The sequence below is a fragment of the Clostridioides sp. ZZV15-6388 genome, assembly GCF_020657755.1.
Taxonomy (GTDB): Bacteria; Bacillota; Clostridia; order Peptostreptococcales; family Peptostreptococcaceae; genus Clostridioides.
The window spans coordinates 1-180,286 of record NZ_JAGWCU010000006.1; the positions used below are offsets into that span (position 1 = coordinate 1).

The 180,286-nt window shown below is 28.5% G+C and carries 170 protein-coding genes, 2 tRNA genes, 2 rRNA genes, 1 other RNA gene and 1 riboswitch; of the genes, 159 read left to right on the forward strand and 16 right to left on the reverse strand.

The window, feature by feature from the left end; all coding sequences use genetic code 11:
* The 16 genes from KGF48_RS05355 to KGF48_RS05430 all read left to right on the forward strand — a co-directional run.
* Positions 1-173: ribosomal RNA gene (locus KGF48_RS05355) — 23S ribosomal RNA — on the forward strand; the annotation flags it as partial.
* Positions 174-265: 92 nt separating this feature from the next.
* A tRNA-Gly gene (locus tag KGF48_RS05360) sits at positions 266-339 on the forward strand.
* Between the two features lie 8 nt (positions 340-347).
* Positions 348-464, forward strand: a 5S ribosomal RNA gene (gene rrf, locus KGF48_RS05365).
* 268 nt (positions 465-732) lie between these two features.
* A complete protein-coding gene (locus tag KGF48_RS05370) occupies positions 733-2,754 on the forward strand; it encodes an N-acetylmuramoyl-L-alanine amidase (RefSeq protein ID WP_227839113.1) in 2,022 nt (673 codons plus the stop codon).
* Positions 2,755-3,272: 518 nt separating this feature from the next.
* Positions 3,273-5,297 carry an N-acetylmuramoyl-L-alanine amidase gene (locus tag KGF48_RS05375; RefSeq protein ID WP_227867812.1) on the forward strand — a complete coding sequence of 675 codons (2,025 nt, stop codon included), beginning with the start codon at positions 3,273-3,275 and terminating at the stop codon, positions 5,295-5,297.
* A 246-nt stretch (positions 5,298-5,543) separates the two neighbouring features.
* Positions 5,544-7,460, forward strand: a complete 1,917-nt coding sequence (locus KGF48_RS05380) for a hypothetical protein (protein ID WP_227839111.1) — start codon at positions 5,544-5,546, stop codon at positions 7,458-7,460.
* Positions 7,453-9,672: an ATP-dependent helicase gene (locus tag KGF48_RS05385; protein ID WP_227867813.1), complete on the forward strand. Its 2,220-nt coding sequence runs from the start codon at positions 7,453-7,455 to the stop codon at positions 9,670-9,672. The genes KGF48_RS05380 and KGF48_RS05385 overlap by 8 nt, the downstream gene beginning before the upstream one ends.
* Positions 9,673-9,722: 50 nt before the next feature.
* The gene (locus tag KGF48_RS05390) at positions 9,723-10,553 is read left to right on the forward strand and encodes a PD-(D/E)XK nuclease family protein (RefSeq protein WP_227867814.1); all 831 of its coding nucleotides are present in this window, start codon (positions 9,723-9,725) and stop codon (positions 10,551-10,553) included.
* Positions 10,543-14,010: a helicase-exonuclease AddAB subunit AddB gene (addB, locus tag KGF48_RS05395; RefSeq protein ID WP_227867815.1), complete on the forward strand. Its 3,468-nt coding sequence runs from the start codon at positions 10,543-10,545 to the stop codon at positions 14,008-14,010. The genes KGF48_RS05390 and addB overlap by 11 nt, the downstream gene beginning before the upstream one ends.
* The gene (addA, locus tag KGF48_RS05400; protein ID WP_227839108.1) at positions 14,010-17,837 is read left to right on the forward strand and encodes a helicase-exonuclease AddAB subunit AddA; all 3,828 of its coding nucleotides are present in this window, start codon (positions 14,010-14,012) and stop codon (positions 17,835-17,837) included. Before addB ends, addA begins: the two co-directional genes overlap by 1 nt.
* 45 nt (positions 17,838-17,882) lie before the next feature.
* Positions 17,883-19,094, forward strand: a complete 1,212-nt coding sequence (locus KGF48_RS05405; protein ID WP_227839107.1) for an exonuclease SbcCD subunit D — start codon at positions 17,883-17,885, stop codon at positions 19,092-19,094.
* Positions 19,081-22,608 (forward strand): AAA family ATPase, encoded by a 3,528-nt coding sequence (locus KGF48_RS05410; protein ID WP_227839106.1) that lies wholly within the window; start codon positions 19,081-19,083, stop codon positions 22,606-22,608. Before KGF48_RS05405 ends, KGF48_RS05410 begins: the two co-directional genes overlap by 14 nt.
* 132 nt (positions 22,609-22,740) lie before the next feature.
* Complete coding sequence (locus KGF48_RS05415) at positions 22,741-23,994, forward strand: hemolysin family protein (protein ID WP_227839105.1); 1,254 nt, start codon at positions 22,741-22,743, stop codon at positions 23,992-23,994.
* A 150-nt stretch (positions 23,995-24,144) separates the two neighbouring features.
* Positions 24,145-25,197 carry a sporulation integral membrane protein YtvI gene (gene ytvI, locus KGF48_RS05420; protein ID WP_227839104.1) on the forward strand — a complete coding sequence of 351 codons (1,053 nt, stop codon included), beginning with the start codon at positions 24,145-24,147 and terminating at the stop codon, positions 25,195-25,197.
* Between the two features lie 88 nt (positions 25,198-25,285).
* Positions 25,286-26,512 (forward strand): peptidase T, encoded by a 1,227-nt coding sequence (pepT, locus tag KGF48_RS05425; RefSeq protein ID WP_227839103.1) that lies wholly within the window; start codon positions 25,286-25,288, stop codon positions 26,510-26,512.
* A 210-nt stretch (positions 26,513-26,722) separates the two neighbouring features.
* Positions 26,723-27,775: a cell wall-binding repeat-containing protein gene (locus tag KGF48_RS05430; RefSeq protein WP_227839102.1), complete on the forward strand. Its 1,053-nt coding sequence runs from the start codon at positions 26,723-26,725 to the stop codon at positions 27,773-27,775.
* Between the two features lie 319 nt (positions 27,776-28,094).
* On the opposite strand, the gene yfcE is transcribed toward KGF48_RS05430, so the two are convergent.
* Positions 28,095-28,661 carry a phosphodiesterase gene (yfcE, locus tag KGF48_RS05435; RefSeq protein ID WP_227434011.1) on the reverse strand — a complete coding sequence of 189 codons (567 nt, stop codon included), beginning with the start codon at positions 28,659-28,661 and terminating at the stop codon, positions 28,095-28,097.
* A 23-nt stretch (positions 28,662-28,684) separates the two neighbouring features.
* Positions 28,685-29,485 carry an NAD(+)/NADH kinase gene (locus KGF48_RS05440; RefSeq protein ID WP_227434012.1) on the reverse strand — a complete coding sequence of 267 codons (801 nt, stop codon included), beginning with the start codon at positions 29,483-29,485 and terminating at the stop codon, positions 28,685-28,687.
* Positions 29,486-29,621: 136 nt separating this feature from the next.
* Here KGF48_RS05440 and KGF48_RS05445 point away from each other — a divergent pair, with 136 nt between their 5' ends.
* The 12 genes from KGF48_RS05445 to KGF48_RS05500 all read left to right on the forward strand — a co-directional run bounded on the left by KGF48_RS05445 (position 29,622) and on the right by KGF48_RS05500 (position 41,136).
* A complete protein-coding gene (locus KGF48_RS05445) occupies positions 29,622-30,482 on the forward strand; it encodes an ABC transporter ATP-binding protein (protein WP_227839101.1) in 861 nt (286 codons plus the stop codon).
* On the forward strand, positions 30,482-31,177 hold the full coding sequence (locus tag KGF48_RS05450; protein ID WP_227839100.1) for an ABC-2 transporter permease: 696 nt from the start codon (positions 30,482-30,484) through the stop codon (positions 31,175-31,177). The genes KGF48_RS05445 and KGF48_RS05450 overlap by 1 nt, the downstream gene beginning before the upstream one ends.
* A gap of 35 nt (positions 31,178-31,212) precedes the next feature.
* Complete coding sequence (locus tag KGF48_RS05455; protein WP_227827014.1) at positions 31,213-31,755, forward strand: hypothetical protein; 543 nt, start codon at positions 31,213-31,215, stop codon at positions 31,753-31,755.
* Positions 31,756-31,840: 85 nt separating this feature from the next.
* Positions 31,841-32,308, forward strand: a complete 468-nt coding sequence (locus tag KGF48_RS05460; protein ID WP_227827015.1) for a YbaK/EbsC family protein — start codon at positions 31,841-31,843, stop codon at positions 32,306-32,308.
* 694 nt (positions 32,309-33,002) lie between these two features.
* On the forward strand, positions 33,003-34,139 hold the full coding sequence (locus KGF48_RS05465) for an acyl-CoA dehydrogenase (RefSeq protein WP_227827016.1): 1,137 nt from the start codon (positions 33,003-33,005) through the stop codon (positions 34,137-34,139).
* Between the two features lie 56 nt (positions 34,140-34,195).
* Positions 34,196-34,978 (forward strand): electron transfer flavoprotein subunit beta/FixA family protein, encoded by a 783-nt coding sequence (locus KGF48_RS05470; protein ID WP_227827017.1) that lies wholly within the window; start codon positions 34,196-34,198, stop codon positions 34,976-34,978.
* 18 nt (positions 34,979-34,996) lie between these two features.
* Positions 34,997-36,007 carry an electron transfer flavoprotein subunit alpha/FixB family protein gene (locus KGF48_RS05475; protein ID WP_227827018.1) on the forward strand — a complete coding sequence of 337 codons (1,011 nt, stop codon included), beginning with the start codon at positions 34,997-34,999 and terminating at the stop codon, positions 36,005-36,007.
* Positions 36,008-36,025: 18 nt separating this feature from the next.
* The gene (locus tag KGF48_RS05480) at positions 36,026-36,823 is read left to right on the forward strand and encodes an enoyl-CoA hydratase-related protein (protein ID WP_227839098.1); all 798 of its coding nucleotides are present in this window, start codon (positions 36,026-36,028) and stop codon (positions 36,821-36,823) included.
* 100 nt (positions 36,824-36,923) lie between these two features.
* On the forward strand, positions 36,924-37,769 hold the full coding sequence (locus KGF48_RS05485; RefSeq protein WP_227827020.1) for a 3-hydroxybutyryl-CoA dehydrogenase: 846 nt from the start codon (positions 36,924-36,926) through the stop codon (positions 37,767-37,769).
* 91 nt (positions 37,770-37,860) lie between these two features.
* Entirely contained in the window at positions 37,861-39,036 is a 1,176-nt protein-coding gene (locus KGF48_RS05490) for an acetyl-CoA C-acetyltransferase (RefSeq protein WP_227839097.1), read from the forward strand.
* Between the two features lie 178 nt (positions 39,037-39,214).
* Positions 39,215-40,117: an RluA family pseudouridine synthase gene (locus KGF48_RS05495; protein WP_227839096.1), complete on the forward strand. Its 903-nt coding sequence runs from the start codon at positions 39,215-39,217 to the stop codon at positions 40,115-40,117.
* Between the two features lie 14 nt (positions 40,118-40,131).
* On the forward strand, positions 40,132-41,136 hold the full coding sequence (locus tag KGF48_RS05500; RefSeq protein ID WP_227827023.1) for a nucleoid-associated protein: 1,005 nt from the start codon (positions 40,132-40,134) through the stop codon (positions 41,134-41,136).
* A gap of 160 nt (positions 41,137-41,296) precedes the next feature.
* Here the strand turns inward: KGF48_RS05500 and acpP (KGF48_RS05505) are convergent, their stop codons facing one another.
* The gene (acpP, locus tag KGF48_RS05505) at positions 41,297-41,524 is read right to left on the reverse strand and encodes an acyl carrier protein (RefSeq protein WP_227434025.1); all 228 of its coding nucleotides are present in this window, start codon (positions 41,522-41,524) and stop codon (positions 41,297-41,299) included.
* A gap of 171 nt (positions 41,525-41,695) precedes the next feature.
* On the opposite strand from acpP (KGF48_RS05505), the gene KGF48_RS05510 reads away from it, so the two are divergent.
* From KGF48_RS05510 to ccpA, 5 genes are all read left to right on the forward strand, one after another.
* Entirely contained in the window at positions 41,696-42,121 is a 426-nt protein-coding gene (locus KGF48_RS05510; RefSeq protein WP_227839095.1) for a hypothetical protein, read from the forward strand.
* 47 nt (positions 42,122-42,168) lie between these two features.
* Positions 42,169-42,375 carry a hypothetical protein gene (locus KGF48_RS05515; RefSeq protein ID WP_009888870.1) on the forward strand — a complete coding sequence of 69 codons (207 nt, stop codon included), beginning with the start codon at positions 42,169-42,171 and terminating at the stop codon, positions 42,373-42,375.
* A 180-nt stretch (positions 42,376-42,555) separates the two neighbouring features.
* Complete coding sequence (locus KGF48_RS05520; RefSeq protein WP_227827025.1) at positions 42,556-42,735, forward strand: hypothetical protein; 180 nt, start codon at positions 42,556-42,558, stop codon at positions 42,733-42,735.
* Between the two features lie 33 nt (positions 42,736-42,768).
* Positions 42,769-42,969, forward strand: coding sequence for a hypothetical protein (locus tag KGF48_RS05525; RefSeq protein WP_227839094.1), 201 nt, complete (start codon positions 42,769-42,771; stop codon positions 42,967-42,969).
* 248 nt (positions 42,970-43,217) lie between these two features.
* Positions 43,218-44,240 carry a LacI family transcriptional regulator CcpA gene (gene ccpA / locus KGF48_RS05530; protein WP_413894785.1) on the forward strand — a complete coding sequence of 341 codons (1,023 nt, stop codon included), beginning with the start codon at positions 43,218-43,220 and terminating at the stop codon, positions 44,238-44,240.
* A 123-nt stretch (positions 44,241-44,363) separates the two neighbouring features.
* Here ccpA and KGF48_RS05535 read toward each other — a convergent pair whose 3' ends face one another.
* Entirely contained in the window at positions 44,364-44,774 is a 411-nt protein-coding gene (locus tag KGF48_RS05535) for a hypothetical protein (RefSeq protein WP_227827028.1), read from the reverse strand.
* Positions 44,775-44,985: 211 nt separating this feature from the next.
* Here KGF48_RS05535 and KGF48_RS05540 point away from each other — a divergent pair, with 211 nt between their 5' ends.
* The 3 genes from KGF48_RS05540 to KGF48_RS05550 all read left to right on the forward strand — a co-directional run bounded on the left by KGF48_RS05540 (position 44,986) and on the right by KGF48_RS05550 (position 47,589).
* Entirely contained in the window at positions 44,986-45,888 is a 903-nt protein-coding gene (locus KGF48_RS05540; protein ID WP_227839092.1) for a hypothetical protein, read from the forward strand.
* Positions 45,889-46,005: 117 nt separating this feature from the next.
* Positions 46,006-46,186: non-coding RNA, 6S RNA (gene ssrS / locus KGF48_RS05545), on the forward strand.
* A 185-nt stretch (positions 46,187-46,371) separates the two neighbouring features.
* Entirely contained in the window at positions 46,372-47,589 is a 1,218-nt protein-coding gene (locus tag KGF48_RS05550) for a hypothetical protein (protein ID WP_227839091.1), read from the forward strand.
* A 101-nt stretch (positions 47,590-47,690) separates the two neighbouring features.
* Here the strand turns inward: KGF48_RS05550 and KGF48_RS05555 are convergent, their stop codons facing one another.
* Together KGF48_RS05555 and KGF48_RS05560 are read right to left on the reverse strand one after the other, a co-directional pair.
* A complete protein-coding gene (locus tag KGF48_RS05555; protein ID WP_227839090.1) occupies positions 47,691-49,013 on the reverse strand; it encodes a polysaccharide biosynthesis protein in 1,323 nt (440 codons plus the stop codon).
* A 50-nt stretch (positions 49,014-49,063) separates the two neighbouring features.
* Positions 49,064-49,858, reverse strand: a complete 795-nt coding sequence (locus KGF48_RS05560) for a histidinol-phosphatase HisJ family protein (protein ID WP_227827032.1) — start codon at positions 49,856-49,858, stop codon at positions 49,064-49,066.
* A gap of 109 nt (positions 49,859-49,967) precedes the next feature.
* Between KGF48_RS05560 and KGF48_RS05565 the strand changes: the two genes are divergently transcribed.
* The 3 genes from KGF48_RS05565 to KGF48_RS05575 are packed head-to-tail and all read left to right on the forward strand — an operon-like array spanning position 49,968 to position 53,064.
* Positions 49,968-51,413, forward strand: coding sequence for a PLP-dependent aminotransferase family protein (locus KGF48_RS05565; protein ID WP_227839089.1), 1,446 nt, complete (start codon positions 49,968-49,970; stop codon positions 51,411-51,413).
* 27 nt (positions 51,414-51,440) lie between these two features.
* Positions 51,441-51,650: a DUF896 domain-containing protein gene (locus tag KGF48_RS05570; protein ID WP_227827034.1), complete on the forward strand. Its 210-nt coding sequence runs from the start codon at positions 51,441-51,443 to the stop codon at positions 51,648-51,650.
* A 19-nt stretch (positions 51,651-51,669) separates the two neighbouring features.
* Positions 51,670-53,064, forward strand: a complete 1,395-nt coding sequence (locus tag KGF48_RS05575) for an aminopeptidase (protein ID WP_227827035.1) — start codon at positions 51,670-51,672, stop codon at positions 53,062-53,064.
* Between the two features lie 170 nt (positions 53,065-53,234).
* Here the strand turns inward: KGF48_RS05575 and KGF48_RS05580 are convergent, their stop codons facing one another.
* Positions 53,235-54,140 (reverse strand): selenium metabolism-associated LysR family transcriptional regulator, encoded by a 906-nt coding sequence (locus KGF48_RS05580; protein ID WP_227839088.1) that lies wholly within the window; start codon positions 54,138-54,140, stop codon positions 53,235-53,237.
* Between the two features lie 362 nt (positions 54,141-54,502).
* On the opposite strand from KGF48_RS05580, the gene KGF48_RS05585 reads away from it, so the two are divergent.
* The 19 genes from KGF48_RS05585 to KGF48_RS05675 all read left to right on the forward strand — a co-directional run bounded on the left by KGF48_RS05585 (position 54,503) and on the right by KGF48_RS05675 (position 74,256).
* Positions 54,503-55,237 carry a hypothetical protein gene (locus KGF48_RS05585; protein WP_227839087.1) on the forward strand — a complete coding sequence of 245 codons (735 nt, stop codon included), beginning with the start codon at positions 54,503-54,505 and terminating at the stop codon, positions 55,235-55,237.
* Between the two features lie 209 nt (positions 55,238-55,446).
* The gene (locus KGF48_RS05590) at positions 55,447-56,628 is read left to right on the forward strand and encodes a molybdopterin molybdotransferase MoeA (protein WP_227839086.1); all 1,182 of its coding nucleotides are present in this window, start codon (positions 55,447-55,449) and stop codon (positions 56,626-56,628) included.
* Between the two features lie 23 nt (positions 56,629-56,651).
* A complete protein-coding gene (gene mobB / locus KGF48_RS05595; RefSeq protein WP_227839085.1) occupies positions 56,652-57,185 on the forward strand; it encodes a molybdopterin-guanine dinucleotide biosynthesis protein B in 534 nt (177 codons plus the stop codon).
* Between the two features lie 128 nt (positions 57,186-57,313).
* Positions 57,314-57,589, forward strand: a complete 276-nt coding sequence (locus tag KGF48_RS05600; protein WP_227434042.1) for a PTS sugar transporter subunit IIB — start codon at positions 57,314-57,316, stop codon at positions 57,587-57,589.
* 249 nt (positions 57,590-57,838) lie between these two features.
* Entirely contained in the window at positions 57,839-59,539 is a 1,701-nt protein-coding gene (locus tag KGF48_RS05605; RefSeq protein ID WP_227839084.1) for an ABC transporter ATP-binding protein, read from the forward strand.
* 336 nt (positions 59,540-59,875) lie between these two features.
* Positions 59,876-61,063: a hypothetical protein gene (locus tag KGF48_RS05610; RefSeq protein ID WP_227839083.1), complete on the forward strand. Its 1,188-nt coding sequence runs from the start codon at positions 59,876-59,878 to the stop codon at positions 61,061-61,063.
* A gap of 63 nt (positions 61,064-61,126) precedes the next feature.
* On the forward strand, positions 61,127-62,290 hold the full coding sequence (locus KGF48_RS05615) for a M20 family metallopeptidase (RefSeq protein ID WP_227839082.1): 1,164 nt from the start codon (positions 61,127-61,129) through the stop codon (positions 62,288-62,290).
* 162 nt (positions 62,291-62,452) lie between these two features.
* Positions 62,453-63,244 (forward strand): zinc transporter ZupT, encoded by a 792-nt coding sequence (gene zupT, locus KGF48_RS05620; protein ID WP_413894786.1) that lies wholly within the window; start codon positions 62,453-62,455, stop codon positions 63,242-63,244.
* A gap of 101 nt (positions 63,245-63,345) precedes the next feature.
* Positions 63,346-63,900 carry a DUF2812 domain-containing protein gene (locus KGF48_RS05625; protein WP_227839080.1) on the forward strand — a complete coding sequence of 185 codons (555 nt, stop codon included), beginning with the start codon at positions 63,346-63,348 and terminating at the stop codon, positions 63,898-63,900.
* 211 nt (positions 63,901-64,111) lie between these two features.
* A complete protein-coding gene (locus KGF48_RS05630) occupies positions 64,112-66,484 on the forward strand; it encodes a formate C-acetyltransferase/glycerol dehydratase family glycyl radical enzyme (protein ID WP_227867816.1) in 2,373 nt (790 codons plus the stop codon).
* 14 nt (positions 66,485-66,498) lie between these two features.
* Positions 66,499-67,401, forward strand: a complete 903-nt coding sequence (locus KGF48_RS05635) for a glycyl-radical enzyme activating protein (protein WP_227827049.1) — start codon at positions 66,499-66,501, stop codon at positions 67,399-67,401.
* Between the two features lie 20 nt (positions 67,402-67,421).
* The gene (locus tag KGF48_RS05640; RefSeq protein WP_227434053.1) at positions 67,422-67,973 is read left to right on the forward strand and encodes a helix-turn-helix domain-containing protein; all 552 of its coding nucleotides are present in this window, start codon (positions 67,422-67,424) and stop codon (positions 67,971-67,973) included.
* Positions 67,974-68,136: 163 nt separating this feature from the next.
* A complete protein-coding gene (locus KGF48_RS05645; RefSeq protein WP_227839078.1) occupies positions 68,137-69,009 on the forward strand; it encodes a metallophosphoesterase in 873 nt (290 codons plus the stop codon).
* A gap of 163 nt (positions 69,010-69,172) precedes the next feature.
* Entirely contained in the window at positions 69,173-70,153 is a 981-nt protein-coding gene (locus tag KGF48_RS05650) for an SPASM domain-containing protein (protein WP_227839077.1), read from the forward strand.
* 506 nt (positions 70,154-70,659) lie between these two features.
* Positions 70,660-70,881: a hypothetical protein gene (locus tag KGF48_RS05655; RefSeq protein WP_227827053.1), complete on the forward strand. Its 222-nt coding sequence runs from the start codon at positions 70,660-70,662 to the stop codon at positions 70,879-70,881.
* Positions 70,882-71,386: 505 nt separating this feature from the next.
* Positions 71,387-72,256: a nitroreductase family protein gene (locus tag KGF48_RS05660; protein ID WP_227839076.1), complete on the forward strand. Its 870-nt coding sequence runs from the start codon at positions 71,387-71,389 to the stop codon at positions 72,254-72,256.
* A 333-nt stretch (positions 72,257-72,589) separates the two neighbouring features.
* Positions 72,590-73,462 carry an AraC family transcriptional regulator gene (locus KGF48_RS05665; protein WP_227839075.1) on the forward strand — a complete coding sequence of 291 codons (873 nt, stop codon included), beginning with the start codon at positions 72,590-72,592 and terminating at the stop codon, positions 73,460-73,462.
* Between the two features lie 150 nt (positions 73,463-73,612).
* Entirely contained in the window at positions 73,613-73,810 is a 198-nt protein-coding gene (locus tag KGF48_RS05670) for a helix-turn-helix transcriptional regulator (protein ID WP_227839074.1), read from the forward strand.
* 2 nt (positions 73,811-73,812) lie between these two features.
* Positions 73,813-74,256: a hypothetical protein gene (locus KGF48_RS05675; RefSeq protein ID WP_227827056.1), complete on the forward strand. Its 444-nt coding sequence runs from the start codon at positions 73,813-73,815 to the stop codon at positions 74,254-74,256.
* A 220-nt stretch (positions 74,257-74,476) separates the two neighbouring features.
* On the opposite strand, the gene KGF48_RS05680 is transcribed toward KGF48_RS05675, so the two are convergent.
* Complete coding sequence (locus KGF48_RS05680) at positions 74,477-74,824, reverse strand: cupin domain-containing protein (RefSeq protein WP_227827057.1); 348 nt, start codon at positions 74,822-74,824, stop codon at positions 74,477-74,479.
* 136 nt (positions 74,825-74,960) lie between these two features.
* Between KGF48_RS05680 and KGF48_RS05685 the strand changes: the two genes are divergently transcribed.
* Entirely contained in the window at positions 74,961-75,836 is an 876-nt protein-coding gene (locus KGF48_RS05685) for a LysR family transcriptional regulator (RefSeq protein WP_227839073.1), read from the forward strand.
* Positions 75,837-76,067: 231 nt separating this feature from the next.
* On the opposite strand, the gene KGF48_RS05690 is transcribed toward KGF48_RS05685, so the two are convergent.
* Positions 76,068-76,150 (reverse strand) — tRNA-Leu (locus KGF48_RS05690).
* A gap of 339 nt (positions 76,151-76,489) precedes the next feature.
* Between KGF48_RS05690 and polA the strand changes: the two genes are divergently transcribed.
* The 26 genes from polA (at position 76,490) to KGF48_RS05820 (ending at position 102,096) form a co-directional block, all read left to right on the forward strand.
* Positions 76,490-79,138 carry a DNA polymerase I gene (polA, locus tag KGF48_RS05695; protein ID WP_227827059.1) on the forward strand — a complete coding sequence of 883 codons (2,649 nt, stop codon included), beginning with the start codon at positions 76,490-76,492 and terminating at the stop codon, positions 79,136-79,138.
* Positions 79,139-79,146: 8 nt separating this feature from the next.
* Positions 79,147-79,749, forward strand: a complete 603-nt coding sequence (gene coaE / locus KGF48_RS05700) for a dephospho-CoA kinase (protein WP_227839855.1) — start codon at positions 79,147-79,149, stop codon at positions 79,747-79,749.
* Positions 79,742-80,296 carry a lytic transglycosylase domain-containing protein gene (locus tag KGF48_RS05705; protein ID WP_227867817.1) on the forward strand — a complete coding sequence of 185 codons (555 nt, stop codon included), beginning with the start codon at positions 79,742-79,744 and terminating at the stop codon, positions 80,294-80,296. The genes coaE and KGF48_RS05705 overlap by 8 nt, the downstream gene beginning before the upstream one ends.
* Positions 80,296-82,014 (forward strand): ABC transporter substrate-binding protein, encoded by a 1,719-nt coding sequence (locus KGF48_RS05710; RefSeq protein WP_227839864.1) that lies wholly within the window; start codon positions 80,296-80,298, stop codon positions 82,012-82,014. Before KGF48_RS05705 ends, KGF48_RS05710 begins: the two co-directional genes overlap by 1 nt.
* A 78-nt stretch (positions 82,015-82,092) precedes the next feature.
* On the forward strand, positions 82,093-82,305 hold the full coding sequence (locus KGF48_RS05715) for a cation transporter (RefSeq protein WP_227839866.1): 213 nt from the start codon (positions 82,093-82,095) through the stop codon (positions 82,303-82,305).
* 201 nt (positions 82,306-82,506) lie between these two features.
* Entirely contained in the window at positions 82,507-83,106 is a 600-nt protein-coding gene (locus KGF48_RS05720) for a hypothetical protein (protein WP_227827063.1), read from the forward strand.
* Between the two features lie 233 nt (positions 83,107-83,339).
* Positions 83,340-83,711 (forward strand): VOC family protein, encoded by a 372-nt coding sequence (locus KGF48_RS05725; RefSeq protein ID WP_227434067.1) that lies wholly within the window; start codon positions 83,340-83,342, stop codon positions 83,709-83,711.
* A gap of 131 nt (positions 83,712-83,842) precedes the next feature.
* Positions 83,843-85,126 carry a C40 family peptidase gene (locus tag KGF48_RS05730; RefSeq protein WP_227827065.1) on the forward strand — a complete coding sequence of 428 codons (1,284 nt, stop codon included), beginning with the start codon at positions 83,843-83,845 and terminating at the stop codon, positions 85,124-85,126.
* A gap of 109 nt (positions 85,127-85,235) precedes the next feature.
* Positions 85,236-86,180: a hypothetical protein gene (locus tag KGF48_RS05735; protein WP_227867818.1), complete on the forward strand. Its 945-nt coding sequence runs from the start codon at positions 85,236-85,238 to the stop codon at positions 86,178-86,180.
* Positions 86,181-86,395: 215 nt separating this feature from the next.
* On the forward strand, positions 86,396-87,733 hold the full coding sequence (gene rsxC, locus KGF48_RS05740) for an electron transport complex subunit RsxC (RefSeq protein ID WP_227827067.1): 1,338 nt from the start codon (positions 86,396-86,398) through the stop codon (positions 87,731-87,733).
* Between the two features lie 22 nt (positions 87,734-87,755).
* Positions 87,756-88,733, forward strand: coding sequence for an RnfABCDGE type electron transport complex subunit D (locus KGF48_RS05745; RefSeq protein WP_227434071.1), 978 nt, complete (start codon positions 87,756-87,758; stop codon positions 88,731-88,733).
* Positions 88,733-89,302 (forward strand): RnfABCDGE type electron transport complex subunit G, encoded by a 570-nt coding sequence (locus tag KGF48_RS05750; protein WP_227839875.1) that lies wholly within the window; start codon positions 88,733-88,735, stop codon positions 89,300-89,302. The genes KGF48_RS05745 and KGF48_RS05750 overlap by 1 nt, the downstream gene beginning before the upstream one ends.
* Positions 89,303-89,314: 12 nt before the next feature.
* Entirely contained in the window at positions 89,315-89,908 is a 594-nt protein-coding gene (gene rsxE / locus KGF48_RS05755; protein ID WP_227827069.1) for an electron transport complex subunit RsxE, read from the forward strand.
* Between the two features lie 14 nt (positions 89,909-89,922).
* Complete coding sequence (gene rsxA / locus KGF48_RS05760; protein WP_054269663.1) at positions 89,923-90,498, forward strand: electron transport complex subunit RsxA; 576 nt, start codon at positions 89,923-89,925, stop codon at positions 90,496-90,498.
* A gap of 15 nt (positions 90,499-90,513) precedes the next feature.
* Positions 90,514-91,485: an RnfABCDGE type electron transport complex subunit B gene (locus tag KGF48_RS05765; RefSeq protein ID WP_227827469.1), complete on the forward strand. Its 972-nt coding sequence runs from the start codon at positions 90,514-90,516 to the stop codon at positions 91,483-91,485.
* Between the two features lie 219 nt (positions 91,486-91,704).
* Positions 91,705-92,289, forward strand: a complete 585-nt coding sequence (locus tag KGF48_RS05770; protein ID WP_227839877.1) for a Maf family protein — start codon at positions 91,705-91,707, stop codon at positions 92,287-92,289.
* A gap of 44 nt (positions 92,290-92,333) precedes the next feature.
* Positions 92,334-92,993: a RadC family protein gene (gene radC, locus KGF48_RS05775; RefSeq protein ID WP_227827470.1), complete on the forward strand. Its 660-nt coding sequence runs from the start codon at positions 92,334-92,336 to the stop codon at positions 92,991-92,993.
* Between the two features lie 70 nt (positions 92,994-93,063).
* Complete coding sequence (locus KGF48_RS05780) at positions 93,064-94,125, forward strand: rod shape-determining protein (protein ID WP_285891643.1); 1,062 nt, start codon at positions 93,064-93,066, stop codon at positions 94,123-94,125.
* A gap of 9 nt (positions 94,126-94,134) precedes the next feature.
* Positions 94,135-95,028, forward strand: a complete 894-nt coding sequence (mreC, locus tag KGF48_RS05785; protein ID WP_227827071.1) for a rod shape-determining protein MreC — start codon at positions 94,135-94,137, stop codon at positions 95,026-95,028.
* A 15-nt stretch (positions 95,029-95,043) separates the two neighbouring features.
* Positions 95,044-95,532: a rod shape-determining protein MreD gene (gene mreD / locus KGF48_RS05790; RefSeq protein ID WP_227434076.1), complete on the forward strand. Its 489-nt coding sequence runs from the start codon at positions 95,044-95,046 to the stop codon at positions 95,530-95,532.
* Positions 95,533-95,543: 11 nt separating this feature from the next.
* Positions 95,544-98,522, forward strand: coding sequence for a penicillin-binding transpeptidase domain-containing protein (locus tag KGF48_RS05795; protein ID WP_227827072.1), 2,979 nt, complete (start codon positions 95,544-95,546; stop codon positions 98,520-98,522).
* A gap of 98 nt (positions 98,523-98,620) precedes the next feature.
* Positions 98,621-99,304 (forward strand): septum site-determining protein MinC, encoded by a 684-nt coding sequence (gene minC / locus KGF48_RS05800; RefSeq protein ID WP_227434078.1) that lies wholly within the window; start codon positions 98,621-98,623, stop codon positions 99,302-99,304.
* 23 nt (positions 99,305-99,327) lie between these two features.
* Entirely contained in the window at positions 99,328-100,125 is a 798-nt protein-coding gene (gene minD / locus KGF48_RS05805; RefSeq protein WP_227434079.1) for a septum site-determining protein MinD, read from the forward strand.
* A gap of 17 nt (positions 100,126-100,142) precedes the next feature.
* Positions 100,143-100,427: a cell division topological specificity factor MinE gene (gene minE / locus KGF48_RS05810; protein ID WP_054273171.1), complete on the forward strand. Its 285-nt coding sequence runs from the start codon at positions 100,143-100,145 to the stop codon at positions 100,425-100,427.
* A gap of 84 nt (positions 100,428-100,511) precedes the next feature.
* The gene (gene rodA, locus KGF48_RS05815; protein ID WP_227839879.1) at positions 100,512-101,642 is read left to right on the forward strand and encodes a rod shape-determining protein RodA; all 1,131 of its coding nucleotides are present in this window, start codon (positions 100,512-100,514) and stop codon (positions 101,640-101,642) included.
* 40 nt (positions 101,643-101,682) lie between these two features.
* Positions 101,683-102,096: a methylglyoxal synthase gene (locus tag KGF48_RS05820; RefSeq protein ID WP_227827075.1), complete on the forward strand. Its 414-nt coding sequence runs from the start codon at positions 101,683-101,685 to the stop codon at positions 102,094-102,096.
* A gap of 143 nt (positions 102,097-102,239) precedes the next feature.
* On the opposite strand, the gene KGF48_RS05825 is transcribed toward KGF48_RS05820, so the two are convergent.
* The gene (locus tag KGF48_RS05825) at positions 102,240-103,433 is read right to left on the reverse strand and encodes an FprA family A-type flavoprotein (RefSeq protein ID WP_227839886.1); all 1,194 of its coding nucleotides are present in this window, start codon (positions 103,431-103,433) and stop codon (positions 102,240-102,242) included.
* Between the two features lie 317 nt (positions 103,434-103,750).
* Between KGF48_RS05825 and KGF48_RS05830 the strand changes: the two genes are divergently transcribed.
* From KGF48_RS05830 to KGF48_RS05870, 9 genes are all read left to right on the forward strand, one after another.
* The gene (locus KGF48_RS05830; RefSeq protein ID WP_227839888.1) at positions 103,751-105,595 is read left to right on the forward strand and encodes a TIGR03960 family B12-binding radical SAM protein; all 1,845 of its coding nucleotides are present in this window, start codon (positions 103,751-103,753) and stop codon (positions 105,593-105,595) included.
* 1 nt (position 105,596) lies between these two features.
* Positions 105,597-106,295, forward strand: coding sequence for a TIGR03936 family radical SAM-associated protein (locus tag KGF48_RS05835; RefSeq protein ID WP_227839890.1), 699 nt, complete (start codon positions 105,597-105,599; stop codon positions 106,293-106,295).
* A 19-nt stretch (positions 106,296-106,314) separates the two neighbouring features.
* Positions 106,315-107,736, forward strand: coding sequence for an Rne/Rng family ribonuclease (locus KGF48_RS05840; RefSeq protein WP_227839892.1), 1,422 nt, complete (start codon positions 106,315-106,317; stop codon positions 107,734-107,736).
* Positions 107,737-107,836: 100 nt separating this feature from the next.
* On the forward strand, positions 107,837-108,148 hold the full coding sequence (rplU, locus tag KGF48_RS05845; RefSeq protein ID WP_003419082.1) for a 50S ribosomal protein L21: 312 nt from the start codon (positions 107,837-107,839) through the stop codon (positions 108,146-108,148).
* Positions 108,149-108,162: 14 nt separating this feature from the next.
* Entirely contained in the window at positions 108,163-108,480 is a 318-nt protein-coding gene (locus KGF48_RS05850; RefSeq protein ID WP_227839894.1) for a ribosomal-processing cysteine protease Prp, read from the forward strand.
* Positions 108,481-108,493: 13 nt separating this feature from the next.
* Entirely contained in the window at positions 108,494-108,784 is a 291-nt protein-coding gene (gene rpmA / locus KGF48_RS05855; RefSeq protein ID WP_003419086.1) for a 50S ribosomal protein L27, read from the forward strand.
* A gap of 110 nt (positions 108,785-108,894) precedes the next feature.
* Positions 108,895-110,172 (forward strand): GTPase ObgE, encoded by a 1,278-nt coding sequence (gene obgE / locus KGF48_RS05860; RefSeq protein WP_227839896.1) that lies wholly within the window; start codon positions 108,895-108,897, stop codon positions 110,170-110,172.
* Positions 110,173-110,201: 29 nt separating this feature from the next.
* A complete protein-coding gene (locus tag KGF48_RS05865; protein ID WP_227434088.1) occupies positions 110,202-110,570 on the forward strand; it encodes a YhbY family RNA-binding protein in 369 nt (122 codons plus the stop codon).
* Between the two features lie 93 nt (positions 110,571-110,663).
* A riboswitch (SAM riboswitch) is annotated at positions 110,664-110,770 on the forward strand.
* Positions 110,771-110,873: 103 nt separating this feature from the next.
* Positions 110,874-112,076 (forward strand): homoserine dehydrogenase, encoded by a 1,203-nt coding sequence (locus KGF48_RS05870; RefSeq protein ID WP_227839898.1) that lies wholly within the window; start codon positions 110,874-110,876, stop codon positions 112,074-112,076.
* 130 nt (positions 112,077-112,206) lie between these two features.
* On the opposite strand, the gene KGF48_RS05875 is transcribed toward KGF48_RS05870, so the two are convergent.
* Positions 112,207-112,773, reverse strand: coding sequence for a tyrosine-type recombinase/integrase (locus KGF48_RS05875; RefSeq protein ID WP_227434090.1), 567 nt, complete (start codon positions 112,771-112,773; stop codon positions 112,207-112,209).
* 267 nt (positions 112,774-113,040) lie between these two features.
* Positions 113,041-114,300: a nucleoside recognition domain-containing protein gene (locus KGF48_RS05880; RefSeq protein ID WP_227839900.1), complete on the reverse strand. Its 1,260-nt coding sequence runs from the start codon at positions 114,298-114,300 to the stop codon at positions 113,041-113,043.
* Between the two features lie 121 nt (positions 114,301-114,421).
* Between KGF48_RS05880 and KGF48_RS05885 the strand changes: the two genes are divergently transcribed.
* The 5 genes from KGF48_RS05885 (at position 114,422) to KGF48_RS05905 (ending at position 119,968) form a co-directional block, all read left to right on the forward strand.
* Complete coding sequence (locus tag KGF48_RS05885) at positions 114,422-115,135, forward strand: FadR/GntR family transcriptional regulator (RefSeq protein ID WP_227839901.1); 714 nt, start codon at positions 114,422-114,424, stop codon at positions 115,133-115,135.
* A 117-nt stretch (positions 115,136-115,252) separates the two neighbouring features.
* Entirely contained in the window at positions 115,253-116,527 is a 1,275-nt protein-coding gene (gene larA, locus KGF48_RS05890) for a nickel-dependent lactate racemase (RefSeq protein WP_227839902.1), read from the forward strand.
* A gap of 16 nt (positions 116,528-116,543) precedes the next feature.
* Complete coding sequence (locus KGF48_RS05895) at positions 116,544-117,332, forward strand: electron transfer flavoprotein subunit beta/FixA family protein (protein ID WP_227839903.1); 789 nt, start codon at positions 116,544-116,546, stop codon at positions 117,330-117,332.
* Between the two features lie 13 nt (positions 117,333-117,345).
* Entirely contained in the window at positions 117,346-118,566 is a 1,221-nt protein-coding gene (locus tag KGF48_RS05900) for an FAD-binding protein (RefSeq protein WP_227839904.1), read from the forward strand.
* A gap of 10 nt (positions 118,567-118,576) precedes the next feature.
* Positions 118,577-119,968: an FAD-binding oxidoreductase gene (locus KGF48_RS05905; protein WP_227841984.1), complete on the forward strand. Its 1,392-nt coding sequence runs from the start codon at positions 118,577-118,579 to the stop codon at positions 119,966-119,968.
* Between the two features lie 304 nt (positions 119,969-120,272).
* Here KGF48_RS05905 and KGF48_RS05910 read toward each other — a convergent pair whose 3' ends face one another.
* Positions 120,273-121,553 (reverse strand): nucleotidyltransferase, encoded by a 1,281-nt coding sequence (locus tag KGF48_RS05910; protein ID WP_227841505.1) that lies wholly within the window; start codon positions 121,551-121,553, stop codon positions 120,273-120,275.
* A gap of 454 nt (positions 121,554-122,007) precedes the next feature.
* Here KGF48_RS05910 and KGF48_RS05915 point away from each other — a divergent pair, with 454 nt between their 5' ends.
* The 37 genes from KGF48_RS05915 to KGF48_RS06095 all read left to right on the forward strand — a co-directional run bounded on the left by KGF48_RS05915 (position 122,008) and on the right by KGF48_RS06095 (position 156,630).
* A complete protein-coding gene (locus KGF48_RS05915; protein WP_227841231.1) occupies positions 122,008-123,204 on the forward strand; it encodes an acetate kinase in 1,197 nt (398 codons plus the stop codon).
* Between the two features lie 92 nt (positions 123,205-123,296).
* The gene (locus tag KGF48_RS05920) at positions 123,297-123,821 is read left to right on the forward strand and encodes a YceD family protein (RefSeq protein ID WP_227482193.1); all 525 of its coding nucleotides are present in this window, start codon (positions 123,297-123,299) and stop codon (positions 123,819-123,821) included.
* Between the two features lie 24 nt (positions 123,822-123,845).
* Complete coding sequence (rpmF, locus tag KGF48_RS05925; RefSeq protein WP_003419113.1) at positions 123,846-124,022, forward strand: 50S ribosomal protein L32; 177 nt, start codon at positions 123,846-123,848, stop codon at positions 124,020-124,022.
* Positions 124,023-124,224: 202 nt separating this feature from the next.
* Positions 124,225-124,782, forward strand: a complete 558-nt coding sequence (fapR, locus tag KGF48_RS05930) for a transcription factor FapR (protein WP_227434100.1) — start codon at positions 124,225-124,227, stop codon at positions 124,780-124,782.
* Between the two features lie 10 nt (positions 124,783-124,792).
* A complete protein-coding gene (plsX, locus tag KGF48_RS05935) occupies positions 124,793-125,815 on the forward strand; it encodes a phosphate acyltransferase PlsX (RefSeq protein ID WP_227841230.1) in 1,023 nt (340 codons plus the stop codon).
* Positions 125,816-125,840: 25 nt separating this feature from the next.
* Positions 125,841-126,827 (forward strand): beta-ketoacyl-ACP synthase III, encoded by a 987-nt coding sequence (locus KGF48_RS05940; protein ID WP_227841229.1) that lies wholly within the window; start codon positions 125,841-125,843, stop codon positions 126,825-126,827.
* Between the two features lie 108 nt (positions 126,828-126,935).
* Positions 126,936-127,865, forward strand: coding sequence for an enoyl-[acyl-carrier-protein] reductase FabK (fabK, locus tag KGF48_RS05945; protein WP_227827093.1), 930 nt, complete (start codon positions 126,936-126,938; stop codon positions 127,863-127,865).
* 15 nt (positions 127,866-127,880) lie between these two features.
* Complete coding sequence (gene fabD / locus KGF48_RS05950) at positions 127,881-128,831, forward strand: ACP S-malonyltransferase (RefSeq protein ID WP_227827094.1); 951 nt, start codon at positions 127,881-127,883, stop codon at positions 128,829-128,831.
* Positions 128,831-129,580 carry a 3-oxoacyl-[acyl-carrier-protein] reductase gene (fabG, locus tag KGF48_RS05955; protein WP_227841228.1) on the forward strand — a complete coding sequence of 250 codons (750 nt, stop codon included), beginning with the start codon at positions 128,831-128,833 and terminating at the stop codon, positions 129,578-129,580. Before fabD ends, fabG begins: the two co-directional genes overlap by 1 nt.
* A 76-nt stretch (positions 129,581-129,656) precedes the next feature.
* Positions 129,657-129,881 (forward strand): acyl carrier protein, encoded by a 225-nt coding sequence (gene acpP, locus KGF48_RS05960; RefSeq protein ID WP_227827096.1) that lies wholly within the window; start codon positions 129,657-129,659, stop codon positions 129,879-129,881.
* A gap of 28 nt (positions 129,882-129,909) precedes the next feature.
* A complete protein-coding gene (gene fabF, locus KGF48_RS05965; RefSeq protein WP_227867819.1) occupies positions 129,910-131,148 on the forward strand; it encodes a beta-ketoacyl-ACP synthase II in 1,239 nt (412 codons plus the stop codon).
* Positions 131,149-131,391: 243 nt separating this feature from the next.
* The gene (locus KGF48_RS05970) at positions 131,392-133,110 is read left to right on the forward strand and encodes a diguanylate cyclase (RefSeq protein WP_227840550.1); all 1,719 of its coding nucleotides are present in this window, start codon (positions 131,392-131,394) and stop codon (positions 133,108-133,110) included.
* Between the two features lie 30 nt (positions 133,111-133,140).
* Entirely contained in the window at positions 133,141-135,141 is a 2,001-nt protein-coding gene (locus KGF48_RS05975; protein WP_227827099.1) for a sigma 54-interacting transcriptional regulator, read from the forward strand.
* A 230-nt stretch (positions 135,142-135,371) separates the two neighbouring features.
* Complete coding sequence (locus tag KGF48_RS05980; protein WP_227827100.1) at positions 135,372-135,617, forward strand: TIGR03905 family TSCPD domain-containing protein; 246 nt, start codon at positions 135,372-135,374, stop codon at positions 135,615-135,617.
* 35 nt (positions 135,618-135,652) lie between these two features.
* Positions 135,653-136,378: a gamma-glutamyl-gamma-aminobutyrate hydrolase family protein gene (locus tag KGF48_RS05985; RefSeq protein ID WP_227840551.1), complete on the forward strand. Its 726-nt coding sequence runs from the start codon at positions 135,653-135,655 to the stop codon at positions 136,376-136,378.
* 21 nt (positions 136,379-136,399) lie between these two features.
* Complete coding sequence (locus KGF48_RS05990) at positions 136,400-137,713, forward strand: APC family permease (protein WP_227827102.1); 1,314 nt, start codon at positions 136,400-136,402, stop codon at positions 137,711-137,713.
* A gap of 207 nt (positions 137,714-137,920) precedes the next feature.
* Positions 137,921-138,460, forward strand: a complete 540-nt coding sequence (locus KGF48_RS05995; protein ID WP_227827103.1) for a GNAT family N-acetyltransferase — start codon at positions 137,921-137,923, stop codon at positions 138,458-138,460.
* A gap of 89 nt (positions 138,461-138,549) precedes the next feature.
* Entirely contained in the window at positions 138,550-140,535 is a 1,986-nt protein-coding gene (locus tag KGF48_RS06000) for a fructose-1,6-bisphosphatase (RefSeq protein WP_227827104.1), read from the forward strand.
* 199 nt (positions 140,536-140,734) lie between these two features.
* Positions 140,735-141,703: a stage III sporulation protein AA gene (spoIIIAA, locus tag KGF48_RS06005; RefSeq protein WP_227840553.1), complete on the forward strand. Its 969-nt coding sequence runs from the start codon at positions 140,735-140,737 to the stop codon at positions 141,701-141,703.
* Entirely contained in the window at positions 141,693-142,214 is a 522-nt protein-coding gene (locus KGF48_RS06010; protein WP_227840554.1) for a stage III sporulation protein AB, read from the forward strand. Before spoIIIAA ends, KGF48_RS06010 begins: the two co-directional genes overlap by 11 nt.
* Positions 142,215-142,230: 16 nt before the next feature.
* The gene (gene spoIIIAC / locus KGF48_RS06015) at positions 142,231-142,428 is read left to right on the forward strand and encodes a stage III sporulation protein AC (RefSeq protein ID WP_009888937.1); all 198 of its coding nucleotides are present in this window, start codon (positions 142,231-142,233) and stop codon (positions 142,426-142,428) included.
* 24 nt (positions 142,429-142,452) lie between these two features.
* Positions 142,453-142,830 (forward strand): stage III sporulation protein AD, encoded by a 378-nt coding sequence (gene spoIIIAD / locus KGF48_RS06020; protein WP_227434329.1) that lies wholly within the window; start codon positions 142,453-142,455, stop codon positions 142,828-142,830.
* Between the two features lie 100 nt (positions 142,831-142,930).
* Complete coding sequence (gene spoIIIAE, locus KGF48_RS06025; RefSeq protein ID WP_227434117.1) at positions 142,931-144,136, forward strand: stage III sporulation protein AE; 1,206 nt, start codon at positions 142,931-142,933, stop codon at positions 144,134-144,136.
* 59 nt (positions 144,137-144,195) lie between these two features.
* Positions 144,196-144,807, forward strand: coding sequence for a stage III sporulation protein AF (locus KGF48_RS06030; protein WP_227840555.1), 612 nt, complete (start codon positions 144,196-144,198; stop codon positions 144,805-144,807).
* An 11-nt stretch (positions 144,808-144,818) separates the two neighbouring features.
* Positions 144,819-145,373, forward strand: coding sequence for a stage III sporulation protein AG (locus tag KGF48_RS06035; RefSeq protein WP_227840556.1), 555 nt, complete (start codon positions 144,819-144,821; stop codon positions 145,371-145,373).
* A gap of 26 nt (positions 145,374-145,399) precedes the next feature.
* Positions 145,400-146,089 carry a SpoIIIAH-like family protein gene (locus tag KGF48_RS06040; protein ID WP_227827110.1) on the forward strand — a complete coding sequence of 230 codons (690 nt, stop codon included), beginning with the start codon at positions 145,400-145,402 and terminating at the stop codon, positions 146,087-146,089.
* A gap of 109 nt (positions 146,090-146,198) precedes the next feature.
* Positions 146,199-146,561, forward strand: coding sequence for an Asp23/Gls24 family envelope stress response protein (locus KGF48_RS06045; protein WP_227434121.1), 363 nt, complete (start codon positions 146,199-146,201; stop codon positions 146,559-146,561).
* Positions 146,562-146,645: 84 nt separating this feature from the next.
* Positions 146,646-147,152: a transcription antitermination factor NusB gene (nusB, locus tag KGF48_RS06050; RefSeq protein WP_227827111.1), complete on the forward strand. Its 507-nt coding sequence runs from the start codon at positions 146,646-146,648 to the stop codon at positions 147,150-147,152.
* Entirely contained in the window at positions 147,136-148,248 is a 1,113-nt protein-coding gene (locus KGF48_RS06055) for an O-sialoglycoprotein endopeptidase (RefSeq protein ID WP_227840557.1), read from the forward strand. The genes nusB and KGF48_RS06055 overlap by 17 nt, the downstream gene beginning before the upstream one ends.
* A complete protein-coding gene (gene xseA / locus KGF48_RS06060) occupies positions 148,245-149,450 on the forward strand; it encodes an exodeoxyribonuclease VII large subunit (RefSeq protein ID WP_227840558.1) in 1,206 nt (401 codons plus the stop codon). The genes KGF48_RS06055 and xseA overlap by 4 nt, the downstream gene beginning before the upstream one ends.
* A 1-nt stretch (position 149,451) precedes the next feature.
* Positions 149,452-149,667 carry an exodeoxyribonuclease VII small subunit gene (gene xseB / locus KGF48_RS06065; protein ID WP_227434125.1) on the forward strand — a complete coding sequence of 72 codons (216 nt, stop codon included), beginning with the start codon at positions 149,452-149,454 and terminating at the stop codon, positions 149,665-149,667.
* 2 nt (positions 149,668-149,669) lie between these two features.
* The gene (locus KGF48_RS06070) at positions 149,670-150,557 is read left to right on the forward strand and encodes a polyprenyl synthetase family protein (protein ID WP_227840559.1); all 888 of its coding nucleotides are present in this window, start codon (positions 149,670-149,672) and stop codon (positions 150,555-150,557) included.
* Between the two features lie 29 nt (positions 150,558-150,586).
* Complete coding sequence (locus KGF48_RS06075; RefSeq protein WP_227840560.1) at positions 150,587-151,024, forward strand: divergent PAP2 family protein; 438 nt, start codon at positions 150,587-150,589, stop codon at positions 151,022-151,024.
* Between the two features lie 34 nt (positions 151,025-151,058).
* On the forward strand, positions 151,059-152,918 hold the full coding sequence (dxs, locus tag KGF48_RS06080) for a 1-deoxy-D-xylulose-5-phosphate synthase (protein ID WP_227867820.1): 1,860 nt from the start codon (positions 151,059-151,061) through the stop codon (positions 152,916-152,918).
* A gap of 119 nt (positions 152,919-153,037) precedes the next feature.
* Positions 153,038-153,850, forward strand: coding sequence for a TlyA family RNA methyltransferase (locus tag KGF48_RS06085; protein WP_227840562.1), 813 nt, complete (start codon positions 153,038-153,040; stop codon positions 153,848-153,850).
* 19 nt (positions 153,851-153,869) lie between these two features.
* A complete protein-coding gene (gene recN / locus KGF48_RS06090) occupies positions 153,870-155,549 on the forward strand; it encodes a DNA repair protein RecN (RefSeq protein ID WP_227840563.1) in 1,680 nt (559 codons plus the stop codon).
* Positions 155,550-155,763: 214 nt separating this feature from the next.
* Positions 155,764-156,630 (forward strand): hypothetical protein, encoded by an 867-nt coding sequence (locus KGF48_RS06095; protein WP_227867821.1) that lies wholly within the window; start codon positions 155,764-155,766, stop codon positions 156,628-156,630.
* A 79-nt stretch (positions 156,631-156,709) separates the two neighbouring features.
* On the opposite strand, the gene KGF48_RS06100 is transcribed toward KGF48_RS06095, so the two are convergent.
* Both KGF48_RS06100 and KGF48_RS06105 read right to left on the reverse strand, forming a co-directional pair.
* Positions 156,710-157,189 carry a GNAT family N-acetyltransferase gene (locus KGF48_RS06100; RefSeq protein ID WP_227840283.1) on the reverse strand — a complete coding sequence of 160 codons (480 nt, stop codon included), beginning with the start codon at positions 157,187-157,189 and terminating at the stop codon, positions 156,710-156,712.
* 72 nt (positions 157,190-157,261) lie between these two features.
* Positions 157,262-157,702 (reverse strand): GNAT family N-acetyltransferase, encoded by a 441-nt coding sequence (locus KGF48_RS06105; protein ID WP_227840282.1) that lies wholly within the window; start codon positions 157,700-157,702, stop codon positions 157,262-157,264.
* Between the two features lie 160 nt (positions 157,703-157,862).
* Between KGF48_RS06105 and KGF48_RS06110 the strand changes: the two genes are divergently transcribed.
* From KGF48_RS06110 to KGF48_RS06190, 17 genes are all read left to right on the forward strand, one after another.
* A complete protein-coding gene (locus tag KGF48_RS06110) occupies positions 157,863-158,924 on the forward strand; it encodes a SpoIVB peptidase S55 domain-containing protein (RefSeq protein ID WP_227840281.1) in 1,062 nt (353 codons plus the stop codon).
* A 142-nt stretch (positions 158,925-159,066) separates the two neighbouring features.
* Positions 159,067-159,891, forward strand: a complete 825-nt coding sequence (spo0A, locus tag KGF48_RS06115; RefSeq protein ID WP_227827123.1) for a sporulation transcription factor Spo0A — start codon at positions 159,067-159,069, stop codon at positions 159,889-159,891.
* Positions 159,892-160,299: 408 nt separating this feature from the next.
* Entirely contained in the window at positions 160,300-161,421 is a 1,122-nt protein-coding gene (gene steA, locus KGF48_RS06120) for a putative cytokinetic ring protein SteA (protein ID WP_227827124.1), read from the forward strand.
* A 17-nt stretch (positions 161,422-161,438) separates the two neighbouring features.
* Positions 161,439-162,314, forward strand: a complete 876-nt coding sequence (locus KGF48_RS06125; RefSeq protein WP_227827125.1) for a copper transporter — start codon at positions 161,439-161,441, stop codon at positions 162,312-162,314.
* A 23-nt stretch (positions 162,315-162,337) separates the two neighbouring features.
* Entirely contained in the window at positions 162,338-163,030 is a 693-nt protein-coding gene (locus KGF48_RS06130; RefSeq protein WP_227827126.1) for a glycosyltransferase family 2 protein, read from the forward strand.
* Positions 163,031-163,037: 7 nt separating this feature from the next.
* Positions 163,038-163,862: a glycosyl transferase gene (locus KGF48_RS06135; RefSeq protein WP_227840280.1), complete on the forward strand. Its 825-nt coding sequence runs from the start codon at positions 163,038-163,040 to the stop codon at positions 163,860-163,862.
* 4 nt (positions 163,863-163,866) lie between these two features.
* Positions 163,867-164,934, forward strand: coding sequence for a DUF3866 family protein (locus KGF48_RS06140; protein WP_227840279.1), 1,068 nt, complete (start codon positions 163,867-163,869; stop codon positions 164,932-164,934).
* Position 164,935: 1 nt separating this feature from the next.
* Positions 164,936-165,472 carry an NUDIX hydrolase gene (locus KGF48_RS06145; RefSeq protein WP_227434140.1) on the forward strand — a complete coding sequence of 179 codons (537 nt, stop codon included), beginning with the start codon at positions 164,936-164,938 and terminating at the stop codon, positions 165,470-165,472.
* Positions 165,473-165,540: 68 nt separating this feature from the next.
* On the forward strand, positions 165,541-166,146 hold the full coding sequence (locus KGF48_RS06150) for a stage II sporulation protein M (RefSeq protein WP_227840278.1): 606 nt from the start codon (positions 165,541-165,543) through the stop codon (positions 166,144-166,146).
* 11 nt (positions 166,147-166,157) lie between these two features.
* Positions 166,158-167,072 (forward strand): tyrosine-type recombinase/integrase, encoded by a 915-nt coding sequence (locus KGF48_RS06155; protein WP_227827130.1) that lies wholly within the window; start codon positions 166,158-166,160, stop codon positions 167,070-167,072.
* 41 nt (positions 167,073-167,113) lie between these two features.
* On the forward strand, positions 167,114-168,286 hold the full coding sequence (locus tag KGF48_RS06160) for a phosphopentomutase (protein ID WP_227867822.1): 1,173 nt from the start codon (positions 167,114-167,116) through the stop codon (positions 168,284-168,286).
* A 69-nt stretch (positions 168,287-168,355) separates the two neighbouring features.
* Positions 168,356-169,168, forward strand: a complete 813-nt coding sequence (locus KGF48_RS06165; protein ID WP_227840276.1) for a purine-nucleoside phosphorylase — start codon at positions 168,356-168,358, stop codon at positions 169,166-169,168.
* Positions 169,169-169,354: 186 nt separating this feature from the next.
* Complete coding sequence (locus tag KGF48_RS06170) at positions 169,355-170,680, forward strand: pyrimidine-nucleoside phosphorylase (RefSeq protein WP_227867823.1); 1,326 nt, start codon at positions 169,355-169,357, stop codon at positions 170,678-170,680.
* Between the two features lie 226 nt (positions 170,681-170,906).
* Positions 170,907-171,986: an endolytic transglycosylase MltG gene (gene mltG, locus KGF48_RS06175; RefSeq protein ID WP_227840274.1), complete on the forward strand. Its 1,080-nt coding sequence runs from the start codon at positions 170,907-170,909 to the stop codon at positions 171,984-171,986.
* A 171-nt stretch (positions 171,987-172,157) separates the two neighbouring features.
* Positions 172,158-172,832 carry an O-methyltransferase gene (locus tag KGF48_RS06180; RefSeq protein WP_227867824.1) on the forward strand — a complete coding sequence of 225 codons (675 nt, stop codon included), beginning with the start codon at positions 172,158-172,160 and terminating at the stop codon, positions 172,830-172,832.
* A complete protein-coding gene (locus KGF48_RS06185; protein WP_227840273.1) occupies positions 172,819-174,066 on the forward strand; it encodes a peptidase U32 family protein in 1,248 nt (415 codons plus the stop codon). The genes KGF48_RS06180 and KGF48_RS06185 overlap by 14 nt, the downstream gene beginning before the upstream one ends.
* Positions 174,067-174,137: 71 nt before the next feature.
* Positions 174,138-175,802 carry a peptidoglycan D,D-transpeptidase FtsI family protein gene (locus KGF48_RS06190; protein WP_227867825.1) on the forward strand — a complete coding sequence of 555 codons (1,665 nt, stop codon included), beginning with the start codon at positions 174,138-174,140 and terminating at the stop codon, positions 175,800-175,802.
* A gap of 99 nt (positions 175,803-175,901) precedes the next feature.
* Here the strand turns inward: KGF48_RS06190 and sigK are convergent, their stop codons facing one another.
* Positions 175,902-176,543 (reverse strand): RNA polymerase sporulation sigma factor SigK, encoded by a 642-nt coding sequence (gene sigK, locus KGF48_RS06195; RefSeq protein ID WP_227827138.1) that lies wholly within the window; start codon positions 176,541-176,543, stop codon positions 175,902-175,904.
* 258 nt (positions 176,544-176,801) lie between these two features.
* Between sigK and aroE the strand changes: the two genes are divergently transcribed.
* The 6 genes from aroE to tnpA all read left to right on the forward strand — a co-directional run bounded on the left by aroE (position 176,802) and on the right by tnpA (position 180,255).
* A complete protein-coding gene (aroE, locus tag KGF48_RS06200) occupies positions 176,802-177,653 on the forward strand; it encodes a shikimate dehydrogenase (RefSeq protein ID WP_227840264.1) in 852 nt (283 codons plus the stop codon).
* A gap of 57 nt (positions 177,654-177,710) precedes the next feature.
* The gene (locus KGF48_RS06205; protein ID WP_227827140.1) at positions 177,711-178,070 is read left to right on the forward strand and encodes a hypothetical protein; all 360 of its coding nucleotides are present in this window, start codon (positions 177,711-177,713) and stop codon (positions 178,068-178,070) included.
* Positions 178,057-178,752, forward strand: coding sequence for a hypothetical protein (locus KGF48_RS06210; RefSeq protein WP_227840263.1), 696 nt, complete (start codon positions 178,057-178,059; stop codon positions 178,750-178,752). Before KGF48_RS06205 ends, KGF48_RS06210 begins: the two co-directional genes overlap by 14 nt.
* A gap of 19 nt (positions 178,753-178,771) precedes the next feature.
* Positions 178,772-179,191: a hypothetical protein gene (locus tag KGF48_RS06215; RefSeq protein WP_227827142.1), complete on the forward strand. Its 420-nt coding sequence runs from the start codon at positions 178,772-178,774 to the stop codon at positions 179,189-179,191.
* Positions 179,181-179,711: a hypothetical protein gene (locus KGF48_RS06220; protein ID WP_227840262.1), complete on the forward strand. Its 531-nt coding sequence runs from the start codon at positions 179,181-179,183 to the stop codon at positions 179,709-179,711. Before KGF48_RS06215 ends, KGF48_RS06220 begins: the two co-directional genes overlap by 11 nt.
* Positions 179,712-179,859: 148 nt before the next feature.
* A complete protein-coding gene (tnpA, locus tag KGF48_RS06225; RefSeq protein WP_227867826.1) occupies positions 179,860-180,255 on the forward strand; it encodes an IS200/IS605 family transposase in 396 nt (131 codons plus the stop codon).
* Positions 180,256-180,286 lie beyond the last annotated feature (31 nt).

Consider the following 180,286-nt stretch of genomic DNA (forward strand, 5'->3'; position numbering starts at 1 on the left):
CTATGTACGGAATGGATAAGCGCTGAAAGCATCTAAGCGCGAAGCCAACTTCAAGATAAGATTTCCCACCGCAAGGGTAAGACCCCAGAAAGACTATCTGGTTGATAGGTCGAAGGTGTAAGTGCAGCAATGTATTTAGCTTATCGATACTAATAGGTCGAGGACTTGACCAATATTTATTTGATGTTCATTAATTAAAATATATATGTAGTTTTTAGAGTGTTAACTTTAAAGAAACTGGTTTTACTAGTTATAAAAATCTAATGCGGGTGTAGCTCAATGGTAGAGTTCTGGCCTTCCAAGCCAGCTGTGAGGGTTCGATCCCCTTCACCCGCTCCAAAAGATTATGTGGTTACAATAGCAGAGAGGATACACCTGTTCCCATTCCGAACACAGAAGTTAAGCTCTCTAGCGCTGATGGTACTTGGTGGGAAACTGCCTGGGAGAGTAGGACGTAGCCACGTAATCTTTTTTTGTATAAAATTTTATAAAAATGTAATTATTATATGTTTTTATTTGTCTTTTATAGATTTTTTTGGTAATAAATGATATAGTGAATATAATTAAATATTTAAATATTTAATTTTTTTTGTTTTTTTGTAAGTTTATTTTTATAAATTTCTTTAAAATTTTTGGGAGATACACTTTGACATACGTTTTAAAAGCAATTCTAACAGTAAGTAGGACAAAAAATAAATAAAATAGAAATTTGTGTTAAATAAGGAGATTAATATGAAAAAAAATGCAAGATTAATAACAACAGGAATTCTTTCAATGGCAATTGTTGCACCTACAATGGCATTTGCTACTGAATCTAATGCTATGGAAAATAATGATAATTTAAATATAAATTTGGAGAAAAAAAGTATAGTTTTAGGAAGTACATCAAAAGTAAGTGTAAAATTTAAAGAAAAGCCAGATGCTGATAGCATTACATTAAAATATAAATGCTATGACATGCCACTAGATACAACTCTGAACTACAATCAATCAACTGGATTATATGAAGGAACAATCAACTATAATAAAGACCCAGAATATTTAAATGTGTGGGAATTACAGGGTATAACAATAAATAGTGCAACTAATCCTAAGACTTTAGACAGACAAGAATTAGAAGCTATGGGATTAAATTTAAAAGACTACAATGTAACACAGGAGTGTATAATTGAAGACATAACTTCAAGAAAAGATGTAAGCAAATATATGAGAAAAACTTCTGCACCTATTACAGAACTTACAGGAAGTGATAGATATGAAACAGCAGTAAAGATAAGTAAAGAAGGCTGGAAAAATGGTTCAGATAAAGTAATTATAATAAGTGGAGATGTAAGTATTGATGGTATTATATCAACTCCACTAGCTACTACATATAATGCACCAATACTTTTAGTTGAAAAAAACAATGTACCAGCCAGTGTAAAAGCAGAATTAAAGCGTCTAAATCCTAAAGATGTAATAATAATAGGAGATGAGAATTCTATTTCTAAAACTACTGCTAATCAAATAAAATCAACTGTAAGTGCTAGTCAAACACGTTTGAATGGTTCTAATAGATATGAGACATCTTTATTGATAGCAAAAGAAATAGATAAAAATCATGATGTAGATAAAGTATATATAACAAATGCAAATGGTGGAGAAGTAGATGCACTTACTATAGCAGCAAAAGCAGGTCAAGATAAGCAGCCAATTATATTAAGTGATAAAGACAGTCTTACAAATGATACATACAAGTGGCTACAAAGTGAGGATTTACAAAGTGCCTACTTTATAGGTGGTCCTCAAATGTTATCAACAAATGTTATCAATAAAATAAATGATATAACTAAAGATAGTGTTACTAAAAATAGAGTATATGGAGCAGACAGACACGAAACAAATGCAAATGTAATAAAAACATTCTATACAGAGGATGAATTAGAAGCTGTTTTAGTAGCTAAGTCAGATGTACTTGTTGATGCTTTAGCAGCAGGGCCATTGGCTGCTAGTTTAAAATCTCCAATACTTATAACACCAAAGACATATGTATCTGCATATCACAAGGATAATTTAGAAGCAAAATCTGCTAATAAGGTGTATAAGATAGGAGGCGGATTGACTTCTAAGGTAATGAATTCTATAGCAGCGTCATTGTCTAAGCACAATACAACACCAACAGACCCAGGAACTAATAATGGAGCAAAGACAGTTATGATTGACCCAGGTCATGGTGGTTCAGATACTGGAACTACAGGTAAACCATTAGGTGGAATTAAAGAAAAAGATTATACTTTAAATACTTCACTTGCAACAACTGAGTATTTACGTTCAAAAGGAATAAATGTAATTATGACAAGAGATACAGATAAGACTTTATCTCTTGGAAATAGAACTGCCTTATCCAATTCTTTAAGACCAGATTTATTTACAAGTATACACTATAATGCATCTGATACAACTGGAAATGGAGTAGAAGTATTTTATAAACTTGCAGATAAAAATGGTGGAACTACTAAAACTGTAGCCACAAACATATTAAATAGAATTTTAGAGAAATTCAATCTTAAAAATAGAGGAATAAAAACAAGAACACTATCAACTGACCCTACAAAAGATTATTTATATGTTTTAAGAACTAATGATATGCCAGCTGTACTTGTAGAATGTGCATTTTTAGATAATGAAAAGGACATGAGTTTATTAAATACATCATCAAAAGTAAAAGACATGGGTACACAAATAGGTAAAGGTATAGAAGAGTCATTAAAATAGTATATAATGAAAATACTTAAAAACTCAGCATAAATTAATTTATGACTTTAGATTTAGTTTAAATTCATAAAATAAAAATATAATTCTATTATTAATAAAGACTATGTATAGATTTTTGCATATATAAGTGCAAATAGCATATACATATTCTGTTTTGTAGTTAAGTTCTGCTTGATAGGATTAAGGTACGAGTATAGCAATGTATTTAACTTCTCGATATTAATAGGTCGAGGACTTGAACAATATTTATTGACTTACAAAAAATTGGTATAAAATTCTACAAAATATAATCATTATATGTTTTTATTTGTCTTTTATAGATTTTTTTGGTAATAAATGATATAGTAGAAATGATTAAATATATTTAATTGTGTTTATTTTTTGTAATTGTTTATTTTTTGTAATTTAATTTTTAATAAATTTTTGCAAATTTGGGGCATACACACTTTGATGTGTTTTAAAAAATTAAAAAGACTAAAAAAGCAAGGTAGAAATCTATGTTAAGTAAGGAGATTAATATGAAAAAAAATACGAGATTATTAACAACAGGAATTCTTTCAATGGCAATTGTTGCACCTACAATGGCATTTGTTAATGAGTCTAATGCTATGGAAAATAATGATAATTTAAATATAAATTTGGAGAAAAAAAGTATAGTTTTAGGAAGTACATCAAAAGTAAGTGTGAAATTTAAAGAAAAGCCAGATGCTGATAGCATTACATTAAAATATAAATGCTATGACATGCCACTAGATACAACTCTAAATTACAATCAATCAACTGGGTCATATGAAGGAACTATCAATTATAATCAAGATCCAGAATATCAAAATGTGTGGGAGTTACAAGGAATAAGAATAAACAGTGCAAATAATCCTAAAACCTTAAACAAACAAGATTTAGAAAATATGGGATTAAATTTAAAAGACTACAATGTAACACAGGAATGTATAATTGAAGATATAACTTCAAGAAAAGATGTAAATAAATATTTGAGAAAGACTTCTGCACCTATTACAGAACTTACAGGAAGTGATAGATATGAAACAGCAGTTAAAATAAGTAAAGATGGCTGGAAAAATGGTTCAGATAAGGTAGTTATAATAAATGGAGATGTAAGTATCGACGGTATTATATCAACTCCACTAGCAACTACATATAATGCACCAATACTTTTGGTTGAAAAAAATAATGTGCCTGATAGTGTAAAATCAGAATTAAAACGTCTAAATCCTAAAGATATAATTATAATTGGAGATGAGAATTCTATTTCTAAAACTAGTGCTAATCAGATAAAATCAGCTGTAGATTCTAATCAAACACGTATAAATGGCTCAAATAGATATGAGACATCTCTATTGATAGCAAAAGAAATAGATAAAAATCACGATGTAGATAAAGTGTATATAACAAATGGTAAGGATGGAGGAGAACTAGATGCACTTACTATAGCAGCAAAAGCAGGTCAGGATAAGCAACCGATTATAGTGACTGATAAAGATAGCATTACAAATATTACATATAAATGGCTGGAGAGTGAGGACTTACAAAGTGCCTACTTTATAGGTGGTTCTCAAATGATATCAACAAATGTTATCAATAAGGTAAATGATATAACTAAGGATAATGTTGCTAATAATAGAGTATCTGGAGCAGATAGACATGAAACAAATGCAAATGTAATAAAAAAATTCTATACAGAAGATGAATTAGAAGCTGTTTTAGTAGCTAAATCAGATGTACTTGTTGATGCTTTAGCAGCAGGGCCATTAGCTGCTAGTTTAAAATCTCCAATACTTATAACACCAAAGACATATGTATCTGCATATCATAAGGATAATTTAGAAGCTAAGTCTGCTAATAAAGTGTATAAGATAGGAGGCGGATTGACTTCTAAGGTGATGAATTCTATAGCTTCATCATTATCTAAGCATAATACAACACCAACAGACCCAGAAACTAATAGTGGAGCAAAGACAGTTATGATTGACCCAGGACATGGTGGTTCAGCACCTGGAGTAAGTGGAGCATTTGGAGGAGCCCTTGAAAAAGATTATGCTTTAAATACTTCACTTGCAACAACTGAATATTTACGTTCAAAAGGTATAAATGTAATTATGACTAGAGATACAGATAAGACTTTATCACTTGGAGGTAGAACTGCTCTATCTAATTCATTGAAACCAGATTTATTTACAAGTATACATTATAATGGTTCTACTAATAAACAAGGTCGTGGAGTAGAAGTATTTTATAAGCTTAAAGATAAAAATGGTGGAACCACTAAAACTGTAGCTACAAACATATTAAATAGAATTTTAGAGAAGTTTAATCTTAAAAATAGAGGGATAAAAACAAAAGTACTTAAAGATGACCCTACAAAAGATTATTTATACGTTTTAAGAACTAATAATATGCCAGCAGTACTTGTAGAATGTGCATTTTTGGATAATGCAAGTGATATGAAGTTAGTAAATTCACCTGCAAAAGTAAAAGAAATGGGCACACAAATAGCTAAAGGAATAGAAGAATCATTAAAGTAATTACAAATAGAGTGCTTAAAATTTAATATAAATTTATGATTGTGAGTTTATATTAAAGCTATAATTTGAAATATGGGTGTGTAAATATATAAAGACTATATATACATTGTTGCATATACGAATGCATAACAGTGTATATATGGTCTTTTTTGTAGTTAAATGCAATAATTTGATTGTATTTTGAGAAATGCACAATATGATATAATTAGATAATATACACTTAATTTAATTAAGGAAGGTGATTATGTGGAGTATTTATTTAAAAAAAGCAGTCTAAAAAAAGATGAAAATGAATCCTTAGGTAAATATAAGGAATTGTTAGATAGAACTGAAAATAACTCAAGAAGTATTATTTTATTAGTACCAAATAACAATACTAGAATAAGATATGAGAGGTCATTAGAATTAGATTATAGTGAAGAATTAAAAATAACAACATATATAGGATTTGTAAAAAAAGAATTATTAAAATACTGGGCACTTATAATAGAAAAATGTGAAGGAATAAATAAAAAATCTATATCTCCAACATTTATATCAAATAGTTTAAGTGAATATTTAATAATTAAAAAAGTTAAGGAAAAAAGAGTGAAAGAAGGATATTTTGAAGATATCACAGGAACAAATAAATCAATCGCAAAAAGTATAATTACAAATATAAATAAGTCAGCATTTAATTTAATTGACTTTGATTTTATTGGAGAAAAAATATATTCATCAAAGAAAAATAGAAATAGTATCTATAGATTTTCATATACTCAGATGGATGAAATTATATCATATTACATAAATACATTACTTTCAAATTCAATGTTAGATAATGCATTGAGTGTGTATCTATATAATAATTACCTTCTTAATGATGAATTTTATTTAAAAATTTTACTTAAAGAATTGAGATATATAATAGTTGATAGTCTTGAAAATTCAAGTAATGCAGAAGTAGATTTTATTGAAAAGGTATCAAGTAATGTATTAGAAAGCTATATATTCTTTGATTTTAGTAAAGATTATTCTGTGTTTAACAATATTGACATGGATTATATAAATGAAAAGATAATATCTAAAATTAAATTTAAAGAAGAAGTTAACTTTAAAAAAAGTAATATAAAAATAGAAGATTTATATTTATTACCTTCAAGTATAGAATTAAATCAATCAAGTCAACTGTATAATGAAATGTTAGATTTAGTGAGTGAAAAGGTTATAACTCTTATAGAAAGTGGGATATCTCCAAAAGATATAGCAATTATATCACCTATAAACAATACAATATTGGAGTATCAAATTAAGGATTCTTTGAGAGAAAGAAATATAGATGTTTTTAACACTAAAAAAGATAAAAAAGCTATAGATTATCCATATGGAAATGCTCTAGTGGTTGCTACTTGCATATTTTATGGATATTTAGACTTTATAAAAGATGAAGAATATATAAGTTTTTTAGAGACCATTTTAGACATAAACAGAATAAAAGCATTTAAGATTTTTAAAGAGACAAGGCATTTAGAAGTTGATAAAATAGAAGGATATAATCAATATCGTGATATTTTACAGTATATTGAAGAAAAGAAGAAAAGTGACATAAAAATACATGAATTTTTAATTCAGTTTTATATAGATAAAATGTTAAATTTAAAAGATGGTAAAAAGAATGTTGGCCTATGTAAACAAATAATAGCTGAAAGTGAATCATTTAGTGAAAGTGCAGACCTACTTGGATTGAAAGAGGAAAAGATTTTTATAGAAGCTTTAAAGACGACAATAAATGATTATTATTCTGTTATTGATATAGAAGAGTTAAAAAGCAAAGATAAAATAGTAATAGCGACTCCTTATTCATATATATCATCAAATATAGATAGAAGTATTCAAATATGGGTAGATATAGGAAGTAATTCTTGGAATATGAAAATAGAAAAAGATATAAGTAATTTAATTGTACTTAGAAAATCTTTTGAAGAGAAAAAAATTTATACAAATGAAATCGAAGAGTACTACAAGAAATACTATCTATATAATACAATATATAATTTATTGTTAAGTGCAAATAAAGTTTATGCATATAAGAGTGAATACACAATTAATGGTTATATTCAAGAAAGTATGCTATATGGTATACTTTTGAAACTCTCACATAAAGGGGATAAAATTTATGATTAATATAAATTATAGAGAAGACCAAATACCAATAATAAATTATGAGGATGGAACTATGGCAGTTCCAGCAGTTCCTGGGGCTGGAAAGACATTTATAATAACAAATTTAGTAGCTAAACTACTACTTGAACAGAAACATAAAGGTGGGAAAGTATTAGTTCTTACATATATGAATAGTGCTGTAAATAATTTTAAAGGTAGAATAAAAAAAATACTTGAAGAAAACGAAATAAACGATATTAACTCATATGAAGTAATGACTATACATAGTCTAGCTGTAAAAATAATAAAAGAAAAACCCGAAATAGTAATGTTGAGTGAGGATTTTAATATAGCTGATGATTTACAAAAAAGTATTATATTAAATGAATGTATAAATAAATTTAGATTTGATGGAGGAGAAAGAGCATTTAGATGGTTTCTAAAAGAGCAAAAAGATGAGAGATGGAAAGAGATAACTCTCGAAGCTTGGGAGAGAGGTTTTTTTGAATTTGCAGGAAATGCTATAAGTGAACTTAAATACAAGGGAATTTCTCCAGATAAGCTTGAAGAGATACTATCAAGAGGACACAAAGGCATGCTTAAAGTGATTTTGCCAATATACAAATTATATGATAGAAAATTAAAGCAAAATGGCTTGCTAGATTATGATGATATATTAATTTTAGCAGAAAAAACTTTAAGCTTAGATGAAGGACTTAGAAAAAAATTCCAAACTAGATATAAATATATTTTTGAAGATGAATGTCAAGATTCAAATGAAATACAAGGGAATATAATAAAAATTATATCGAGTGAAAACAATAATTTAGTTAGAGTGGGAGATATAAATCAGAGTATAACAGGTACATTTTCATCATCAGACCCTAAGTTTTTTAAAGCATTTATAAAAAATGCAAAGTGTTGTTATAGGATGGATATGTCAAATAGAAGTTCAAAAGATATACTAGATTTAGCAAATACACTTGTAGAATATGTCACAAAAGAATTTAAACAAGAAGAATGTAGATATGCTCTTGAGGATATGCAAATAAAAACTGTTCCAACTGGAGTGGGATATAAAGAAAACCCTAATCCAGAGCATTATAATATAAATGTAAAATGGTATGATAGTTGGAAAAATGAAATAGAACAAACTGCTAAATATGTTAAAGGTATAAAAAAGAAATATCCAGATAAGAGTATAGGGATACTAGTTCCATTTAATGAACAAGTTACACAAGTTGCTAAGGAACTTAGAGAGTATAATCTACCATTTGAAGAATTGGGTCCAAATTCTTTAAGTAAAAGGATGGTTATAAGTAACATAGCTTCTATTATAGATTTTATGCTAAACTGCGATGATATAGAAAAGTTAATAACCGTACTTGATAAGGTTTTTATAAATACAGATAATGAAATAGAAGAAAAGAATTTTTTAGATGGATTAAAAAACTATACAACAGAAGAAATTATATATGATTTTAAATTTAATAAAGATAAATTTGAACCACTAGAAATTAATGAGGAAAGCAATATATATACAAGTTTTAAAGATGGTATAGATATTATAAAACAGATATTAGAATACCCAATAATAAGGTTAGACCTGCTGATACTATTTATTGGTAAAAAGCTTAACTTAGAAAAAGAGGATAAAGCAGTATTAGATTATATATCTTTTTATATAAAGTATTTAGTTTCGGAAAATATATATATGGACTTAGAGGATGTTTACAATGTTCTATTTGATGTTAAAAATAAGGTGTTTAATCACATAATAGATGTAGTTTATGAGATAAATGGATATGAGCCAGAACCTGGCAGCATAACACTATGTAATTATCATAAATCAAAGGGCATGGAATGGGATTGTGTGTTTTTATTAGGTCTTGTTGAATATAATTTTCCTGACAATATTACTCAGAAATTTCAGAGTGATAAATGGTACTTAAAAGAAAAATACAAAAACCCAATGGCTATTATTAAGTCAGAAATTGAAGCTATACTAAAAGGGAGTATTTCAACTGATTACGCTTATCAAACTAAAATTGATTCTATAAATGAGAAGATTAGACTTTTATATGTAGGAATCACTAGGGCAAAGGAGATGTTAGTACTTTCAGGGAGTGCTTATAGAGATGAAAATGATATAGGAAATAAAAGAAAAGAACAGAAACCATGTGTCTATTTAAGAAGGCTGAATCGACATATTATTGAGAAAAGGTCAAATTAATATATAATAAATAGTTATTAAAAAATAAAGTTAAGAAAGAAGTGATATGATTGAATGATAAATTAAAATATTTTTCTTATAGTCAAAATTCAATTAACACATATAAGTCATGCCCACTAAAATTTAAGTATAAGTATATTGATAAAATAAATTGGAAAAATGATGATATAGGTAGTAGAGAGTATTATGATAGTTTAAAAACTGGAAGAGACTTTCATTTAATTTGTGAAAGATACTTTAGTAATATACCACTTGGAATCTATTTTAATGAAGATGACAAAAATAGTAAAAGATTTTTAAAATGGATTGATAATATAAAAAAAATTGTTCCCATCAAAAAAGAAAAAATATATTTACCAGAATATGAAGTAAGGATGAATTTAAATGGGGACATATTACAAGCAAAGTATGATTTAATTGTAATTGGAAAAGGAAATATAGAGGTATGGGACTGGAAAACTGAATCTAAAAAGATTAACCATAAAAATGTAGAAAGTAGGATTCAAACAATAGTTTATATGTTTTTGGCAAAAGAAGTTATTCCGAAAGTTTTAAAAATAGAAGTAAATGTTAAAGATATAAGTATGAAATATTACCAACCTGAATTTGATGATTTGCCAATTAATATCTCATATAATGAAGAAAAACATGAGACAAATAGAAATAAAATTCAAAGCTATATAAACATGATAAAAAGTACTAATTATGAAGAACATACATACGAACACAATCTATACAATAATATAGAAAAGGTATATAATAAAGAAGAACGTATGTGCTATAGAAATAAAAGTCATTGTAAGTATTGTGAATTTAATAAATTATGCAATGGCAAAGAAATAGATTATAGTATTTTGGAGGCGGAAATTTATGGGACTTAGGTTTATATTAGGTAGATGTGGAAGTGGAAAATCTACATATATATTAGATGAAATTAAAAAAGAATCTCAAAAAAATGAAATGACATCTGTTATACTTTTAGTTCCAGAACAGTATACATTTGAAGCTGAAAATAGAGTAAGCAAGCTATTTTTAGGAGGAGAAAAGGACAAGTATTTAAGAGTTAGAGTACTTAGTTTTAAAACACTGAGTAACATAGTTTTTTCTCAAACAGGAGGATTAACAGATGTAAATATAAATTCTAGTGGAAAAGCAATGATGGTGTATCGAGCGATAGAAGATGTAAGTGAAGAGTTAAATGTATTTTCAAAATCAAAGTCAAAATCTGGTTTTGTAAGTTCAATTACAGATATGATATCAGAAATGAAACAGTACAATATAAGCCCTGAAATGTTAGAAAACATATCTGGAGAATTAGAAAATGAGACATTAAGTTTAAAATTAAAAGACATAAGTAAGATATATAATTCTTTTGAAGGAAAATTACATGAAAATTATATAGATGCTCAAGATATGTTGACTTCATTATCAGGCAAAATAGAATTGAGTAACTATTTAGAAGGAGCTTATGTTTATATAGATGAGTTTACAGGTTTTACACCAAATCAATACAATGTTATAAAAAGTATATTAAATAAAGCTAAAGATGTTAGCATATCTTTGACTGTAGATAATGTTAATTATATTGGATATAGTAAAACAGATGTATTTTCTAGAACTAAGTTTACTTATTCAAAATTAACTCAATTATGTAATGAAGAAGGAATAAAAATATTACCACAAGTAAATTTGAATACAGGCGTTATAAAAAGGTTTGAAGAAATTCAAGAGTTACAACATTTAGAAAAATTTTATAATGCTTATCCATATAAAACATATATAAATCCAACTAAAAATATAAAAATAAAAGAATTTAATAATCTATATTCAGAGGTAGAAGAAATAGCTAAAGAAATTGTACATTTGGTTAGAGACAAGAATGTTAGGTATAGAGATATAACTCTTGCTACAAGAGACTTAAATAGATATGATTTTTTGGTACATTCTATATTTAATGAGTATAATATACCTAACTTTATAGATAAAAAGAGAGAGGCAAAAAGTAATCCAATAGTCATATTAATTATTTCAGCTTTAGAAATGAAAAACAGACGATATGGATATGAAACTATGTTTAGGTATTTAAAGAGTGGTCTTATAGGCATTGATAATGATGATATAAATTTGCTGGAAAATTATGTACTAGCCAATGGAATTAAAGGTAAGAAATGGTTTGATGAAAAATGGGATTATAGAATAACACAAAGTCTTTCTAATGAAGAAAGTGAGTTCGAGTTAGAATTAAAAGATAAAATAAATGAGATAAAAAATAGAGTATTAGAGCCAATAATAAATTTACAAGAAAAACTAAAAGGAAAAAATAGAGTAAAAGAAATTTGTAAGTATATATATGAGTTTTTACTAGATATAAGTATGCCAGAAACGATAGAGAGTTTAATAGTAAATTTTAAGGATAAAGGAGAACTTGACGTTGCTAATCAGTATTCACAAGTTTGGGATATAGTAGTGGATGTTTTAGACCAAATGGTGGAACTTATGGGTGAAGAAATAATATCCTTAGAAAAATTTATAAAATTAATAACTCTTGGATTTGATGAGTATGAGTTAGGGCTAGTTCCTCCTAGTATAGACCAAGTACTTGTAAGTAGTGTGGATAGAATGAAAAATCCAAATACAAAATACTTATACTTAATAGGAACTACTGATGGTGTATTTCCTTTAATTACAAAAGATAGTGGAATATTAAGTGATAATGATAGGGAAAGTCTTGGAAATAAAGGTATTGAAGTTGATATAGATAGTAAAACTAAAAGTTTTGAAGAACAATTTTTAGTATATAAAGCTCTTACTTCAACATCTGAAAATTTAATTATAACATATCCTATATCTGACCATGAAGGTAAGACACTTAGACCTTCAATAATTATATCAAGATTAAAGAAGATATTCCCAAATATAGAAAATAAAAGTTATTTAATAGAAGAAGATAAAAGAACTAATGAAGATATACTTAAAAAAATAACTGTAAAATCACCTACATTTAATGAGCTTATAAGTGTAATAAAAAACTACGATAATGATGAGTACAGCAAAGAAGAAATTAATAGTATCTGGTTAGATATATATAGATACTATCTAAAGGATGAACTGTATAGTTCTATAACAAAAAAAGTTATAAAAGGTCTTAGTTATACTAATCAAGTTCATAGAATTGAAGAGAAAAAAATAAGGTCATTATATAAAAGTAATTCTCTTAGTGTGTCTAGGCTTGAAAAATATGCAGAGTGTCCATTTGCTTATTTTATACAATACGGTCTTAAAGCTAGGAAGCGTAAAGAATATTCATTTACACCACCAGATTTAGGAACCTTTGTTCATAATATTTTAGATAGATTTTCAAAAGAGCTATCACAAGATAATTTATTGTGGAAAGATATTGATGAGGAATATATAGAACTAAAGGTAGGTATTATAGTTGATGAAATAATCTCAAAGATACCAGGGTATATATTAAATAGTTCTGAAAGATATAAATATCTTGCATATAGATTAAAGAATATGCTTACAACAGCTATAAATATAATTAGCCAACAGATAAAACAAGGTTCATTTGAACCTGTAGATTATGAAGTTAAATTTGGTAAAGATGGTAAATACCCTCCTATAAAAATAGTTTTGAATAATGGAGAAGAAGTAAATTTAATTGGTCAAATAGATAGAGTAGATGAATTTGAAGAAGGTGAAAACAAATATATAAGAATAGTAGATTATAAATCAGGTAATAAAACTATAAATTTAACAGAGATATACTATGGTCTACAATTACAATTACTTGTGTATCTTGATGCAATACTTGAAAGTGTAAAAGAAGAAGATATAAATTTAAATCCAGCAGCAATATTATATTGTAGAATAAATAATCCAATAGCAAAGTTTAATGAAGATAAAGATGATACTGAAATTCAAGAAGCTATACTAAAAGAACTTAGAATGAAGGGGCTTGTGGTAAAGGATTCTCATATAATAAAAGAGATGGATAAATCATTAATAGATGGAGAAAGAAAAAATTCCTTAGTAATACCAGTAGGTCTTACAAAGGATGGAAATGTAGGTAAAAGTACATCTACAGTAAGTTATGAAGATTTTAGGTTACTTAGAAAATATGTAAAACATGCGATAAAGGATTTATGTGAAGAAATGTTAAGTGGTGAAATAAAGATATCTCCATATAAACATAAAGAGGGAACATCATGTGATTTTTGTGATTATTCAGCTATATGTCAATTTGATTCAACTATGAAAGATAATAAATATAAAATTTTAAATAATAAGAGCAATGAAGAGATAATAAAAATGATGGAAGGAGATGTTGATTGATGAGTTCTCCTAAATGGACAAAAGAGCAAACAGAAGTTATAGAAAGTAGAGACTGTAATTTACTTGTTGCAGCTGCTGCGGGGTCGGGAAAAACAGCAGTACTGGTTGAACGTATAATTCAAATGATAACAAGTAGAGAAAATCCAATTGATATAGATAAATTATTAGTAGTTACATTTACTAATGCAGCTGCATCAGAAATGAGAGAGAGAATAGGTGATGCTATAGGAAAAGCATTAGATGAAAATCCAGAAAATAAGCATTTACAAAATCAACTTGTTTTATTAAATAAATCAAGTATTACAACAATACACTCATTTTGTTTAGATGTTATAAAATCGAACTTTCATAGAATAAACTTAGACCCTAATTTTAGAATAGGAGACCAAACTGAATGTGCTATTTTGAAACAAGAGGCAATCGAAGAAGTATTTGAAAAATTATATGAAGAAAGAGATGAGGGTTTCTTAAATTTAGTTGAAAGTTATGCAGAAAGAGGAGGAGACAAAGAAGTTCAGGATATTATTCTAGGAATATATTCATTTGCAATGGCTTCTCCTGAGCCTAAAAAATGGCTTATTGATTCAGCAGAGAGATTTAACATTGATGAGGATTTTGATTTTTCAGAATCTATTTGGGCTAGAGCTATATTAGATACTGTAAAAATAGAAATTGATGGAATTTGCTCAAATATGGAAAAGGCCTTAAAAGAAGTTAAGTCAATAGATGAACTAGAAACTTTTACAGAGAAGCTGTCGATTGAATATAAGAGAATGGTCGATATTTCAGAAGCATGTAATAAATCATGGAATGAGGCATATAAGAAGATGTCAAGTATGTCTTTTGAAAACTATGTCAAAGGTATAAAAAGGATACCAAAAGATGCTCCTTCATATATAAAAGAGTCAAAAGAAAAAGCAAAAGCAATAAGAGACAAAATTAAAAAATCTTTAGAAAGTATAATAAATTCTACGTTTAATAAAGATAATGAATCTATTAAAGATGAAATTAAATATCTTTATAATATAGTTAAACCAATCTCTAATATTGTTCTGAGATTTGAAGAAGAATACAGCAATAAGAAAAATGAAAAAGGAATAATAGATTTTAATGATATAGAGCATTTTGCCTTAAATATACTTACGAATATAGATGAGAACGGAAATATCATACCTTCTGATATAGCTATGGGGTATAGAGATAATTTCTATGAAATATTTATAGATGAATATCAAGATAGCAATCTTGTACAAGAAGTACTTCTTAAAACTGTGGCAAACATAGAGACTCCAAATAGATTTATGGTTGGCGATGTAAAGCAAAGTATATATAGATTTAGACAAGCAAAACCAGAGTTGTTTTTACAAAAGTACAATAACTATAAAGATGAAAAAGGAAGTTCTCACAGAAAGATAATGCTTTATAAAAACTTTAGAAGTAGGGAAGAAGTTGTAGACTCTGTAAATTATATATTTGAAAATATAATGAATGAGAATATAGGGGAGATTGAATATACAGAAAAAGAAAGACTTAATTTGGGTGCAGATTTTAAATCAGATTTAGAGGAGAACTCTATTGTTGGTGGAGCAACAGAAATACACCTTATACAAAAAAATACTAAACCTAGTAATGATATTATAAACAATAAAGATAATAATGCTAATAATGAAGAAAATGAAGTAGAAGAAGATGAAGAACTAGACAACATACAACTTGAAGCTAGAATGGTTGGAAAGATTATTAAGGATTTAATGAAAGCCAATGAAGATGGAAAGATTCAAAAAGTTTATGATAAAGGAATTGATGCCTATAGACCTGTGGAATTTAAGGATATAGTGATTCTTTTAAGAGCTACATCTGCATGGGCACCTGTGTTTGCAGATGAGTTGATGAATATGGATATACCTACTTATGCTGATGTTGGAGTGGGATATTTTGATACAATTGAAATAAAAACAATACTATCATTACTTCAGATAATAGATAATCCAATGCAAGATATACCTCTTATAGCTGTGTTAAAGTCACCTATATTTGGATTTACACCAGAGGATTTAATTGACATTAGAATTCAAAATAAAGATAAAACTTTTTATGAAGTTTTAGAGAGTACATCAGAGTATGATGAATTTACAGATTCACAGAATGAAAGTAAGTCGGATTTTGTACCAAGTGAAGAATGTATAAATAAAAGTAAAGACTTTCTGATTAAACTAAAGGAATTTAAAGAGAAATCAATGTACATGAGTACAGATGAATTTATATGGTATTTATATACAAAAACTGGATATTATGCTTATGTTGGAGCATTACCAGGTGGAAGTCAAAGACAAGCTAACTTGAAAGTACTTTTTGAGAGAGCAAAACAATTTGAAGAGACTAGCTTTAAGGGAATATTCAACTTTGTAAACTTTATAGAAAAATTAAAAAAATCTAGCTCTGATATGGGGGGTGCAAAAACACTTGGAGAAAATGCAAATGTTGTTAGAATAATGAGTATCCATAAGAGTAAAGGTCTAGAATTTCCAATAGTTATATGTTCTGCTATGGGAAAAAATTTCAATACTCAAGATTTTAAAAAGAGTATTTTATATCATCATAACTTAGGATATGGACCTCAGTTTGTGGACTATGAGAGACGAATTTCTTTTCCAAGTATAGCTAAAGAAGCACTAAAAAGTAAAATAAATATAGAAAATTTATCAGAAGAGATGAGAGTCTTATATGTTGCATTTACAAGAGCAAAAGAGAAACTGATTATAACAGGCTCTACTAGAAATGTACAAGATAGCATGAAAAAATGGTGTAGTGGAATTGAAAATTTAGATACAATATCACAATATGAAATACTAAAAAGTAAGAATTTCTTAGATTGGATAATGCCTTGTGTATTAAAACATAAAGATTTATCTAATTTATTGGAAGATATGGGATTAGATGTACCATTTAATGTTGAACATAATTCAAAATGGTATGGAAAGTTATGGAATAAGGATGATATTTTAATACAAAAGAAAAATGATGAAGAAAAAGAAAGTATTGAAGAAATTCTTGAAAAAATAGATGTAGATGAGCCTGATAGCGATTATTATACTGAAATAGAAGAAAAGTTAAACTATATATACCCATATGAATTTAGTACAAAAAAACCTGCTAGTATATCGGTTACAGAAATAAAAAAGATACAAAATAATTATGAAGAAGAGTTGATAAATACTATATTTGAACAAAAAATAACCTTAAAAAAACCTCTATTTATTCAAAATGATGAAGAAAAAGAAAAAATAAATGGAGCAGAAAGAGGTACAATAATTCACTTAGTTATGGAAGTTTTAGATTTAAAGAAGGTAAACAACATAAATGATATAAAGATGCAAATAAAAAGTTTTATTTCAAAGGGTATAATAACAGAAAAGCAAGCTAGTATAGTAAATCCTTATAAAATATATAAATTTTTTACATCTAACATAGGAAAAAGGATGTTAAATGCTGAACTTATAAATAGAGAAAAAGCAATTTATGCACAAGTAAATATGAAAGATATATATATTTATGAAGAATTGATAAAAAATGATGATAAGAAAATTTATGACAAAGAAAGTGTCATGTTAAGAGGTATAGTTGATGCTTATTTTGAAGAAGATAATCAGATAGTTTTAGTAGATTATAAAACAGATTTTGTAAATGAGGAAAATATAAATCAGATAATAGAGAAATATAAAAAACAATTAGACTTATATGCAGATGTTATTGAAACTTTAACTGGAAAATCAGTAAAAGAAAAATGTATATATTTATTTGGAGTTGATGAGGCTGTTTGTTATTAATTATTTTGATATAAATTAGACATAAAGATAAAGGGGAGGGGAAAAATGAGATTCATTCATACATCAGATTGGCATCTAGGGAAATCCCTAGAAGGTCATTCTAGAATTGAAGAGCAGGCAAAATTTTGTGAAGACTTCATAAAAATAGTAGAATCAAGTGAAGTTGATATGGTAATAATTGCTGGGGATATATATGATAATTCTAATCCACCAGCACAAGCTGAAAAACTGTTTTATAAAACAGTTTCAAGACTTGCTAATAATGGACAAAGATGTGTAATAATAATTTCTGGGAATCATGACAATCCAGAGAGACTTTCTGCAATAACACCTTTAGCACATGAACAGGGTATACTTATATTTGGTTATCCATCAAGTTCTACAGAAAAAGCTAAGTATGAAAAATTTGAGATAACAGAGGCTATACAAGGATGTACAACATTAAATATAAATGGAGAAAGTGTTGTAATTGCTACATTGCCTTATCCAAGTGAAAAAAGATTAAATGAGGTTTTTTCAAGTGAAGATGATTTGGAAAAGCAAAAGACTTACTCTGAAAAAGTAGGAGACATATTTAGAAGTTTAGGAGAAAATTTTAGAAGTGATACTATAAATATAGCAGTATCACATATATTTGTAATAGGTGGAGAGAGTACTGAATCAGAAAGACCTATACAACTAGGAGGAAGCTTTTTGGTTGAAAAAAAAGACTTACCAGAAAAAGCTCAATATACTGCACTAGGACATTTGCACAAACAACAAAAAGCTTCTGAACGATTAAATGCATATTATTCTGGCTCTCCACTTCAATATAGCAAAGACGAAAGAGCATATACTAAAGGTGCGTATATAGTGGATATAAAAGCAGGAGAAAAACCAAATATTGAGGAAGTTTATTTTAACAATTACAAACCAATAGAAGTATTTAAATGTAATGGTATAGATGAAGCTTTAGATATATGTGAGCAAAATCAAGATAGAGATATCTGGTCATACTTTGAAATAAATACTGATGAGATAATATCTCAGGGTGAAATTAAAAAAATGAAAGAATTATTAAAAGACATAATAGAGATAAAACCAATAATAACATCTTGTTATGAACAAGAAAGTGTAGATATAAAAGAAAAGTCTATGGCAGAATTATTCAAAGAATTTTATTCCTTTAGTAGAGGTGTAGAACCAAAAGGAGAACTTATGGATTTATTTCTAGATATAATAAGTGAAGAAGGTGAATCAACAGATGAGACCAATTAGATTAGAACTGACTGGACTTAATAGTTATATTGATAAACAAGTTATAGATTTTGAAAAACTAATTGAAAGAGGTTTGTTTGGAATATTTGGGACTACTGGAAGTGGGAAATCTACAATTTTAGATGCTATAACTATTGCTATGTATGGAAATATATCTAGAAATACAAAAGAATATATAAACAGTGTATGTGATAAAGCAATTATATCGTATGAATTTGAGATAGGAAGCAAAAATACAAGAAGAAGATACATTGTAGATAGAACTATTGTAAGAAGTAAAACAGGAACAAAGACTTCTGGTGCTAGATTAGTAGAGGTGTTAAATGATAATACAAAAAATGTTTTGGCTGATAAAGTTGTTGAAGTAAATGAAAAGGTGGCTCAAGTTGTAGGACTAACATCAAACGATTTTACGAGGTCAGTAGTTTTGCCACAAGATAAATTTAATGAGTTTTTGAGATTATCACGTGCAGATAGAAGAGATATGTTAGAGAGAATTTTCAATCTTGAAAAGTATGGAAGAAGTCTTGGAGATAAGGTAAAAAAGAGAAAAATTTTACATTTGCAAAAGTTAAAAGACTTGAAATCAAAATTAAGTCAATACGATGGAATTACAGAAGAAGTGTATAATGATATCAATCAAGAACTAATAGAGTTAAAAAAACTAGAAAAAGAGAAAAATAAAACTTTGGATTTAGCTCAAAAATCTTATGAAGAGAGTAAAGTAATATATGAGGAACAATTGAAACTAGAGAAAAATGAGCTTAGAAAAAATGAACTCAACCTAAAAAGCAATGAGATAAAGGAAAAGACTAATCTTGTAGAAAATGATAATAATGCAAGAAAAGTGGACCCATACATAGGAACAGTTCAAAATTTAGAAAAAAGAATAGAAGAAGATAGTTTTACAGTAGATAGATTAGATAAAAAATTAGTAATTTTAAATCAAGAACTTGAAATTACAAAACATAGATATGAAAAAATAAGTAAAATTAAAAATGAAGAAGTTCCTAAGTTAAGTGAGGAAAAAATAAAGTTACAACAAGCAATAAAATTAGAAGAAGAATTAGTTTTACTAGATAAGGAATTAAAAGAATTAAAAGAAAACGGTCTTGATTTAAGTAAGAACAAAATGGAGTTAGAAAAACTAAAAAAAGATTCTGAATCTAGAAAAGAAGCAGTTATTAAGTCTGTAAAAGAAATTGAAGGGAAAATAGATAAAGTAAATATAAGTGCAGAATTAAAACAAAAAATATTTTTAGCATATGAATATGAGAAAGATTATAATAAAGTATTAGAAGAGAAAACTCAAAAAATAAATAAACTAGAAGAAATATCTAAGGATACAGAAGATATAAATTTAAAGGTCAGATATATTGATAGAGACAAAAATGACATCAACCGTAACCTAGAAAGTTTGTCTCTTCATTTAGATGTTCTTCTTAAAAAATGTCCTGGCAAAAGTGAAGATTTGCTTTTAAAATCTGAATATGTAACTGAATTAAGGAATAAGGCAAATAATACCAAAGAAAATGAAATTAAGAAAAATAATATACAAGATGAATTAAAAGTAGTTTTAGAAAATAAATTTAATATTGAGAGAGAGTTAAATCTAGTAAATGAAAAGCTTGAGAACAATAGAAAAAATAGAGAAGACCTTGAAAAAGAGTTAGAAGAACTAAAATACTTGAATTTGGCTTCTGAGCTTAGACGTGAATTAAAAGAAAATGTGCCATGCCCAGTTTGTGGCTCAAAGCACCATGAAAATCATAATATAACTAATTATGATGAAAATATAGTTTTTGTTAAAGATAAATTAGATAAATTGGAAAAAGAAAAAGTAAGCATAAGACATAATATTGAAGAATTAAATGCTAAAGTAAGTGGTTATGTGTCTGTAGAAAAAATGAAAACTAAAGAATTGGAAGATGTAAAAGGAAAACTTGGGGAAATTCCATCTAGCCAATTATTTAAAAGACTTGATGACGAACAAAGAAAATTAGCTGTACTTAAGTCTAATATTCAAGAGTGGGAAAAAGAGAAAGAAAGCACCGAAAATAAAATAATATTGGCAAAAGAAGAAAAAAATAGAATTGAAAAAGAAGAATTAAAGATAAACGAAAGTTTGAATAACTATAAGAAATTAATAAAAGATTTAAATATCGAAATTGAAAGTCTGGAACATAAATGTAAGAAATTAAAACAAGAGTATTTAGGATTAAAAACAATCACTAAAGTTTCAAATCTATCATCAAAAGTAGAAGAATTAAGAGAAAATGAAAAAAAATTAGAATTATTAAATACTGGATATTCAAACTTATTAAAAAACAGAGATTTATTAGATATTAAAATAAGAGAACAAGAAAGTAAATTACATGAAATAGAGCTAGAGTTAATAAAAGCTAGAGAGTTATATGTAGAAAAAAAAGTGCATAGAGAAAGTAAATATAAAGAAGTAATTAATATAACAAAAGGTGATTTAGCTAAAAATCTTTTACATAATGTTGAAGAACGTATATGCAAGATACTAGAACAAGAGGAGTCTAGTAAAGTAAAGCTAGAAGAACAGAGGTTAGAATATGAAAAAAATCTTGCTGAGAAGCACAATATAGATGGAAGACTTAAAACTGCTAAAGAACAATATAAAGAGCAAAAAATAATATTAAATAAACTGCTATCAGAAAATAAGTTTGAAAGTATATATGCAGTAAAAAGAGCTTTATTAGAAGGTGAAGAAGTAAAAAAATTGATTGAAGAAATATTGGAATATGAAGAAGAACAAAAGTTATTATCGTTTAAAATAAAATCATCAAAAGAAAAGTTAAATGGAAGAATTATTAAAAAAGAATACTTTGAACAATTAAAAGATAATATTTATAATATGAAAGTAGAAATAGGAAATATATCCAAAGATATTGGAGCTAATCAAAATAAGTTGTTAACATTAAAAGATTCTTTAGATAAGATAAATGATTTTAATAAGGAACTTAGATTAGTTGAACATAAAGTAGATTTGTTAGAAGAATTAGATAAATGTATACAAGGAAATAAATTTGTAGAATACGTCTCTACAAATCAGCTAAAGTATATAGCTTTAGAAGCATCAAAAAGATTAGAAGGAATAACTAAAGGAAGATATGCACTTGAAATTGACTCAACACTCAATTTTGTAATGAGAGATAATTTTAATGGTGGAGAAAGAAGAAGTATTGATACTCTATCTGGAGGAGAGACATTTTTAACTTCACTATCATTAGCACTTGCTCTTTCATCTCAAATACAATTAAAAGGAAGTGCACCGCTGGAATTCTTCTTCTTAGATGAAGGATTTGGTTCATTGGATAGTGAACTTTTGGAGATTGTTATAGAATCATTGGAAAGATTGCATAGTAATAATCTAAGTGTGGGTATAATAAGTCATGTCGAAGAACTTAAAAATAGAGTTCCTGTTAAGTTATTGGTTTCATCTAGTGAAGCTGGAGTAGGTTCAAAAGTAAAAATTGAATACAGTTAGAAACAATATGTTAATTGAATATATTATCTAACATTTCCAAAAAATATATAATTGTGATATAATTAAAACTAATATTAAATTTATTTATAATTAATATCAATATAAAAAAACAAGTAAGTAGGAGTGTGGTAAGTGTTGGAATCGCCCAATAGTTTGGTCCAGATTATAATTTTAGTAGTATTACTTATGGGGTCTGCATTTTTCTCAGCATCAGAGACAGCTTTAATGTCTTTAAGTAAAATCAGAATTAGATATATGCAAGATGAAGGAGTCAAAGGAGCTAAGTTAGTAAGTTCATTAATAGAAAGCCCAAATAAACTTTTAAGTTCTATATTAGTTGGAAATAACGTTGTAAATATAGCAGCAACATCCATATCAACGTCACTGTTTATAGGGTTGATGGGAGAAAAAGGAGTAGCACTTGCTACAGCTGTTATGACAGTACTAGTGTTAATATTTGGTGAAATTACTCCAAAGACAATAGCAGCAAGTAACTCAGAAAAGGTTTCGCTTTTGGTATCTAAGCCTATAAGAGTAATTATATTTGTATTAAGACCAGTAGTATGGGTATTTAATATAATTACGAACGTTATATTTAAATTGTTTGGTATAACACATAAAGGAGCCAAGTCATTTATAACTGAAGAAGAATTAAAAACTATGGTAAATGTAAGCCATGAAGAAGGCGTCCTTGAAATGGAAGAAAGAGAAATCATAAATAATGTATTTGAATTTGGAGATATGCAAGCCAAAAACGCAATGATACAGAGAATAGATATGGTAGCTATAGATATGGAAGATAGTTACGATGAAATCATACAAGTATTTAAAGAAGAAAAACTAAGTAGAATGCCTGTATATGAAGAAACTATAGATGATATTGTAGGAATACTTAATATAAAAGATATTATATTTTTATCAGATGAGCAAATAGAGTCATTTGATATTAAAAATTATATGAGAGAACCATTTTTCACATATGAGTTTAAAAAGATAACACAGCTTCTTGAAGAGATGAAACTTGAAAAAAGTCAAATGGCTATAGTTGTAGATGAGTATGGTGGGACATCTGGGCTTTTGACTATAGAAGATTTAGTAGAAGTAATTGTTGGTGATATAGAAGATGAATATGATGAAGAAGATGATGAAATACAAGTTATAAAAGAAGATGAGTATATTGTAGATGGAAGTACTAAAATTGGTGATGTTAATGAACTTATAGGTGTAAACTTAGAATCTGAAGAATTTGATTCTATAGGTGGGTTTATAATTGGACACTTAAGCAGATTGCCAGAAGAAAATGAAGTAATTGAAGTTGATAATATAAGATTTTGTATAGAAAGTATAGAAAAAAATAGAATCAAAAAAATAAGAATATATACATAATGTAATAATGTTCTTAAATTTATTATAAGTGCATTGAATGTAGAATTTAAATTCTATATTTAATGCACTTATTTTTATTTTATATTCAAATAAAACTAGTATGAAATGGACAAAATAGAAATATAAATTAGAAGGAAGGAGATTTTTAAGATGAACATATTAGAAAATGATTTTTTATACAAATTAAAAAATAACACTATCTTTTTTTGTATATACACATTGTTGTTTATTTTTATTTATAAAGCATTTCCATACATAGCTCCATTTTTTTTAGGTGGAATAATAGCTCTTATGATTAATCCTATATCACAAAAATTAGAAAATAAGTTTAACATTAATAAGGGTGTGTCTACATTAGTTTTGAGTTTTCTTGCAGTAGCAGTAGTAAGTACAGTTACTACAATAATCGTAATAAATTCAGTGAAAGAATTAATGGGATTTCTAAATAATATATCTACCAACCCTGAAGATATAAGCAATACAATTATGTATTTTTTAAATAAAGTAAATACCTATATGAAATCATTTCAAGAAATAGCTAATTTTGATATAGAACAATTAGTAAGTAAGTTTAGTAATGAAGTAATGCATATTACAAAAAATCTCCTTACAAGTATACTTGGACTGGCTACTTCTATTCCATATATTATAATATTTATAATTACTTTGTTTATTGCTACATATTTTATAGCAAAAGATTTAGATAAAATTGAAAATAATTTCTATAATATGTTTACTGTTGATGTCAGAAAAAAGGTAAAGAATGTAAAGAAGGAAGCAGGTCTTTCTCTTGTAGGATATATAAGAGCTTATACAATACTTATGGCTATAACTTTTTTTGCGATATGGGGAAGTTTCGCTATATTTAGATTAAAATATGGTCTGATAGTAGCTTTTGTAGGAGCTTTAATGGACTTAATTCCATTTTTAGGAATAATAACAATATATCTTCCAATAATCGTGTACTATTTTCTTATAAAAAATTATTTTATAGCTGTAAGCATGACTATAATATTTTTTGTTTTATCTCTAATAAGAGAAATACTTGAACCAAAATTAGTATCAGTAAATGTTGGGTTAAGTCCATTAGCAACATTGGCTGCAATTTTTATTGGAATTCAGGTAAAGGGAATAATAGGAGTAATTTTTTGTTTGGGTTTGGTATGTATGCATGATATACTTAAGAAGGTGGATATCTTTTAGCTATAAATAATTAAGATATTTTTGTAGTAAAATTTTATTCACTAATAAATAAAAATTCCATTAATATTGTAAGAAAGAAGGTATATGCATGAAACAAAAAGTAGTAGAAAGATTTTTAAAATATGTATCATTTGATACAACATCGAATTCTCAATGTGAAAATTGTCCATCTTCAGAAGGTCAAAGAGTTTTAGCTGAGTATATAGTTGAAGAGTTAAAATCAATTGGCATTGATGAAGTAAGTTTAGATGAAAACAGTTATGTAATGGCTACTTTAAAAGGAAATGTTGAAGGTGTAGATACTATAGGATTTATATCACACTTGGATACAATTGAAGATATAAGTGGAAAAGATATTAAACCAAGAATAATAAAAAATTATGATGGAAAAGATATAGTTTTAAATGAAGAATTAAATGTTGTTACATATGTAAAAGATTCTCCAGAATTAGTAGAATTTAAAGGAGATGATTTAATAGTTACTGATGGAACAACTTTACTTGGTTCTGATGATAAAGCTGGAATAGCTGAGATAGTAACTGCAATAGAATATTTAATCAATCACCCCGAAATTAAGCATGGAGATATAAAAATAGGATTTACACCTGATGAGGAAATTGGAAGAGGTGCAAATCTATTTGATGTTGAAAAATTTGGAGCAAAATATGCATATACTTTAGATGGAGGAGTAGTTGGAGAACTTGAATGTGAAAACTTTAATGCAGCAAATGCAACTATTACTATACATGGTAGAAACGTTCATCCAGGTTCAGCTAAGAATAAAATGGTCAATGCTATACATATAGCATCTGAAATCTCAGAAATGTTCCCAGCAGATGAAAGACCAGAAACAACAGAAGGTTATGAAGGTTTTTGGCATCTAAATACTATAAATGGAAATGTTGAAACTGTAAGCATGGCTTATATTATTAGAGACCATTGTAGAGAAAAATTTGAACAAAGAAAATCTATAATGATAGAAAATATAGAGAAAATAAATAAGAAATATGATAATAGAGTGGAATTAGACTTAAAAGATTCTTATTATAATATGAAAGAAAAGATTGAGCCAGTTATGTTCATCGTTGATATAGCCAAAGAGGCAATGGAAGAGGTAGGTATAAAGCCACGTTTAGTTCCTGTAAGAGGTGGTACTGATGGTGCAAGACTATCATTTGAAGGATTACCTTGTCCAAATATATTTACTGGAGGATTAAACTTCCATGGTAAAAATGAATGTATTCCAGTTAGTTCTATGGAGAAAGCTACTAAATTAGTTATAAGAATAGCTGAAAAATATGCTGAAAGAGTTTAGTTAAAAAGTATTCAAAAATTAAGAGTTTAAAGTTATAATAGCTATATCATTCTTTATAAAACAAACTGATTGTAAGCTTGTTTTGTATTTAAGATGATGTAGCTATTTTTATAATTATTTTGATAAAAGGTAATTATATTCACTTTGGGGTATAAATAAGTATTGCAGAGTAACAATAAGTATTAATATTTTAAATAAGGGGGAATTATATTGAAAATTAAATCTAAAAAAATAATGGTATTTGCACTTGTATTAGGGCTTGTAATGCATAGCTGTGTATATGCAGATACAACTAGCAAGAATCAAAATTCGCAGGAAAATATGAATAGCTATATTCAAAATAGAAAATCTCCAAAGGGAGAAAAGTTAATTGGGGAAGATAGATTTGATACAGCTATAAAAATATCTCAAAGTGGATGGAATAATGGTTCAGAAAGGGTTTTTCTAGTAAATTCAAATTCATTACCAGATGCACTAGCTTCAACTCCTTTAGCAAGTAAATTGGATGCTCCAATACTACTTACTAATAAAAATAATGTACCAGAAAATGTAGAAGATGAGATAACAAGACTTAATCCTGAAGAAATTATTTTAATTGGAAGTGAAGGAGCAATCTCATCAAGTGTAAAAAAATATCTTGAAGATACAGGTATTTTAGTAAGTAGAATTGGAGGAGCAGACAGAGAAGAAACTTCTTTGCTTCTTACTAAACAATTGGATGATACAGGAGATTTAGGCGTTTCAAAAATAGCAGTAGTTAATGGATATAATGGTCTAGCAGATGCAACTTCTATATCAAGTCCAGCTGCAAGTGATAATATGGCTATAATATATGCAAGTAAAGATAGTATAAGAAGTGAGGCTAAAAGTTTTATAACACAAAATTCAAATGAGACATACATAATAGGTGGAGAATATAATATAAGCAAAAAACTTGAGGGACAACTAGTAAATTCAGAAAGACTAGCTGGAACAGATAGAAAAGATACAAATGCTAAAGTTTTAGAAAAATTTTATGGAAAATTAAGTAAGGTTAGTAATATGTATTTTGCAAAGGATGGAAGTGGTAGAGAAGCTGATTTAGTTGATGGGCTTGCTGCTGGAGTATTGGCGGCAAAAACAAAGTCACCTGTCATTCTTGCAAGTGGAAGTCTAAGTAATGGACAACAAAGTTTTATAAAGAAAGTAAAAGCAGATAAATTTGTACAAGTTGGTGGAGGAAAAAATAGTAATCCTTACACAGAAGCATTAGGATTACAGTAGTTTTATCAATTAGTAATATTATGTTCAATAATTAGTAATATTATATAATAAAGATAAGTAAACTAAGTTATGTTTAATTAGAAGTTTGAATTGATGTATTTGAAATTCTAATTAAGTTGCAAATAGCTTAGTTTACTTGTTTTTGTGCTAATAGATACTTTACAATACAGTAGGTTATACAGTTTTCTAATGATATAGAAAAGACACCTCAATGTGAAGTGTCTATCTATAATATATTTTTCTTTTCAATTAAATTTACTATATATGTTTTAAGTATTAACCTTTAATGTTTTTCATACATTCTTATGGAATACTACATTTAGTTAATATTGATTATATTTCCAGTATTAATATCGATTAAATTGATATCAAGTTCAAGCTCATCTTCATCATCAGTTTTTATAATATCTATAATTGCTACAGAATGGCTTCCATCTTTGGGGATAGAAGTACTTCCTGGATTTATAACTATTAAATTATCATCCATATATAGTTTCTTTACATGAGTATGTCCTAAAACTAATATGTCAGCACCCATTTTCTTTGATTTATCAATAATTTCTTCTTCTGTTTCTGTATAACCATGATTTAATATAATCCTAATTTCTCCAAATTGGCTCATGACATAAGGACTTTGGATAGGATGTTCTATTACCATCTGGTCGACATCTGCATCACAGTTACCTTTAACAATTATAATATTTTCTAATTTGTTTAACACTTCTATAAATTTTTTAGGATTATATCCTTCTGGAATATCATTTCTAGGACCATGATATAAGACATCTCCTCCATGTAAGAGAATATCACAATCAGATAATACATTTAATGCTTTTTCAAAGTAAAGTAAACTACCATGAGTATCACTCATTATTCCTATTTTCATATTAAAATCCTCCTAAGTGCAGTCTATAAAAATTTTTCAGATACTCTATGCCAAAACTCGTAATTTGACATCCTAAGTAATTTTATTTTTGCATCAGACATGCTAACTTTTATATTTTCGATTTGTCTAAATCTGTGCTCAACACCATCAACAACAATCAACAATGAATCTTCAAATCTGTATTCTGGTGCAATCTTTATAACAGATTCATTTGAACATATTATACTTGATGTAAAACATCTATATGCATTAGTGTTTATTGGATGTAAAGGTGTAATCTGCATAAGTTCAAGTTTTATATCAACAATACTACCGCCAGCAGAATAGTTGTAGGCGGTTGAACCTGTGGAAGTAGAAATAATCATACCATCTCCACTAAAATTTTGTATATGTTTATCATCAAGGCTTAGATTAAGATGTATAGTTCTAGACTTGTCTCCTCTTATAACAACTTCATTTACAGCAAGCATGTTAGAACCGCTAGTAGTTGTATATACTTCAGCATTAAGAAGTGACATTTCTTGAATAATATAATCCTTTTTTATATAAGCTTCAATAAAGCTATCAATCTTATCTGGTAAAATATCAGGAAAAAATCCCAGATGTCCTGTATTTATACCCATTATGGGAATTTCAGGAAAATCGAAATCTCTAACTGTTCTTAAAAAAGAGCCATCACCGCCAATTGATATAATAAGTTCTGTATCTGGATAAATATCTGAATACACCTCAAAGCCAGCATTGACAAGTTTTCTAGTTAAGAGTTCTTTAGTCTCAAGGGACTTATTTAATTGGTTTGCATTTATAGTTATAATTCTTTTCATATATTCACCTCTTCATACTTTGTATTATAACATAGTTTTATAATTCTTAATTTATAAATTTATAAATGACCTAGCTTGTTGTGAATGTGTTAAAATATGTATAGGGGGTATAAAAAATTATATAAGAGGTGAAGACGTGTTTAAGGTAAAGAATATCACAAAAAAATTAGGTAAATTTAAATTAAATAATATAAACTTGGAATTAAAAGAAGGAGATATTATTGGAGTTATAGGACCAAATGGTTCTGGAAAGACAACTTTAATAAAAATTATAATGGGCATTATTGATGCTGATGAGGGTGAAATTGAACTTTGTAATGAAACAATTAACAATTCTCCAGTAAGTTTTAAAAACAATATTGGTTTTGTATATGATTCTTTACAATTTTATCCGCATTTGAAGGTGAAAGAGTTTAGAAGAATAGTATCTTTATTTTATAGTAATTTTGATAGAGAAAGATTTGATGAATATCTTGAAAAATTTGAGATAGAAGAAAATATACATATTAAGAATTTATCCAAAGGACAATCTGAGAAGCTTATGCTAGCAAATGCACTTAGCCATAATGCAAAACTACTTATTCTGGATGAACCAACTGCTGGAATAGACCCAATTGTAAGAAAAGAAATAATGCAGTATCTAAAAGATTTTGTGAAAAATGGAAATAGTAGTGTAATAATTTCAACTCACAATACTGATAATTTAATTAGGATTGCGGATTATCTTATTTTTATAAATAAAGGAAATCAGATTTTTACAATAAAGAAAGATATGTTAGAGCAGGAGTATAAAATAATTAGGGCAAATAAAGCAGAATTAGAAGAAATTAAAGAAAATATAGTTGGTGTAAAAGAGTATAAATATTATAGTGAAGCACTACTGAAAGTTGGAGATAACTTAAAAGTAAAAAGCTTATTGATAGAAATTGATAAGCATAAAGTTAAAAATCCTACTATAGAAGAACTAATGTATTATTATATAAATGAGGTGAAATAATGTTCAATTTGATAAAAAAAGATTTAATAATAGGAATTAGTTCAGATGGTGTTCGTAATTTAAAGTACATATTGCTGTTTTTTGTTTTTTATTTTTTCCTTAACTCAATTTCGTATTATACAGTAAGTGTTGTCATAGGTTATTTAATTTTTGTAAATACATTTGAATGTGATTATGAAAGTGATTCGAGAATATTTATAAGAAGTATGCCAGTTAGTATCGAAGATATAGTGTATTCAAAGTACTTATTAGGTGTGGGATTAATAATTTTTATAACAACAATTGTATCTTTAATAAGTAAATTGACATCATTAGTGTTTTTTAGAAGCATGGTTTTAAATGATGTATTCTTTTCTATAAATATATTTTTAGCAATTTTATCAATAGTACTTCCTTTGTTTTTTAAATTTGGATATGGGAAAATGAAAATTTGTGGATTAATAATAAGTATTTTAATTTATTTTGTATATGGGAGTCTTTTAAGAATGGTTAGTATGATAGTATATCAAGTAAAGCATGTTAATTATAGTAAGGTAGGAGGCGTATACCTTTCAAATTATATTACTGATATGACTAATACTAGATATATAAATCTATACAGTGTGACGTTTTTGACTATAATAATTTTTATAATATCTATGTATTTCTCTATTAAGATTTCAAAAAAAAATAAGTTTAATTATAAAAGTTTTTAATTAATATTATAGCGTAAAATATAAGGAGATTAGAAATGAATAAGTTCATAAAAGTTTCAATTTTTATTTTGGGAGTTTTTACACTATTCATAGCTATAAATAAATTAGCATATAGAGATATGGTAAGTGTCAAAGATTATGAAATAAATCATTTAGAGGAAATTGTTTTTGATTTTGATAGCAGAAGAAGTGAAGAAATTGGTACTGTAATAAGATTCAAAATAAGTAATAACAGTAAATACAGTTATAGGTTAAACAGTGCAAAAATGAGATTTGAGAATTGTATAGAGAGTAAAAAAGGAGAGAATAAATGCTCTTATTATGTAAATATAGATTTGTTTAATGAAAAAAATTCTATAACTGAAAAAACCTTAAACTATGGGATAAAGTCGAATAATCAAGGCTATGTCGATTTTGTGATTCCAAAGGGGTTAAACTTTGATTATAGGTATTTTAATGACTCTGGTATGAGTGTAGAATATAAGGGCGAATTTACTGTGGAAATACCTATCGCAAAAGGTTTATATCTAGTAGTTGGAAAAAATAATGATGTATGGAATTCTAATGTTATGGAGTAATTTGAAAAAATTGAAAAATAAAGTTATTACATATATAATTAAAATAGTATGAAATTTATAAATATTCAGATTGGGAGGGTGTTCAATGTCAATAAGCAATGTAAGAGAGTACTTTAAAGAATTTGGAAGGGAAGATAGCATACTAGAGTTTGAACAATCCAGTGCTACTGTAGAACTTGCGGCAGAAGCGGCGGGAGTTATTCCAGCTAGAATCGCTAAGACTCTTTCATTTAAAATAGGAGAGGATGCAATTTTAATTGTTACAGCTGGAGATGCTAAGATTGATAATAAAAAATACAAGGATGAGTTTAGTTGTAAAGCTAAAATGTTAGCACCAGAAGAAGTTCTAGACTTTACTGGACATGCTATTGGTGGTGTTTGTCCATTTGGTTTAAAAAAGCCTTTAAAAGTATATCTAGATGATTCAATGAAGAGATTTGATACAGTATTTCCTGCATGTGGGAGCAGTAATTCAGCAATAGAACTTACATGTGATGAAATGGAGAAGTTTTCTAAGTGTGAGAAATGGGTAGATGTTTGTAAAAATTGGTAAAAAATATAGTGAAAATTAGTAAAAAAATATCCCTGTATACAATCTGTGTGGGGATATTTTTATGTGGAAAATATTTATAAATCTAAGAGGAAAATCTAATTTAAACTAATAATCCAAAATAAAGTTAAAAAATTCTGATTTTTCTTCAAAATAATAAAAAAATGACAAAAATATGGAAAAAATGTAGTAAATATTGTTAAAAAAATAATTAGAAATTATTGAAAAATTATCCTTTGAGTGATACTATTATAGATGTAAGATATTTAAAAAACAAAAATAATCACAAAAAATATGATTATTTAGCTCTATTAAAATAATTTTGATATGATAGAAAAAATTTATATATGGGTTGAAATACTAATATACAGAACATTTACTATTGATATACCCTAGAATTAATATCATAAACAAATTATTTTATCTATAGCCATTGTGAGAGAAGTCTTATTATAGCTTGAAATTTCACAAAATTCCAAAAAGCGAGATTTTTTTTAAGCGAAGTTGATTTTAAATTAACAATTTATAATTAAATTAATATCATAATCGGTTAATATAATTGCATATAAATATAGGGCGGACTTTAATTAAGGTTATAAATTTCTCGACGTATACTCAAATACTTTATTATAGATGTTGCCGAGATTTTAATTAATAAATGAAAATAAAATATTTATAAAATACTGAGGAGGCTATTATGGATTTAAATTCTAAAAAATATCAGATGCTTAAAGAGTTATATGTAAGCTTCGCTGAAAATGAAGTTAAACCTTTAGCAACAGAACTTGATGAAGAAGAAAGATTTCCTTATGAAACAGTGGAAAAAATGGCAAAAGCAGGAATGATGGGTATACCATATCCAAAAGAATATGGCGGAGAAGGTGGAGACACTGTAGGTTATATAATGGCAGTTGAAGAATTGTCTAGAGTTTGTGGTACTACAGGAGTTATATTATCAGCTCATACATCTCTTGGTTCATGGCCTATATATCAATATGGTAATGAAGAACAAAAACAAAAATTCTTAAGACCATTAGCAAGTGGGGAAAAATTAGGAGCATTTGGTCTTACTGAACCTAATGCTGGTACAGATGCGTCTGGACAACAAACTACTGCTGTTTTAGATGGAGATGAATACATACTTAATGGCTCAAAAATATTTATAACAAATGCAATCGCTGGAGATATATACGTAGTAATGGCAATGACTGATAAAGCTAAAGGTAATAGAGGAATTTCAGCATTTATAGTTGAAAAAGGAACTCCTGGATTTAGCTTTGGTGTTAAAGAAAAGAAAATGGGTATAAGAGGTTCAGCTACTAGTGAATTAATATTTGAAGACTGTAGAATACCTAAAGAAAATTTACTTGGAAAAGAAGGCCAAGGATTTAAGATAGCAATGTCTACTCTTGATGGTGGTAGAATTGGTATCGCAGCACAAGCTTTAGGTTTAGCACAAGGTGCTCTTGATGAAACAGTTAAATATGTAAAAGAAAGAGTACAATTTGGTAGACCATTATCAAAATTCCAAAATACACAATTCCAATTAGCTGATATGGAAGTTAGAATACAAGCGGCTAGACATCTTGTATATCAAGCAGCTATAAATAAAGACTTAGGAAAACCTTATGGAGTAGAAGCAGCAATGGCAAAATTATTTGCAGCAGAAACAGCTATGGAAGTTACTACAAAAGCTGTACAACTTCATGGTGGATATGGATACACTCGTGATTATCCAGTAGAAAGAATGATGAGAGATGCTAAGATAACTGAAATATATGAAGGAACTAGTGAAGTTCAAAGAATGGTTATTTCAGGAAAATTATTAAAATAGAGATATTAAAATATACACAATAGGTCGATATTAAAATAGATATGGAGGAAGGATTTATGAAGATAGTCGTTTGTATAAAACAAGTTCCAGATACAACAGAAGTTAAACTAGATCCTAATACAGGTACTTTAATTAGAGATGGAGTACCAAGTATAATAAACCCTGATGATAAAGCAGGTTTAGAAGAAGCTATAAGATTAAAAGAAGAAATGGGAGCTCATGTAACTGTAATAACAATGGGACCTCCTCAAGCAGATATGGCTTTAAAAGAAGCTTTAGCAATGGGTGCAGATAGAGGAATATTATTAACAGACAGAGCTTTTGCAGGTGCTGATACTTGGGCAACTTCATCAGCATTAGCAGGAGCATTAAAAAATATAGATTTTGATATTATAATAGCTGGAAGACAAGCTATAGATGGTGATACTGCACAAGTTGGACCTCAAATAGCTGAACATTTAAAACTTCCATCAATAACATATGCTGAAGAAATAAAAACTGAAGGCGAATATGTGTTAGTAAAAAGACAATTTGAAGATTGTTGTCATGACTTAAAAGTTAAAATGCCATGCCTTATAACAACTCTTAAAGATATGAACACACCAAGATACATGAAAGTTGGAAGAATATATGATGCTTTCGAAAATGATGTAGTAGAAACATGGACTGTAAAAGATATAGAAGTTGACCCTTCTAACTTAGGTCTTAAAGGTTCTCCAACTAGTGTATTTAAATCATTTACAAAATCAGTTAAACCAGCTGGAACAATATACAATGAAGATGCAAAAACATCAGCTGGAATTGTAATAGATAAATTAAAAGAGAAGTATATCATATAATTTAAGGGGGGATAAAGAATGGGTAACGTTTTAGTAGTAATAGAACAAAGAGAAAATGTAATTCAAACTGTTTCTTTAGAATTATTAGGAAAGGCAACAGAAATAGCCAAAGATTATGATACAAAAGTTTCTGCATTACTTTTAGGTAGTAAGGTAGAAGATTTAATAGATACATTAGCACATTATGGAGCTGATGAAGTAATAGTAGTAGATGATGAAGCTTTAGCAGTGTATACAACTGAACCATATACAAAAGCTGCATATGAAGCAATAAAAGCAGCTGACCCAATAGTTGTATTATTTGGTGCAACTTCAATAGGTAGAGACTTAGCACCTAGAGTATCTGCTAGAGTACATACAGGACTTACTGCTGACTGCACAGGACTTGCAGTAGCTGAAGATACAAAATTATTATTAATGACAAGACCTGCTTTTGGTGGAAATATAATGGCAACAATAGTTTGTAAAGATTTCAGACCTCAAATGTCTACAGTTAGACCAGGAGTTATGAAGAAAAATGAAGTTGATGAAACTAGAGAAGCTGTAATTAATCGTTTTAAAGTAGAATTTACTGAAGCTGATAAATTAGTTCAAGTTGTAGAAATAATAAAAGAAGCTAAAAAACAAGTTAAAATAGAAGATGCTAAAATATTAGTTTCTGCTGGACGTGGAATGGGCGGAAAAGAAAATTTAGACATACTTTATGAATTAGCTGAAATTATAGGTGGAGAAGTTTCTGGTTCTCGTGCAACTATAGATGCAGGATGGTTAGATAAAGCAAGACAAGTAGGTCAAACTGGTAAAACTGTAAGACCAGACCTTTATATAGCATGTGGTATATCTGGAGCAATACAACATATAGCTGGTATGGAAGATGCTGAGTTTATAGTTGCTATAAACAAAAACCCAGAAGCTCCAATATTTAAATATGCTGATGTTGGTATAGTTGGAGATGTTCACAAAGTACTTCCAGAACTTATAAGTCAATTAAGTGTTGCAAAAGAAAAAGGTGAAGTTTTAGCTAACTAATTTCTTGGGGAGGGTATTATGAGTACAAGCGATGTTAAAGTTTATGAGAATATAGCTGTTGAAGTAAATGAAAATATATGTACAGTGAAAATGAATAGACCTAAAGCCCTTAATGCAATCAATTCAAAAACTTTAGAAGAACTTTATGAAGTATTTGCAGATATTAACAATGATGAAACTATCGATGTAGTAATATTGACAGGGGAAGGAAAAGCATTTGTAGCTGGAGCAGATATTGCATATATGAAAGATTTAGATGCTGTAGCTGCTAAAGACTTTAGCCTTCTAGGAGCTAAAGCTTTTAGAGAAATAGAAGATAGTAAAAAAGTAATAATAGCAGCTGTAAATGGATTTGCTTTAGGTGGAGGATGCGAACTAGCAATGACTTGTGATATAAGAATTGCATCTGCTAAAGCTAAATTTGGGCAACCAGAAGTAACTCTTGGAATAACTCCAGGATATGGAGGAACTCAAAGACTTACAAGACTGGTTGGACTGGCAAAAGCAAAAGAATTAATTTTTACAGGTCAAGTTATAAAAGCTGATGAAGCTGAAAAAATAGGGCTAGTAAATAGAGTTGTCGAGCCAGAAGTTTTAATGGAAGAAGTTGAAAAACTAGCTAAAACAATAGCCAAAAATGCTCAACTTGCAGTTAGATACTCTAAAGAAGCTATACAACTTGGTGCTCAAACTGATATAGATACTGGAATAGATATAGAATCTAATTTCTTTGGACTTTGTTTTTCAACTAAAGACCAGAAAGAAGGAATGTCAGCTTTTGTTGAAAAAAGAGAAGCTAACTTTATAAAAGGGTAAACAAATCTAATTAAAAATATATTTTCTGTTAACTAGATTGAATAAATACTTTAATCTAGTTAACAGAATATAAATACTAAAATAACAGGAGGTTATAACTATGAAATTAGCTGTAATAGGTAGTGGAACTATGGGAAGTGGTATTGTACAAACTTTTGCAAGTTGTGGTCATGATGTATGTTTAAAGAGTAGAACTCAAGGTGCTATAGATAAATGCTTAGGATTATTAGATAAAAATTTAACTAAATTAGTTACTAAGGGAAAAATGGATGAAGCTACAAAATCAGAAATATTAAGTCATGTTAGTTCAACTACTAACTATGAAGATTTAAAAGACATGGACTTAATAATAGAAGCATCTGTAGAAGATATGAACATAAAGAAAGATGTTTTTAAATTATTAGATGAGTTATGTAAAGACGATACTATTTTAGCAACAAATACTTCATCATTATCTATAACAGAAATAGCTTCTTCTACTAATAGAGCAGATAAAGTTATAGGAATGCATTTCTTCAATCCAGTTCCTATGATGAAATTAGTTGAAGTTATAAGCGGTCAATTAACATCAAAAGTTACTTTTGATACAGTATTTGAATTATCTAAGAGTATCAATAAAGTACCAGTAGATGTATCTGAATCTCCTGGATTTGTAGTAAATAGAATACTTATACCTATGATAAATGAAGCTGTTGGTATATATGCAGATGGTGTTGCAAGTAAAGAAGAAATAGATGAAGCTATGAAACTAGGTGCAAACCATCCAATGGGACCTTTAGCATTAGGGGATTTAATAGGATTAGATGTTGTTTTAGCTATAATGAACGTTCTATATACTGAATTTGGAGATACTAAATATAGACCTCATCCACTTTTAGCTAAAATGGTTAGAGCTAATCAATTAGGAAGAAAAACTAAAATAGGATTCTATGATTATAATAAATAAGAACTTAAATCTAAAAAATTTAACTGATATTGTCTAAAAAAAAACAATCTCAAAAATCTGATAAAAATCTAATTTAATGGGGGTAATGAATATGAGAGAAGTAGTAATTGCCAGTGCAGCTAGAACAGCAGTAGGAAGTTTTGGAGGAGCATTTAAATCAGTTTCAGCAGTAGAATTAGGGGTAACAGCAGCTAAAGAAGCTATAAAAAGAGCTAATATAACTCCAGATATGATAGATGAATCACTTCTAGGAGGAGTACTTACAGCAGGTCTTGGTCAAAATGTAGCAAGACAAATAGCATTAGGTGCAGGAATACCAGTAGAGAAACCAGCTATGACTATAAATATAGTTTGTGGTTCTGGATTAAGATCTGTTTCAATGGCATCTCAACTTATAGCATTAGGGGACGCTGATATAATGCTAGTTGGTGGAGCTGAAAACATGAGTATGTCTCCTTATTTAGTACCAAGTGCTAGATATGGTGCAAGAATGGGTGATACTGCTTTTGTTGATTCAATGATAAAAGATGGATTATCAGATATATTTAATAACTATCACATGGGTATAACTGCTGAAAATATAGCAGAACAATGGAATATAACTAGAGAAGAACAAGATGCATTAGCTCTTGCAAGTCAAAATAAAGCTGAAAAAGCTCAAGCTGAAGGAAAATTTGACGAAGAAATAGTTCCAGTGGTTATAAAAGGAAGAAAAGGTGACACTGTAGTAGACAAAGATGAATATATTAAAGCTGGTACTACAATAGAAAAACTTGCTAAATTAAGACCTGCATTTAAAAAAGATGGAACAGTTACTGCTGGTAATGCATCAGGAATTAATGATGGTGCTGCTATGTTAGTAGTAATGGCTAAAGAAAAAGCTGAAGAACTAGGAATAGAACCTCTTGCAACTATAGTTTCTTATGGAACAGCTGGTGTTGACCCTACAATAATGGGATATGGACCAGTTCCAGCAACGAAAAAAGCTTTAGCAGCTGCTAATATGACTATTGAAGATATAGATTTAGTTGAGGCTAATGAAGCATTTGCTGCTCAATCTATAGCGGTAGTAAAAGATTTAAACATAGATATGGCTAAAGTTAATGTCAATGGTGGAGCAATAGCTATAGGACATCCAATAGGATGCTCAGGAGCAAGAATACTTACTACACTTTTATATGAAATGAAGAGAAGAGATGCTAAAACTGGTTTAGCTACACTTTGTATAGGTGGTGGAATGGGAACTACTTTAATAGTTAAAAGATAGTTTTAGATTATAATTTTTAAAAATTAAACATTTAACCAGGAATTTAACCTGTAAGAGTAACTATTTGTTATTCTTACAGGTTTTTATGGTTAAAAAATAACTATTATCTATTAAACAAAAATAGTGTAAAATATATAATATCATGATTTTGAAGATATAAAAGAAAGTAGGTAAAAGTTTGTTTAAAAAAGAAAATCAAAAATATAATCTTATATCATATACAAATGAAGAAGAAATGACTCTAAAAGAAGTTTTGCTGGACAAGCTAAATTTTTCGGTGAGGTCATTGTCAAAGATGAAAAGAGAAAAAAGTGTATTAGTAAATGGTGTATATAAAAAACCAAGTTTAAAAGTGTCGTGTGGTGATTTAATAGAGGTAAAAATAGAAGAAGAAAAAGCAAATTTTGAGCCACAAGATTTAAATTTACAAATAATATATGATGATTTTGATATAATTATGGTAAATAAGCCACCATTTATGGTAGTTCATCCAACTAAAAGTCACTATGATAATACAATAGCAAATGGTATTAGTTATTATATAGAGAAGCATAAAGAAAATGTAAAAATACGATTTGTGAATAGACTTGATATGAACACTTCAGGGCTTGTTATAGTAGCAAAAAATGCTTATGCACATCATACTTTGTCTACATCAATGAGTGAAAATAAAGTTGAAAAAACATATATAACAGTAGTGAATGGGATTATAGATGAAGATGAGGGAACTATAAATGAACCAATTTATAGACCTGAAGAGGATTCAATAAAGAGAGTAATAGATGAAAGAGGACAAGCATCTGTTACCCATTATAAAGTAGTAGAAAGATTAAAAAATGCAACCATGCTAGAAGTAAAGCTAGAAACTGGTAGAACACACCAAATAAGGGTGCATATGGCTTATATAGGTCATGGAATAATAGGTGATGAGTTATATGGTTATATAGATGAAAACCTTATAAATAGGCAAGCTCTTCATGCATATAGCTTAGAGTTTGAACAACCAAGAACAAAAGAAATTTTAAAATTTAAAACAGATATACCGAAGGATATGCAAGAGTTAATATCGAAATTAAGATAGATGGGGTGATATATATGATAATACATAAATTTATAATACATGTTTTGGATAAAAATAGTGATGTTCCAATATTAAATGATTTTGAAGGTAAAGTTAATCAAGAAGTAGATGGATTTTTTCAAAAAGCAATAAAGAGAATTTCAAAGGATGAAGATTTAAGAAAAGGTATCTTTAAAGATTATAATGACAATTTAATCAAAAATTGTTGTGAACAAATAATATACGATGAGAGTTCATTTTTAAAAAATTCTAAAGAAATAGCATCTTATCTGTTTGAGGTCATGAAGATTAATGCGGCATTAGAATCTTGTGATTTGGCAGTTTGCTTGTATACTGTAAAAGATGAGAAGAGTGTTGCTATATTGAAATTAGATTATAAAAAACTGTATACTCATTCAATTGAGTTTGTAGATGATAAATTTAATATTCAAATGGTATCAAATGAAATTGGAATTCCAGAAACTATAAGACAAAAGCAAGGGGCTTTAATTGGATTAAGTGGAATGAATGATGAGTTTCATCTAAGACTCTTAGACAAAGATGCAGAAAAAGAGGGTTCAGAATCAAAGTTTGTAACAGAATTTTTGAATGCTAAAAAAATAGATGATGATAAGTATAAGACAAAAGTATTTAAAAATACAGCCGAAAATTGGATAACTAATGCTCTTAGCAATGATATAAAGCAAGCAGAAGATGTAAGAAGTATATTAAATTATACATTAAAAGAAAAACATGAAATTGATATAAATGATTTTGTTGATAATTCAATTAAGGATGAAGAATTAAAAGGTAGTTTTAAAGAGCACATGGAAGAAAAAGGTCTTGATGAAGGTTTTAGCATAGATAAAAAATGGGTTGAGAAAAAGCTCAAAAAGAGAAGTATAAAAACTGATAATGGCTTTGATATAAAAGGTAACCTAACTGATTTTGAGGACCCAATGAAATATACTGTAAAGCAAAATCAAGATGGAACTATAGATATAGTAATAAAGAATGTAACATTTTATGAAGAAAAGTAATCTTAATTTGAGTAATTTATATAATTAGATATAAATTAAATTAGAATAAATGTATAGTTAATATAATTATAAATAAATGTAGACTAGTCTGTGTAAACTTCTAATAGAAATATTAAATAGAAGTAGACACAGACTATTTATATTTGTAGAAAAGATGATATTATTTATTTTCTTCGATATATTTACATATATCACCAATACATTTAAAGTTTTCAGCTTCCTCATCTGGTATTTCTATACCAAATTCATCTTCAAGAGCCATTATAATCTCAACAGCATCTAATGAATCAGCTTCTAAATCTTCCATTAAAGATGCTTCCATAGTTATTTCATCTAAATTATCTAACCCTAATTGTTCTGCTATTATTTCTTTTATTTTTTCAAACATTTTAAGCCTCCTACAGCAGTTTTAATTAATTTTAATGTTAGTTTAATATAATATCAAAAATTTTTCAATATGGAATTAGTAAAAAGTAATAAAATTTTATAAAGGTAGTAATAAAGTCTTATCTGATGAATAAACTTTATTGATAACAAATATAACTTAGGAGGAAATGCTATGAAATATGTAGGCTTATTACTAACATCTGTAGGAATATTTTTACTTATAGCAGTAAATTTTTATTATAATTCAATAACTTTAGATATGCAACGAATAGAGGACTATGTAATGGAAACAAATTTAATTCTTGAAGATGTAGCAGAGAAGGAAGGCTATGTATCTAATGAAAAGGACGATTATATATCAAGATTAATGCATGTAAAGAAAGGGATAGAAAATTCAAAAACATCCTTCTTGATAGAAAGATATAAAGAATACAAAGTAAAATCAATAGAAAGTTTAATTTACACTATATCAGAAGAAAAAAAGGATTATTTAGATGAAGTTGATAGATACAATAAATTGGGAGAAAAAGAAATAAATAAATTAATTAATAAAAACTTTTTAGAAGTAACTTATCTGTCTATTACTACATATATTTAATTAAAGAGACAAAAGTTAGTCTCTTAATGATTCAAGGAGGATTAGTTATGACAAAATTAGAAGACAATATGGAACGTTTCTTTGGAGGATGCGAAGGATTTTTTGGTAATAAAATGTTGATAATAATAGTTATAGTATTCTTATTATTATGTACAGACATTTTAGAAGACTTATTATGCGATGACAATATATGGATATGGGTTATATTGATAGTATTGTTGTTATTTAACTTCGATGATGGTTGTTGTTGCTAAAAAATATTGATTATTAAATAGGCAGAACCAGTAACTTATACAAGTTATGGTTTTGCCTTTTTTAGTTAAGATAAAAAAATTAAAAAAATAATAAAAATACATTAGCAAAATGGAAACCAAATGCATAGTATATGTTAGGAGCGAAAAGCTCAACAAAATATCAACAGGAGGTAACGTGGAATGTTAGATAGATTCTTTGGAGAAGATGGATGTTTTGGTGGAGGAGGATGGTGGATAATCGTACTATTCTTCCTATTCTTAGCTTTTGGAGATAGCTGGGCAGAATTTGACATAATGGCATGGATTCCATTCTTAATAGTTTTATTAATACTTTGCTGCTGTAGTGGATGCTTAGATTAAGGGTAACAGTTATTAAAAAAGGAGGGTTTTATTATGTTAGATAGATTTTTTGGAAACGATGGATGTTTTGGTGGGGGAGGATGGTGGATAATCGTATTATTCTTCCTATTCTTAGCTTTTGAAGATTGTTGGAGAGATATCGATATAATGTCATGGATACCATTCTTAATACTATTATTAATAACTTGTTCATGTGGTGGATTCTTTGATGGTGATGACGGTTGTGGCTGCTAAAACTAAACCGTTAAAGTGAAAAAATGCTGGTATATTTTATACCAGCATTTTTTTTATTTTATTTTTTAATATAATTTAAATTAAGAATGAATATTATTAAAATTGTTGAATATAGGGTATAATATAAAATATAATGTATTTAAATGTACTTGCTTTTATGGTAAAATAAGAACTTATATAAATATAGTTAAAATAAGAACCTGTATAAATTTGGTTCAGATTTAGATAAATTTAGCAAAATTAGGAGGATGAAAATGAAAAGTAATATAACGATAAAAGATGTTGCTAAACAAGCAGGCGTGTCAATATCTACAGTATCTAGAGTTATAAATGATTCAAAACCTGTGACTGATGAAGTCAAACAAAAAGTTTTAGATGTTATAAAAGAAACTGGATATATACCAAATCCACTTGCAAGAAGCTTAGTAACTAAGAAGAGTCAATTAATAGGGGTAATAGTTCCAGAAGTTTCAGATTCTTTTGTTAATGAGGTATTGAATGGAATAGAAGAAGTTGCTAAAATGTATGATTATGATATTCTTTTAGCTAATACATACTCTGATAAAGAACAAGAATTAAAGAGTATAAATCTATTAAGAGCAAAACAAGTTGAAGGTATAGTTATGATTTCATGGGTAGTTGAACAAGAACATATCAACTATATACAAAATTGTGGTATACCAGCAACGTATATAAGTAAAACTGCTAGAAATTATGATATATACACAGTAAGCACTAGTAATAAAGAAGCTACTTTTGATATGACAGAACATCTTATAAAGAAAGGTCATGAAAAGATAGCTTTTATAATGACAAGTAAAGATGATACTGTTTTAGAGATGGAAAGACTTTCAGGCTACGAAAAAGCACTTTCAAGTAATAATATAGAGTTGGACAAGAGTTTAATCAAATATGGTGGAACTGATTATGAAAGTGGATACAATAGTATGAAAGAATTATTGGATGAAGGAATAATACCTCATGCAGCTTTTGTTACGGGTGATGAGGCTGCTATAGGAGCTATAAACGCTATCTGTGATGCTGGATATAAGGTTCCAGAAGACATATCAGTTGCAGGATTTAATGATGTTAAGATAGCTAAAATGTATAGGCCTAAACTTACTACAGTTTATCAGCCTTTATATGATATGGGAGCAGTGGCGATAAGAATGGTTATTAAATTAATAAATAAAGAATTAATTGAAAATAAGAAAATAGAATTACCTTATCAAATTATTGATAGAGAAAGTGTTATAGAGAGAAAGAAATAAAGTTATTAAAGTTAATCAGGTAGTGTTTAAAACACTACCTGATTTTTAATTTAAATAATATGAAATTTAAAATATTTTAATTAAAAATAATAGTTTTAAGTCTTAAAAGTAGTTTATTTTTGTTTATTCGTGAGGATTGGATTTTTTAGTTTTCTTAAATATACTTTTAGATTTTTTCTGTTGATTATTTGGTGTATTTTTTGGTGCAGGTGTATTTGATTTACCTTTAGTAGGTTGTTTAGTCTTTTTAGTTTTAGTAGTTTTAGCAGGTTTAGTATCTCTTTGAGTCTCTGCATCTGATATTTTATCCATTATAGTATCTAATTTTTTACGTTGATTGTCATCTAAAAATGCTTTGAATTTTGATACTACTTCCTCTCTTCCATCTAGGTTTTTACCTATTTTTATAAGTTCCTCCATAAGTTCACTTTCTGATTTTCCTTTGTAATTATCAGCAATCTTTTCTATCTTATCCTTGTCAATATTTTTTTGCTTAGCCATCTTTTCTAATGAATCTGTATCTATTTTTTTCATAAAAAAACCCCTTTCTATAAATATATATTGAATTATATTCATACTATTTATATATAGAAATAATATTGAAGTGGTGAATTGTGAGTGATATATAATATAAATAAAAATTCTTATAGATAATATATATGCACTGAGCTTTAAAAATGGAACATTAAAATATGAAAAACATACTTTAATATAGGGCAATTATATAATATAAGGGGGAATTGTCTTGAATAATTTACTATTTTTGATTGGAGTGATTGCATTGAGTAATGGTAATATCTCTATATTTGATGATAAAGATAAATCAAAGAAAAATAATAGAGTTAGAAAAAACAAAAAAAATTCAAATGAGAAATTATCAAAAGCTATACATGAAACTTTAAGGTTTGATGCAAATGATATAAAAAGAGGTCTAAGACTTATGGATTTGAGTGAAGAAGACCTAGAAATGGGAATGGAAATAATAACAAGAACTAAAAAATACATGTCAAGAGATGAAAGGAAAATACTAGTAAAAATAGAAAGTGTTTTAGACCTAGTTAGAGGCATAAAGAAACTCAACAATATAGATGTGGTAGATGTTGAAGAGGAAACAGATTTTTTTAGAAAAATGGATAGTGAAGACAAAAAAAATATGATGATAAAAGAAATTATAGATGTATTTCCAGAAAAGAGAAAAAATTCTGTTGAAAAGGCTATAGGAATGAAAAAAAAGATAGATTTATTTGCAGAATTGTTTTTACCTGATGATTTTGGAGAAGGTGGATTTAGTTTAAGTTCTTTGGCAAATATAAATAATCTAGGTAGTATGAATAATCTTAAATTGCTAGGAACTCTTTTAAGAGGTGATGATAGCAATAATGATGATGAGGATGAATATGAAGATAATGAAGATAATAATGAAGAATTTGAAGATGAAGAGTCAACATATGAAGATAATGAATTAGATTATGAAGATGAGATAGATGATAATGAAGAAGAATTAATGGAAGATGAAGAAACAGACTATGAAGATGAAGATAATGATGAAAATATAGTGTATGATGAAGAATTGTATGATGTTAATGAACACAAGCATGAACATAATCATAATGAAAAAAATACTAGAAGTAAAGCTAAGAGAAAGTGATAATTAACTAAATACATAAAGAGAAAAGGCAGAAAAAGTAATATTAGAATAAGATTATCTCAATTACTATATAAAACCACTTTAAAAAATTCGAAATTTATTATATAATAATAATATGAAATCCTGAAACATACGATAAGGCTTTTTTAAATTCAACCTACAAATGAAATACGGGAGACCGTGTCTAGTAAATTATAACATGCCTGTTTAGTTTGGACGTTAAAGGTTACTGGCAAGTCACCCACCTGGGAGTGCCTAGGGTGTGAATTTACTTAGCCACCGGTGTTTCGGGACAAAAAAAGTGCTACTATTTTAAATAGTAGTACTTTTTTTTATTAAAATGCATTTTTCTACCAAATATACTTAATTATATATAAACTTAAAAAGCAAAAGTAACAAATGATATTATAAGTGCATAGTATTAATTAGGCTATAAAAAGCCGAAGACTTAATAAGAATCGCTTACAGGGAGGGCAATGAAAAATGCAAGATTACAAAAAAAATAAAAAAAGAATGCTAAATCAGCCAATGTCTACAATGAATGAAGAAGAAGTGTATACAGATGAGATAAATTCAGATGATATGAGAGGATTCAAAAAATCACATCATCATAATGGATGTAACAATGATAATAATTGTGATTGTCATGATGATTGTAAACCATGCAATCCATGTAAACCTAATCCATGTGATCCATGTAATCCATGTAAACCTAATCCATGTGATGACAATTGTGGATGCCATGATAATTGCAAATGTGATTGTGAACCATGTCAAATGGATTCAGATGAATGTTTTGAAAACAAATGTGGACCAAACTGCTGTAATCCTATATCTCCAAGAAACTTTTCTATAGCAAATGCAGTTCCATTTGCAATAGAAGCTAATAGAATTTTTGATACTATGCAATTCCAAACATTTACAGATGCAACTGGACCAAATGGAGAACCATTAACTTTTGAAACAGAAGTAGTAGAAGTATTTGGTTCAGTTCCAAGTGCAGGCAGAGCAAGTGTAACTATAGACAAAATATGCTTAAGTAATGATGGAATAGTTATTGACACAGGAATGACAACTTTAGAAGATTTTGAATTGGAACCATTAGGAGATATAATAGGAAGAAACTGTGAAACAACTTTTGAATATGCAGTATGTGGAGAAAGAAACGCTGAATGTTGTAGACAAGGAAAAGGCAAATCAGTAGCTTATAAACAAAGAGGATTAACTGTAGCAGTTCGTAATCTAGTATTAGAACTAAGAGGTAGATGTGGATGTACAGAATTCGTTGCATTAGCTTTCCCAGCAGTCAGAGCAGGAGGTGGATGTAAGAGAAGAGTTGATTTTGTAGAATTTACTTTTAACACACTTTCAGCACCAATATGCTTGCCAGCTGATGGAAGAGCTGTCACTTTAAGACAAGAGTTCCAAACTAATTTAACAGTTGATTGTATAGGAAAATCTATATTAAAATTAGAATGTAGAGAAGGTTGTGATCCTTTCTTTGAATTAATCATACCAAATGATATAGATTTAGTACTTTGCTTACAAGAAACAGTTAGCACATTAATAAGTGAACAAATAGTAGTTTTAGCATCACCAAACCCAATCCAACCAAGACTTGTTGATACTTTCTCTAAAGTATGTGATTTTTCGCAATGTGGACCTAATCAAGGAAATGAAAATTCAGGTTGCCACAGATAGATAGGTAGATATATAGACAGTTTAAATTATAAATAAAAATCATTTAAGGAAGGCTACCAATAGTAGACGATTTACATTGGTAGCCTTCACGTTATTTATAACTAATGTATAGATTTTATAGATTTAAAAAGTACTATAGTATGTAATAAACAAGTAAATATTGATACTATTGTCATTGTGTATATGTATGCATAAATATTAAGCCCTGGAATAGGAAGAAATACATATAGAGCTACTAGCTGAATTAACATACCAGTGATAGTATTTATACTTGAAGCTAATTCTTTTCTTATTGAATGTAAAATACCAGATAGCGTTTGATTTAGTGACATAAATAGTGGTACTAAAAACATAGCTTTTAAATATTCTCCAGCAAGTTTATTTTTAAATACTAATATACATAAATCTTTTCCAAAGAAATAAAAAAACACTGATGATAGCATACCTACAAATAAAGTTAGGAGTATAGAATACTTTATTTTTTTTAGGACACTTTTACGTTTTCTTAAAGCAATTTCTTGTGATATAGTAGGTATCAAATTTACAATAAGTGCTGAGCCAACAGTAAATGGTAAAAATATAAATGGCATTACCATTCCACTGACGACACCGTACATACTTAATGATTGTTGATAAGTCATTCCTGATAATGCTAATCTTGATGGTATCATCATAGAACTAATAGATTGTAAAAGTATGTTTGACATTCTATTGCAAGTTATGGGTATAGACATTTTTAATGTTTCCATAGAAGAATTATAAAAATCCTTTATACTTATAATATATTTATTGTCAAATGAAGAATCTCGACATAGACATATGAGCATAAATATGATATTACTCAATTCACCAATAGATATACCTAAAAGAGCAATATAACAGTTCATAGACTTATCATTTACATACATAACGAGTAAAAAAACAAATAGAATTTTACCCATCTGTTCAATAATTTGTCCAATAGCAGGGACTTTTACGTTCTTTATGCCATAGTAATACCCCCTAAGTACATTTGAAAGTGTTATTATAACTATAGCAGGACAAACTGCGAGTATAAATAAATTCAATTTAGGGTCTTTTAGAAACTTAAGTGATAAAAAAGAACTATTGAAAGATGCAATTATAGATATAATTAATGCTACAAAAAATGATATGTATAAAGTTGATATAAATAAAGCATTAGTATTGTGTTTATCGTTTAAAGCTTTTCTTTTTGCAACTAGGCAACTAAGTGCAGTAGGTATTCCAGTTGTTGTAACAGCTAAGCAAATCATTAAAAAGTTAAAAATCATATGATAAATACCTAAACCTGTTTCGCCCAAAGCTCTTGATAAGAATATTTTATATAAAAATCCAAATATTCTTACGACAAAGTTAGACATAAATAAAATAACTGTTGATAGTACTAAATAAGGTACTTTCAAAAAAATCACCTCCTTATCTTTTAAATATATTCATAAGGAGGTGTAAAAATTTATAATTTTATAAATTCTGGCTTCATTTTATTAAATTTAGATACATACTTAAATCCCATCTTTTTTAGCAATGAATATATGTAATCAAACTCGTATGCAATTTGACTTACATGATGTGAATCTGAGCCTGTAGTTATGATTTCTCCTCCTAAATCTTTATACATCTGAAGGATATATCTAGATGGAGTTAAATCTGGAAGGTTGTATCTGTAGCAAGATGTGTTTATTTCAATACCTTTACCATCATAGATGGCTTGTTTAAGAGTTTCTTCAATTATATCTGAAAATAGTCTATCATCTAAGATAGTATCATAAGGTGCATATCTTTTAATTAAATCTAAATGCCCTAAAACAGAGTAATCCTTATAGTTTTTAACAATATTATACAAATAAAGGTAGTAATTCTCATAGACCTCATGTTGAGTCTTACCTTCAAAATAGCTACCAAGGTATAAATCCATTGTATCTATAGCATGAATAGAACATATTATAAAATCTAATGGATATTGATGAGCTTCTTTTCTATATGTATCTATTAATTGAGTTTGAACTCCAAATTCAATCCCTTTTTTTATTGATATTTTATCTTTATATCTATTTTTAAGAGTTTCTAGACTTTTAAAATAATCTTCGTAGACAATTGAAAAAGAATCATCAGCATAAACATCATAATCGACATGGTCTGTGAAACAAATTTCATTTATACCAAGGTCTATAGATTTTTTTATCATTTCTTCCATTGTAGATTTTCCATCAGTAGAGAAACTTGAGTGCATGTGATAGTCGTAAAACATAAATATTTCCCCTTTTTATAAAAATTTTGGTATTATATATACATACTAAATAATATCAAATATATACTAAAGCATCAACAAAATATAAAAACAATAAGCGGTGATAAATGTGGAAAAATACAAAATAGATTTAAGTGAAAGGAAGTCAACTAAATATATACAAATATTTAATCATATAAAGCAGTTAATAATAAACAAAGAACTAGTTGAGCATGAAAAACTTCCACCAATAAGAAAGTTATCAGATTATTTACATGTAAATAATACTACTATAGTCAAAGTATATGAGCTTTTAGAAAATGAAGGATATGTATATAAAATTATAGGAAGTGGAACTTTTGTATCAAATTCAAATTCTTATAAAAATGGTATAGATAAAGGGAAAAACAAGAATATTAGACAAAGAGATGATTTAATTCATTTCGATAATGGAAATCCATCTAATGATATGTTTCCTATAGATTCATTTAAAAATGCTGTAAATATGGCACTATCTAAAGATGGAAGTTCAATATTTGATTATGATGAAGGTCTAGGCTCTGAGGAATTAAGAGAAAAGATGGTAGAGTATTTAAGTGATGAAAATATAAATACTACTAAAGAAAATATTCAAATAATCTCAGGAGCACAGCAAGGTATAGATATAGTTTGTAAAGGTCTTATAAGTTATTCTGATGTTGTTTTTATGGAAGAGCCCTCTTATAATGGGGCAATTGAAGTATTTAAAAGTAGAGGTGCAAAAATAATATCTATACCTATGTTAGATGATGGAATTGATATAGGTATTTTAAAATTAAAATTGGAAAAAATAAAACCAAGGCTTATATATATTATGCCTAATTTTCAAAACCCAACAGGTATATCTTATTCAACATATAAAAAAAAGAAGCTAATAGAATTGGCAGAAGAACATGATTTTTATATAATTGAAGATGATTTTATAAGTGATTTTATATTTGACTCAAAAGACAATAGAACAGTCAGAAGTTATGATGATAAAAATAGAGTAGTATATATAAAGAGTTTTTCAAAAATACTTATGCCAGGTTTAAGAATAGGGATTGTAGAAATGCCAAACGAATTATTAAAAAAAGTTTTATGGGCTAAATATTCATCAGACATATCAACCCCAGGTCTTATTCAAAAATCAATGTACTACTACATGGAGAATTTTAATTGGAAGAATTATTTGAGTCATATAGAGAAAATATATACTGATAAATACAAGTTAGCAAAAAGCTTGATTAATGATAAATTGAGTGGTAAATTAAAAGTTAGAAAATCTTGTGGAGGGATAAACTTTTTTTTAGAATTGCCAAGAGGATATACATCTCAAAGTTTTACAAGTTTTATGTTAAATAAAGGAGTATCCATGCTTCCAGGGACTTATTTTTTTGATAATCTAGTGGATGATAGATTTTTTAGAATAAATATAGCTCGTCCAAGTATGGAAGAATTAGAAAAGGGAATATCTATAATAAGCGATAATATAGATGAGTTTTTCTGTGAATATAAAAATAAATTAGATATAAAAAGTAATAAATTATTTTATTAATAAATAGAAGTTTTTTAGGAGGAAAAAATGTTTGACAAGAAGAAATTAGATAGGATTAATGAATTAGCAAAGAAAAATAAAGAGGGAGCTCTTTCTGATGATGAAATCAAAGAAAGAGAGACTTTAAGAAAGGAATATTTAGAAAATTTTAGAGCTCATTTTAAATCAAGACTTGACAGTGTTAAAGTAGTCTCACCAGAGGAATATGAACAATATATGAAAAATAATAAAAATTAAAACTTAATAGGAGGAAAACATGGACTTAAAGCATGAATTTAAGAATGCATGGGAAATTGAAAAAAAAGAAAATGCTATTGAACAGGTTATGGAATATGCTCGCAATTATATGGATTTTTTAAGTAAATCAAAAACTGAAAGACTTTCAGTAAAAGAAATTATAAAATTGGCTAAAGAAAATGGTTATATTTCAATAGATGAAGCTATGGAAAAGGGAAGTGTGAGTCATGGGGACAAGATTTATGCTATAAATAAAGAAAAAGCAGTAGCACTTTTTGTGATAGGTAAAAATTATATAGAAAAAGGTATGAAGATTATAGGTAGTCATATAGATTCGCCAAGATTAGATTTAAAACCAAACCCATTGTATCAAGAAGCTAATCTAGGTTTTTTTAAGACTCACTACTATGGAGGAATTAAAAAATATCAATGGACAGCTATTCCTCTTGCTTTACATGGAGTAGTTATATTAAATGATGGTACAAAAGTGGATGTATCTATTGGTGAAGAAGACAGTGACCCAGTATTTTGTGTAACTGACCTATTGGTTCATTTAGCTGGAGACCAAATGCAAAAGAAATTGTCAGAAGGAATCAGTGGTGAAGCCTTAAATGTATTGATTGGAAATATGCCTTTGGATGGCGAAGAAAAAGAACCTATAACAGCAAATATATTAAAAATTTTAAATGAAAAATATAGTATAGTTGAAGAAGATTTATTAAGTGCTGAGATTGAAGTAGTTCCAGCTGGGAAGGCAAGAGATTTGGGATTTGATAGGTCAATGGTATTAGGATATGGCCATGATGATAGAGTATGTTCATATGCTGCTGTAAAAGCTATATTAGAGACTAGACAACCAGAATTTACTTCAGTTACATTATGTGTGGACAAAGAAGAAGTTGGCTCCCAAGGAAATACAGGTATGCATTCAAAGTTTTTTGAAAATACTGTAGCTGAGTTAATAGCTTTAGAAGGCGATTACTGTGATATTAAAGTAAGAAGAGCTTTAGCAAATAGTAAAGTATTATCAGCTGATGTTGCAGCTGGATATGACCCAAATTTTGGTGAGGCATATGAAAAAAGAAATTCTGCATATATGGGAAATGGAATAGTTTTAAATAAGTATACTGGTTCGAGAGGTAAGAGTGGATGTAATGATGCCAATGCTGAGTTTATATCAGAAGTAAAAAGAATTTTTAATGAGGGTAATGTAGTATGGCAAACTGCTGAACTTGGGAAAGTGGACCAAGGTGGAGGAGGCACAATAGCCTACATCCTAGCAAATCAAGGCGCAGAGGTTATAGACTGTGGTGTTGGTGTTTTAAATATGCATGCACCACATGAGATTGTTTCTAAAGTAGATATATATGAAATGTACAAAGGATATAAGGCGTTTTTTAATATAAACTTATAAATTTAATATACAATAATATAAGTAATAAGTAATAAGTAATAAGTAATAAGTAAATAGAGTAGTATTATACTATGCTCATTAATTAAATGAACATAGTATAAATACTACTCTATTTATTTTATTAATTCAGTAGTTTATAATTTAAATTTGAGTTCCATGTATTAAAATTATTATATTATGATTTCAAAGTACTCACATAGTCTGTTTAGAAATTTATCTTCTAATGGAGAAAAAGTTTTCTTTTTAGAATAAATAAAGAAAAATTTTCTTGTAAAATCAACATCTTTTATTTTGTAGCATTTTATTTTGCCTGCATTTAGATAATCAATAGCTGAAATATATGATATAAAAGATACACCAAGGCCTAATCTAACCATTTCTTTAATGGCTTCATTTGATTCTACATGAGCTATTACATTTAATTTGTTTACCGGAAAGTTATTTTTGCTGAGTGTGTTTAGTATTAAGTTTCTAGTACCAGAGCCTTCTTTTCTCATAATAAAATTGAAAGAAGCCAATTCTTCTATGTCAATGTAATTATTCTTGTTATCAATTTTAAAATCTGAAGGAGTAATAAGTACAAGTTCATCATCTAATAAGTCTAGATATTCGATTTGAGGATTGTTAATTTTAGAACCAACTAATCCAAAGCTTATCCGTTCATTTAAAATTTCTGATATAGCGTATTGAGAATCATAATGGCTTATAGAAAATTTTACATCTGGATAACTCATAGAAAAATTCTTCATAAAATCAGGGAGAATATAAGTTTCCGGTATAGAACTACATGCTATATCTATAATACCTTCTATTTTACCTGAATATTCTTTTATATCATAAATTGCACGTTTACAGTTGTTTAATATATATATAGCGTGCTCGTAAAGAATTTCACCAGATTTTGTGAGTGTAATAACTTTGTTGCTTCTGTTTATAAGTACAGTCTCTAATTCTCTTTCTAAATTTTGTATATGTGCACTTACAGTAGGTTGAGTTAAAAAAAGCTCTCTTGCAGCCTTTGAAAAACTTTGGTGTTTTGCAACAGCAACAAATACTTCGAGTTGTTTAAAATCCATTATTTAATCCTCCTTAAATTATCTAAAACTATTATAACATATTTGATAAATTAATGGTTGAAGGGGATTTTTGAAATAGAAAACCTTAAAATGTTTATGGAGTTTTTGATTGTTTAGGAATAATTTGGTATAATGTTATAAGGATATTTACCACAAGTATCTTGCAAATTGAATTTTCAAAATTCAACTTTAAAATGTGTTTTGTTACAAAAAAATTACAAATAGCTTCTTAATCTTATTAAATTTAAATAAATATTATATAATTATTTTATAAAATAATGAACGTAATTATTGAAAAAAGAGATAATCACACAATGAGATATAGATAAATATTATAGAATTTAAGAAAGGAGGATTGATTTATGAAGTTAAAAAGGTCATTAGTTTGTGTAACTATTTTAGGGATTGTACTTGTTGGATGTCATAAGGAAACTACTAAAGAGAAAAATCAAGTAGCAAGTAAAGCAACACAGCAAAAAACTATGACAAAAGTTCAAAATAATGTTAATGAAATGATAGATAAAGATTATAAATATGTTATAAAGAATATGGGAATACCTTATAACACAATTTATTATATAAAAAATAAGAATTTAAAAGAATCAAATACAATGCAAGATATAAATACATCAAGTTATATGACATTAGTTTACCCTAAATATACTGGAAACAATGAATTAGATGGAAGTGCTTTATACATTAATATTAATAAAAATAAAGTTGTTAATGTTGAAACAAATTCTTTTTCATCACAAAGTATAATAGCTGTAGATGAAAATTATGGTATTATGATTGAAAAAAATGATAATGAAAAATCAGCTGTATCTTTAGAAGAATATAAAAACATTGATTTAGGAGAGTATATTGGAGTTGAAGAATCTAGAATAAATGAAATCGTGGGTAATGCCAATTATGATTTAACAGCATATAACCATGAAGGCAATAGGGTAGTGAGGAGTTATAGATTAAAGAAAGATAATAAAGTATTAGAAAAAGAAATACTTACAATAAGTATAGTAGACAATAAAATAAAGTCTATAAAAACTATTGAGAGCGATAAATTTGTAAAAATAATAAAAGGAGCTTTATTAGAATAATGAATTTTAAAGCATATAAGCCTGTTTCAAGGTAGAAGTAAATTTCTAACTTGAAACAGTTTTTTTTATGTATAAAATTGAAATTAATACAATTAATAATAATTTTATAAGATTCATTAAATTTAAACTGCACTTATAGACAACAATTAGTTATAATTAAATATAAGCTAAAATGATTTATATAAAAAATATATTGGGGTGTATTTAAAATGATAGGATTAGCAGATGCCATAAAAATTATTGAAGAAAATGTTATACCAATAAGTAGGATTAAGAGAGTTAATCTTATAGAAGCAGTAAATAAAGTAGTTGCAGAAGATATATATTCAACAATTGATAGTCCTCCATTTGACAGGTCACCATATGATGGTTATGCATATGATGCAAATTCTGAAAATAAAAATTTAAAGGTCATAGGAATATTATATGCAGGAGAAGTATTTGATGGTATATTAAATAAAAATGAAGCAGTGAAGATAATGACTGGTGGAAAAATTCCAAAGGGAGCAAACTGTGTAGTAAAAAAAGAAGATGTGACAATTAGAGAAGATATGATAACTTTAAATGTAAAACTAAAGGAATATGATAATTATATATTTAAAGGTGAGGATATAAAAAAAGGTCAATTAATTATTAGTAAAAATCAAAATATAGGGTATGATGGTATAGGAGTATTAGCGAGTCTTGGAATATCTAAATTAGATGTATATGATGATTTAAAAGTGGGCGTTTTAAATACAGGAACAGAATTACAAGATATAAATGAAACTTTAGAGGATGGTAAAATATATGATAGTAATAGATATACATTATATTCAAAGCTTCTAAAGCTTGGAATACAAGCAGATACAATATGTACTTGTTCTGATGATATACAAGAGTTAGAAAAAAAAGTAAAGGATATGCTAGAAAATGTAGATTTTTTAATTACTACAGGTGGTGTATCTGTTGGAGATAAAGATTTAATACCAGATGTATTTAGAAACATAGGAGCAAAAGAATTGTTTTGGAAGATAAATATTAAACCTGGAGGTGCTTGCTATGTAGCTACATTGGGAGAAAAAATATTGTTTGGGCTTTCTGGTAATCCACATGCAGCAATTGTGGTATTTGATAATGTAGTTGTTCCTGTGATTGAGTATTTAACATATAAAGAAAGCAGTCATTATATAAAAGCTATATTTAAAGGAGAATTTAACAAATTCTCAAATAACGATAGGTTTGTAAGTGGAAAATTATATACAGATGAAGGTAAATTATATGTTAAGTTAAATGATAAAAAAGATGCCAAGGCTAGATTATCTGCAACATTAAGAAGTAATTGCATGATTAAGATAAAAAAGAGAGAAATAATAAAAGAAAACCAATTAGTAGATGTTGTTGTTATATAGTTTTATGAAGGGGATATGGTTTTATGTATAATATATTATCAATTGTTTCCTATTCAGGAGTAGGTAAAACTACATTAATTGAAGGTATAGTAAAAGAATTAAGTAAAGAAGGTTATAATGTTGGAGTTATCAAACACACATGCCATGATTTTGAGATGGATGAGGAAGGTAAAGATACTTATAAACATAGAAAATCAGGTGCGAGAAAAGTTTGTATAATATCAAATAAGAGGTTAGCATATATTGAAGAATTAAAAGATAAAAATCCACTATATAAAATGATTAGGTTTTATGAAGACATGGATTTGATTATTATAGAGGGGTATAAAAATTACAGATTTAAAAGATTAGAGATAACTAGAAAAGATAAGTATAAGGATATTTTATCAAATAAATCTGATTTGATAGGTATTGTAAGTGATATAGAATATGATTTAAATGTTAAGCAGTTTGGTTTGAATGACTACAAAACTATATCAAAGTACATAGAATCTTGTATAAAAAATAATACTTTAAAATTAAATGATAGTGAAATAAAAAACATATTAAAAGAATAATTTTAAGATATTATTTTGATATAAAATGGTATAATTATTTATATATAAATAAAGATATGAGAAATTTATTTAATTATAAAAATCGTATTTTGAATTATAAAACATTATAGTAATCGTAGGAGGATAATATGAAAAAAATATTAGTAGCATGTGGAGCAGGAATTGCAACGTCAACAGTAGTTTGCGACAAAGTAGAAAGATTGGTTAAAGAAAATAACATACAAGCAGAAGTTATACAATGTAAAATCGCTGAATGTGCAACAAAACAAGAAGGTGCTGATTTAATAGTATCTACTACTATATTACCAACAACTTATGATATACCTGCAATAAAAGCAACAGCATACATAACAGGTATAAATACTGCTGCATTAGATAAGAAAATATTGGATGCTTTAAAATAAGTTTTTAAGTTTACAGTTATAAAAAATATTTAGTACTAAATATAGAGTTGTATCTTTGTAAAATTTTATTTACATAGATACGGCTCTTTTTAGGTGTATTTTAAATATGTAATTATATAAAATAAATATTCAATTTTATGAAAAATATTTTTTTGAATTGTAATTTTATAAAAGATTTAAAATTAGTGTTATGTTATACTAATTTAAGGGTATTTTTTAGACGTATTGATAAAGGAGGATTTAAAACTTATGATAAAACAATTTGTCAAATATTATAAACCATATAAGAAAATCTTTACATTAGACCTTATAGCAGCATTCTTATTTTCTTTATGTGATTTAGTTTATCCTATGATAACTAGAAATATAATGGATGACATTGTTCCAAATAAAAATTTAAGAATGCTAGTAGTTTTTGCAGTTGTACTTATACTTATATTTATAGCAAAAGCAGGACTTAATTATTTTATGCAATATTGGGGACATGTCATTGGTGTAGATATGCAAGCTGATATGAGAAATGAGGTATTTACACACTTACAGAAGCTTCCAAATACTTATTTTGATAATAATAAATCTGGTGTAACTATGTCTAGAATAGTAAATGACTTAATGGATATAACAGAACTTGCACATCATGGTCCTGAAGATTTATTCATTTCTATAGTAATGTTAGTTGGTTCATTCTTTATACTTATAGATATAAATATTCCTCTTACTCTTATAATATTTGCTATATTGCCATTTATAATTTGGTTTGCGATAACAAAAAAAGATAAGATGAATATAGCTTTTATGAAAAGTAGAGTTACTATAGGTGATGTAAATGCAACTTTAGAAAATAGCATAGCTGGAATGAAAGTAACTAAGTCTTTTTGTACTGAAAAGGAAGAATTAAACAAGTTTGTAAGAAGCAATAAATTATTTAGGAGAGCACGACAAGATTCTTATAAAGTAATGGCAGAATACTATTCTGGTATGAACTTATATATGGATATTTTGGAATGGGTAGTTGTCATAGCTGGTGGATACTTTACTTATCTTGGAAAAATTACTTTAGGTGATTTTGCTGCATATATATTATATGTAAAAATGTTTATACAACCTATGAAGAAATTGATAAACTTTACAGAACAATATCAAAATGGTATGACAGGTTTTAAAAGATTCATAGAGATAATGGAACAAGACCATCAAAAAGAAGCTAAAAACCCTGTTGAGCTTGAACATGTAAAAGGTAATATCGACATAGAAAATATATCTTTTACATATGAAGATGATACTCAAGTATTAGATAATCTGAGTCTGTCTATAGAAGCTGGGAAAACTATAGCTCTAGTTGGACCTTCTGGTGGAGGAAAGACTACATTATGCAATTTATTGCCAAGATTTTATGAATTTGATAAAGGTGATATAAAAATTGATGGAAAGAGTATAAGGGATGTAAGCTTAAAATCATTGAGAAAAAATATAGGTATAGTACAACAGGATGTATTTTTATTTACAGGGACTATAAGAGATAATATTCTTTGTGGAAATCCTAGTGCTACAGATGAAGAGATGATTGATGCTGCAAAAAAAGCTAGAATACACGATTTTGTAGAAACTCTGCCAGATGGATATGACACTTATATAGGAGAAAGAGGAGTAAAATTATCTGGTGGGCAAAAACAAAGAATTTCAATTTCGAGAATCTTTTTAAAGAATCCTCCAATAATAATATTGGATGAAGCTACTTCCGCTTTAGATAATGTAACAGAAAGAGAAATTCAAGAGTCTTTAGAAGAATTAAGCAAAGATAGAACAAATTTAGTTGTTGCACATAGATTGACTACTATAAAAAATGCTGATGAAATCATAGTACTGACAGATAAAGGAATTGAAGAAAGAGGTACTCATGAAGAGTTAGTAAACAAAAATGGCGTATATAGTAGATTACACAATAACTAACATATAAATTAAATTTATAAACATAGAATATATTAAGATTTATAAAGCAAATTCATTTTATATTAATGAGATGTTTTATGAAAAATGTATTCTATGTTTTATTTTTTGCAAATTATGCTCAATTCTATTTATAAGAGTACTGTAAAATAGCCAATGTGTAGGGTAACGTTTTTACAAAAAGAATAATTTAGAAAACTAACTTTAATTAATAGAATTTATAGAATTTTATGAAAAAAATCGAATTTTGACTTGAAATGTTTTTCAAAAGTAGTAAAATAATGGATAACTATACATACATTGTATACAAATATATTTATTTATGAGGGGGGATTTTGTATGGAAGCAATAACAGCTTTTTGTCTAGTTTTAGTATCACTGACGATAGGAGATGTAGTTTCAGCAAAAACTAAAGCTTTTGTTCCATCAGTTTTTGTATCAGCAATTATATTTATAGTAGGATTTTGGACTTTTTTCCCAGAAAATATCGTGGACCTAGCAGCTCTAGGAACACCATTGGCACAGTTAGGTATGCTTTTATTAATAACTCATATGGGAACTATGATGAGTATTAAAGAGTTAGCAGGTCAATGGAAGACAATAGTAATAGCACTAGCAGGGATAGTAGGAATATGTGTAGGAGCTTTAGCATTAGGAACTCTAGTGTTTGGATGGGATACGGCAGTAATAGCTACACCTCCTCTTACTGGAGGATTAGTTGCATCTATAATGATGGCAGATGCTGCTACAGCAAAAGGTCTTGCAAGCTTAGCAGTTCTAGCAATTTTAATGTATGTGGCACAGGGGTTTGCAGGTTATCCTATCACAGCATTAATGCTTAAAAAAGAAGGAAAAAGACTTTTATCAGATTTTAGAAGTGGAAAAGTGACTGTAACTAAAGTTGAAGAAGAAACTAAAAAAGTACCTGAGCAAAAGAGTAAGTTTAAGATAATTCCAGATTTACCTGAAAAGTATGATACAACATATATGATAATACTTAGATTAGGACTTGTAGCATGGTTAGCAGTGCAATTCACAAATCTTACACATGAAGTTGTATCAAGATATGTTATCTGTTTAATATTTGGTGTAATAGCATCAGAACTTGGAATAGTTGACAGAAAACCACTTAATAAATCAGGTTCATTTGGGTGGTTAATGACATCATTGATGGCTTTCATATTTGCAGGATTAGCAAAAGCTACACCAGCAATGCTTGCTGAAATGGCTGTTCCTCTTGTAGGAATTATAATTTTTGGTGTAATAGGTATGGGGATATTCTCTATTATAGTAGGTAAGCTTTTAGGTGAAAGTAAGGAAATGGCATTTTCAGTTTCACTTACAGCACTTTATGGTTTCCCACCAAATTATATATTAACTGAAGAAGCAGTAAAGGCCTTGGCTGAAACTCCAGAAGAAAAAGAATTTTTGATGGATAAAATGCTTCCAAAGATGCTTGTTGGTGGATTTACTACAGTAACAATAGCTTCTGTAGTAATAGCAGGTATTTTTGTAAATCTTATATAAATTTTAACTAATAAATAAGGCATTTAAATAATAAGAAGAATATGTTACACTTGGAGGTCTGGAATGAATATTAAAGAAATAACAAATGGATATAAAGATTATGTAATCAAACTTAGAAGAGAATTTCATGAAAATCCTGAAAAAAGTATGGAAGAATTTAGAACATCAAAGAGAATTAAAGAAGAACTTGATAAGATAGGAGTACCATATGTATCAGCTGGAGGTACAGGTGTAATTGCAACTATAAAAGGAGCTAACCCAGGAAAAACTGTAGCACTTAGAGGAGATATGGATGCACTTCAAGTTGTTGAATGTACAGGCGTAGAATACAAATCAAAAAATGAGGGGCTTATGCATGCTTGTGCACATGATGGTCACACATCAATGCTTTTAGGAGCAGCTAAGGTTTTGAATGATATTAAAGATGATATTAAGGGAACTGTGAAATTATTTTTTCAACCAGGAGAAGAAGTAGGTAGAGGTGCAAGAGCTATGATTAAAGATGGTGCTATGGAAGGTGTAGATGGTGTATTTGGAATTCATCTTTGGAGTGATGTGGAGTGTGGGACTGTATCAGTTGAAGAAGGTCCAAGAATGGCTTCTGCTGATTTCTTCAAAATTACTGTAAAAGGTAAGGGTGGCCACGGTTCACTTCCTCATCAAGGTGTTGATGCAGTACTTGCAAGTTCTGCATTAGTTATGAACCTACAATCCATGGTTAGTAGAGAAGTAAGTCCTTTAGAGCCACTAGTTGTAAGTGTTGGAGTTTTAAATTCTGGAACAAGATTTAATGTAATAGCAAGTGAAGCTGTTCTAGAAGGCACAATAAGATTATTTAATCCAGAACTTAGAAAACAAATTCCTACGATTTTAGAACGTATTGCAAAATCTACAACAGAAGCATATAGAGCAGAAGCTGAGTTAGAGTATGGATATTTAACACCAGCTGTTATAAATGACAAGGAATGCTCAGAGATAGCTACAGATGCAGTAATTAAGCTATTTGGAAAAGAAAGTATAGCACTATTTGAAAAAGTAACAGGAGCAGAGGATTTTGCTGAGTTTATGAATATTGCACCTGGTGCATTGGCATTTGTAGGCGCTAGAAATGAAGCCAAAGGAGCTTGTTATCCTCATCATCATGGGTGTTTTAATATAGATGAAGATGCCTTAGAGATTGGAACTGCTTTATATGTTCAATATGCAGTAGACTTTTTAAATAAATAATTTTAATATACTATAAAGAAAAAGCAGAGACTAAGTTTATACTCTGCTTTTTTATTGTCTATAGTTACTATAAATGTTGACTATAAAAAAAAGATATGATACTATAAAAGAAAATGATAATCAATATCAATTAAAAAGAAGGTGATTTAATTGAGTAATATAATGTTTGCGTTTTTAATAACTTTGTTTGCTGGCTTGTCTACTGGAATAGGAAGTTGTATAGCGTTTTTTGCTAAAAAGACCAATACTAAATTTCTTTCTGTAAGTTTAGGCTTTTCTGCTGGTGTTATGATTTATGTATCTATGGTAGAAATATTTCCTAAGGCACAAGATGCTTTAACGAAGTCTATGGGAGAAAAATTAGGAAGCTGGTCAACTGTAATAGCTTTTTTTGCAGGAATGGCTATCATTGCAATTATTGATAAGTTAATTCCTCAAGAAGAAAATCCTCATGAGATAAAGAAAATGGAAAATGTAGATGAAAAAAATATACAAAAAAATAAATCTCTCTTAAGAACTGGGATATTTACAGCAATGGCTATAGCAATTCATAATTTTCCAGAAGGATTAGCTACATTTATATCAGCGCTTGATGATGCTACAATAGCAATACCAATAGCTATAGCAATTGCTATACACAATATACCAGAAGGAATCTCTGTATCTGTACCAGTGTATTATGCTACAGGAGATAAAAAGAAAGCTTTCTATTATTCTTTTTTATCTGGAATGTCAGAACCTTTAGGAGCAATTATTGGATATGTACTTCTTAGAAATTTTCTAAATGATACTACACTTGGAATTGTATTTGCCATTGTTGGAGGTATTATGGTATTTATATCCCTTGATGAACTACTACCATCAGCTAGAGAATATGGTGAACATCATTTATCAATTTATGGATTAATTGCAGGAATGATTGTTATGGCTATTAGTTTATTGCTATTTAAATAGATTTTTAGATATCTAATTGTAACCTAAAATTAATATCAAAATGATATAATTATTAAAATAGATTATTATATGTCAAAAATATCATTTTGGAGGTGAATCTTATGGAAAAGAAAATGAAGTTTAAATTTGATTGGTATAGTTCACCTGATAGGATAGAAGAATGGTTAGAAGATATGGAAGAACAAGGATATAACTTATATAAGATAAGTAAACTTGGAGGAATCTTTTATTTTTACAAAGGAACTCCAAGAAAAATAAAATACGCTATTGATTATTATTATGATGCTGAGGAAAATTATTTTAATAAATATAAGTCTAGAGGATGGAACCTCATATTTAGAAGTATTGGTAGTTTTATAGGTACATCTTCATGGTATGTATGGACTAAAACATATGAAGATGTACCTCCTAAATTATATAGTGATTTAGATAAAAAAGATAAAGTAAAATCAATTTTATTCATGAATTTATTTTTATTTACTATTTTAGTAGTTATTTTTATATATTTATTGTTCACTGAAATAAGAAATTTATTTAATGGTTATGGAGTAGATATTTGTACTATCGCATTACAAATCATGTTATTAACTTTGTATTTGGTACAATTATATAGAAGAATAATGTATTACTTAAGGATTAAAAAATTAAATAAGTAAAGGTGGAGAGTGTCTTAAAGTGATTTTAAAAAATTATTTTAAGACACTCTCTTTTTATATTGATAAATTATCATTTTATTTTTGAACAAGTATTTTTATTCAAAAATACATTATTTATGGTTGCCATTTTATGTTAAAGGACAGTATAATATAATTAAAGTATGTTATAACATACAAAAATTAATATATATTATCCAAAGGGGGATTTTAAATGAGTCAAACTGATAGAATAGAAGCATTTAGACAAGAATACGTTAATTCTAAACCTATGATATGTTGTGAAAGGGCTAGAATTTTTACAGAATCACATAAAAAGACTGAGGGAGAAGCCATATGTATAAGAAGAGCAAAAGCTTTTTTAGATACATGCAAAGAACTTCCTATAAAAATATTTGAGAATGAATTAATTGTAGGTACAGCTGGTAAATTCAGAAGAACAGGTATATTAACACCAGAATTTTCTTGGCAATGGGTAGATAAGGAAATGGATACTTTTGATGAAAGAACTCAAGACCCATATGTAATATCAAAAGATCAAATAGAATTTATAAGAAAAGAGATATTTCCATATTGGAAGGGTAAATCTTTGGAAGAAGTTTTTTTAGCAAGAATTCCAGAAGATACAGCTAAGATATTGGTAGATACAGGAATAATAGATAATGATTCTAAGTGGAGACAGGCAGTAGGGGAAGTAACTCCAGATTATCAAGATATATTATTTGTAAAAGGATACAAGGGTATCAAGGAAGAAGTAGATAAGAAGATAAAAGAACTAGACATATCAATTTCAGAAAATATTGAAAAAATAGATTTCTATAAGTCTGTTTCTATCGTTGCAGATGGTATCATGACATTGGCAAATAGATATTCAAAACTTGCAAAAGAAATGAGTGAATCAGAGAAAGATTCAAAAAGAAAGTTAGAACTTATAAAAATATCAGAAGTATGTGAGAATGTACCAGCAAATCCTCCAACTAGTTTTTATGAAGCGATACAATTTGTATGGTTTGTGCAATTAGGTGGTGTTTTATCTGAAAATCCATTAGCGTTGAACTTAGGTAGATTTGACCAATATATGTATCCATATTATGAAAAAGATACTAAAGAAGGGAATATAACTAAATCAGAGGCTCAAGAGTTGATAGAGGCGCTATGGATTAAGCTATCAGAGTGGGTATGGACAATATCAGCAAATACAGCAAATTATTTTGCAGGATACAACCAATTTCAAAACCTTACTGTTGGTGGCAAAAAGAGAAATGGAACTGATGGAACTAATGATATTTCATATATGTGTTTAAAGGCAACAGAAAGTGTAAAAACTCATCAACCAGGTTTAAGTGTTAGAATAAGTCAGGGAGCACCAGATGATTTTGTTATGGCAGTTGCGAAATTGGTAAAACAAGGTACTGGTTTTCCTGCTATACACAGTGATAGTGCAGGAGCACAAATGTTACTTCAAGATGGATATGATGCAGAAGATGCAAGAGATTGGAGCAATTGTGGTTGTGTTGTTCCTCACTTTAGAAAGACAGGTCAATGGACTTCAGCAGTAAATATTAATTTTGCAGCAGCACTGGAATATGCTATGAATGAAGGTAAGAGTAGATTAACTGGAGAAAAAATGGGATTAGATGTAAAAAATATCAACGAATTTGCATCTTTTGAAGAAGTTAAAGAAGAGTTTTTAAAGCAACTAGCATATCTTATAAAAAATTCTGTTATAGGAACTACTGTTGCTCAACAAATTCATAAAGAAATAGTACCGAGACCATTTTTATCTACTTGTGTAGATGGTTGTTTGGATAAAGGTATTGATTTGAGTAAAGGTGGAGCAAAATACAATATAGGACCTGTCTTAACAGGTATAGGATTAGGTGTAGTTTCAAACTCATTGGCAGCTATAAAAAAATTAGTATTTGAAGATAAGGTTACTACATTAGAAGAGTTAACAAAGGCATTAAATAATGATTGGGAAGGCTATGAAGAATTAAGAAAGTTTGCTTTAGATGTCCCTAAATATGGAAATGACAATGATTATGTAGATTCATTGGCTATTGAAGTTTCTGATTTTTATTATAGTGAAACTAGAAAATATAAGGATATTTTTGGATCTAAATTTAATAGTGCATTTATGGGTATATCAAACTATGTTCCAACTGGAAAAATAGTAGGTGCAACTCCATGTGGAAGAAAAGCCACAAAACCTTTGACAGAAGGAGTTTCTCCATTTGTTGGAACTGATACAACAAGTCCATTAGCAGCTATGAAATCTGCATCAAAAATAAATCATGATGTTCACACTGGAGGAACACTTCTAAATTTAAGATTTAATCAAGATTTGGTTGAAACAGAAAGAGGACTTAGAAACCTAGCTTCTATGGTTAAATCGTATTTTGCACTAGGTGGATTCCATGTACAATTTAATACAATATCAAATAATGTCTTATTAAAAGCTCAAGAAAATCCAGAAGAATATAAAGATTTATTAGTGAGAGTTGCTGGGTATAGTACTCAATTTGTTAATTTATCAAGAGAGATGCAAGATGCTATAATAGCTAGAAACTCACATAGTAAATTTTAATTATGAGGTAGATTATGAGTAAAAAAGGTAAAGTTGTAAAGGTACAACATTTTTCAGTAAATGATGGTGATGGAATAAGAACTACTATATTTTTAGAAGGATGTAAATTAAAATGTAAGTGGTGTTCTAATCCAGACTCATGGAGCAATATAGTAAAGCTAGGAGTTATGAAGGATAAGTGTATATCTTGTAATAGGTGTATAGATGTTTGTCCTCAAAATATAAGTTCATTATCTGATAGAAGTCAAATAAATAATAAGTGTGATTTGTGTGGAAGATGTGTTAAAACATGTCTCAATGATGCTATCTGTATAATGACTGAAGAGATGAGTGTTGAAGAGATTGTAAAGGAAGTTGAAAAAGATTTTATATTTTTCTTTGAGTCTAACGGAGGAGTAACTTTTTCTGGAGGAGAACCCACACTTCAAATTGATTTTTTAAGAGAATTAGTTGATGTTTTTTATAATAAAGGTATAAACATAGCAATTGAAACTTGTGGATATTTTGAGTGGAATAAAGTGAAAGATGTCTTTGAAAAAATAGACCATATATTTGTAGATATAAAATCTATGGATGATAATGTTCACAGAGCATATACAGGAGTAAGTAATGAGATAATATTAGAAAATATATGTAGACTTTCAAAATTAAACAAATCTATGGTTATAAGAGTACCAATTATTTCTGGAGTGAATGATAGTGAAGAAAATATAAGAAACACTGCATTATTTGTAAAACAAAATGTTTTAGGTGGAAAGATGGAATTACTTCCATATCATAAATTTGGACTTGATAAATATAAAGCATTAGGGCTTGAAGATTATATGTATGAATTTGATGAAATTTGCAATAGCCATATGTTAAAATTAAAAGAGATAGTAGAACTTACAGGCGTAAAAATCATAGAATACAAATAGACTATCAGGAGGATTTTAACATGGATAATAAATTTCCTAATGTAGGAGAAAATTTAAGGTTATTAAGACAAGACATGGGCATAAGTTTAGATAAAGCTTCAAAGATGACAGGAGTTAGTAAAGCAATGCTGGGACAGATTGAAAGAGGTGAATCTAGCCCCACTGTATCTACCTTATGGAAAATTTCATCTGGATTCAAAATAAATTTTACAACACTGTTAAATGAAAATACAAACACTTATGAGGTTATAAAAAAAGAGGATGTGGAACCTATTATTGAACAGCAAGGCAATATGAAGTTATATCCCATATATCCTTTTAGCCCTCAAAGAAGGTTTGAACTTTTTATAATTGAGCTTGAAGCAAATTGTACTCATGTTTCATCTACACATAGTCATGTTCTGGAAGAGTATGTACTTGTAATAGAAGGTAAACTTGAGCTTAATGTAGATGGAAAAACTTATATTTTAGAGTCTGGACATTCAATTAGATTTGATGGGACGCTAGAACATTTATATAAAAATTTAAATAATGGAAGAACTGTATTTCATAATATAGAAGTTTATAGATAATTTTATAGTTATCCATTTTGGGAATAAATATTTATTACCAAAATGGATAACTTATTTTTGTAATGTCGAAAAGATTTGTATACATGTACTAACATTATTGTTTTAAAATAAACATAAAAGCATTATAATAATATTAATAAAATATAATAAAGAGGAAGAATATATGATTATGAAAGTTTTATTGACAGTATTAGTATTAGCAATCTTATATATTCTGTATAAGTATGAAACTCAACATATAGAAACAATAGAATATACCATATTTAATGAAAAAATTCCAAAGGAATTTAACGGCTTTAAAATAGTTCAAGTAAGTGATTTACATAATAAGGTATTTGACAAAAACAATAACAAAACATTGATAGATAAAATTGAATCCTTAAATCCAGATGTTATATTTATAACAGGAGATTTAGTTGATGGAGAAAATAAAAATTTTCAAATTGCATTAGATTTAATTGATAATTTAGTAAAAAAATATGAAGTATACCATATAATTGGAAATCATGAACAAAAATCTTTAATAAAAAAATACAAACATCTATATGAGGATTATTTTAAGGAATTGTATTCAAAAAAAATAATAAATATGGAAAATGAATCTGTAAGAATATATAAAGGAGATAGTTATATTAATCTATATGGTTTAATCATACCATTGGGATGCTATCCATATTTTTTTGCTAATAACAAAAAGTTAGAATTGAGTGACAGTTTTGTAGAAGATAAGTTAGGTAAAATAAACGAAAATGAGTATAATATACTTTTAGCTCATACGCCGTTCTTCTTTGAAAAATATGTAAAATGGGGCGCTGATTTAGTTCTGGCTGGTCATGTTCATGGCGGTATAATAAGAATACCTTTTATTGGAGGTGTACTATCTCCAAATAGAGAGTTTTTTCCTAAGTATGACTGGGGAAAATATGAAAAAGGTAGTAGCACTATGGTTTTAAATAAAGGCTTAGGAGGCTCAAAAGTTCTTATTAGACTTAATTGTAAACCAGAAGTAGTAAGAATTACATTAAGGTCTAATTAATAAGGTTTTTTGTGTATATAAACATCAATGACATATATATAAAATTGATGTAAAACCATATCAAATAGATACAATTATAAATTTTTAATAATTATTTGATTGATGCAAATAAAATGCTATTTTTAGCATGTAATATTTAAAATATAGGGGGTAGTCAAAAATCATGGGTGATATGAGTAGATTTTATGAATCTGTAAAAAACAAATATCCAAAATTAAAAGATGGAACTAGAGTTCATATGTGGCCAAAAGAAAATATCATAATTGGTCCCATTTATGATGAGGCAAATGGATATGAAAAAAGTATAGGGAGTGTGGATAGTTTAAGTTGGAAGCAAGTTGTTGTACTAGCAGAATGTGATGGGAAAAATACTACTAAAGATGTATTAGATATATTATCCAACAGATACAGAAATATCCCTGATATGAGAGATAAAGTTATGGAATTTTTTATGTTTTATGATAATGAGTATTTAACCTTTGAAGATGAGGCACAAACATTATCAAGTGTTTTTGAGATAACAGGAAATAAAGTATATCTTACACCTTTATACTTTACAATAGAGATAGATGGTAATGACAATAGGGTTCAATATTTTTCTGAAGTTATAAGCTTATTAAAGTGTATGTATGAAAAAGGATGTAGGTTTATAGAAGTTATTGGTGAAGATATTCTAAAAAATAAAGATATGAAAGAAGTATTTCAATATATGTTAGACCATTTTGACTTAATTATAGTAACTAAAGATAGTTTTACTATTGAAAGAAGTTTGATAAGAGAATTAGATGATTATCGTCATAAAGTAATATGGAATGTATATTCAGAGAATGACAATATACATGTTAAATTAAAAGAAGATATAAAAATAACTAGTTTGATAAAAAGAGGGCATACAGTAGTAAGAGGAGCTAGAGGAAAAGCAATAAAAATAGAAGATATGAGGTTTAAAGATATAAGAGAAAGATTTTCAAAATATGGTGCAGAATGGAGCCATGTATACATTTCTTCTGACGGCAGTGTAAAATCTTATTCCATTCAAAAAGATAAAAGAGTTTATTTAGGCAATATATTTGACAATTCAGTTGAGGAAATTTTCTTAGAGATGCAAAATAAGATTGATAATCTAGAAATTGTATATCAATAATTATCAAAATTAAGTTTTAGGAATAATTTATAGATTGGTTGTTTAGTTTTGTGTCAATAATCGTTAATGAGGTGATATAACTTGTTAAGATTGTTGAACAAATTTTTTTATGATGTTTTACTTAAATGCTGGCTTTTTATGATGTTATGGATTTTTAGAGGACTTTTTACAGAGACAAAATTAGTCAAAAATTTTAAACTTCATAAAATATTTATGTAAAAATCATATAAAATTCATATAACAGATGTATTATATAGAGTATAGAAAGACTAGCTTAAAAACCATAATATAATACCCTATTGTAATGATAACCCTCCCTCACATCCTCAAATAGAGTTATCATTACAAGAATTAATCCATAAATTTAAAATTTATGGTTTTTTTTTATTTAATTTGTTTTATTATCTAGGAATATGATTTATTATAGAATATATAATAAGTAATATAAAATACATTTGATTAAGTTTTTGACATGTTTTTAACTATACTAATAAGGAGGAGTATTTATGAATGTAAATAATCGCAAGTGCCCAGAGTGTGGTGAACATAGTAAAAAATTTGAAGTAATAGAAGAGAGTGAGGAGTGTGTGACATTTGAATGTTACACTTGTGGAACTATATCTATACTAAAGTATTGTGACAACTGTAAAGAATTTGTATTTGTAAATATTCCAAACAATGTAGAGACATATGAGTATTGTTGCAGTAAATGTAATAATAAGATTTAATATAATTAAAATATATAATTTCATATGTCGTTTATACAGATATCATATAAAATTCATATATGTAATGTATTATAGAAATATAGAAAGAACTAGCTTAAAACATAATATAATTACCCTAAATTTATAATGACAACTCTCCCTCACATCCTCAAATATAGTTGTCATTATAAAATACTTTGGCTGTTTCAAAAATGTAAAATCATTTTAGAAGCAGTCTATTTTTTTGCAAAAAAATAAAGAAGGCAACGGGAAGCCTTCTTTCGTGTAAAAAAAGTTTAATTTTTTGTTAAGATTTGTTTGTTTATTTTATATTATCTTTATAATATGTTTTTATTTGAAGGTTGGCAATGGATTTTGCACAACTGGTCATTATGAATGTAAAAGTGGAATATTATTAATAAATAATAATTACAAAATTGTAATTATTATTTATTAAACAAATGCGTAAAATATTACATTAATGGGTATATAATTAATAATATACTAGTTTGGGGAGGATAAAATTATGAATTATAAAACAATCATATTAAATAGAAAGTCTGTTAGAGAATATAAAAAGGCAGATATTAAAGAAGAGTATCTTAGTGAGATTAAGAAATACTCAGAATCTTGTAAGAAACTAGTTCCAGAGATAGAAGTTGATATAAGAGTAATGAATAGAAGTGAAGTTTTTGACAATTTAGATAAAATAGCAGGATATAAAGGAAATATGATAGATGCTCCAAGTTATATTATAATATTATCTGAAGTAAAAGATAATTACATCGAAAATTCAGGATACATAGGAGAAAATATAATTTTTAAGGTAACAGACCTTGGAATAGGCTCTTGTTGGGTTACTTTTGAGGATAGCAAAAAGGTATTAGATAAACTTGGTATTGACTCAGACAAAGAGGTAACAGGAATTATTGCTATTGGATATGGAGAAAATGCAAGCAATACTAAAGTACTAAATGCTACAAAGACTGGTGAGAATTATTCAAAATCTGATATGCAAGTTGTTTCAGACAATAGTTCTTCTCGTTTAGGTGTAGAAGAAGTAGTTTATATGGATGAGTGGGGAAATAATGCAAATACAAATATATTAGAAGAGAGAGCACTTCTTGATGCATTCCATTATGCAAGATTAGCTCCATCTACATTAAACAGACAGCCATGGAGATTTATAGTTGATGGAGGAGTTGTAGTTTTAGCAGTTAGAAAAGATGGTCATACTAATCTATATGAAGAAAAAATAGATATTGGTATAGTTATGCTTTATTTTGCAACAATAATAAGTGCAACTATGTTTGAGTTAAAATGGAATTTAGGTACTCCAGATAAAGATTATAAAATACCGGAAGAATATAAAATAGTTGGATATTGTAATATATAAAACAGTTTAATATTTAATTTAGTTTTACTTAAATTAATTTCTATAAAGAGTTCAATAACATTATATAGAATAATGTCATTGAACTCTTTTGTTGTATAATTTAATTTTAGCATTATTAGTTGACAAATTTTATGTAAAAGAGGATTATTAATGTAAATTATTGGATTTGATATAAAGCCAATATAAAATTGATAGCTAAATGAGTAAATGTTATACTTTAAACTGAATCTGTATCTATTTTTGAAATAGTATTTTAAAGCTTACAATTTTGTGCATAGATTGAGAGGTATATTATTTTATTAAACTGTATAATTTGCTTGGAGGGAATGTTAAATGGAATGGATAAATAAATTAAATCAAGCTATTACTTACATTGAAGACAATCTTGAAAGTGGAGTGGATTATGCAGAAGCAGCAAAAATTGCATGCTGTTCCACCTTCCATTTTCAAAGAATGTTCTCATATATTGCAGAAGTACCTTTGTCTGAATATATTAGACGTAGACGTATGACTAAGGCAGCGCTTGAACTACAAAATAGTAATATCAAAATTTTAGAGCTGTCTGAGAAATATGGTTATGATTCGCCTACATCTTTTAATAGGGCTTTTCAAAACATACATAATATTTCTCCATCTGCTGCTAGAGCGAAAGGCGTTATTTTAAAAGCATATCCTAGGATAACCTTAACTATTTATGTAAAGGGAAATGTAGAAATGCAATATCGTATTGTGGAAAAAAAGGGATTTCGTATTGTTGGAGTAAAAGAACATATGAATATGATTGTAGAGGAGTGTTTTGATAAGGTTCCCAAGTTATGGGCTAAATCTATACAAAGTGGAATGATTGAAAAACTTTTGAAATTAATAAATCATGAACCTTATGGATTACTTGGAGTCAGTACATGTATGAATGGAAAGGACTTAGACTATTATATTGCTGCACCAACAGATAGACATACTTTAGAAAATACTTATGAATATTTTATACCATCAGGTACATGGGCAGTATTTGAATGTGTTTCTCCAATGCCAAATGCTACTGCTATACAGGAATTGCAAAAAAGAATTATTACTGAATGGCTACCAAGTTCTGGGTATGAGTATGCTAGTTTACCAGATATAGAACTTTATCCTAAAGGTGATATTAATGCTCCTGATTATACAGTAGAAGTTTGGATTCCAATTAAGAAACAAATTCAAAACTAGAGAAATAAGATGAAATTTTAAAATAGCAGACTAAAAATAGTCTGTTATTTTTTGTGAAATATGGAAAGTAAACTTTACATAAAACGTATATAGGTGTATAATTATGGAAAGTAAACTTTACATAAAATGAAATGATTTAAGGTGATAAATGTGAAAAATAGATTAGAAGAAATAAGAAAAAAGAAAGGGATAAAGCAAGAAGAGCTTGCCATTGCCTTACAAGTCTCAAGACAAACTATTGGTTCATTAGAAAATTGCAGATATAACCCATCAATTATTTTAGCATTTAAAATAGCAAGATATTTTGATATGAGTATTGAAGAAATATTTATTTATGAGGAGGAGTAAAAATGAAAAAGAACAGATTATATATAGGTATTGTTTATCTTGTTTTTGGAGTTTTATTTATTTTATTAGCTACATTGACAGAATTTTCATTTGAAGCTTTTATATGGGGACTTGCTGGAGCATCTTTAGGTCCTGGAATATGTATGATACTCCAGTATATATATTGGAGTAAACCTGAAAGGGCTAAAGAGTATGAGAAAAAGGTAGAGAATCAAATAATAGAGATGAATGATGAGAGAAGAGTTATGTTACGTGATAAATCTGGACGTATTACCAACCAAATTATGTCTTATGTTTTAGTGATTATTATATTTATAGTATCTATATTGAGTGTATTCTCAGTAATGGTAATAAGTAAATGGGTTTTAATTGGGCTTGGGTTACTTCTTTTATTTCAATTTATTTGTAGCGTAGTTGTATATAATAAATTGGATAAAAAGTTGTAATAAAAAATTAAAAATCACAATAAAAATATTAACGTTTTAAGTTTTAGATTTTTAAGATAATTTCAGATGATATCTTTAATAATTATATATACAAATTTATAAAAAGCCACAAGTATATATTATATTTTGTGGCTTTTTTATAGATAAAGATTATATAGGCTTTAAAGAAAAATATTGTAGTACTTTATTTCAGAGTAATTTCTATATGCTTTTAAAGGGATTAATCTTCATATAAATCGCCACTGTTTTCTTTATTAAGAGTTCCATCCAATTCAACCATTAGAAATTTTGTAAGTTTTTTAACTACAGGTCTATGTAGTGTATTTTTGGGTACAATAATAAATTCTCCTTCCTCAACTTTTGTTAATCCTTCTTGAGTTTCTAACTCAAACTCTCCTTCGATTACATAAAATAGTTCATCTGATTTTTCATGAATATGAAAATCTAAGCTTCTATTTGCCACTTGAACAACACTTAGTACATTATTATTGATAATTCCTATTTTTTTATAGATGTATAGTTGTTCGATATTATTTACTTCTTTAATTATATTAGATTTTGTTAACATTATAAGCCTCCTGTAATTATTGGTTTTATTTGACTTTTAGTATATGTATATGCTAACATTTATTTGACTATTTGTTAAATAGATTGATTAGATTATATCAATCTTAAATTTAGATAATACTGGAGGTGTAATAAATATGGAGTTAAAACATCTGAAGACCTTTTTAACACTTAGTAAAATCAAAAATTTTACTAAAACTGCTGAATATCTTAATTATGCACAATCAAATATTACAACTCATATACAGCAACTAGAAAAAGAATTAGATGTACACCTTTTTGAGCGTATAGGAAAAAGTGTCACACTAACTAGAGAAGGAGAAATGTTAATTCCCTATGCAAAAAAAATGATTCTACTTTCATCTGATATTAAAAATATGTATGAAAACCACACTGATTCAGGGCGTATTGTTATTGGGGCTTCAGAATCTATTTGTATTTTTAAACTACCTGAAATTATTAAAATATATAAAGAGAAATATCCTGATGTTGATTTGTTTTTGAAGACTTTGGATTCATCTGATTTTATTCCATTACTTGCAGACAATACAATTGATGTTGCGTTTATCCTTGATTCTCCTGTTACTGATAAGTCTGTTGTTTCTGTATTGAAAAATGATGAGCCAATATGTATTTTATCTGCTCCAGATAGTAAACTAGTGTTAAAAGAAAATGTGTATATTCAAGACTTTCAAGATATTCCTTTTATTTTAACAGGGGAGGGCTGTTGTTATCGAAGTCTATTTGAAAAAGAATTATCTGAATCAGCTGTAGTTCCTAAAATAGTTCTTGAAACAGGGAGTATTCAGGTAATTAAACAAACAGTGCTTAGTGGTCTTGGGTTGTGTCTTCTCCCAGAGCTTGCAGTAGAGAAGGAATTAAAAAGGCATGAATTAATTAAGATTCCATATTCTACAAACTATAATATTGTTTCTCAACTCATTTATCATAAAGATAAGTGGATGTCTAAGAATCTTTGTGATTTTATTTCTATTGTTAAACAGATGTACTAGAGTATTTTTAAATTGGTTATGTTACACGAATAGAAAATATAGACTACTTTAAAGCAGTCATAATTGCATATTTTGGATAAGTTGAAGTTTACTGAATAAAAGCTAGAAACAAATCAAAAATCATTTATTTCCATACATAATATTGAAAGTAAAAGAATAAGTTTTAATGAATATTTAGGGAATATGGCAATAAAAAAGCTCTTTAGTCTAAACTAAAGAGTTGTAATTTATTGGTGCCGCTGATGGGACTCGAACCCATATGGTTTCCCGTACGATTTTGAGTCGTATGCGTCTGCCAGTTCCGCCACAGCGGCTTATATTTTAAATCCGAACTACTTGTATATCCTACCAGATTTTCTGAGAACATGCAAGAGGAATATTGAATACAAAACACTCATTAAACTGTCAAAATATCATAAATACTAGCATTTTCTTACGCAAACTTATGAATCAACACAGTTGATTTTGAGTTAATTGCATCTACCAATTCCATCACTCGGTCATGTCATGTTTATTATTATAGCAAAAAAATATATTGTTTGCAACATATTTAATTTTAATATACTATTATTATTATGGGAATATTAAATAATAGCATATTGGTATATAATATATATGTTACAAAAATAGAGAATCTTTAGGAGTGATATAATTTGGAAAAAAAATTAATTATAATAGATGGAAATTCAATAATAAATAGAGCGTTTTATGCTTTGCCAGAAATGAATAATAAAGAAGGCTTAAAAACTAATGCTATATACGGATTTACGACAATGTTGTTTAAAATAATAGATATATATAAACCAACACATATAAGTGTAGCTTTTGATAGAAAAGCACCTACATTTAGACACTTAGAGTATAAAGAGTATAAAGCAGGAAGAAAGGGAATGCCAGATGAATTAGCGGAGCAATTACAGCCACTAAAAGACCTTTTAGATAAATTTAAAATAAATAGATTAGAAATAGATGGTTATGAAGCTGATGATATTATAGGAACTGTTTCTAAAAAAGCAGAGGATAATGGATATAAGGTATACATAGTAACTGGAGATAAAGATGCCATTCAACTTGCTTCAGATAAGACTACTACTCTTATAACAAAAAAGGGTGTAGGAGAAGTTGAAGAATATGATTTTAACTCTGTAATTGAAAAATATGAAATGACTCCAACTCAGTTTATTGATTTAAAAGGGCTTATGGGAGATAAGTCAGATAACATACCAGGAGTACCTGGAATAGGAGAAAAAACAGGAATAAAACTTATAAAAGAGTTTTCTAGCATAGAGAATTTAATAGAAAATACAGATAAACTTAAAGGAAGTGTAAAAAAGAAGATAGAAGAAAATAAAGAAATAGCCATTCAAAGTAAAAGGCTTGCAACAATTATAAGGGATGTACCAATAGAAGTAAATTTAGATAGTATGATTTTTGGCGATTATGATAAAGATGAACTTTTAGATAAGTTTAGATATTTTGGATTTACAAGTCTTTTATCAAGATTAGTTGATTTGGTTGACTCAGATGATACTGAACAAGTAGAAGAAAAAATAGAAATATTAAAATTAAAAGATATAGATAAATTTATAGACGAAGTAAATAAAAAAGGACAAGTTATTTTAAAAACTGTTAGAGGACAAGGTAATATACTTGAAAAAAATATAATATATATCTTTATAAGTGTAGATGGAGAAAAAATATATTATATAGATTCAGATGAGATGACAAAATTAGATGGTATACTTTCAAATAAAGAAATCAAGAAATTTGGATATAATTTAAAGGATGATTATATATCTTTAAAGCCATATAATATAAACTTGGAAAATATAAATTTTGATATAACAATAGCTGAGTATTTAATAGATTCTACTTCATCTACCTCATATGACTGTAGTGCTATAGCTATGAAATACTTATCAAAAAAAGTTAAATCAAAAGAAGAATTACTAGGTAAAGGTGTTAAATCTAAGAACTACGAAGATTTAGAATTTGAAGAGTTAGCTGAGTATATGGGGCAAATAATATGCACAGTTAAAGAAACAATTCCTATGATGGAAAGAAGTTTAATCGATATGAGTATGGATGGTCTTTTTTATCATGTAGAAATGCCTTTAGTGGAAGTTTTAGGACATATGGAGTATGAAGGTATAAAAGTAGATAAGAGTATATTAGATGACCTAAGCATTGAGTTTAAAGAAATAATTTCTACACTAGAAAAGGAAATCTATGAATTATCAGGAGAGCCATTTAATATAAATTCACCAAAACAATTAGGTGTTATATTGTTTGAAAAATTAGAACTTCCAATAATCAAAAAAACTAAGACTGGATACTCAACTAATGCAGATGTTTTAGAAAAATTAAGGGATAAACATCCAATAATCGATAAAATAACTGAGTATAGACAAATAGTAAAGCTGAACTCTACTTATGTTGAAGGTCTTCTAAACATAATAAATCCAGAAAGTAATAGAATTCATTCATCATTTAATCAAACTATAACAACTACTGGAAGAATTTCATCTACAGAACCAAATCTTCAAAATATACCTATAAAAATGGAAATGGGTAGAAAAATAAGAAAGGTGTTTATTGCAGATGAAAATTGTAAGCTAGTTGATGCCGATTACTCACAAGTAGAACTTAGAGTTCTTGCACATATGAGTCAAGATGAAAATATGATAGAAGCATTCAAACATAATGAAGATATTCATACTAAAACAGCTTCACAAGTTTTTAATGTTTCTATGGAAGATGTAACTAGTGAGCTAAGAGGTGCAGCTAAGGCAGTAAACTTTGGTATTATATATGGTAAAAGTGATTTTGGATTGGCGGATGATTTAAATATACCTGTTCCAAAAGCAAAAGAGTATATAGAAAGTTATTTTGCTAAATATCATAAGATAAAAGAGTTTATGGACACTACAGTAGAAAAGGCTAGTGAAGATGGTTATGCTGTGACTATCTTAAACAGAAGGAGATATATACCAGAAATAAAGTCTAGCAATTTTATGGAGCGAAATAGAGGGAAGAGATTTGCAATGAATGCACCAATACAAGGAAGTGCAGCAGATATAATAAAGATTGCTATGATAAATGTTCACAAAAAGTTAGAAGAAAATAATTTGAAATCAAAACTTATACTACAAGTTCATGATGAATTGATAGTTGAAGCAATTGACGATGAAATAGATATAGTTAAAAAAATTGTAAAAGATGAAATGGAAAATGCTGTAAATATGGATGTTCACTTAGATGTAGATTTAAATGTTGGTAGTTCGTGGTATGAGACAAAGTAGGTGATTTTATGTTGATATTAGGACTTACAGGAGGAATAGGCTGTGGAAAAAGCAGCCTATCAAATATATTTAGAAAATTTAACATTATTATAGTGGATGCAGATATTATATCTAGACAAATATTTGATGATAAGTTGTTATTAGAAGCAGTATTTAAACATTTTGGTCGAAATATAAAAAAGGATGATGGGACTTTAGATAGAAAAGCTCTTGGGAAAATAGTTTTTAATGACGAAGAAAAACTTAATGAGTTAAATAATCTGACACATCCAATAATAAGAGAAAAAATAATAAGTGATATAGAAGAAGCCAGAAAAAAAGGCGAAAAGATAGTAATATTAGATGCAGCAATATTAGTAGAAAGTGGATTTTTGGAAATAGTAGATAAGCTATTAGTGGTTACTTGTAAACAAGAAGTACAAATTAGCCGAATACAAAAGAGAGATAATTGTAGTAAACAAGAAGCACTTAGCAGAATAAATTCACAAATGAGTCAGGAAGAAAAATCCAAATATGGTGATTATATAATAGATAATTCGGGAACAATAACTGAATTAGAGAATAAAGTATACAAATTTATTGAATACATGAAGGAGAATTGGCGTGAATAATAAGAAAGTATTGATTCTATCTATTTTTATAATCTTATTTGGGGCACTATTAATGGAAAGTAAAATAATACATAAGTTTTTGTATCCTAAAAAATACTCAGAGTATGTAGAAAAATATTCTAAAGAATTTAATTTAGATGAAAATATAGTTTACAGTGTCATAAAGGCAGAAAGTAAGTTTAATAGTTCTGCTGTTTCAAAAAAAGAGGCCAAAGGGTTAATGCAAATACTAGACATAACTAGAGATTGGGGAGCGGAAGAACTGAATCTAGAAAATATCGATATTTTTGACCCAGAAACTAACATAAGAATTGGTTGTTGGTATTTAAATAAATTATATAAAGAATTTGGTTCATTGGATTTAGTAATAGCTGCATATAATGGTGGTTCAGGTAATGTAAAGAAATGGTTAGAAAATAACGAATATAGTAAAGATGGAAAGAATCTACATGATATACCTTTTAAACAAACTTCAAAGTATGTAGAAAAAGTAAAAAATAATTATAAAAATTATAATAAGATATATGGCGAGAAGGGGAAAAACTAATGAAGAAAATAAAAATCTTAACAATAATTTTAGCTATAACTCTTATGATAGTTGGTTGTAGTAATACAAAAACAAAACAAAGTAGTAGCGAATCAAGTATTAAAAGTCAAAGCTCTATAGATGCCAAATATATAAACTTAACGATGGTGACTCCTAAGACTATAAACCCTATAACAAATACTGATAAGTCTGTTGGCTACATAATGAACTTAATCTATGATGGTTTGTTTACAATAGATGAAAACTATAATGTAACTCCTCAATTAGTGAAGGAGTACAATATAGCTCAAGATGGAATGAGTATAGATATAAAGCTAAATGATGCAAAATGGCATGATGGGAAAGCTGTTACTTCAAATGATGTAAACTATACAATTGGTTTAATTCAAAAAAGTGCAGAAAGTCCATATAATGAATTTACAAAAAATATAGCTTCTGTAAATATTAAATCAGATAAAGATTTTACAATAAAATTTAAAGCTAAATATGCTTTTTCTATTGATAGTTTAATTTTTCCAATAGTATCTCAAAATCATTTAGATTCAAAAGATGTAAATGACAAAAATAATAATATGATAGGAAATGGGAAATATAAAATAGAATCATATACAGAAAGAGAAGGAATGATTTTATCTGTGAACAAGGATTACTATGAAGAAGTTCCTAAAGCTATGAAAAATGTAAAAGTGGGAATGGTTCCTAATGAAGATGCTAGAACATCTATGGTTATGGCTCTTGATAGTGATATAACAAATGTTACACTGAATGATTTGAGCAAATTTCAAGAAAAAGAGTTTAATATAACAAAATATCAAGGTAGAGATTATGAATGTGTATTATTTAATTACAATAATTCTTTTTTTAAGGATGTCAATTTTAGAAAAGCAATTGCACATTCTATAAATAAAAATAGAATTATTAGTGAAGGTTATATGGATGATGCAACTCCTGTTAATTTTCCACTTAACTCAAAATCAAAATATTATAGTAGTGATGTGAAAGATTTAGAATACAATAAAGATAAAGCAATTGAGTATCTTAATAAAATAGAATATGCAAATATAAATGCAGTGAATACAAAAAATGATAAAGTAGATAAAAAACAAAAAAAATCAACTAAAAAAAATACAAAAAAACTTACTGCTGAAGAACAAAAAAAGGCTGAACAAGAAGAAGCTGAGAGAGTAAAAAAAGAAGCTGAAGATAAAAAAAATAAAGAAAAAGATGAAGTAAAGAAAAGACTTTCTGAAATGAATTTAAAAATAATAGTAAATAAAGATAATAGTGAGAGGCTAAAAACATCACATATAATAAGTGAAAACCTAAAAGCTATAGGAATAAACAATACAATAAATCAGTTATCAGATAAAGAAATGGAAAGTGTGCTTAATTCTAAAAATTACGATTTAGCATTGGTAGGGTGGAATTTATCGAGCGTACCAGATGTAAGTAGTATAATAGCAAGCAGTGGATATACTGATGATAAGTTAAATGGATATATGTCTGCACTGACAAGTTCTGCATCTGAAATTGAAACAAAGAAAGCATATAAAGTTGTACAGAAGTATGTTAGAGACAATGTAACATTTATCAGTTTAGCTATTAGAAACAACTATATTGTAAGCAATAGTAGACTAAAAGGAAAAATTACTCCAAATGAATTTGATGTATATGAGGGAATCTCTAACTTAGATATAAGCTCAAATGAATCAAAATAAATTAAATGATTAATTTATATTTAAAAAATTTAAACTGTATGATAAAATACCCTTATAGGGTATAAGGAGGTAATTGATATGAAAAAGAAACTATTAGTAGAAGGTATGAGTTGTGGACACTGTGTAAATCATCTTAAAACTGCATTAACAGAAGATATAGATGATGTTGAAGTTTTAGATGTAGATTTAGAAAATAAATGTGCATCTGTAGACATGAAAGATGATGTGTCAGTTGATAAGTTAAAAGAAGTAATAGCAGAGTTAGGTTTTGAATTAAAAGGAATTGAATAAAAAAATAATAAAATAAAAAAAGACCTCTATTGGGGGAGTAATAGAGGTCTAAAAATGGGGGAGATTGAGTATGTTTGATTTTACATTACTATTATCTCCCCTTTTAAATTAATATATACATAAAAAGTAAAAAATTTCGAGAAAGATTCACATTTCTTAAACTTTTTGAATATACTATAAATAGCTAAGGGAGGGAGTATCATGGAGTCTAGAGGATATAAAGAAGATTTAAAAAAAATGATACTTGATATGGCCCACAAAGAACTTGAGAGTTATGTATCACAAAAAGGAGCAAAAAAATACTTTGAAGGTAATTTGGATAAAGTTATTAATAATAATATAAAAAAATTCAATCAAAGTATTGGTCTTAATAGAGTATATTTAAAAATGTTAAAAAAGTGTGCATATCAAGAAAGTGTAACTTCGATATCAAGAACCATCAAAAAAGAAACATTATTTAAATCAAAAAAAGAGCTATTTGCTTTTTCAGAGTACTTAAAGCTTAATGTTAATAAGCGACTTTCATATAATCAGATTTTAAGAAAAATATCAAGGTATATATACTATAATAGAAATTCATATGCTCAAAAATACGTTACTTTCAAAAGAGGAGATGAAGAATATCTTTTAGAACCTGAGAAAATAAAAGATGAATTGATATCAAGCTATAGGTCAAAAACTAGAGAAGATATGAAATCAATAGCAAAACTTTTGGATATAGAAATAGAGGAAGATTATAGTGCTGAAGATATTAGAAAAAAAGTAATAAACTATATTATAAAAGAAAAAATTAAAAATTAAATATAAAAATTTTAAAAAATAAGTTCTATTATTTTACACAATCAAGATAACTTGAGTACAATTTTTTCATGTGTTTAATAGAACTTATTCTTTTTTTGACATATTCTTTTAAATAATTTAATGCTACTTAGGTATTACACAGCATTATTCAAATTTTTAACTTAATTTGATTTAAATAAAGTTATAATAATGATATAATATAAAAAAAGTAAAAATTGGAGAGTGATTTCAAAATGAAGTTTAGTTTTTGCCATAATAATTTTAATGTTACTAACTTAGAAAAAAGTTTGAATTTTTATGATAAAGCTTTAGGTCTAAAAGAAGTAAAACGTAAAGAAGCAGAAGATGGAAGTTTTATACTAGTTTATTTAGGAGATGGGATTACTAGCCATACATTAGAGTTAACTTGGCTTAGAGATTGGGATAGACCATATAATTTAGGGGATAATGAGTTCCATTTGGCTTTAGAAGTTGAAGAGTTTGATGAGGCAAAAAAACTTCATAAAGACTTAGATTGTATATGTTTTGAAAATGAAAGTATGGGAATTTATTTTATAGCGGACCCAGATAATTATTGGATTGAAATACTTCCTAAGAATCATTAATTTTAAGAATATAATTATAATTTCTTTACAATTAATAATAGAATAAGTTATCATTAAAATATAGTTCTTAAAAATGGATAATAGTGGTATGACTTTATGATTATAAAAATATGTTGGGGGGAGTGATAGTAGTGAAGAAAGCTATAACGGCTTTAGGGATTGGAGCAGTAGCAGTATCTGTTAGTTCTATACATGCAAGTGCCCTTGAAAAGGGAGTTGTGACAGCTAGTGCTTTAAATATAAGAAGCGGGCCAAGTGCTGATTGTGACAAAGTAGCAAAGTTATACAAGGGAAAAACTGTAGAAATTTTAGAAAAATCTAATGGATGGTATAAAGTAAGAGTATCAAGTTCTGTTGTTGGCTGGGGAAGTGCAAAATACATATCAACGAGTGGTTCATCTGGAAGTACTTCAAACCAAAATAATTCAACATCAAGTGGAACATCTATTAGTGGGAATGGAAAAGTAAATGTCAGTTCTAGATTAAATATAAGAAGTGGTGCAGGTACAAACTATTCATTAGTTGGTAAAGCAAATAATGGAGATGTAGTAAAGCTATTAGAACAAAGTAATGGATGGTATAAAATAAAACTATCAAATGGAGTTACTGGATGGGCTAGTAGTCAGTATATCTCAAAAACATCAGAAGATGTTGGAACAAATAATTCTAATTCAAGTAATACTAATAACAATAATAACGACACTGATAAAAATCAATCTAGTGAAGTATCGCTTGAAGGCAAGAAGGGGAAAGTAACATCCACTGTAAGTTTAAATGTAAGAAGTGGCCCTGGGACAAGCTATTCTGTAATAGGAAAATTAAGTGGTGGAGATGTTGTTGAGCTAAAAGCCAAAAATAATGGATGGTATAAAGTGAAATTATCAAATGGGACAACTGGATGGGTAAGTTCTAGTTATATTTCTGAGACTAATGAAGGATTAAAAGAAAACTCTAGTTCATCGTCTAATAGTAATTCCCAATCTAATAGTAATTCAAACTCTTCATCTATTGGAAATTCAGATAAATCGACTGTGAATGGTTCAAAAGTAGTAGACTTTGCATATACCCTTATTGGAATACCATATCAATGGGGGGCCTCAGGTCCAGATAAGTTTGATTGTTCTGGATTTACACAGTATGTTTTTAAACACTCAGTTGGACTTTCTATCCCAAGAGTTTCTAGAGAGCAAGCTCAATTTGGAAGTGCAGTTTCTATGGGTAACTATGCACCAGGAGATTTAGTTTACTTTGATACTGATGGAGATGGAGCAACGAACCATGTAGGTATATATGTAGGCAATAGTAAGTTTATACATTGTAGTGGAACTCAAACTAATCCTAATAAGGTTAAAGTGGACAATTTGACTACTTCATATTGGTCTAAAGCATTACTTGGAGCAAGAAGATTCGCTTAGTAGATATAATTTTTATTAAAAAATTAAAATAAATAAGTTTTCTATTCATAAATTGAGACTCTTAAAAATATACTTTATTAATAATATAATTTTGGGAGGGGACAAACTAATGAATAGAAGAAAGACGATATACAGAGGATTTAATAATAATAGACATAAGATAGATGTGCGTAAGTATATAATAACTATTGCTTGTTTATGTTTAATTGGCTATTATTCTTATACAAAAATAAAAGATAGCAAGATGTTAGAGTATATATCAGCTAAAATACCATTTCTAAATAGTTCATCAGATATAACTTATAAAGATATATCTGATGAATTAAATGCCATAAAAAATGGAAAAAAATCTAAATCGCAAACCAATTCAAAGGATAATCAAAATAATAATTCAGAAAAAGCAGTAAATAATACCAAGGAACCAGAAGAGGTAAAATTAGCTACTATTGAAGGATGGGATACATATACTATCCAAGTTGCTGCAATAGATAATGATGATGATTTGAAAAAAATACAAACATCATTAGTTAGTAGCGATATACCTTTTTCAGTTATGGAGAAAGATGGAGTAAAAAAAATACAAACATACTCTTCTTTTGATGAAAATGAAGTTAGAAAACATATGAGTTCTATAAGAAAAGTATTTCCAGATGCGTTTTTATCTCATTTAGATGCACCTATGCTATCTTTAGAATATACAAGCAATTATGCTTATATAGATAGTATATCAAAAGAGTTAAATAAATTAATAACAAACTTTAAAGAAGAATCAAGTTTTTGGTCGAATGATGAAAATAATGTAGATATGGAAAAATATAATACTATTTTGACAAATAGAAAGGCAATATCACAAAATATATCAAAAGAAGCGGAAAAGATTGATTATTCTGAAATGCGTTTATTTAAAGATAATTTAATTGGTTATGTAAACAACATAAACGAAAAAATTGATACTGCCTCAAAAGCAGCAAATGAAGAAAAATATAGTGTAAGTAAAAGTCTACTTTTATCATCTATGCAAGAGTATTCTTTGTTTATAAATTCTATAAAATAAAATACAGAAAATTTAGACTTTAGAAAGCTATAGGAAAAGGATTGTTTAATAAGACAATCCTTTTCCTCGTTTTAACTTAATAAAGAGGCATTGATTTATAAAATAAATTATAAAAATAGGGATATTTTTTTAACAATTGTTAAGATTTTTTAATATATATAGTATACTTATAGAAGGCAGAAAAAATGTTTTTTTATAGATAAGGGGGTAAAACAATGAAACTCTTAACTTTTAAGGGAGGGATACATCCTCCATATAGAAAAGAGTACTCTAACACAAAGGCACTTGAAAAAGCTCAAGCTCCAAAGATAGTTTACATTCCTCTTCAACAACATATAGGGGCACCAGCTAAACCTATTGTTGAAGTTGGTGATGAAGTAAAGTTTGGGCAAAAAATAGGTGAACAGCAAGGTTTCGTTTCATGTAACGTTCATTCTTCAGTATCAGGTAAAGTTATTGCTATTGAACAACATGAAGTACCAGGTGGTTCAGCTCAATGTGTAGTTATAGAAAATGACTTCAAGGAAGAATTACATGAAAGTGTTCAACCAAAAGGTCAGTTAGAGGATTTGAGCAAAGAAGACATAGTAGGTATCATAAAAGAGGCAGGAATAGTAGGTATGGGTGGAGCTACATTCCCTAACCATGTAAAAGTATCTCCTCCACCAGATAGTAAAGCAGAAGTAGTTATATTAAATGGGGCAGAATGTGAGCCATATTTAACTGCAGACCACAGATTAATGGTGGAAAACCCAGAAGATGTTGTATTTGGTTTAAGAGCATTAATGAAAGTATTAGATGTTAAAAAAGGATTTATAGGAATTGAAACAAATAAACCAGATGCTATAGAAGCAATTCAAAATGTAGCTAAAGATTATAGTGAAATCGAAGTTGTTGGCCTTCAAGTGAAATATCCACAAGGAGCAGAAAAACAACTTATTTATGCGTGTACAGGTAAGGAAGTTCCATCAGGCGGATTGCCAATAGCAGCAGGTGCAGTTGTTGACAACGTTGCCACAGCAGCTCAAATAGCTAAATCTATTAAAACAGGGATGCCTTTGGTAGAAAGAATTACTACAATAACAGGTAGTTGTATCAAAGAACCTAAAAACCTAATAACAAAAGTTGGTACATTAGTTTCAGAAATAATAGACCAATGTGGTGGTTTTAAAGAAGGTAAAAAAGTTGGTAAAGTTATAATGGGTGGACCTATGATGGGTATGACTCAATATACTATTGAAATAGCAACTAATAAAGGTTCTTCAGGAATTTTATGTTTAGATGAAGAAGAATCACGTACACCAGATGTTCAAAATTGTTTAAGATGTGGAAGATGTACAGATGTATGTCCATCATTCTTACAACCACTTTTCATAAGTGCATATTCTTTGAAGGAAGATTATGACACAGCTGAATATCATAGAGCTATGGATTGTATAGAATGTGGGTCTTGTTCATTTATTTGTCCAGCAAGAAGACCATTACTTCAATCTATAAGATCAGCAAAAAGAGAAATAGGAGCAAAGAGAAGAAAGCAAGCTGCTCAGAAATAAAGAAAGTTAAGGGGGAAAAACGATGGAAAATAAGTTGATAGTATCATCTTCTCCTCATGTGAGAAGTAATGAAGATACTTCATATATAATGAAACAAGTTATTATAGCACTCCTTCCAGCAGCAGTAGCAGGAGTATACTTCTTTAGACTTAATGCATTGAGTGCTATGTTTTTTTGTATACTTGGTACAGTAGGTACTGAATTTTTATATCAAAAACTTATGAAGCATAAAAGTACTATAGGAGATTTTTCAGCTGTTGTAACAGGATTATTATTAGCATTTAACGTACCAGCATCACTTCCTTGGTGGATGTGTCTAGTAGGAGGAATATTTGCAATATTAGTAGTTAAAATGGTATTTGGTGGAATTGGATGTAACTTTGTCAATCCAGCACTTGCTGCAAGAGCATTTTTATTAGCATCATTTCCAGTAGCAATGACTGCTTGGACTCAACCAGGTGTTAATTGGATAGGTAAAAATTTAGATGCAGTTACTACAGCAACACCATTAAGTTTTTTGAAAAATGGAGCAGCAGGATTAGCTGACCTTTCTAGTAATGGAATCAGCCTTGCTGATATGATGATTGGTAATATTGGTGGATGTATAGGTGAAACATCAGCAATATTATTATTATTAGGTGGAGTATACCTAATGTATAAAGGCATAATAAATTATGTTATCCCAGTATTTTACATAGCAACTGTATTTATATTAACATTCCTTTTAGGTGGATTTAATATAAATTTTGCAATATATCAACTGTTTGCTGGAGGCCTTATGTTAGGTGGATTCTTCATGCTTACGGATTATACAACTTCGCCTATGACTAAAAAAGGTCAAATCATATATGCTGTATTAGCAGGTCTTATAACAACTGTTATAAGAATGTATGGTGGATATCCAGAAGGTGTATCTTACTCAATACTACTAGTAAACTGTCTTGCACCACTTATAGATAAGTTTGTTAGAAACAGAGTGTTTGGGGAGGTGGCTAAATAATGAATAGTATGGTAAGACTAGGTGGAACTTTACTTGCTATAAGTGCAATAGCCTCATTAGCACTTGGAGCTACAAATCAAGTTACAGCTCCAGTAATAGAACAAAGAAACATACAAGCAAACAATGAACTTAGAAAAGCAGTACTTCCAGAAGCAAAAGAGTTTAAGGAAATGAAGGAAAGTACTTATAAAGACCTTGGAGATGGTCTTATAGCTGAGGTATATGAAGGATTAGATGGTTCTGAGGTAGTAGGATATACTTTAAAAGCTAAACCAAGTGGATATGGTGGAGAAATTGAAGTTATGGTAGGTATATCAGCTGATGGCCAAGTTACAGGTGTTGATATTGGTAATATGACAGAAACAGCAGGACTTGGAGCAAAAGCTAAGGATGATGCATTTAAAGGTCAATACAAAGGAAAAACTGCTGAACCTCTTGAAGTAGCAAAAGGAAGTACAACAGCAGAGAATCAAATATTAGCAATATCAGGTGCAACTATTACATCTACAGCAGTTACTACAGGAGTAAATGCTGCGATAGATGTTTTCAATAGTGCTCTTAATAAATAAGGAGGGTTAATTATGAATTTAGCTAAAGTATTTAAAAATGGGCTAATAGATGAGAACCCAACATTTGTGCAAGTTATAGGTATGTGTCCAACACTAGCCGTTACAACTTCAGCAATAAATGGAATTGGTATGGGTCTTTCAACAGCAGCAGTTTTAATATGTGCAAATCTAGTTATATCTTTAATAAGAAAAATTACACCAGATAAGATAAGAATACCTATATTTGTAGTAATTATAGCTACATTTGTTACAATAGTAGGAATGGTTTTAAAAGCATATGTTCCTGCTCTTGATAAGGCTCTTGGTATATATATACCATTAATAGTTGTTAACTGTTTAATACTAGCTCGTGCAGAAAGTTTTGCTTTTAAAACTGGTCCACTAGCTTCAATTGTTGATGGTGTAGGTCAAGGTCTTGGATTTACTGTTGCACTTACAATAATAGGTGCAGTTAGAGAATTACTTGGAAATGGTAGTTTATTTGGAATGACTTTATTTGGAGCATCTTTCCAACCAGTATTAATATTTATATTACCACCAGGTGCATTCTTAACATTAGGATTCTTATTTGCAGGATTTAATAAATTAAGAAGTAAAAAAGCGTAGTGGAGGTGTAATAAATGAATTTAATACTTTTATTTTTAAGTATCGTTCTTGTTAATAACGTTATAACATCTCAGTTCTTGGGTATATGTCCTTTCTTAGGAGTTTCTAAGAAAGTTGATACAGCAGTAGGGATGGGAGTTGCAGTTACATTCGTTCTAACTCTAGCTTCAATTATAACTTATTTTATACAAATTTTATTAGTAAAGACTGGAACTGAATTTTTACAAACAATAGCTTTTATTTTAGTTATAGCTTCTATAGTTCAGTTCGTTGAAATGGTAATTCAAAAGATGAGTCCATCTTTATATCAAGCATTAGGAGTTTACTTACCTCTTATAACTACAAACTGTGCAGTTCTTGGTATAGCTCTAGTTAATGTTCAAAAAAGTTATAACTTAGTAGAAACAATAATAAACGGATTTGGAGCAGGAGCAGGATTTACTTTAGCAATAGTAATATTCGCAGGTATAAGAGAAAGACTAGAATTAGCTGATATACCAGAAGCGTTTAAAGGTTTCCCTATAACACTTATATCAGCAAGTTTAATGTCAATAGCTTTCTTAGGATTTACAGGACTTATAAAGCTATAAAAAAGAGGGGTGAAAATAGTGATACTTACGGCTGTAGTAGTTTTAGGAATTATGGGCTTAATCTTCGGGATAGTATTAGATTTTGCTTCTAAAAAGTTTGCTGTAGAAGTAGACGAAAGAGTGGAAGCTATACTAGGAGTACTTCCAGGTGCTAACTGTGGTGGTTGTGGATTTCCAGGATGTGGAGGTCTTGCAAGTGCAATAGTTGAAGGAAAAGCACCAGTTAATGGTTGTCCTGTAGGTGGAGCAGATGTTGGTGTAAAAGTTGGAGAAATAATGGGAGTAAGTGCTGAAGCAGGTGAAAAACAAGTAGCAAAAGTTATTTGTAAAGGAACTTGTTCAAGCGCAAAAGATAAATACGTGTATGAAGGAATATCTGATTGTAGAGCAGCAAATGTTTTAAATTCAGGAGCTAAAATGTGTAAGTTTGGATGTTTAGGTCTTGGAACATGTAAGACTGTTTGTAAATTTGATGCTATTTCTATAGTTGATGGAGTAGCAGTAATAGATGAAGAAAAATGTGTTAACTGTGGAAAATGTAAAGAAGCATGCCCTAAGGGTATAATAATTACAAAACCAGAAAGCCAATCAATAGTTGTAGAATGTAATAGCAAAGAATTTGGTAAAGCTGTTAAAGAAAAATGTACTGCTGGATGTATTGGTTGCGGAATGTGTGTAAAAGCTTGTCAATTTGATGCAATAATATTTGAAAACAAAATAGCTAAAATAGACCCTAGCAAGTGTGTAGGTTGTATGCAATGTGTAGAAAAATGCCCTACAAAAGTAATTTCAGGTGATATAGCTAAGAGAAAGAAAGTTACTATTGACCAAGAACTTTGTGTAGGATGTACAGTGTGCAAAAAACAATGTAAGTTTGATGCAATAGAAGGTGAATTAAAAGAAAAACATAAGGTAGATGCAGACAAATGTGTAGGATGCCATTTATGTATGGAAAAATGTCCAAAGAAAGCTATTAAAATTTTGTAATATGGACAAAATAAAGATATGGAATAATTTCCATATCTCTAATGAGTACATAAAACAGAGGTATGGAATAATTTCCATACCTCTATTTTATGTATATTTATTTTATTGGTAATAAATATAACAATAGTGTAACAAAAAAGGTTCGACATTTCTGTTGAATTTTTTACAATATAGTGATAGACTAAATAGGTACAAATTACGTACAAATGAGGTGAATAAATGAATATAATCTTGGCATCAGCCTCTCCAAGAAGGAAAGAAATTCTAGAGAATACAAATGTAAGATTTGATATAATTAAAAGTGAAATTGATGAGATTATATTGGAAGGTGAAGCACCAAAACATTTAGTTATGAGATTAGCTTTTGAAAAAAGTATGTCTGTAGCATCTAAACATAATGAAGATGTTGTTATTGGAGCTGATACTGTTGTTGTTTTAGATAATGCTATTTTAGGAAAGCCTAAAGATGAGTCTTGTGCAAGAGACATGCTAAGGAGACTATCTGGAAGAGAGCATCAAGTCATAACAGGTATTAGCTTAATAAACTTGTGCAGAGATAAAAAAATAATTGACTATGTAATCAGCGATGTAAAATTTAAAACGTTATCAGAAAAAGATATTGAGGATTATCTGAAAACTAAAGAGTCATTTGACAAAGCAGGAGCTTATGGAATACAAGGATATGGAGCCTTGCTAGTTGAAGAAATTAGAGGAGATTATTTTAATATAGTTGGACTTCCAATTTCAAGGTTAGGTGACTTGCTAAAGGAACATTTTAATATAAATCTTTTTTATGGAGTGTGATTTATCTGAAAAAGTCATTTAATTCAACCATTAAGGTAAAAGAAATGGCACTAGAGGAAAGACCCAGAGAAAAGATGCTTGCTGAAGGAGTAAAAAGCTTATCAAATGCTGAATTGTTGGCTATACTTTTAAGAACTGGCAACAAACATAAAAACGCCATCGAGTTAGCTAACTATATAATAAATAGAGATATTCAGGGTATTAGACATTTAGAAGAAATGACAATAGAGGAGCTGTGTAATATAGATGGAATTGGATTGTCAAAATCAGCCCAAATTAAAGCAGCTTTAGAACTAGGCTTTAGAGTAGCTAGTTTTAAACCTATGAAGTATAAAATAAAAAATCCTTGGGATATACATAAATATTATATGAATAGTCTGAGGTATTTGAAAAAAGAGGTTTTTAAGGCAGTTCTTTTAAATACAAAAAATGAGATAATATCTGATGTAGATGTATCTGTAGGGACTTTAAACTCATCATTAGTCCATCCTAGAGAAGTTTTTAAAGAAGCTATAAAGAGAAGTGCAAGTAAAATAATAGTGATGCATAATCACCCCTCAGGAAGTGTAGAACCATCAAAGGAAGATAAAAATATTACATCCAGACTTATTAAATGTGGAGAAATAATTGGGATTGAAATAATTGACCATATAATAATTGGAGATGGATTATACTTTAGCTTTAAAGAAAATATGATAATTTGACTTTATATGTGATAAAATAGTAGGAGAATGTTTTAAACATGATTCTTAATTAGTAGGAAGGAGTAAAATCATGGCTAAGGAAAAAAAGAAAGAAAAAAGAGGTTTTTTTAGTTTTAACAAGATGACAAAGGATATGGGAATAGATTTAGGGACTGCAAATACATTAGTTTACATAAAAGGACAAGGTATTGTTGTTAGAGAACCCTCAGTTGTTGCAATAAGAGATGACAGTAAAGAAGTTTTAGCAGTAGGTGAAGAAGCTAAAAAAATGATAGGTAGAACACCAGGAAATATAGTGGCTATAAGACCAATGAAAGATGGAGTAATAGCTGACTTTGATATAACTCAATCAATGATTAGTTACTTTATACAAAAAGCAGCTGACAAAAAAGGTGTTGTAAGTCCAAGAATAGCTATATGTGTTCCTTTTGGAGTTACAGAAGTTGAAAAGAGAGCTATAGAAGAAGCTGCAAGACAAGCTGGTGCTAAAGATGCGTTCCTTATAGAAGAACCAATGGCAGCGGCTATAGGAGCTGGATTAAAGGTTGAAGAACCAGAAGGTAATATGGTAGTTGATATCGGTGGAGGTACTTCAGAAATAGCTGTAATATCTCTAGGAGGAATTGTTACTGCTAAATCTATAAGAATTGGTGGAGACGAATTTGATGAGTCTATAGTTGCCTATGTAAAAAAAGAATATAATCTTATGATAGGTGAAAGAACTGCTGAAAATGTTAAGATTAGCATAGGATCTACATTTAAAGATGATGAAGAAATAAATATGCAAATAAGAGGTAGAGATTTAATATCAGGATTACCTAAAACAATAGAAATATGTTCTACAGAAGTTAGAGAAGCATTAAAAGAGCCTGTGAGTTCAATAGTAGATGCTATAAAATCTACATTAGAAAAAACTCCACCAGAATTAGCATCAGACATAATGGAAAACGGAATAATGCTAACAGGAGGGGGAGCTATGCTTAGAGGCCTTGATAAACTTATTACACAAGAGACAGGAATGTCTGTTCAAATAGCAGAAGCTCCTCTTGATTGTGTTGCACTTGGAACAGGAAAATCTGTTGAAGACCAAGAAATTTTTGAAAAAGTATTAATGATGAATGCTAAAAATTAGAAGTTGGTGATGGCCTTGAGATTTGACAAGAATAAAAATGAGAAAAAAAGGATTAATGTTAAAGTGATAGCAACGGGCGTAGTTGCTATCACTTTAATTGGAATTGTGGGTATATCAATTGGTAAGTTTTCAAATGGAAGCCCAGTAAATTTAGGAATAGCATCAGATGCTATTACAAGTGTAGGAAAAGGAGTAAATGATGGATTTTCATTTATAAAAAATGGTTTTAAAGATATCTTAAATTATAGAGATAACTCTGAGAAGGTAAAAAAATTAGAATCAGAAAATGAAAAACTTAAAAAAGATGTTATAGCCTTGAATACCAAATTAGATAAGACAGAATCATTAGAAGAATTAAAGAAGACACTTAACTTTGTAGAGGAAAAATATAAAGCAACAAGTATCTCTACAAGTGTTGTAGGTAAAAATGATGGAAATTGGTATGAGAGTTTTATAATAGGTGCGGGAAAAAATTCAGGTGTAAAAAAAGAAAGTATAGTTATGAATGGCAGTGGTCTAGTTGGTATAGTTTATGAAGTTTCTAACGATTATAGTAAGGCAATTTCACTATTAGATTCTAAATCATCTGTAAGTTTTAAATTAGCAAAAAATGCTAGTGCTAAAGGCGCGATTACTCAAAATACTACTTTAGACAATAAGGATAGTTATAATAGTAAAGGCTACTTACAAGGTTATATGTTTGATTCATCATATAATGTAATTCAAGGAGATATAGTAACAACATCTGGTCTTGGATTTTTCCCAGAAGGCATACCAATTGGTGAGGTTGAAAAGGTAATTGATGATAAAGATAAATCACTAAAATATGTAGTTGTAAAACCTTATGTTGATTTTAAGAATATAGATGACGTTGTAGTCATAGAACCAAGAAATATAGGATAAAGGGGATAAAAAACAATGAAAAAAGTTTTACTTTGTCTATTGGGTATTGTGGTTATGACTATAGAGAATAGTATAACAAATTATATAAATATTTTTGGTATAAGCTTTAATTTAGTTCTTATATATGTGACTATAATTTCTCTTTATTTGGATGAATTAGAGGGTGGAATTATAGCAGCCATAATAGGGCTTATTAAGGACATAACCATTGGTGGAATTCTTGGTGTAAATGCATTAGTTTTGTTTGTTATTGCATATGCGATTGGGCACATGAGGGATCAACTATATAAAGGTAGCTATATTATTACTTTCGTTTTGGTTTTAATAGGAAGTTTAATTGATTCAATTGTCAATATAGGTACATCTAGTATAATCTATCAAAGCTATAGCATATCAACACTTTTAGTAAAGGGTCTACTAGTAGCACCAATAGTGAATAGTTTAATTGGTTTAATAATATATCGCTTGTCTAAAAGAGCAGTTTTAAAACTTAAAGAAGATTAGTTGGTGATTTCATGGAAGAAAATAAACAAGTTGATAGATTGAAAATAATGAAAATAGTCATAAGTTTGATATTTTTAGCTATTTTAGTAAAAATAGTCTACATGACTACATTTAAATATGAATACTACAATGAGTTAGCTGAAAATAAAACATATAAAAAATTGGCAATAGAAGCTCCAAGAGGAGAAATAAAAGACAGATATGGAAGATTGCTAGCAGGAAATAAAAATTTATTTACGGTTCAGGTTTCAGGTAACGATATTAATAAAAAAGATGCTAATAAGCGTTCAAGAGCAAATGAAATATCATTGAAGCTTATAAATTTACTTGAGAAAAATGGTGAAGAATATGTAGATGAATTTCCTATATATGTAGAAAATGGAAAGTACTATTATACATATGACAGAGAGATTAGAGAATATAAATCAGAAAATGGAATACCAAGTGATTATAATGCTAAAGAGAGTTTTTATTACTTGGTAGATAAACTTATATCAGCAGGAATCTTGTCTCAAGAAGATAAAAGGCTAGATGCAACAAAATTACAAGCAAAACTAAATGAAAATGGATACTATCCTCCTATTTTAGTTAGTAAATGGATGTTTACAGCAGAGAGAGATAAGAGAGATTGGTTGGCCAGTTATAAAATAAAAGAGACTAATTTAAGTGCTGAAAAAGCGTTTGAAAAAGTAAGAAATAGTGATGCATTTAAGATTGATAAAAGTTTAAGTAATGAAGATGCAAGAAAAATAATGGTTGTAAGAGACTTAATAAAATCAAAAGGATATTCTCAATATAATCCAGTAACAATTGCAAAAGATGTAGGAGAAACTACCATTGCACAGATTGAAGAAAGTGCTATGGACCTTGTTGGTGTTTCAGTAGCAGTTGAACCAGTGAGATATTATCCTAATGGAACTTTAGCTTCACATATGTTAGGGTATGTAGGAAAAATGCCATCAACTCAAATAGAATCATATCTACAAAAAGGATATAAAACAGGAGATATGGTAGGTCTTGCAGGAGTAGAAAAAAGTAATGAAAGCAAGCTAAGAGGAACTGATGGTTATAAAATGGTTAAAGTTGATGCATTGGGTAGAATCAGTAAAGAGATTGAATCTAAAAAACCTAAATCAGGAGATACTGTATACCTTACATTAGATAAAGATTTACAAGAGGTTTCAGATAATGCATTGAAACAGATAATAGAAGTTGCTTCAAAAGGAGGTACTTTTAAAAGTAAGTTTGGGGATAAGCCAATTAGTGCATATGCAGGAAAGGCACAATCAGCAGCTCTTATAGCTATTGATGTTAAAAATGGAGAAGTTTTAGCTTCATCAAGTTATCCTGACTATGACCCAAATAAATTTGCAAAGGGTATTTCTACAGAAGACTATAAAGCACTACAACCAAAGAATCCAAATGACTTACTAGCAGGAAGTCCACTATTAAACTTAGTTACACAAGGGGAATTCCAGCCAGGTTCTTCATTTAAGATGGTAACTTCAATGGCAGCTTTAGAAAATGGCCTAAATCCAAATTTCACTATAAATGACCCTGGAGTTATTATGTTAGGGAAAAAATCATTTGGGGACTATGTGTGGAACCATGGTAGAGGAAATCATGGTATGACAAATTTATATAAAGCTATACAAGAGTCTTGTAATATATATATGGCAACTATTGGTACAGGTAAGACATGGCCAGATGGAAAAAGTATTGGCATAGATATGAATGCAAATAAGATACTTGAGTATGCAAAATTATTTGGATTAGATGAAAATACTGGGCTTGAAGACGAAGTAGAAGAAAGAGCAGGTAAGGTGCCTAGTACAGAGGATAAATTAAAATCAACACAAGCATTGTTAAAATCAGCTTTAGATAGAGAAATGGCCAATGACTTTGTTGATATAACTAGAGATAAAAATCCTAAAGAATACGAAAAAAGAATCGATGAAATTGTAAGTTGGGCAGCTGAAAAGAAAACTCCTGGTAGAGTAGAAACAATGAATAGATTGAAAAAATTGGACGTTAAAGAAAATAGAGTGGAAGATGTAGCAGATATGGCAGTATTTAGTTACTTTAACTTTGCAAAATGGAGTACTGCTGATACATTCAACTTAGCTATAGGGCAAGGTGAAAATGCCTATACACCAGCTCAAATATCAAGATACGTAGCTGCTATAGCAAATGGAGGTAATTTAGTAGAATTATCTGTAGTTGATAGAGCTGTTTCAAGTGATTATTCATCAGTAAAAATCAATGACCAAAAGAAAGTAGAAAAAATAGCTTTCAAAAATCCTGATAATCTAAAGGAACTAACAAAAGGTATGAAATTGGTTGCGAGACAAGGTACAGCAAAAAGTGCTTTTGCTGATTTCCCAATAGATGTAGCAGCAAAGACTGGTACAGCTGAGAAAAGTGGTAAAATACCTACAGATAATGAATATGAATATTTAAAGAGTCATATGTCATCTTATAATGTTAATCTAAATGATGCAATTAAAATGGCTGATAAGATGAAGGCAGAAAAAGAAAAAGAACTTTCATTAGCTAAAGAAAAAGAAATAAAGAAAAAACTAGAAAATAAAGATTTAAAAGACGAAGAAAGAAAGAAATTAGAAGAAGAATTAGAAGATGGAGTAAAAGTTAAATTAGAAGATACTGATAAAGTGAATTCTTCATATTTAAGAAAAGCTATAAAAGAATTAAATCCAAAAATAACAGATGACCAAATAGATAAGTTTAAAGCAGATTATGGTTCTTTTACATGGACTGTTGCATTTGCACCAGCAGATGACCCAGAAATAGCTGTTGTATGTGTAATTCCTCAAGGAGATTCAAGTGTATTCTCACTTTTACCAACTAGAGAAGTTATTGGAACATATATGGGATTAGAGCCAACTAATGGCAAAAAAGACAACAAGACGGATGATGTTAATAATTCTTCTGACGAAAATATAAATTTCGAGTCACAAATCAATAGATAAGCTAAATCCATTTATAAACTTTAGCTTTATGTAGAAAAAATAAAAGGGTTTAAAGCGCATTTGAAGAATATAAATGATATATCACTCTGGAGGTTGTTATGTCTTTAAGAGAAATTTGTAGTCAAGAACTAGTAGAGTTCAAGGGTAATAAAAGAGGGATAATAGTAAATATAAAAAGAGAAGCTCCATTTGAAGAAATACAAGAAAATATAATAAACAAATTGGAAGCATATGTTGGTTTTTTTAATGGTGCTAAAATTAGTAAAATTAACAGTGATTATTTAACTGACATGGAGATTCTAGAATTAAAAGAAGGAATTACTTCTAGATTTGATGTGGAATTTGTTGAAGATCAAAAAATTGAAGAAAATAATAATTTTCAAACAAAATATGTCAATACCCTAAGATCTGGTGAAAATATTGAATTTGAAGGTGACGTAGTCATATTAAATGATATGAGACCTGGTTCAAAGGTCATTTCAAAATCAAATACAGTTGTTATGGGAGATATAAATGCTGGTGCTAAGGTTGTAGCAGGAGGAAATGTTTTTGTAATGGGGAAAATAGAAGGTTTTGTGCATGCAGGTTCAGAGGGTAATGAGTTTGCCTATGTTGTTGCTGGAAATCTTAATCCAAAAATATTGCAAATAGCAGATAATATTGCAGAAGCTCCAGATGATGAAGAAAATTATGAAATTGAATCAGAAATTAGCCCAGAAATAGCCTTTGTGAGTAATGGAAGAATTGTAATCGAAAGCTATTTGTCAAAGTTGGACAAATAGAAAGAAAAATAGGGGGTAGTATTATGAGCGAAGTTATAGTTATAACATCCGGTAAAGGTGGAGTTGGAAAAACTACTACCGCAGCAAACTTAGGAACTGCGCTAAGCCTAGAAAATAAAAAAACTGTAGTTGTAGATGCAGATATTGGACTTAGAAATTTAGATGTAGTAATGGGTCTTGAAAATCGAATAGTTTACGACATAGTAGATGTTGTTGAAGGAACTTGTAGGCTTAAGCAAGCTCTAATAAAAGACAAAAGATTTGATAATCTATATTTATTACCAGCAGCACAAACTAGAGATAAAAATGCTGTATCAGTTGAGCAAATGGTTGACCTATGTGAAAAATTAAAAGAATCTTTCGAGTATGTAATAATAGACTGCCCAGCAGGTATTGAACAAGGATTTAAAAATGCAATAGCAGGTGCAGATAGAGCTATCGTGGTTACAAATCCAGAGATATCAGCAGTAAGAGATGCAGATAGAATAATAGGTCTATTAGAAGCAAATGAAATAAAAGAAATAAGATTAGTTATAAATAGAATTAGAAATGATATGGTTAAGCGTGGAGACATGATGGACAAACAAGATATAATAGAAATACTAGCAATAGATTTATTAGGTCTTGTTCCTGATGATGAGAGTATAATTATATCAACAAATAAAGGGGAACCAGCAATACTTGATTCAAAATCTCTTGCTGGTCAAGCATACAAAAATATCGCAAAAAGGATACTAAATGAAGAAGTTCCTCTACTTGAACTTGAAGTTGAAGATGGATTCTTTGGTAGACTAAAAAAAATGTTTAGCATGGCTAAGTAGCAAAGGAGGATACATCTGTGTTAGATTTATTTAGAGTTTTTTCTAACGAAGCTAAAACTAGTAAATCTGTTGCTAAAGAGAGGTTAAAACTAGTTTTAGTTCATGATAGAGTAGATTGTTCACCACAACTTTTAGAGATGATAAAAACAGATATTTTAAAAGTAATAGCCAACTATGCAGAAATAGAAGAAGATGGCCTTGAAATAAAAATGTCTAAATGCAGAGGTGAACATGATGACAAACCTGTATCTGCATTAGTTGCTAATATACCATTAAAGAATATTAAAGATAGATGTATGTAATTAGTGCTTAAAAGGGGGATATCCTTATTGGTATATGCCCCTTTTATTTAATTATGTGTTTAAAGATAGAAAGACGGTGATTCTTTGAAAAAAATCAATATTAATTATAAGTCGACAATTAAGTTGATAAAACAGTTAGACTGGAAACTTATAGTTACAGTATTAGCTATCTTTATTTTTGGACTTGTTATACTTAGTAGTGCAACACATGCTAATTCTACAGGTTCATATGAGCAATTACTTAAGCAAGGACTAGCTTTTGTGCTTGGAATAGGAATGATTATAGTCATACTATTTTTTGACTATAATCTTCTAGGAAGGTACTATAAAGCTCTTTATATAATAAGCCTTGTTTTATTAGCTCTTGTTTTATTACCTGGAATTGGTGTAGAAAGAGCTGGAGCAAGGTCTTGGTTAAATTTAGGTCCACTTGATTTGCAAACATCTGAAATAGTCAAATTAACATTTGTACTTAGTTATGCAAAGATACTTGAGACAAAAAAGGATAAATTAAATACATTAAAAGAAGTTATACCTGTTGTAGTTTATTCTCTTCCATTTATTGGATTACTACTTGCTCAACCAGACTTAGGAACAGGAATTGTATTTTGTTGTATGGTATTTGCAATGCTGTTTACAGCAGGTCTTAGTTCTAAGCTAATAAAAAGAGGAATAATAATACTATTGGTATCAATGCCATTGATGTATTTAATGATGGCAGACCATCAAAAAGTAAGAATAGAAGCCTTCCTAAATCCAGAAGATATAACATTAAAGGGAAACTATCAGGTTATGCAATCTTTGATAGCAATAGGCTCTGGTGGTATGACTGGAAAAGGTCTATATAATGGAAGTCAGAACCAAGAAGATTTCTTACCAGTACAAGACAGTGACTTTATATTTGCTGTTGTGGGTGAAGAACTTGGTGTAATAGGAATGGCAGTGCTTATAATCTTATTTGCAATATTTCTATTACGGATTTTAGCAATTGCAAGAGATGCTAAGGATTTTTATGGAACCCTCATTGTAGTTGGTGTTATGGGTATGTTTGCTTACCAGATAATCCAAAACATTGCTATGACTGTTGCGTTAATTCCGGTAACAGGAGTAACATTACCTTTTGTAAGTTATGGAGGAAGTTCACTATTAACATCTTTAGCCAATTTAGGATTAGTACTAAATGTTTGTATGAGAAGAAAGAAAATAAATTTCTAAGTGTAAGACTTCTAAACATAAATTGAGGAGATTGAGTATAATGAATATAGCATTAGTAGCACATGACCAAATGAAAAATACTATGGTAGGATTTTGTATAGGTTATGAAGCGATTTTAAAAAAATATGGACTATATGCAACTGGAACTACAGGAAAAAGAATAATGGATGAAACTGAATTAAAGATTACTAGATTGGCATCTGGACCTTTAGGCGGAGACCAGCAAATAGGTTCTTTAATAGTGACACAAGAGATAGATTTAGTTATTTTTTTGAGAGACCCACTTACATCTCAACCTCATGAAACAGATATACAAGCTTTGATAAGACTTTGTGATGTGTACCACGTTCCAATAGCTACAAATCTAGCTTCTGCGGAAATATTTATAAAAGCTCTTGATAGGGGAGAACTATCATGGAGAGAAGTTAGGAAGAACAAAAGTCAGCGTGTCTAATAAAAATAAATAGTATATAAAATTAGAGGTAGCTAAAATAGCTACCTCATTTTAATTTGCTCTATAAGATAAAAACTCTAATATAAGTTTTTTATATAATTTGAATGATGGACTATAGATATATGTCATTTAAATAAAAATAACTATTTAACTAATTTTGCAAATTTTGCACCAAATTCCATACATTCGTTTAATGTTTCTTCACTAGGGAAGAATTTTTTCTTAAGAGATTCTACAGGCATTTTGAATGTCATAGCTTTAAGTAAAGTTTCAGCCATAGTTATACCTTCACCACTCCAACCAAATGAACCAAATACTCCTGCTATCTTACCTTGATTAGCCATTGGGTCTATAACAGAGAATAAATCCCACATAGGTTTAACCATTGTTTTGTTTATAGTTGGAGAACCTAATAGTATTACTTTTGATACTACTAATGTATCATGCATCTCTGTCAATGTCATATTTTCTAAATCATATAATTCAGCTTTTGCACCTTCTTTATCAAGTCCTTCTTTTATCTTTTTAGCCATTTCTAAAGTATTGCTATAAGCTGATAAGTAGAATATAGAAACTTGATTTTGATTAGTTGTATTAATAGCTTCTGTAGACCACTCAACATATCTCTTTACAGCCGCCATTGGGTCTTTAGTAAGCATTGGACCATGAGAAGTCAATATAGTATCAAATTCTATGTTCATTCCTACAACCTTATCTACAGCACTTAAAACGTGCTTAGCAAATGGCTTAACTATGCAATCATAGTAATGTTTAGCTGATTTTAGATAATCTTCACTGTTTACCACTTCTGCATCAACACTTGCAAAGTGGCAACCAAATGCGTCACAAGTTAAAAGAGTCTTGTCCTCTTCAATGTAAGTAAACATTGTATCAACCCAATGTAAGAATGGAGCAGTTATAAATTTAAGATTTCTCTTACCGATATTTAAAACTTCACCATCTTTTATTACATGACAATTAAAAGGTCTATTTATTTGACCATCTAAGTATAATTTAGCAGCTTTAGTACAATAAACTTCTATATTAGGATTTAAATCTAATAAGTATTTTAAACTACCAGCATGGTCTGGCTCTGTATGATGGACTACAACATAGTCAATTTTAGCTATATCAGTAACTTCTGATAAATTACTTAGAAATTCATCCTTAAAATTTGCTTTTACTGTGTCAAATAAAACCGTTTTTTCGTCCTTTATTAAGTAAGAATTATAAGTTGTCCCAAACTCAGTTTCCATTATTATGTCGAATACTTTTAAACCTTCATCTACTACGCCAGTAAAGTAGATATCTTTTTTTACTTCAAAAACTTTACTCATTTTTAACCCTCCTAAAAATTATCATTATATAAATAACATACCCCATTTTGAGGTTAGTGAAACAAAAGATGTCATTATAAGTCACTAAAAACATAGTTTTATGTTTATAATATATCATATTTAGTAAAAAATCTGTATTTTAATAAAAATTTAATAGAAAATATTATTAAATATTTTTAGATATCCTATTTTGTGAATAATATAGCTTTTAAATTCAATATTTTAGTTATATTTTTGATAGAAAATATTTTATCGTGTATAATATTACTTATAAATAAGAATAAAAATAAAGAACTTGTTTGGAGGAATTTTAATAAATGAATAAAGTAGACTTAAAAAAAATCTTAAAAAAAGTAGAAAAGCCTGCTAGATATCTTGGGAATGAAATAAATTCAATTCATAAAGATACTAGTAATAGTGAATTGATAAGATATGCACATTGCTTTCCAGACCTGTATGAAGTTGGTATGAGTCATCTAGGGAGCCATATATTATACGATGTAATAAATAAAAGTGAAGATGTATTTTGTGAGAGAGTGTATTCTCCTGCTGTTGACATGGAAAATATAATGAGAGAAAAAAATATACCATTATTTGCATTAGAGTCAAGAGAGCCTATAACAAACTTTGATTTTGTTACTTTTACACTTCAATATGAACTTTCATACACTAATATCTTAAATATATTAGATTTAGCTAATATACCAATATTAAAAGAAGAAAGAAAATTGGAAGACCCATTTATAATGGTTGGTGGTCCTTGTGCTTATAACTCTGAACCTTTAGCAGATTTTGTAGATGTAGTAATATTAGGTGAAGGTGAAGAAGTTAACTTAGAAGTAGTAAATGAGTATAAAGAGTGGAAGAAAAATAAAACAACTAGAGATGATTTTTTATACAGAATATCAAGTATAGAAGGAGTATACATACCAAGTTTTTATGATGTTAAATACAATGAAGATGGCACAGTTCAAAGTGTAACTCCTAATAGAGAAGGGATTATTAAGAGTCCTACTAAGAGGATAATAAAAGATGTTGAAACTGTAGATTATCCAGAAAAATTAATAGTACCTTATATAGATACTGTTCATGATAGAATAGTGTTAGAATTGTTTAGAGGCTGTACAAGAGGATGTAGATTTTGTCAAGCTGGTATGATATACAGACCAATAAGAGAAAAGAGTGTTGAAAGACTTAAAGAGATACTTGACAAATTAGTTAAAAATACTGGATATGATGAGATATCATTATCATCACTTAGTACAAGTGATTATAGTAAGTTGTCTGAGCTTACTGATTATTTAGTAGACGAATATGCATCTAATAATATAGGAATTTCACTTCCATCACTTAGATTAGACAATTTCTCAATGGAGATTGCTGATAAAATACAACAAGTAAGAAAGTCTGGACTTACTTTTGCTCCAGAGGCAGGAACTCAGAGACTTAGAGACGTTATAAATAAAGGTGTTACAGAAGAAGACTTAGAAAATGCAACAAAAAGAGCTTTTGAAATGGGATGGAATAGTGTTAAACTATATTTTATGATTGGATTGCCAACTGAGACTTATGACGATTTGGATGGAATAGCCAAATTAGCTTATAAAGTTATTGATATTTACAGAAATGTAAATGGAGGAAAGCTAAAGAGAAGCTTTGGTGTTACAGTAAGTACATCTACATTTGTACCAAAACCATTTACACCTTTCCAGTGGCATGGTCAAGATACGACAGAAGAAGTAGTTGATAAGCAAAGACATTTAGTCAATAAATTGAGAAATAACAATATAAAATATAACTACCATGATTCAAAGACTAGCTTAATGGAAGCTGTAGTAGCTAGAGGAGATAGAAAGATAGGAAAAGTTATATATGACGCATTTAAATTAGGTGCAAAATTTGATGGCTGGGCAGAACACTTCAGTTTAGATATATGGAAGGAAGCTATGGAAAAAAACAATCTTTCTATAGATTTCTATGCACATAGAAATAGAGGGTATGAAGAGGTATTCCCTTGGGACCATATAGATGTAGGTGTAAGTAAAAAATTCTTGATTAGAGAAGATGAAAATGCTAAAAAAGAAAAAATCACTTCTGATTGCAGACATAATTGTAATGGTTGTGGAATAAATATACATGATATAGGAAGGGGGCTTTGTTAATATGAGTAAAATAATGAGAGTCAAATTTAAAAAAGAAGGTGATATGATATATATATCACATCTTGACCTTCAACGATTATTACAAAGAGCATTTAGGAGAGCTGAAATAAATTTATCGCATTCTCAAGGATTTAACCCTCATCCTAAGATGAGTTATGGTAATGCTTTAGCATTAGGAATAGAAAGCCAAGGCGAGTATGTAGATATTGAGATAGAAGATGATTTATCGGTAGATGAGTTTTTAGGTAAAGTGTCAGTTCAACTTCCAGAGGGGATAGAGTTTATTAAAGCAAAGGAAATTGATAGACAGACACCTTCTCTTTCTTCTGTGATAGATTATGGAGAGTATCTGTTTAATATAGATTTAAAAAGACCTTTGACTAAAGAATTTGTAAAAAGAAAAGTAATTGACTTTATGAATAATAAAGAAATAATCATAACAAAAAAGAATAAAAAAGGAAAAATGGTTGAAGTTGATATAAGACCTATGATAAGAACTTTTGATGTTTTAAATTTAGAAGATGACCATATTACTCTTACGGCTACTATAGCTACAGGCTCAAAAACTAATTTAAATACTAATATACTTATTCCTAAAATGTTAGAGATGTTTGAACTGGATATTGACCCATTAGAAGTTGATATATTGAGAAGAGATTTATATGTATTAGAAGATGGGGAATTAGTGACTCCTATGTAAGTTCGTGAGAGGTGAAGTTGTGAAGAAGATAGTTATTGAGTCCTTAATAGGGTCTCAGAAAACAGCAGTGCTTGAAGATGGAAAGTTAGTAGAACTTTTTGTTGAAGATAATTTAAATAAAAAAACTGTATCCAATATATATCGTGGAATTGTAAAAAAAGTTATACCAGGAATAGAAGCATGTTTTGTAGATATTGGATTTAAGAAACTTGCTTATTTACAGTTAAAAAAAGAAAGTACCATAAAATCTGGTCAAGATATTTTGGTTCAAGTAAATAAAGAAGAAATTGGTACTAAGGGTGCAAAATTAAATACTGAAATTAGTATATCTGGAAGGTATATTGTTTATATACCTTCCAACGACAGAACGACTATATCAAATAAAATTACTGATGAAAGAGAAAGATTTAGATTAAAAAAAATTACCAAAGCAGTGAATAAAGAAAATTTGGGGTTAATAATAAGAACTGAAGCTCAAGGATGTACTCATGATGAAATAAAAAAAGATATAGAAGAGTTGAAGTTGAAGTATGATAATATTTTAAAAGAATATAAACTTGGTATAGGACCAAAGTTATTATATAAGTCCTTAGATTTTGCAACTAAATATGTAAAAGATAATGTAAATGATGAGATTGAGTCTATAATTACCAATAATTATGATAAATATTGTGAATTAAAACCTACTTTGAAGCTTATAAATAATGATTATATTGATAAATTATGCCTTGAAGAAAATAAAGATGTATTTGATTTATATAGAATAGAATCTCAAATAGAAAAATTATTAAATGAAAAAGTATGGTTAAAGAGTGGTGGTTATTTAATAATAGAAAAGACAGAAGCTCTTACCGTTATAGATGTAAATACAGGTAAGTTTGTTGGAACTGGTAAACTTGATGATACTGTTTATAAAACAAATATTGAAGCTGCAAAGGAAATTGTAAGACAACTTAGAATCAGAGATATAGCTGGAATAATAATAATTGATTTTATTGATATGTATAAAAAGAAATATCAAAATGAGGTATTACACATATTAGAGGAAGAGTTTAGTAAAGATAAGAGAAAAGCTGAAGTGTTAGGCATGACAAAACTTGGCTTAGTGGAAGTTGCAAGAAGAAGAGAAAAAGAGTCTGTTGATAAGTATTATTTAATGGCTTGCCCATGCTGTGATGGAATGAAAGCTATAAAATCTATACATCATATAGTAGATAGTGTCGAAAAAGAAATTATGAGAATAAGTGAGCATACAGTTTACAAAAACATAATAATAGAATTCAATGATTTTGTTTTTAAACAAATAAAAGAGGATTATATGGATATAATTGATAAAATTGGTGAAAAATATAATATAAAAATTTCTTTAAACGCAAACAGCGCATTAAAACACAACAAAACAAATGTTATTTTTGATAAAGTAGTTGACAATAAAATGTAAATATTTTATAATTAATAATTGTAATGCCGCACAGTAAAGGTCTAAATCTTCTAATGAAGTACCTTGTACTGGCGAGTTTGAGGCCGAGGAGGTGTATTTAATGTACGCTATAGTAAAGACTGGTGGAAAGCAATATAAAGTTTCTGAAGGTGATGTATTATTCGTTGAAAAGTTAGAAGCTAACGCAGGTGATGTTGTTACTTTAAACGAAGTATTAGCTTGCTCTAAAGATGGAGAATTAAAATTAGGTTCTCCAGTAGTAGAAGGAGCATCTGTTCAAGCAAAAGTTGTTGAGCAAGGTAAAGCTAAGAAAGTTATAGTTTTCAAGTATAAAGCAAAAAAAGATTACAGAAGAAAACAAGGACATCGTCAATCATACACTAAGATAGTTGTAGAAAAAATCAACGCTTAGTTATTGGACTAGTTATGATAAAGGTTAAATATTATTATAATGATGATTTCTTGTTGCAAGGTTTTTGTTTAAAGGGACATGCTGATTTTGCTGAAATAGGCTATGATATAGTCTGTGCTGCAGTTACGTCTAATGCTATTGCAGTTATAAACTCTTTAGACAAGTTACAAAAGATTGAATTTGAAAAAGTAGTAGGAGAAGAGGGGCATATCGAATGTATCGTTAAAGATACATATCTAAAAGATGCACAGTTATTACTAAATCACTTTCAATTAGCGGTTGAAGAAATTAAACGGGAATACCCAAAAAATATAAAAATTTTAAAAAAGTAGGGGGTGACTCCATATGTTAAACATGAATTTACAATTATTAGCATCTAAAAAAGGGGTAGGTTCTTCTAAAAATGGTAGAGATTCTATATCTAAAAGATTAGGTGTTAAGAGATTCGATGGGCAATTAGTAACTGCTGGAAGTATAATAGTTAGACAAAGAGGAACTAAAATACATCCAGGAACTAATGTTGGAAAAGGTAGCGATGATACTTTATTTGCATTAGTTGATGGTACTGTTAAATTCGAAAGAAAAGACAAGAAGAGAAAAAAAGTTAGTATATATCCAGTAGCAATAGCTGAGTAATATACATAAAAGGAGTGTTGAGGCACTCCTTTTTCTTATAATACTGATGAATTTATAATAGTATTTTTGGTAATGCTAATTAAAAGTTTTCAATTAAGTAGGTGAAGAATTTGTTTATAGATAAAGCGAGAATATTTGTTAAAGCTGGAAATGGTGGAAATGGTTCGGTAGCATTTAGAAAAGAAAAATATGTTCCAGCTGGTGGGCCAGATGGTGGAGATGGTGGTCGTGGAGCGAGCATCATATTTGAAGTTGATTTAGGTCTTAGAACATTAATGGACTTTAAATACCAGAAAAAATATCAAGCTCAACATGGTGGCGACGGTAGCAAAGGTAAAAGAGCTGGTAAAAATGGAGAAAGCTTAATATTAAAAGTACCAGCAGGTACAGTAGTAAGAGATGAAGCGACAGGTCTTGTATTAGCAGATTTAAAGAAAGAAGGAGATACAGCAGTAGTTGCAAAAGGTGGTATAGGTGGTAAAGGTAATCAACACTTTGCAAATGCAGTAAGACAAGCTCCGGCTTTTGCAAAGTCTGGTACAGATGGAGAAGAAAGATGGATAACTCTTGAACTTAAAATGATAGCAGATGTAGGTCTTTTAGGATTTCCAAATGTAGGGAAGTCAACATTTTTATCAGTTGTAACTAAAGCTAAGCCAAAAATTGCAAACTATCATTTTACAACATTGACACCAAATTTAGGTGTTGTTCAAACTAAGTTTGGAGATAGTTTTGTATTGGCAGATATACCTGGAATTATAGAGGGTGCTTCTGAAGGTATAGGATTAGGTCATGAATTCTTAAGACATGTTGAAAGAACTAAGGTATTGATACATATTGTAGATATATCTGGACTAGAAGGTAGAGACCCGATTGAGGATTTTGACAAAATAAATGATGAGCTTAAATTATATAATGAGAAGCTTTCAACAAGACCTCAGGTTGTAGTTGCAAATAAATTTGATATATTGGAAGATGAAAGCCAATTTGAAAAATTTAAGGATGAATTAGAAGGTAGAGGATATACAGTATTTAAGATGTCTGCAGCAACTCGTCAAGGAATAGATGATGTAATTGCCTATGTTTCTAAAATGTTAAAAGAAGTAGAAGATGTGGAATTAGTTTCAGAAGAAGAAATGTATAGACCAGAACTTGATATTGGAACAGAGGAAGAATTAAACATAGATGTTGAAGATGGTGTATATGTAGTTACAGGTAAGGCACTTAGAAGAATAATGTATTCTGTGAATTTTGATGATATGGAATCACTTCAATATTTCCAAAAAGCTATGGAAGGTCAAGGTGTATTTGACAGGCTTAGAGCGATGGGAATTGAAGATGGGGATGTAGTTAGAATTTACGAATTAGAATTTGAATTTTACAATTAATTTTGATATAGAATTATAGAGGTGATAATATGTTAAAAGGAAAGCAAAGAGCATATTTAAGATCTTTAGCAAATACTTTAAAGCCTACTACACAAATTGGTAAGGAAGGCGTTACAGAAAGCTTTTTAGAGCAATTAGAGGATATGCTAAGAGTTAGAGAACTAGTAAAGGTTACTATACTAGAAAATGCAGGTCTTGATGCTAAAGAAACTGCTAATGCAGTATGTGAAGCTTTAAGAGCAGAGTTTGTTCAAGCTATTGGTTTTAAATTTACTATTTACAAGAGAAATATTGATGAGCCTAAGATACTTTTCCCAGGGCATGAGCAGGCAAAAGCTAAGGTTAAAAATAACAATGTTACAAAAAAAGGTAAACCAACTAAAAGAGCAGTTAGATAATTAATTAGATTATTTTAGAAATAATAAGTTAAAAAATATAGTGACAATTGGAAAAAATTGTATTATACTATTAACAATAAATTTAAATTAGCAATCTTATCAAGAGAGGCAGAGGGACTGGCCCTATGAAGCCCGGCAACCAGTATATTTTAATATACATTGGTGCTAAATCCTGCAGCAATTACGCTGAAAGATGAGTATAAACCCGTCATATGGCTTGAGTTTATACTCAAGCTTTTTTAATTGGCATATTTATATATATAAATAAATTAATATAATCAAAAATGATGGGGGTATGTAACAGTGAAGATAGGAATATTAGGGTATGGAACAGTAGGAAGTGGATTAATAGATTTAATAGAGAATAATACTTCAAAAAGAGAAATAGAAATAGTTGGAATTTTAGTTAAAAATAAAGAGAAGCATAAATCAAAGAGATATTTTGATAAGGTAACAACAGATATAGAAGATATATTTAACAAAGATATTGATATATTAGTCGAAGTAATTGGAGGGCTAAATCCAGCTCTTGATTATGTAACAAGAGCTCTAAATAAAAAAATACATGTAGTAACAGCAAATAAAGATTTATTAGCTGAAAGAGGTAGTGACCTTATAGAGCTGGCTAACTTAAATGATGTTAGCATTAAATTTGAAGCATCAGTAGCAGGTGGTATTCCAGTTTTAAAGCCATTAATAGAATCATTAGAAGGTAATAGTATAAAAAGTATAAATGCTATTTTAAACGGAACATGCAACTTTATATTATCAAAGATGTATGATGAAAATTTACCATATGATGTAGCTTTAAAACAAGCACAAGAGTTAGGCTTTGCAGAAGTTAATCCTGATGCAGATGTTTTAGGATATGATAGTGCTAGAAAATTATCTATATTATCTACTTTATCTTATGGGAAAATAGTATATTGGAAAGATTTGTTATTAGAAGGAATAACTTCAATAGATGAAAAGGATATAGAATATGCTAAGAAATTAAATTGTAAGATAAAATTAGTTGCTAGAAGTAAATATGAATTGGGTGAAGTAAGTGGATTTGTTAGACCAGCATTGGTGGATAATGATAATATGCTATCTAAAATAGATAATGAGTTTAATGTAGTAATTATAGTGGGAGACTCAGTAGGAGAACTTTCTTTTGTAGGTAAGGGTGCTGGAAGAGGTGCAACAGGAAGTGCTGTTTATGCTGATATCATAGATATAATAGATAATAGGAGTTCAAATATAAAGTCTTTTTCAAAAGGTAAATTGGATTTGAGTGGGCTTATAGAAGATGAATGTAGTGCGGTAGTCAGATTTAGTGAATATAATAGAGAGGGCATTTTAAAATGTTTAGATAAGTATGTAGATAGCTATAATATTATAGATGAAGAAGAGCTTGCTATTTTTGTAAATGCAAAATCAGAGCATGAAATTGACAGGTTCTTAGAAGATGTAAAAAGAAATGACTATAGTAAGTCAGTTAGAAAACTATTAAAAGTAGATTAAAACATCTATGTAATGATTGTAAAAATTTAAAGGTGAAGAAAAACAAACGTTTATTTTGTTTTTCTTCACCTTTTTAACATCTGGTGACTTAATAAGATAATAGAAAAATAGATAGATTATAACATTTTACTTATTCAATAAAAAAATTTTCACTAGCCTCGTTAATAGCTTGCTGGGTTACCCTTATATATCGCTGTGTAGTGGCTACAGAACTATGGTTTAAGAGTTCCTTAACTAATTCTAAGTTATTGTTACTCTTTTCAAATTGAGTAGTAGCGTAGAGCTTTCTAAAGCTATGTGTGCTTATGTTATACAAATTTAAGTATTTACAAATTATCCTCAATTGTTTCTGGATAGCTTTTGTCTTTATATTTACTAAGTAGTCATCTGATTTAAGATTATACTTTCTTGCATGTTCATTTATAGATTCAATTATATTTTTGTTAACAGGTCTATACTGTAGTTTACCCGTTTTTTTTTCGTTTATTTCCAACATATTACCTTTAAAATTACCTATTTTTAATCTTAAAATATCTGATATTCTTAGACCTAAATTAGCTTCTAACATTAGTGCTAATGCAACCTTAGGATTCTTTCTAAATCTTTTTTCAACGCCATTTTCACTATAAATAAAGCCCGTATGTAGTAGTTCCATTATCTTTTTATATTCGTCTATTTCTATAGGTCTTGTTGCCATTTTCAACCACTCCTCTTAGTTTGATTTGATAAGTTTAGGTCGGTATTTATTATATAATATAAATGAAATATTATATATTGGAAAAATATACCAATTAGTTTATATAAGTGTACTATATGTGATTAAGGAGAATTTTTGAAAAATATTGTTATAAAAAATTATCAAATTGTGATGAAGTAACTATGATGATAAAGTAATTAAAAAGGTTATTAAGATTATGACAAATATAATTAGAAAATGGAAGCGTTTAGTTAATTTTTATACATTTTATTTTTTTCGAAATAAGTTTTTTATAAAAAAAGTATTTTTATATCTAATCAATTTTCCGCTTGTAGATAAATTTCTCATGTGTTTTTTAGCAACAAATAAAGCTGAAATTAAGTAAATTATTATTATAATTTGAAGAATCGTGTCATAATAGCTAATATAATAGAACCAAATTAGATTATTATATATGATATTATATGTATCAGCAAAGCTAGAAACTAATACAGTAGAATTTGCAATAGGATAAAGTATAAAAATAAATAAACCTGCTAAAAGTCCATGTGCAAACTTACTTAGTATGTATAATTTTAAGTCTATATCTGTTTTTGATAAAAATGTACAACATTGAGCTAGTATAGATAATCCACTAAATCCTATCAGAAAACTAGCTAAAGATGCTCTGAGGATTTCTGGGGCACTTGTTATACTAGATACCTTATTACAACCAATTGTGATTTCAAATAGACCACTTACAAATGCTTGACAGAGTTCCTTGTTGACACCTAAAAGTGAAAGAGGTAAATATATAACTGATGCTATTAATGAGATTACATTAAATAGTGATAGTATTTTAAATACTACCGAAAAAACAATTACAAATCCACCAACTGTAAGTAATGTATTTACTCCATTAAAGACAGCATTTCCAAATAGAACAAAAAACCCATTACCACTAGAACTTCTAATATTAATTGTGTTTTTTATGTTTGTTTTTAAATCTAATTTTGTCTTTGGAAGATTTTCATTTCCATAATTTCTAAAAAAAAGACCAACCAATATAGTTCCCAAGTAATGACATAAAATCATCAAGTAACCTAAATTTGAATTTTGAAACATACCTGTACCAACTGAGCCTATTATAAATAAAGGTCCTGATGTAGAACAAAAAGATACAAGTCTTTGGGCTTCATACTTAGAAATCTGTTTATTGCTTCTAAATTCAGAAGCTAGACTTGCTCCCACTGGATAACCAGATACTGCTGATATTGCAAAAGCTAAAGCACTTTTTCCTGATACATTAAACACAAGTCTAGTTATGGGATTAATAATAAACCCTATAATATCTACTATTTTTAAATCGACAATTAGGTTTGCACCAATTATAAAAGGGAGTAGTGATGGGACTAGAACATTAGACCATATGGAAAAACCCTCTCTTGCAGATTTTATAGCTTCATTTGGGTATAAAATAATGCCTAAAACTAGAACTCCAACTATGATAGCAGGAGCGAAAAAACCAATAATTTTATTTTTTTTCATAATATCACCTGTAAATTTGAGTTATAAGATATTATATTAAAAGTAACAAAAATATATGAATCTAATAGCTTAAGATATATAATAGATATATATAACAACGACTACTACATGGGAGGGAAAAATGTTTAATAGTATAGCTAGTAAAAAAGTTTATGAACAAGTAATTGAGCAAATTCAACATAAGATATTAAATGGAGAGTTAAAAAAGGGTGATAAACTACTGTCTGAAAGAGAATTGTCTGAACAAATGAATGTAAGTAGAACCTCTATTAGAGAAGCTATCAGAGTTTTGGAAACTATGGGTGTGATAGAAAGCAGACAAGGTGAGGGTAATTTTATATGCACAAATATAGACAAAACTTTAATAGAGCCTCTATCTATGATTTTTAAACTGAATAATGGTACACTTGAAGACATACTAGAGCTTAGAATAATTTTAGAAATTGAGATTGCAAAACTTGCTTCAAAGAGAATAACTTCTTCTGAATCTATAGAATTAAAAAGTATAATAGATGAAATGAGAATAGAAACCAAGAAAAAAGATAATAATCAAATTTTGGTTTTATTAGATCAAAAATTTCACAGCAAATTGGCTACAATAAGTAAAAATTATTTAATTCAAAGTCTTTTTATAACAGCATCAAAATTGTTTGATGGATTTATAGAAGATGCAAGAGAGAAGATAATTGCAGAACCTTTAAATGAAACTATCTTACTTAAGCAACATGAAGCTATATATAATGCGGTTATAGAAAATAATACGGAACTTGCACATGAAAAAGCGAAAGAGCATATGAGATTTATAAGCAAAAACTACAGAAAAAATGAAAATTAAAAGTTTGTTATAAAATAAATTATTCTTGCAAATAGAAGATAATGGTACTATTATATAAATGTAAAACTGGTATGACCACATACCAATTTTATAGTTTATTATAATGGGAGATTAAAAATGGTAAAGTTAAAAGTACCTTATTCAAAGCAAGGAATGATTTTAGAAATACCTAACAAACGTTTTCTTGGTGTCTTGGAATCAAAGTCGGATAATTATGTAAAACATAAGACGCAAGAAGAAATAGTTGAAGAATCCATGAATAATCCAATAGGCTCTTTATCATTGGAAGAGTTAGTTAAAGGAAAAAAGAATGTAGTTATAATTACAAGTGACCATACGAGACCTGTTCCAAGTAAAGTAACTATGCCAATTATTTTAAGAAGAATCAGGAAAGCTAATCCTAAAATTGATGTGAAGATTATAGTAGCAACTGGTTTTCATAGGCCAAGTACAAGAGAAGAATTAGTTTATAAGATGGGAGAAGAAATTGTAGATAATGAAGAAATAATCATGCATATATCTACTGATGATGAAGCTATGTGCAAGGTGGGTGTATTACCTTCAGGTGGGGATTTATATATAAATAAACTTGCATATGAGGCAGAACTTTTAATCGCAGAAGGTTTTATAGAACCGCATTTTTTTGCAGGTTTCTCAGGAGGAAGAAAAAGTGTACTCCCAGGAATAGCCTCTGCAAAAACTATAATGTATAACCATTGTAGTGATTTTATAGATAGTGACAATTCGAGAACTGGAAAATTAAAAAATAATCCTATTCATGAAGATATGGTATATGCAGCTAAGGTTGCTAAACTAGCATTTATATTGAATGTTGTAATAGATAAAGAGAAAAAAGTAATAGCATCATTTGCTGGTGATGTCGAAAAAGCACATACCAAAGGTTGTGAATTTGTAACAGAGCTTTCAAAAGTAAATTCCATAAAGTCAGATATTGTAGTGAGTACAAATGGTGGATACCCATTAGACCAAAATATTTATCAAGCAGTTAAAGGTATGACAGCAGCAGAGGCTACATGTAAAGAAGGTGGAGTAATAATAATGATTGCAGCATGTAATGATGGTCATGGAGGTCAATCCTTTTATGAAAATGTAGCAAACGCAGATTCTCCAAAACAACTTTTAGAAAAAATTAGGAGTGTTGGCAGATGTGATACAATTCCAGACCAATGGGAATTTCAGATATTAGCAAGAATACTATCTAAGTATACTGTAATAATGGTAACAGATAAGTGTAGTCCTGAAATGATAAAGAAAATGCATATGAAACATGCATTTAATTTTAAGGATGCTTTAGATATGGCTACTAATATAGCTGGTGAAGATAGTAAAGTTACAGTTATACCTGATGGAGTATCAGTGATAGTTAAATAAAAAAGGGGTGTAGTTTATGGAAATTTTGACATGTATTAAACAAGTACCTGGAACAACCGCAGTAGAGGTTGATGAATCCACAGGTGTACTAAAGAGAGATGGAGTAGATTCAAAAATGAATCCTTATGATTTATATGCTTTAGAAACAGCACTTAGAATAAAAAAAGACACAAAAGCGAATCTAAAAGTACTTACTATGGGTCCTCCACAAGCAAAGAAGGTAATAGAAGAGAGTTTTATGATGGGGGCAGATGAAGGAGCTTTAATAAGCGATAGAAGATTTGGAGGAGCAGATGTCTTGGCAACTTCTTACACTATATCGCAAGGCATTAGAAAAATGGGTAGAGTAGACTTAATAATTTGTGGAAAACAAACCACTGATGGTGATACAGCACAGGTTGGACCTGAAGTAGCTGAGTTTTTAGATATACCTCATGTAACTAATGTTACAAAATTAATTGAAATCAAAGAGAAAAGCATAGTTGTTGAAATAGATATGCCAAATGATTTACAAGTATGTGAAATTGAGTATCCTTGTTTGATAACAGTAGAAAAAGATATTTTTCAACCAAGATTGCCTTCATTTAAGTTAAAGCTAGAGACTAGAGAAAGAAAAATACCTGTGTACAGTCTAGATGATTTTGAGGACAAGGACGAAAATAATTATGGATTAAATGGTTCCCCTACTCAAGTTGTAAGAATATTTCCTCCTAAGCCAAATACAGATAAAAATATTATGAGAGGAAATGCAGAAGAGTTAAGTACTGCACTTATAAATAAATTAGAGGAATTAAAATTAGTCTAAGGGGGAAGAAGAAATGTCAAAAATAGTTGTAAATCAAGATAAAATAACTGATTTGAAAAGCGTACTAGAAATTTGTCCTTTTGGTGCTATAGAAGAAAAATCAGGTAAGGTAGAAATAAGTGCTGGCTGTAAGATGTGCAAATTGTGTGTCAAAAGTGGACCCAAAGGTGCATTTGAATTTATAGAGAGTAATAAAGCAAAAATAAATAAGGATGAATGGAAAGGAGTGGCAGTATATGTAGAACATCATAATGGGAATATACATCCTGTAACATATGAACTTATAGGGAAAGCTCGTGAAATGGCATCAAAAATAAAGCAACCTGTATATTGTGTATTTGTAGGAAAAGGTATAAAAGATAAATGTAAGAATCTTATCTCTTATGGTATTGATGAAGTATTTGTATATGATGAAGATGAATTTAAAGAGTTTAGGATAGAACCGTATGCAAAAGCAATAGAAAACTTTATAAATAAAATAAAACCAACAATAATGTTGGTTGGTGGAACTACATTAGGTAGGTCATTAGCTCCAAGGCTTGCTGCTAGATTTAAAACAGGGCTTACAGCAGATTGTACAATACTTGATGTGCAATCAAACACTGATTTAGACCAAATAAGACCAGCATTTGGTGGAAATATAATGGCTCACATAAATACACCTAATAATAGACCTCAATTTGCCACTGTAAGATATAAAATATTTTCAGCTCCAGAAAAGGTAGAAAATGCAACAGGAAAAATAACTTTATGTGAAATAGAAAAAAAAGAGTTAAAATCTAAGATTAAAGTACTGAGTGTAAAGGAAAAAAGTAAAGAAGTTGGTCTTGAAGAAGCAGAAGTAATAGTAGTTGCAAGTAGAGCAATAAAGAAACAAGAAGATATGGATATGATATATAAATTAGCTGACAAGTTAAATGCTCAAGTAGCAGGAACAAGACCGATTATAGAAGCAGGTTGGATAGATGCTAAAAAACAAATAGGTCTTAGTGGTAGAACTGTCAAGCCTAAATTAATAATAACTTGTGGTGTATCTGGAGCTGTTCAATTTGTTGCAGGAATGCAAGGAGCTGATTATATAGTAGCTATAAATAAAGATGATAAAGCACCTATACTAGATGTAGCACACTTAGCTTTAATAGGAGATATTTATGATATTATTCCTAAATTGATTAAAAAAATAGAAAATAAAAAAGATGATAAGCAAATATATGTGGCATCAGCAGCTGAATAGGGGGATAGAAATGTATAAATCAATTGATAAAAAAGATATAAATTTTTTAATAGATATTTGTGGAGATGAAAATGTAGTAGTTGGAAGTGATATAAATGAAGATTTTTCACATGATGAACTTGGAGGAATAGAAAAATATCCTGAAGTTCTAGTAAATGTGCTTGAAACCGAACAAGTATCTAAAATAATGAAATATGCATATGAAAACAATATACCAGTTACGCCAAGAGGACAAGGAACTGGTCTTGTAGGAGCTGCTGTTGCCATAAATGGTGGAATAATGATTAATCTATGTAAAATGAATAAAATACTTGAGGTTGATTATGAAAATCTAACATTGACAGTAGAACCAGGAGTTTTGCTTATGACAATAGGTCAATATGTTCAAGAGAGAGATTTATTTTATCCACCTGACCCAGGTGAGAAGAGTGCTACAATAGCAGGTAATATAAATACTAATGCAGGTGGAATGAGAGCAGTAAAATATGGTGTTACAAGAGATTATGTTAGAGGTCTTGAAGTAGTATTACCAAATGGAGAAGTTATAAATATAGGGGGAAAAGTAGTTAAAAATAGTTCTGGATATAGCATAAAAGATTTATTAATAGGTTCAGAAGGAACTCTAGGAATAGTTACAAAGGCGATATTAAAATTACTTCCTTTACCAAAGAAAAGTGTAAGTTTACTTATACCTTTTCCAAATTTATCAATGGCAATAGAGACTGTTCCTAAAATAATAAAATCAAAATCAATACCAACAGCCATAGAATTTATGGAAAGAGATGTAATATTGGCTGCGGAAGAATTTTTAGGTAAAAAGTTTCCAGATAATACATCAGATGCTTATCTTCTACTTACGTTTGATGGAAATAGTATTGAAGATATAGAAAAAGAATATGAAAAAGTCGCTAATCTGTGTTTAGAAAATGGAGCATTAGATGTATTTATATCAGATACACAAGAAAGAAATGATTCTATCTGGTCAGCCAGAGGGGCTTTCTTAGAAGCTATAAAGGCATCTACAACAGAAATGGATGAATGCGATGTCGTTGTACCAAGAGACAGGGTAGCAGAGTTTATAAGATATACTCATGAGCTTCAAGATGAGTTAAAAATAAGAATAAAAAGTTTTGGTCATGCAGGTGATGGAAATCTACACATATATATATTAAAAGATGGTATGGATGAACATACTTGGAAATCAAGATTAAAAGAAACTTTTGACTGTATGTATAAAAAATCTAGAGAACTTAATGGTCAAGTCTCAGGTGAACATGGTATAGGATATGCAAAAAAAGAGTATTTACATGAATCAAACTCAGATGCCTATATGATGTTAATTAAAAATATAAAAGTAGCTTTTGACCCTAAAAATATTTTAAATCCAGGAAAGATATATTAAATATATAAATGTTATTTTTTAATATAAAAGTTATAAAAAACAGATTTAAATTTAATAACTTAAATTTACTTTTTAATGTTAATATTACTTGTAAATATTAATATTATTTATAAAGATTTTAGGATGGCAATGTTTACTTAACTTTAGAAATATGAAATGTTATTTAAGTTAAGTTGATGTTACCATCCTAAAAATATGAATGCACATGTGAAGCATATTTTATCCATAAAAAATATTTTTAATTAGAAATACATCTTATTAATTTGATGAGTTTATTTAAAATTGATAAAGCTATTTAAAAAACTTATTTTACATAGATTGGATGAGTGTAAAAGTCCATAGGACCTTTTATTAAATCTTTATTATTTCTGTAATATACTGAGTTGTATATATTTGTAGATTTTATGTCATAACTTATAAGTGTTTTAAAAATCGCATCATCTAATGAAAATGATATATTTGAAAATTTATTTATTATTTCTATGTTAGATTTATTTTTTATCTCTTTTAGAATTTCTCTACCTTTGTCATTGAAAGCAAGTATTCTTATATAAGGAACAGTGTCTATATCTTTTACAAGGTGAATATCGCTTTTTCTTATGCCTAACAATATATTATTTAAAGTTCTCTTGATTTTAGTTAAAGTATATCTCTTAGACTTAATTGATAATTGTAATTCGTATAAAGAGCTAGATGTAAAAATGTCTTTGTAAATTTTATTTTCTATACCTTCATTTACTTCAAAATAATCCTTTAAATTGGATATGTCTCTAAGTACTATTGTTTTTAAAGTATCAAAAAATAATTCATCAAACATAGGAAAAAATTTACTATCTATTTTTTCATTTAATATATTATAAGTTTTTTCTGGAATAACTCTTTTTAATTGAGATATATTGCAATTTTCTTTAAGTGAAGTTCTTATAGCAGTAGCAGAGCAAATACTATTATCAATTTCTTTAGAGTTGTATTCTGACTGAACTCTGGAAATATTAAATGGCTTTATATTACTGTTTAAATTGATAAGATTTTTTATATATTCTATACCAAGTATATTATTTGATGAATTTAATATTTTTAATAATTGTTCTTTTGTAGTTTTTTGAGCTAAGTTGTTGTTTTCATATTGGTGTATATAATCAAAAAGTGAATTAGCTCTAGCCGCTGGAAATAACATACCATCATCTAAATATTTTTTTAAAAGCAATTTAAATTCCTTTGGCTCATTTGCTAAAATTTCTGCAATACTGCAAAGAATATCTATGTTTCCCTCTTCACTACCAAAACATACAGAACTTATACAATTTAGAGAATTTAAAATTGTTATGGCACCATGAGAAAAAATTTCAGCACTTTGGCAAGCAAACATAGTTGGTAATTCTATAACTAAGTCTACACCATTTTCGACAGCAATTTTTGCTCTAGTATATTTATCAAATAAAGCTGGTTCACCTCTTTGAAGAAAGTTTCCACTCATGATTGCCACTGTATGTGTTGCATTTGTTTTTTCTATAGATTTAGATAAATGATAGATATGTCCATTATGAAATGGGTTATATTCAACTATTAATCCAAGTATATTCATAAAATGCTCCTTTTATCTTTGTTTATTTTATATACATTGTAATTTATTATAATATGTATAAAATTTAAATTTTTAATTATCTAGCTAAAAAACATAAAAAAATTTGTTAAAATGTAGAAATACTACATAACAAGAAATCAGTTAAGTGTTATTAAAATAACTTTATTAAGCCTTTATATTATATTATTATAGCAAATGGGAAAGAATAATCTACATTAAGTTAATTTGTTAATAAATTGTTATTAGAACATACAATTTACCACAATAGAAATATGATATAATATAAAAAAAAGTATATACTTTTATATTAAAAGGTGATATATTATTTATGAAAATCGTTTAATGTATACAATAATATATCTATGACAAAATAACAAAATATAGGGTTTTAGACACTTATTATGAATCAAAACTGATTACATATTATTTATAAAAATCTAAGGAGGAAATAATAATGAAAATATTAGTATTAAACTGTGGGAGTTCTTCATTAAAATATCAATTAATAGATATGAGTAATGAAGAAGTTTTATGTATAGGATTAGTTGAAAGAATAGGAATAGAAGGTTCTATACTTAAACATGAAAAAGCAGGAAGAGATGATAAATACATTGTTGAACAACCAATGAAAGACCATAAAGATGCAATAGCATTAGTGTTAGAAGCTGTTGCTCATCCAGAATTTGGTGCAGTTAAAGAAATGAAAGAAATAGATGCAGTAGGGCATAGAGTTGTTCATGCTGGAGAAAAATTTGCAACTTCAGTAGTAATAACTCCAGAAGTAGAAGAAGCTTTAAAAGAATGTATAGATTTAGCTCCACTTCATAATCCAGCAAACATAATGGGAATTGATGCTTGTAAAGCTATACTTCCAGATGTACCAATGGTAGGAGTATTTGATACTGCTTTCCATCAAACAATGCCTAAATCTTCATACTTATATGGTTTACCTCATGAATTATATACTAAATATGGAGTAAGAAGATATGGATTCCATGGAACTTCTCATAACTATGTATCTCAAAAAGCAGCAGAGATATTAGGAAAAGATATAAAAGACTTAAAAATAGTAACTTGTCACTTAGGAAATGGTGCTTCTATAGCTGCTGTTGATGGTGGAAGATGTATAGATACATCTATGGGATTCACTCCATTAGAAGGATTAATAATGGGAACTAGATGTGGAGATATAGATCCTGCTATATTACCTTTCTTAATGAGAAAAGAAGGTTTAGATGCTGATGGATTAGATAAATTAATGAACAAAGAATCTGGAGTATATGGAATGACTGGAATTTCTAGTGATTTTAGAGATATAGAAGATGCAGCTAAAAATGGAGATGAAAGAGCTCAAGCAACATTAGAAGCTTATGTTAAAAAAGTACAAAAGTATATAGGTGCTTATGCTGCTGAAATGAATGGATTAGATGTTGTAGTATTTACTGCTGGTGTAGGTGAAAATGGAAAAGCTATAAGAGCAGATATAGCTTCTAATATGGAATTCTTAGGAATGAAATTAGATAAGGAAGCTAATGATGTTAGAGGAAAAGAAACAGTAATATCTACTGATGACTCTAAAGTAAAAATGCTTTTAATACCAACTAACGAAGAATTAATGATAGCTAGAGATACATTAAGATTAGTAAAATAATTTAATTAAACTTATGCCTATCAAGTAAAAATACTTGACAAACAAATGCTAGATTTGTATAATAAATTTGGTGATATGTTGAGGTGAACTTAATGAAAGTTAGCATAGAAAAAATAAATAGAAAAGAAACTGACAAAATAGACTTGAATTTTTGTGAAAAAATTGATACTATTAGTTATTGTGATGAGATTTACAAATTAGTATCACCTGTAAATTTAAAAGGTAAAGTATCAAAGACTAATAAAGGTTTATATCTAGATATAGATGTCAATTTTACAATTGTTGACAATTGTTCAAGATGTCTTAAAGAAGTAGAAATACCATTAGAGTATTCTATACAAGGTTTTTTAGTAAAAGAAGAAGATTATGATGAAGATGAATTTGAGGAATTTGATCCTTTTATATTCGATGGTGAAGAAATCGACCTTATTGATATAATAGAACAGACATTAGATTTTAATGTGCCTCATAAAGTTCTTTGTAGTGAAAACTGTAAAGGTCTTTGTCAAGGATGCGGAGCAAACTTAAATGAAGGAGAATGTTCTTGCAGTGAAATTACAAACGATGAGGAATACATAGATCCTCGTTTTGCTAAATTAAAAGATTTATTTAATTAAATTTTGACTAAGGAGGTGGCGTAAATGGCAGTACCAAAGCGTAAAACGTCTAAATCAAACACAAAAATGAGAAGAGCAGCTAACTCAAAGATGGAAGCAACAGGATTTGTAAGTTGCCCACAATGTCATGAGCCAAAATTACCACATAGAGTGTGTCCAGACTGTGGATATTATAAAGGTAAAGAAGTTGTATCTAAGTAATAGCTTCTAAAGAACATGTAGAGTATACTCTACATGTTTTTTTTGTACATATAAAAAAAGATGATTTACTAGAGAAATAAATGGATTTTATGCATATTAAAAATTAGAAAAATAATAATATAAGTATTGAAAATTTTTGTGTGTTACTATATACTACTATTAGTAGCTGGTACTAATTACAGCTATAAAATTTGGAGGGAACATGAAAAAGAAGAGTAAAGCCCAAAGACAACAAGAGCTTATAGATATGCTAAAGACTGATCCTTTTTATACTGATGAAGAATTATCAAGTTTGTTTAATGTGAGTATACAGACAATAAGATTAGATAGAATGAGTCTAAACATACCAGAGCTAAGAGAAAGAGTCAAATCAATAGCAGAAACTCAGAGTTCAAAAGTAAAGACTTTAGGAGTAAAGGAAATTACAGGCGAAATCATTGATTTATCTGTAGGGCAATTAGGTATATCTATGTTAGAAGTTACAGAGGACATGATTTACTCTAAAACTAATACTTTGAAAGATACGTATATATTTTCTCTAGCAGATTCATTAGCAATGGCTATAATAGATGCACCTAAAGTTATTATGAGAGTTGCAAATGTAAAATGTTTTAAGTTGATAGAACAACAAGACAGACTTATAGCAAAAGCAGAAGTGTATAGAAATATAGACAAAAAGCATTATGTAAAAGTTGTTATCAATAATAAAGCCCAAGAGCAAATATTTAGAGGAAAGTTTATCTTTGAAGAGTTAGATTAGGAGGAAAATCATGAAAATAGTAATAGATGGAATGGGTGGAGATAATGCACCAAAATCTAATGTAGAAGGCGCAGTAAATGCTATAAAAGAATATCAAGTAGATTTAATAATCACAGGAGATAAAGATTTATTAGAAAAGGAATTTTCAAATTATGAATTTGATAGAAATAAACTAGAAATAGTTCATACTACTGAGATTATAGAAAATGAAGATAAACCAGTTAAGGCCATAAGAAGCAAAAAAGATTCATCTATGGTAGTAGCATTAAACCTCGTAAAAGAAGGTAAGGCAGATGCTATAATATCAGCTGGAAACACAGGAGCTTTACTTGCTGGTGGATTATTTGTAGTCGGTAGAATAAAAGGAATTGATAGACCTTGCTTATGCTCAGCAATACCAAATGTAAAGCGAGGAATGACACTTATAGCAGACTGCGGTGCGAATGCAGATTGTAAATCTAAGAATCTAGTTGAATTTGCAGCTATGAGTAATATTTACTCAAGAAAAGTGTTGGGACTTGAAAATCCTAAAGTGGCACTAGCAAATGTTGGACTAGAAGAAGGTAAAGGCAATGATTTAGTTAAAAAATCATATGAAGAAATTAAAAAATTAGATTTAAATTTTATAGGAAATGTAGAAGCTAGAGAGGTTATAAATGCATATACAGATATAATTATTTGTGATGGATTTACGGGTAATATATTACTTAAATCTGCTGAAGGGGTAGCTCTTTCAGTTATGAGTCTTATAAAGGAAACTTTTATGGCTAGTACAAAAAGCAAAATAGGAGCATTACTTATAAAAGATGATTTAAAGAAATTAAAGAGTTTTATAGATTATTCTGAGTATGGAGGAGCTCCACTTTTAGGATTAAATGGAGGAGTTATAAAGGCTCATGGTAGCTCTGATGCTAAAGCTATAAAAAATGCTATAAATCAAGGGATAAAATTTACAAAAGGAAAAGTTGTTGAGGATATCAATCAATTTATAAGTAAATATAATGAAGAAAATAAAAATAACGAAAATGAATAAACTCGTTTTGGAGGTTTAATATATAATGAATACAAAGGCTGGAATATTAGGTGTGGGAAGTTATCTACCTGAGAAATCATATGATAATTTTCACTTCGAAAAAATAATGGATACATCAGATGAGTGGATAAGCACTAGAACTGGTATTAAGGAAAGAAGGTTTGTAGAAGATAATGAGGCAACTTCTGACCTAGCATCTAAGGCTGCTTTAAAAGCTATAGAGTGTGCAAAGTTAAATGTAGAGGATATAGAGTTGATTATTTTGGCAACAATTACTCCTGATATGTCTTTGCCTTCAACTGCATGTATAGTACAAGAAGCAATAGGAGCAGTGAATGCTACTGCATTTGATATATCAGCAGCTTGTTCTGGATTTGTATATGGAGTAACTATTGCAAAGCAATTTGTGGAAACTGGTTGTTATAAAAATGTACTTGTAATAGGAGCAGAAACTTGCTCTAAGTTTCTAAACTACAATGATAGGTCAACAGCAGTACTATTTGGAGATGGTGCTGGAGCAGCTGTTATTGGACCTGTAAGTGAAGGTGGAATCCTATCTACACATATGGGTTCTGATGGTAGGGGAAAAGACTGTTTAAAGATACCTGCTGGAGGTTCAAGACTTAGAGCAAGTAAAGATACTGTAGAAGCTAATCTACATACAATAGAGATGGCAGGTAGTGATGTATTTAAGTTTGCAGTTAGAAAGATGGCAGAAACATCTTTAACAGCTCTTGAAAAAGCAAATTTAAATACAACTGATATAGACTATCTAATACCACATCAAGCTAATATAAGAATAATACAAGCATCCTCTAAGAGATTAGGGATTGATATGAATAAGGTTTATGTAAATATAAATAAGTATGGAAATATGTCTGCTGCATCTATACCTGTTGCGCTAGATGAAGCATATAAAGAAGGAAAAATCAAAAAAGGTGATAATGTAGTTTTAGTTGGCTTTGGTGGAGGTCTAACTTGGGGAGCTTCAGTCGTTAAGTGGACTTTATAGTATAGAACATCTGAAATTCTTTAATTAACAAAATTAGCTTTATCTAAAAATTAAAGTTAATTTACAATAAAAAGTTTACTTTTATGATTTTAAGTGAAGGAGAATGATATGAATAAAATTTGCAAACTGTTAAATATAAAATACCCAGTTATCCAAGGGGGAATGGCATGGGTAGCTACTGCATCATTAGCAAGTGCTGTATCTAATGCAGGTGGACTTGGAATAATAGCAGCAGGAAATGCACCAAAAGAAGCTATAAAGGAAGAGATTGTTAAATGTAAAGAATTAACAGATAAACCTTTTGGTGTAAATGTAATGCTTATGTCACCATTTGTAGATGATATAATAGATTTAATTATAGAAGAAAAGGTTCAAGTTATTACTACTGGGGCTGGAAATCCTGCAAAGTATATGGACAGATTAAAAGAAGCTGGAACAAAAGTTATACCTGTAGTACCAACAATAGCTTTAGCACAGAGGATGGAAAAATTAGGAGCTACAGCAGTAATAGCTGAAGGTACAGAAGGTGGAGGACACATAGGAGAACTTACTACTATGGTTTTAGTTCCACAAGTTGCTGATGCTGTTAATATACCTGTAATAGCAGCAGGTGGTATTGTAGATGGTAGAGGTATTGTTGCTTCATTTGCACTAGGCGCTAATGCAGTTCAAGTAGGAACTAGATTTATTTGTAGTGAAGAGTGTGCTGTACATTTAAACTATAAAGAATTAGTATTAAAAGCAAAAGATAGAGATGCAATTGTCACAGGAAGAAGTACAGGTCATCCAGTAAGAACATTAAAAAATAAATTATCAAAAGAATTCTTAAAGATGGAACAAAATGGAGCTACTCCTGAAGAATTAGACAAAAAAGGTACAGGTGCTTTAAGGTTTGCAACAGTAGATGGAGATATAGAAAAAGGTTCATTTATGGCAGGTCAAAGTGCTGCTATGGTAAAAAAAATAACACCTTGTAAAGAAATTATAGAAACTATGGTAAATCAAGCAAAAGAGATTATGCCAGGCATAGAACTGTAAATCAGGAGGAGCATGATGGGAAAAGTTGCACTAGTATTTCCTGGTCAAGGAGCCCAATATGTAGGGATGGCTAAGGATTTATATGAAAATAACGAGGTTGCTAAAAATGTAATAGATGAGGCTTGTAGTGCCTTAAATATAGATTTAAAAAAACTTATGTTTGAGGGTAGTGAAGAAGAACTTTCTAAAACTGAAAATACTCAACCAGCTATGGTTACACATAGTGTAGCTGTACTAAAAGCAATACAATCAAAAATAGATTTAAAGTATGATGCATGTTTAGGTTTATCTTTAGGAGAATATAGCGCACTAGTTGCAGCAGATGCAATTGATTTTAAAGATGCTGTATGCCTAGTTAAAAAAAGAGGTAAATTTATGCAGGAAACAGTGCCAACAGGGGTTGGAGCTATGGCAGCTATTTTAGGTTTAGATAGAGAAATATTAGGCAATGTTGTAAAAGATATACAAGGAGGGATTGTAGAAGTAGCAAATTACAATTCTCCTGGTCAGATAGTTATATCTGGTGAAAATGAAAAGATAGAAGAAGCAATGGTAAAATGTAAAGAAGCAGGAGCAAAAAGAGCTGTTAAATTAAATGTAAGTGGACCTTTCCACTCATCAATGCTAAGAGAAGCTGGATTAAAACTAGCTAGTGAATTAGACAAAGTTAATATAACTAAGCCTAAAGTTGATGTAGTAGCAAATGTAAATGCAGATTACTATGAAAATGAAGGTAAAGACTTGCTTATAAAACAAGTAAGCTCTTCTGTACTTTGGGAAGATTCTATAGAAAGATTATTAAATGATGGTTATGATACTTTTATAGAAATGGGACCAGGAAAAACTTTAAAAGCATTTATTAAAAAGATAGCATCTAATAAAAAAGCAAGTGTGAATATTTACAATATAGATGGTATAGATTCTTTAAATGAATTTGTACAAGATTATGGAAATGGAGAGATATAATGATAAATCTTACAGGACAAGTAGCAATTGTTACTGGTGGCTCTAGAGGTATAGGGAAAGAGATAGCAAAGAAACTAGCATCTCTTGGGGCTGATTTAGTAATCAATTATACTTCTAAAGAGGATGAAGCCCTAAAAACTAAAAGTGAAATAGAAGGTATGGGTGTAAAATGTACTTCTATAAAATGTGATGTATCTAAATCTGATGAAGTAAATCAAATGATGGACTCTGTCATAAAAGAGTTTGGAAAAATTGATATATTGGTTAATAATGCAGGTATAACTAAAGATGCATTACTTATGAGAATGAAAGAAGAAGATTTTGATAGAGTCATAGATATAAATTTAAAAGGTGTATTTAATTGTACAAAAGCAGTTATTAAACCTATGATGAAAAAGAAATATGGTAAAATAATAAATATGACTTCAGTAGTTGGAATCATGGGAAATGTAGGTCAAACTAATTACTGTGCATCAAAAGCTGGTGTTATAGGATTTACAAAATCTTCTGCAAGAGAAGTAGCATCAAGAAATATAAATATAAATGCAGTAGCACCAGGATTCATAGAAACAGATATGACTAAAGTACTAAGTGATGATGTAAAAGAATCAACACTATTAAATATACCAAAAAAATCTTATGGTAAACCAGAAGATGTAGCCAATGCTGTAGCATTTTTAGTTAGTGATATGTCAAGTTATATAACAGGACAAGTGCTAAATGTAGATGGCGGAATGGTAATGCAATAATAAAAAATAATACTTTAAAAAGTAGAGAAATCTATTTAAAATAAAAATTAAAATAAAAAATCTTAGGAGGAACACAATGTTTAATAAAGTTGTAGCAATAATAATAGAACAATTAGGAGTAGAGGATAAAGAAATAACTATGGAAACATCATTAATGAAAGATTTAGAAGCAGATTCATTAGATGCAGTAGAAATAATAATGGCACTTGAAGATGAATTTGGTATAGAAATACCAGATACAGAAGCAGAAAACTTCAAATCTATAGGGGACATAGTTAACTATATAGAAGCTAACAAATAGTCGAGCTTTAAAAAAGTGGAGGTATCAGATGAATAAAAGAGTAGTAATAACGGGACTTGGATGTGTTACACCATTGGGAACAGGAAAAGAAGAGTTCTGGAACAATATAAAATCTGGAGTATCTGGTATAGATAAAATAACTAATTTTGATGCTAGCACATATCAAACTCAAATAGCAGGAGAAGTTAAAAATTTTCATCCAGAGGAATATATAAGCAAAAAAGAATTAAAGAGATTAGATAAATTTGCTCAATTTGCAATAGTTTCTGCAAAATTAGCAGTTGAAGATGCAAATCTTGATTTAGATAAAGTTGATAGAGAACGTGTAGGAGTTATAATAGGTTCTGGTATAGGTGGAGTTGAAGCAATAGAAACTCAGCATAAAATTCTTTTGGAAAAAGGAAATAAAAGGGTAAGTTCACTATTTGTACCTATGATGATAGGAAACATGGCAGCTGGTCAAGTTTCAATATTTTTAGGAGCAAAAGGACCTAATACTAATGTATGTACAGCTTGTGCATCAGGAACTCATTCAATAGGTGATGCCTTTAAGGTTATACAAAGAGGAGATGCAGATATTATGGTAGCAGGAGGCTCTGAAGCTGCTGTAACAGGGCTTGCATTTGCTGGATTCTGTAATATGAAGGCTATGTCAACTAGAAATGATGACCCTAAAACTGCATCACGCCCATTTGATAAGAACAGAGATGGATTTGTAATGGGAGAAGGAGCAGGTATTGTTATATTAGAGGACTTAGAACATGCTTTAGCAAGGGGTGCAAAAATATATGCAGAAGTAGTAGGATATGGTTTAACTGCTGATGCATATCATATGACAACTCCAGCTGAAAATGGAGAAGGAGCAGCTAGGTCTATGAATATGGCTTTAAAAGATGGAAATGTTCCACTAGAAGAAGTTGATTATATAAATGCTCATGGAACTTCAACTTATTATAATGACCTATATGAAACTATGGCTATAAAAACTGTATTTGGAGAAAATGCATATAATTTATGTGTATCATCAACAAAATCTATGACTGGTCATTTATTAGGGGCATCAGGTGCAATAGAAGCAGTTGTTTGTGCAATGAGTATAGAAGATAATTTTGTACCTCCAACTATAAATATACAAGAAGTTGGTGAAGATTTAGATTTAGATTATGTTCCAAATAAAGGTAAAGAAAAAGATATTAGATATGCACTATCAAATTCTTTAGGTTTTGGTGGACATAATGCTACAATTGTACTAAAAAAATATGTATAAATAAGTTACAAATATTAAAAATAGAATTAAAAAACAAGCACTTGTTTTTAACTTTATAAATTTATATTAACTAAATTAAAAGTTCCCTAAATTAGAATAAATGTCTAATTTAGGGAACTTTTTTATTAAAATTTAATTCTAGCACATGTTGTAAATCATTTTGATATATTGTATCATAAATTATTGAGAGGTTATATACATGCAAGTTTTTATTCTACAATATACAGAAGGAGGGCTAAAATTTTGAATTTTAGACTACCAAAAAAAAGGTTACCCAAAAAGATAATTTTTATAGCTATAATACTTATTAGTATTATTTTGTTTATAGGGTATGACCAAAATGGACTTAAAGAAAGAGAAATTATAAATAAGGGAAAATATATGTCTGAAAGTCTTGTGTCGGATAAGAAGTATGATGAAGCAAAGAAAGTGGTCAAAACTTCTTTTGAATCTATCTCAGAAAAAAAATACAATAAAGTATATAATGAAGTATGGGATATGTTAAAGACTATTTCATATGTCCCAGATGGAACGAAGATAGTTATTGATTCGTTAGAAAAGATGAGAACATCAGATGTAAAGTTATCCGATGAATGTAGATTTAGTACAGAAAAAAGACTAGCATCAGTGTACATAATGGATAATAATTATTCTAGAGCAGTAGACTTAACTGTAAAGTCTATAAAATTGGCTGAAAAACTAGGGGATAATTATGAAAAAGCAAGACTAGATGTTGATTTGGCGAGCATACTTTTAAAGGTAGGTGGATATGAAACAGCAGAAAAATTAATAAAGGATTCTTTTAAGATAGATGTTGATGAAGATGAAAAAAATGGAATGGTTAGATTATATGCTCTTATAAATTTAGCAGAAATATATGTAGAGTTGGGAGAATATGATAAAGCTATTGAGACATGTAGCAATGTAAAAGACTATAAGAAGTTTGTAAACATAGATGATTATAATGATTTTGAAATAATGGATTCTATAATGCAGGCAAATGCATATGTAGGAAAAAATGATATATTAAAGGCAAAGACTCTTTTAGAAAGAGCTAATTATCTTATAAAATATGATAAATCAGTTCACATATTAGATAAAGATATGTATTATTATATGGCAATGGGAAATTTGGAATATAAAAGTAAAAATTATGATTCTGCAATAGATAATTATAAAAAAAGTCTAGAGATATCTACTAAAAGAAAGTTAACTCAAGAGAAAATAAAAACTTTAAATGAAATATTAAATATATATGAGAAACAAGGGAATGTAAACTCTGTAAATAAGTATCAGAAGATATTAATAAATGAGTATAAGGAGAACAAAAGTATAAGAGATTCAGAAATTAGCTTTTATATAATTGATAAGGTATCACGTGAAAGTGAGTTTTTTGAAAAAAATAAAAAAGAAATTAAATCTTATAAAATATTATTTAGTGTAATTTTAATTATTACATTAGGTTCTACTTTTTTATATACTAGACTGAAATACTTTAAAGCACAAAATTTACATGATGGACTTACAAATGTTTATAATAGGAAAAGTTTTGATATTATGTATAATAAATACAAAGAAAAAGATGATAACTTTGCACTTGTAATGATAGATATAGATAATTTTAAACTTATAAATGATAATTATGGACATAAATTTGGAGATGTTGTCATAAAGGGTATAGTAAATACTATTTGTGTTATGCTCGAGCAAGAAGATAAAGTATTTAGATATGGTGGAGAAGAGTTTTCTGTATTAATAAGAGATAAGTCTGGAGAAGAAGTGTTTGATATAATTGACAATATAAGAAATGCAATTGCAAATAAAAAATGGAGTGAAGAGGTAACTGTAACTATAAGTGCAGGTATATCCCATATCTCTGACAGCAAAAATATATTAGAAGAAGCAGATAAAAATCTATATAAAGCAAAACAGCTTGGAAGAAATAAAGTAGTGTACAAATAATTGTATATTATATAGATATGAGGTATAAATATGAAACAATCAATAGCTATAGTAACTGATAAGATAACTAAATTATCATCTTTCTTGGAAGAAAATATACGATTGGTTTTAGGAAACTATCTTGATATAAATCACTATTATTTAGAAAATTTGAAAGATGATGATAAAATACAAGGCGATTTTGTTTTAGTAATGAATGATGATAGATTAAATAGCATGAGAAAGCATTTAGTACAAGATAGTAAAATTATAGTTGTGAGAAGAACTTTTAAAGAAAAAGAAATATATGGATTGTTTTCAATACCATATGGAACAGAAGTGTTAGTTGTAAATGATACAAAAGAAACTACACTAGAGACAATAAGTCTATTTTATAAGATAGGAGTAAAAAATTTAAAGCTTACTCCATATATTGAAGGCCAAACTTATGAAAATATAGATATAGCCATAACTCCTGGAGTAACCCAAAAAGTACCAAATTATATAAATAAGGTAATTGATTTAGGAAATAGGTGCATTGATATATCTACTTTTATAGAAATAATAAATGGTCTTAAAATTGATGTCAAGGAAATAAGGAAAAATCTGATGGCATATTCTGAACGTCTAATAAGTTTAGATAATGGTGTCAAAGACAATTATAGACAATTATTTCTAAAAATAGAAGAACAAGATGTTATATTGAATTTGTCAAAGGATGGAATAATATTTACTTCAATAGATGGTGTTGTAAATACATTTAATAAAGAAGTGTTAAAAATTTTAGGTATAGACAGAAATATACGAGGAAAAAACATAAGAGATATTATCTCTAAAGATTTGCAGATTTTACTTGAAGATAAAGAGATTATCGATGAAGTTGTATTTACAAATAAGAAATATATAAATGTAAATAAAAAAAATATATTTTCTATGGGTAATAAAGCTGGTATATACTACAATTTACAAGAGATAACATATATAAAAAAATTAGAACAAAATCTTACTAATAAATTAAGAGAGCAAGGGCAAATAGCAAAGTACACATTTAAAGATATAAAGACTAAGAATAAAAAGATGACAAAGTGTATAGAGTTAGCTAAAAAAATATCTAAATCAGACCTCTCTGTTTTAATAATAGGAGAAAGTGGAACTGGTAAAGAATTATTATCCCAATCAATTCATAATAATTCTAATAGAAGTAATCAGCCCTTTATAGCAGTTAATTGTGCTGCAGTTCCAGATAGCTTATTAGAAAGCCAGTTATTCGGCTATGAAAAAGGTTCTTTTACAGGAGCATTAAGAGAAGGGAAAAAGGGTTTATTTGAACTTGCAAATAATGGAACTATATTTTTAGATGAGATTGGAGATATGCCTCCATTATTGCAGACAAAGTTACTTAGGGTACTTCAAGAAAAACAAGTTATGCCTATAGGTTCTCATAATGTTATAAATATAGATGTTAGAATTATAGCTGCGACAAATAAAAATTTACCTAAAATGATTAGAGAAGGTAAATTTAGAGAAGATTTGTATTATAGGCTGAATGTACTACCAATAGATATACCATCATTAAGGGATAGAAAAGAAGATATAATAACTCTTATGAACTTCTTTTTGGAAAAGAACATAAAAATTTCTCCTGAAGTTGAGGTTATTCTAGAAAAATACAATTGGCCAGGAAATATAAGAGAATTACAAAATGTTGCTTCTTATGTAAGTTTAATGTGTGAGAGTATGGTTTTTAAAGATGACCTTCCACCCTATATAAAGACAGAATATATTAGTAGTTTTGATGATGGGGTTAGTTATACAAAAAAAGAATTTGAGTATATACTTAGAATACTATATGAAAGAAAAGATTTAACTTCCGGAGTTGGAAGAGGTTTTATAATAGAAAAACTTACAGAGGAAGGTATTGAAATATCTGAAAGTAAAGTAAGAAAGGTATTGTCTTATTTGAGTGAGTGTGGATACATATCATCTAAATCTGGAAGATGTGGAAGTCAAATAACACAAGAAGGTATAAAGTTTTACAACAATATAAATTAAATATAAATAGGTTTAGATAATAGGTTTAGATAGGTAATAGGTTATAAGTAAATAACCCATTACCTATTTTTATTTGCAAAAAAATTTGTATTTATAGCTAGAAATAAAAAAATATTTGATGGAAGCATTGTGAATACCTGATAAATAATAAATAAACGTAAAGTATAAATTTTGGCATATATATTGCTAATTATAGAGATAAGACAACAAAATAATTGGGAGGTTTAATTATGAAATACAAAACAACAGGGACTTGTGCAACAGAAATTGAATTTGAGGTAAAAGATGACAAAGTTACAAATGTAAATTTTGTTGGTGGATGTGATGGAAATTTAAAAGGATTAAAAGTATTAGTTGAAGGTATGAATATAGAAAATGTAATTCAAAAACTAAAAGGAATAGAGTGCAAAACAAAACCAACATCTTGTCCAGACCAACTTTCTCTAGCACTAGAGAGTTATATAAATAAAAAATAAGTACATAAAACAATCAACTAGTTAGGAGTTTAATTATGAAACCAGTAATAGGTATTTTAGGAAATCTGATAATAATGGAAAATGGAATGTTTCCTGGGCTTGAAAGATCTTATGTAAATAATGATTATATAAATGCAGTATTAAAGGGAGGAGGTAGCCCAGTTATTATTCCAGTAAATACAGATAGAGAAGTTATAAAGAGACAGATTGAGATGGTTGATGGAGTTTTAATATCTGGAGGATGGGATGTTAATCCTCAATTATATGGTGAAGAAACAAGAGAAGAAACAACATTTATATATCCTGAAGTAGATGAATTTGATTTAATTGCTATAAGTATAGCTTTAGAACTTAAAAAGCCAATACTAGGTATATGCAGAGGGCTACAAATATTAAATGTAAGTCTAGGTGGAACTTTATATCAAGATAATAATCTTGTTGAAGGAAGTTACATAAAACATACACAATCTTCTAAAAGACATGTAGCTACTCATAAGGTAGATGTTCAAGAAGGAAGTATTTTAGAAGGTATTTTAGGAAAACAATTACTTACAAATAGTTATCATCATCAAAGTATTAAACAACTTGGTAAAGGATTAAAAGCCATAGCATACTCAAAAGATGGTATAATAGAAGCTATTGAAAAAGAGGATGAAAATTTTGTAGTAGGAATACAGTGGCATCCAGAAATGATGGTAGATTATTGTAATAAAATGGAAAAGTTGTTTAAATATTTCGTAAATATTTGCTCAACTTTATAATATACCTTGGAGGGATTAAACATGAACGAAAAAAATAAAATGGGATTAATAAGTATTATACTTTTAGGTATTAATGCAGTTGTAGGAGCGGGAGTTTTCCTATTACCAGGAAACGCAATGAAAGCATTTGGTGTTGCGAGTATATTTGTATATATGTTTGATATGTTATTGGTTTTATCTATGGCGTTTTGTTTTGCTGAAGTGGCAGGTAAATTTAATAAAAATGGTGCTGCATATGTGTATACCAAAGAAGCGTTTGGAGATTTTTTTGGATTTGAAGTAGGTCTTATGAAATGGGTAATAGGATGTATTTCTTGGGGAGCATTAATAGTAGGTTTTCCTACATCTTTATCAGCAGTATGGGCTCCTGCAGGTGACCCACATATACAAAAAATTATAATAGTAGCTATGATAGTTGGGCTTACAATTATAAATTTATTAGGTGTATCTTTATCAAAAATTGTACAAAATGTTATAACAGTAGGTAAACTAATTCCATTGGTATTATTTATAGTGATAGGTGTATTTTTTATAAAAGGAGCTAATTTTACTAATTCAACAATGGTACCACCAGGAGCAGGAGTTACAGAATTTGGAGCAGCAGCACTTTTAATGTTTTATTCATTTACAGGGTTTGAATCTATAGCAGTGGCAGCAGAAGATATGGAGAATCCTCAAAAAAATATACCTATAGCAATTATAAGTGTAATAGTAATTGCATCAATAATATATATATTAAATCAAGTTGTGTGTGTTGGTATATTAGGAGATAAATTATCTAGTACAGCTACCCCTGTTGCAGATGCGGCGAGAATATGTTTTGGAAATATGGGAGCAGGATTAGTTACTTTTGGTACATTAGTTTCTGTTGGTGGAATTTGTATGTGTGGTGCTTTTGTAAATCCAAGAAGCTGTGTAGCCTTAGCTGATGACAAGATGTTACCAAGAATGTTTGCAAGAAAAGATAAAAATGGTACACCATATGTAGCGATAATAGCAACTATGATAATTACTATACCAATAGCTTTGTCTGGAAGTTTTGCTGAATTAGCAGCAATAAGTGCAGTTGCCAGATTTATACAATATATACCTACTTCTTTATCAGTATTAGTATTTAGAAAGAAAAGACCAGAATTAGTAGGAACTTTTAAAACTCCATTTGGAGCAGTAATTCCTTTAATTGCAGTGTGTGTTGGTACATGGTTACTATTCCAAGCGTCTATGCACCAATTAGTTATGGGATTAGGAGCATTAGCAGTTGGAGTACCACTATACTTTATAATGAAGTCCTATAATAGAAAGGTTTATGGAGAAGATTTAAAGAAAGTTATTTAAATTATATTGTAAATATTATTTGACTATCAGAGGAATATTATCAAAAAATTAAATATAAACAAATATATATAAGGTTATATTAAAATATTATTAAATTTTTATTTTAGTATAACCTTATATTGTTATTAATACATGAAAAATATTGTAATAGAGGTAAAATAATAGTATTATGTTTATTAGATAAAAAACTTGTTAGGAGGTAAATTTATGTCAGCAATAACTTTAAAGAATGGTATAGAAGTATCTATTAGAGAAGGCGTAAAAGAAGATGCCCAAGCTATTATAGATTTTTATAATGAAGTAGGCGGGGAAACTCATTTTCTTTCATTTGGGAAAGATGAATATAAAATATCTTTAGAAGACCAAGAAAATTCTATAGAATCAGCAAAAGCATCTGATAACTCAATAAAATTAATCGCATTTATAGATGGAGAGATAGCTGGTATTGCTACAATTGATTCCAACCAAAAAGCAAAAGGAAAGCATGTTGGAGTTTTAGGAATTGTTGTTAAAGAAAAATACTGGGGAGCTGGATTAGGTAAAAGACTTATGTTAGACCTTATAGAATGGTGTAAATCAAATGGAATAACTAAGAAAATAACTCTTGTTACTAATGAAGAAAATCATAATGCTATAGAATTATACAAAAGAGTTGGATTTGAAGTAGAAAGTATATTAAAGAAAGAGTGTTATTATAATGGTGTTTATACTGATTTAATAGGGATGTCACTTTTATTAGGAATATAATTAGTGTACATTTTATCTCGAAAAAATCATATTAAGTATGGTATAATCAAAGAAAGAATATAACTTAATATAATTTTGGAGGACGAATTATGAAAAATCTGTGTAAAATATCAGATGAATATTTAAATAGTAAACTTAAATATTTAAAGTTATTATCAAAACAATATCCGAGCATATCGAAAGCAAGTACGGAAATAATAAATTTAGAGGCTATATTAAATCTTCCAAAGGGAACAGAACATTTTATAACAGATGTACATGGTGAATATGAGCCATTTGTACATGTTTTAAAAAATGGTTCTGGTGTAATAAAGAGAAAAATAGAAGAATTATTTTCAAATACAATAAGAGATAGTGAAAAAAAGATGCTAGCAACTCTTGTATACTATCCTGAGCAAAAACTAGACTTAATAATTAAACAAGAGGAAAATATAGATGATTTTTATAGGATAAATATCTATAGACTTATAGAGCTTTGTAAGTACGCTTCTAGCAAATACACTAGGTCAAAAGTTAGAAAACTTTTACCAGAAAATTTTAAATACATAATAGAAGAACTTTTACATGAACACATTAAAAGTGAACATAAAGAAGAATACTATAAAAGTATAGTTGAGACAATAGTTGATATAGGGATAGCTAAAGAGTTTATAATTGCAATTTCCACAGTTATACAAAAGTTAGTTGTTGACAGACTACATGTCATAGGTGATATTTATGATAGAGGACCGAGACCAGATATAATTGTAGATAAGCTTATTGAACATCATTGTGTAGATATTCAGTGGGGAAATCATGACATACTATGGATGGGCGCAGCATCAGGTGAAAAAACTTGTATAGCAAATGCACTTAGAATTTCAGCTAGATATGCAAACCTAGATATTGTAGAAGATATATATGGGATAAATTTATTACCTTTAGCTACTTTTGCAATAGAAATGTATAAAGATGACCCATGTAAAGAATTTATTCCTAAGATTAATGACCAAAGTGTTACAACAACAGAAAAGTCTTTAATGGCAAAAATGCACAAGGCAATAAGTATAATTCAATTTAAACTTGAAGGTGAAGTGATAAAAAGAAGACCTGAGTTTGAAATGGAGCATAGGCTTTTGCTTAACATGATAAATTATGAAGAGGGAACAATTACCTTAAAAGGAAAGACATATAAACTAAAAGATACTTATTTGCCTACAATAGATAAAAAAGACCCATATAAATTGAGTATTGAAGAAAAAAATGTTATTGAAAAATTAGTGTCTTCATTTAGAGGTAGCGAAAAATTACAAAAGCATGTTTCATTTTTATTTTCTAAAGGAAGCATATATTTAAAGGCAAACTCAAATTTATTAATTCATGGATGTGTCCCATTGAATGAAGATGGAAGTTTTATGTCTATGAATATAATGGGAAAAGAATATAAAGGTAAAATCCTTATGGATAAGATGGAATCTCTAGCAAGAGAAGGTTTTTTCTTTAAGGATAAAGCAGAAGAAAAATTATATGGTATGGATATTATGTGGTATTTGTGGACTGGAAAATGTTCATCATTATTTGGAAAAGACGATATGACTACATTTGAGAGATATTTTATAGCAGAAAAAGAAACTCATAAAGAAAATAAGAATCCATATTTTAAGCTTAGAGAAAGTGATGTTGCTTGTGAAAGAATATTTGAAGAATTTGATTTAGAACTTGACGAATCACATATAATAAATGGGCATGTTCCTGTAGAAAGTAAAAATGGAGAGAGCCCAATAAAAGCTAATGGAAAAATTCTTGTTATAGATGGTGGTTTTTCTAGAGCATATCAAAAAACTACTGGTATAGCTGGATACACTTTGATATATAATTCTAGAACTTTACAACTAGTATCACATGAACCATTTAATTCTGCTGAGGAGGCTATTGCAAATGAAAGCGATATCTTATCGACAACTGTTGTAGTAGAGCATAAGGCAAAGAGAAAAATGGTGAGAGATACTGATGAGGGTCTAAAAATACAAGAAGAAATAGAAGACTTAAAATTACTTTTAATGGCCTATAAAAAAGGGCTAATAAAAGAAATGTAAACAATAAAAAACTAAGACGACTCTATGCTTGAGAGTGGTCTTAGTTTTTATTTTTATAATAATTTACTTACTAAGTGAATCCTAAACAATAGGGTTCATTTTTTTATAGATAAATATTATTAAAAAAATTATATATGTTTTGGTAATATTCCTTGTCCTTTATAAATAGAATTATATAAACAAAGGAGGAGGACAAGAAATGAATAAACTTTCAGATGAAATAATAAACTCTCTTTCTACAAACATAAGAGAGAAGGTAGAAAAAATCTCAAACAATAATCTAAACATAGAAGAAATTAGATTACGTTCACAAAAACCATTGATACTAAATGCAAACTCTAAAGATTATTTTTATAATCAAAAAACTATGGTACTTGATTTAAATCAGCACGATTCATATATAGTGACAAGGGAAGATATAGAGCAAACTTTTCAAATAATATGTAAATACTCAATACATTCATTTATGGATGATATAAAAAAAGGATTTATAACTTTGAGAGGAGGCCATAGAGTAGGGTTAGTTGGAAAAGTAATAGTAGAAGATGGACAAGTCAAAAATATAAAACACATATCATCTTTAAATATAAGAGTATCAAGAGAAGTCATAGGATGTTCAAATAAGATTTTAAGTCATATCATAAAAGGTAAAAATCAAATTAATAATACCTTGATAATATCACCACCTCAATGTGGAAAGACAACTTTAATTAGAGATATAGTAAGAAATTTAAGTAATGGTAATGAGGAATATGGATTTAAAGGATTGAAGGTAGCACTAGTAGATGAACGTAATGAGATAGCAGGGGCTTACTTAGGTATTCCACAGATGGATGTTGGAATAAGGACTGACATAATAGAGACTTGCCCAAAAGATTTGGGTATTACAATGCTTTTAAGATCCATGTCGCCAAATGTTATCGTGACAGATGAAATTGGAAGTGAGAAAGAAATAAAGGCATTATATACAGCATTAAATGGAGGTATTGGATTAATAACTACTGTACATGGAGATTCAATGGACGATATACAAAATAGAAAAGAGCTAAACAAACTCTTAGACAAAGAATTGTTTAAAAAAGTTATAATTCTTTCTGCTAAGAAAGGTGCAGGGACAATTGAAAAAATTTATGATTTAGAAGAAAAGAGATGGTACTTTGCAAATTAAGATAATTATTATAGCACTCTTAATAGGAAGTAGTTATTTGATAGGTGAGCATATATACAAAACCTATACACGAAGACACAAACAGCTAAATGATTTAATAAGAGTTTTAGAAATATTAAGGATGGATTTATCTTTTGGGCTTTATACATTAGAAGAAATTTTTAGAAGGATAGGATGCAATAAAGACTTTTGTTTTTGGAGTTTTTTCTATCAAATCTCAGAAGAACTTCACAATGAACAAAGCAAAACTTTAGAAGAGATAATATCAGAGAATACTGAAATTTTAGTTAAAGAAACTTATCTTGGAAGTAAAGAAATTGAGGAATTAAAAAATCTAATTCTTACATTGGGAAAAAGTGATATAGAGTCCCAACAAAGAATGATAGATTTATCTATAGAAAATCTGAAAAAACAAACCTATGAAACAAAAGAAGACATAAGTAAAAAAGGGTTACTATATAAAAAATTAGTAACATTTATAGGCATAGGTATATGTATTATATTGATTTAATATGGGGAGGTTTATTATGGAGATATCATTGATATTAAAGGTTGCAGGTGTAGGTATTCTAATATCAGTATTGAATATGATATTGGAAAAAACAGACAGAAAAGATTGGGCTGGACTTACTACTTTGGCGGGTGTAATAATCGTGTTGGGAATGGTAATAACAGAAATAAGTGATTTATTTAATACTGTAAGAACAATGTTTCAACTTTACTAAAGAGGAGGGAGTAATTTGGAAATAATGCAATTAATAGGAATTGCAATCATTTCAACTACACTCTGTTTAGTAATAAAAAAAGATAGACCAGAGATAGCAAATTTCATAGCAATAATAACTGGAGTAACAATATTATTATCAGTTATGTTTAAGCTAAATTTTATAATAGATAGCATACAAGATTTAGCTAATAAAGCTAATATTCCAACTATGTATATATCTTTAATAATAAAATTAATTGGAATAGCATATTTAATGGAATTTGCAATACAACTTTGTAAAGATTGTGGGGAAGGAAACATTGCTTCAAAACTAGAGTTTGGAGGAAAAATAATAGTTATGTCAATGTCTTTCCCTATACTTTTATCCATTGTAGAAATGGTGGTGAATATAATTCCATAGTTATTTATGTTGAGGTAGATAGCTATAGATATATTAGTTGTTATTTAAAGGATATTTTGTTGTATTGAGGTTTATAGAGTGAAGAGAGGCATGGTTGCTTATGAAAAAAAGATTTTTACCAATGATTATGGGATTTGTATTGACTTTCTTTTTTGTAAATATCTTTGCCATTATAATATTCGCTAATGAGGTTCCAAGTAGCGAAGATAAAGAATATGGTGAAGCTAAGAGTAGCATAGATAAATATATTGATGGTCAGTTAGACAAGCTAGATATAAATGAAATTCAAGATTATATAAATAAAGAAATAGTCATTAATGATGTTAATTTAAAATCGTTTGTAAAAGACTTAATTAGTGGAGAAAAAAATATTTTAGATTTATTTAATAAAGATGGACTGAAGATATTGATGTTTGATGAGTTTAAAGCAAGTTTAAAGGTAGTGGCAGTAATTTTAGTATTAGCTTTATTGTCATCTATTTTAAAAAGTTTAGAGAATTCTTTTTCATCAGGTGCAGTTAGTCAAATAGCAACGTATATAATATTTATCACAATGGTATCGCTCACTTTAATTGGATTTAAAGATGTACTACAAATTTGTTATGATGCAATAGACCATACTGTAGGTCTTATGCAAGTCATAATGCCAATACTAATAACATTTTTACTTTTAATTGGATTTCCAATAACATCTACCACTTTAAATCCTATTTTTATAGGAGGAGTGACATTTATAAATGTGTTTTTCAAGAAATTTTTATTTGTATCAGTAACTGTTGCATTTGGAATTCTAATAATAAATAATTTATCAAAAAACATAAGGCTGAAAAGATTTTTTTCTTTTGTAAAACAAATAAATTATGTTTCTATTGGGGCTATGTTTACTGTATATTTAGGACTTGTATCTATACAAGGGTTATATGTAACTAGTTTTGATAAATTCAGTGTAAAAACTGCGAAGTTTGCTATAGGTAACTTTATACCAGTTGTTGGTGGATTTGTATCAGATTCTGTGGATATTTTACTATCTTCATCTCAACTTATAAAAAATATATTTGGTGGAATAGGACTTATCTTACTCATTGGGATTTGTTTACTTCCAGTGATAAAAATTTTATCCGTGATAGTGGTATATAAATTGGCAGCAATAATTGTAGAGCCTGTTGGAGAAGATGGAATATCAAATTTTTTAAATGAAGTCGCAAATCTAATGATAATAATGTTGGCATCAGTAATTGCTATAACAATAATGTTCTTTGTGACTGTAGCTATTTTGACCTCGATAAGTGTAGTAAGTCAAGGATAATGTATAGATTAATAAATAGTAACTACTTTTAATTTAAATGTTTTAGAGAGGAGGATGCTATGTTAGAGGGCATAAAGACATGGATAGTTAGTATTTTAATAGGAGCATTCATAGTAAATATAGTTGATATGATTTTACCTAGTTCCAAGATAAAGCCATATGTGAACTTGGTGTTAAATTTTATATTTGTATTTATTGTAATAACTCCAGTGGTAGGATTTTTTTCAAAAGATATGAGCTTAGAAGATAGAATCTTAAAATCTATGGGAAATTACAATAAGGAATATGTAGATAGTACAAATGCTTTAGCAGAAGAGACTGGAAATACTAGCTTGTCTAAGGGGTATGAAGATGGTTTAAAAGAAGTGCTTAAGCTAAAGCTTGATGAATATGGTTATGATTTAGAAGATATAGAGCTTAATGGTGCAAATATAAATAATATAAAAATAAAAGAAAAAAATGATATGTCAAAGAGCAATATTGATGAAGAAAATAAAAATAATAGTACTAAAGGAGATGAAGATAGCATAAACTCTAATGACAAAGAAAATTCTAAACAAGTTTTTAAAAAAGGTACAGAGTATGGACTGAATCTAAATGAAGACAAACTAAAAAATGACCTAATAAAAGTGCTTGATGTTTCTATAGAAACTATACAAATTGATAAATAGGAGTTGGAAGAATGTTTAAAAACTTAAACGACAAAGATAAGAGAAAGGTATATTCACTAATAACTATAGCTGGAATATGTGTGGTGTCATTAGTACTATTATCTTGTTTTCCAAGTAGCAAAACTGATAAAAAAGTTGGAAAAACAGATGCTGACAAAAAGACTGAAAAACAAATTGCTAAGGAACATGAAAAAGACGATTTAGAATCAAAATTAACAACAATACTATCTAAAATTGATGGAGCAGGAGATGTTGATGTAATGATTACATTTGAGTCAAGTGAAGAAATACAACCTGCTTTTAATTCAAATCAAACAACAGAAACAACAGAAGAGAAAGATGCACAAGGTGGAGAAAGAACAGTTACAACTTCAAGTGAAAATAAAACAATGATAACTTCAAATTCAAGTGACCCTGTAGTTATAAAAACTACAGAGCCAAAGATAAAAGGAGTGATAGTAGTAGCAAGTGGAGCTAGTAATCCAAATGTCAAAGAAACACTTTATAGTGCAGTTCAAACATCATTACAAGTAGCAGGTCATCAAGTAGAAATATATTCTAAATAAATACATATAACCGGGGGGATAAATGAATGAAGTTTAATTATAAGGGAAGAGGATTTGTAATAATAACTTTAACTGCAATGTTAGTAATAGTAGGAACAGTAAACTATCAACTTAGTAAGAAATCTTTACTAGAAACATCAAAAGAATTTAAAGCATACGAAGAAGCTCAATTACAGAAAAATACTACTGATGATAGTGATAGTAGCAACAAAGAAGATTCAGATGCAACAAATAAACAAGATAGCAAAGAGAGTGCTGACATTGATATAGTTGATAGTAAGGCTAGTAAGGTGAAGGAAAAAGTAACTGAAACAAGTAAGGAAATAAAAGCTCAATTATCATCTGAAAAGAATATGAAAAAAGCATCTTATATTTTAGATATGAAAATGAATAGAGAAAAACAAAGAAATGAATTAGTTCAAGATTTAAATGAAATGATAAATAATCCATCTACAACAGAGGAATCTAGAAAAGAAGCTTCTAATATGAAATTAAATATAGTTAAAACTCAAGAAAAGGAACTTCAAATAGAAAATCTTTTGAGTACAAAAGGATATGAAGAAGCATTAGTTTATATAAGTGATAGCAAAGTCAATGTTGTTGTAAATGAAGCTAAGTTAGATAAGAAAGATGCAGCAAAAATATTTGATTTGGTTGCAGAACAAGCTAATGTAAAGTATGAAAATATTAAACTTACAAATAATAATACTAAGTAAATTATAAACCTCAGAATTAACTGAGGTTATTTTCTTGCAAAGTAGAGTTGTATTTGGTATTATTATACTTATAAAAATAGTTCCTTAAAATCAGGAGGTAAGTTTTAATATGGAAGATAATAAATTTGGACAAGTAAAAATATCTAATGATGTAATAGCTACAATAGCTGGCTTAGCAGCATTAGAAGTTGAGGGCATAGAAACTACAGCAACATTAACAGATAAGTTGTTAAAAAATAATGGAGTAAAAATACAAATAGAGGAAGAGGATGTTAATTTAGACGTAATGGTTATGATAAAGTATGGCATGTCAATACCAGATACAGCTTTTAAAGTTCAAGAAAATGTAAAAAATACTGTTGAGACAATGACAGGACTGAAGGTTTCTCAAGTAAATATACACATTCAAGGAATCAGCTTTAAGAAAGATAAAGTTGATAAAGAAGAAGTAAAAGCAACTAAGAAAAATTAATATTAGCCCTCTGAAAAGTCAGAGGGTTTTTTGTTGGCATTTGATTTTATATAGATAATTAAACTTAAAGGAGAATTTTAATTGATGAAAAAAGATAGGGCACAAAAAAGTACAACAAGGGAATATATAATGAAACTTATATACCAAATAAATATTAATAAAGAGGAATTTGAAGGTTTAGACGATAAAGTAGATTCTTTCTTAAAAGATAATTCAGAACATATTATAAATAGATATGAAGAACTTACACTTAAGTACTCAAATAATGCAAAATTAAAATTAGAAGATACTAAACTTGAAGATATAATAGATAGAGAATATATAAATACAGTATGTAAAGCACTAAGAGAGAATCATGATAAGATAGATGAATTAATAAATAAGCATGCTAAAAATTGGACAGTAGATAGAATGCCAAAGGTAGATGTGTCTATACTTAGATTATCAGTGTGTGAAATAGTTTATTTAGACACTCCTAATAAAGTATCAATAAATGAAGCTGTGGAACTTGCAAAGATATATTGTGATGATAAATCTCCTAAATTTATAAATGGAATATTAGGAAGTGTTGTTGATGAAATTGGACAATAATATAATAATTGGAATTGATACTAGCTGCTATACTACTTCTATAGCAGCTATCTCTTTAGAGAAGAAAGTTATTTTTAATGAAAAAATAATGCTAGAAGTAAAGGCAAATTCAAAAGGATTGAGACAGAGTGAAGCTGTATTTCAACACGTAAATAATTTAGGATTACTTAGTGATAGGATAAAATCATTTGGGGATAAGTTTGTCATAGAAGGAGTTTGTTCATCTATTAAGCCTAGACCAGTTGAAAGTTCATACATGCCTGTATTTAATGTTGGGTACAATTTTGGAAAGTTACTGTCAAGTATACATGGATGTAAATTTTATGAAACTACTCATCAGGAAAATCATATTGAGGCTAGTTTATTAAATAGTAAATTGAAAAATAATAACAAATTTATTTCTGTTCATATGTCAGGTGGTACGACAGAGATACTTTTGATAACTAAGCATGATAATAATTATGATACAAATGACAAAGATTTAGATGTAATAACTAAAATAAGTAATAAAATAAATTTAGATGCAACAGATAAAATAAATACTAAAAAAGATGGTAAAAGTAAGTTATACAATAATTTTGGATATAATATAAATATAATTGGAGGAAGTAAAGATATTAGCTTTGGACAACTTATAGACAGAATAGGTGTCAAGCTAGGATATAAATTCCCTTCAGGGAAATATCTAGATGAAAATGCTTTAAATTGTAATCTAAAAATAGAAAGTGGTCTAAAAACTTCTGTAAGAGATGGATATATGAATTTATCTGGATTAGAAAATCAGGTGAATAAAATTATAGATGACAATAGAGATGATATTAATAAAGATAAAAAAGAATATATATCTAAATTAGTGCTGGATTCAATAGTTAGAAACATGTTTAAATCTTTAATATATTTGTGTGAAGCTTACAATGTAGAAGAAGTAGTTTTTGCAGGTGGAGTTTCTGCAAGTAAGTATATCCTTAAAGAATTAAGTTTAAAACTAAGGAAAAATTGTATAAAAGCTCATTTTACAGAGCCACAATATTCAACTGATAATGCTGTTGGGTGTGCTATAATAGGATTGAATAACTTTTTAGGAGAAAAAATATGAAACTAAGAGCTTTAGATATAAGCGAAGCAAATTCATATATTAAAAGAATTTTAATAAATGACCCAATACTTTCTAATCTTAAAGTCAAGGGAGAAATTTCTAATTTTAAAATACATAGTAGTGGAAATGTTTATTTATCATTAAAGGATGAAACTTCAAAGCTAAACTGTGTAATTTTTAAAAGTAATTTTAATCGTAATCTAAAATTAGACAATGGAGTAAAGGTTGTAGCTAGTGGATATATATCAGTCTATGAAAGAGATGGTGCATATCAATTATATATTAACGAAATTGAAATAGAGGGAATTGGGAATTTACACATAGAATTTAACAAATTAAAAGAAAAACTTAATAAGGAAGGTTTGTTTGATTCTAAATACAAAATACCTATACCTAGAATGCCAAATTCAATTGGAGTTATAACATCTCCAACAGGAGCTGTTATAAGAGATATAATAAATGTAATAAAAAGAAGATATCCAAAAGTCAATATAAAGCTTTATCCAGTAACTGTTCAAGGAGATAAGTCAGCAGAAGAAATATGTGAAGCAATTAGATTTTTTAATCATATGAAGAATGTGGATACAGTTATAGTTGGTAGAGGCGGGGGTTCAATAGAAGAACTTTGGTCTTTTAATGATGAAATGGTAGCAAGAGAAGTTTTTAACTCTCAAATTCCAATAATATCAGCAGTTGGGCATGAAACTGATTTTACTATTTGTGATTTTGTGTCTGACATGAGAGCTCCAACACCATCAGCAGCGGCTGAGATTGCAACTCCATCATTAGAGGATATAAAATATAAACTTGGGAATATAAAAAGCAGACTGAACAAGTCTCTTATAAACCAAGTTGAATTAGACCAATACAAGTTAGAATCAGTGTTTAATAAAATAAATAACTATTTAGATTCTTATACAATAAAAGATAAAGTTATACAATTAGATAAAATATATGATAAAATAATTTTTGGAATAGAAAATAATTTAAAATTAGAAGATGAAAAATTAATAAAGGTTGGAGCATTACTTCATAACCTAAGTCCATTAGCTACTATGGACAGAGGTTATAGTATAGTTCAAAAAAACGGAAAAGTAATAAATAGTATAAAAAGATTGAAAACTGAAGATAACATAGATATAGTATTAAAAGATGGAAATTTAGAATGTATAATAGATAAAATTGAAAATAAAGAGGTATAATATGAACTTAACCTATGAAGAAGCTTACAAAAGATTGGAGAGCATTTTAAATGAGCTAGAATCTAAGAATGCTAGCTTAGATGAATCTTTAAGCTTATATGAAGAAGGAATTAGTCTTTATAAACATTGTAATAAGCTTTTGGATGATGCCAAATTAAAAATAAGTAAATTTAATCAATTAGGAATAGAAGAGGATTTTAGAATAGAGGAGGAATAAAAGTGGAATTTAAACAACATTTAAAAGAAAAAGCAAGTTTTATAGAAGATGTACTTAAAGAATATATGCCAAAAGAAGAAGGTTATCAAAAAACTGTTATTGAGGCTATGAACTACAGCTTGAGCGCTGGAGGTAAGAGATTAAGACCAATACTTACATTAGAAGCCTGTAAGGTAGTTGGAGGAAATGAAGAAGAAGCTATACCTTTTGCTATTGCAATTGAAATGATACATACATACTCACTTATACATGACGACTTACCAGCTCTTGACAATGATGATTTAAGAAGAGGAAGACCAACAAATCATAAGGTATATGGAGAAGCAATGGGAATTTTAGCAGGAGATGCTTTACTGAACTATGCTTTTGAAGTTATGCTTGCAGGTTCAATAAATAAAGAAAATCCAGAAAAATATCTAAAAGCTATAAATGAAATTGCTAAAGGTGCTGGAATATATGGAATGATAGGTGGGCAAGTAGTAGATGTAGAAAGTGAAAATAAACAAATTGAAAAAGAAAAATTAGATTATATACATATGAATAAAACTGCGGCAATGATGGTTGGATGTATGAGAGCAGGAGCAACTATAGGTGGAGCAAATTCAGAACAAATGGAAGAAATAACTAAATATGCAAAAAATATCGGATTATCATTCCAGATAGTAGATGATATACTAGATATAGTAGGAGATGAAGCAAAATTAGGGAAAAAAGTTGGAAGTGATATAGAGAATCATAAATCAACATACCCATCTCTTTTAGGATTAGATAAATCTAAAGAAATTGCACATAATTTAATAGATGAGGCAAAGAAGAGTATAGAAAAATTATCTGACAATGTAGATTTTTTAAAGGGATTGGCTGAATATATAATAGATAGAGAATATTAAAATATACAGCTAAAATCGAGGAGGGAAAAATGGACTTTTTTTCGGAGATTTTTAACAATGGGGCTTTGGGAATAAGTCTTATTGCTTGTTTCTTAGCACAATTCATAAAGATATTTACTGGGAAGGGAAAGAGAATTGAGTTTTCAAGAATACTCATTTCAGGAGGTATGCCTAGTTCTCATAGTTCTTTTGTTACAAGTTTAGCTACAGTGGTAGGTATTGAAAAAGGGTTTAATTCTACTGATTTTGCTATAATTACTGTGCTTGCACTGATTATAATGTATGATGCAGCAGGTGTTAGACGTGCTGTTGGTAAACAAGCTACTATATTGAATCAGATGGTAGCAGACCTTCAACATGGAAAGCATATAGAACAGAAGAAATTAAAAGAATTAATAGGTCACACACCACTAGAGGTTTGGTTTGGAGCTTTACTTGGTATAGTAACAGCTTTAATATTGATGTAAATTTAAAATTTACAAAATAAAAGGTGAGGATAATATGTATAAATATTTAGATAAAGTAGATTCTCCAAAAGATATAAAAAATATGAGCATAGAAGAAATGGATTTACTTGCAAAGGATATAAGAAAATTTTTAGTAAAATCTGTTTCCAAGACAGGAGGACACTTAGCTTCTAACTTAGGTGTAGTTGAGTTAACATTAGCACTTCATAAAGTGTTTGACAGCCCTAAAGATAAAATCGTATGGGATGTAGGACATCAGTCTTATGTTCACAAAATGGTTACTGGAAGAAAAGATTGTTTTGTATCTTTAAGACAATTCAATGGACTAAGTGGTTTTCCAAAGGAGAGTGAAAGTCCTCATGATATTTTCGACACAGGACATAGCAGTACATCTATTTCTGTGGCAACAGGTATTGCCTGTGCTAGAGATATAAAAAAAGAAAACTATAGTGTTATATCTGTAATTGGAGATGGTTCTATAACTGGAGGTATGGCGCTTGAAGCTTTAAATCAATTGGGATATATAAATACTAATATGATAGTAATTCTTAATGATAATGAGATGTCCATAGATAAAAATGTTGGTGGAATGTCTAAATATCTATCAAGTATTATAAGAAATTCAACAGTTGTTAAAATGACAGATGAAGTTGATAAAATTTTAAATGTTACATCAACAGGTGAAATTTTATCTAAGACTGCACATAGATTTAAGGATAAATTAATATATAGTTTTTCTCCTCAAGATTGTTCATTTTTTGATTCATTAGGTATAAAATATTATGGGCCTATAGATGGTCATAATACTAAAGAATTAATAGAAACACTTAGAAAAGCTAAACATAAAAAAGGACCTGTACTTTTACATGTTATTACAAAAAAAGGAAAAGGATATAAATTTGCAGAGGAACAACCTGATAAATATCATGGAGTATCAAAGTTTGATATAAAGACAGGAGTAACATCTTCTAAAGTTAAGTCTATGTCAACCAGTGTTGGTGAAAAATTAGTTGAGATGGCTAGCAAAAACGAAGAAATAGTAGCAATAACAGCTGCAATGCCATCTGGGACAGGATTAAACTTATTTGAAAGTGCTTACCCGAAAAGATATTATGATGTTGGTATAGCTGAACAACATGCAACAGGGTTTGCGGCAGGTCTTGCAAAAAATGGTATGAAGCCTTATTTTGCTGTATATTCGTCATTTTTGCAAAGAGCATATGACCAAGTTATTCATGATGTATGTATAACAAAAAAACCAGTTACTTTTCTTATAGATAGAGCTGGCCTAGTTGGAAATGATGGTGAAACTCATCATGGTATGTTTGATTTAAGTTACTTAAATTCTATTCCAAATATTGTAGTAATGGCTCCAAAAGATACAAGAGAAATGGAACTTATGATGGATTTATCATTAAAATTGGATTCTCCTTTGGCAATTAGATATCCAAGAGGAAATAGTTACTATCTAAATAAAGGAGAATACAAAGAAATTAAGTTAGGTAAATATGAGATATTAGATGATGGACAAGATACAGTCATACTTTCTATTGGAAATATGGTGAAACATGCTCTAGAAGCTAAAGAAATATTATTAGAAGAAGGTATAAATCCAACAATAGTTAATGCTAGATTTTTAAAGCCAATGGATGAAGAGATGTTGCATGCTTTATTTAAGAATCATAAAAATGTAGTTACAGTAGAAGATAATGTTATTACTGGTGGGTTTGGAAATAGAATAAGTAAATTTATTATAGATAATGGATATAAAGTAAATATACTTAATATAGCAATACCAGAAGAGTTTATAAAACATGGCAATGCAGATGAACTATATAATTTTGTAGGATTATCGCCAAAGTGCATTGCTGATAAAATAAGAAAGTTAGTATAAATAATATTGATTCAATTTAATATAAAATTTAAAATTTGTCACTTAGAATAAATATCGAGTGTGTTACTTTAAGCTACTTTAGTCAATATTAAAGTAGCTTTTAACAGAAAGGTAATTTTATGAAGAAAAGAATAGATTTATTGTTAGTAGAGCAAGGACATTTTGAGAGTAGAGAAAGAGCTAAAAAAGCAATAATGGCTGGGCTAGTTTTTGTTGATAATCAAAGATGTGATAAGGCAGGTACAGAAGTAAAAGAGGAGTGTGCTATAGAAGTAAAAGGAAATCCAATACCATATGTTAGTAGGGGGGGGCTAAAGCTTGAAAAAGCAATGAAAAACTTCGACTTAACTATTGATGGAAAAGTGTGTATGGATATAGGAGCATCTACAGGTGGTTTTACAGACTGTATGCTAAAAAATGGAGCTATAAAAGTATTTTCCATTGATGTTGGTTATGGTCAGCTTGCGTGGAAATTGAGACAAGATGATAGAGTTGTTTGTATGGAAAGAACAAACATAAGAAATGTAACAATAGAAGATACAAAACAATTTGCAGATTTTGCATCAATTGATGTATCTTTTATATCATTGAAACTAGTACTTCCAAAAGCAAAAGAATTAGTTATTCATAATGGAGAAATTGTAGCCTTGATAAAACCTCAATTTGAAGCAGGAAGAGAAAAGGTAGGCAAGAAAGGTGTAGTTAGAGAAAAATCTACACATATAGAAGTTATAAAAATGATTTCTGATTTTTCAGTACAAAATGGATTTGAAATTTTAGGGTTGGATTTTTCTCCAATTAAGGGTCCAGAAGGAAATATAGAATATTTAATTCATTTAAAAAATGGAAATGAAGGATATGAATTTGATAGTGATATGTATGACAAAAAAATAGTAGAAGTTGTTGAGGCTTCTCATAATTTAGAGAAATAGAATAAAAGGGGGCTTAGACTTGATCCTCGAATTATATATGAAAAATTGTGCCTTAGTTGAAGAACTAAGGCTGGGTATTGATAAAAACTTAAATATACTTACAGGTGAAACTGGTTCAGGAAAATCTATAATAATAGATGCACTTGGGCTTTGTCTAGGTGAGAAATATGATAGGTCTTTTTTAAGAAAAGGTACAGATAAGGGACTTGTTGAAGCTATATTTTTCTCAGATAACGTATATCTAAAAAAAGTATTAGATGAAAATGATATAAGTATAGAAGATGATAATTTATTGGTTATAACTAGATTGATATATTCAGATGGGAAAAGTACTGCTAGAGTAAATGGAAGGACTGTTAAAGTATCTTTTCTAAAGGAAATTGCATCTACACTTATAGATATACATGGTCAACATCAAAATCAAGCTTTATTCAATAAGGATACACACTTAAAATTTCTAGACTTATTTGGAGAAAATGAACTAGATAAGTTTAAAGCTGATTATAGAAAAGTGTATTACAAATATAGTGAAGTAAAAAGAGCTTTGAATTCTTTAACAGAAAATAAGGATGATATGCAGATTCAACGAGAAATAGATTTATTAAGATTTCAAATAAATGAAATTGAGGCTGCAAATTTAAATAAAAATGAATATGAAGATTTATTAAAGCAAAGAGATGTGTATAGAAATAGTGAAAAGATATATAATAATTTAAACTTAAGTTATAGTAAATTACATAATGGTGAGTATAATGTCATTGACTTGATAGGTATTGCATCTAAAGAGCTTAATGATATATCTAAATATGACAGTGTTTTAAGTGAATACAGTGAAACTATAGAAAGAATAATGTATGAACTACAAGATATATCTAGTGATATAAGAAATTACAAAGATAATATAGATTTTGAGCCTTATGAATTGGAACAGATTGAACTTAGAATTGATGAGATTAATAACTTAAGAAGAAAATATGGAGATAGTATAGAAGCTATATTTGAATATTATGAAAAGACAAAAGATAGATTGGATGAGATATTAAATAGAGATGAAAGAGTTGAACAACTAAAAAATCAATTGATAAAAATAGAAGAAGAGCTAAAAATAAAAGCCATCAAATTGACTAAAGCAAGAAATAAAGTGGCAATTCAATTAGAGGAAATACTTCTTGATGAACTAAAAAGTTTAAATATGAAAAATGTAATGTTCAAAGTTAATTTTGAAGAAAGTTCATTTACCATAAATGGAATAGATGATATTGAGTTTATGATATCTTTCAATTTAGGGGAAGATATCAAACCTATATATAAAGTTGCATCAGGTGGTGAAATGTCTAGATTTATGTTGGCATTTAAGACTATATTGGCTGATATAGATGATATAGATACTTTAGTGTTTGATGAAATAGATACAGGGATAAGTGGTATAGCTGCACAAATTGTTGGTGAGAAATTGAGTGATATAGCAAAGAAAAAACAAATAATATGTATAACTCATTTACCTCAAATTGCTGCAAATGCAGATACTCATTATTGTATAGAAAAAGATACTTCAAATAATAGAACATTTACAAATGTCAAGAAATTAAATCAATCTCAAAGAAAAAATGAAATTGCAAGACTTATAGCAGGTAATAATATAACAGAAAAAACTATAGAACATGCAAGCGAAATTATTGAAATGGCCAAAAAAAGTTAGGGAAAAAGTTTATTTTAAATAGATGTAGAGAATATTTTATCTGAATACTTTACATCTATTTTTTATGATGAAAGTATTTTAAAATATTTAATCTGGATATCAAAAATAAATAAAAATTATAATTTAAATAAATCTTGTATAAACTTGTAACTGTAAAAATTTTAAGTTTTTGAGTATAATATTATGTATTAAGGTAGTAGTGGGGGGATATTAAATGAATAAAAAAAATACTATGTACTTAATTTTTATAATAATAGTTATTATAGTATTAGGGTATATTTTATTAGCTATTAATAGTATCAAAAATAATCTTAACACTTCTAATGATAAATTAGATTATTTATCACGAGAAATTATGAATACTAAGTCAGACGTTAGCAATACAATTAATGAGGAAATGTCCAAAAGTTATATAACAAAAAGCATTAATTTAAAAGTTAAAAAATTAGAAAAAGACGAATGTGTAATTGATGTGGATACACAGTTGAGTAAACTTGGTAAGGATGGAAAAGTTTTCTTTATGTATAAAGCAGATAGTGATAAATGGAATGAGATTGAGATGACAAAGCATGGAGAATTATCATATATTTGTGAAATAAAAATAACTACAGGTAGTGAATATGATTATAAAGTAGTTACAAGTGGTACAACATCTGAAAGCTCAGATATTCAAAAATTGACTAAGTCTGATTATATGCCTGAACCACCTGTATTTAATTATGGAATAAGGGACAACAAGGAATACTTTATTGAAATATTGGAAAACAGCAATCTATTTAATCATGAAAGTGAAAAATCAAAAAATAAAGTTTATAATAATATCAAGTTAAAAAATGTAGATATTATTGTAAATGAAGGTAAAGGAGATACTGTATATAAAGCGAAGTCTGATAAAGTATCAAATGATAGTGAAGATGATAATATAGATAGAAAGCAAGTAAATTATGAGGCTACTTTTCCTAAAAAGGATATTGATGATATAATTTATATTAAAGCAAAGCTTACATACAATAATGGCGTAGAATATATAAAAGATATAACTGAAGATATAAGTATTGGTTTGGAAGACTTAGAGAAATAAATATATTCAAAATAATTTAATCAGTAAAATAGAGTATAAATAAAATATATATAATTTTATTTATACTCTATTTTTTTATTTATAATTTTAACTCCATGTATCTAGCCCCTTCAATTGGATTATAAGTGTAAGGGTCTATATCATAAAAACCAATTTTTTCGTATAAACCTTGAGCACTTTTCATGCTTGGAAGAGTATCTAGTCTCATATATGTATATCCAATCTTTTTAGCTTCTTCTACGATTTCTTCTAATAATATTTTTCCTATTTTAAGTCCTCTAAATTTATCTCTTACATATAACCTTTTTAATTCACATACTTTATCTTCAAGTTTTTTTAATGCAACACAACCTGCTAAATTTTCATCAACAAATGCTAGTATTAATGAACCTGAAGGTTTTTCATATTTTCCTGGAAGTGTTTTTAATTCATTATTAAAGTCTTGGAAACACAAATCTATATTCAATGAATTTGAATATTCATTAAATAAAATCTTTACATTTTCAAGATTTTCTAAATCATTTGCTTCAACAAATTTTAAAATTACATTTTGAGTCATTTTGTTTATCATTATATAAATATATTTATATAATGACTTCACCTCCTTGATAGATATATATTTTTGTTAATATCAATTAAATTTTAATACCATTACCTTTTCTCCACCATAGTCAAGTTCTCCATTAAACTCAAATCCAAAGCTTTTGTAAAGTCCAATAGCCATTTTGTTGTTATCGAATATACTAAGGTATAACTCATTGCTATTATATTCATTTTTAAGATGATTTATAAGGAAATTTAAGGATGCTTTTCCATACCCTTTGCCTTGATACTTTGAGTCAATCATGAATCTATCAAGCCAAACTCTGTCATCTTCTAGGCGACCATACATAGCAAATCCTATCAGTATATTGTCATCATATATTCCAACAGGTATCCAAGCTGTTATAAACTTAGACTCAGCAATAGAAAGTGCATTGCTTTCTATATAATCTAATTGATTTTTATCTACAGACAAATTGACTAAATCATGCCAATTATTTATGTCTGCAATTCTTACATTTAATTTCAAAATATTACCGCCCTTCAAACTTTTTACTACAATATAATACTACCATATTATAGGCTAAAAAGCACTTAGTAAGATATACAACGAGGTTTTTAAATGAATAAATTTTTACGAAAAAGGAATTATAAATACATAATAATACAGCATAGGAGTAGATGAATATATGAACAAAATAAATAAGAATTTCAAAAATATTTGGATAATATTAGGAGCTGTATCGATTTTTATGATGGTTATAATTTTTCAAAATAAAAATTGTAATACGAATAATGAGACCCCAATAGAAACTTTTACAATTAAGAATCATGATAAAAAATATGTATATCCACTTGGAAATATAATTGGAGTGAAAGCAAATACAGATGGTGTATTGGTTTTAGGATATGAGGAAGAGGATGTAGATTATATTGGAGGCATACAGATTGGCGACAATATAGTAAAAATAGATAATAAAAAAATAAAAGATAGTCAGGATGTATCAAAGATTTTAAATGAAGCTAAAAAAAGTAAAATAGAAGTGACTTTTGAAAGAAAAAATAAATATAAAACAGAGACAATAGAAACTAAAAAAGAAAATGGTAATTATAAACTTGGATTATGGGTAAGAGATAAGATATCTGGAATTGGAACTATGACTTTTTATGACCCTAATATGGAAAAATTTAAAGCAATTGGTCATGCTATAAAAGATTCGGACACTAATGAACTATTAAAGATTAAGCAAGGCTATATATATAAACCAGAAAAACTAAAAATAGTAAAAGCCAGTAATGAAAAAGTAGGTAGAATAAAAGGGGATTTTAATGATGGTAATCTGATGGGAAATTTTTCGAATAACTCAGAATTAGGTATAAGTGGTAATATTACAGAAAAACAAAATAAAGAATTTAATTTAGCAAATAAAGAATTACAATTAATTGAGGTTGGAAGACCTCAAGATGTAAAAATAGGGGATGCAATAATTCTTTTTGAAGACAAAAACAAAAATATAACAAGCTATGATATAAAAATAGAAAGTATAGTATATGATAAAGGAAATTATAGAGATATGGTAATAAAAGTTGTAGATGATAAGTTATTGGAATACACAGGGGGGATTGTACAAGGGATGAGTGGGGCTCCAATAATACAAAATAATAAAATTATTGGTGCAATAACTCATGTTTTTAGAGATAATCCGAAAAAAGGATATGGTATTTTTATAGATGAAATGATAAAATTGTAGGTGAGGCATTAAAAAATTTTATTATTTTATCACTTATCTAGGAGGAATATAATTTTGAAGTGTCGAATATGCTTTAGAGTAGATAATTAGGAAGCAATTTGTGTAAAAAGTTTAGTTTTCTGTAATAAGAAGATGTTTTTTAATGGGGGGATTTTTAGTGGAAAAAATCAAAATAGTTTTAGCAGACGACAATAAGGATTTTTGTCAGGTATTAAAAGAGTATTTGTCTAATGAGGATGATATCGAAATATTAGGCATAGCTAAAGATGGGATTGAAGCATTAGATTTAGTAAAAAAGACACAACCAGATTTATTAATATTAGACGTAATAATGCCGCATCTGGATGGATTAGGTGTAATTGAAAAATTAAATACTATGGATATACCTAAAATGCCAAAAATAATAGTACTATCAGCAGTAGGTCAAGATAAGATAACTCAAAGCGCAATAAATCTAGGAGCAGATTACTACATAGTAAAGCCGTTTGATTTTGTTGTGTTTATAAACAGAATTAGAGAACTAGTTTCTAATAGAGTTACTCAAGTAGAGCCAAAGCCTAGACCAGTTCAAGAAACTCAAATGACAAGAAGTGATTTTGTTAAAAATGTAGGTAACATAGAAACAGAAATCACGAATATAATACATGAAATAGGAGTACCAGCTCATATAAAAGGATATTTATATCTAAGAGAAGCTATAAAAATGGTCATTGAGAATGTTGAACTTTTAGGTGCAGTAACAAAAGAGTTATATCCAAGTATAGCTAAAAAATTCAATACAACACCAAGTAGAGTTGAGAGAGCAATAAGACATGCTATAGAAGTTGCATGGAGTAGAGGAAAAGTTGACACAATAAATCAACTATTTGGATATACGGTACACAATACTAAAGGAAAACCAACTAATTCAGAATTTATAGCAATGATTGCTGATAAATTAAGATTAGAACATAGTATGGTTAAATAAATAGACAGAAAAAGTAAGACCTTTTAATAAAGGTATTGGCAATAAATATGCATTACAAACAGCAAAACGGTATAACCAATAGGGTTATACCGTTTTGCTGTTTTAATATATAATAAAAACTTTATTTTTTCTTTATTATTTGTTTAATATAATTTTATTATACTATGGCCATAGTATGTACCTTTGTCAATTGTAGATTAATGCTGATTTGTTTTTTAATATAAAAATATACTTTAACAAGTTGAAACATTAATTTTTAAAGTATATTGTAAAAAAAATTAAATAAAAAAATCATAAAATATAGTGTTATAAGGATTAAAGATGTAGGACAAACTTAAAACATTTATTTTATTGTTAAGTAATGCTATAATATAATGTGATTTTAATAATGATAGTGGAGGTTTAAAAATGAGAGTCGAGGCCCCTATAAAAGTAGATCGAAAAACTAAAAAGCTTGCTAAAAGAGTTGAAAGTGGGGAAATAGCAGTTATAAATCATATAGACATAGATGAAGTTGCTGCAAACTCTTTGGTAGAAGCCAAAATAAAACTTGTCATAAATGCGGCGCCTTCTATAAGTGGTAGATATCCTAATAAAGGTCCAGGAATATTAACTGAGAATAATATCTTAATAATTGATAATATTGGAGAAGAATTATTTGAAGAATTAAAAGAAGGACAGACTATAGAAGTTATAGATGGAAAGATATATAGAGAAGGACAATTTTTAGGTGCAGGTGAAGTTTTAGATAAGTATGAAGTTTCGTATCAAATAAAGGCTGCTTATGAAAACTTAGCCGTAGAATTAGATAGATTTATAGACAATACTATAGATTATGCTAAAAAAGAAAAAGGATTTATACTTGGTGAAGTAGAAATTCCAAAAGTACAAACTAATTATGCAAATAAGCATGTATTAATAGTTGTAAGAGGTCAGGACTATAAAGAAGATTTAAGTACAATGCTTTCATACATAGAAGAGGTAAAACCTGTTCTAGTTGGTGTTGATGGAGGCGCAGATGCTTTAATTGAGTTTGGATATACTCCAGATGTAATTGTAGGAGACATGGATAGTGTAAGCGATGAAGCTTTAAAAAAAGCTAGTGAAATAGTAGTACATGCTTATACAGATGGTAGAGCGCCAGGCCTTAAGAGAGTTCAAGAACTAGGTTTAGATGCAGTTGTATTTCCTGCACCAGGAACTAGTGAAGATATAGCTATGCTTATTGCATATGAGTATAAAGCAGAGTTAATAGTAGCAGTGGGTACACATTCAAATATGATTGATTTCCTTGAGAAAGGAAGAAAGGGAATGGCAAGTACTTTTTTAGTTAGACTAAAGATAGGTTCTAAGCTTATAGATGCTAAAGGAGTTAACTTGTTATATAGAAGTAAGCTAAAGATAAAGTACATATGGGCATTAATAGCAACAGCCTTATTTCCTGTGTTGGTAGTTGCATCATTGTCACCAGGAGTTCAACAATTTATACAGTTAATGCAATTGAAATTTAAAGTATTATTACAGATGTAAATTTTAGGAGGATAAATATGCATATTAATATGAAATATTATATAGTCACTATTGGTGCTATATTTATAGCTTTGGGTATAGGCATGTTAGTAGGATTTAATTTAAATAATAATCAACAATTAAGTGAGCAACAAGCAAATATAATAAATGACTTAGATGATAAATTTAATATTTTAAAAGAAAAAAATGATAAACTTGATGTAGATTTAGCAAAGGTAAATAAAGATTATGAAGAAGCAATTAATTTTATAAATAAAAATGTGGACAAGGTTTTAATTGGTTCATTAAGTGGAAAAAGTATAGGAATAATATCAGCTAATGAAAATGATGATTATACAAAAAATATAGAAGATATAATAAACAAGTCTAATGGTAGTGTTGCATTTAACATAGTGTTAAAAGAAAATATAACAAATCCAGAAAAATTAAAAGAAATCTCAAGTAAATTAGGTGCAGAAATTAAAAATACAAATGATGCAGTTAATTATATAATTGATACTTTGAAAAAGGAAGATGCAAGTGACATTTTAACATATCTTCAAGAACTAGATGTAATAAAATTTAACTCTATTGGTGACACATATCTAAAATATGAATCTGTTGTAATCGCTGGTGGAAATGATGCAAAAGATAAGACAAAACAATTTGACAAAATAGAAAAATTTTTAGTTTCAAAAATAAAATCAGAAAATAAATATTTAGTAGAAGTTCAAAATACAGGAGTTAAAACTTCTTATGTAGAATTATATTCTAAAAATAAAGTTGCAACTATAGATAATATCGATGAGGGTGTAGGAAGTGTATCTCTAGCTATGCTTTTACAACAAGGTAATATAGTTGGTAATTTTGGTAGATTAGATACTGCAACTTCATTGTTGCCATCTATTAAATAGAAATAATTTTAAGGAGAGAAAAAATGGATTCTTATATAAGTATAATAATACCAGCTTATAATGAAGAAAGTAGAATAAACTATACATTAGAAAGTATAGTTGGAATTAAAGAAATAAATGAAATAGTAGTTGTAGATGATGGTTCAACAGATAATACTGCTAAGGTTGTATCTGAATTAAAGAATGAAAAGATTAAATTTTTTAAGTTAGATAAAAACAGAGGTAAAGGATATGCTTTAAACTATGGGCTTAAAGTATCAATGAAAAGTGCAAATATTATAGGATTTTTGGATGGAGATTTAGGCAGTTCTGCTAAAGAAATCGAAAAATTAATTGTACCAATATTAAATGGTGAAGCCGATGTTACTATAGCAAAGTTTCCTCCTGCAAAGAAAAAAGGAGGTCTGGGATTTGTAAAAGGTTTAGCTAAAAATTCTGTTTTTGAGATGACAGGAGTTGAGCTAGATGCAACTCTGTCAGGTCAAAGAATATTTAAAAGAGAAGTTTTAGAAAAATTTGATGAAATACCTTTTGGATATGGTGTTGAAGTTGGAATGACGATTGATATACTAAAGTATGGTTTTAAAATTAAAGAAGTATTAGTAAACATGACTCATAATGAAACTGGCAGAAATTTAAAAGGATTTGTTCATAGAGGTAAGCAGTATTATCATATAAAAAAGGTTTTAGGACAAAAAAAGAAAGAATGGAGGTAATATCTTAGTGAAAGATTATATACTTTATACCATTTTATTATTAACAGGATTATTTGGAACCTATGCTGCAATACCACTATTTAAAAATTTATTGATAAATGGAAATATACTTAGACCAAACTACAAAAAAGATATGATACCAGTAAGTATGGGAATTGTATTTTTACCTATGCTTGTGATTAATGGAATAATACTTGCATTTTTTACTACAGAATATATAGATTTAGCATATATATTTATGTTTATGTTTGGCATGATATCCATGTTTTTTGCAGGAATACTAGATGATGTTATTGGAAATAGAGATGTAAGTGGTCTAAAAGGTCACTTTAAAAGTTTATTCAAGGGAAGTCTTACAACTGGAGGCTTTAAGGCATTGTTTGGTGGATTTGTAGGACTTATAGTTTCTGTGTCTATATCAAAAGACATAATAGATATAATAGTAAATACATTAATAATAGCTCTATCAACCAATTTAATGAATCTTTTAGATTTAAGACCAGGAAGAGCAATAAAAGCATATTTATTTATAATGGTGATTGTATTTTTAACATTGACAGGATTTATTCAAGTTCTTCCACTACTTATAGTTCCAAATGTGCTTGCATACTTTAATTATGATTTAAAGGCAAGAGCAATGATGGGAGATACTGGTTCAAATGTTCTTGGAATGTCTATTGGAATTCTAATTTCTTTTGGATATCCATTTAATATCAGACTGGGATGGTTAATATTTGTAGTTATTATGCATATATTTACTGAAAAATACTCATTGACTAAAATAATAGAAAAAAATAAATTATTAAATTTTATAGATAAGTTGGGAAGGTAGCATTATGATAAGCAAAAGAGTGGGGATTGTTGAATCAATTGTAAGTCAAACTGAAACGCTGGATGATATAAGAGTAAATATAAATGGAGAAATACAAAGAGCATATAATTATCCAAAACTATCTGGGGTAGTAGATATAGGAGACGAAGTAGTTTTAAATACAACAGCAGTAGAGCTAAGTCTAGGAACTGGTGGATACCATTTTGTAATAACTAATTTAAACAATTTAGAATCTAGTTTAATTGAAGGTGGTCATATAATGAAACTTAGATATACACCACTTCAAATAAAGGTAGATTCTGTTGAGGAACAAGAAAGCATTTATCATGATAAATTTGGTGATTTTACAGAGTTAGAAGACCTTCCTGTTGTAGTAGGGACTCTTCATAGCATGTTAACTCCATTTGCAGCTTCATTTAAAAGAAATAACCCTAATAAGAAATTAGTATATATAATGACTGACGGGGCATCTCTTCCAATTTATTTAAGTAAAAATGTAGATACTTTAAAAGGAAAAAAATTAATAGATAGTACAATAACTATAGGAAATGCATTTGGGGGAGACTATGAGTGTATAAATATATACACTGCATTGATTACAGCAAAAGAAATATTAAAAGCTGATGTAGTATTTGTAAGTATGGGGCCAGGAATAGCTGGTACAGGTACTAAATATGGATTTACAGGAATTGAACAAGGTCCAATTCTTGATGCTGTAATAAAGCTTGGAGGAAGAGCAATAGCAATTCCAAGAATTAGTTTTGCTGACAAACGAGAAAGACATCAAGGTATTTCACATCATAGTATGACTGTATTTGAAGAAATTGTAAATGTAAATATAGATATACCAATAACTATATATGATGATGAAAAATTAAAATTTATAAAAGAACAAGTTAAATCTAGTGGTTTAGATAAAAAGCATAATATAATTTATATAGATAATAATAAAACGAAAGAGGATTTAGACTATTTTAATCTAAAAGTAAAAAGTATGGGAAGAAATTATGAGCAAGATGAGGCATTTTTTAAAGCTGCAAGTACAGCAGCATATTACTTAATGGAGGTTTAAGATGGTATTAGAAGAAAAAACTATTAGTAGTGATAGAGTTTATACAGGTAAGGTAATTACTTTAAAGGTCGATACTGTTGAAATTCCAGGACAAGGATATCAAAAAAGGGAATTAGTAGAAGTTGGTGGTGCAGTAGGAATAGTTGCAATTACAGATGATAATAAAGTTGTATTAGTGAAGCAATTTAGAAAACCTATAGAAAAACCAATTTTTGAAATTCCAGCTGGTAAGCTAGAAAAAAATGAAAGTCCCAAAGAATGTGCTGAGAGGGAGTTAAAAGAAGAAACTGGATATAGTGCAAAAAATATTAAACTAATACATAAATTTTTCACTTCAGCAGGTTTTTCTAATGAGATAATGTTTGTATATTTGGCAACAGGTCTTACTCCAGGAGAAAATAATTTAGATGCAGATGAATTTTTAGATGTTTACGAAGTTGAGCTTGAAGAAGCCTATAATATGGTATTAAAAAATGACGTTGAGGATGCAAAAACTTCTATTGGATTATTATTAGTAAAAGATATGTTTAAAAATTAATATTCATAAAAATGAATAACCCCTTGTCCTACAGCATATTATTTTATAAAGGACAAGGGGGAATAAAATTGAGAAAAACATATAGAAAAAATGATTTTAGAGAATTAAATAGACAAATAATTATTATAGGATTGTTGTTTATGATGTCTATTGTTATTGGGTCCTATATAAATAAAATATTACCAGGTTCTAGTGATAATATTTTAAACAATATAAATCCTGCTGTAGAGTATTATAATCTGAATATAAATGTAAAAGATACAGTTCTACAAAATTTAAAGTCAGATACAATATTTATGGGCTCGATAGCTCTATTAAGCCTATTTGTAGTAACAATTCCAGCAGTATTAGTAATTTTTGTGTTAAAGGGAATGTCAATTGGATATACAATAAATAGTTTTATATTGGCATTAAAACTTAAGAGTGCAAAAATGATTTTAATAATATTATTTAAAAATTTGATTATTATTCCATGTGCAATCATATTAACATTAATTAGTTTAAGCTATTTTAAAGAGATGGTTTATGAATTTAAAAAGAAAAATAGAAGAAATATGCAGTTTTTAATTAAGAGGTATATACTAAATATTATAATTATAATAGCACTATCATTGGGGTTGCAATTAATATTAAATACTGTAAGTATTGGTATTATTAAGTTCCTAGTTAAATAAAGGAGTTTATAATGGATATTATAGAGGAATATATAGATTACATAAAAGATAAAAAAAAATTATCAGAAAACACAGTGGCATCATACTTTATGGATATAAAAAAATATATGGAATATATAAATCAAAAAAGCATTAAACTAGTAGATATAGTAGAAAATGATATTATAAGTTATTTAATAAAGTTGGAAAAAGATAATGTATCAATAGCTACAATAGCAAGGATGATATCATCTATAAAATCTTTTCATGATTATTTATTTTTAAATCATGTATGTACAAATAATCCTGCAAAGGATATAAAAAAACCTAAGGTAAAAAAAGAAAATATAAATATACTTACAGAAGAAGAAATTGAAAGATTATTAAATTTTCCTAAGTTAACAACACCTAAATTAATTAGGGACAAGGCTATTTTTGAAGTATTATATGGTACAGGTATAAAAGTATCAGAACTAGTAGATATGAATGTAGACGATGTTGACTTGGATATTGACTATATATATTGTAGTTCATGTTGTAAAAGTCAAAGAGTTATACCACTCTGTGATATTACAAAACTTTATTTAGAGAAATATTTAAAAGAAGCAAGACCTAAAATAGCTGTAGAAGGTGAAAAGTCATTATTTGTAAGTTCATTAGGACAAAGGTTTACACGACAAGGTCTTTGGAAAGTTATAAAAAAATATTCTAATTTAGCTAATATAGATAAAAACATAAATCCTACAATGCTTAGACATTCATTTGCGATTCACCTTTTGAATGAAGGTGCTAACATTGCTGTTGTAAGTAAAATCTTAGGAAATGTTAATTTGTCTAGTTTACAAGTATATTTAAACCACATAGATAAAAACGTGAGAAGAGAAATAAAAGAAAAACATCCTAGAAATGATATTGATATAGAGTTACAAAAAGTAGAAGCTAAATAGACTGTATAGCAAATTTTATAATTTAAAAGGAGCATATTTATATGAGCAGAGTAATTTGGATTGTAATTGATAGTGTTGGAATAGGAGCATTACCTGATGCTGAAAATTTTGGAGACAGTAAGGATGTAAGTACTCTTGGAAATATATTTAAAGAATATCCAGATATACAAATTCCTAATATGAGAAAATTAGGTATAGGAAATATAGATGGTGTAGATTTTTTTGAAGATGAAAAAGAGCCAATAGGATGTTTTGGAAAATGTAAGGAAATGTCTCAAGGAAAAGATACTACTACTGGTCACTGGGAAATGACTGGGATAATAGTTGATAAACCCTTTAAAACATTTGAGCATGGATTTTCAAAAGAAATTATAGAAGATTTTGAGAAAAAAACTGGAAGAAAAGTAGTAGGAAATAAGCCAGCTTCAGGTACTGTGATAATTGATGAATATGGAGAATATCAAATAAAAACTGGAGATGTAATAGTATATACTTCAGCTGATAGTGTATTTCAAATAGCAGCTAATGAAGAAGTGATTCCATTAGAAGAGTTGTACAGTATGTGTAAAATAGCTAGAGAAATAATGATGGGTGATAATGCAGTTGCTAGAGTAATTGCTAGACCATTTATAGGTAAAAAAACAGGTGAATTTGTTAGAACTTCAAATAGAAGAGATTATTCACTAGACCCATTTGAACCAACTGTACTTGATAATATAAAAGAATCAGGTCTTGAAGTTTTAGCTGTTGGAAAAATAGAAGATATTTTTAATGGTAAAGGAATTACAGAAGCTATTCATACTAAAAGTAATATGGATGGAGTAGATGAAACTTTAAAATATATGAAACAAGACAATAAAGGCTTGATATATTCAAACCTTGTTGATTTTGATTCAAAATACGGTCATAGAAGAGACCCAGAAGGATATAAGAAAGCACTTGAAGAGTTTGATAATAGACTTCCTGAGATAATGAGCAGTATGAGAGAAGACGATATTCTTATAATTAATGCAGACCATGGAAATGACCCGACATATAAAGGTACAGACCATACAAGAGAATATATTCCAGTAATGATTTATGGTAGTAAGGTTAAAAAAGGATTTAATTTAGGAATAAAAGATACTTTTGCTGATATTGGAGCAACTGTTGCAGATATACTGGATGTAAAATCGCCTAAACATGGAGTGAGTTTTAAAACAGATTTATTTTAAATATTAAATAGAAGATAAATATATTAAAGTAATAAAAATTAGCTTAATAGTATGAATGGAGGGATTGGAATGTTTGAAAAGATAGAACAAAGTAGTAAATTTATAAATTCTAAAATTAATATAAAGCCTAAGATTGGTCTAATATTAGGTTCTGGACTTGGTGATTTAGCAAATGATATAGAAGATTCTGTCATAATTAAATATAGCGAAATTCCAAATTTCCCTGTTTCAACAGTAGAAGGACATGCTGGGCAACTTGTTATTGGAAAGCTTGCAGGAAAAGAAGTAATTGCTATGCAGGGAAGATTTCATTATTATGAAGGTTATTCTCAAAAAGAAGCTACTTTTCCAGTTAGAGTTATGAAAGCTCTTGGAGTCGAAATTCTTGTAGTAACTAATGCTGCTGGTGGCGTAAATAAACAATTTAAACCAGGGGATTTGATGATTATAAGAGACCATATAAATTTTAGTGGGAGTAATCCATTAGTAGGAAAAAATGATGATAGACTTGGAGATAGATTTCCAGATATGTCAGATGCCTATTCTTGTAAATATGTAGATATAGTTAAAGAGTGTGCTAAAGAATACAATATAGATGTAAAAGAAGGTGTATATATGTTCTTTAGTGGACCTAATTATGAAACACCAGCAGAAGTAAGAATGGCTCAAATATTGGGGGCTGATGCAGTTGGAATGTCAACAGTTCCAGAAGTTATAGTAGCAACACATTCTAATATTGATGTTATTGGTATATCTTGTATAACTAATATGGCTGCTGGTATTTTAAATCAACCATTAAGTCATGAAGAAGTTATACAAACTACTCAAAAAGTTAAATCAGAATTTTTGAACTTAGTTAAGAGCACAGTTAAGAATTTATAGAGGATTTAAGTAAATTTATTATAAAATAGACAATGTACAATTTGAAAATAATTAATAAGGAGCTGTCTTGATATAGAAAAGTATTTCTAATAAGAGACAGTTTTTTATAATATTATAATATATAAATATATTTATAAATTTAAAAATCTATTTACATTATTACAGATTAGAATGGAGATTTCAAGTATGAGAATGTATGATATTATAAAAAAAAAGAGAGATAATTTAGAACTTAGTAAAGAAGAGATAAATTACTTTATAGAAAATTATTCTAAAGGAGATATACCTGACTATCAGGCTTCTGCACTATTAATGTCTGTTTATTTAAATAAGATGAATAAACAAGAGACTGTATATCTTACAGAAGCAATGATGCACTCTGGTGATATGATAGAGCTATCAGGTATCGAGGGTATAAAAGTAGATAAACACAGTACGGGTGGTGTCGGAGATAAGACTACAATAGCTCTTATACCTCTAGTTGCTTCATGTGGAGCACCTGTTGCAAAAATGTCTGGCAGAGGTCTTGGACATACTGGAGGAACTATTGATAAATTGGAAGCTATACCAGGTTTTTCTACAGAAATGGATATAAACAAATTTATCGATTCTGTAAATAAGCATAAAATAGCAGTTTGTGGTCAAAGTGCAAAGGTAGCAATTGCAGATAAAAAAATATATGCTCTTAGGGATGTTACAGCAACTGTAGATAATATATCATTGATAGCATCTAGTGTAATGTCTAAAAAGCTAGCTTCAGGAGCTGATGCAATCGTATTAGATGTGAAAACTGGAAATGGAGCATTCATGAAGACTTTAGAGGAGTCTTTTGAATTGGCAAAGGCTATGGTTAATATAGGTGTTGGTATGAATAAAGATACCATAGGAATTGTGACAGATATGGATGAACCTTTAGGATTTGCTGTTGGTAACTCTTTAGAGGTTATAGAAGCAATTGAAACTTTAAAAGGAAATGGACCAAAAGACCTTGTTGAATTATGTGAAGTTTTAGGAGCATATATGCTAGTTTTAGCAAAAGTCGCATGTAATTTTGATGATGGTATTGAAAAGATACGAGAATCAATAAAATCTGGTAGAGCTATAGATAAACTTAAAGAGTTTATAGAAAATCAAGGTGGAAATAAAGACATAGTTGATGATTATTCTTTATTTAAAGAATCAAAGTATAAGTATCCAGTAAAATCAGATAAATCTGGGTATATAAGTAAGATTAAAGCAGAAGATATAGGCATATCAGCTATGATTCTTGGAGCTGGTAGAGAAACTAAAGATGATATTCTAGATTTATCAGCAGGAATAATTTTAGAAAAAAAAGTTGGAGATTATGTAAAAGAAGGTGAAGTTTTAGCATATATGTACTATGATGATGATAAAAAACTTACATTGGCAAAGGATAGATTCGTCAATTCATATTCTATTGTAGATGAAAAAATAGAAAAAAATAAATTAGTATATGGTATTGTAACTAAAGATGAAATTAAAAAGTTTTAGAAAATTTTAGAAAAAGTGATTATAAAAAGCCTAACATGTCAAAAATAGTGTTAGGCTTTTTATTTTTTTGAAAAGCTTGAGAAGTAATAAATATATAATAATAAAAATATATTTTAAAGTATTTTTTTATAATATAAATAAGTTTATTCGACAAGATGATTGAAAATTACAGTGCTTAGCTTTATAATAGAAAATGGACAAATATACATAAGGAGTAGATTATATTATGAATTTTAAAAAAAATAGATTGAAAATAGTAGCATTAATAGTTGTTATTTTAATTGTTGTGATAGGTATATTTGTGTCTATGCAAATAGGTCCTTATGATAAAAATAACAAAGAAGATGTAATTATTGAAATTCCAAGTGGAGCATCAGTTGGAAAAATATCTGACATACTATATGAAAATAAATTAATAAAAAATGAACTATTGTTTAAATTGATAGTAAAAGTGAGTAATAAGGCTCCATCTATAAAATCAGGAACATATTTACTTAATCAATCGTATTCAAATAATGATATAATAAGCCTTTTAGCTTCAGGAAAAATATATCATGATGGTGTAAAAGTAACTATTCCAGAAGGTTCTACATCTAAAGAAATTATATCAATATTAGTAAATAAAAATTTAGGAGATAAAACCACTTTTGAAAATCTAATAAAAAAACCTAAAGAGTTTTATGACAAGTTTACATTCTTGAAAGAAGATGGAATAACTTCTTTAGAGGGATTTTTGTATCCAGAAACTTATTATTTTAATTCAAAAAAACAATCAGAGGAAGATATTTTAAGTGAAATGTTAAAGGTATTTGATAGTAAATATACAGACAAATTTAAAAAGAAACAAAAAGAATCAAAGATGACTCTTCAAGAAGTAATGGAGATGGCTTCAATAATTGAAAAAGAAGCTGTACTTGATAAAGATAGACCAATAATAGCAAGTGTATTTTACAATAGACTTAAAGTGGGTATGCCTCTTCAATCAGATGCAACAATACAATATATATTTGAAGAAAGAAAGAAAATTGTAACTTATAATGATTTAAAAATTGATTCACCATATAATAGTTACAAAAACAAAGGATTACCTCCTACACCAATATCAAATCCTGGTATAAAATCTATTGAGGCAGCACTTTACCCAGATAAAACAGATTACTTGTATTTTGTAGCAAAGATTGATGGAGGAAATAACTATAGTACAAACTATCAAGACCATTTAAAATATGTTAAAGAGTACAAGGAAGCGAGAGATAAACAAGGTAAAGATACAAAAACAACAAATAATGAAAATACCAAAAAATAAACAATGATTATAAAAAGTCTAACAGGGTAAGAATAATGTTGGGCTTTTTTATTGAAAATTGTTATTCTTAGATTTATAATAAAGAAAGTGTAAATATACAGAGCAATATGAATTTAAAAAATAATAAATTAAGACAAAATTTTAATGTTTATTATTTTAGGGAGTGTTTTTATGAGTAATATAGTTAATGACTTGGTTGAAGATTATATAAGAGTAACATTAAAGGAAAAAGAAGGACTTTTAAAAGATTTGGAAATTTATGCTGAGGAAAATAGTGTTCCTATAATACACAAAGAAGTTTCAGATTTATTAAAAGTTTTATTAAAGATTCAAAAGCCAAAAAGAGTTTTAGAAGTAGGGTGTGCAATTGGTTATTCCTCTATTTTCTTTGCAACAATCATAGGAAAAGATGCAGATATAATAACTGTTGAAAGAAGCGAAAAAATGATAGAAAAAGCAAAAGAAAATATAAAATTAGCTGGTTTTGAAAATAACATAACTATACTAGAAGGAGATGCAGAAGAAAAATTGAGTCAAATCCAAGGTGAATTTGACCTTATATTTATAGATGCAGCAAAAGGTCAATACAAGCTATTCTTTGATTTAGTTATAGATAAACTAAAAGATGGCGGATTATTAGTTTCTGATAATATTTTATATAAAGGAATGGTTGCACATGAGGATTTTGTTGTAAGAAGAAAGAAAACCATAGTAAAAAGAATGAGAAATTATTTAGATTATATATGTAATTGTGATTATTTGAGTACATCATTGATACCAATAGGAGATGGTGTAGCATTAAGTTATAAAGAAAGTAAAAGAGGTGACGTAGATGGAATTAAATAAAGTTGAACTTTTAGCTCCAGCAGGTGATTTGGAGAGATTAAAAATAGCTATAACATATGGAGCAGATGCTGTTTATATAGGTGGAGAAATCTTTGGAATGAGGTCTGCTGCAAAAAACTTTAGTAAAGAAGATATGGCAGAAGGTGTAGATTTTGCACATGAGAGAGGGAAAAAGGTATTTGTAACAGTAAATATAATCCCTCACAATGAAGATTTTCTACAATTAGAAGCTTATTTATTGGAGTTAGAAGAGATAGGAATAGATGCAGTTATAATAGCTGACCCAGGTGTTCTTAGTGTAATTAAAAAAGTAATTCCAAATATGGAAATACATTTAAGTACACAAGCAAATACAACTAATTATCTTAGTGCCAATTTTTGGTATGAACATGGAATAAAAAGAGTTGTAGTGGCAAGAGAATTATCATTTGATGAAATATCTGAAATAAGAGCTAAGACACCTTTAGATATGGATATAGAAGCTTTTATGCATGGAGCTATGTGTATTTCTTATTCAGGAAGATGTTTGATAAGTAATTATATGACTGGAAGAGATGCAAACAAAGGTTCTTGTGCTCAATCTTGTAGATGGCAATATCATTTAGTTGAAGAAAAAAGACCAGGAGAATATTTCCCTATATATGAAGATGAAAGAGGCACATTCTTTTTTAACTCAAAAGATTTGTGCATGATAGAATACATACCAGAATTAATTAAATCTGGTATAACAAGCTTAAAAATAGAAGGAAGAATGAAGACATCATATTATGTTGCAACAGTTGTAAGAGCATATAGAATGGCAATAGATGAATTTTATAAGGACCCTGAGAACTGGAAATTTAATCCTATTTGGATGGAAGAGTTAAAGAAAGGTAGCCATAGACATTTCACATCAGGTTTTTACTTGAATAAACCAACAACAGAAGACCAAAATTATCAATCAGCATCATATGTTAGAAACTATGATTTTATAGGTATAGTTAGAGAGACAGAGGATGAAAATGGGCTTATTGTAGTTGAACAGAGAAATAAAATGTGTGTTGGTGATGAAATAGAAGTTATGGGACCATATAAAGAAACTATGTTTACTAAAATAGAAGAAATGTACAATGAAGAAGGAGAGCCTATAGAATCAGCTCCTCACCCTAGACAGATAGTTAAGTTAAAACTATCTGTAAAAGTTGAGAAAGATTATATGCTTAGAAAAATTATAGAAGAAAAAGTTGAAGAGTAATAAAAATTTAATAAAAATAGTATTAGCCCCTTAGAAATTGTCAATAATGAAATTATCTAAGGGGTGATTTCATGTCAAAAAAGAAGACTCCATTTTTGAAAAAAGTGGGAAAGAGAAGCTGGTATATATTTACTGTAATTTTAATAATTTATAGTGGTTTAATCTATAGGCTAGTTGATATACAGGTATTAAAAGGTGATAAGTACAAAAGAAATGTTGAATCACAGAGTGTTGAGAAAGTAGAGTTAAATAGTGGACGAGGCATAATTTATGATAGAAATAATAAGAAACTTACAGATACAAGTAAAGTTCAGCTTTTAGTTGTTGAGAAAGAAAAATTAAATAACAACTATAAAATACTAGAACTTGTTAAGAAGGCTACTAAGATGGATGATTTGGAAATATATAAAATTATACAAGAACAATTGGCGAATCCCATAATACAAATTCAGACTGAAAACATTGATAATAGCATGAAAAAACAGCTTGAGAAAAATGGGATAATGCTAGAAGAAAAGACTATGCGATATTCACAGGATGGTTTGTTATCACATACAATAGGTTATATAAAAGATGATGATAAATCAGGTCAATTGGGAATAGAAAAAAGTATGGATAGTGTACTTAGAAACTCAAATGAAAAATATATAAGTGCTTTTAAAGCAGGGGATGCAGGAAACGAAAAATCTCTAAATATTTTAAAGGGAAGTGTAAAAACAGTTGATGAAAAAGATAAAGATAAACATTTAAAAACTACTATTGATTATGATATTCAAAAAAATTTAGAGCAAATACTAAATAAAGAAGAAAATCCAACAGCAGCAGTGATTTCGGATGTATCTACAGGTGAAATTATTGCTATGTGCTCTAGACCTAATTTTGACCAAAATAATATAGCAAAGAGTTTAAAGAGTAAAAATGGAGAATTTGAAAATAGAGTCATAAAATCGACATATCCGCCAGGTTCTGTGTTTAAGATGGTAGTCCTATTTTCTGCACTTGAAAATGGAGTTGTAGATGAGAATTATACCTATAATTGTAAAGGGAAAACTAAAGTCGGAAATAGTAATGAAATATTACGATGCAACAAACTAGATGGGCATGGTCTTCAATCCTTACAGCAAACTTTTTCTAATTCATGTAATCCAGCATTTTTAGATATAGCAATGAAAGTTGGTAAAGAGAAGATATTAAAATCTGCTGAGAAATTGCATTTATTTGAAAAGGTTGATATTGGTCTTGATGAAGAACGAATTAGAGAAGCTCCAAAAAATATATCAATACGTAATTTAGCTATAGGGCAAGAAAATATAGAATTTACACCACTCCAAATAAATCAAATGACCCAGATAATAGCTAATAATGGAACATTTGAACCATTATATTTATATAAAAGTCTTGTAAATAATGATATGAAGACAATAAAAACTTATAAGTCTTCAAAAAAGGAAGAAATTATTTCTCCTTATGTGTGTACACAAGTAAAAGAAATTATGAAGTCTGTTTCTAAAGTTGGGACAGCTAAAGTCTTAAAGGATTTAGAAGGAGGATGTGGGGTAAAAACTGGTACAGCTCAAAGTAGTCTGAATAAAAAGCCAATAGATCATGGTTGGATAACCGGATTTTATCCAGAGAAAATACCTAAGTACGTAATAACTGTGCTAGTAGAAGGAACTCAAAAGGAAAGTAAATCAGCAATACCTATATTTAAAGAAATATGTGAAAGTATAAAATAAAGTCATGTATTATAAAATTTAAGGATATATCGTAATTTTAATTTTTAGGTAAGTTGTTTTGGCTAATGTTATACGATATATCCTTTTAAAAATATAATATTAATTTTCTTGAACAAGCTCTTTTTCTAGTTTCTTAAGAGCTTTTTTTTCGATTCTGGACACATATGATCTAGAGATATCAAGTCTTTGTGCTATTTCTCTTTGAGTTTTATACCCATAAGGAGTTAACCCGTATCTTAACTGGACAATTTCTCTTTCTCGAGGAGTAAGGATTTTATTAAGTTGTTCATATAGTTTTCCAACCTGAACTTTTAACTCCACTTCATCAAGAACATAATTGACATCTGTACCAAGTATATCTAAAAGACTTATTTCATTACCTTCTTTATCTGTTCCGATAGGGTCTTGTAGAGATACTTGTGATTTGTTTTTTTTGTTAGATCTGATATTCATTAAAATTTCATTTTCAATACATCTAGAAGCATATGTTGCCAATCGAGTTCCTTTATCTATATTATAAGTTTCTATAGCTTTTATTAATCCTATTGTACCTATAGATATTAAATCATCCTGATCTTCTGTCGAATTGTTGTATTTTTTTGCGATATAAGCTACTAATCTCATGTTTCTTTCAATCAATGTATCTTTTGCACTTTTATCATTTTCTATTTTAAATTTAGTTAAATACTCAATCTCTTCTTCAGGGGTTAAGGGTTTTTCAAAAGATTTAAGCGCTGCCAATAAGTCACCCCCCTTTTCAACGGTCACTTTAAATTATATGAAGGAGACTTATCCAAGTTGACTGTTATTCAATAAAATAATATGTATACTGTTAGAATTTAAAACATATATTTACAAACCTTTGGCTGTAATATAACATTAAAAAGAAGAACTTAAGTTTAATTTTTTGTTGAATATATAAAAAATAAGACGGATAAATTATTAGTTTATTTGGTATAAATTGAATTTTAGATGTCAATAAATAAAAGGGAGGAAGATATGATTGTAAATAGCGAAACAAAGCTTATATGTCTTTTAGGACATCCAGTGAAACAAAGCTTTTCACCAATCATGCATAATTATTTGTTTGAAAAATACAAACAAAATAATGTTTATGTATGTTTTGATGTAGAGCCAAAAGATTTAGGAAAAACAGTAGAGTCCATAAAAAGTATGGGAATAGAGGGTTGTAATGTGACAATACCTCATAAGGTAAATATAATTAAATACTTGGATTGTATTGATTACAAAGCAAAATTAGTAGGAGCAGTTAATACTATTAAGAATGAGGGAGGTGTATTAAAAGGATATAATACTGATGGAGTTGGATTTGTAAAATCTGTAATTGAAAATGGGTTTGATTTAAAAGACAAAAAGGTCATGATATTAGGTTGTGGAGGTGCGTGTAGAAGCATTTCTATTGAACTTGCATTTAATAATGTAAAATCTATAGAAATAAGAAATAGAAGTATAGATAAAGCAAGGGAAATATCAAATATAATAAAGTCTAGTTTTAAATTAGATGTAGACTGTACCACTAAAGAAGTTGATAAAAATGATTTAAGTAAAATTGATATACTTATAAATACTACACCAATCGGTATGGGGAATAACTTATGTCCAATCGATGAATCATTGATTCCAAACAAAAAAATACTAGTATGTGATATAGTATACAAGCCTCATGAAACAAGCCTTATAAAATGGGCGAGAAAATACAATTTAGATGTTATGTATGGCATTGATATGTTAATAAATCAAGGTCTAAGTGCATTTTGTATATGGACTGGAATAAGGTTAGACAGTAATGAAAATGATTGTATAAAAGAGATTTATGAAAAGAATTTATAACTAATTCCTTAAGATTTAATCTATAGAATATAAAATATTAATGAGAGGTTTTTATTATTGAAAACGAAAAAGAATGGTTTTATATCAATTGAATGTATAATGAGTATTGCCATATTATATGTAGCTGTGTATTTGGTATCTACATCTTTATATAGCTGCTATAGTTTTATTAGTAAAAATGCATCTAATAGAGAAATGTTAAATATTGCAAAGAAATACTTGGAAGATGAGAAATATAAAATAAAAAATAATGAATATCAACTGACTGAGGATGAAATAAATAAAAATTACATAAAGGGTTATGAGATTAATAGCACAGTGAAACAAATTTTAAACTATTATCAATGTTATGAGATAAATATGGAAATTAAGAGTGATTTAAAACAATTAAGATTTAACAGTTATGTTACGAAATAATAAAGGTTCTATATTAATAGCAACATTGATAATATTTTCTATTATAAGCACTGTATGTATTATGTGTATAGGTTTAATTTATAGTAATGATAATATATTTGAATTAGAATATAAAGATGCTAAGTTAAGGGAAGCTTCTTTAAGTGGTATAGAAATATCAATAAGCAATGTGCTTTGCTGTGTTGAGGAAGCCATTAATATATCTAATAATGAGGAAGAATTTAGAGACTATTTCTTAGGAAATAATACGATTGATTGTATAAAAAAAATAAAAGATATATCTTATAGTAATTTAGAAGAAGTTCATTTAAAAATAGAAAACAATACTATATATGACAACGGAGATTTTTTTGAGTTTGATATAACAAGTACAGCCAGAGAGAAAGACTTTTTAAAAGTAATAAAAGTGAGAGTAAAAGTTAAAAATCCATGGGTAGGAATTGATATTAAAGATTATATAGATGATGATTACAGTAATAAAGATTCTATTGAAGCATATGATGAGTCTAAATCGTTTGACCAAATAGAACTTTCAACTGTATTTGAGTCTGACAGTAAAGATTTTGATAATCAAAACACTAATGGAGATGAAGAAGAAATAGACCAAGAGATAATAGAAAATATAAAAAAGAACTTTGATGAAAATTTTTTAGTATATGTATATAAGTATAGGGGTGTATAACTTTGAAAAAAGAAGGAATGTGACTGTAATAGAATTAGTAGTATCCATAGGTATAATACTATTGATAGCTACAATATGTTTTCCAAAAGATAATCTTGAAAATCATAAAATAAATTTATTTGCACGTCAACTTTGTTCAGATATAAGATATGTTAGACGAATTAATATGTTTAGCAACTACAATACATATATATACTATATAAAGCAAAAGGAACAAGAAGGATATGTATTGAGGAAAGATGGCAAAAATATTAAATCCATAGTACTGCCTAGAAATGTAAGAATCGCAAGAAGTATTGAAACTATAAAATTTAAATCTGATGGCTCACCTCAAAAAGCAACTACAATAGAGATATATAATGATAGATTAAATAAAACTATAACAATAACACCTGTAAGTGGAAGAGTACTTTTGAAAGAGGGAAAATATGAAACGTAAATGTGGATATTTACTTTTAGAAAGTGCAGTGTCTTTAACGGTAATTGTAGTACTGGTGATAACTTTATATTCTATATTTATACTTACAATGAATTTAAAAGTTAAAATAGAAGATAAAATGGAGTTACAGCAACAAAGTATTGAAATCACAAAATCTATAGAAGGAATCATTAGTAATTCTAGGGGTATAATAAACTTATCTTCTAATGATGAAGGTTTTAAAAAAATGACATCTATAAAATGTAGATATGTAGATGAAAATACAACTGATAATGAAGAATATACAAGCAACAAAGAAATTATATTAAATGAGAGACGAAATAAGTTGTTTGTGAATTCTTTAAATGGTGAAAGTAGCCAAGCTGGTGGATATGAAATTGGTGATTATGTAGATGAAATGTATGTCTCAATGTCTAATAATGGAGAATATATTAATATAATATTGAAGTTATCAAAACGTAATCAAAAATATGAAACTGAGTTTAAAGTAAAAGTATGGAATTTTATTAAAAATGTATAATTTTAACCTCCTATGGTGAAATTCCTCTTCCTAGCCATAGGAGGTGGAGGATGTAAGCCTAACCGATAGGTTATTTATTTTACTTGATTTTCAGAAAAATGTATTGTATTGTAAAGTCAGTAGTAAAAACTGAAAGGAAGTAATTACAATGAAATTAGATAATAATAATCATTCAGTATTTTTGTTACACTATCACTTAGTTATGTGTATAAAATATAGAAGAAAAGTAATAGATAACTCTATATCAGATAGACTAAAAGATATATTTGTAGATATCTCCCAAAATTATGGAGTGGAGTTGCTAGAATGGAATCATGATATTGACCATGTGCACTTGTTATTCAAAGCAAAACCAAATACAGAGATATCTAAACTGCTAAATGCTTATAAATCAGCATCAAGTAGAAGAATAAAGAATGAATTTCCAAGTATTCGTAAGTCCTTATGGAAAGAATACTTTTGGAGCAAAAGTTATTGTCTAGTAACAACTTGTGGAGCTCCATTGGATGTTGTAAAACAATACATAGAAAATCAAGGAAAGTAGGGATAATATGCTAAGAGCATATAAATATAGA

Coding starts and splice junctions, on each gene's coding strand:
- KGF48_RS05750 (WP_227839875.1), top strand. CDS start 88,733: ATGAATAGTATGGTAAGACTAGGTGGAACTTTACTTGCTATAAGTGCA.
- KGF48_RS06125 (WP_227827125.1), top strand. CDS start 161,439: ATGCATATTAATATGAAATATTATATAGTCACTATTGGTGCTATATTT.
- xseB (WP_227434125.1), top strand. CDS start 149,452: ATGAACTTAACCTATGAAGAAGCTTACAAAAGATTGGAGAGCATTTTA.
- KGF48_RS06000 (WP_227827104.1), top strand. CDS start 138,550: ATGAAAAATCTGTGTAAAATATCAGATGAATATTTAAATAGTAAACTT.
- minC (WP_227434078.1), top strand. CDS start 98,621: ATGTCTTTAAGAGAAATTTGTAGTCAAGAACTAGTAGAGTTCAAGGGT.
- KGF48_RS05590 (WP_227839086.1), top strand. CDS start 55,447: ATGATAGGATTAGCAGATGCCATAAAAATTATTGAAGAAAATGTTATA.
- mreC (WP_227827071.1), top strand. CDS start 94,135: ATGGCCTTGAGATTTGACAAGAATAAAAATGAGAAAAAAAGGATTAAT.
- KGF48_RS06210 (WP_227840263.1), top strand. CDS start 178,057: ATGTTACGAAATAATAAAGGTTCTATATTAATAGCAACATTGATAATA.
- KGF48_RS05535 (WP_227827028.1), bottom strand. CDS start 44,774: ATGAAAAAAATAGATACAGATTCATTAGAAAAGATGGCTAAGCAAAAA.
- plsX (WP_227841230.1), top strand. CDS start 124,793: ATGAAAATAGTAATAGATGGAATGGGTGGAGATAATGCACCAAAATCT.
- rsxE (WP_227827069.1), top strand. CDS start 89,315: ATGAATTTAGCTAAAGTATTTAAAAATGGGCTAATAGATGAGAACCCA.
- KGF48_RS05835 (WP_227839890.1), top strand. CDS start 105,597: ATGAGTAAAATAATGAGAGTCAAATTTAAAAAAGAAGGTGATATGATA.
- KGF48_RS06140 (WP_227840279.1), top strand. CDS start 163,867: ATGATAAGCAAAAGAGTGGGGATTGTTGAATCAATTGTAAGTCAAACT.
- KGF48_RS05585 (WP_227839087.1), top strand. CDS start 54,503: ATGAAGTTAAAAAGGTCATTAGTTTGTGTAACTATTTTAGGGATTGTA.
- addB (WP_227867815.1), top strand. CDS start 10,543: ATGGGACTTAGGTTTATATTAGGTAGATGTGGAAGTGGAAAATCTACA.
- KGF48_RS05560 (WP_227827032.1), bottom strand. CDS start 49,858: ATGTTTTACGACTATCACATGCACTCAAGTTTCTCTACTGATGGAAAA.
- KGF48_RS06100 (WP_227840283.1), bottom strand. CDS start 157,189: ATGACTCAAAATGTAATTTTAAAATTTGTTGAAGCAAATGATTTAGAA.
- KGF48_RS05580 (WP_227839088.1), bottom strand. CDS start 54,140: ATGGATTTTAAACAACTCGAAGTATTTGTTGCTGTTGCAAAACACCAA.
- KGF48_RS05410 (WP_227839106.1), top strand. CDS start 19,081: ATGAGACCAATTAGATTAGAACTGACTGGACTTAATAGTTATATTGAT.
- KGF48_RS05825 (WP_227839886.1), bottom strand. CDS start 103,433: ATGAGTAAAGTTTTTGAAGTAAAAAAAGATATCTACTTTACTGGCGTA.
- KGF48_RS05605 (WP_227839084.1), top strand. CDS start 57,839: ATGATAAAACAATTTGTCAAATATTATAAACCATATAAGAAAATCTTT.
- KGF48_RS05510 (WP_227839095.1), top strand. CDS start 41,696: ATGAAATATGTAGGCTTATTACTAACATCTGTAGGAATATTTTTACTT.
- KGF48_RS05455 (WP_227827014.1), top strand. CDS start 31,213: ATGAATAAGTTCATAAAAGTTTCAATTTTTATTTTGGGAGTTTTTACA.
- KGF48_RS05440 (WP_227434012.1), bottom strand. CDS start 29,485: ATGAAAAGAATTATAACTATAAATGCAAACCAATTAAATAAGTCCCTT.
- KGF48_RS06190 (WP_227867825.1), top strand. CDS start 174,138: ATGTCAAAAAAGAAGACTCCATTTTTGAAAAAAGTGGGAAAGAGAAGC.
- tnpA (WP_227867826.1), top strand. CDS start 179,860: ATGAAATTAGATAATAATAATCATTCAGTATTTTTGTTACACTATCAC.
- spoIIIAA (WP_227840553.1), top strand. CDS start 140,735: ATGAATAAACTTTCAGATGAAATAATAAACTCTCTTTCTACAAACATA.
- KGF48_RS05655 (WP_227827053.1), top strand. CDS start 70,660: ATGAATGTAAATAATCGCAAGTGCCCAGAGTGTGGTGAACATAGTAAA.
- KGF48_RS05885 (WP_227839901.1), top strand. CDS start 114,422: ATGTTTAATAGTATAGCTAGTAAAAAAGTTTATGAACAAGTAATTGAG.
- mreD (WP_227434076.1), top strand. CDS start 95,044: ATGAAAAAAGTTTTACTTTGTCTATTGGGTATTGTGGTTATGACTATA.
- rpmF (WP_003419113.1), top strand. CDS start 123,846: ATGGCAGTACCAAAGCGTAAAACGTCTAAATCAAACACAAAAATGAGA.
- KGF48_RS06185 (WP_227840273.1), top strand. CDS start 172,819: ATGGAATTAAATAAAGTTGAACTTTTAGCTCCAGCAGGTGATTTGGAG.
- KGF48_RS05905 (WP_227841984.1), top strand. CDS start 118,577: ATGTATAAATCAATTGATAAAAAAGATATAAATTTTTTAATAGATATT.
- KGF48_RS05735 (WP_227867818.1), top strand. CDS start 85,236: ATGAATAGAAGAAAGACGATATACAGAGGATTTAATAATAATAGACAT.
- KGF48_RS06075 (WP_227840560.1), top strand. CDS start 150,587: ATGGACTTTTTTTCGGAGATTTTTAACAATGGGGCTTTGGGAATAAGT.
- KGF48_RS06145 (WP_227434140.1), top strand. CDS start 164,936: ATGGTATTAGAAGAAAAAACTATTAGTAGTGATAGAGTTTATACAGGT.
- KGF48_RS06035 (WP_227840556.1), top strand. CDS start 144,819: ATGTTTAAAAACTTAAACGACAAAGATAAGAGAAAGGTATATTCACTA.
- KGF48_RS06110 (WP_227840281.1), top strand. CDS start 157,863: ATGAACAAAATAAATAAGAATTTCAAAAATATTTGGATAATATTAGGA.
- KGF48_RS05525 (WP_227839094.1), top strand. CDS start 42,769: ATGTTAGATAGATTTTTTGGAAACGATGGATGTTTTGGTGGGGGAGGA.
- rsxC (WP_227827067.1), top strand. CDS start 86,396: ATGAAACTCTTAACTTTTAAGGGAGGGATACATCCTCCATATAGAAAA.
- KGF48_RS06160 (WP_227867822.1), top strand. CDS start 167,114: ATGAGCAGAGTAATTTGGATTGTAATTGATAGTGTTGGAATAGGAGCA.
- KGF48_RS05370 (WP_227839113.1), top strand. CDS start 733: ATGAAAAAAAATGCAAGATTAATAACAACAGGAATTCTTTCAATGGCA.
- KGF48_RS05405 (WP_227839107.1), top strand. CDS start 17,883: ATGAGATTCATTCATACATCAGATTGGCATCTAGGGAAATCCCTAGAA.
- rsxA (WP_054269663.1), top strand. CDS start 89,923: ATGAATTTAATACTTTTATTTTTAAGTATCGTTCTTGTTAATAACGTT.
- KGF48_RS05500 (WP_227827023.1), top strand. CDS start 40,132: ATGATAATACATAAATTTATAATACATGTTTTGGATAAAAATAGTGAT.
- KGF48_RS05820 (WP_227827075.1), top strand. CDS start 101,683: ATGAATATAGCATTAGTAGCACATGACCAAATGAAAAATACTATGGTA.
- mltG (WP_227840274.1), top strand. CDS start 170,907: ATGAATTTTAAAAAAAATAGATTGAAAATAGTAGCATTAATAGTTGTT.
- KGF48_RS05795 (WP_227827072.1), top strand. CDS start 95,544: ATGGAAGAAAATAAACAAGTTGATAGATTGAAAATAATGAAAATAGTC.
- rpmA (WP_003419086.1), top strand. CDS start 108,494: ATGTTAAACATGAATTTACAATTATTAGCATCTAAAAAAGGGGTAGGT.
- KGF48_RS06040 (WP_227827110.1), top strand. CDS start 145,400: ATGAAGTTTAATTATAAGGGAAGAGGATTTGTAATAATAACTTTAACT.
- KGF48_RS05625 (WP_227839080.1), top strand. CDS start 63,346: ATGGAAAAGAAAATGAAGTTTAAATTTGATTGGTATAGTTCACCTGAT.
- KGF48_RS05980 (WP_227827100.1), top strand. CDS start 135,372: ATGAAATACAAAACAACAGGGACTTGTGCAACAGAAATTGAATTTGAG.
- KGF48_RS05715 (WP_227839866.1), top strand. CDS start 82,093: ATGAAAAAGAAACTATTAGTAGAAGGTATGAGTTGTGGACACTGTGTA.
- spo0A (WP_227827123.1), top strand. CDS start 159,067: ATGGGGGGATTTTTAGTGGAAAAAATCAAAATAGTTTTAGCAGACGAC.
- fapR (WP_227434100.1), top strand. CDS start 124,225: ATGAAAAAGAAGAGTAAAGCCCAAAGACAACAAGAGCTTATAGATATG.
- KGF48_RS05635 (WP_227827049.1), top strand. CDS start 66,499: ATGAGTAAAAAAGGTAAAGTTGTAAAGGTACAACATTTTTCAGTAAAT.
- KGF48_RS05850 (WP_227839894.1), top strand. CDS start 108,163: ATGATAAAGGTTAAATATTATTATAATGATGATTTCTTGTTGCAAGGT.
- KGF48_RS06165 (WP_227840276.1), top strand. CDS start 168,356: ATGTTTGAAAAGATAGAACAAAGTAGTAAATTTATAAATTCTAAAATT.
- addA (WP_227839108.1), top strand. CDS start 14,010: ATGAGTTCTCCTAAATGGACAAAAGAGCAAACAGAAGTTATAGAAAGT.
- KGF48_RS05640 (WP_227434053.1), top strand. CDS start 67,422: ATGGATAATAAATTTCCTAATGTAGGAGAAAATTTAAGGTTATTAAGA.
- fabF (WP_227867819.1), top strand. CDS start 129,910: ATGAATAAAAGAGTAGTAATAACGGGACTTGGATGTGTTACACCATTG.
- KGF48_RS06220 (WP_227840262.1), top strand. CDS start 179,181: ATGAAACGTAAATGTGGATATTTACTTTTAGAAAGTGCAGTGTCTTTA.
- KGF48_RS05720 (WP_227827063.1), top strand. CDS start 82,507: ATGGAGTCTAGAGGATATAAAGAAGATTTAAAAAAAATGATACTTGAT.
- KGF48_RS06045 (WP_227434121.1), top strand. CDS start 146,199: ATGGAAGATAATAAATTTGGACAAGTAAAAATATCTAATGATGTAATA.
- fabG (WP_227841228.1), top strand. CDS start 128,831: ATGATAAATCTTACAGGACAAGTAGCAATTGTTACTGGTGGCTCTAGA.
- KGF48_RS05550 (WP_227839091.1), top strand. CDS start 46,372: ATGCAAGATTACAAAAAAAATAAAAAAAGAATGCTAAATCAGCCAATG.
- KGF48_RS05895 (WP_227839903.1), top strand. CDS start 116,544: ATGGAAATTTTGACATGTATTAAACAAGTACCTGGAACAACCGCAGTA.
- KGF48_RS05920 (WP_227482193.1), top strand. CDS start 123,297: ATGAAAGTTAGCATAGAAAAAATAAATAGAAAAGAAACTGACAAAATA.
- KGF48_RS05875 (WP_227434090.1), bottom strand. CDS start 112,773: ATGGCAACAAGACCTATAGAAATAGACGAATATAAAAAGATAATGGAA.
- KGF48_RS06095 (WP_227867821.1), top strand. CDS start 155,764: ATGAATAAAAAAAATACTATGTACTTAATTTTTATAATAATAGTTATT.
- KGF48_RS06155 (WP_227827130.1), top strand. CDS start 166,158: ATGGATATTATAGAGGAATATATAGATTACATAAAAGATAAAAAAAAA.
- KGF48_RS06085 (WP_227840562.1), top strand. CDS start 153,038: ATGAAGAAAAGAATAGATTTATTGTTAGTAGAGCAAGGACATTTTGAG.
- spoIIIAD (WP_227434329.1), top strand. CDS start 142,453: ATGCAATTAATAGGAATTGCAATCATTTCAACTACACTCTGTTTAGTA.
- KGF48_RS05865 (WP_227434088.1), top strand. CDS start 110,202: ATGTTAAAAGGAAAGCAAAGAGCATATTTAAGATCTTTAGCAAATACT.
- KGF48_RS05630 (WP_227867816.1), top strand. CDS start 64,112: ATGAGTCAAACTGATAGAATAGAAGCATTTAGACAAGAATACGTTAAT.
- KGF48_RS06180 (WP_227867824.1), top strand. CDS start 172,158: ATGAGTAATATAGTTAATGACTTGGTTGAAGATTATATAAGAGTAACA.
- ccpA (WP_413894785.1), top strand. CDS start 43,218: ATGAAAATGAAAAGTAATATAACGATAAAAGATGTTGCTAAACAAGCA.
- rplU (WP_003419082.1), top strand. CDS start 107,837: ATGTACGCTATAGTAAAGACTGGTGGAAAGCAATATAAAGTTTCTGAA.
- spoIIIAE (WP_227434117.1), top strand. CDS start 142,931: ATGAAAAAAAGATTTTTACCAATGATTATGGGATTTGTATTGACTTTC.
- fabD (WP_227827094.1), top strand. CDS start 127,881: ATGGGAAAAGTTGCACTAGTATTTCCTGGTCAAGGAGCCCAATATGTA.
- KGF48_RS05995 (WP_227827103.1), top strand. CDS start 137,921: ATGTCAGCAATAACTTTAAAGAATGGTATAGAAGTATCTATTAGAGAA.
- KGF48_RS05725 (WP_227434067.1), top strand. CDS start 83,340: ATGAAGTTTAGTTTTTGCCATAATAATTTTAATGTTACTAACTTAGAA.
- KGF48_RS06130 (WP_227827126.1), top strand. CDS start 162,338: ATGGATTCTTATATAAGTATAATAATACCAGCTTATAATGAAGAAAGT.
- nusB (WP_227827111.1), top strand. CDS start 146,646: ATGAAAAAAGATAGGGCACAAAAAAGTACAACAAGGGAATATATAATG.
- ytvI (WP_227839104.1), top strand. CDS start 24,145: ATGAACATATTAGAAAATGATTTTTTATACAAATTAAAAAATAACACT.
- dxs (WP_227867820.1), top strand. CDS start 151,059: ATGTATAAATATTTAGATAAAGTAGATTCTCCAAAAGATATAAAAAAT.
- KGF48_RS05675 (WP_227827056.1), top strand. CDS start 73,813: ATGAAAAAGAACAGATTATATATAGGTATTGTTTATCTTGTTTTTGGA.
- KGF48_RS05480 (WP_227839098.1), top strand. CDS start 36,026: ATGAGTACAAGCGATGTTAAAGTTTATGAGAATATAGCTGTTGAAGTA.
- KGF48_RS05490 (WP_227839097.1), top strand. CDS start 37,861: ATGAGAGAAGTAGTAATTGCCAGTGCAGCTAGAACAGCAGTAGGAAGT.
- KGF48_RS05685 (WP_227839073.1), top strand. CDS start 74,961: ATGGAGTTAAAACATCTGAAGACCTTTTTAACACTTAGTAAAATCAAA.
- KGF48_RS05940 (WP_227841229.1), top strand. CDS start 125,841: ATGAATACAAAGGCTGGAATATTAGGTGTGGGAAGTTATCTACCTGAG.
- KGF48_RS05880 (WP_227839900.1), bottom strand. CDS start 114,300: ATGAAAAAAAATAAAATTATTGGTTTTTTCGCTCCTGCTATCATAGTT.
- KGF48_RS05475 (WP_227827018.1), top strand. CDS start 34,997: ATGGGTAACGTTTTAGTAGTAATAGAACAAAGAGAAAATGTAATTCAA.
- KGF48_RS05770 (WP_227839877.1), top strand. CDS start 91,705: ATGAATATAATCTTGGCATCAGCCTCTCCAAGAAGGAAAGAAATTCTA.
- aroE (WP_227840264.1), top strand. CDS start 176,802: ATGATTGTAAATAGCGAAACAAAGCTTATATGTCTTTTAGGACATCCA.
- coaE (WP_227839855.1), top strand. CDS start 79,147: ATGTTGATATTAGGACTTACAGGAGGAATAGGCTGTGGAAAAAGCAGC.
- KGF48_RS05650 (WP_227839077.1), top strand. CDS start 69,173: ATGGGTGATATGAGTAGATTTTATGAATCTGTAAAAAACAAATATCCA.
- KGF48_RS05780 (WP_285891643.1), top strand. CDS start 93,064: ATGGCTAAGGAAAAAAAGAAAGAAAAAAGAGGTTTTTTTAGTTTTAAC.
- KGF48_RS06055 (WP_227840557.1), top strand. CDS start 147,136: ATGAAATTGGACAATAATATAATAATTGGAATTGATACTAGCTGCTAT.
- KGF48_RS05665 (WP_227839075.1), top strand. CDS start 72,590: ATGGAATGGATAAATAAATTAAATCAAGCTATTACTTACATTGAAGAC.
- KGF48_RS05575 (WP_227827035.1), top strand. CDS start 51,670: ATGGACTTAAAGCATGAATTTAAGAATGCATGGGAAATTGAAAAAAAA.
- acpP (WP_227434025.1), bottom strand. CDS start 41,524: ATGTTTGAAAAAATAAAAGAAATAATAGCAGAACAATTAGGGTTAGAT.
- KGF48_RS05990 (WP_227827102.1), top strand. CDS start 136,400: ATGAACGAAAAAAATAAAATGGGATTAATAAGTATTATACTTTTAGGT.
- spoIIIAC (WP_009888937.1), top strand. CDS start 142,231: ATGGAGATATCATTGATATTAAAGGTTGCAGGTGTAGGTATTCTAATA.
- pepT (WP_227839103.1), top strand. CDS start 25,286: ATGAAACAAAAAGTAGTAGAAAGATTTTTAAAATATGTATCATTTGAT.
- KGF48_RS06170 (WP_227867823.1), top strand. CDS start 169,355: ATGAGAATGTATGATATTATAAAAAAAAAGAGAGATAATTTAGAACTT.
- KGF48_RS05900 (WP_227839904.1), top strand. CDS start 117,346: ATGTCAAAAATAGTTGTAAATCAAGATAAAATAACTGATTTGAAAAGC.
- minD (WP_227434079.1), top strand. CDS start 99,328: ATGAGCGAAGTTATAGTTATAACATCCGGTAAAGGTGGAGTTGGAAAA.
- KGF48_RS05520 (WP_227827025.1), top strand. CDS start 42,556: ATGTTAGATAGATTCTTTGGAGAAGATGGATGTTTTGGTGGAGGAGGA.
- KGF48_RS05975 (WP_227827099.1), top strand. CDS start 133,141: ATGAAACAATCAATAGCTATAGTAACTGATAAGATAACTAAATTATCA.
- acpP (WP_227827096.1), top strand. CDS start 129,657: ATGTTTAATAAAGTTGTAGCAATAATAATAGAACAATTAGGAGTAGAG.
- radC (WP_227827470.1), top strand. CDS start 92,334: ATGGCACTAGAGGAAAGACCCAGAGAAAAGATGCTTGCTGAAGGAGTA.
- KGF48_RS05985 (WP_227840551.1), top strand. CDS start 135,653: ATGAAACCAGTAATAGGTATTTTAGGAAATCTGATAATAATGGAAAAT.
- yfcE (WP_227434011.1), bottom strand. CDS start 28,661: ATGAAAATAGGAATAATGAGTGATACTCATGGTAGTTTACTTTACTTT.
- KGF48_RS05745 (WP_227434071.1), top strand. CDS start 87,756: ATGGAAAATAAGTTGATAGTATCATCTTCTCCTCATGTGAGAAGTAAT.
- KGF48_RS05660 (WP_227839076.1), top strand. CDS start 71,387: ATGAATTATAAAACAATCATATTAAATAGAAAGTCTGTTAGAGAATAT.
- mobB (WP_227839085.1), top strand. CDS start 56,652: ATGTATAATATATTATCAATTGTTTCCTATTCAGGAGTAGGTAAAACT.
- KGF48_RS05830 (WP_227839888.1), top strand. CDS start 103,751: ATGAATAAAGTAGACTTAAAAAAAATCTTAAAAAAAGTAGAAAAGCCT.
- KGF48_RS05385 (WP_227867813.1), top strand. CDS start 7,453: ATGATTAATATAAATTATAGAGAAGACCAAATACCAATAATAAATTAT.
- KGF48_RS05710 (WP_227839864.1), top strand. CDS start 80,296: ATGAAGAAAATAAAAATCTTAACAATAATTTTAGCTATAACTCTTATG.
- KGF48_RS05485 (WP_227827020.1), top strand. CDS start 36,924: ATGAAATTAGCTGTAATAGGTAGTGGAACTATGGGAAGTGGTATTGTA.
- KGF48_RS05915 (WP_227841231.1), top strand. CDS start 122,008: ATGAAAATATTAGTATTAAACTGTGGGAGTTCTTCATTAAAATATCAA.
- KGF48_RS05515 (WP_009888870.1), top strand. CDS start 42,169: ATGACAAAATTAGAAGACAATATGGAACGTTTCTTTGGAGGATGCGAA.
- KGF48_RS05645 (WP_227839078.1), top strand. CDS start 68,137: ATGATTATGAAAGTTTTATTGACAGTATTAGTATTAGCAATCTTATAT.
- KGF48_RS05600 (WP_227434042.1), top strand. CDS start 57,314: ATGAAAAAAATATTAGTAGCATGTGGAGCAGGAATTGCAACGTCAACA.
- KGF48_RS05615 (WP_227839082.1), top strand. CDS start 61,127: ATGAATATTAAAGAAATAACAAATGGATATAAAGATTATGTAATCAAA.
- KGF48_RS05375 (WP_227867812.1), top strand. CDS start 3,273: ATGAAAAAAAATACGAGATTATTAACAACAGGAATTCTTTCAATGGCA.
- steA (WP_227827124.1), top strand. CDS start 160,300: ATGAGAGTCGAGGCCCCTATAAAAGTAGATCGAAAAACTAAAAAGCTT.
- KGF48_RS05460 (WP_227827015.1), top strand. CDS start 31,841: ATGTCAATAAGCAATGTAAGAGAGTACTTTAAAGAATTTGGAAGGGAA.
- fabK (WP_227827093.1), top strand. CDS start 126,936: ATGAATAAAATTTGCAAACTGTTAAATATAAAATACCCAGTTATCCAA.
- KGF48_RS05680 (WP_227827057.1), bottom strand. CDS start 74,824: ATGTTAACAAAATCTAATATAATTAAAGAAGTAAATAATATCGAACAA.
- larA (WP_227839902.1), top strand. CDS start 115,253: ATGGTAAAGTTAAAAGTACCTTATTCAAAGCAAGGAATGATTTTAGAA.
- KGF48_RS06030 (WP_227840555.1), top strand. CDS start 144,196: ATGTTAGAGGGCATAAAGACATGGATAGTTAGTATTTTAATAGGAGCA.
- KGF48_RS05910 (WP_227841505.1), bottom strand. CDS start 121,553: ATGAATATACTTGGATTAATAGTTGAATATAACCCATTTCATAATGGA.
- KGF48_RS05470 (WP_227827017.1), top strand. CDS start 34,196: ATGAAGATAGTCGTTTGTATAAAACAAGTTCCAGATACAACAGAAGTT.
- xseA (WP_227840558.1), top strand. CDS start 148,245: ATGAAACTAAGAGCTTTAGATATAAGCGAAGCAAATTCATATATTAAA.
- KGF48_RS05610 (WP_227839083.1), top strand. CDS start 59,876: ATGGAAGCAATAACAGCTTTTTGTCTAGTTTTAGTATCACTGACGATA.
- KGF48_RS05450 (WP_227839100.1), top strand. CDS start 30,482: ATGTTCAATTTGATAAAAAAAGATTTAATAATAGGAATTAGTTCAGAT.
- KGF48_RS05570 (WP_227827034.1), top strand. CDS start 51,441: ATGTTTGACAAGAAGAAATTAGATAGGATTAATGAATTAGCAAAGAAA.
- KGF48_RS05465 (WP_227827016.1), top strand. CDS start 33,003: ATGGATTTAAATTCTAAAAAATATCAGATGCTTAAAGAGTTATATGTA.
- zupT (WP_413894786.1), top strand. CDS start 62,453: ATGTTTGCGTTTTTAATAACTTTGTTTGCTGGCTTGTCTACTGGAATA.